This is a genomic window from Amycolatopsis sp. NPDC114504, assembly GCF_055633595.1.
The window spans coordinates 838,908-1,025,891 of the sequence record NZ_JBVKDU010000006.1; the positions used below are offsets into that span (position 1 = coordinate 838,908).

The window sequence follows — 186,984 nt, forward strand, 5'->3', positions numbered from 1 at the left end:
CAGCACCGGCTCGCGCACGGCCAGCGAGAAGCCGACGTCGAGGGGGTCCAGGTCCGGGTGCTCGTCGAGGTGGGTCAGCAACGCGGCGGCCTGCAGCGGCAGTGCCTCCGGCGTGCGCGCGGTCAGCAGCCACGGCGGGAGCACCGCGGGCCGCTCCCCCGCGGCACGCACCGGCTCGACCGCTTCGGCCGGCGGGGCCTGCTCCAGGATCACGTGCGCGTTGGTGCCGCTGTAACCGAAGGCCGAGACACCGGCGCGGCGCGGGTGTCCCCGGTCGGGCCACGGGATCGTCTCGGCGAGCAGCCGCACGGCGCCCGCGGACCAGTCGACGTGCGGCGACGGGTCGTCGCCGTGGCGGGTCATCGGCAGCTCGCCGTGGCGCATCGCGAGGATCATCTTGATCACCCCGGCGACACCCGCGGCGGCCTGGGCGTGCCCGATGTTCGACTTGACCGACCCCAGCCACAGCGGCTCGTCGTCGGACCGGTCGCGGCCGTAGGTGGCGAGCAGCGCGTTGGCCTCGATCGGGTCGCCCAGCGTGGTGCCGGTGCCGTGGCCCTCGACGGCGTCCACTTCGGACGTCGTCAGGCCCGCGAGCTTGAGGGCGCGCTTGATCACGCGCTCCTGCGAGGGACCGTTCGGGGCGGTGAGGCCGTTGGACGCGCCGTCGGAGTTCACCGCGCTGGAGCGGACCACGGCGAGGACCTCGTGCCCGTTGCGCCGGGCGTCGGAGAGCCGCTCGACCACGAGCAGGCCGACACCTTCCGCCCAGCCCACGCCGTCGGCCGCGGCCGAGTAGGCCTTCGTCCGCCCGTCGGTGGCGGTGCCGCTGTTGTCGAAGTGCACGAACGGCTCCGGCGAGACCAGCGCGGCCACGCCGCCGGCCAGTGCCAGCGAGCAGTCACCCTGGCGCAGCGCCTGGACGGCCAGGTGCAGTGCCACCAGCGACGACGAGCACGCGGTGTCGATCGAGACGGCGGGCCCCTCGAGCCCGTAGGTGTAGGCGACCCGGCCGGACACGACGCTGCCGAGCGCGCCGGAACCGCGGAAGAGGCCGTTGTGCTCGACCGTGCCGAGCGGGCCCGGGTCGTAGTCGGACTGCATGACGCCGGCGAACACGCCGGTGTCGGTGCCCTTGAGCGACAACGGGTCGATGCCCGCGGACTCGCACGCCTCCCAACACGCTTCGAGGAGCATCCGCTGCTGCGGGTCCATCATCACGGCTTCGTTCGGGCTGATGCCGAAGAAGCCTGCGTCGAAGTCGGTGGCGCCGGTGACGAACCCGCCGTTGGGCTCCTTGCCCGCGGCGGAAGCCATGCCGAGCCAGTAGTCGAGGTCCCACGAGCGGTCCTCGGGGAACCGCGAAGTGCCGTCCCGGCCGGCCGCGACGAGCTCCCACAGCTCGTCCGGCGTGGTGACGCCGCCGGGGAACCGGCAGGCCATGCCGACGATCGCGATCGGCTCGTCGGTGCTCGCGACGACGGTGGTTTCCGCGGACTCGGCGGCGTCGTCGAGCTCGCCGAGCAGCGAGTCGTGCAGGTGCGCCGCGAGGTCGCCCGCGGTCGGGTAGTCGAAGACGAGCGTCGCGGTCAGGCTCAGGCCGGTGGCCTCGTTGAGCGCGTTGCGCAGCTCGACCGCGGTCAGCGAGTCGAAGCCGAGGTCCTTGAACGCGCGGTCGGCGTCGACCAGGTCGGCCGAGCCGTGGCCGAGCACCGCGGCCGAGTGCTGGACCACCAGGTCGAGCAGGTGGTCGCGGCGCTTGTCCGCGGGGAGCCGGATCAGCTTGCCCAGCAGCGAATCCGCGCCGGCCTCGCGGTCGGACACCGTCCGCCGCGACGCCGGGACGAGGCCGCGCAGCAGGTCGGGGACACCGCCCGCCGCGTCACGCAGGGCGGGCAGGTCGAGCTTGATCGGGACGTACTCGTCCCCCGCCGCGCCGACCGCGGCGTCGAACAGGGCCAGGCCCTCTTCCACGCCGAAGGCGCCGAGGCCGCGCTTGCCGTGGGTTTCGCCGGCCATGCCGGCCGCCGACTCCCACATGCCCCAGGCGAGCGAGTGCCCCGGCTTGCCCTCGGCGCGGCGCGCCGCGGTGAGCGCGTCCAGGAAGGCGTTGGCGGCGGCGTAGTTGGCCTGGCCCGGCGCGCCCAGCACGCCGGCGGCCGAGGAGAACGTGACGAACGCGGTGAGGTCGCCGGCCAGCTCGTGCAGGTGCCAGGCGGCCAGTGCCTTCGGGTCGAAGACGCCGTCGATGCGCTCGGGCGTCATCGAGGCGAGGACGCCGTCGTCGAGCACACCGGCCGCGTGGACGACGGAGTTCACCGGGTGCTTCTTGAGCAGGGCCCGGACCTTCGTACGGTTCGCGAGGTCGGCGGCCACGACGACCGCCTCGGCGCCCAGCTCGGCCAGTTCGGCGACGAGTTCCGCGGCACCCTCGGCGTCCGGGCCACGGCGGCTGACGAGGACGAGGTTCTTGACGCCGTGCTGTCGCACGAGGTGCTTCGCGACGAGCTTGCCCAGCGCGCCGGTACCGCCGGTGATGAGCACGGTTCCCCAGTCCGGCGGGTCCCCGGCCTCCGGGGTGGCGCGGGCCAGGCGCGGCACGGTCACCTGGTCGCCGTCGACACGCACGGACGTCTCGTCGGCGACGGCGATCGCGGCGAGCTGCTCCGGCGTCGCGGCGCCCTCGACGAGCACGAGCCGGCCCGGGTTCTCGACCTGGGCCGAGCGGACGAGCCCGGCGACGGCGGCGCCGGCCAGGTCGCCGTGGGTCACCACGAGCAGGCGGCCGTCGGCTTCCCGCACTGTGGACAGTGCACTGTGGACGGCTTTCTTCGCCGCGGTGGCCGTCGTTCCCGGCTTGACCTCGTACACCGTGAAGTCCGCATCGAAGGCTTCCGGCAGGGTCGTGGGCACCCAGTCGACGCGGTAGAGGGAGTCGGTCCCGCCGGGCTTTGCGCGAGCCGCGGCGAGCTGTTCCTCGCTGATCCGGCGCAGGCTCAGCTGCCCGACGCGGGCGACCGGCGCTCCGGCCGAGTCGGCCAGGCGCAGCTCGACCGTCTGCTCGCCGGTCGGGCGGACGTGCACCCGCAGCGACGCCGCGCCCGCGGCCAGCAGCTCGACGTCGGACCAGGAGTACGGCAGGGTCGTGCCCTCGCCGGCGGCGCTGCTCAGGCCGACGGCGTGCAGGGACGCATCGAAGACCGCGGGGTGCAGGCCGAACGCCTCGGCGCCGAGCCGCTCCTGCTCGGGCAGGGCGACTTCGGCGAAGATGTCGTCGCCGGACTGCCAGGCCGCGCGCAGGCCCTGGAAGACCGGGCCGTAGGCCATGCCGGCCTCGGCGAGCAGGTCGTACATGCCGTCGAGGTCGACGACCTCGGCCCCGGTGGGCGGCCACACGCTGAGGTCGAACGCCGCGGCAGCCGTGGCCGGCGCGAGCGTGCCGTCGGCGTGGCGGGTCCAGCCGCCGGTCGCGGCGAGGTCGTCCGGTCGCGAGTGGACACTGATCGGGCGCGACCCGTCGGCGGCGGGCTTGCCGATCCGGACCTGGATCCGCGCGGCGCCCTTCGCGGGCAGCACCAGCGGGGCGTGCAGGGTCAGGTCGCGGACGCGGCCGCAGGCGGCCTCGTCGCCGGCGCGGACGGCCAGCTCGACGAAAGCCGTGCCGGGCAGCAGGACCGCACCGCCGACGACGTGGTCGTTGAGCCACGGGTGGGTGGCGGCGGAGATCCGGCCGGACAGCACCAGGCCGTCGGCGTCGGCCAGCAGCGTGGCCGCGCCGAGCAGCGGGTGGTCGACCGGGTCGAGGCCGAGCGAGGAGAGGTCACCGGAGTCGGACGAGACCTCCAGCCAGTACCGCTGGCTCTGGAAGGCGTACGTCGGCAGGTCGGCCCGGCCCGCGCCGCGGGAGGCGAAGTGCTTCGCCCAGTCCGGCACGACGCCCCGGACGTGCAGGGTCGCGAGGGCGGCGGCGAGCGCGACGTCCTCGGGGACGTCCCGGCGCTGCGCCGCGACGGCGACCGCGGTGTCGGCGGACTGCGGGACGGCGGCGGTCAGCGGCGCGTCCGGGCCCAGCTCCAGGAACCGGTTGATGCCCTCGGCAGCCAGCGCGCGCACAGCGTCGGCGAACCGGACCGGCTGCCGGACGTTGCGCACCCAGTACTCGGGGTCGGTCAGCTCGGCGGAGACCTCGGCGCCGGTGACGCTCGAGATGACGGTCAGCTCGGGCTGCGCGTAGGTGAGGCTCTTCGCCACGGCGCGGAACTCGGCGAGCATCGGCTCCATCAGCCGCGAGTGGAACGCGTGCGAGACCTTCAGCCGCGTGGTCCGGCGACCGGCGTCGACGAACTTGTCGCCGACCGCGATGACGGCGTCTTCCGCGCCGGAGATGACGACTGATCGCGGGCCGTTGACGGCCGCGACGTCGACCGTCCCTTGTGGATCGTGGGCCGCGACTTCGTCGGGAGTCCCTTCGACGGCGACCATCGCCCCGCCTGCCGGCAGGGCCTGCATCATGCGGCCGCGGGCGGCGACCAGCTTCGCGGCGTCGGCAAGGGACAGCACGCCGGCGCAGTGCGCCGCGGCCAGCTCGCCGATGGAGTGGCCGCACACGGCGTCCGGGACCAGGCCCCACGACTCGACGAGCCGGAACAACGCGACCTCGAAGGCGAACAGGGCCGCCTGGGTGTTCCCGGTCTGGGACAGGGCGTCCGCGTCGGTGTCGATCACCTCGCGGATCGGGCGGTCGAGGTGCCGGTCCAGCTCGGCGCAGGTCTCGGCGTACGCCTGGGCGAACACCGGGTACTTCGCCAGCTCGCGTCCCATGCCGGGGCGCTGGGAACCCTGGCCGGAGAACAGGAACGCGGTGTTCGTCTCGCCACGGGCGACGCCGGTCAGCGCGCCGGGCTCGCCGTCGGCGAACGCGCGCAGCGCGGCGAGCAGCTCGTCACGGTCGCCGGCCACGACGGCGGCGCGGTGGTCGAGGTGCGTGCGCCCGGCGGCCAGCGTCGCGGCGACGTCGAGCAGCGCGGCGGGGGTCTCGTCGAGGGTCGTGATCAGCCGGGTGGCCTGGGCGCGCAGTGCCTGCGGCGTCCGGCCGGACAGGACGAACGGGATCGCGGCGTCGTCACGCGGGGTCTCTTCGACGGCCTCCGGGTCCGGGGCCTCTTCGAGGATGACGTGCGCGTTGGTGCCGCTCAGGCCGAAGCACGAGACGGCGCCGCGGCGCGGGTGGCCGTTGCGCTCCCACGGCCGTCGCTCGGTGAGCAGCTCGACCTGCCCGGCGCTCCAGTCGACCTGCCGGGTCGGCTGGTCGACGTGCAGCGTCTGCGGCAGCACCTCGTTGTTCAGCGCCAGCACGATCTTCAGCACGCCGGCGACACCGGACGCGGCCTGCGTGTGGCCGACGTTCGACTTCACCGAACCCAGCCACAGCGGCGAGTTCTCGGGACGCCCCTGGCCGTAGGTCGCGAGCAGCGCGCCCGCCTCGATCGGGTCGCCGAGCTTGGTCGCGGTGCCGTGCGCCTCGACGACGTCGACCTCGTCGGGGCTGACGCGGGCGTTGGCGAGCGCCTGACGGATCACGCGCTGCTGGGCGGGACCGTTGGGGGCGGTCATGCCGTTGGACGCGCCGTCCTGGTTGATCGCGGTGCCGCGCACGATGGCGAGCACCGGGTGGCCGTTGCGGCGGGCGTCGGAAAGCTTCTCCACCAGCAGCATCCCGCAGCCCTCGGACCAGCCGGTGCCGTCGGCGGAGTCGGCGAAGGCACGGCAGCGGGCACTGCGGGCGAGCGTGCCGTCGAGGCTGAACTCGACGAAGGTGCGCGGCGTCGACATCACCGAAACGCCGCCCGCGAGCGCGAGCGAGCACTCACCGGAGCGCAGCGCCTGCACGGCCATGTGCAGCGCGACGAGCGACGACGAGCACGCCGTGTCGATGGTGACCGCGGGCCCTTCGAGGCCGAAGGTGTAGGCGAGCCGGCCGGAGATGACGCCGGAGGAGCCGTAGCTGCCCTGGTAGTTGTGGTACATCGTGCCGGCGAAGACGCCGGTGGGGCTGCCCTTGACCGAGTGGGGCGCGATCCCCGCGCGTTCGAAGGCCTCCCAGGAGGTTTCCAGCAGGAGCCGTTGCTGCGGGTCCATGAGCAGGGCTTCGCGCGGGCTGATGCCGAAGAGGTCGGCGTCGAAGTCCAGGGCGTCGTGGAGGAACCCGCCTTCACGCACGTAGCTCGAGCCCTCGCGCTCGCCGGACGGGTCGTAGAGCCGGTCCAGGTCCCAGCCGCGGTTCGCGGGGAACTCGCCGATCGCGTCGACGCCGCCGTCGAGGATCCGCCAGAGCTCTTCCGGGGTCGTGGCGCCGCCCGGGAACCGGCAGGCCATGCCGATGATCGCGATCGGTTCCCGCGCGGCTTCGGTCAGCCGCCGGTTCTTCTCGCGCAGCCGTTCGCTCTCCTTGAGGGAGGCACGGAGCGCACCGACCAGCTTGTCTTCGGAGTTGCCCACGAGTCCTCTTTCCTTCCACGTCGCCTGCGCTGGAAAGGGGGATCGCGCGCCCCCACAGCAATGCGATTGACGATACGAGCGCGTCGCGGGCGCACCCACCCCTAATGGCCCCGGACAACGCGGGAATCGCGCCCCTAGGCCGCCGGCCCGCTCCCCCGCCAAGGTCCGCTTTAGACGGTCTTTAGGGGTTGTCGGTCGCCGCGAGCGGATGTCAGATTCCGGGAAGAAACTTCTGTTGCTCGTTGATGCCGTGCGACGGCACTTCCATCAGCACCAAGACTGGGGATCCGTTATGCGCAGGAAAATTAGCAAGCTGCTGGTCGTGGGAGCGCACGGCGACGACGAGACGCTCGGCGCGGGCGGCACCATCGCCCGGCTCGCCGACGAGGGCGTGACGATCGCGCTCTGCATCCTCACCAACGACGACGGCTCACGGTCGGCGAACGGCGCCGGGGTCGTCAACCGCACCGCCGCGATCGAGCTGGCCGCGAAGACGCTGGGCATCGAACGCGTGCGCATCCACGAGTTCGGGGACAACCGCCTCGACACCGTCAGCCACCTCGAGCTCAACCGGATGGTGGAGAACGAGGTCCGGGACTTCGAGCCCGACACGATCCTCACCACGAGCATGTGCGACCTGAGCACCGACCACGCGCTGGTCAGCCGGGCCGCGCGGGTCGCGGGCCGGCCGGGCAAGGGCAGCGTCCAGGAGGTGCGGACCTTCGAGATCCGCTCGGCCACCGACGTCGGCGAGGCGTCCGGGCTGCCGGTCACCTTCCGCCCCAACTGCTGGCAGCGCCTCGAGGAGACGCACATCGAGCGCAAGATCGAAGCCCTGCGCGCGTACGGCAAGGAGCTCGAGCCCTGGCCCCACCCGCGCAGCGAGCGGGGAGTCCGCGCCCTGGCCGAGTACCGGGGTTCGCAGATCTCCACCGAGCTCGCCGAAGCCTTCGAAATCGTCCGGGTCGTGCACTGACCCTTCCACCGCGCGAGAAACGGGTGAACCGCAATGACGAGTACTGTCGCTGAACACGAAATCCTGGCCGAACTGAACGAGCTGACCTCCGTCGCGGTGATCGGGATGGGGTACGTCGGCCTGCCGACCGCGCTGGGCCTGCACGAAAGCGGTGTCGCGATCATCGGCATCGACCTCTCGCAGAACCGCCTCGACGCGATCCGCACCGGCGAGGTCGACCTGATCGAAGCCGACCACCGCCGGCTCGAGAAAGCCGTGCACCAGGAGGACTTCCAGCTCACCGCCGATCCGGAGCGGATGGCCGAGGCCGACGCGGTGCTGGTGTGCGTGCCGACCGGGCTGGACGAGTACCTGCTGCCCGACCTCGGTCCGCTGGAAAGCGCCTGCACGGCCGTGATCGCGCACGCCAGGGCCGGCCAGACGCTGATCCTCACCTCCACCAGCTACGTCGGCACCTCCGAGCGGATGCTGGTGAAGCCGCTGGTCGCCAAGGGCTTCAAGATCGGCCGCGACATCTTCGTCGCGTCCAGCCCCGAGCGCATCGACCCCGGCAACGTCACGCACACGCAGCAGGAGACCCCGCGTGTCCTGGGCGGCGTGACGCCGGCGTGCACCGCGATGGCCCGGCGCGTCATCAACCTCCTGACCCCGCAGGTGCACTGCGTCAGCTCGGCCGAGGTCGCCGAACTGACGAAGCTGTACGAGAACACGTTCCGCGCGGTGAACATCGCGCTGGCCAACGAGTTCGCGGAGATCAGCGACGGCTTCGCGATCGACCCGATCGAGGTGATCGACGCGGCGGCGAGCAAGCCCTACGGCTTCATGGCCTTCCACCCCGGCCCGGGCGTCGGCGGCCACTGCATCCCGTGCGACCCGCACTACCTGCTCTGGCAGCTGCGCGCGACGCAGCACAACGCGCCGCTGGTCACCCAGGCCATGCACGCCATCGCCGAACGTCCCAAGCAGGTCGTCGACCGCGTCGCCAACACCCTGTCCCGCGACGGGAAGGGCCTGGCCGGCACGCGCGTGCTGGTGGTCGGCGTGACGTACAAGCCCGGCGTCCAGGACGTCCGGTCGTCGTCCGCGCTGGACATCATCGACCTGCTGGCGGCCAAGGGCGCGAAGGTCGGCTACCACGACCCGCTGGTCCCGACCATCCGCGTCACCGGCGGCCAGCTCGACAGCGTCGTCGAGCCGGACGGCGACGACTGGGACGTCGCGCTGATCCACACCGTCCAGCCCGGCCACGGCTACGACTGGCTCGGCGACTGCCCGCTCGTCATCGACGCCACCTACCGCTTCGACCCTTCGCTGTTCGCGAACTGAGAGGAAATCCGACGTGCGTTACCTCATCACCGGCGGCGCCGGCTTCATCGGCTCCCACCTGACCGAGCACCTCCTGGAGCGCGGCCACGAGGTCGTCGCGCTCGACAACCTCAGCACCGGCACGCTCGACAACCTCGCCGGCGTCCGCGACCGGCCGGGCTTCCGCTTCGTGCGCGGCTCGGTGACCGACCCCTCGGCGGTCGAGGCGTGCATGGCCGGCATCGACGCGATCTTCCACCTCGCGGCCGCGGTCGGCGTGTTCACCATCCTCGACAAGACGATGGAGAGCCTGCGCACCAACCTCCACGGCACCGAGACGATGCTGGACGCGGCGCTGCAGCACGACGTGCCGATCCTGGTGGCGTCCACGAGCGAGATCTACGGCAAGAACACCGCCGACGGCCTCACCGAGGACGCCGACCGGATCATCGGCTCGCCGCTGAAGAACCGCTGGTCGTACGCGGAGGCGAAGGCGCTGGACGAGACGTTCGCGTACCTGTACGCGGTCGAGCACGGCCTGCGCACGGTGATCGTCCGCCCGTTCAACACGGTCGGCCCCCGCCAGACCGGGCGGTACGGCATGGTCATCCCGCGCTTCGTCAAGCAGGCTTTGGCGGGCGAGCCGATCACGGTGTTCGGCGACGGCCAGCAGACGCGCTGCTTCTGCCACGTCCACGACGTCGTCCCGGCACTGGTGGCGCTGCTGTCCGACGAAACGGCGTACAGCAAGGTGTTCAACCTCGGCAGCACCGAGCAGACGACGATCGCCCAGCTGGCCGAGCGCGTGATCTCGGCGACGGGCTCGGCGAGCACGATCGCGAAGGTGCCGTACGAGGAGGCGTACGGCGACGGGTACGAGGACATGCAGCGCCGGATCCCGAACTGCGAGAAGGCGTTGGGGCAGATCGGCTTCTCCCCGACCCGCACGCTGGACGACATCATCGCCGCGGTGGTGGCGGACCAGCGCGGTTCCTGACCCCGGTTGTGCTGAAGGGGCCTTTTCCCGCTTGGGGTGCGGGGAAGGGCCCCTTCCGCGCGTTCGGGGCCGGGGTCGATCGGCCGGGCTCTGCTCGACGTCGTGACCCGCTCATGCGCTTCCGGCCGCGCGCCCGACCCCGGCAGAGCCGCACCCGGCGCCCGCGAGGGGCACCGCTGTTCGCCGCGCCCAACCTGCGGTACACCGTCTACAGTGCGGGGAAGGCCCCTTCAACGCGTTCCGGGCCGGGTCGACCGGCTCGGCACGCCCGACCCCGGCCGAACCGCACCCGGCGCCCCGCGAGGGGCATCTTCATGGCCTAAGAGCTGTGAAGGTGCCCCTCCCGGCTTTTCGGGATGTCACTGGTCGCCGCGCCCAGCTTGCGGTACACCGTCTCCAGGATCCCCGCGGCCTCCTCCGGCCGGACCCCCAGTGCCTCCGCGATCGCCTCGATCGCCGTCGCGTCGGCGGCCAGTTCGGCGACTCGCAGCTCCACCTCGCTCAGCAGCACGTTCACTGTCCGCCCTCGGCGTCGGCGAACTCGCCCGCCAGTGCGGCCCGGCCGGCCACGCCCAGCTTGCGGTACACCCGGGTCAGGTGCTGCTCCACCGTGCTCACGGTGATGTACAGCGTCTCCGCGATCTGCCGGTTCGTCCGGCCCTCCACCGCCAGCTCGGCCACCCTCAGCTCCGCTTCGCTCAGCACGGACGCCGACTGCGACGCCGGCTCGGGGCGCACCACCGGGCGGGGCGCCGCCGGCCGGGACCTCCCCTGGCGCGGCACGTGCACCGCCTTCACCAGGCTCCCCGCCCGCTCCGCGCGCTGGCTCAGGTGGTTGATCGTGCGCATCGTCTTCGCCAGCTCCAGCCGGTCGCCGGACGCCCGGAACGCCTCCGCCGCCCGGTTCAGCAGGCCCGGGCGGGCCGCCGCGTCGCCGGCCAGTGCCAGTACCCGCAGGGCCGACCCGCGCGAGTACGCGTCGGCCGGGCCGGCCAGTGACTGCTTGGCCAGCTCGACGGCGATCGCCGTGTTGCCCAGCCCCAGGTTCGCCTCCGCGAGGTCGGCCTGCCACGGCAGGACCGCCGGGAGCTCCAGGTCCTGCTCGTGCAGGATCCGGCGGCACTGCTGCAGGTCGCTCACCGCCGCGAGACCGCGGTTGGTCGCCAGGTGGAAGTGCCCGCGGGCCCGCAGGTAGCGGACGCCGCCGAGGGTCGTCCACGCCGCGTCCGGCAACGGGTGCCGGAGCACCGCCGCCGCGTCCTTGAACGCCCCGGCCGCGGTGTGCGCGATCAGCAGCGTCGCCAGCGGGTAGCTGATCGCGACGCCCCAGTTCGGCGCGTCCAGCATGCCCAAGGCCCGGCTCCCGAGGTCGACGGCGCCCGGGACGTCGCCCCGGCGCAGCAGCAGGCTCGCGCCGATCGCGTCGAGCATCGCCTTCCACGTGATCGCGCCGCGGTATTCGGCTTCCTCGCTGAGCGACGTGCACCAGCCTTCCGCGCGGTCGGCCTTGTCGTCGTGGGCCAGCGCGAGGATCGCCGTCGCCAGCGCCTCCAGCGAGGTGTCCGACAGCCGGCAGTTCTGCAGGATCCGTTCCGCGCACGCCGACGTCGTCTCGGTGCCCCCGGTGCGCCACACCGCGGCCAGCGAGTTCGCCGTGTGCAGCCAGGGATCGCCCGGGTCGGCCGTCGTCGTCGAGACGCCGTGGTGCCAATAACCCGCGAGGATCAGCTCCGCGGACGTGCGCGGGTCGAGCGGTTCGACGTCGTGCTCGAGCGCGGCGAACGAGCGCTCGAAGGTGTCCCGGTCGCCCAGCCACAGCGACTGCCGCGCGAGCCCCAACCGGTCGGAGGAGTCCAGCGAACCCGCCTCGCGCAGCGATCTCAGGTGCGGCGCGGCGGCGGCCGGGTTGACGCGCCAGGTGATCTTGGCGAGCAGCTGGGAGATCGTCTGCTGCTCCCACCGCGCCGTCGAGACGGACGCGGCGAGCTTCAGGCAGCGGGTGGCGAACTCGATGTCGTCGGCGAGCATGACCTGCTCCGCCGCCGCGACGAGCACCGGCAGCGCCCACTCGGGCTCCGCCTCGCCCGCGGCGACGAGGTGCCGGGCGACTTCGGCCGGGCTCAGCCCGCGGGCGTGCTTGACCTCGGCGGCCCGGGCGTGCAGCCGGACCTTTTCGGGCCCGCGCAGCCCGCAGACCACCGCGGCGGCGGCCGAGGGCCGGAACCGGACACCCGCGACCAGGCCCGCGTCGGCGAGCCGTCCGGTGGACGTCTCGGCCTCCAGGGGGTCGACCCCGGCGACGATGGCCACGGCCTCGGTCGTGACGTCGCTGTCCAGCACGGCGATCGCGGTCGCCACCTCGCGCAGCGGCGAGCCGTAGCGGTGCAGCAGCCGCTGGACGGCCTCGGAGTAGGCCGAGCCGGTGTCCACGCTGCCGCGGTGAGCGTCGACCAGGGCCCGGACCAGCAGCGGGTTCCCGGCGCTCAGCTCGTGGATCTGCTCGGGCAGCCCGGCACCGGCGGCCGGCACCAGCTCGGCGATCGCCTGGACGGACAGCGGCGTCAGCTCGACGTGCCGGTGCGGCAGCGAGGTGAACGGCGAATCCGCGTACGACCCGTCGGCGTGGTTCAGGACCAGCAGCAGCGCGGCGGACGGCGCCCGCCGCTGCAGGCGCAGCAGGAGCCGCGCCGAGGTCTCGTCCACGTGGTGGAGGTCGTCGACCGCGACCAGCACCGCACGTTCGCGGGCCAGCCGGTGGATCGCGCTGCACAGCTCGGCGATCCGGTCATCGACGTCGTCGGTGAACGGGCCACCGGTCAGCGACGGCGGCAGCAGCGGGTTCGCCAGCAACTGGTCGATCACCCCGCCGTCCACGTCGCGTTCGTCGGCGGCACCGGCGGCGGTGAGCGTGACGATCCCCAGTTCCTTCGCCCGCACCACCACCTGGTGCTGCAAGTGTGTCTTCCCGCTGGCCGGTCCCCCACCGACCAGCACCGTTTCCCCTGTGCCGGCGTCGCATTCGATCAGCAGGTCCTCGAGAAAAGCCAAGGCCCCCTGCGGATTTTCGCGGCGGTTCTGCCCCCAGATCGCGCCCATCGCAAGCTCCTCGAAGCAGGCGGTTGTCTTCCTGCCCCTACGACGTTCGCAGCAGGCGCCTAAGCAGGGCCAACCGCAACCTAAAGTCACCCAACGGAGTGAATCGCACACAGTTTCGGTAGGGGTTGTCAGCGCGGGGAAAGCCCCGAACACTTCGGAAACTGTGACTGCTGTGAACGAAAGAACGAGCCGGTGGATCCGGCGCTTCCACGCGGCCGACGACGCCGCCGTGCGGCTGGTCTGCCTGCCGCACGCGGGCGGGTCGGCGACCGCGTACTTCCCGTTCTCGCGCGCGGCCGCCGGCGCCGGGCTGGACGCCGACGTCGTCGCCGTCCAGTACCCCGGCCGGCAGGACCGCCTCGGCGAGAGCTGCTACGACGACGTCGACACGATGGCCGACGCGATCGCCGACGACCTCGGCCCGTGGTTCGACCGCCCGGTGGCGCTCTTCGGCCACAGCATGGGCGCGACGCTCGGCTACGAGGTCGCCCGCCGGCTCGAAGCGCGGGGCGCGCGGCCGCTGGGCCTGTTCGCCTCCGCCTGCCGGGCGCCGTCCGCCCAGCGGATCGAGTACGTCCACCAGCGCGACGACGACGGCCTGATCGCGGCCATCCGGGAGCTCAGCGGCACCGACAGCGCCGTGCTGGGCGACGACGAGCTGCTGCGCATCGTGCTGCCCGCGATCCGCGGCGACTACACGGCGGTCGAGACGTACAAACACCGTCCTGGGCGGGAGCTGGAGTGCCCGATCCAGGTGCTGGTGGGCGACAACGACCCGGTGACCGACCTGGCCGAGGCGGACGCCTGGCGCGCCCACACGACCGGCGAATGCGTCGTGGAGGTGTTCCCCGGTGGGCACTTCTACCTGAACGACCAGCTCGACGGCGTGCTGGCCAGTGTCAAGGCCCGGCTGGGTGACTGGATCCCCTAGGGGGTGGGGTGGGGAAACCCCAGGCGGAGTTCAGGTGCGGACCCCATGGTCCGGGAGGGCCCAGTCCGCGAAACTTGGTACATCGAGAAAACGACCCGCCCCTCGGAGGTAGTCATGATGGCGATCCAGACCGTTCCCGGCGTCACCCAGCGGATGCTCCCCACCGGCCACCTCCAGCTGAGCTGCCGCAACTCGAGCCGCCAGGTCGAGTGCGAGCCGGTGGCGGCGGCGATGTGGATCGCCCTGAAGCAGCACAACGGCGACGTCGACCGCGCGAGCGCGGTGCTGGCGGCGCTGTGGGAGACCGACGTCGAGGACACGCGGTACGACATGATGCTGCTGGCGGGCTCGCTGTGCTCCCTGGGGCTGCTCGCCGAGGTGTGACGGGCTTGAAGAGGCGGTGCACGGCTCGGGTCGCCGTACACCGCCTTTTTGCTGCGCTCACGAACTTTCACGGCGCGCACAAACGAAAGGGACCGCCTCCGGCGCCGTTGGCGGAAGCGGTCCCTTGATCCCGGCCGGGGGAGGCAGCCGGGAGACTCAGCCCTGCGACTCCAGTTCCTCGTCCAGCATCGCGAACAGCTCGTCCGCGCCGGCCTCCTCGAGTTCCCGGTCGGCCGGGGAGAACGTCGCCACCAGTTCGCGAAGGCGGCCGAGAACCGCGGCGCGAGAAGACGAACCCAACGCGCGCAGCTCGGTCTCCAGGTCCGTCAGCCGGACCTCCACCGCGGACGGCGGTTCGGCCAGCCCGTCGCCGAGGAACGCAGCCAGCGCGCCGGCCGACGGGTGGTCGAAGATCAGCGTGGCCGGGAGACGTTGTCCCGTCAGGGATTCCAGGCGGTTGCGCAGCTCGATCGCCGTCAGGGAGTCGAAGCCCAGCTCGATGAAGCCCTTGCGCGGGTCGATCGCGTCGCGGCGTTCGTGGCCCAGTACCACCGCCGCCGTGCCGCACACCAGGTCCAGCAGCGCCCGTCCGCGCTCGGCCGCCGGCAGGGCGACCACCCGGGACCACGAGTCGTCGACGACCTCCGCACGACGTCGCGCGCCACCGCGGACCAGGCCGCGCAGCATCGCCGGGACGCTGTGCGCGTCCGCCCGCACCCCGGACATGTCCAGCCGGACCGGCACCAGCGACGGCTGCTCGGTCCCGAACGTCGCGTCGAACAGCGAAAGCCCGTCCGCGAACGACAAGCCGAGCACGCCCGAGCGTGCCATCCGGATCAGGTCGGTGTCCGCCAGCTCGCCCGACATGCCGCCCTCGGACCACAGCCCCCACGCCAGCGACACCGCGTGCCGCCCGGAGGCCGCCCGGTGGTGAGCCAGCGCGTCCAGGAAGACGTTCGCCGCCGAGTAGTTCGCCTGGCCCGCCGCGCCTAGCGTGCCGCCCGCCGACGAGTACAGGACGAACGGGACGTCCAGGTCCGCCGTGAGCGCGTGCAGGTTCCACGCCGCGTCGACCTTCGGCCGCAGCACCGCGTCCATCCGCTCGGGCGTCAGCGCCAGCAGGACGCCGTCGTCGACGACGCCGGCCGTGTGCACGACCGCCGACAAGTCGACACCCGTGAGCAGCTCGGCCACCGCGTCGCGATCGGCGAGATCGCACGCCGCGAGCGAAACCTCGGCGCCCAGCTCGGTCAGCGACGAAACCAGCTCCGAGGCTCCCGGCGCCGAAGCACCGCGACGGCTCGTGAGGAGCAGGTTCTTGACGCCGTGCTCGGTCACCAGGTGCCGCGCGATCAGCTGCCCCAGCACGCCGGTACCGCCGGTGACCAGCACCGTTCCGGCAGGATCCAGGCGAGCCGGTTCCGACGTGGGCACGAACTTCGCCAGCCGGTGCACCAGCACCGCGCCGTCGCGCACCGCGACGCCCGGCTCGTCGGCGTACATCGCCCCGAGCACCGCGTCGAGGGGCAGGTCACCACCGTCGACGTCCACGACCATGAACCGATCCGGGTACTCCAGCTGCGCCGTCCGGATCACGCCCCACAGCGCGGCGTGCGTCAGATCGTCGACGCCCTCCTCCGGACGCGTCCCGATCGCGTTCGCCGCGACCACGACGAGCCGGGACGACGCCAAAGTCTCTTCGGCGACCCAAGCCTGGGCCAGCGCCAGCAACCGATGCGTCGCCTCGCGCGCCGCGCCAGGAGACGCCGTCGCGGGCGCCACGAACGGCGCGAACACCACGTCCGGCGCCACCCCGGCGGAAACCAGCGCGGGAAGGTCCACATAGGACTTACCCGGCAGTCCGAAGCCGACCCCGAGCACCGCAGAGGAGACGCCCGAAACGGCGTCGCCCGCGAACGGCTGCCACTCGACGCGGAAGAGCGAGTCGTCCACCGCCGAGCGCGTGGCGCGGAACGCGTCGGCCGCGATCGGCCGCAGCGACAGCGATTCGACGCTGAGCACCGGCGCACCGGTGGCGTCGGTCGCACTCAGCGAGACGGTGTTCTCGACGTCCGAAGAGATCAGCACCCGCAGCTCGGCCGCGCCGGCGGCGTGCAGCGACACGCCCGACCACGCGAACGGCAGCACCGGCCTGTCCTCCGTCGGCCCGGCGAGGCCGATCGTGTGCAGCGCGGCGTCGAGCAGGGCCGGGTGCAGGCCGAACGCCGAGGCGTCCGCGTCCTCCGGCAGCGCGACCTCGGCGGCCAGCGTGTCGCCGTCCTGCCACACGCGGCGCAGCCCGGCGAACACCGGCCCGTAGTCGAAGCCCTGGGCGGCGAGGTCGTCGTAGCGGGAGGTCACGTCGATCTCGACCGCGCCCGCGGGCGGCCACTCGAGGACCGCGGCCGGCCCACCAGCCGAAACGGACAGCCGGCCAGTACCGTGCTGGACCCACTCCGCCGAGTCCTCGGCCTGCGAGAAGATGCCAAGAGAGCGCTGCTCCGATTCGAGAGCACCCACGACGACCTGCAGCCGGACGGCCCCTTCCGGGGGCACGATCAGCGGCGCGGCCAGGGTCAGCTCGTCGAGCCGTCCGCAGCCGACCTCGTCGCCCGCGCGGACCGCCAGCTCGACGAACGCCGTCCCGGGGAACACCAGCGAGCCCTGCACGACGTGGTCGGCGAGCCACGGCTGGGTCCGCGCCGAAAGCCGGCCGGTCAGCACGGCGCCACCCGAGTCGGCCGCGACGACGACGGCACCCAGCAGCGGGTGCTCGGCGTCGCGCTGCCCGACCTCGGCGACGCCGCGGACGCGGGCACCGGTCGGGTTCTCCAGCCAGTAGCGCTTGCGCTGGAACGCGTACGTCGGCAGTTCGACGACCGTGCCACCGGCGTAGAACGCCGAGAAGTCCACAGTGGACCCGCTGACGAACAGCGACGCCACCGCGGCGGCCGCCGACTCGGCTTCGGGCCGGTCCTTGCGCAGCACCGGGACGAACGTCGCGTGGTCGTCCGCGCCCAGGCAGGTCTGGCCCATCGCGGTGAGCACGGCCGACGGCCCGACCTCGACGAACGTCGTGACGCCCGCGTCGAGCAGCGTGCGGATCCCGTCGGCGAACCGGACGGCGTCGCGCACCTGGCTCACCCAGTACTCCGGCGAGGTCAGGTCGGCGTCCGGCGAAACCGTCGAGATGACGGGGATCTCCGGCGTGCGGTAGGTCAGGTTCCGGGCGATGAAGGCGAAGTCCGCGAGCATCGGCTCCATCAGCGCCGAGTGGAACGCGTGCGAAACCTTCAGCCGCGTCGTCTTTTCGAACTTGGAAGCCACGGTGAGCACCGCGTCCTCGTCGCCGGAGAGCACCACGGACGCGGGCCCGTTGACGGCGGCGATCGACACGCCGTCGGTCAGCAGCGGCACGACGTCGGCTTCGGCCGCCGCCACGGCCACCATCGCGCCGCCGGTGGGCAGCGCCTGCATCAGGCGCGCCCGGGCGGTCACCAGCGTGCAGGCGTCTTCGAGCGAGAGCACGCCGGCGACGTGCGCCGCGGCCAGCTCGCCGATGGAGTGCCCCAGCAGGTAGTCCGGCTGGACACCCCAGGACTCGAGCAGCCGGAACACCGCGACCTCGATGGCGAACAGCGCCGGCTGCGTGTATCCGGTCTCGTCCGAGCCGAGCACGGACTTCAGCGGGACGTCGAGGTGCTTGTCCAGCTCGGCGGCCACCAGGTCGAAGACCTCGGAGAACGCCGGGAACGCGGCCGCCAGCTCCAGGCCCATTCCGGCGCGCTGCGCGCCCTGGCCGGTGAACAGGAACGCCGTGCGTCCCGCCCCCGCCACACCTTCGACGACACCGGACGGGCGGCCCGCCGCGTACTCGGTGAGCACCCGGATCGCGCCCGCGCGATCGGCGGCGACGACCCCGGCACGGTGCTCGGCCAGGGTACGGGTGGTCGCCAGCGAGTAGCCGACGTCCACAGTGGATGCGTCCACAGTGGTCAGCTTGCCCGCCTGCGCCTTCAGGGCTTCCGAGTCGTTGGCCGAAAGCAGCCAGGTCACCGGACCTTCCTCCGGGGAAGGAGCGGCCACCGGGTCGCCCTGCTCGACGATCACGTGCGCGTTGGTCCCGCTGATGCCGAACGACGACACACCGGCGCGGCGCGGCCGGCCGGTCTCCGGCCACGGCCGTTCGGCGGTGAGCAGCGAAACCGTGTCCGTCCATTCGACGTGCGGCGATGGCTCTTCGGCGTGCAGCGTGCGCGGGAGGACGCCGCGCCGCAGCGCCTCGACCATCTTGATCACGCCGCCGACGCCGGCCGCCGCCTGCGTGTGGCCGACGTTCGACTTGAACGACCCGACGTGCAGCGGCCGTTCGGGCGTGGCCACCTTGCCGTAGGTCGAGATCAGCGCCTGCGCCTCGATCGGGTCGCCCAGCTTGGTGCCGGTGCCGTGCGCCTCGACGGCGTCCACATCGGACAGTTCCAGGCCGCCGTCGGCCAGCGCCGCGCGGATCACCCGCTGCTGCGCCGGCCCGTTCGGCACGGTGATGCCGCTGGACGCGCCGTCGGAGTTCACCGCGCTGCCGCGCAGCACGGCCAGCACGTGGTGACCGTTGCGCCGCGCGTCGGAAAGCTTTTCCAGCAGCAGCATCCCGGCGCCCTCGGAGCAGCCGACGCCGTCGGCGCCGCTGCCGAACGCCTTGCACCGGCCGTCCGGGGACAGCCCCTGCTGCTCGCTGAAGTAGACGAACATGTCCGGCGTCACCATCACGGTCACGCCGCCGGCCAGCGCCAGCGAACACTCGCCGCGGCGCAGCGCCTGGGCCGCCCAGTGCAGGGCGACCAGCGACGACGAGCACGCCGTGTCCACCGACACCGACGGGCCTTCGAGCCCGAGCGTGTAGGAGATGCGGCCGGAGACCAGGCTGCCGTCACTGCTGCCGGCACCGTAGTCGTGGTACATGACGCCCGCGAAGACGCCGGTCTTGCTGCCCCGCAACGTCGAAGGCACGATGCCGGCGCGTTCCACGGCCTCCCACGCCGTCTCCAGCACGATCCGCTGCTGCGGGTCGAGCGTCTTGGCCTCGCGCGGCGAGATCCCGAAGAACTCCGGCTCGAAGTCGGCGGCTTCGTAGAGGAAGCCGCCCTCCTTCGAGTACGTCGTCCCGGGCCGGCCCGCGGGGTCGAAGATCGACGCGGTGTCCCAGCCGCGGTCCTCCGGGAACTCGCCGATGGCGTCGGTGCCGCCCGCGACGAGGTCCCAGAGCTCCGAAGGCGTCGTGACGCCGCCGGGGTACCGGCAGCCCATGCCGATGATCGCGATCGGCTCGCTCATCGCCGCGGTGAGCTTCTGGTTGTCCGCCTTGAGCCGCTCGTTGTCCATCATGGACTGACGCAGCGCGGCGACGATCTGCTCGGTGGACGGCGCCTGGGTCACTTCGAGTCCCCTCCATCGGTCTGGGTGCCCGCCATCGCGGACTTGACCAGGTCGGCCAGGTCCATCCCGGCGATCGCGGCCACTTCGTCGGTTCCGTTGGCCTCGGCGACCTCTTCGACCGGCTCGCCCAGCTCGGGCAGCAGCTCGCCGAGCAGGAAGCGGGTCAGCGGCAGCGGGCTCGGGTAGTCGAAGATCAGCGTGGCCGGCAGGCGCAGCCCGCAGGCCGCCCCGAGCCGGTTGCGCAGTTCCAGCGCGGCCAGCGAGTCGATGCCCAGGTCGGTGAAGCCCTTCTCGACGCCGACCGCCGAAGCGTCGTCGTAGCCGAGGACGGCCGCCGCGTGCTCGCAGACCAGCTGCAGCAACGCGGATTCCCGCTCGTCGGCCGACATCCCGGTCAGCTTGTCGGCGAACCCGGTTTCGGGTGCCGCCGTCGCCGGGCCCGCCGCCGCGGCCGCCCGCCGTGGGGTGGCCGTGACCAGGCCCCGCAGCAGCGGCGCGATCCGGTCGGCTTCCCGCAGGTCGGCGAGCTTCACCGGCACCAGCGTGGGCTCACCGGCCGCGAGCGCGGCGTCGAAGAGCGCGAGACCGTCGGTGACGGCCAGCTCCGCGACCCCGGACCGGGCGATGTGCGTCAGGTCGACCGCGTCCCCGCTGCCTTCCCACGGCCCCCAGGCCAGCGCCGTCGCCGGGAGGCCCAGCGCCGCACGGTGCTCGGCGAGCGCGTCCAGGAAGACGTTGCCCGCCGCGTAGTTCGCCTGCCCGGCGGCGAGCAGCAGGCCGCCCGCCGAGGAGTAGAGGACGAACGCCTTGAGGTCCAGCGACGCGGTCAGCTCGTGCAGGTGCCAGGCCGCGTCCACCTTCGGGCGCAGGACGTTCGTGACCTGCGACGGCGTGAGCGCGCTGAGCACCGCGCTGTCCATCTGCCCGGCGGCGTGCACGACGGCGGTGAGGTCGGGCAGCGAGCCGATGAGCGTGGCCAGCTCGTCCCGGTCGGTGACGTCGCAGGCCGCGACGGTCACCCCGGCGCCCAGCTCCTCGACCAGCTCACGCGCTCCCGGCGCGTCGAGGCCACGGCGGCTGGTCAGGACCAGCTTCCGGGCGCCGCGGGCGACCAGGTGCCGAGCGAGGTGGCCGCCGAGCAACCCGGCGCCGCCGGTGATGAGCACCGTGCCGTCGGCGTCCCACTCGACCGGGTCACCGATCGTGGTGACCTTGGCCAGCCGCGGGACGCGGACCTCGCCGACCCGGACGATCGCTTCCGGCTCGCCGGAGGCGACCACCGCGGGCAGCGCCCGCATCGACTGGGCCAGGTCGTCGACGTCGACCACCTGGATCCGGCCGGGGTTCTCCGCCTGCGCGGCCCGGACGAGACCCCAGACCGGCGCCTGCGCGAGGTCCGGGCTCTCCGCCACGGCGTTGCGGGTGACGACCAGGAGCTTGCCTTCGAAACCGTCGAGCCAGGTCTGCAGCCGGCCCAGGGTTTCCTGGACGGTCGCGTGGACCCGCGCGGGGACGTCGCCTTCGGTCGAGCCGACCGGCAGGACCAGGACGTCGGCCGCCACCAGTTCTTCGTGCGTCGGGACGCCGAGACCGAGGTCGTCGGTGCCGAGCACGGCCCAGCCCTCGATGGACTTGACCAGCCGGACACCGGCCGCGGGCTGCCAGTCGATCCGGTAGAGCGAGTCGGGCACCTTCGCGCCCAGCTGCCCCTCCGACACCGGCCGCGTCACCAGCGACTCGATCGAGGCGACCGGCGAACCGGTCGCGTCGGCCAAGGCGAGCGAGGCGTCCTTGCCTTCCTTCCGGACGTGCACCCGCAAGGTCGTCGCCCCCGCGGCGTGCAGCGAGACCTGGTTCCAGGCGAACGGGATCGTCGTCTCGGTCAGCGCCTTCGGGCCGCCAGGGACGAGGAAGTCCGTGGCACCCAGCGCCGAGTCGAGCAGCCCCGGGTGGAGGCCGAACTCGCTCGCCGCGGTGCCCTCGGGCAGCGCCACCTCGGCGAACACCTCGCCGTCGCGCAGCCACACCGCGCGCAGGTTCCGGAACACCGGGCCGTAGCCGAAGCCGAGTCCGGCCAGGTCGTCGTAGAGGCCGGTGAGGTCGACGGCTTCCGAGTTCTCCGGCGGCCACACCGAGAGGTCGAACTCCGCGGGCTGAGCCCCGGCGGCCAGGGTGCCGGCCGCGTGCTGGGTCCAGACGTCCTCGATGCGGGAGTGCACCGACAGCTCGCGACGGCCGCCCGCGCCCGGAGCGCCGACGACGACACGGATGTCGACGCCGCCCTCGGCCGGCAGCAGCAGCGGAGCCTGCTGGGTGAGCTCCTCCAGGACGTCGCAGCCGACCTGGTCACCAGCGTGCAGGGCCAGCTCGACGTACGCGGTGCCCGGCAGCATCGTCCGGCCCATCACCACGTGGTCGGCCAGCCAGGTCTGCCGGTCGACCGCGAGCCGGCCGGTCAGCACCGCGCCGCCGTCGGGCAGCTCCACCAGCGCACCCAGCAGCGGGTGCCCGGCGGACTTGGCGCCGAGCGAGCCGACGTCACCGGCCCGTTTCGTCGCGTTGAGCCAGTAGGCCTTGTTCTGGAAGGCGTAGGTCGGCAGGTCCACAGTGGACGCGCCGCGCCCGGCGAACACAGCGGCCCAGTCGGGCTTCGCACCCCGCGAGTACAACGTGGCCAGCGCCGTGAACAGCGTGGACACCTCGTCGCGGCCCCGGCGCAGCGCGGGCACGCCCACGACCCGGTCGGGCCGGTCGGCGACGGAGGTGTCGCACTCGCGGGCCATGCCGGTCAGGACGGCGTCCGGGCCCAGCTCGACGAACCGGGTGACCCCGGCGGAAAGGAGCGTGCCGACGCCGTCGGCGAAGCGGACGGCCTCCCGCACGTGGTTCACCCAGTACGCCGGCGAGCAGAGCTGCTCGGCGGTGGCGATCCGGCCGGTCACGTTGGAGACGACCGGGATGGTCGGCGCGGTGTAGGTCAGCTTCTCCGCCACCACGGCGAACTCGTCCAGCATCGGCTCCATCAGCGCGGAGTGGAAGGCGTGCGAGACGACCAGCTGCTTCGTCCGCCGTCCGGCGTTCTTGAAGGCCGCCATCGCGGCCTGGACCGCGGCCTCGGGGCCGGAGATGACCACCGAGCGCGGGCCGTTGACCGCGGCGACGTCCACGCCGGCCGGGAGCGCGGCGCGCACCTCGTCCTCGGTGGCCGCGATCGCCGCCATGGCTCCGCCGGAAGGCAGGGCCTGCATGAGCCGCCCACGAGCCGCGACCAGGGTGCACGCGTCGACCAGGGAGAGCACCCCGGCGACGTGCGCGGCGGCCAGCTCGCCGATCGAGTGCCCGGCGACGTAGTCCGGCGTGATGCCCCACGACTCGACCAGGCGGTAGAGCGCGACCTCGATCGCGAAGAGCGCGCACTGCGTGTACGCGGTCTCGTTCAGCAGCGGGCTGCCGTCCCGGATGACGTCCTTGAGCGGGACCTCGGTGTCGAAGAGGCCACAGGCCTCGTCGAACGCGCCGGCGAAGACCGGGAAGGCCTCGTACAGCCGGCTTCCCATGCCCGGCTGCTGAGCGCCCTGCCCGGTGAACAGGAACGCCGTCAGGTCGGCCGCGCTGGTCGCGCCGGTCACCGTGCCCGCCGGGGTCCCGCCGGTGGCGAGCCCGTCGAGGGCCTTCAAGGCGGCGTCCCGGTTCGCCGCCAGGACCACCGAGCGGTGGTCGAGCGCGGCCCGCCCGGTGGCGAGCGAGTAGCCGACGTCGGTCAGGTCCAGCTCCGGGTTCGACCGGATCCACGCGGCCATCCGGGCCGCCTGGTCGGCGAGCGCGGCGGCCGTGGTCCCGGCGATCGGGAGCGGAACCGTCGGCAGCTCCGGTGCCGTCCGGCGTGGACGTTCCACAGTGGACGGCGGTGCCTCCTCGATGATGATGTGCGCGTTGGTACCGCTGATGCCGAACGACGAGACGCCGGCGCGGCGCGGACGCCCGTTGGGCAGCCACGGCCGGGCCTCGGTCAGCAGCTCGATGTCGCCCGTGGTCCAGTCGACGACCGGCGACGGCGCGTCGATGTGCAGCGACTTCGGCAGCGTGTTGTGCCGCATCGCCTGCACGACCTTGATGACTCCCGCCGCACCGCCGGACGCCTGCGCGTGGCCGATGTTGGACTTCACCGAGCCCAGGTACAGCGGCCGCCCGTCCGGACGGTCCTGGCCGTAGGTGGCCAGCAGCGCCTGCGCCTCGATCGGGTCACCCAGCTTGGTGCCCGAACCGTGCGCCTCGACGGCGTCCACTTCGGACGGTGTCAGGCCGCCCGCCGCGAGGGCCGCGTGGATCACGCGCTCCTGCGACGGCCCGTTCGGCGCGGTGAGGCCGTTGGACGCGCCGTCCTGGTTGACGGCGCTGGAGCGGACCACCGCGAGGACCTCGTGGCCGTTGCGCTGCGCGTCGGACAGCCGCTCCAGCAGGAGCAGGCCCGCGCCCTCGGCCCAGCCGACGCCGTCGGACGCCGCGGAGAAGGACTTCGACCGGCCGTTGGGCGAAAGCACACCCTGACGGCTGGAGTCGACGAACAGGTCCGGCTGCGAGAGCAGCGTGACACCGCCCGCGAGGGCCAGCCCGCACTCCCCCGCCCGCAGCGCCTGCACCGCGAGGTGCAGCGTGACCAGCGAGGACGAGCACGCGGTGTCGACCGTCATGCACGGGCCCTCGAGGCCGAGCAGGTAGGAGATGCGGCCGGAGACGACCGCGCCCGAGCTGCCGTTGGGGATGTAGGCGGCGACGTCGAGGGGCGCGCCGGGAACGCGGCTGCCGTAGTCGTCGTACATCGCGCCGGTGAAGACGCCGGTCATGCTGCCGCGCAGCGCGGTCGGGTCGATGCCGGCCCGCTCGATGGCCTCCCACGCCGTCTCCAGCAGGAGCCGCTGCTGCGGGTCCATGGCCAGCGCCTCGCGCGGGCCGATGCCGAAGAACGCCGGGTCGAAGTCGGTGCCTTCGTGGAGGAAGCCGCCTTCGCGGGCGTAGGTCTTGCCGCGCTTGCCGCGCTCGGGGTCGTAGATGCTGTCGATGTCCCAGCCGCGGTTGGTCGGGAACTCCGAGACCGCGTCGACCTCGTCGACCAGCAGCTGCCAGAGGTCCTCCGGCGACCGGACGCCGCCGGGGTACCGGCAGGCCATGCCGACGATCGCGATCGGCTCCTGCATCGACGCGTTGGTCCGGGTCGTGGTGGCCGGGACCTTGGCGACCGCGCCGAGCAGCTTGCCCTTGACGAAGTCCGCCACCGCCTTGGCGGTCGGGTGGTCGAAGATCAGCGTCGCCGGCAGGGTCAGCCCGGTCGCGGTGCCGAGCAGGTTGCGCAGCTCGACCGCGGCGAGGGAGTCGAAGCCCAGCTCCTTGAACGCGCGGGTGCCGTCCACTTCGGACTTGTCGTGGTAGCCGAGCACGGTGGCCACCTGCGTGCGGACGATGTCCAGCAGGACGCGGTCACGCTCGTTGTCGGCCAGCGCGGCCAGCTCGGCGGCCAGTGCGTTGTCGGCCGCCTTCGCCGCCTTGGCGGTCCGGCGGGCCTTCGGCGGGACGAACCCGCGCAGCAACGCCGGCAGGTCGTCGGTCCGGGCCCGCAGGGCCGCGACGTCCACCCGCAGCGGAGCGATCACGGCGTCTTCGGTGGCGGTTGCCGCGTCGAACAGCGCGAGACCCTGTTCCGCGGTGACCGCGGGGAGGCCGAGCCGCGCCATCCGGGCGAGGTCGGCCTCGGCCAGCTCGCCGCCGAGGCCGGTGTTCTCGGCCCACAGACCCCAGGCCAGCGCCGTCGCCGGCAGGCCCGAAGCCCGCCGGTGGGCGGCGAGGCCGTCGAGGAAGGCGTTGGCGGCGGCGTAGTTCGCCTGGCCCGCGGGCAGCACCTGGCCGCCGGCGGAGGAGAACAGCACGAACGCGGCGAGGTCGTGGGTCAGCTCGTGCAGGTGCCAGGCGGCGTCGACCTTCGACCGCAGGACCGAGTCGAGCCGGTCCTGGGTCAGCGAGTCGAAGACGCCGCTGTCGGCCGTGCCCGCCGCGTGGACCACGGCGGTCAGGTTGTCGATCGCCCCGAGCAGGCTCTCGACCTGGGCGCGCTCGGTGACGTCGCACGCTGCGACGCGCACCCGGGCCCCGAGGTCCTTCAGGTCTTCGACCAGCTGCTTGGCGCCCGGCGCGCCGAGCCCGCGACGGCTGGTGAGCACCAGGTCGGTGACGCCGTGCTCGGCCACCAGGTAGCGGGCCAGCAGGCTGCCGAGCCCGCCGGTGCCGCCGGTGATCAGCACGGCGCCCGCTCCCCAAGGGGAAGCGCCGTCGGACTCCGTCTTGACGTACCGCGGCACGAGCACCGCGCCTTCGCGGATCGCGGCCTCCGGCTCGCCGGAGCCGACGACCGCCGCAATCGACGCGGCCGCCGTGTCGGAATCGGCGTCGACGACGAACACGCGACCGGGGTGCTCGGCCTGCGCCCCGCGGGCCAGGCCCCAGAGCAGCCCCTGCGTGACGTCCACAGTGGACTCGCCGGCGGGCACCGCGTCCTGCGTCACCACGGCCAGCTTGGTGATCCCGAACCGGGACTCGCCCAGCCAGGCCTGCAGCTCGGCGAGCAGCCACGCGGTGTTCTCGCGGGCCGCCACCGGGACGTCCCCTTCGGCGCCCGGCACGGTCACCGTGATCAGGGCCGGTACCGGCTCGCCGCGGTCGATGGCCGCGACGAGGTCGGCGAACCCGGCGTAGGTGGCGGCCACCCCGACGCGGCCGCGGCCGATGGCGACCACCGCGGCGTCGGACTGCGGCACGGACACCGGCTGCCAGGCGATCTTCAGCAGCGAGCCGTCGGTCTCGGCGGCCGACGCGGTCAGCTCCCGGCGGACCGGGCGTGAGACGAGCGAGTCGATGGTCGCGACCGGGCGGCCCTCGCTGTCGGCCACCTCGATGGCCGACACCTCGTCGCCGTTCAGCCGCTCGATCCGCACCCGCAGCACCGAGGCGCCGGCGGCGTGCAGCGTGACGCCGTTCCAGACGAACGGCAGCAGCGTCGCGCCGCCCGGGTCGCCGAGGAGGTCGGCGTGCATCGCGATGTCGAGCAGCGCCGGGTGCAGGCCGTAGAGGCTCGCCGTCGACGCCGCCGGTTCCGGCAGCGCGACCTCGGCGAAGACCTCGTTGCCCCGCTTCCAGGCGGCCGTGAGCCCCTGGAAGGACGGGCCGTAGCCGTACCCGCGCTCTTCGAGCAGGTCGTACGCGCCTTCGACGTCGATGCGGTTCGCCCCCGCCGGCGGCCATTCGGTGAGCCCGGCGGGCTCGGGCCGCGGCGCGGCGGACAGCGTGCCGATCGCGTGCTGGGTCCACTCGTCGCCGTCGATCGGGCGCGAGAAGACGGTGACCGGGCGGCGGTCGCCGTCGGCCGGACCGACCACGACCTGGAGCGCGACGGCACCGTCCGGCGGCAGGATGAGCGGCGCCTGCAGCGTCAGCTCTTCGACCGTCGAGTGCCCGACCTGGTCGCCGGCCGCGATGGCCAGCTCGACGAACCCGGTGCCGGGCACCAGGATCGCGCCCTTGACGACGTGGTCGGCGAGCCACGGCACCGACCCGGCGGACAGCCGGCCGGTGAGCACCGTGGTGTCCGAACCGGACAGCGGCACGACCGCGCCCAGCATCGGGTGCGGCAGCGGCTGCTGCCCGACCGCCGTCACGTCGCCGGACGGCGTCGCGTCGAGCCAGAAGCGCTTGTGCTGGAAGGCGTACGTCGGCAGGTCGAGCCGGATCGGGCCGTCGCCGAGCACGCGGTCGAGCTTGGCGGCACCGCGGGTGTGGAGGCGGCCGAGCGCGGCCAGCGCGGTGCGCACCTCGTCCCGGTCGCGACGACCGAAGGGCACGAACGCGGCCTCGGCGTCGATCTGCCGGCCGAGCGCGGTCAGCACGCTGTCCGGGCCCAGCTCGAGGAACGTCCGCACGCCGTCGGCGGTCAACGCGGTCACCGCGTCCCCGAAGCGGACGGCTTCGCGGACGTGCGTGACCCAGTACTCCGGCGAGGTCAGGTCCGCGCTGGGCGAGACCGTGGAGAAGATCGGGATCCGCGGCGCGTGGAACGTCAGGCCCGCGGCGATCTCGCGGAACTCGTCGAGCATCGGCGCCATCAGCGGCGAGTGGAACGCGTGGCTCACGCGCAGCCGGCGCGTCCGGATGTCGGCGACCGTGGCCGCCCGCTCGATGCGGGCCACGATGTCCGCGACCCCCGAGACGACGACCGACGCGGGACCGTTGACTGCGGCGACGCTGACCTCGTCCTCGAGCCCGCGGATCAGCTCCCGCGCGGTCTCCTCGGACGTGGCGAGCGAAACCATCGCGCCCCGCGGCTCGCCCAGCGAGCCCATGAGCCGTCCACGGGCCGCGACGAGAGCGGCCGCGTCCTCAAGGGAAAGCACCCCGGCGACGTGCGCCGCGGCCAGCTCGCCGATCGAGTGGCCGGCCAGCGCGTCGGGCACGATCCCCCACGACTCGGCGAGCCGGAACTGCGCGACCTCCACCGTGAACAGCGCGGTCTGGGTGTACTGCGTCTGGTCGAGCAGGCCGCGGTCGGCGAGCGCGGTCGTCCCGAGGACGACGTCCCGCAGCGGCACGTCGAGCAGCGGGTCGAGCGCGGCGCACACGGCGTCGAACGCGTCCGCGAAGACCGGGTAGGTCTCCGCCAGCGCGGCGCCCATCCCGACCTGCTGCGCGCCCTGCCCGGAGAAGAGAAACGCGAGCTTGCCCTCGGTGACGACATCGCCGTTCTGCTCGCCGCTGGCCAGCGCGTCCAGGCCGTCGGCCAGCTCGGCCGGGGTCCCGGCGACCACCACGGCGCGGTGCTCGAGCGCCGCGCGGGTCGAGTTCAGCGAACGCGCCAGCTCGGCGACGGTGAGGTCGTCGTGGTCGGCGAGGTACTCCCGCAGCCGGGCGGCCTGGCCGCGCACGGCGGCCGGGGTGCGGCCGGAGAGCGCGACGGGGACGACGGCCTCGGGCTGCGGCTCGGCCGGCTGCGCGATCTCGGCGTCGGCCGGAGCCTGCTCGATGATCACGTGGGCGTTGGTGCCGCTGATGCCGAACGACGAGACGGCGGCGCGGCGCGGGTGACCGTTGGGTGACCAGTCGCGCGACTCGGTCAGGAGCCGCACCGCGCCGGTGTCCCAGTCGACCACAGTGGACGGACGATCGACGTGCAGGGTCTGCGGCAGCTGCTCGTTGCGCAGCGCCATCACCATCTTGATGATGCCCGCGACACCCGCGGCGGCCTGGGTGTGGCCGATGTTGGACTTGATCGAGCCGAGCCACAGGGGCTGGTCCTCGGCGCGGTCCTGGCCGTAGGTGGCGAGCAGGGCCTGCGCCTCGATCGGGTCGCCCAGCGTGGTGCCGGTGCCGTGGCCTTCGACGGCGTCCACTTCGGACGGTGCGAGACCCGCGTCGGCCAGTGCCTTCGCGATCACGCGCTGCTGCGAGGGCCCGTTGGGGGCGGTGAGGCCGTTGGACGCGCCGTCGTGGTTGACCGCGGAGCCCTTGAGCAGCGCGAGCACCGGGTGGCCGTTGCGCTTGGCGTCGGAAAGCCGCTCGACGAGCAGCATGCCCGCGCCCTCGCCCCAGCCGGTGCCGTCGGCCGAGTCGGCGAACGAGCGGCAGCGGCCGTCGGCGGACAGGCCGCGCTGGCGGCTGAAGTCGACGAAGGTGTCCGGAGTGGACATCACGGTGACACCGCCGGCGAGGGCGAGCGTGCACTCGCCGCGGCGCAGCGCCTGGACCGCCCAGTGCAGGGCGACCAGCGACGACGAGCACGCTGTATCGACCGTGACCGTCGGGCCTTCCAGGCCGAGCGCGTAGGACACGCGGCCGGAGACGACGCTGGCGAGGCTGCCGTTGCCGAGGTAGCCCGCGATGTCGTCGGAGACGGTGCCGAGACGGGTGCCCCAGTCGTGGTACATGACGCCGGCGAACACGCCGGTGGCGCTGCCGCGCAGGGAAACCGGGTCGATGCCGGCCCGCTCGAACGCCTCCCAGGACACCTCGAGCAGCAGGCGCTGCTGCGGGTCCATGGCGGCCGCCTCACGCGGGCTGATCTCGAAGAAGTCGGCGTCGAACTCGGCGGCGTCGTGCAGGAACGCGCCGTGCTTGACGTAGCTGTGGCCGGGCTTGCCGGGCTCGGGGTCGTACAGCGCGTCGACGTTCCAGCCGCGGTCGGCCGGGAACGGCGTGAGCGCTTCTTCCCCACCGGCGACGAGCCGCCACAGGTCTTCCGGCGTCGCCACGCCACCCGGGTAGCGGCAAGCGATGCCGACGATGGCGATCGGCTCCTCCGGGTCGACGGTGGTCACCGGCGTGATCGGCGTCGTGGGCGCCAGGCCGGCGACCCGCGTGACGAGGTACTCGGCCAACGCCCGCGGGGTCGGGTGGTCGAACACCAGCGTCGCGGGCAGCCGCAGGCCGGTGACGGAGTCGAGGATGTTGCGCAGCTCGACCGCGGCGAGGGAGTCGAAGCCGATCTCGCCGAAGGGGCGGGACGGACTGATCGCCGACGGGCCGTCGTGGCCGAGCACGGCCGCGACGTGGGTGCGCACCAGGTCGAGCACCGCGCGGTCGCGGTCGGCCTCGGACAGCGAGACGAACCGCTCGGCGAACTGCCGCTCCGGCGTGAGTTCGCCCGTGGTCGCGGCGACCCGGCGGCGGCTCGCGGGAACCAGGCCGCGCAGCAGCGCCGGGACGTCGTCGCGAGCGCTCAGCGCGGCGCGGTCGACGCGGGTCGGCACGACGCCGGCCGTCCCCGAGGCGATCGCGACGTCCAGCGCGGCCAGGCTCTCGGCCGCGGTCAGCGGGGCGAGGCCCAGCCGCCCGATCCGACCCAGGTCCTTTTCGGACAGTCCGGCGCTCATGCCGAGCGCTTCGCCGTCGTCGGTCCACAGGCCCCACGCCAGCGACGTCGCGGGCAGGCCCTGCTCGCGGCGGTGCTCGGCGAGGGCGTCGAGGAAGGTGTTGCCCGCCGCGTAGTTGGCCTGACCCGCGCCGTCGACCAGACCGGCCGAAGACGAGAACAGGACGAACGCGGCCAGGTCCGAAGTCAGCTCGTGCAACGCCCAGGCGGCGTCGACCTTGGGGGCGAGGACGGTGTCGAGACGCTCTTCGGTGAGCGAGCCGATCAGGGCGTCGTCGAGCACACCGGCGGTGTGGACGACGGCGGTCAGCGGCTGCTCGATCTTCTTCAGCGCGGCCGACAACGACCGCTTCTTGGTGACGTCACAGGCGATGACCTGCACCGTCGCGCTCTCGGACAGCTCGGCGACCAGCTCGGCCGCGCCCGGGGCGTCGCTTCCGCGGCGGCTGAGCAGCACCAGGTGCCGGACGCCGTGGGTGGTGACGAGGTGGCGCGCGACCTGCGCGCCGAGGCCGCCGGTGCCGCCGGTGATCAGCACGGTGCCGTCGGGCTGCCAGGCCGGCGCGTCGGTGGCCAGGCGGACCAGCCGCGGGGCCAGCACGCGGTCGCCGTCGACCCGCACCTCCGGCTCGCCGGACGCGAGCGCGGTGGCCAGCGTCGCGGCGGTGGTCTCGCCCTCGATCAGGACGATCCGACCCGGCTGCTCGGCCTGCGCCGAGCGCACCAGCCCGCGCACCACGGAGTCGGCGAGCGAGCCGCGGGTGTGCAGCACGAGCTTGGCCGAGGTGTCCTCGGCGAGGAACGACTGGAGGATCTCCAGAACGTGGTGCGCGGTCCGGCGGGCGGCAGCGGGAACCCGCCCGCGTTCGTCCGGAACACTCACGAGCCTGACCTCACCCGGATCCGCGTCGGACGCCGCGACCGGCGTCCACTCGACGGTGTGCAGCAGGTCCTGGGCCCGCGGGCCCAGGTCGGCGCCGCTGACCGGGCGGGAGCGGAACGACTCGACCGACAGCACCGGCGTCCCGGCCGGGTCGGTGACCTCCAGGGAGACACCGCCGGTGGCGGGCGACGTGATTCGCACCCGCACCTCGGTCGCGCCGGAAGCGTGCAGCCGCACGCCGGTCCAGGCGAACGGCAGGCGGATCTCGTCGGCTTCGCGAGCCTCGCCAGGGGCGAAGTCGGTGGCGTGCAGGACGGCGTCCAGCAGCGCCGGGTGGATGCCGAAGGAGTCGTCCCGAGCGGGCAGGGCGACCTCGGCGAACACGACGCCGTCGCGCTTCCACGCGGTGCGCAGGCCCTGGAACAGCGGGCCGTAGCCGTAGCCCTGCGCGGCCAGCTCCTCGTACAGCTCGTTCGTGGCGACGACCTTGGCGCCGGACGGCGGCCACTCGGTCATCGGCGCGGGTTCGGCGGCCGGCGCCTCGGCCAGCACGCCGACGGCGTGGCGGGTCCAGGCGACGTCCTGCTCGGCGCGTGAGTAGAACTCGATGGTGCGGCGGCCGTCCTCGACCGGGCCGACCACGGCCTGCACCTCGACGCCCCGGCCCTCCGGGACAGCAAGCGGTGCCTGCAGGGTCAGCTCGTCGACGACGTCGCAGCCCGCGCGCCCGGCGGCGTGCAGGGCCATCTCGACGAACGCGGTGCCGGGCAGCAGAGCCGTGCCGGCGATGGTGTGGTCGGCCAGCCACGGGTGCGACCGCAGGCCGATCCGGCCGGTCAGGACCAGGCCGTCGTGGTCGGCGAGGCCGATCTCGGCGGCCAGCAGGGGATGCCCGGAAGCGAGCTGCCCGAAGTCGGTGGCGCCGCGCGCGGTGAGCCAGAAGTGCTTGCGCTGGAAGGCGTACGTCGGCAGGTCGACGGCGTTGGCCGGGCCGAAGAACGCGGTCCAGTCGACCGGGACGCCGCGGGTGTGCAGGCGGCCGAGCGCGCCGGCGAGGGCCGGGACCTCGGCGTGGCCGCGGCGCTGCGCGGGGACGAAGGCGATGTCGCCACCGTGCGGGCCGGTGGCGGCCATGGCCGCGAGGACGGCGTCCGGGCCGACCTCGATCGCGGTGGTGACGCCGGCCGCGGCGAGCGCGGCGACCCCGTCGGCGAACCGGACCGGCCGCCGCACGTGGTAGAGCCAGTAGCCGGGCGAGCACAGCTCTTCGGTGGTCGCCAGGCGGCCGGTGACGTTCGAGATGACCGGGATGGACGGCGGCGCGAAGTCGACGACCTCCAGGACCTCGCGGAACTCGGTGAGCATCGGCTCCATCAGCGGCGAGTGGAACGCGTGCGACACGCGCAGCTCGCTGGTCTTGCGGCCCTGCGCCCGGAACACCGAGACGACGCCCTCGACCGCGTCACGCTCGCCGGAGACGACGACCGACGTGGGACCGTTGATCGCGGCGATGCTGACGCCGTCGGTGAGCAGCGGGCCGACCTCGTCCTCGGTCGCGGCGATCGCGACCATCGCGCCGCCCTCGGGCAGCGCCTGCATGAGACGGCCACGCGCGGCGACGACCAGGCAGGCGTCCTCCAGCGACCAGACGCCGGCGATGTGCGCGGCGGCCAGCTCGCCGATCGAGTGCCCGAGCAGCACGGCGGGCTTGACGCCCCACGACTCCAGCAGCCGCGCCAGCGCGACCTCGATCGCGAACAGGGTGCACTGGGCGTACTGGGTGCCGTTGAGCTCGTCGGCGTCGTCGCCGAAGAGGACGTCGCGCAGCGGGCGGTCCATCTGCACGTCGAGGTGGTCGATGGCCTCGTCGAAGACCTCGGCGAAGACCGGGTGGGCCAGGTACAGCTCCTTGCCCATGGCGAGTCGCTGCGCACCCTGGCCGGTGAACAGCATCGCCAGCTTGCCCGGCGTGCGTTCGCCGGTGACGACGGCGGAATCCTGCTCTCCCGCGGCGAGCGCGCGCAGGCCGCGGATCGCGTCCTCGGTGGTCTCGGCGACGACGACGGCGCGGTGGTCGTGCGCGGCGCGCGTCCCGGCCAGCGAGTAGCCGACCTCGGTGAGATCCGCCGTCTCCACTGTGGACACGAGCTTGCCCGCCTGCGCCCGCAGGGCTTCCTCACTGCGCGCCGAGACGACGAGCGGCACGACCGGCAACGGCTGGGTGTCGACGGTTTCGTCGGCGGTCTCGGGCGCCTGCTCGATGATGACGTGCGCGTTGGTGCCGCTGACGCCGAACGACGAGACCCCCGCGCGGCGCGGACGCTCGACCGCGGGCCACTCGCGGGCCTCGGTCAGCAGCTCGACCTCGCCCGCGGTCCAGTCGACGTGCGGGGTCGGCGCGTCCACGTGCAGGGTCTTCGGCAGCCGGCCGCGGCGGATCGCCTCGACCATCTTGATCACGCCGGCCACGCCGGCCGCGGCCTGGGTGTGGCCGATGTTGGACTTGATCGAGCCGAGCAGCAGCGGCGTCTCGCGGCTCTGGCCGTAGGTGGCGAGCAGGGCCTGCGCCTCGATCGGGTCGCCGAGCCGGGTGCCGGTGCCGTGCGCCTCGACGGCGTCCACTTCGGACGCTTCCAGCCGGGCGTCGGCGAGCGCGCGGTGGATGACGCGCTGCTGCGACGGGCCGTTGGGGGCGGTGAGGCCGTTGGACGCACCGTCGGAGTTGATGGCGGTACCGCGGACGATCGCGAGCACGGTGTGCCCGTTCGCGACCGCGTCGGAAAGGCGTTCCAGCACCAGGACGCCGACGCCTTCGGCGAACCCGGTGCCGTCGGCGGCCGCGGCGAAGGCCTTGCAGCGGCCGTCTTCGGCGAGGCCGCGCTGGCGGCTGAACGCGGTGAACGTGCCGGGCCCGCCCATGACCGCGACGCCGCCGGCGAGGGCGAGCGGGGTCTCGCCGCGGCGCAGGGCCTGGACGGCGAGGTGGAGCGCGACGAGCGAGCCGGAGCACGCGGTGTCGACGGTCAGCGTCGGGCCTTCGAGGCCGAGCGCGTAGGCGACGCGGCCCGAGACGACGCTGGGCGCGTTGCCGGTGAGCATGTAGCCGTCGAGGCCGTCGGGGGCCTCGTGCAGGCGCGGGCCGTACTCCTGGGCCTCGGCACCGATGAAGACGCCGGCGGGCGTGCCGCGCAGCGTCGTCGGGTCGATCTTGGCGCGCTCCAAGGCTTCCCACGCCGTCTCGAGGACGAGCCGCTGCTGCGGGTCCATCGCGGACGCCTCGCGCGGGGCGATGCCGAAGAAGCCCGCGTCGAACTCGCCGGCGTCGGGCAGGAACCCGCCAGAGGTGACGTAGCTGCTGCCCGGGCGGTCCGGGTCCGGGTCGTAGAGGCCGTCGAGGTCCCAGCCGCGGTCGGTCGGGAAGCCGGTGATGGTGTGCACTTCCTCGGCGACGAGCCGCCAGAGGTCCTCGGGCGAGGCGGCCCCGCCCGGGTAGCGGCAGCCGATGCCGACGATCGCGACCGGCTCGTCCGTGTCGCCCGACCGTGCGGGTCCACTGTGGACGACCTCGGCACCGAACACCGCCGCGTGCAGGAAGCGCGCGACGGCGACCGGCGTCGGGTGGTCGAAGGCCAGGGTGACCGGCAGGTCGAGCCCGGTGGCCTCGGTGAGCCGCGCGTGCAGCTCCACCGCGGCCAGCGAGTCGAACCCGTGGTCGGAGAACGCCTTTTCCGGGTCGAGCACCGCCGGGACGTCCGGCCGGGCCGCCAGGAGCGCGGCCCGGGTGGCGTCGTGGACGACGTCGGCCAGGAATGCCGCGCGGTCACCGGAGGGCAGTTCGGTCAGCCGCTCCGCGAACCCGGACGCCCGATTCGATTCGGTCTCAAACTCACGCATTCCGCACTCCACCGCTGTAGCAAGCCAGCACTCAAGGTCGTCTTTTTCGATCGTAGGTCGGCGCGCGACGCGGCCGGATCCCCTGAAAACGCTTCTAGGGGAGGGAAGTCACCACGCGATGCGCAGCAGCGAAGGCCCCCGCACGATCACGCCGTACTCCCACTTCACGCCCTCGCGCCCGTCCGCGAACCGCAGGTCCGGGAACCGCGCCAGGATCGCCTTCAACGCTTCCTGCAGCTCCAGCCGGGCCAGCTGCGCGCCGATGCAGTGGTGCGGGCCGTGCCCGAACGCCACGTGCGGGTTCGGCTTGCGGGTCAGGTCGATCCGGTCCGGGTCGGCGAAGACCTCCGGGTCGCGGTTGGCCGCGTGCAGCGCCGGCAGCACCGGGTCGCCCGCGCGCACGACGACGTCGCCGAAGCGGATGTCCTCGGTGGCGTAGCGGGCGAACATCGCCGCGGTGTTGATCGGCACGTACCGCAGCAGCTCTTCGATCGCCGTGGGCATGATGTCCGGGTTCGCGCGCAGCTGTTCGAGGAGCTCGGGCTGCGTCAGCAACGTGAAGACGAAGCTGGGCAGCGCCGTCGACACCGTCTCGACGCCGCCGGTCAGCAGGCCCGCGCCGGCGATCGAGATCAGCTCGTTCTCGGTGAGCTTGTCCCCCGCGTCACGGGCGTAGACGAGCGCGCCGAGGAGGTCGTCGGTCGGCTCCTCGCGGCGCTGGGCCACCAGGCCGGCGACGTAGTTGTCGAGCTGGTCGCCGTAGACGTCGAGGACGTCGCCCTTGGCCGTGGCATCGCTGACCAGGGCCTGGGTCCACTCGCGGAAGATCTTGTGGTCCTCCTGCGGCACGCCGAGCAGGTCACAGATCACGGTGACCGGCAGCGGCCGCGCGAGGTCCTCGATGAGGTCGGCGCTGTCGCCCTGGGCCTGCATGTCGTCGAGCAGCCGGTTGACCAGGTCCTTCACCCCGTCGCGCATCTGCTCGAGCCGGCGCGCGGTGAACGCCTTGCCCACCAGGCGGCGCAGCCTGGAGTGGTCCGGCGGGTCCATCCCCATGATGCCGTCGCCCATCTGCTGACGGCGCATCCGCGGCTGGTCGAGGCCCTGCGCGAGCTCCCGGCTGAACCGCGGGTCGGTCGTCACCAGCTTGACGTCGGCGTACTTCGTCGCCAGCCAGGCCGGTTCGCCGAAGGGCATCTGCACCCGGCTCATCGGCTCTTCGCGCTGCAGGACGTGGTACTGCTCGGAAACGGAGATCTCGTGCATGTCGAACGGATACGCACGGACTGTCCGGCGTGAACTCGTCACGACTCGCCCCCAATCGCTCTCATCGGTTGTTCCAGCGCCTCGGCGTCGTAGGCGTTCTGGACGTGGGAAAGCGCCGACATCAGCGTCGACGAGGTGATCCGGGCCGCGTGGTGGCTCTCGACCACGCGGCGCAGCGGCAGCGACCCGAGCTCCGACCAGCCGAGCCGGCCCGCCGGGTCGAGGTAGCTGCGCGCCTGCCCGGCGTTGTCCGGGTGCAGGCAGTACGGGACGTCGAGCAGGCCGCGCTTGAACGCGACGACGATCGCGCGGCCCAGGTCGGCGTGGCTGTTCAGCACGGCGTCGACGAGCGCGTACGCCTCGCGGTAGACCTGGTTGTCACTGTCCACAGTGGCCCGGCCGGTGATCGGCCGCGCGACCGCGCCCGCGTGCTCCAGCGCCGCGACGTTCTCGGCGACGGTCGGGATCCGGTGGGCCTCGGCGGTGGTCTTGACGATGAGCCGTTCCGACCCGGTGGTCACGGCCAGCTCGGCCGCCGTCCCGAGCAGGCCCCGCGCGCCTTCCGACGTCCGCGGGAACAGGCCCATGTAGGCGTAGATCACGACGTGCCAGGTGGCCTCGGGCAGCAGCGCGGCGCACAGCCGGCGCAACGCGGAGACGGCTTCCTGGTCCTGCGTCATGTTCGTCTGCTGCGCGTAGCTGACGGAGATGCTGCGGACGCCCTTGCGGTAGAAGAACAACGCCTCCAGCACGGACAGCGCCACCAGCTCGCTCGGCGGGCAGAGCTGGCCCATCATGCAGCCGCCGAACGTCTCCAGGTGCGGCCGTCCGCCCGGGTGTTCGGCGTCGAGCAGCAGGTCACAGCAGTGCGCCCAGTTGCGGACGCTCTCGTCCAGCGGCGTGCGGCTGTAGGGCAGGCAGTAGGAGACCGGGCCGCCCTCGGTGGCGTGCAGGCCGGCGGCGATCATGGCGCGGAAGATGTCCGCGGGCCGGGCCGAACCGTGGCGCACCTGCACCGGGAAGTCCGGGCCTTCGAGGCCGTCGAGCATCGCGCGGGTGACCTCGGGCGGGTGGTTGACGATCGGGTAGCCGTTGAGGGCGATCCCGTTGCGCAGCGCGTGCGCCACGGAAGCGGTGTCGCAGACGCGGGTGTAGCTGTCGAGTGTGACTGTGCCGACGGTCGCGGCGGCCGCGCTCTTGGTCGCGGCCAGCCCGGCCCGCATGACGGCGGGGTCGGCGAAGCCCATGCGGGGCTGGACGACAAGCTCGCCCGCGGCATGGCGTCGCGCGACGAACTCCTCGAAGCTCACGCCTCCACCTGGGCCGCGCCCGCCGACAGCGTCGCGGCGAACCGGCGGAACGACGCCGCGCCCTGCTGGTCGTCGAAGACCGCGTCGAACCCGGCGAGCAGCAGCTGCGCGGTCTCCTCCGCGGTCAGCGGCCCGCCGACGCCGAGCTTGCCGCCGATCACCACCGGCATGGTGCGCAGCTCGGGGAAGGCGCGCAGCCGCTGGATCACGCGCAGGCCGTCCTGGTGGCCGTGGCCGTTGACGCTGCTCAGCACGAGCATCGACGGGCGGCGGCTCAGGCACTCCGACTCCAGCAGCTCGTCCGGCACGCACGCGCCGAGGTTCACCACGTCGAAGCCGAGCTCGCCGACGAGCAGCTCGAGGTAGACCAGGTTCCAGGTGTGGGAGTCCGACGCCATGCTGCTGACGATCACCGTCCGCCGGGACGGCTCGGTGACGACCCCGGCGCCGTAGGCGTGCAGTTCTTCCGTCATGGCGAGACCTCGTAGACGCGCTGGTAGTCCAACCGGGACACCGAGACGACCTCGTCACCGCGCACCACGACCTCCGTCGGCGCGGGACGGCCGAGGAAGCTGATGAGGCTCGCGGTGACGCCGTAGGCGCCGACGTTCGGCACGGTGACGACGTCGCCGGAAGCCAGCTCGGGCAGCTTCGCCGCCTTGGCGAGCGAGTCGCCGGGAGTACACAGTGGACCGACGAGGCTGCCCGTCGCGTCGCCGGTTTCTTCGATGCCGACGGCCGCGGGGAGCAGCCTGCCGATCCCGGACAGCCCGCCGACGACGTTGATCCCGGCGTCGAGCACGACGAACCGGCTGCCGCGGCTGTCCTTGACGTTCACCACGCCGGCCAGCAGCGAACCGCAGCTGCCGGACAGGTAGCGGCCGGACTCGCAGGCCAGCTCGATCCCGCCGTCGCGCCACTCGGGCAGGTGCAGGTCGAGCAGGGTTTCGAGGCCCGAGCGCAGCTTCGGGTAGTCGGTGCGCGGGCCCGGGACCGCGTACGGCGACGAGAACCCGCCGCCGATGTCCAGGACCTCCAGCGGCAGCCCGACCTCGTCGCGCAGCTTCGCGGCCGAGGTGAGCACGAACTCGTACTCCCCCAGCAGCGCGTCCTCGTCCTGGGCGTTGCTCATGGTGAAGAAGTGCGCGCCGACCACCCGGGCGCCAACGACCGCCTTCAGCGCGGGCATGATCTCGGGCAGCGTCTCGGCGTCGATGCCGAACTGCGACGGCCGGCCCATCATCCGGATGCCGGTGCCGCCGCTGCTCGCGGTGGTGTTCACCCGCAGCAGCGCGGAGGCCGTGACGCCGTGCTTCTCGGCAGCGGCCCCGACGTGCTGCAGGTCGGTCAGCGACTCGACGGAGAACAGCCGGACGCCGGACGCGATCGCGTGCTCGAGTTCGTCGTTCGTCTTGCCAGGTCCGGTGTAGAGGATCCCGGCGGGGTCGAACCCCGCCTGCAGCGCGTTGGCCAGCTCGCCGGTGGAGCTGATCTCCGCGCGGCAGCCGCCGCGGCGCAGCTCGCGGGCGATCTCGGGGTGCGGGTTGGACTTCAGCGCGTAGAACAGCTGGAAGCCTTCGGGCAGCAGGCCGAAGAGCTGGTCGCGTGACTCGGCGACGACATCGAGGTCGTAGACGTAGGTGGGCGTGCCGTATTCGGCGGCGATGTCGCGGCTCATTTGCGGGCGCCTTCCACGAGCAGGGCGAGTTCCTTCGTGGCGTTCTTGCCGTGCGCCGTCAGCGGGAACTCTTCGACGACGTGACACAGCGACGGGACCTTCTGCGGCTCGAGACGCTTGGCCAGCTCGCGCAGCACCGTCGTGGGCGGCAGGTCGGTCTCGACGCAGATGGCGAGGTCCCGCGCGTCGCTCGGCGGGATCGCGCCGGCCGCGCGGACACCGGGGATGTCCATCGCAGCGGCTTCGATCTCCAAAGTGGACATCCGGATGCCCTTGCGCTTGAACATGTCGTCGCGGCGGCCCTCGAAGTACAGGTAGCCGTCGGCGTCGAGGCGGCCGTAGTCGCCGGTGTGCAGGCGCAGCTCGCCGGTCGCCTCGTCGCGGCGGAAGGCGCGGGCGGAGATCTCGGGGGCGCGCCAGTAGCCGGGCATGACGTGCGGCCCGGCGGCGACGATCTCGCCGATGTCCCCGGCCGGCAGCTCGGTCCCGTCGGCGGCGAGGATCAGCACGGACGTGCCGGGCAGCGGCAGCCCAGACGAGCCGGGGCGCTCGGTGTCCTCGTCGGGGGGCATGATCGTGATGCGCTTGCACTCGGTCTGCCCGAACTGGCGGACGACCTTGGCCTGCGGGAACGCGGCTCGCAGCTGGGCGATGGTGGCGTCGGGCAGGGCCGCGCCGGTGTTGGTGAACAGGCGCACGGGCGCGGCCGGCTCGGTGTCGCGCGCGGCGAGCGTGGCGATCATGGTGGCCAGCGACGGGACGATCGGCACGACGGTGGCACCGACCTCCCGCATCCGCTGCAGCAGCCGCAGGTCCGACTCGGCGTCGGCGAGCACGATCTCGCTGCGGCCCACTGTGGACATCAGGACCTTGTAGAGGCCGTAGTCCCACGACATCGGGAACCGGCAGAACACGACGTCGTCCTGGCGGTAGCCGAGGACTTCCTGGATCGCGCGGGTGGCGAAGGTGACCTGGCGGTGCGGGCCGATCACGCCCTTCGGCGCGGCGGTGCTGCCGGAGGTGTAGACGAGGACGGCGATGTCGTCTTCGTGGATGTCGACGGCTTCCGCGCGCTGGCCGTGAGCTGCCTCGACCTCGGTCCACAAGGGACCGAACTCCTCCGGCGTCAGCACCAGCACGGGTTCGGCGTTGGCCACGACGGAGTCGAAGTGGAACTTCTTCATCGCCGGGTTGATCGGCACGAACACCGCGCCACGGCGTGACGTCCCGTAGAAGAGGGCGACCAACGCCCGGTCGGTGGGTAGCTGCACGACGACGCGGTCGCCGTGGCCGACTCCGCGCCGCGCGAGCACCACGGCGACGGCGTGGCTCCACGCGTCGAGCTCCGCGTAGGTCCACGCACCGGCGCGGTCGCGGACGGCCGACGCCCCGGCCGCGTCGGCCACCGCGGCGTCGAGCAGAGAATGGACCAAGGAATCGTTCACGACTGCCACTCCGTATGGACTCGAAGGATCACCGGGCCGGCGTGGACAACACACCAGTGGAAGACACACCTGGAGACCTTCGAAAAGCTAGCCGCGCCGACCTGCGGATCCCCACCCCTAACGGCCCCTAAGCCCATCTCACCGGGGTCCGGGCGCGCCAAAGCGGTCGTGAGTGGGAAACAGTGTTCTAACCCTGTTTCTCACTCACGACCAAGCCGCGGCAGACTGCTCAGCCCACCGGTGCGGGCGCCAGGAGGTCGGCGGCGCGGGCCGCCAGGGTCTTGCGGTCGATCTTGCGGTTGGAGTTCAGCGGGAACTCGTCCACGTGCCGGTAGTGCCGCGGGATCACGCCCTCCGGCAGCACCGCCCGCAGCGCACGCACCATCTCCAGCACCGGCCGTTCGCCGCCGGTGTAGAACACGAACAGCTCGGTCCCCGCGTCTCCGGCGACGCCCAGCACCACCACGTCCCCGACACCGCAGTCGCGCAGGGCGTGCTCGACCTCCGTCAGCTCGACGCGCCAGCCCAGCACCTGGACCTGGGAGTCGAGCCGCCCGAGGTAGGCGAGACCGTCGGCGAGCCGGCGGACGCGGTCGCCCGTGCGGTAGAAGCGCTTGCCGTCGCGGTCCAGGAACCGGCCCCGCTCGTCGGCCGGGTCGAGATAGCCCGGGGTCATCTGCGGTCCGGCGATGCACAGCTCGCCTTCGCCGGCGTCTTCGTCCAAGAGCAGGTAGTCGTGCCCCGCGTGCACCTCGCCGATCGGCACGACGCCGTTGACCGCGACCCGCGGCGTCTCGACGTCGTCCCAGCGGTACCCCGACACCGTCACGGTCAGCTCGGTGGGCCCGTACAGGTTCTCGACCAGCGACGACGCCGCCGCGGCCTGCCAGTCGGCCGTGTCGCGGACCGTCAGGGCCTCCCCCGCGAAGAAGCTCCACCGCAGCCCCGGCAGCGCACCCGGGGTCAGGCCACCGGTGCGACGCACGAGGTCGATCGCACTCGGCGTGGAGAACCACACGGTGAGCCCGCGCTCGGCCGCGAACCGCGGCAGGTTCCGGTACGCCCCACCCGGCAGCACGACCGCCGGCGCGCCCGCGCCCCACGCGCAGAACAGGTCGAACATCGCGCAGTCGAAGTTCAGGTCGAACGTCTGCGAGAAGACGTCGTCCGGGGTGAAGTCGTAGCGCTCGTCGAGCAGGCCGAAGTAGTGGTCGAGCGCCGTGCGCCCGATCCGGACGCCCTTGGGACGTCCGGTCGACCCCGAGGTGAACAGCACGTACGACGTGTCGGCGGGCGCCAGCGGCGCCGAGAGGGCCCGGCCGGAACGCCGGTCGAGAACGGGCACCCCCGCCGGGGCCTGCCCATCGGTGATGACGACGTCGATGCCGGCGGCCTCGACCATCTGGGCGGTCCGCGCGGCCGGGAAGTCCGGGCGCAGCGGCACGACCGTCGCCCCGGCGTACAACGCGGCCAGGATGCCCGCGTACGCGGTGACCCCCTTGCCCGCCAGCACCCCTACGGTGCGGGCGCCGGCTTCCACGAGCCCGCCGCCCCACCGCAGGGCCAGCTCGTGCAGCTGGTCGTACGTGAGTGCCTGGTCACCGACATGAACGGCCACGCCGTCGCCGGAAAGCTCGAGGCCGCGCAGGAACCGCATGTGCGGTCCGCCCGTGAGCACCGTGTCCATCTTCGTCCTCCGCAATGAATAGGGGTGCCGATGCGTCGATCCGGGACGGTGACGCGCGGTAGAGTCCAAAACCGAACCGGGCGGTCGGTTTCCTCTCGGTAGATCCCAACCTAGCGATCCGGAGTAGCCATGTGGGACAGCACTTTCGACGAGACGCTGCGCTCGTACCTCCCGTTCCTGCCCGCCGAGGAGGCGCTGACCGCCGAGACGCCGCTGCGGGAGTACGGGCTGGACTCGCTCGCCACCGTTGAGCTGCTCTCCGTGCTGGAGCAGAGCTACAACGTGCGGTTCGAGGACGACGCCCTGAACCTGGAGACGTTCGAGAACCCCGGCCGGCTGTGGACCACGCTGGCCGCCCTGCAGCCCGCTAGCTGACTCGCGACGGTCCTGCTCCCCGGCGGCGGGGCTGCAGGGCCATCCGCGGGTTCACCGTGACCACCTCGAAGCGGCTCGTGGTGACGCGGACGCGCCCGAACAGCGTGTCCGGCCCCGCGACCCAGAGCTTGCCGACCCCGTTCTCCGCCAGCGTCGACACGACGTCCGGCCAGCGCAGCGGTTTCACGATGCTGTCGAGCAGCATCGTGCGCACCTGCTCGCCGCTGCGCAGGATCTCGCCGTCCTGGTCGGCGACGATCGGCAGCAGCGGGTCGTGGAAGTCCAGGCCGCCGAGCACCTCGTCCTCCGCCTTGCGGCGCAGCGCGCCGAACGCACGCGAGTGCAACGGCGGCCGCATCGTGTAGAGGGAGAGCCCGCCCATGCTCCGGACCGTCTGCTTGAGCCAGTCGAGGTTCCGCTCGCGCAGCGAGACCATGTAGAAGTCGTGGTCGATGTAGCACGAGATGTCGAACCACTCGCCCTTCCCCTCCAGCTGGGACAGGGCGTCGGTGAGCTTTTCCTCCGGGGTGCGGACGAACGAGTGCGTCACGACGTCGGTGTACTCGGTCGCGAAGAACTCGGTCAGGCAGCGGGCGAGCTCCGCCGTCATCCACACCGCGTCCGGGAAGGTGAGCGACCCGGCGTACACGCTGGCCGGCTTCTCGCCGAAGCTCGGGCCGGCGCAGTAGTCGGGACTCATCCCCTGCTCCTCCTCGGCCCACTGGGCCAGGGCGACGCAGGTGAGCATGAACCCGACCTGGGCGTAGGCCGAGTAGTCCCCCTCGGTTTCGCGGAAGCGGTCGACCAGCGAGTAGCCGAGCCGGTCGTTCGCCTGCGAGATCAGCTTGCGGGCGAAGGGGTTGATGAGGAGGAACTTGCCGAAGTCGGCGAAGCGACAAGGGCTCATCCCGGGGAAGACGACCGCCGATCCCGGCCGGGTGGCCTCATCCATGGCTGGCGACCTCTCGTTCGGCGACCCGGCTCGCGGGTGCGGTGGGCTGGATGTCCTGGAGGAATCCCAGCAGGACTTCGCGGAACCGTTCGGGTTCCTCGAGGTGCGGGACGTGGCTGGAGTCCTCGAAGATCTCCCAGCGCACGTCGTGGATCCGGTCGAAGAACGGCTGGATCGTGACGGGGGTGGCTTCGTCGTGACGCCCGGACACGAGCAGCGTCGGCACCTCGATGTCGTCGAGGACGTCGATCACCGAGTAGTCCTTGAGCGTGCCGGTGACGGTGAACTCGCTCGGGCCGTTCATCGTGGCGTAGACGGTGTTGTCGTCGGCCATCTCCATGAACGAGGCCAGGTAGTCGGCCGGCCACGGCAGCACGCGGCAGACGTGCCGGTCGTAGAACGCTCGCATCAGCTCGAAGTACTCCGGGTCGCCGGTGGTGCCGGCGGCCTCGTGCGCCCGCAGCTGGTCGTCGACCCCCGGCGGCAGCTGAGCGCGCAGGACGTCCATCTCCTGGCGCCACAGCGGGTACGACGCCGGCGAGTCGGCGATCACCAGCCCGCGCAGGCCGTCGGGACGCTGGGCAGCGTGCCGCGCGACGACCAGGCCGCCCCACGACTGTCCGAAGAGGACGTAGTTGTCCTCGATGCCCAGTTGCTGCACCAGGTTGTCCAGCTCGTCGCCGAACAGCTCGGGAGTCCAGAAGTCCGCGTCCTGGCCCGGCAGCCGCGTCGAACCGCCGCTGCCCAGCTGGTCGTAGTGCACGACCGGGAACCCGTGCTCGGCGAGCGAGCAGAGGTTCAGCAGGTAGTCGTGCGTGCTCCCCGGCCCGCCGTGCACCACGACGACGGCGGGCAGCTCGCCCCCGGCGGTGCCGGTGACCCGGTACCAGGTGCGGTACCCGCCGAAGGGAACCCAGCCCTTCGTGATGGGTGCCACGGCCATGCTCATCACCTCTTCGTTTCCCTCGCACCCGGCGCACGCGGCCGGACCCACGTTCATGTCTAGTCGCCGCGAGCCCGCCGTCACAGCCCCTAAGGGGCATCTAAAGCCGTTCTAAGCTTGCTCGCCCTGCCTAGCGCACGGCGCCGCGCCGCGGAAGGAATCCGCGCCGGAACAGGGGTTCCCGCCCCCTACCGCCGCGTTGCCGGGTCGGCCTGACGGCGTCGCGCCACTACCTTTTCCCTTGTAGCGGTGTTTCGCCCCCGAGTTCGGAGAGTGCGTCGATGCGCGTCATGATGATGGTGTTCCCGACGAGGACGCACGTCTACAGCATGGCCCCGGTGGGCTGGGCGCTCGCCGCGGCCGGGCACGAGGTGCGCTTCGTCGGCCAGTGCAACCCGCGCGAGGTGGCGTCGTTCGCCGAAACCGGCCTCGACGCGATGTGGTTCGGCGACGAGCTCGACATCGCCCGCCACCGGCAGCTGCAGATGGACGGCGACAACGCCATGCAGGGCGGCTTCCGTATCTCCGAGAGCCGGCCGGAGCGCTACACCGAGGAATACGTCCGCACGGTCTACGAGCACTGGGTCGAGGTCTTCCGCTGGACCACCCCGGACTCGCTGCTCGACGAGCTGGTGCGGTTCGCGAAGGGCTGGCAGCCGGACCTGGTCGTCTGGGACCCGATGATCTACGCGGCCCCGATCGTCGCACACGCCCTCGGCGTCCCGCACCTGCGGATGATGTACGCGGCGGACCAGACCGCGCGGATCGCCGCGCAGTACCGCGACCTGCGTGCGGCTCATCCCGAAGACACCACGCCCGACCCGTTCGTCGAGTGGATGTCCGCCGCCGTGGGCCGCTTCGGCGCGTCGTACGACGAGGCGTTGCGCCACGGCGTCAAGACCCTCGACTGCCACCCGTCCTACCTGCGCTACGACGGCGTCGACGTCGACTACGTGCCGGCGCGGTTCATCCCGCAGAACAAGCCGATGGCGATTCCCTCGTGGGTGCTGGAAAAGCCCGAACGCCGACGCGTGATGCTGACGCTGGGCATCTCGAACCGGCAGGTGCTCGGCGTCGAAGAGACGTCGGTGGCCGACCTGCTCGACGGTCTCGCGGACCTCGACGTCGAGGTGATCGCGACGCTCAACGCGTCCCAGCTCGCGTCGGTGAAGAAGGTCCCGGACAACGTGCGCGCGGTCGACTTCGTGCCGATGAACGAGCTCCTCGCGAGCTGCTCGGCCATCATCCACCAGGGCGGCGGCGCGACGATCGGCAACGCGGTCGTCAACGGCGTCCCCCAGCTCGTCATCCCCGGCACCACCTGGAGCGAGCGGGTCTCCGCCGTCGCCCAGGAGAAGCGCGGCAACGGCCTGGTGCTCGACCTCGAGGACGTCACGCCGCAGTCCGTCCGAAGTGGACTGATTCGTCTGTTGGAAGAACCGTCCTTCCGGGAGTGCGCGCTCGAGGTCCGCGACGAGATGCTGGCCACGCCGACGCTCGACGACCTCGTGCCGGAGCTGGAACGGATCGCGCGATGCCGGTGACCGCCCGGCCGAAGGTGGTGCGCACCATCGGGTTCCTCATCGGGAGCCTGCCGATGCGGATCGCCGCCTTCGTGGCCGTGCTGGTCACGATGCTGCTCGGCATCGCCACCACCATGCTGTGGGTCGGCATCCCGATCCTGATCACCGCCACGTCGATGGTGCAGAGCTTCGCCGCCTTCGAGCGCCGCTGGGTCCACCGCATGCTCGACGTCGACGTCCCGCCGCCGCGGCGCCGGGAGCACGGCCCCGGGCTGCTGCAGACGTGGCAGGTCCGGCTGGTCGACCAGACGACCTGGCGCGAGGTGAACTACGTGCTGCTCGCGTTCCCGCTGGGTATCGTCGAGTTCGTCGCCGGGATCGTCTCGGTCGCCGTGCCGCCGTTCGGGATCTTCGTGGCGCCGCGGATCGGGGCGATGCACGCCGCGCTGACGGCGTCGATGCTGGGTCCGGACCGGACGCAGCAGCTGGAGGCCCGCACCCGGCAGCTGAGCGACTCGCGCGCCCGCGGCGTCGACGCGGTCGAGGCCGAGCGCCGGCGCATCGAACGCGACCTGCACGACGGCGCCCAGCAGCGGCTGGTGGCCGTGGCGATGAGCCTGGGGCGAGCCCAGTTGAAGCTCGACCTCGACGACCCGGTCGCCGTGCGCGAGCTGATCGGCGCGGCGCACGCGGACGCCAAGCTCGCGGTGTCCGAGCTGCGCGACCTCGCCCGCGGCATCTACCCGCCGGTGCTGCAGGACCGCGGCCTCGACGCGGCGCTGTCGTCGCTGACCGCGCGGATGCCGATCCCGGTCGACGTCGAGGTGAGCGTCGACCCGCGCCCGCCGGCGCCGGTGGAGACCACGACGTACTTCATCGTCAGCGAGACGCTGACCAACATCTCGAAGCACGCCGGCGCCGACCGCGCGTCGGTGCGCGTGACCCGCGACGACGAGACCGTGGTCGTCGAGATCATCGACAACGGTCACGGCGGTGCCTCCGTCCGTCCCGGTGGCGGCCTGGCCGGGCTCGCCGACCGGGCCGCGACCATCGACGGCGTGCTCACCGTGGTCAGCCCGGTGGGCGGGCCGACCGTGGTGCGTGCCGACCTGCCCGTCCGCTGGTGAACCCCTTGGGAGTGGGAACAATGCGCGTGGTCATCGCCGAAGACTCCGTCCTGTTGCGGGCCGGCGTGCAGAGCCTGCTCGCCGACGTCGGCATCGAGACGGCGGCCGCCGTGTCCAACGGCGACGACCTGCTGGTCGCCGTCCGCGAGCACCAGCCGGACCTCGTCATCGCCGACGTCCGGATGCCCCCGACGTTCACCGACGAGGGCATCCGGGCCGCGATCGCGGCGCGCAAGGAGGTCCCCGGCCTGCCGGTGCTGGTGGTGTCGCAGTACGTGGAGGGCAGCTACGCCGTGGACCTGATCGCCGAAGGTACGTCCGGGGTCGGTTACCTGCTGAAGGAGCGCGTCGCCGACGTGGGCGACTTCCTGGAGGCGGTCCGCCGGGTGGCCGGCGGTGGTTCGGCGATCGACCCGGACGTCGTCGCGCAGATGCTGTCCCGCAACCGCGACCCCTTGGACGGCCTGACCGCCCGCGAGACGGAGGTCCTCGGCGAGATGGCGCAGGGGCTGTCGAACGCGGCCATCGCGAAGAACCTGGTCGTCACGCAGGGCGCGGTGGAGAACCACATCAGCAACATCTTCGCGAAGCTCGGCCTCGAGGCCAGCCGCGACCAGAACCGCCGCATCCGCGCGGTCCTGACCTATTTGGACAGTACGACGGTCCGCACCTGAGGTCGTGAGTGAGAAACAGTGTTCTAACCCTGTTTCTCACTCACGACCACTTGCACTCAGCGGCGGGTGCGCCAGCTGGTCGCGGCCGGGAACGGCGGCCGGCGCCGCAGGCGCGGGGCCGGCGCCGCGAGTTCGGCCGGCTTGGCGGCGCCGACCGCGGCCAGGACCGCCATCAGCGCCGCCAGCTCGGTCTCGTCCGGCGCGCCGCGCAGGACCCGCACCACCGCGTCGCTCATCAGACCGGTGGGTTCCCGTGCTTGCGCGCCGGGATGTCGGCGTGCTTGGTGCGCAGCATCGCGAGCGAGCGGATGAGCAGCTGCCGCGTCTCGCCCGGCTCGATCACGTCGTCCACGAGGCCGCGCTCGGCCGCGTAGTACGGGTGCATCAGCTCGGTGCGGTACTCCTTGATCTTCTGCGCCCGCACGGCTTCCGGGTCGTCGGCCGCCTTGATCTCGCGGCGGAAGATCACGTTCGCGGCACCCTCGGCGCCCATCACGGCGATCTCGTTCGTCGGCCACGCCAGCGAGACGTCGGTGCCGATCGAGCGTGAGTCCATCACGATGTACGCGCCGCCGTAGGCCTTGCGCAGGATGAGCTGCACCCGCGGCACGGTGGCGTTGCAGTAGGCGTAGAGCAGCTTCGCGCCGTGCCGGATGATCCCGCCGTGCTCCTGGTCGACGCCGGGCAGGAAGCCGGGGACGTCCACCAGCGTGACGAGCGGGATGTTGAACGCGTCGCACGTCTGCACGAACCGCGCGGCCTTCTCGCTCGCTTCGATGTCGAGCACCCCGGCGAGGACGGCGGGCTGGTTCGCGACGATGCCGACGACGTGCCCGTCCAGGCGGGCGAGCGCGCAGACGACATTGGTCGCCCAACCGGCGTGCACCTGCAGGAACTCGCCGTCGTCGACGATCTCGGCGAGGACGTCGCAGATGTCGTAGGCGCGTGCGGGGTCGGTCGGGACGACGTCGAGCAGCCGGTCGGTGCGGCGGCTCGGTGAGTCGCCGGCGGGCACGTGCGGCGGCGTCTCGTTGTTGTTGGCCGGCAGCAGGGAAAGCAGGTACCGGACGTCGGCCAGGCAGGTCGCCTCGTCGTCGTAGGCGAACGCGGCGACGCCGGAGGTCTCCGCGTGGACGTCGGCACCGCCGAGACCGTTCTGCGTGATCTCCTCGCCCGTCACCGCCTGCACGACGTCGGGTCCGGTGATGAACATCTGCGAGGTCTCGCGGACCATGAACACGAAGTCGGTCAACGCGGGCGAGTACGCCGCGCCGCCCGCGCACGGGCCGAGCATCACGGAGATCTGCGGGATGACCCCGGAACAGCGGGTGTTGCGCCGGAAGATGCCGCCGTAGCCGGCGAGCGCCGTGACGCCCTCCTGGATCCGGGCCCCGGCGCCGTCGTTGAGCGAAACCAGCGGTGCGCCCGCGGCCTCGGCGAGGTCCATCACCTTGTGGATCTTCTGCGCGTGCGCCTCGCCGAGCGCGCCGCCGAAGATCCGGAAGTCGTGGGCGTAGACGAAGACCGTCCGGCCGTCGACCGTGCCCCAGCCGCACACGACGCCGTCGGAGTGCGGACGGCGCTGCTCCAGCCCGAACCCGGTGGCCCGGTGCCGGCGCAGCGCTTCGATTTCGGTGAACGAGCCCGGGTCGAGGAGCAGCTCGATGCGTTCGTGCGCGGTCAGCTTGCCGCGGTCGTGCTGGCGCTGCGTGGCGGCGTCGTCGGGCCCGCGGCGCGCGGCGTCCTTGATCTCGCGCAGTTCGTCGAGCCGGTTGGCGAACGTCGTTGCCTCAGACACGGACGCCTCCCAGCTCGTCGGCCAGGCGCCGCAGGATGACGCCCTGGTGGCGGGTGAGGAAGAAGTGCCCGCCGGCCAGCTCGTTCAGCTCGAAGCCGCCGGCGGTGTGCTCCGCCCAGGAGGCGACCTCGTCGACGGTGGCCATCGGGTCGTCGCTGCCGGTGAAGGCCACGATCGGCGCGTTCAGGGGTGCGCCCGGGGCGTACCGGTAGGTCTCGACGGCCCGGTAGTCGTTGCGCACGACGGGCAGGATCATGCGGACGACGTCGTCGTCGCCGAGCAGGTCCGCCTCGGTGCCGCTGAGGCGCCGCAGCTCTTCGACGACGCCGTCGTCGGTCCGGGTGTGGACGCTCTCGTCCCGCGTCCGCGAGGGAGCGCGCCGTCCGGAGACGAACAACGCTGCGACGTCCTGCCCGGCGCGCTCGAGCCGGCGAGCCGTCTCGTACGCGACCATCGCGCCCATGCTGTGCCCGAACAGGGCGAGCGGCCGGTCGGTGTGGTTCCGGAGCAGGTCGGCGACGCGGTCGGCCATGGCGTCGATGCTGGTCAGGAAGGGCTCGTGCCGCCGGTCCTGCCGCCCGGGGTACTGGACGGCGAGCACCTCGATGTCCGGGGCGAGCGCCTTGGCCACGGGGAAGTAGAAGGGGGCCGACCCGCCGGCGTGCGGCAGGCAGACGAGCCGCGCCTTCGCCTCGGGTGACGCGGCGAACCGGCGGAACCAGTTCTCCTCGGCGTGGTCAACGGGGGCGACCATGTCGTCCACCGCCCTTCGGTGTCGGAGGCTCCTCCCGGCCAAGCTAGCCAGCGTGCGCGGCGGCCGACGACCCCTAAGGCGTGTCTGACGAACAGGCAGGGGTCAGGGGGAACGTATGATCACGGCGAGCACCGGCGGGTGGGAGGGGGCTGGGTGTTCGGCTGGAAGAAGAAGCTCAACAATCTGAACGGTCTGATGGAGCAGCTCAGGCCCGACCTGAGCCGGGAATCGCTCGGCGTCGGGCCCGCCTTCCCGGGCGTCGCCCCGAACCCGTTCCTGAGCGGTGACGCGGGGAAGCGCACCGCGGAGCTGCGGACGGGGACGCTCGCGCTCGGCGTTCTCGTCGACTGGCGCGAGGTCAACAGCAATCCCCGCGTGGTCCTGATGTTCGACGTGGAGACCGCCGACGGCCTCTCGTTCCGCGGTATCGCGGACGAAGACCTCACGATCACCGAGCTCACCCGGCTCGCCCCGGGACAGACGTTGCCCGTGCGCTACCGGCCGGCCGTCATGGACCACTACGTCGCCCTCGCCCGGGACGCGGACCCCGCCCAGGTGCGGCAGCTCTCCGACAAGATCGCGAGCCGCAAGCGGACCTGACCCGCACCCAGTCCCCCGAACGCGACGGGTAAACGCGGCCGATCCGGGTAGCCGTAGCGCGGACGCTGCCGCACTCCGGGGGAAGCGCGGCAGCGGAAGGAGTCACCGTGCGCGTGAGCTGGAGTGGAGCCGACCAGGCGGGCTGGCAGGTGCTGGACGTCGACGGCATCGACCGGGCCGGGCTGACCGCCGCCCGCCGCTGGGCCGAGGTCAAGCTGGGCACGCTCCGCGAGACGGACCTGATCGACACGCTGATCATCGTCGGCGAGCTGCTGGAAAACGCCTACGTCCACGGCGGCGGGCCGCGGCAGCTGCGCATCCACCACGCGCGGGAGCCGTGCGAAGTGACGGTCGCGGTGGCCGACGCCGGCAGCGCCGAGCCGAGACTGCGGGCGCCCGACCACGGCGGCGGACGCGGGTTGCTGCTGGTCGACCAGCTGTGCCGGGACTGGGGCGTGAGCCGCCACGACGGCGGGAAGCTGGTCTGGGCCCGGATGGAGTGCTCGGCGGGCTAAGACAGCTGCGACACCAGCTTCAACCAGGCCAGCGCTTCGTCCACGCTCCAGTGCACCGCCAACGCATGGTCCAGACCAAGCACGGCGATCGGCCGGAGCAACGCCCGGCACCGCCCGGCCACCGCGAACGGCACGCCGGCCGCCGCGGCGTCCAGCAGGATCGTCAGCACGCGGGCACTGCAGAACGTCACGGCCGACGCGTCGAACACCAGCGCCGGCGGAGCCAGCTGGAGCTCCCGGTTCAGCAGCGCGGCGAGACGGCCGGTGACGGCCAGGTCGAGGTCGCCGGCCGCGGTCACCACGGTCGCTTCGGACGTCGTCGTCACCTCGAACGTCGTGGACCGGTCGGTGTGCGGGGCGGGAATCAGCATCGCGAAGGCCTCCTTGGCGAACCACCGCGAGGCCGGACGTCGGTCCGGACCCACGACAAGCCCGGGCGGGGTTGCGGGGGATCGAGGCACGACGGCTGCAGGCTGAACCGCTACAACCCACCCTACAACCGATGCGTAACCGATGCGTCACGAGCCTCGCCGGAACCGGGCCGGCGTCGTCCCCAGCTCGGCCCGGAACGCACGGGAAAACGCGGATTCCGACTGGTAGCCGACCCGGCCGGCCACCGAAGCCACCGTCGCGTCGGAGGTGGACAACAGCTGGGCCGCCGCCATCATCCGGGCCCGGGTGAGGAACGCCCCCACCGTCATGCCCGTCTCCCGGACGAACCGTCGCAGGAACGTCGCGCGGGACATCGCCACCTGACGGCTGAGCCGCTCGATCGTCCACTGCGCCCCGGGGTCGTCCAGGACGCCGGCAACCGCCGACGCGATCCCGGGGTCGGCCACCGCCGTCCACAGCACGTCCGCCGTGGCCGCGCCGCGGGCCGTCCGCAGCACCATCGCCAGCAGCACCGTGCTCAGCGCGGACAGGATCGCCGCCGACCCGGAGCCCTCGCGGCTCGCCTCCCCGCGCATCAGGAAGCTCAGCCCGCGCAGGACCTCGTCCGTCTCGGGCGACTGCCCGAACGACACGTGGATCGCGCCAGGCAGGCTCCGGAACAGCAGCGCGCCCGGGCCCGCGTTGACCGCGTAGTGGCCGCAGAACAGGTCGATGACCGGGTCGCCGCCGCGCTCGCTGCGCTGGGTGGCGAGCACCTCGCCGCCGGTCTCGACGGTGCCGCGCGCCCGTCCCGGCCCGGCCGTGACCACCCGGTGCTCGGCGCCGCTCGGGATCAGCACGACGTCACCGGCGCGCAGCTCGAACACCTCGTGGCCGACGTGCAGCCGGCACTCGCCCTCGAGCAGCACGTGGAACGGCACGGTCAGCTCCCGGGACCGGGCGACGTCCATGCGCGTGCCCGCCCCGAGCAGGCAGTGCTTCTCGAGCGAAGCCACGAGGTCGGCCATACGAAGCAAGCGGCTGACAGCGTCCACGGTGATACTTTCGGGCAGAAAACTGATACTGGCAAGCCTGGTCGTCTCATCGGGACCGTCGCACACTCGACCACATGGAAAAGCTCACCGCGGATGTCCTGGTCATCGGCTTCGGCAAGGGCGGGAAGACCGCCGCCCACGCCCTCAGCGACGCGGGCAAGCGCGTCGTCCTCGTCGAACAGTCGGAAAACATGTACGGCGGCACCTGCCCGAACGTCGGCTGCGTGCCGACCAAGATGCTCGTCCACTACTCGAACGCCCGGCGCATCGAAGACGACGCGCAGGAGTTCTTCGCCCACTCGATCGCCGGCGTCCGGGCCCTGACCAGCGCTTTCCGCGCGGGTAACTTCGCGTCGCTCGACGGCAAGGACACCGCGACCGTCATCACGGGCACCGCCCGGTTCGTCGACCCGCACACCGTCGCCATCGGCGAGGGCGACGACCGCATCACCGTCACCGCGCCGACGATCATCCTCAGCACCGGCTCCGCACCGGTCGTCGCGCCGATCCCCGGCCTGGCCACCAGCAAGCACCTGGTCAGCAGCACCGAGCTCACCCAGGCGGCGACGCTGCCGGAACGCTTGATCGTCGTCGGCGGCGGCTACCTCGGGCTCGAGTTCGCGTCGATCTACCGGCACTTCGGCACGCACGTCACCGTCCTCGAAGGAGCGGAACGGCTGCTGCCCCGCGAAGACGAGGACATCGCCGGGACCGTCCGGGAAATCCTCGAGGGCGACGGCATCCGGATCATCACCGGCGCGAAGATCACCAAGGTCGAGGACAGCGGCGCCGTCGCGAAGGTCGTCTACGAAAAGGACGGTAAGACGCACGAAGTCGAGGCGAGCGCCCTGCTCCCGGCCACCGGACGGCGTCCCGTCACCGACGGCCTCCGCCTCGACGCGGCCGGCGTCCGGACCACGCCGAACGGTGCCGTCGAGGTCGACGAGCACCTGCGCACCAGCCAGCCGCACATCTACGCCGTCGGCGACGTCAACGGCGGCCCGCAGTTCACGTACGTGGCCCTCGACGACGCCCGGATCGTGCTGGACGAGCTGCTCGGCGAGGGCAAGCGCACCACGACCGACCGGGTCGCCGTGCCGCACACGCTCTTCATCACGCCGCCGCTGGCGACGGTCGGCCTGACCGAGCGCGAAGCCCGCGAGCAGGGCCTGAACATCAAGGTGGCGCGGGAAAAGGTCGCCGACATCGTCGCCATGCCGCGGGCCTACACGGTCGAGGAGACGCGCGGGATCATGAAGTTCGTCGTGGACGCCGACACCGACCTGATCCTCGGCGCGGCGCTGCTCAGCATCGACGCGCAAGAGGTGATCAACACCGTGGCGCTGGCCATCCGGCACAACATCACCGCCACCGAGCTCCGGAACTCGATCTACACGCACCCGAGCTCGACCGAAGCCTTCAACGAGGTGTTCGGCAAGGTCGTCAGCGGGTAGAACGCACACCCCCGGGCGCATCCGGTGGGGATTCTCCCCATGGCCAGACCGGCGCCGCCGCCCTAGCGTGGGAACCCGGTGACGAGGAGGTTCCCGCGGATGCTGATCGACGACCTGGCCGCCCGGCTGCCGGCGGACCGGCTGGTCCGTGACCCGGACGTCGTGGCGGGCTTCGCCCACGACGAAGCCGAGTGGGCGCCCTACGCGCAGCCCGCGGTGGTCGTCCGGCCGCACACGGCCGAAGAGGTCCAGGCCGTGGTCAAGGCCTGCCTGGCGAACCGGGCCCCGCTGGTCACGCGCGGGGCCGGCACCGGCCTGTCCGGCGGGGCGAACGCCGTCGGCGGCTGCGTCGTGCTGGTCACCGACCGGCTCACCGCGATCAAGGAGATCGACGAGCGCGAGCGGTACGCCGTGGTCGAGCCCGGGGTCGTCAACGACGACCTGCGCGCCGCCTGCGCGGAACACGGACTCTGGTACCCGCCCGACCCGGCCAGCTCGCCGTGGTCGACCATCGGCGGCAACGTCGCCACCAACGCCGGCGGCGTCTGCTGCGTCAAGTACGGCGTCACTCGCGACTACGTCCTGGGCCTGCAGGTCGTCACCGGCACCGGCGAGCGGGTCCGGCTCGGGCGCCGCACCGCCAAGGGCGTCGCCGGGTACGACCTGACCGGCCTGATGGTCGGGTCGGAGGGCACGCTCGGCGTGATCACCGAGGTCACCGTCCGGCTGCGGCCCGCCCGCGCCGCGGAACGCACGGTCGCCGGGTACTTCGACACCACCGTCGCCGCCGGGCAGGCCGCCGCGGCGGTCGCGGCCCGGGGCGTGCTGCCGTCGGCGCTGGAGCTGGTCGACCGGCACTGCCTCGCCGCCGTCGACCAGTGGAAGAACATGGGCTTGAGCGCCGACGCCAACGTGGTCCTGCTCGCCCGCACCGACTCCCCCGGCGCGCTCGGCGAGCACGAAGCCGCCGAAATCCTCGACTGCTTCGAGCAGTCAGGGGCGACGTGGGCCGCGCAGTCGACCGACCAGGCCGAGGCCGACGCGCTGTTCGCCGCCCGCCGCCTCGCCTACCCCGCCCTGGAACGGCTCGGCCCGCTGCTCACCGAGGACGTCTGCGTCCCGACGCAGGCCGTGCCCGAGATGCTCGCCCGGATCGACGCGGCGGGCCAGCGCCACGGCGTCCACATCGCGAACGTCGCGCACATCGGCGACGGCAACCTGCACCCGCTGCTCGTCACCCCGGCCGGGGACGAGACCGCCCGGAAGAACGCCCAGGCGGCCTTCGACGACATCATCGCCGACGCCCTCGACCTCGGCGGCACCGTCACCGGCGAACACGGCGTCGGCCTGCTCAAGCAGCCCGGCCTCGCGCGCGAGCTCGGCGCGGACGTCCTCGCGATGCACCGCGCGGTCAAGAACGCCCTGGACCCGCACCACATCCTCAACCCCGGCAAGGTCTTCCCCGAAGGGACACCCGCATGATCGTCCGCACCACCGCCGGCGAGGTCCGCGGCGAGCCGATCGCCACCGGCGTCCGGTTCCGCGGCATCCCCTACGCCGCCGCGCCCGAAGGCGAGCTGCGGTTCGCCGAGCCCGTCCCGGCTCCGGAGTGGGACGGCGTGCGCGACACCCGCGAGGCCGGACCCACCGCGCCGCAACGGCATCGGACGATCCCGGGTCTCGACCTGTCGGCCGTGGTCGGCACGGGCTGGCAGCCCGGCCCGGAGTACCTGACGGTCGACGTCTGGACCCCGGACCCGGCCGCGGAAGCCCGGCCGGTGCTGGTGTTCGTGCACGGCGGCGCGTTCATCGGCGGCACCGGCTCGGCCCCGGTCTACGACGGCACGGCGTTCACCCGCGCCGGCGCCGTGCTGGTGACCGTGCAGTACCGGCTCGGCATCGACGGCTTCCTGCCGCTCGACGGCGGCGCGACCAACCTCGGCCTGCGCGACCAGCTGGCCGCGCTGCGCTGGGTCCGGGACAACATCGCCGCGTTCGGCGGCGACCCCGCCAACGTCACGCTGTTCGGCGAGTCCGCGGGCGCGATCAGCGTCGCCTGCCTGCTCGGTTCGCCGCTGTCGGAAGGGCTCTTCCGCCGCGCGATCGTCCAAAGCGGACACGCGAACATGGTGCGCGGGCGGGCCGAGCTGGAGCGCGTGACGAAGCTGGTCGCCGACCGGCTCGGCGTCGCGCCCACCGCCGAGGCCTTCCGCGGGCTGAGCACCGAGCAGCTGCTCGACGCCCAGGACGCGCTCCTCAAGCCCGGCGGCGGACCCGACCTGCGCGGCGAGGACGGCCTCGACCGCAGCTTCGGACTCAGCCCGTTCCTCCCGCTGGTCGGCGACGACGTCCTGCCGGTGCACCCGGGCGAAGCGATCCGCGGCGGCGCGGGCGCCGGCGTCGACCTGATCGCCGGCACCTGCCGCGAGGAGATGCTGCTGTACTTCGGCCCGACCGGGCTGCTCGACGTCCTGACCGACGAGCAGGCCGTGGCCATGCTGTCGGCGTCGCACCCGGACCCGGCGGGCGTGCTGAAGAGCTACGGCCTCGGCGACGGCCGGAAGGCGGGCGAGGTGTTCGTGGAAGCGATGACCGACCTCGTCTTCCGCGACGGCGTCAAGGAGCTCGTCGAAAGCCACCAGGGCCGCTCGTTCCGGTACGAGTTCGAGTGGCGGGCGCCGAGGCTGGGCGCGTGCCACGGCATGGAGCTGCCGTTCGTGTTCGACTCCCTGGCCGAGTCCGCCGGCCTCGTCGGCGACGCTCCCCCGGCGGAGCTGGCCCGCGAGGTCAACGCCGCGTGGGTGCGGTTCGCCACCACCGGCGACCCCGGCTGGGCCGCGACCGAGACGACGCACCTGGGCTGATGGACGCCCACGGCCTGCGCGAGCTGTACGACCTCGTCCTTCGCCTGTCGGCGGTCCACGACCTCGACGCGCTGGTGCAGGAGGTCGTCGGCCACGCGCGGCGCCTGCTCGGCGTCGACATCGCCTACCTGGCGCTCGCGGAACCGGACGGCTCGCTCGTCATCCGCGTCACCGACGGCTCGCTCGGGCCGCGGATGCGCGGCATCGTGCTGCCGCGCCGCGGCGGGCTGGCCGGGCGGGTGGCCGAAACCGGGGAGCCGGTGCAGAGCGCGGACTACCTCGGCGACGCCGGGTTCACCCACCTCGGCGACGTCGACCGCGTCGCGGCGGACGAAGGCCTGCGCACGATCCTCGGCGTGCCGCTGCGGCTGCGGGGCAAGGTGGCCGGCGTGCTGATGGTGTCGCAGCGCGCGGTCCGCCGGTTCACCGCGGCTGAGACGACGCTGCTGACGTCGCTCGGGTCGTTCGCCGCGATCGCCATCGAGAACGCCAAGCTGGTCACCGCGCTGGCGGCGGCGAACGACCGGCTGGAACGCGCCGTGCGGCTGCACGACCGGCTCTCGGAGGTCGCGCTGCACGGTGGCGCTCCCGAAGACGTCGTGGTCCCGCTGTCGGAACTGGTGCCCGGCCTGGTGCTGGTCGCGGACGAGCACGACGAGGTCCGCGCCGCCGCCCGGGACGGCTCACTCGTGGACGCGCGGCTCGACGGCGAACCGTCGGCGCTGTTCGCCGGCGCCCGGCGGACCCAGGTGACCGAGCGGGCGGTCACCGTGCCGGTGGCCTCGGCGAACGCGTACTTCGGGGCGCTGCAAGTGGTTCCCGGCGCACCGCTCGACGAGGCGGACGTCCGGCTGCTGGAGCGCTCGGCGATGACCGTCGCACTGGTGGCGTCGGTCGAGCGGGCCGAACGCCGGACGACCGAGGAGCTGGTGGAGCACCTGGTGACCCGCCGGGTCCGCGAGGTCCCCGCGTACGCCCGCGACCTGCGGCGCCCGCACCTGGTCGTGGTGAGCGAAGACCAGCGGCTGCGGGACCTCGCCCCGCTTGCGTCCAGAGTGGACGGTCGCGTGGTCGCGTTGGTCCGCGCGGACGAGGCGACGGTCCGGTCCTGGCCGCTGGGCACGACCGGCCTCGCCGGCCCGGCGACCGGCGCGACCGCGCTGGCCGACGCGTACGACGACGCGGTCGCGTGCGTCCGGGTCCTGGAAGCACTGGGCCGCGGCGGGGTCACGGCGTCGCCCGCCGATCTCGGCCCGTACCGCTACCTGCTCAGCCAGGCCGGCCGGGAGGAGGCCGGCGCGTACGTCGCCCGGACCCTCGCCCCGCTGCTGGCCCACGACGAAGAGCGCGGCACTGACCTCGTCCACACGGCGGAGGTGTTCCTGCGCGGCGGCCGACGCAAGGCCGCGGCGGCCGAGGAGCTGACGATCCACCCGAACACGCTTTACCAGCGCCTCGACCGCATCACCGCGTTACTGGGCGAAGACTGGCAGGAGGGCGACCGCGCGTTGGACGTCCACCTGGCGTTGCGCATCCACCGGCTCGCCCGCGAATTGCGCTGACACCCCTACCGTCAACCCTTATTCCGGTCCATTTCCGCGCGGAACCGGAAATCTTGACACAGCGAACGTTCGTCAGTCATTGTCGAGAGACGAAGGCCACAATTCCCGCCTTTCCTCCGCGCCGACGAACCCACGGAGACGAATCATGACGAATATCAAAGTGACGCTTTCCGGCGGCCCGGCCGAGCTGATCGAACAGCACCGCGACTGGACGGTCGGCAACATCGGCGAAGTCGCGAAGGTCAGCTTCGGCGCCGGCTACGAGCACTTCTCCCACGAGGGCGAGTTCACGACGACCAGCGGCGGTGACCAGGTCCCGGTGTTCGCCTGGTGCGGCCGCACCCGGGTCGCCGAGTAGCCCGCGGCCGCGTCTCCACCCGGATCTCCACCCGGCGGAGGTCCTGCTCCACCCGGGTCGCGCCCTAGCGTTCTCCCCGTCGAAGTTGTCGGGACAGGGAGAAATCGGCCATGGGTGAAGTCGTCCAGTTCATGCTGCTCCGGTTCGCGCTCATCGGCGGCGGGATTCTGCTGCTGGTGATCGTGATCGGGATCATCGCGGTCGCGTTGAAGAAAGCCGGGCGCTACGACCAGGCGAAGCGGTTCGTGGAGCCGATGGTGCGCGAGCAGCTGGAGAAACGCCGGAAGCGGGACTGAGCGGTCACCGGTCGAGACCGTGCCGTTCGGCATAACGCAGCGCCTCGACCCGGCTGGCCACCCCGATCTTGGCGAAGGCGTTGTTGATGTGCGTCTTCACGGTCGTCTCGCCGATGACCAGCTCGGCCGCGATCTCGCCGTTGCTCAGTCCGGCGGCGATCCACCCGAGCACCTCGGCCTCGCGTGCGGTGAGGCCGTCGGGAAGCTTTTCCTTGCGTGAAAGGGGTTTCCTGGCTTCGGCCAGCGCCCCGGCGACCTGCCGCGAGACGTCGGCCCCGAAGGTCAGCTGCCCGGCGACGACGGCCCGCAGCGCGGCGCCGATCTCGTGGCGGCCCGCGTCCTTCGTCAGGTAGCCCTTCGCCCCCGCCGCGAGCGCCCCGGCGATCGACTCGTCGTCCGAGTACGTCGTGAGGACGAGGACGGCGACGCCGGGGTGCTCGCGCGTCAGGCGCCGGGTCGCCTCGACCCCGGTCAGGACCGGCATGGTGAGGTCCATGAGGACGACGTCGAGTCGGTCGAGCGTCCCGGCCAGGTCGAGTGCCTGCGCGCCGTCGGCCGCCGAGCCGACGACGTCGACGTCGTCGAGGAGCCCCAGGAGCGCGACCAGGCCTTCGCGCACGGCCTGCTGGTCGTCCACCACCATCACCGCGATCGTCATGATCGGCAGTCTGCCGCATTCCCGGTGTTCGGGAGAATGGCCGCATGCTCATCCCCGAAAGTGTCAAGACCCACTGGTGGCGCGCCGCTCTCGTGGTGGTGGCGGTGGTCGTGGTCTGCTTCTCGGTGAGCCCGTTCGGCGGGCTGTTCGGCCTGGTCCCGATGCTGGTCTGGGTTTCGCTGGCGCCTTCGCGCCGGTCCGGGCTGATCGTCGGAGCGGTGCTGCTGGTGCTGCTGGCGTGGTTCGTCGTGCCGGGCGCGCTGAGCCTGGGCGGGCGGTGGGTGCCGGCGCCGATCGAGGTCTACTGGCTGCACACGACGCTCGCGGCGGTGGTGTGCGCGATCGGCGCGCGCCGGTTCGTCCGGCCGCTGGTTCTGGCCATCGCCGGGTTCGTCGTCGCGGGCGGGGCGTGGTTCGCCGGGTTGCAGGAGGCACCCGGCGACGAAGGGGTCGTGCCGGTTCCGGCCGGGCTGCGGGTCGTCCCGGAAATCGACTGCGGTTCCGGCGGCTGCTGGCGGGTCCTGGAAGCCACCGGCGACCACGCCCCCGAAGTGCTGCGGGACCACGTCATGGCCCGGCACTTCACGCCCGCGACCGACGACGCGTACCGCACCACGGCCCGGTTCTGCCGGCACACCGGGATCGTGGTGGACCACGAGGTGTGCGTGACGATCCGCCCCCGCGGGACGGACGCGGCGCGGGTCGACTGGTACGTGAACTGAGGGAGGCGGCGCGGCGGGTCGAGGCCGCCGCGCCACCCGGAGGCCTCAGCCCGGGGCCACCGCCCGGCCCGTCTGAGGCGAGATCATCCCCGCGCACAGCCCGCGGCTCGCGAGGGTCTGCGCGATCCGCGGGATCGCGGCCAGGGTGTTGCCGGGCCATTCGTGCATCAGGATGACCTGGCCGTTGGTGAGCCGGGCGTTGGCCGCGACGATCGCGTCGACGCTCGCGTTGTTCCAGTCCTGCGAGTCGACGTCCCAGATGATCTGCCGCAGGCCGTACTTCGCTTCGACGGCTTGCAGCGTCCCGTTCGTTTCCCCGTACGGCGGGCGGAAGAGCCTCGGCGTACCGCCACCGGCAGCCGCGATCGCCTGCTGCGTCCGGGAAATCTCGGAGTCCATCTGGGACTGGCTCTGCTGGGTGAGGTGCGGGTGGGTGTAGCTGTGGTTCCCGACCCACATACCGGCGCTCACCTGAGCCCGCACCTGCGCGGGATAGGCGGCGGCGTACTGGCCCTCGTTGAACATGGTCGCCCGCAACCCGTTCTGCCGCAAGGAGTTCAGCAGCGCGGGAGTGTGCGCATTGGACGGTCCGTCATCGAAGGTGAGACCGACGTACCCGGTGCAGGCGGCAGCTTCCGCCGGCCCGACGGCGGCCATGGTCGTCACGGCCAACGCGGCCGCCATGATCAAGGGACGCATCGGTCAGCCCACCGTCAGGTTGGAGTTGCCACTGCTCTGGTAGCCCTCGGTGGCGAGGATCATGTAGTAGTTGAAGCTCCCGAGCCGCATGCCGTAGCGCGCCCAGGCGTCGAAGTGGTTCCCGGTGGTGATGGTCCCGCCGGTCTTCTTCTGCTGCCGCACGGACCAGTACTGGTTGAAGGTCTTGGTCCCCTCGACGGACGGCGCGTTGTAGCGGGTGGTCTGGTAGACGTCGTAGGTGCCACCATCGCTGGTGACGGTGCCCTTGTAGGTCCCGGTCGGCCGGTAGGTGCCCCAGTTGTCGACGATGTAGTACTCGACGAGCGGGTTGGAGGTCCAGCCGTAGAGGGCGAGGTAGCCGTTCCCGGAGGGGTTGAAGCTCCCGGAGTAGCTGACGGTCCGCCGGCTCCCGTTGCTCCAGCCCTTGCCCCCGACGAAGTTCCCGACGTTGCTCCAGTTCATCCGGTAGTTGCCCCCGGAGGTGAGCGTCATCTGGACGGAGCCGCCACCGTCGGTCCAGAAGGAGTAGTAGTAGCCCCCGTTGCTCCCGGTCTGGCTCTTGGTGAGAACGGTATCGGCCCTGGCCACGCCGGGAACGAGCGCGGCGATGAGCGCAAGGGCGACCCCCACCCTGAAGCGGTTCTTGGTGAGCATGCTTCCTCCTCGTCGAGGCTGGCCAGGTGGGGAAAGCATGTGATCGGAGCTGGTGGTGGGGCAATAACTTTCGGAAAGTTTCGGGAGTACGGAAGAGTTTTCCCGAGTCAGCCGCGCCGCGACCGGATCAGCGCACGCCGCCGCGCCAGCGGCGCGTCGAGCAGCCGAATCCAGGCGGGGACGGCAAACTCGTCTCCGGCGACGGCGACCGGGCGGTACGCACCGGCGTCGCTTCCCTCGCTCTGTCGCACGACTTCCTCGTAGAACCACGAGGAAGCGATGGTGGCCAGTAGAGCCGACGCATCCGCCAAGGCGTGTTTGAGCACGGGCGCGTCCACCAGCCGTTGTGCGTCGAGGATCGAAGCGCCGGTGACGCCGTGGGCGTCGAAGGTCACTTCACCGGCGTGCAGCGCCAGCCTCAGCCTCATCTGCTCCTCGGGCGGGTGCACGCCGTTGTGCGCGGCCAACTCCTCGGCGAGCGCACCGGGGAGCCGCTCGGCGAAGGGCGTCTTCGAGACGGCCGCCGGACCCAGCACGAGTACGCCGTCCCCGAGGTCCGAGTACTGGCAGACAGCCCACGGAATGCCGGCCGCCACGAAGGCCCGCTCGAGGGCGCGGTACATTCCGCGGCGGATCCTGATCTTGTTCGGGTTGGTCCGGGAGTAGCGCCCAAAGCCTTCGACGTCGATCACGAGGATGGTGCAGTGTGCCGTGTCGAGTTCGACGCTGCCCTGCCAGTCGACGTTGACGACGGGTGGCCGGGAGGGAGCGAGCGCTAGCTCCGGACGGACCCGGGAGGTCCGCCCACGAAGTTCCGCTCGAGGCTCCGACATGGCGCAATTCATCCGTTCGGGGTATCCGCTCGGGGGGTCGCGTACCCGATGACAAGTGGTAATACGAGGTTAGCGGAACCCGGTGGGGGCATGGTCACCGCAACCGCATACTGTGTGGTTACCGTAACCAGCGGAGGACTGTCCCCACAATGAGCGCGCCGTCGTCTCCCGTCGTCGCATCGTGGGAGCTTGCCCTGCGCTTGAAACGGCAGCGGGAGCGGCTGGGCATCGAAGTCAGGGCGATCACCGAAGCCCTGGACTTCACTCGCAACTACTGGAGTGCCGTCGAAAACGAGCGCAAGATCCTCTCCCCGGAAGCGCTCACCCGCGTCCTCGATCTGTTCGAGTTCGATGAAGAGGAAAAAGCCGAGCTCCTGGCGCTGCGCACCGCCGCCAAGGAACGCGGCTGGTGGTCGAACTACTCAGCGCTTTTCGACGCCGACGTCCAGCGCCTGTTCGGACTTGAACAGGGCGCTCAGGCGGTTCGGGACTGGGAAAGCCTGCTGATCCCGGGGCTCCTGCAGACCGCCGACTACATCCGGGCGATCATGACGCCCGCGGTGACATTGCCGCGCGTCGAGGTTGACCAACGCGTTGAAGCCCGGCTGCGCCGCCAGGCCCGGATCGCGGACGCGGACGACCCCTTCACCCTGACCGCCATCATCAGCGAAGCAGCCCTGCGGCAGCAGATCGGCGGGCGGGCAGTGCTCAAGCAGCAGCTCGCGCATCTGGCCGAGCTGATCGAGAGTCACCCGCGGAAGCTCGACGTCCGCGTCATTCCGTTCACCGCCACCGCGTGCGGACTCTTCGGTGCAGCAACCGTGCACCTCATCGAATTCGGGAACCCGCGGCTCCCCGCCCTCGCATGGCAGGAAACCGTGACCGCCTGGGGCGTCATCGACGACCCGGTGCAGGTCCGGAACATCGCCACCACCTACGAGGACGCATATGGGCGAGCGCAGACCCGGGAGAAAACCCTGCAGATCGTCCGAAAAATCTTGAAGGAACTGAGTTGACTGTAGAGTTTTCGCGCGCACCGCGCCTCGACGGATGGTTCAAGAGCAGCTATTCCAACGCCGGTGGCAGCTGCGTCGAAACCCGGCTGACATCCGACACCGCTCTCGTTCGCGACACCAAGGACCGCCGGCCCGGTCAACCGATCATCGAGCTTTCCGCCAGTGCCTGGACGTCCTTCCTCCACGCGATAACTCCAGAGGATGGTTCGATGTCGTGCCTTTGATCAGGTGAGGGGTAACTGCAGGGCCCCTCACCCCAAAGCGCGAAAGTCCGGCTCGGCCGGCCCGACCAACCGAACCCAAGCTTGTGCCGTGGTTTCCTTCTCCTGAACCACCACAGGCTCATAACGGCCGCTCAATGGACTGTGCCGAATGATCTCGTCGTAGTACCAACCCGAGGCGATCACCGCGAGATCACTGTCCGACCAGGCCAAGCTCTTCCGCAACACCACGGAATTGAGCAGCCTGAACGCGTGCACGATCGCCGAACCCGTCGTGCCATAGCTGTCATAGCTGACTTCTCCCGCATGAAGCACCATGCGGAGCCGGATGCGTTCCGGTGGCCGATGAGCGCCGTTGTGGTCCGCCAAGGATCTCGTCAAAGCGTCCGGGACCAGTTCGCTGAACACCGCCTTCGGATAACCCGCGGGAACCAGCAACAGCACCCCTTCGCCGAAGTCCGCGTTATGGCAGTGACTCCACGCGACGCCACTCTCAGCCAACGCCTGCTGGAAAGCCCGGTACAGCCCCTCCCGCAGCACCAGACGGTGCAGGTTTGTGCGGTCGAACGACGAAAACCCGTCGATACCGAGCGCGAGAATCGTGTGGTGGACCGGATCCGCCACCGGCTCGACAACCAAAGGCGGCGCACTCCCCCGAAGCCACTCCCACACATCCGTCCACGACATGCGCTGATCGTGAACTCGCCCGGTGGACACTTCGCTTGCCGCCTGCTGGACAAAACCTTGACAGCCACTCGACCCGCGCTGAAACCGGCCCGGTGCAGGGTTACGGTGCTGGTCAGGACGACCGGCCGGGGGTGGACGGGAAGCCTGATGGAATTTCGGATCCTGGGGCCCGTGGAGCTGCTGCTCGGCGACCTCACCGTCGGCCTCGGGCGGGCCAAGGAACGCTCCCTGCTGGGTGTCCTGATGCTCAACCACGGCAAGGTCGTCACCGTCCGGACCGTCACCGAAGCACTCTGGGACGACAACCCGCCCGAGCACGCCCGAAACGACCTCCAGACCTACGTCAGCCGGCTCCGGGCCTGCCTACGCGGCTTCGGCGTCTCCGCGCGGATCGTCACCCAGCGCGCCGGCTACCAGTTCCTGCCTGGGAACGACGATCTCGACTACGCACGCTTCAAAACCCTGATTCGCGACGGCGAGCGCGCGCGGGAAACCGGGCGGCTCGACGAGGCCGCCAACGCGTTGCGGGAAGCGATGGATCTCTGGCAGGGCCCCGCCGTCGAAGACCTCGGTACCATCTGGATGGAGCAGAAACGGGAAGACCTCGACCGCTACGAGCGCGTCGCCGGCTACCAAGCGCTGTGCGCCGTCGAGCTCGAGCGCCGCAACTTCCGCGAGGTGCTGCGGATTCTCGACGAAGCCATGGTCGACCACGAGCTGGACACCCAGTACATCGCGCAGCGGATCACCGCGCTGGACGGGCTCGGGCACTACGAAGTCTTCGACACCTACTGGAAACAGGTGTACGACCGGTTCGCCCGGTCGTTCGGGACCGGGCCCGGCCAAGAGCTGCAAGGACTGCACCAGCAACTGCTCCAGTCCCGGGATTCGCCCGCCGACCGGCACCGCACCCAGGCGGCTCTCCGCTCGCTGCCACCCGCCCAGCTGCCGTCGACCGTCAGCCAGTTCGTCGATCGCGACGAGGATCTCGGCCGGCTGAACGCGTTGTTCCTGCGCTCCCGGGTCAAGGGCCCGGCCGCGACGCTCATCATCGCCGTCACCGGGCCGGCCGGTGCCGGCAAGACGGAGCTGGGACTGCACTGGTCGCACGCCGTCCGCGAGCGGTTCCCCCACGGGCAGCTGCACGCCGACCTCTCCGGGTACGCCACCGGCCCGCCCCGCGACCCCGCCGACGTGCTCGCCGAGTTCCTCGACGCGCTGGGAGTCGCCGTCATCCCCGCGAGCCTGAGCGCCCGGACCAGGATGCTGCGGACCCTGCTCGACGACCGCCGGGTGCTCGTCTTCCTCGACAACGCCCGGGATTCCGGGCAGGTCGTGCCCCTGCTGCCGGGCAGCGCGCACTCCGTGGTCGTCGTGACCAGCCGGTACCGGCTGAGCGACCTCGTGACCCACCACGGTGCTTATCGGCTGGAAGTCGCTCCCTTCACCGAAGCCGAGATCGCTCCGCTGCTCGAAAGCCTGCTCCGCGACGCCCCGGCCGAGCCACCCGATCCGGCGGCGGCGCTCGCGTTGACCGGCGGCATCCCGCAAGCCGTCCGCACCCTCGCCGAACTCCTGCCCGGCAACGGCGGCCTGCCGAGCCCGGCCGAACTCCTCCTGGCCGGCGAACTGGCGTCCGGCACGATCCTGACCTCGGTGTTGTGGTCCTACCGCGCCTTGGAGCCTCCGGCGGCGCGGCTCTTCCGCTCGCTCGCGCTCACCATCGGGCCCGGCATCTCCCTGGAAGGGATCTGCGCCCTCGACGGGACCGACGACGAGACGTCTCGCGGCGCCGTCACCGCGCTCGGCTCCTTGTACCTGGTGAGCCGGGAAGACGGCCGCTACCGGATGGACGTCCTCACGCGCGCGGCCGGCGAACGGCTCGCGCTCGCCCACGACTCCCCCGCCGACCGCTCGCGGGCCGAGGCGCGGCTCCTCGACTGGTACATCGCCCGGGTCACGGACGCCGCCGAGGTACTGGCGCCCGCCCTGCGGCGCACGGCCGAACTGCCCCAGGCCGGTCGCCTGCCGGATTTCGCGGCGGCGCAAGCGTTCCTGGCCGACGAGGAAGCGAGCCTGTGCGCCGCGATCCGCCGTGGGACAGACGGCAACCTGTCCCGGGCGGTGACGTTGCTCCGGCTGGTGCGGCCCCACCTGACCATCAGCAGCACCGCACCCGAATGGCGCGAGGCCGTCCAGGCGGTCCTGCTCGCCACCCGGGCCGACCACGACCTCGACGCCGAGGGGCAGGCGTGGACCAGCTTGGCGCGGATCCACCGCGCCCTCGGCGATCCGGGGAAGACCGAGGAGTCCCTCGAGCTGTCGAGCGCGATCTTCCACAACACCGGCAACAGCCGTGACCGGTCCGAAGTCCTCCTCCTGCTCGCCCGCCACGCGGAAGACACAGGTGACCCGAGCCGGGCCGAATCCTGCCTGCGCCAGGCCCTCGACATCCAGCACAGCCTGAACGAACCAGCCCAGTGCGCCGCAGCCCACGGTGCCCTCGGCACGCACCTGCGGCATCAAGGCGAGATCGAAGAAGCGGAGACGCACCTCTCCCACGCGAAAACGCTGTACGCCGAGCTGGGCGATCACCGGCGCCACGCCGCGATGGCGCTGGAGCTCGGGCTGCTGAGCCGTCAGGCCGGCCGGTCGACCGAGGCACTCCGGCGGCTCACCGAAGCAGTCACACTGCACGATTGGTACCCGGCGGACCACGAGGGGACGCTCACCGCCCTGGTCGAGCTGAGCGAAGCCGCCTGTGATGCCGAGGAACATCAGGACGTCCTGCTGTTCGCCCGGAAGGCGCTGGGGATTTCGCATTCCCCCGCCGACCACGTCCGGGTCGTCCGCGCGCTGGTGGCGCTGGTGCGGTCCCTCGCCGCGACCGGCCGGCAAGCCGAAGCGTGGAACGAGTCCCGCCAAACGATCGCCCTGGTCGCCGACGCCGGCGACCCGGTGCGCGAGCACGTCCGCGAGCAGTTCACCCGGCTCGGGTTGTGGCCACCGCATTAGGGAAAACCCGAGCCGTTCCCCTTTAGCTTGACCCCCGTACTGTTGCCGAAGCAGGGGGACCAGCCATGAAACGCACCACCGCGGCCATCACACTCGGATTCGCCGTAGCGGCCTTCCCCTTGGTCACGACCACAGCGGCGTCGGCGGCCGTCAGCTGTGGCACCCAATGGACCCCGGGCTCCTCGGGCCCGAACGCCCGCGACTACCAGTGGGGCAACTGCGGCACCGCCGCCGCGAAGATCAAGGTCTACTCCCTGACCTACGGCGGCGCCTTCAAGACCCTCATCGGCGAAAAGTGCGTAGCCGCCAATGCGGTGGCTCCGCTGGGCGGAACCACCGATTGGCGCGTCCTCTCCTACACCGGCGAAGACACCGGCGCGGGCTGCTGAAACCGGCAGGGTGAGCCGGGCAACCGGCTCACTCCCGCAGGCCGATCGCGTCGATGGGGCGGGCCCGCAGCGCCGCCCACGTCGACAGCCCCATCGCCAGCATCCCCAGCAGCACCGCGCCGCCGATGATTCCGAAGTAGACGGACAGCGGTCCCGACGGCACCGGGCTCCCCCGCAGGCCCACATTGAGCAAAACCAGCGGCACCAACGCGACCAAAGTCCCCAGCACCACAGCGATCCCGACCGTCGCCAGGGCCTCGAGACGCATCATGTGGGTCACCTGGCGGCGTGTCGTACCGACCAGCCTCAGCAGTGCGAACTCGCGAGACCGCTGGGCCGTCGTCAACACCAGTGTGTTGGCCACCGAAATCGCCAGGTACCCGACGATCACGCCCACCGCCACCAGGTTCAGGTAGAACTGCGCCTGCCGCTCCCCGCCCGCCGACGCGGCCGGCGCCGAAGAAGCCACCGTCAAGCCCGGGTACGGCAACGCACGAAGCGCCGTCGCCACCGTCGCGGGGTCGGCGTCCGGGGACCGCCGCACCAGCACCGAATCGTCCAGGCGGCCGCCGTTGTGCTCGCGGGCCAGGGCCACCGGCAGGACGAAGTCGCCGAAGGCCAGGTCGTGCGTGTACGTCGCCACCAGGCGCAACTTCGCCGGTGCGCCGTCGCCGAAGTAGAACGTCACCTCGTCGCCGATCTTCTTGTCCAGCCAGTCGGCCTCCGACCGGCTCAACGCCACCGTGTCGCCCGTCAGGTCCGCGAGCCGTCCGCTGTCGACGCCCAGCTCCAGCGCGCCGCGGGTCTGGTCGCCCGCCAGGCCCTGTGCCGGCTTTCGCTGGACGTCCACGCTGTCGCCCACCGTCGACGCCGTGATCACCGACGTCCGCACCACCGGCGTCGCCGTCGCCACCCCCGGGACCCGGGCCAGCGCCGCGGCGACCTCCGGTGAGACACCCGCCGGGGCGCTCAGCACGTAGTCGGCCGTCGTCGAGCGGGCCGTCTCCTCCGCCGCGGCCGCCGTCGACGACGTCTGGCTGTAGAACGTCGCCAGTGCGAACGCCACCGACAGCATCAGCGGGGTCACCGCCGCCGCCAGCCGCCGGGTGTTGGCCTGGGCGTTCGCGCCCGCCAGGTACCCGCTGATCCGCCAGACCCGCCCCAGCACCGACGCCAGCACCCGGGTCACCAGCGCCGTCACCTGCGGGCCGACCACGGCCAGCCCGATGACGACGACCAGCGTCGCCATCGTCGAGATCGCGGTCCCGATGTCGCCGCGCAGGAACAGCGGGACGAACGCGCCGCCGAAGCCCACCAGCACCAGCGCCCAGCCCGTGATCAGGCGGACGCGGCCGAGCTCACGGCGTTCGACGGCCGCCTCGCCGAGCGCTTCGACCGGCCGGATCGTCGACGGCCGCCGCGACGCCGCCCAGGCCGCCAGCCGGGCCGCGCCCAGGCCGAGCAGCAGCGCGGCCAGCGACGGCAGCGGGCTGATCGCCAGTTCGAAGTCGGCCGGGATCACCCCGATCGCCGCGAACGCGTCCCGCAGCCCCGACGCCACCGCGAGCCCCGCGGCGCCACCCAGCACCCCGGCGACGAGCGCGACCAACGTCGTTTCGGTGCCGATGAGCTTCCGGACCTGGCGAGGAGTCGCGGCGATCGCCCGCAGCAGCGCGAACTCGCGGCGTCGCTGGTTGATCGTCAGCGCGAGCGTGCTCGCCACCACGAACACGGCTACGAGCAGCGCGAACCCGCCGAACGAGCCGGCGATGGCCAGCAGCAGCATCCGCGTCTGGCTGACGTCGAGGAACTCGATCGTGCTGCGCTCGACGCCCGTGGTGACCGCGGCGCCGTCCACGACCGCGCCGATCCGCTCGGCGAGCGTCTCCGGCGCCACGCCGGGCTCGGCCAGCACGCCGATCGCGTGCGCCTGGCCGGGACGTCCGGCCAGGTCCGCGGCCCGATCGGGGGTGAAGAACAGCGCCGACTGCCGCGAGAGGGCGTCGACGATGCCGCTCACCCGGAACGTCCGCGGCACCGACCGGGTCGCGATCTTCACCTGCCCGTCGACGCCGACGCCGGCCCGCTGCGCCAGGTCGGCGTCCAGGACGACCTCGTCGGCCGCGCCGGGCGCCCGGCCCGCGCGCAGCGTGAACGGCGCCAGCACGGCCGCGTCCCAGTTGTGGCCCAGGGACTGCGCGCCCCCGAGCACCTCCCCGGACGCCGTCACGACCTGCGCCGGGAAGCTCTGCTCGGCCACCGCCGCGCGGACGCCGGGCACCGAAGCGATCCGGCCGGCCAGTGCGTCCGGGACCGACGGCTGCTCGCCGACCTGCTCGGCCGACAGCGCGTCGGCACCCGGCGGCCGGACGCTCTGCGCACCGCCGACGACGACCGCCGCGGCGGCGTAGCGCTGGGTGGGGACGCCGGCGCGCAGGCCGGACTCCATGAGGACCCCGCAGCCCGCCACCAGGGCGGTGCCGCACAGGATCGCGATGAACGCGCCGGCGAACCCGCCGAGCCGCGTCCGGATCGTCTGCCAGGCCAGTGACAGCACGGTCACCACTCCCCGAGGTGCGTCATCCGCTCCGCCACGCGCTCGGGCGTGGGGTGCGGGAGGTGGCCGGCCAGCTTGCCGTCGGCGAGGAACAGGACGCCGTGCGCGGCGGAGGCCGCGACCGGGTCGTGGGTCACCATCAGGACCGTCTGCCCCATGCCGTCGACGACGGCGCGGAGCAGGTCGAGGACCTGCCGCGCGGTGCGGGTGTCGAGCGCGCCGGTCGGCTCGTCGGCCAGCACGACGTCGGGCCGGGCGATGAGCGCCCGGGCGATCGCGACGCGCTGCTGCTGCCCGCCGGACAGCTCCGCCGGACGGTGTTCCAGCCGCTTCGCCATGCCGACGCCTTCGACGATTTCGCGCAGCCACTGCGGGTCCGGCTTGGTGCCGGCCAGCCGCAGCGGCAGCGTGATGTTCTGCAGCACGTTCAGCGACGGCATCAGGTTGTAGGCCTGGAACACGAACCCGACGCGGGTGCGCCGCAGCCGCGTCAGCTCGTTCTCCTTCAGCCGCCCGATCTCGGTGCCGCCGAGCAGGACCTTCCCCGAAGTCGGCCGGTCCAGGCCGGCCGCGCAGTGCAGGAAGGTGCTCTTGCCCGAGCCCGACGGGCCCATCACGGCGGTGAACGTCCCGCGCGGCACGTTCGCCGTCACGCCGTCCAGCGCGGTGACGGCGCCGTCGCCGGAGCCGTACACCTTCCGCACCCCGGCCAGTTCCAGCGCATTCGCTGTCGTCATCGTGGTCCCCTTCGTTCTCTCGTAAGGAAAACTAGGGCGGTGGGGCCGTGGCTTGAATCCCGTGGAGAGGTGGATGCGGGGTAGCGCCAGCACCACCACCGGGGTGGGGTGGGACACTGTCGGCGTGACGACCCGCCTGCGCGAGTGCTGGTCGGCGGCTCGTTACCTCGTGGTCGGCGCCGGCACGTCGCTGTTGTCGATCTTCGCCCTCGCCGGGCTCTTCGCCGTGCTGCTGCTGTGCCCGTTCGGCGTCGGCATCCCGTCGCTGGCCCCCGCGATCAAGCTGTCGCGGTGGCCGGTCGGGGTCGACCGCCGCCGGGCCGCGCGCCGGCTCGGCGACGCCATCCCCGAGCCGTACCGGGACGGCTCGCCGCTGAAAGACCCGGCCACGCGCCGCGACCTCGCGTGGCTCGCCATCCACGCCGCGACCGGGATGCTGCTCGGCAGCATGGCGGTCGGGCTGCCGCTGGGCGTGCTCCAGCAGGTCGTGACGCTCGTGGCGTGGCCGGCGTCGGGCGGGATCCAGGGGTCCCTCGGTTTCGTCGTCGACTCGTGGCCGCGCGCCGGGCTGACTCTGCTGGTCGGCATCGCCTTCACCGGGCTGACGCTCCTGCTGCCGCGCGCCGCGCAGTGGCAGGCCCGCACCGCGCGGAAGCTGCTGCGGCCCGCCGCGGGCGTCGTCCTGGCCGACCGGGTCGCCGAACTGACCGCGACGCGGGCGGCCGCGCTGGAGGCGCACGGCGCCGAGCTGCGCCGCATCGAGCGTGACCTGCACGACGGCACCCAGGCGCGGATCGCGGCGGTCGTCCTGCAGCTGGGCATCGCCGGTCAGCTCTACGACCGTGACCCGGCCACGGTGCGCGACCTGCTGGTGAAGGCCCAGGACACCGCGACCGACGCGCTCGCCGAGCTGCGGACGGTCGTGCGCAGCATCTACCCGCCGTTGCTGAGCGAGCGCGGCTTGGCCGGCGCGGTGCAGGCGCTCGCGGAGCGCACACCGGTGCCGACGGCGGTCACCGTCGAGTACGAAACCGGCCGCCCGGCCGCCGTCGAAGCGGCCGCGTACTTCGTCGTCGCCGAGGTGCTGGCCAACGTCACCAAGCACGCCGACGCGTCCCGGGTGGACATCACGCTCGGCGGCACGGTGAGCCTGCTGACCCTGGAGATCCGCGACGACGGCCGCGGCGGCGCCGACGAGAAGCGCGGCAGCGGGATCGCCGGGATCCGGCGCCGCGCCGAAGCCTTCGACGGCACCCTGACTCTGACCAGCCCACCCGGTGGGCCGACCGTGCTGCGAGTGGAGCTGCCATGCGGGTCGTGATCGCCGAGGACGACGCGCTGCTGCGCGAAGGCCTCGCGCTGCTGCTGAAGACGGCGGGCATCGAGGTCGCCGCGACGTTCGACAACGCCGAGGACTTCCTGTCGTTCGTCGAGGCCGACCGGCCCGACGCCGTCGTGATGGACGTCCGGATGCCCCCGACCCACCGCGACGAGGGCCTGCGCGCGGCCGTGCGCGCCCGCGAGATCCACCCGGGCCTGCCGGTGCTGGTGCTGTCGGCCCACGTCGAGACGAGCTACGCGGTCGAACTGCTCGCGGACGGCGTCGGCGCGGTCGGCTACCTGCTCAAGGAGCGGGTCGGCAAGGTCGAGCGGTTCCTCGACGCGCTCGAGCGGGTCGCGAAGGGCGGCACGGCGATGGACCCGGAGGTCATCGGCCAGCTGATGTCCCGCCGCCGCGCCGCCGATCCCCTCGAGGCGTTGACGGCACGCGAACGCGAAGTGCTGGCGCTGATGGCCGAGGGCTACAACAACAGCACGATCGCCGAGCTGCTGGTCGTCAGCGACGGCGCGGTCCTCAAGCACATCCGCAACATCTTCGCGAAGCTCGGCCTGCCATCGGACGAGGGCGGCGGCCACCGCCGGGTGCTGGCGGTGCTGGCCTACCTCGGCCGCGACGCGGGGTAGCGCAGGCACCACCCCGGTTTCGGGTGCCGGCGGGATCGTCGAGGCGGGCCCGCGTTCGTAGTGTTCGGGGCATGGAAAACACCACTGCCCCCGCCCGCACCGCCACCCCCGTCGTTCTCTGGGTGGTCCTCGCCATCAGCGCCGCGGTCAACGCCGGCGGCTCCGTGACCGGCCTGGACTTCACGCTCCGCATGATCGCGGGAGGTATCGCGCTGGCCGCGACTGCGGGGCTGATCACCTACTACGTCCGGCGACGGCGATAGCCGACGCGGTCAGCGCCGCGGCGGTCCAGAACGGGTTCAGCACGCCGGCGAGCACCGGGCCCGCCGTCGCCCCGACGTTGAGCGCCGCTGTCGCATAGGAGCCCGCCATCGTCGGCGCACCGGTGGCCAGGCGCAGGATCCGGGTGATCACCGTGCCGCCGACCGCGAACGACAACGCGCCTTGCGGGAACGCGAACAAGACGAGCGCCGCTGGGACCAGGGCCAGCGCGATCCAGCCCCCGAGCAGCAGCGACCCACCGATGACGACGACCCGGCCGGGCCACCGGTCCGCGAGGCGTCCGGCCGCGGTGATGCCGGCGAAGCACCCGGCACCGAAGAGGCCGAGCACCACCGGCGCCGGCGCGACGCCCTCGCTCAGCGGCGCCAGGTAGGTGAAGACGCCGAAGGTGGCTGCGTTGACGAGCGCCGCCCGGAGCAGCACCGGCGCGAGCGGACGGAGTTCGGCGAACTCGCTCCTCAGGTCGGCTTCGCCGCCGACGGGGGTGCTGGGGATGCGCGACACCGCGACGAAGGCCGGCAGGCACAGCGCGGCGACGGTCCAGAAGGCCGCGGGCCAGCCGAGCAGCGCCCCGCCGGGGATGCCGGCGACGCACGCGAGGGTCGTCCCGCCGAGGAGGACGGCGAGCGCGCGGCCGGTGCGGTCCGGCGCCACGAGCGCGACGGCCGCGGTCAGTGCGACTGCGAGGAACCCGGCGTTCGCGACGGCGGCGACCACCCGCGTCGCGAGCAGGACGGCGAAGGACGTCGTCAGCCCGCCGGCGACGTGCGCGACGACGAAGAGGACCAGGAAGGCGTTCAAGGCGGTGCGAGGTCGCCAAGTCCGCGCGAGCGCGGCCATGAGCGGCGCCCCGGCGACCATCCCGGCGGCGAAGGCGGAGGTGAGGTACCCGGCCTGTGCGACCGAGACGCCGAGCGTCGCGGCGATGCCGGGGACGAGCCCGGCCAGCATGAATTCGGACGTGCCCATGGCGAACACGCCCAGGGCGAGGAAGTACAGGGACAAGAGAAGCTCCAGGGATCACGAACGCGGTGGACGCTTCGTGGTCACCCGGGGAGCCCGGGAAGTCGGGAGTTACCGGGCCGCCGGGATGACCGGCGGCCCCCACCCTGGACGCTTCGGGGCTCGACATGGCCCCGACCTTACCGGTTACGGTGAACCGTGGCGGAACTCGACGAGACGGTCGCACTCCTGGACCTGTGCCTGGAACCGATCGCGAAGCGCCCGGTCGACCTCTCCGACCCGGCCTGGGCGGAGAAGCTGCGCACCGCCCAGCCCCTGGACGAGGCCGGGATCCGACCCGAAGCCGAGGAAGCGCTGCGGACACTCCTCAATCGCTACGAACACGGCGACGACGAGACGCGAGCCGCCGTCCGGGCGGTGTTCGAGCGCTACCCGTCGTTCTGCTGGGCCGCGCACCTCCCGGGTGCGGACGTCCGCACCCGGCTCCTGCACCTGTCGGCCCGTGACCACGGCCGCGACACCCGCGACGAAATCCTCGCTCTGAACGCGATCTGCGACGAAGCCGGCACAGACATCACGCCGCTCCTGCGAGAAATCGCGGAGCTCTCGAGCACCGTCGACAAGTACGGCATGGGCTCGATGCGCGACCTCTTCCTCCGCGCGGCCGGCCGGGTCAGCCCCGGAAGCTCGCCCGGTAGGCCTGCGGACTCGTCCCCACCACCCGCTTGAACCGCTCCCGGAACGCGCCCGGCGAGCCGAACCCCACCTGTGCCGCGATCCGGTCCACCGGCTCGCCCGTCGCCTCCAGAAGATGCTGCGCGCGCCGCACCCGGGCCCGCAGCAGCCACTGCAACGGCGTCGTCCCCGTCTGCTCGCGGAAACGGCGGTTCAACGTCCGGGTGCTCATCCCCACCTGCGCCGCGACGCCGGACAGCGTCAGCTCCGCCGCGCAGTTCTCCTCCAGCCACGTCAGCACCGGCTCCAGCTCGGACCCGCGCGGTGTCGGCGGCGCGTCGTGCGCGATGAACTGGGACTGGCCGCCCTCGCGCTCCAGGGGCATCACCGACAGCCGGGCCGCCGACGCCGCCACCGCCGAACCGTGGTCGCGGCGGATCAGGTGCAGGCACAGGTCCAGGCCCGCCGCCGCGCCCGCCGAACTGAGGATCTGCCCGTTGTCCACGTAGAGCACGTCCGGATCGACGTCGATCGCCGGGTAGAGCCGGGCGAGCTCGGGCGCGGCCGCCCAGTGGGTCGTCGCGCGGAGACCGTCCAACAAGCCCGTCTCGGCCAGCACGAACGCCCCCGAGCAGATCGACGCGATCCGCGCTCCCCGCGCCGCCGCGCTCCGCAACGCCGAGATCACCGAAGACGGCAGGGGCGGGTTCGACGCCCGGCCCGGCACGATGATCGTGTCCGCGTCCGCCAGGCCGCCGAGGTCCCACGGCGGCCGGAGCGTGAACATCCCCGCGTCGAGCTCGGGCTCGGGGCCGCAGATCCGGACCTCGTAGGCCGGTGCGCCGTTCAGGAGGGTCCGCGAGAAGACCTCGATGGGCGTCGCCAGGTCGAACGGGACGACCTGGTCGAGCGCGAGGACCGCCACGATGTGCATGGCACCACGGTAGACCGTCCACTAAGGACGGAGGCTGCGCAGCATCAGGTTCGCGAAGTGCTCGCCGACCTGCTCCCCCGACAGCGGGCCGTCCGCGTGGTACCACATGTGGAGCCGGTGGATCGCGCCGTAGTGGTAGTTGATCACCAGGTCGGCGGGGACGTCGTCGCGGAAGACGCCCGCGCGCTGCCCCTCGGCGACGAGGTCGCGCACGCGCTCGTGGTAGACGCGCCGCTCGGCCCGCACCTGGACCTGCTTGGACTTCTCCAGCAGCGGGAACGACAGGAAGAACACCGTCGCCGCGTCGAGGTCGGCGATGCTGGTGACGACGACGTCGGCGATGATGGCGTGCAGCCGTTCCGGCAGCGGCAGGTCCGACTCCGCGATGGTCCGCATCCGCTGGGCCTGCATCCGCAGCATCGCGGTGTAGATCTCCAGGAGCAGGTCGTCCTTGGACTCGAAGTAGTGGTACAGCCCACCTTTGGTGACACCGGCCTCTTCGACGATCTCCCGGACCGTCGTGGCCTCGAACCCCTTCTCGGCGAACAGGCGTACCGCCGCCCGCACCACCTTGTCCCGCACGCTCATGTCGCCACCCTATGTGAGCGGGGAGGCCGGTCCGCACGGCGCCGCGGACCGGCCCGATCCTCACTTGCCCAACAGGTTCACCTGCTCCGGAGTGGCGCGTTCACCGGTGTACGGCGTGATGGCCCCGGTGCCCCGGTCGGTGACCGACGGTGGCTGGATCACCGTCGTCGTGGTGTCCGGGTTGATCTTGAACACGAACCCGCCGGTGTACCCGGAGTGCGAGTCCTTCGAGAACCCGAACGGCGTGAGGCCCGGGCCCTTCAGCTGCCCGGAGCTCATCGCTTCGACGATCTTCTGGCGCGTCGGGTCCGGCCCGGCGGCCTTCAGCGCCTGGCCGAACGTGTACCCCAGCACCATCCCGTAGAACAGCGTGTTGGTGAGCGGCTCCTTCGGGATGTACTTGTCGTGGATGCCCTTGAAGTAGGCGACCCACGGGTCGGACGTCTGCGAGACGTCGGGCAGGTAGCCGGTGCCGATCAGCCCGGACAGCAGCTGTGCGCTCGAGACGGTCGCGCCGCCGCGCTTGGCGAAGTCCTGCAGCAGCCCGGACAGCGTCGCCGGGTCCGCGCCGATGCTGCTGACGACGAACTGCGGCTTGTAGCCGATCTTGGCCGCGGCCAGGATCGACAGCGCGGTGAACGCCGGGATGCACTCGCAGACGACGACCTCGGCGCCCGCGGCCTTGAGCGCGGACAGCTGCGGCGTGACGTCGGTGTTGGCGCTGTCGTAGCCCTGCCGGACGACGGTCTGGTCCTTCACGAACTGGTCGAGCCCCGCCTGGGTGTCCCGGCCGATGTCGTCGTTCTGCGTGAAGTACCCGATCTTCTTGCCGGCGAAGTTGTCCTTGATGTACTTGCCCTGGATCTTGCCCTCACGCGCGTAGTCCAGCTGGTAGCCGAAGGTCATCGGCGCCTTCTGCGGGTTGTCCCACGCCAGCGCGCCCGAGGACACCAGCAGGTCCGGCACGCCCTCGGTGTTCAGGTAGTCGACGACCTTCGAGTGCGTCGGCGTGCCGAGCCCGCCGACGATCGCGAACACCTTGTCCTGCAGGACGAGCTTCTTGACGACCTCGACGGTCTTCGTCGGGTTGTACCCGTCGTCCTCGACCTTGTAGTCGATCTTGCGGCCGTTGATGCCGCCGCCGTCGTTGATCGACTGGAACACCGCGCGGGCGCCGACGGAGATCTTGCTGTACCCGGGCGCGGCCGGGCCGGTCAGCGGCTGGTGCGTGCCGATGGTGACGGTGTCCTTCGTGACGCCGACGGCCGAGTCGGCGGCCTGCTGACCGCCGCCGTCGCTCTCCCCCGCACCTCCGCACGCGGTCAGGGCCAAGGCGAGAGCGAGGAACCCCGCGCCGTACCTAGTGGTTCTCATGGTTCTCCTTCTTTTCGGCGGGTCGACGGAGAAGCTTGCGCAGCCACTGGAACCCGCCCTGCATGCCGCGCGGGAAGGCGAGCACGACGACGATGAGGATCACGCCGTACACCGCGAGCGGGAGGTTGTTGGCGACGTCGGTGTTGAGGTGCAGGACGTCGGCGAGGTCCTCGGACCAGGCCTGGAAGTAGACGAGCGCGACCGCGCCCCACAGCGCGCCCCACAGGGAGCCGAGCCCGCCCAGCACGACGGCCGCCAGCAGGCTCAGCGACAGCGCGGGCGTGAACGAGCCGGGTGCGGCGGTGCCGAGCAGGAACGCCTGCAGGCCGCCGGCCAGGCCACCGCACATCGCGCTGATCAGGAACGCGAGGATCTTCGTGCGGCCGACGGCGATCCCGCTCAGCGACGCGGCGACCTCGTCGTCGCGCACGGCCCGGAAGTCGCGCCCGAGCCGGCCGCGCACGACGTTGACCACCAGCACCAGCGCGATGAGCACGCTGAGCCAGACGACCCAGGTCTGCCAGCGCAGCTCGGGAACGGCCACCCCGGACGGTCTGCTGTGGACGGTGAAGCTGAGTCCGTTGCTGCCGCCAAGGAAGTCCTGGAACCGGCGGGTCAGCGCGGGCAGGCCGACGGCCAGCGCGAGCGTCGCCCCGGCGAGGTACGGGCCGCGCAGCCGGGCCGCGGCGGCCCCGGCCAGCAGCCCGGCGAGCCCGCCGGCGGCCGACGCGAGCAGCAGGTCGGCCCACAGCGGGAACGACGGCACCCGGCGCACCAGCAGCGCCACCGTGTACGCGCCGATGAACATGAACGCGCCGTGGCCCAGGGAGACCTGCCCGGTGAGCCCGGTGAGCAGGGTCAGCCCGGCGACCGCGATCAGGTAGTAGCCGATCGTCGCGATCCGCAGGTTGGTGAACTCGTCGGTGACCAGCGTCAGCAGGACGACGGCGGCGAACGCGGCCAGCGCGAACAGGACGTGGCGGAGCAGCGGTGGCAGCGTCCGCTTGTTCGCCACCGCCTCGGCGCGGGTCTCCGGAAGACTCGTGCGCACGGTCATACCCGCCTCACCTTCGCGCGGCCGAACAACCCGCTGGGACGCACGATCAGCACGACGACGAGGATCGCCAGCGCGGCGATCGTCACCATCTCCGGTCCGAGGTAGCCGGACACGTAGGACAGTCCGACGCCGACGACGAACCCGCCGGCGATGGTGCCCAGGGGGTTGTCCAGGCCGCCGAGCACCGCCGCGGTGAGCGCGTAGACGAAGACGCCGTCCAGCACGTTGGGGAAGAGGAACGGCGGGGTGGCGAGCAGCCCGGCCAGCGAGCCGACCGCCGCCGCCAGTCCCCAGCCGACGGTGAGCATCAGCCCGACCCGCACGCCGAGCGTGCGCGCCACCTCCGGGGCGAACGCCGCCGCCCGCATCCGCAGGCCCAGCGGCGTGTACTTGAACACCACCAGCACGAGCGCGGCGATCACGAGCACCACCAGCACCACGAAGAGGTCGTTGGCGGAGAACCGGCCGACGAAGTCGAAGGCGTACGGGAACGCCAGCGGCTCGTTCGACCAGATCATGCCCGCGATCGCCTGCAGCACCAGCAAAAGCCCGAGCGTGACGATGATCGAGCTCAGCTCGGAGCGGTGCCGCAGCGGCCGGATCAGCAGCCGTTCGGTGGCGACGCCCAGCAGCGTCCCGGCCACGATCGCGACGGCGAAGCCGAGCCAGTAGCTGCCCGTCGCCTTCGTCACGGAGTACGCGAGGTACGTCGAAATCAGGGCGAGGGCGGGCTGCGCGAAGTTCACCACCCGGGTGGCCCGGTAGATGATGACCAGCGCGAGCCCGAGGGCCGCGTAGACCGCGCCGGCGGAGATCCCGCCGAGGGTCAGGTCGAAGAATTCCTGCATACCGGACCGTTCACCTCCATGATTACGGTCTTCAGAACCCGAGGTAGGCGTGGCGGAGACCGTCGTCGGCCAGCAACTCCGCGGCGGTGTCGACGGCCACCACGCTGCCGAGCGCGAGGACGTAACCGTTGTCGGCGATGGACAGCGCGCTGTGCGCGTTCTGCTCGACGAGCACCACGGTGAGCCCGGTCGAGGTCCGCAGGTCCCGCAGGATGCCCATGATCCGGGCGGTGATCAGCGGTGCGAGACCGAGCGACGGCTCGTCCAGCAGCAGCAGTTCCGGCCGGCTCATCAGGGCGCGGCCGATGGCCAGCATCTGCCGCTCGCCGCCGGACAGCGTCGCGGCGGGTTTCGCCGCACGTTCTTCCAGCGGCGGGAAGAGCTCGAACACCTCCCTGCGCGCGGCCTCGCGGTCGGCGCGGTCGCGGCGCCACAGCGCGCCCAGCCGGAGGTTCTCGTCGACGGTCAGCTCGGTGATCACCCCGCCGCCTTCGGGCACGTGCGCGACGCCGCCGCGGGCGATGCGGTCGGGGGCCAAGCCGGTGAGGTCCCTGCCGGCCCAGGCAATCCGGCCGCCGCGGGCCGGCTGCAGGCCGCTGATCGTGCGCAGCAGCGTCGTCTTGCCCGCGCCGTTGGCGCCGAGCACGGCGGTGATCCCGCCGCGGTCGACCCGCAGGCCGACCCCGTCGAGCGCGCGGACGGCGCCGTAGGCCACGGAAAGCTCGTCGATCTCAAGCACCGGGCGCCTCCTCGGCGGGGTCGCCGAGGTAGGCCTCGGCCACGCGGGGGTCGGCCTGGATCTCGGCCGGGGCGCCCGCCGCGATCACCTCGCCGAAGTTGAGCACCACGACGCGGTCGCAGACCTGCATGACGAGGTCCATGTGGTGTTCGACGAGCACGACCGCCATGTGCCGCCGCAGGGAGAGGATCAACGTCGAGAGCTCGATGAGCTCGGCGGCCGAAAGCCCGCTGGCGGGTTCGTCGAGCAGCAGCAGGTCCGGCTCGGCCACCAGCGCCCGCGCGAGGGCGACGCGTTTTCGCACGCCGTAAGGAAGAACGCCGGGCAGCCGGTCGGCGAGATCGGCGATCCCGAGCTCCCCGAGCGTCTGGCGGGCCCGCTGCGCGAGACCGGCTTCGTCGCGCGCCGAGCGTCCGGCGCCGACGAGCGCGGGGAGCAGGCCGGTCTTGGCGTGCCGGCCCGCGCCGGCCATCACGTTCTCGAGCACGGTCAGCCCGGCGAAGAGACCGAGACCCTGGAGGGTGCGGACGATCCCGAGCCCGGCGAGGTGTTCGGGACGGTGCCGCACGAGCGGTTCGCCGCGCCACAGCACGCGCCCGGACTGGGGCCGGACGAAGCCGCAGATGACGTTGAAGAGCGTCGTCTTCCCGGCGCCGTTGGGGCCGATGACCCCGACGACGGTGCCGGCGTCGACGCTCATCCGCACGTCGTTGAGCGCGGTGAGCCCGCCGAACCGCACGGTGAGGCCGTCGACCACGAGCAGGTCTTCGCGGGGAAGAGCCTCACCACGAGGTGTCATCGATGACACTCCTGTCTCACCATGTGGACCGGGCCGTACCGCGCGGTCGGTATGAAGAGGGTGGGGTGCGGCGCCGGTCGTGTCAAGGTGCGAACCACCGGAAACCGGATCGACGCGGGCCGGTCCGTGAATTTCGAGATGCCCGTGTGCCGGGGGAAGTCCTTACGACGCAAGAAGGGCGGGTGCGCTTTTCAGCGCACCCGCCCTTCTCCTCCAGACCCCGGTCAGCCGGTACTCGCCTGCGGGGCGATCATCGAGGAGGCGTCGAGCTTCGTCTGGACGACGCCCAGCTGCTGCAGCAGGTCCGGCACCCGCTGGATGCGGCGGGCATCCAGAGTGGACCCGAACGCGGGCATCACCATCAGGCTCGCGATGTCCTGGTCCACCTTGGCGTTGCGGACGACGAGCGGCTCGATCCGCGCGCGGTCGACCGCGGCGCGCGTGGCGTTGAGCATCGCGCGCTGGAACGCCAGCATCGTCTTCGGGTGGGCCTGGACCCACTTCGCCGTCGCGCCGAAGCCGGTGAGGGGGAACGACTGCGTGCTGCCGCTGGCGGCGTCGATGACCGGGTACGCGCCGGCGACCTTGGCCGACTGGGTGAGGAACGGTTCCGGCTGGTAGGCGGCGTCGACGCGGCCCTGCGCCAGCGCGGTCCCCATGTCCGGCAACGGCATCGGCACCCACTGCACCTTGTCGAAGCCGACCCCGTGGTCGCGCATCACCGACCGGGTCAGCACGTCCGAAGCGGCGTTCTTCGAGCTGATGGCGATCCGCTTGCCGTTCAGGTCGCCGACCGTCTTGACCGGCGAGTTCGGCACGGTGACCAGCTCGTTGCTGCGCGGGCTGGCCGAGGTGGCGTCCGCGATCAGCCGCACGTCGGTACCGTTGTTCTTCGCCAGGAAGAACAGGGTGTACGTGGACATCGCGAGGTCGTCCTGGCCGTTCGTCATCCGGGTCAGGGCCTCCTGGCCGCTGGCACCGGTGTCGGCCTGCACGTCGAGCCCCTGGGCCTTGAAGTAGCCGCCCTCCTGGGCCAGCCAGAAGGTCGCCAGGTCGACGGCGGAAAAGATGGCGACCCGGATCGCCGGCTTTTCGACGGCGCCGCCCGATCCGGAGCCACCGCGCTGACTGCACGCGCTCACCAGTGCGAGGACGAGAGCGAGCACGGCGAACCGGCGTGTCGAGGCGTGTTTGAGCATGCCAATCCTCGCAGAAGAATCTACAAACCACGGAAATCCGGCTCGTTCAGCCGCGATCTGCCGGACTGTAGATGACGTTTTCCGGGTCCGCAAATATCGATCCGGGAAAGCCTGAACAGCGTTCAAACAGGTAATCCACTGACCGGACCGTGATCACCAGCGGAAACAAACCCACGAGAAGCCGCCACACAGCGTGATCAACCTCCGCCATTCAGCCGAGCGCACTACAGCGGATGACCCATCGGGAAAGGAATCGCCGTGCGCGGCCGGCCAGCGAAAAACCAATTTCGGCGGAAGCGGTAACAAAAAGATCGCCTTCGGAGACTCTGGCGAGCGGAATGGGAGGGGTGCGCGATGAACGTGTCGTGGAAGTACCGGCCGCCGATGCTGTCGCCGAGGTTCGCCCACGAGGTGGCGACCGTCGGGGACGACGTCTTCGTGCTCGGCGGGACCGACGGGAACGTGGGCTTCGGCTCGGTGGAGACGCGCAAGGTCACGGGCAGCGGCGCCTGGCGCTACGTCAGCCCGATGCCCACCCCGCGCGGCAACCACGCGGCCGGGGTGGTCGGCGGGCTGATCTACGCCGCCGGCGGGATCACCGCGGACGAGCGCACCAGCGACGTCGTCGAGGTCTACGACCCGGCGACCGACGCATGGCGGCCGAGCCCGCCCCTGCCCGTGCCGCTCGGCGCGGCTTCGGCGGCCGGGCTGGGCGGAAAGCTTTACGTGGCAGGCGGTTTCGTCGGGGACGGCGATCCGGAGGAGCACGCCACGGACGCCGTGCTCGTCTTCGACCCGGCGACGGGACACTGGGCGCCGGTGGCCCCGATGCTCACCCCGCGCGCCCGGTTCCGGCTCGTCGCGACCGAGACGCACCTGTACGCGCTCGGCGGTTTGCCCAGCCGGCAGCAGACCGCGCTCGACGCGGTGGAGCGGTACTGCCCGGACACCGACCGCTGGGAAGCGGTCGCGCCGATGCGCAAGCGCCGCGGCGCGCCCGGCGCGGTGCGGGTGGGCGACCGGATCGTGGTGGCCGGCGGCGGTCCCGCGCCGGTCGAGGACCCGGCCGCCCGCGACCGCACGACCGAGGTCCTCGACGTCCGCACGGGGGAATGGGTGCTGCTGGGCACGCTGCTCCCCCACGGCCGGGCGTCCCTGCTCTGCGCGGCGACCCCGGCGCACCGCGTCCTCGCCATCGGCGGGAACGCCAACCTCTACGGCAGCCTGGTGACGGTGCCGGACGTGCTTTCGCTCAAGCTGCCCTGAGGGTCAGCAGAACCAGCCGGCCTGGATCCAGCCGCGCTGGTTCACGTGACCCATCGCGTAGCCCTCGGCCCAGTCGCCGCTGGGCGAGTACCGCGACAGCTCGAAGTGGTCACCGCGGTAGAGGGTGCCGACGATGACGCCGGCCGGCTGCGTCCGGACGTAGAGGTCCTGGGCGCAGATTTCGTGCACGGTGCCGGCCTCCGCCGCGGGGGCGGCGGCGATCGCCGCGGCAATGGTGAGTGCCGCGGCCAGGGTGGCGCGTTTCATCGGTTCCCTTTCAGCTCAAGGAGAAGCAGTCGCGGAGCACGAAGCCCCACTTGCTCGTGCCGTGCCAGAAGACGTCGGCGGAGTTGTGATCGGAGGTGATGTAGCGGACGCCGATGTAGTTGCCCTGCACGAGCGTCGCGATCGGGTCGGAATGGCCCTGGCCGGGGGTGTAGTTGCCGAAGAGGGTGGCGGTCTGGCAGGTGATGTGCGCGGCGCGGGTCGGCACCCAGGGGTCACCGATGGTGCCGCTTCCACTTTGGACGGTCGCTTCGGCGGGCGCGACCACCAGTCCCGCCGCGGCGACGGCGAGGAGTGCGGCCGCACAGGTTCGCTTGATCATTTCGGTCCTTTCCGGACGGACGAAAGTGCCGTCTGGAAAGAACTACCTCGCGGCGAGGTGCGGCGGAAGCCCACACGATGACCGGGCGTGCACACTTCGGGTCCAGCTGAGCAGCGGCGAGGTCGTGAGTGGGAAACAGGGTTAGAACACTGTTTCTCACTCACGACCGGCCGCGGCAGACCCACTGCCCGCCGGTGTCGCGAAGCGGCGCAAGCCCGGCGTGCCCGCACCCACCAGCACCACCGCGGCCACGCACAACACCCCGCCGCTCACCAAAGCCGCCGCTCCCGAGGTGACCCCCGCGACCAGACCGCCCCGCAGGTTGCCGAGGTCCGGACCCGCCTGGCCGACGATCTGCTCCGCCGCCGCGACCCGGCCGAGCAGTGCGTCCGGCGTGTTGAGCTGGACCAGCGCCCCACGGGAAACCACCGAAACCGTGTCCGCCGCGCCCGCCAGGACCAGGCACGCCAGGCCCACCCGCGGGTCCGGTGCCAGCCCGAACACCACCAGCGCCCCGCCCCACGCCGCCGATCCCGCCAGCATCACCAGGCCCGGCCGCGGCAGCCGGGTGAACGTCCCCGAAAACACCGAGGCCGCCACCCCGCCCACCGCGATCGCCGACAGGAACAGTCCCAGCGTCCGCGGGTCGCCGGCGAACTTCTCCGCGTTCACCAGCGGGAACAGGCTGATCGGCATCGACAGGACCGTCGCCGCCAGGTCGGTCAGCAGCGCTCCCCGGACGACCGGCGTGCGCACCAGGAACGCCAGCCCGTCCAGCACCCCGCGCAGCCCCGGCCGGGACAGTTCGCCGTCGGGGCGCATCGGCGGGAGGCCGATGACGCCGTAGAACGCCATCGCGAACGTCAGCGCGTCGACCAGGTAGCAGCCGCCCACCCCGAACCGGCCCAGCAGGAGCCCGGCCAGCGCCGGGCCGAGCAGCATCGCGCCCTGGAACGCGATCCGGTTCAGCGCCAGCCCGGCCGGGAGCTGCTCCGGCGTCAGCAGCCGCGGGACGAACGTGCGTGCCGCCGGCCCGCCGCCAGCGACGAAGCACGACTGCGCGGCCACCAGCCCCAGCACGGCCAGGACCGGCACGTCGCCGAGAAACCCCTGCACCGCGAGGAGAACCGAGCAGCCGGCCTGTCCCGCGGTGGTGAGCAGCGCGAACTTCCGCCGGTCGACGCGGTCCACCAGCGAGCCGGCGAACAGCCCGAACACGACCACCGGCAGCGCCTGGGCGAGCCCGACGGCCCCGGTCCAGATCGTGCTCCGGGTCTGTTCCCAGACCTGGAACATCACGGCGACGAGCGTCATCTGCGCCCCGAAGCCCGAGAAGACCCGGCCCAGCCAGAGCCTCCTGAAGGCCGGCGACACGCGAAGCGGGGTCAGGTCGACGAAAGCACCGGTCAGGGACACGGGCCAAATTGTAACAGCGCTTATGTAATCCGGAACTCCAGCAGGAACCGCCCTTCGCTCACGTCGGTCACGCCATCGAGCACCAGCCCGTTGGCGGCGGCGAGCTCACGGAATTCGGCCACCTGGCGCTCCCGGCCGCCGAAGCTGACGAGCATGGCCAGGTCCATGTCGGTGCGACCGCGCCGCCCGCCGACCGCCTCGACGACCAGCACCCGGCCGTCCGGACGGGCCGCCTCGACGCAGCGGGCCAGCACTCGACCGGCGGGCTCGTCGTCCCAGTTGTGCAGGATGTCGCACAGCAGGTAGGCGTCCGCGCCGGCCGGGAGCGGGTCGAAGAAGCTGCCCGCGAGCACCGAAGCCCGGTCCTCGAGCCCGTGCGCGGCGAAGGTCCGGGCGGCCGTGGAGACGTCGAGGTCGACCAGCCGGCCTCGCATCCCGGGGTGGGCCGCCAGGATCGCGGCGAGCGCCGTCCCGGGACCCCCGCCGACGTCGACGACCGTGGCGAACCGGCCCCAGTCGTAGCCGGCCGCGAGCTGCGGGGCCTCGGCGCGCAGCCGGTGCGCCATCTGCCGGTCGAACGACTCGCGCAGCGGCGGGTGCTCGGCGAGGTCGGCCCAGAAGTCCCGCCCGTACCGGCGGTCGTAGCCGGCCTCCCCGGTGGTGACGCTGTGCAGGAGCTCGACGAACGCCAGCTCGGCGCGCCCGCCCGCCGTGTCGAGGTTGAGCAGGACGCTGGTCAGGGTGTCGCCGCAGAGGTGCTCACCGTAGGCCGTGGTCCGGTAGCCGGCGGCCGTCCGCTCGAAGAACCCCAGTGTCGTGAGGTGCCCCAGCAGCAGCCCGAGCGGGACCGGCGCGACCCCGAGGTCCTCCGCGAGCCGATCCACGGCGACGTCATCGCGGAGCCGGTCCGGCAGGCCGAGAGTCACCGCGACGCGCAGCGCCATGGGTGTCGCGAGACTCGCCATGGCCCGGATCGTGTTCGCCTCGTCACTCCCCATGACGAACATGGTGACAGCGGCACGATTCCCTCCACAAGGGACCGCCGGTGACCGGATGACCACTACGGGCAAAGGGAAGCGGTTTGGAAGCCGGTTCGGGCAAGATCGGCCGCAATCCGAACCTGAGGAGTCGAACCATGAGAGCCCGCGTGTTCCAGGCCGTCATCGGCACGGCCTTCCTGGCTGTCTTCGTCCTCGCGCCCGCCGCCCAGGCGGCCGAGAAGCCGCCCCAGACCGGCCCGTCCATCGGCGTCGGTCCCTACATCGGCGACTCGCCGAGGCCCGGGACGGCCAGCGCGGAAACCAGGTAGCCCGCGCGCAGGACGGCGTCGCGCAGCAGCGCGCCGCTGTCCCGCACCCGGGCCGGGGCGAGCACGAACCCCGCGTTGGTGTGCTCGCCCCACCCCGTCATCACGTGCGGCTCGCCGAACCCGCGGATCGGGCACGGCAGCGGCGGCGCCACGGGCACGTGCGCGTCGCTGGCCAGCAGGCTGACGTCCGCGCGGGCCGCCTGCTCCGGCACGACCCGCGCGGCCCGGTCCGGCGGCGCCTGGTGCGCCACGACGAGTGCCCGCGGGACCCCCAGTCCCGCGGCCACCCGCCGCTGCGCCAGCCGGTAGGCGACCAACGCGCCGAGCCCCGCGCCGAACAGCACGTGCGGGCGGGCGAGCACCCCGGCCAGCTCCGCCGCGAGGGACTCCACCAGCAGCCACATGTCCCGGTACGAGTGCTCCTCCCGGCGCTCGCCCCGGCCCGGCAGCTCGACGACGTGCACCGCGATCCGCGGATCGCGCCAGGCCCGGTACCGCCCGGCTGCTTCCCCCGCGTCCGGGAAGCAGACGAACAGCAGCCGTCCGTCGTCGTCGGTGTCCACCCGCGGCCCCCTTTTCTCCTCGGCCGGGGATAGGGTCGGCCACGGCACTTCCGTTCCGCTTCGGTCGGCCTTCTGGGGGCTCCACGTGCGCTACCGCCTGCTCGGGCCGGTCACGGTCCTCGGCGATGCCGGTGCCGTCCGGCCCGGCGGCCAGAAGCAGACTTCCGTGCTGGCCGCGCTCCTGCTGAACCCGAACCGCGTGGTCAGCGAAGATCGGCTCATCGACCTCACCTGGGGTGAGAACGCGCCGCCGAGCGTCCGCGGGCGGCTGCAGGTGCACGTCTCGGAGCTGCGGAAGCTCCTCGGCCGCGACGTCATCGTCCGGCGCGCGCCCGGCTACGTGATCGAGGTCGCTCCCGGTGACCGGGACCTCGACGTGTTCGACGACGAGGTCGCCCAGGCCAGGGCGACGTCCGGCGCGGCGGCCGTCGCGCACCTGCGGGCCGCGCTGGCGCTGTGGGAAGGCACCCCGCTCGGTGGGGTGAGCGAGCCGCTGGCCGAGCACGAAGGCCCGGCGCTGACCGAACGCCGGCTCGTCGTGCTGGAGGAGCTCTACGAGCAGGAACTGGCCTCGGGCCGGCACGCCGAGGTCGTCGGCGAGCTGCGCCGGCTCGTCGAGGAGCAGCCGTTCCGGGAACGGCTGCGGGCCGCGCTGATGCTCGCGCTGCACCGCTGTGGCCGCACGCCGGAAGCCCTCGAGACCTACGCGCGGGCGCACGAGCTGCTGGTGGCCGAGCTCGGCATCGAACCCGGCCAGGCCCTGCGCGACCTGCGGATGCGAATCCTGCGCGGCGAAGGCGAACCGGCGCCGGCCGCGGTCCCGGTCGTGCCGCGGCCCGCCGAGCTGCCGCTGGACGTCCGCGGGTTCACCGGCCGGGCGCCGGAGCTGGCCGCGCTCGACGAGCCGGGCGACGTCTGGGTGATCACCGGCACCGCCGGCGTCGGCAAGACCGCGCTGGCCGTGCACTGGGCCCACACCGCGCGGGCGGGCTTCCCCGACGGCCAGCTGTACGTGAACCTGCGCGGCTTCGACGCCGACGACGAGCCGCTCACGCCCGCCGCCGCGCTCGCCCAGCTGCTGCGCACCCTCGGCGTCGACCTGCGGGACGTGCCGCCGGGCATCGACGACCAGAGCAAGCTCTACCGGTCGCTGCTGGCCGACCGGCAGGCGCTGGTGGTGCTGGACAACGCGCGCGACGCCGCCCAGGTACTGCCGCTGCTGCCGTCGTCGGGCCGGGTGCTGGTGACCAGCCGCCACCGGCTCGACGAGCTCGTCGCGCGCACCGGCGCGCGGTCGCTCGGCCTGACGCAGCTGCCCGAGGACGACTCGCGCGCGCTGCTGACCGTCCTGCTCGGCGAACGGGTGGCCACCGAGCCCGAGGCGGCGGCCGAGCTGGCCCGGCTCTGCGGGCACCACCCGCTCGCCCTGCGGATCGCGGCGGCGAACACCGGGGTCGCGAGCCTCGGCGAGCTCGTCGAGGAGCTGCGCGGCGACCCCCTGGCCCAGCTCGGCTTCGACGGGACGGGCGAAAGCGCCGTCGCGAAGGCGTTCTCGGTGTCCTACCAGGCGTTGCCGCCCGGGCTGCGGCACGCGTTCCGGCTGCTGGCGCTGGTGCCGGGCGCCGACTTCACGGCGGTCGCCGCGGCGGGCCTGCTGGACGTGCCGGCCGAGGAGGCGACCCGGCGGCTGCGCGGGCTGGCCGCGGCGAACCTCCTGGAGGCGCACGCGCCGCGGCGCTACCGGTTCCACGACCTCGCCCGGCGCTACGCCGAGCGGTGCGTCCGCGCCGACGAAGACGAAGTCGCACGCGAAAAGGCGTGGGAGCGGCTGTTCACCGGCTACTGCGCGGCCGCGGACGCCGCCGTCGCGCTGTTCGGCGCCCGGATCGTGACGCTCCCCCGAGAAGACGCCCCGGCGGCGCCGAGCCCGGTCGAGTTCGCCGACGCCGCCGAAGCCGTGGCCTGGCTGGACGTCGAGGTGCCGAACCTGGCGGCGGCGCTGCGGCTGGCGGCGACGCGGGGGCCGTACCCCGCCGCCTGGTACCTCGCCGACGCCCTGCGGCGGTTCTTCCACGACCACGGGCGCCGCGCGGAGTGGCTGGAGCTCGCGCCGATCGTGCTGAACGCGGCGCGGGAGCACGGCGCCCGGCCGGCCGAGGCGCTGGTGCACCTGTCGATCGGCGGCGCGTACTTCCGCGAAGGCCAGCACGAGGCGGGCATCCGGCACTCGGAGAAGGCGGTGCTGGCCAGCCGGGCGTGCGGCTGGCGCGAGTGCGAGGCGACGGCGGTCGCGAACCTGGGCTCGATGCTGGAGTGGACCGGCCGGCTGTCGGAAGCGGTCGAACACAGCCGGCGGGCGATCCAGCTGTTCCGCGAGCTGGCCAACTCCTCGGGCGAGGCGCTCGCGCTGAACTCGCTGAGCTGCCACTACCGGCAGCTGGGCCGGCTGGAGCAGGCCGAGGACTGCCTGTGCGAGGCGGTCGCGCTGTGCCGCCGGAAGGACCTGCGGTTCTGGGAGGCCGCGAACCTCGCCGACCTCGGCTGGGTGCTGCTGGAGACCGGACGCTTCGAGGAGGCGGCCGAAGCGGTGGACGGATCGCTGAGCGCGTTCCGCGGCCTCGGTTCGAGCTTCGGCGAGGCGACCGCGCTGACCGCGTTGAGCGCGTTGCAGGGCGCCCGCGGCGACCACGCCGTGGCGGCCCGAACGGCGGAAGAGGCCCTGGACCGCGTCCGCCGCGACGGCGACCGCCAGGTGGAGGCGGCGGCGCTGATCGCGCTGGGCCGGGCGTCGGAAGCCGGCGGCGACCTGACGTCGGCGGAACGCGTGCTGAGCGAGGCACGGGAGCTGGCCGTGGAGTCGGGCCTGCGCGGCCAGCTGGCGGAGGCGTCGGCGACGCTGGCGTGGGTACTGGCGGCGGCCGGCCGGGTGCCGGAAGCGGGCGAGCACGCCCGGACGGCCCTCGACGCGGCCCGAGCGGGCGGCTACCGCCTGCTGGAGGCCCAGGCACTGCTCGGGCTGGCGGCAGTGGAGGGCGCGGCGGGCCGTTCGATGCTGGCCGACGGGACGGCGCGCGAGGCCAGGGGCCTGTACCGGTCGGTGGGACACGTGACGGGGGAAGCCCTCGCGGAGCGGTTCCTCGCGGACTTCGCCCGCCGCGCCACCGGATGACGCGGCCGAACCGCGTCCGGACGCCGGAAAAGCTCTGACCACGCGGGTTCTCACCGGCCGGACCCGGCGCGCGGTGTTACCTCCGGCCCGCCCGCGCGACATACTGAAGCCATGCCCCGTCCCAAACACGTCCCCGCGAGCGATCTCCGGCTCCCGGACGCACTGCAGCCGGGGCGGCCCAAGGGCGAGCAGCTCCGCGAGATCCTGGAGAGCGTCGCGACCGAGGCCGGCGCCGGGCGGCTGATGCCGTCCGAACGGTTCCTCGCCGAGCACTTCGGCGTCGCCCGCGGCACCGTGCGCCAGGAGATCAACCGCCTGGTCTCCGACGGCGTCCTCTACCGCCAGCACGGCACGGCGACGTTCACCGCCGAGCGCCAGGCCGCGCACATCGACATGCTCACGTCGTTCACCGAGGACATGAAGGCCCGCGGGGTGAGCCCCAAGACGAAGGTGCTGCACGCCGAGGTCGAGCGCGCGATGCCCCGCCTGGCCGGACGCCTCAACGTCCCCCCGGGCGCGCGCGTGTTCCGGCTGGAACGCCTGCGTTACGTCGACGACGAGCCGTTCGCGGTCGAGCGCACGAACCTGTCCGTCGACCGGTTCCCCGACATCGAGCTGTTCGACTGGGAGACGCAGTCCCTGCACCGCACCCTCGAGGAGCGCTGGGGCGTGCACGCGGAGTGGAACGACACGGCGATCTCCGCGGTCCTCCCCGACAGCGGCGACGCCGCCCTGCTCGACATCGAGCCCACCCAGCCGTGCCTGATCATCGAGGGCACGCTGCACGACCAGGGCGGCGGCGTGATCGAAGCGGGCCGCTCGCTCTACCGCGCGGACCGCTACACCGTGTTCACCCAGGCGCGGCGGAGCCCGAGCTGACGTCGTGCGCGCGGAGCAGCTTCAGGCAGTGCTCCACCAGCACGTCCCCCGCGTCGGGGCCGAACAGCGTCACGTACGACTCGTAGACGCCGCCGCGGTGGCCGTCCGCGTCCGGGAGGTACCCCAGGTACCCGTCGGTGTAGCCGATCACCCGCGTGTGCCGGAACGGGCTCCCCCGCCGGATCCGCAGCCCCAGCGACGCGAACAGCTCGAACGGCGTGTGCAGCCACGCGATCTCCCCCAGCGTCACCACGCTGACCGGAACCTCCGCGCAGCCCGTCGGCCGGCCGGTGGCCGCCATCGCCGCGAGCATCGCGCAGCCCTCGTACCGGGTCCGCGCGATCCGGACCGCCGGGTGGTCCTCGCCGTGGTGGGCCAGCTCGCGCTGCCACTCGCGCTCGGCCGACTGCCGCAGCTCCAGGCTGTCCTCCAGCGACGGCACCTCGCGGTAGGGCAGGTGCAACGTCGAGCGGGACAGCCGGATCGGGCCGGTTTCCGCCGTCGCGGAGGCGGCCGCGAGCGTCCGGGCGATCGACGTCGCGAGGTGGCCGCCGAGGGTGCGGACCTCGTCGTGGTCGCGCCCGCGCCGGACGAACCGGGAGCTCGCGTCGCCCGCCGCGCCCTGCAGGAACGCCGCCACCGGCTGCCCGATCAGGGCCGCCAGCTCGCGCCGCGTCGCGCCCGGCCAGTCCGCCGACCACCGGAGGTTGTCGGGCCCGAGCACCGTCGGGTGGCTGGCGTAGTCGAACAGCAGCGCGGCCGGCGAACCGTCGTCGCGGCGCAGCTCCAGCACGCCGAACGACGTGTCGTGCGGCCCGTCCGGCCGGTAGCGGTTGCCGCCGACGGCCTCCGTCGATCCCGCGTGCCAGCTGGCCCGGACGCGGCCCCGGCACGCGCGCAGCCGCAGCGCCGCGCCGGTGACCGTCTCCGCCATGCGGCCGACCAGCCCCGCGTCGCGACGCCCCGGCAGCCCGGGGTGCAGCGGGCCGGTCCAGCCCTCGGGCCCGGAGTGCGTGTGCGACGCGCAGACGAGCACCCGTCCCTGGTCGATGCCCACGGCGGCCGCGACGGCCTCGGCCAGGGTGCGGGTGAGGCCGGCGTCGACCGCGAGCGCGTCGAGCGCCACCCACAGCACCCCGGGGTCGTCTTCGGTGGACAGCCAGATCAGCGACGCCTCGAGGTCGTCGTGCGTACCGGTCGCGACGCCGTCCCTGGCCACGTAGCCACCCAGCGGGTGCCCCGGCCCCGGAGTGATCCGGACGTCTTGCGCGGCGAGCAGGAGCGAGGCGGTCACCAGGTGGATTCCAGGACGTCGACGACACCGTCGCGGCCGGCGGCGCGAGCCACCCCGGCGAGCTCGGTGACGTCGCCGGTCGTGTGCAGCAGGACCTCCAGCAGCATCGGCAGGTTGAGCCCGGAGACCAGCTGGATGCGCGGGTGCGCGGCGGCGAGCGTGCGGACGGCGTTGAACGGCGAGCCGCCGTGCAGGTCGGCCAGCACGAGCACGCCGGGGGCGTCGCCGGCCAGGCCGAGCACCCGGAGGCCGAACTCCTCGGGGCTGTCGCGCGAGCTCAGCTCGCAGACCTTCAGCCGCGACTGCGGGCCGAGGATCATTTCGGCGGCTTCCCCCACGCCGGAGGGCAGGCGCCCGTGTCCGGCGAGGATGATCGGAACAGACATGGCGGTGTCTCCCTAACTCTTCACCGGCGCCGACGGCGCGAACCAGCCGAGCCACCCCAGGGCCACTCCGGCGACGACGACGATGGCGATGGTCCAGACGGGCCGCAGACGGGCCTTGGCCGTCAGCAGGTACACCCCGGCGGTGACGAGCACCGGCAGCAGGAACGGGACGAGCTCGTCGAGCCGGTCCTGGATCGCGACGGCCTGCGTCACCGGCTGCCCCTGGACCGTCGTGGTCTGGCGGTAGGTCAGCGTGGTGACGACCTTGACGATCGACGGGACGAACCCGCCGAGCACGACGAACCCGAGCACGGTCGCCCCCTGCGCGACGCGGGCGAGCGCGCCGGCGGCGAGGTGGCCGGCCAGCCGTTTCCCTTCGCGGTAGGCGAACCCGAACTGCCAGCGCCGCACCAGCGCGTACGGCACGAGCACCATGACTGCCGCGAAGGCGGGGCCGAGCCAGTTGCCCTGCAGCGCCCACGACGCGCCCATGGTGAAGACGATGCTGTTGTACAGCGCGAAGACGAGGGTGTCGCCGATGCCGGCCATCGGCCCCATCAGCGCGACCTTCGTGCTCGCGGCCGACTTCGGCGTGCCCGCTTCCTCCAGCGCGACGCTCGAGCCGAGGATCAGCGGGCCGCCGATGAGCACCGAGGTGTTGAAGAACTGGAGGTGCCGCTGCAGACCGGCGACGTAGTCGGCCTTCTCCGGGTAGAGCCGGCGCAGCGCCGGTTCCATCGAGTACGCGAACCCGAGCGCCTGCATCCGTTCGTAGTTCCAGGAGATCTGGCTCGACCAGAAGTACCGGCGGAAGACGCGGCGCAGGTCCTGCTTCGTCAGCCGCGGGTCCACAGTGTCCTTTTCGGACTCTTCGGGCTCGTCCTCGGAAGTCTCCGGGACCACTACGGCCGGCTCGTCGCGCTTCAGCGTCACGAACAGCATCGCGACCGCGACGCCGATCAGCGCGATGCCCAGCAGCGGCACGTGGAGGTAGGCGAACGCGACGAACCCGATCAGCAGCAGGTACCAGTACCGCGACAGCTCCATCATGCCGAGCAGCAGCGCGAACCCGACGGCGGGAAGCAGCGACCCGGCGAGCGACATGCCCTGCACGAAGCCGGCCGGGATGCTCGCGGTGATGTCCTTGACCAGGTCACCGGACGCGGCGAGCGCGGCGAGGAACGTCGGGACCGCGCGCACCGCCACCCACGGCACCAGGCTGACCCAGTGGATCAGCGCGAGGCCGCGCGCGTTGCCGTCGGCGGCGTACCCGTCCGCTCGGTGGACCAGCGCGGTCGTGATGATCTTGCCGACCGGGTCGAGCGTGGAGAGCAGGAGCGCGGCCGGCAGCCCGACGCCGAGCCCGATCGCGACCTGCGCGGACGTCCCGCCGGCGGCACCCGCGGCCAGCGCGGTGCCGACGATCGCACCGGTCTGGTAGTCCGGGATGGTCGCGCCGCCGTAGGTGTAGACGCCCAGCGCGGCCAGCTCCAGCGTCGCGCCGATCATCAGGCCGAGCAGCGGGTGCCCGACGATCAGCCCGGCCACCGAACCGGCGATGAGCGGGCGCTGGGCGTAGATGAGGAACGGGCCGAGCCCGTCGTAGGTGCAGTAGATCGCCCACAGAGTCAGGGCCAGCGCGACGAGCATGCGGGGCTAGAGCCCTTTCCGGTCGAGGAACGGGACGAAATCGGCGGGCTTGTCGTGCGGCATCAGCTGCGTGACCAGCGGGACTCCGGTGGCGGCGAGCTTGCGGTAGGCGTCGGCCTCGTCCGCGGTGACCGCGATCGAGCGCGTGACCATGGTGTAGCCGGTGCCGGGCCGGGGCGCGACGTTGCCGACGTTGACCGTGCCGGGCCGCAGCCCGCCCTCGACCAGGCGGAAGGCGTCTTCGGGGTGCTTCGCGAGGATCATGACGTCGTCACCGGTGGCCAGTTCGAGCGCTTCGGCGACGGTGCAGACGTCGGTGGGCAGCCCGCGGGCGGCCTGCGGGAGCAGCACCCGCTGCAGGTCGTCGGCCGCGACCTCGTCGTTGCAGACGACCAGCCGGCGCACGCCGAGCCGCCGGGTCCACGCGACGGTGACCTGGCCGTGGATCAGCCGGTTGTCGATCCGGACGTGTGCCCCCGCCATGTGTCTCCTCCCGGCCGGCAGCACCCATCCTGGTTCGTACCAGTAGTTGTGTCAACGCTGTCCGTGACCGGAGGTTCGCACGACGGCTTCGCGCGACCGACGGAAGGACCCCTCAGACCTTCCGTCGGCCCGCGAGCGCGAAGCCCCCTCGGATATTTCCCGGACCCTCCCATAAAGGTATATACCAGTATGAACGTCCGAGATCGACTGTCAAGACCCGTACCGCTCAGTGGTCCGGAAAGATCATTTCAATCGCTCGACCGAAATCTCGTGGGCGATTCACTCCAGGCTGTCCGTTCTTGTCAGTGACAGCCCGCTCACCCGCTGCCTATCATCCTCACTGGTCTAGACCGCACTTCTCGTCCCCTGTCGCACCGGGAAAGGCGGAACTCCCCCATGGCCAAGAGAACCTGGCGCCTCGCCGCGCTCAGCACCGCCCTCGTCTTCGCCACCGCCCTGCTGCCCTCGGCCGCCGCCGCGGGTGACGGCACCGAACAGCTGCCCGACCACCTGCGCCACCAGACCGCCACGGCCGCCGCGCGGCCGATGTCGACCGTCTGCGACGGCGACGGCTCCAGCGGCAAGCGCGTCCAGGCCCTCTACGTCCGCGGCAACACGCAGGCCGACCGCTACGCGCAGTTCGTCGGCCAGTTCCAGACCTTCGCGAGCCAGATCGACGACGGCTTCGTCGAGGCCGCGAGCCGGCTCGGCGGGGGCATCCGGCACGTCCGGTACGTCACCGACTCCAGCTGCCGGGCCACCGTGAACAACGTGACCATCGCCCAGGGTGACATGGCGTCCGTCGACACGATCACCAACGCCATCAAGGCCCAGGGCTACAACCGCGCCGACCGCAAGTACATCGTCTGGTACGACAAGGACGGCTGCGGCCTCGCGTTCGGCAACGGCGGCAACGACAGCCCCGGCTCGGGCAACCCGTACAACGCCGGCCCGCACTACGCCACGGTCGGCACCGGCTGCTGGTCCTGGCAGGCCACCGGGCACGAGCTGCTCCACACCCTCGGCGCCGTCCAGGGCAGCGCGCCGCACTCCAGCGCGTTCGGTCACTGCTGGGACGACGAGGACATCATGTGCTACGACGACGGCGGCCTCCCGAACCCGCCGGGCACCCTCGTGAAGGTCTGCCCGGGCGCGCCGGAGAACCAGTTCGACTGCCTCGGCGACGACTACTTCAACACCAGCCCGGCGCCCGGCAGCTACCTGGCGACGCACTGGAACGTCGCGACCAGCGCGTACCTGATCGCGAGCGGCAGCCCCTACCCGGCCGGCACCATCACCGGGGTCGCCGGCAAGTGCGTCGACGTCAGCGCGTCGAACACCGCCAACGGCACCGCCGTGCAGCTCTGGACCTGCAACACCACCGCCGCCCAGCGCTGGACCAGGCAGAACGGCACGATCCGCGCCCTCGGCAAGTGCCTCGACGTCTCCAACAGCGGCACCGCGGACGGCACACTCGTCCAGCTGTGGGACTGCAACGCCACCGGCGCGCAGACGTGGCAGGCGCGCTCCGACGGCACGCTGCTGAACCCGCAGTCGGGCAAGTGCCTCGACGCGCCGGGCGGGTCGACCGCCGACGGCACCCGGCTGCAGATCCGGACGTGCTCGGCGGCGGTCAACCAGCGCTGGGCGCTCGCCGGGTAACCCGGGGCGCAACCTGCTCGCGCCCCCGTCGTTAACGAGTGGTCAGTCCAGGGGAGGAACCATGCCGGCCGTCACATCGAACATCGTCCCGCTCCGGCACGCGCGCCCGGGCGTGGTCGCGTACGTGAAGAGCCCGGCGGAGTGGTTCGTCTCGAACAGCGGCTGGATCCAGGGCAGCGAAGGCGTCGTGCTGGTCGACACGTGCGGCACCGAGCAGGCGACGCTGGAGCTGATGCGCGACGTCCGCAAGTACGCGGGCGAGCAGGAGCTGACCGTCGTCGTCACGCACGCGCACGGCGAGCACCACAACGGCGTCGGGGTCGCGCTGCGCGAGGGCGGGACGGCGTTGGCCGCCCCCGGCAGCGTCGACCTGGTCAAGGCCGGGCCGCAGACCTACGGCAACGTCTTCACCTACACCCAGTGGGGCGTGCTCGAGCCCCCGGAGCCGGCCGCGGTCCGGCCGGTGACCGGCTGGCGCCGCCTCGACCTCGGCGACGCGGTCGCCGACGTCGTGGCGGTACCCGGCGTCGCGCACACCGCGGGCGACCTGGTGGTGCACGAGCCACGCTCGGGCACGCTGTTCACCGGCGACCTCGTGTCGGTCGGCGACACACCGCTGGCGGTCCACGGCTCGGTCCCGGGCTGGCTCGACGCGCTCGCCTGGCTGCAGGACACGTTCCGCCCGCGGACGGTCGTCCCGGGCCACGGCCCGGTGGCGACCCCCGGCCACAGCGCGCTGCACGCGATGCGCGTGTACCTGGAGTGGCTCCTCGAGGTGACGGAGCGTCAGACGGACTTCACGAGGCTGGCGAACCAGGCATCCCTGCGCTGGCCGACGTGGCGCAACCCCGAGCGCCACATCGGCAACCTGATGCGCGCGTACGCCGACCAGCACGCCCGAAAGCTGGACGTCGACCTGGCGATCGACGCGGTCCTGGCAGCCGCGGGCGGCCGCATCGACCTCGACTGCCTGCTGGGCGGGGAGCCGGTGCGCCGCATCTCCTAGCCTTGCTCCGGGGGTCGCTCACCTCGCCCGACGCGATGAGCGAGGCGGTCACGACGCTCGGGCCGGCGACCCCCGCGCACTGCCTCCCGTACACCGAGTGGCGACTCACCGGCGGCGGTGTCGCCATGACTCATTCGCGACCTCACCCGAGCCGCTCACCCGGCCCCGCCGGTGACGGCGCAAACCTCGCCTGGCGGCCTCGCCTGCCCCCTGTCGCCCGACGCGACGAACGAGGCGTTCATGACGCTCGGGCCGGCGACCCCCGCGCACTGCCTCCCGAGGATCGACTAGCGACCTGCGTGTCGCCGCAGCGAGCCAGCCCCGGCCGCCGACGCCATCGTCCGTGCTTGCTCCGGACGGTGGCTAATAAGTATCAGCCTTTGACAACCGTTCACCCCGGCGCCTGCAATGGTCTGGACAACTTGCGATCACCGGCCTCGACGAGGAGTCGCCCGTGCGCACCAGATCCTTCCTTCGACGACTCGCCACTCTCGGCGCCGCGGCCGCCGTCGCCGCCGGGCTCGTCGCCGCCCTCGCTCCGGCCGCCGATGCCGTGCCGGCCACCATTCCGCTGAAGATCACCAACAACTCCGGGCGCGCCGATCGGATCTACCTCTACGACCTCGGCACCTACCTGGCGACCGGGCAGCAGGGCTGGGCCGACGCGAACGGCGCCTTCCACGCCTGGCCCGGTGGCGGGAACCCGCCCGTCCCCGCGCCCGACGCGTCGATCGCCGGGCCCGCGAACGGCCAGTCGATCACCATCCGGATCCCGAAGTTCTCCGGCCGGATCTACTTCTCCTACGGGCAGAAGCTCGTGTTCAAGCTCGCCACCGGCGGGCTCGTGCAGCCGGCGGTCCAGAACCCGTCCGACCCGAACGTGAACATCCTCTTCAACTGGTCGGAGTACACGCTCAACGACGGCGGCCTCTGGCTCAACAGCACCCAGGTCGACATGTTCTCGGCGCCCTACGCGGTCGGCGTGCAGCCGGTCGGCGGCACCACGAAGAACACCGGCCACCTGAAAGCGGGCGGCTACAACGCTTTCCTGAACTCACTGCGCGGCCAAGCCGGCGGCTGGGCCGGCCTGATCCGGACGCGCTCCGACGGCACGGTCCTGCGCGCGCTCGCGCCGAGCCACGGCATCGAAGCCGGTGCCCTGCCCTCGAACGTGCTGCAGGACTACATCAACCGCGTCTGGACGAAGTACAGCTCGTCGACGCTGACCGTGACACCCGTCGCCGACCAGCCGAACGTCAAGTACTCCGGCCGGGTCTCGGGCAACGTCATGAACTTCACGAACACCTCCGGCGGGTTCGTGACGGCGTTCCAGAAACCCGACTCCGACAGCGTTTTCGGCTGCTACAAGAACCTCGACGCCCCGAACGACGTCCGCGGCCAGATCTCGCGCACGCTCTGCGCGGGCTTCAACCGCTCGACGCTGCTGACCAACGCGAACCAGCCGGACACGAGCCCGGCCGACTTCTACCAGGACGCCGTCACCAACCAGTACGCGAAGAAGATCCACGCGCAGATGGCGGACGGCAAGGCGTACGCGTTCGCCTTCGACGACGTGGGCCACTTCGAATCTCTCGTCAACGACGGGAACCCGGCGACCGCGTACCTGACCCTCGACCCGTTCGACTAAAGCCGGACCACGTCCGGCACCACCGGCGTATCCCCCAGGAACGTGCAGGCGGGTACGCCGGTGCTGTCCGGCACCGGCACCGCCTTGCCCACCTTGACGAGGACCGTCGGCTGCCCGCAGGCGGCGAGGTCCAGAACCAGCAACGGTATGACGAGCAGGATCTTCCGGATCCGCATAGCGGCTCACCCCGATTTTGTCTCCACACTCCCACCAGGGCACACGGCGGCCGTCACGCAGCGGTTCAGCGCCGAACGGGTGAAAGCCCTCCCGGCCCGGGGCATCATGGAGGCGTGCGGATCACGGCTTGGTGGCGCGGCATCAGCCCGCGACGGCGGCTGCTCATGGGCGGCGTCGCCGTCGTCGTGGTGGCCGTGCTCGTCGCGGCCGTGCTCGCGACCACCGGCACCAGCGCCGCGCCGCGGGCCGGGACGCCCGACCAGGACAAGCCCGGGCCGGTCCTGCTCGTCCCCGGCTACGGCGGCGGCCAAGGTGCCCTCAACGAGCTCGCCGCCCGCATCCGGCAGGCCACCGGCCGGAGCACCGAAGTCCTCACCCTGGCCGGCGACGGCACCGGTGACCTGGTCGAACAGGCCGGCGTCCTGGCCGAAGCCGTCGAGAACGCGTACGCGCGCGGAGCGCCTTCAGTCGACGTCATCGGCTACTCGGCCGGCGGCGTCGTGGCCCGGCTGTGGGTCAGCCGGGACGGCGGCGACCACCAGGCCCGCCGGGTGATCACGCTGGGCGCGCCGATGCACGGCACCGGGCTCGCCGCGGCCGGCGGCGCGCTCGTCCCGGGCGCCTGCCCGACCGCGTGCGTCCAGCTGGCCCCCGGCAGCACGCTGATGCGGGAGCTGGCGAAGGAACCCATCCCGGCGACCCTGCCGTGGCTCTCGGTCTGGACCGAACGCGACGAGACGGTCACCCCGCCGGAGTCCGCTCGGCTCGACGGCGCCGTCAACGTCGCCCTCCAGCAGGTCTGCCCCGGCAACCAGGCCGGCCACGGCGACCTCCCCACCGACCCCGCCGTCACCGAGCTCGTCCTCCAGGCCCTCGGCACCAGCCCGCTCGAAGCGCCGGCGGAGTGCCTCAGCTCGTGACGTCCTTGGTCGCGAAGTTCGCCCACGCGGCCCCGAAGAACACGACGATGTAGCCGGCCTGCAGCAGCAGTCCGTGGTCGATGTTGCGCCACAGCACGGGATCTCGGAAGAAGTCGATCCAGGACAGCCAATAGTGCGTCGGCAGATAGGGTTTCACGGACGCGGCCGCGTCCAGCGTTTCCAGGACCGAACTGGTGATCAGCACCGCCAGCCCGCCGAGCGCGGCGCCCAGGGCCGAGTCGCTCACCGTCGACAGGAACACCGTGATGGCGGCGAACCCGAGCATTGACACCACGATGTAGGAAACCGCGCCCAGCAGCCGCAGACCGAGCCCGGACGAGCTGAGCGACTGCCCCGACAACGACGTCACGCCGGTCGGCTGCCCGCCCGGCCCGGCGACCCCCGGCGTCCCGCCGGTGCCGAACAGGATCACCCCGAGCACGAGCGACGTCAGCACGACGATCACGATCGCCGCGGTCACGTACACCGCGAGCGCGACCATCTTGGCGGCGAGCAGCCGCGTCCGGCCGACCGGGCGGACCAGCAGGTACCGCAGGGTGCCGGTCGACGCCTCGCCCGCGATCGAGTCGCCCGCGGTGACGGCGACGGCGATCGGCAGGAACAGCGGCAGCACTAGCGCGAGCGCGGCCGCCGGGAACAGCGCGCCGTCACTCACCACCGCCGAGAGGAACGCCCCGCCCTGCCCGGGAGGCGGCGCGAAGTCGGCCGTCGCCAGGAAGACGCCGACGATCGCGGGCAGCAGGCAGAGCAGCGCCACGCTGACCCACACCCGCGGCCGCAGCGCGAGCTTCCGCAGCTCGACGGCGATCATCCGGCGGCCCCGAACCGGTCCGAACCCGGACCCGTCACGTCGAGGACGACCTGTTCGAGCGTCCGCTGCTCGGCGTGGATCGACGTCACGCGCACCCCCGCTTCGACGAGCATCGCGTTCAGCGCGGCCGGGTCGCCGTGCCGGATGACCAGGCGGTCGCCGTCACGGGACTCGAGCTGCCCGTCGAGGACCGCGACCGCCGCGGCGGCGTCCGGCGTGCCGAGGAGGATCCGCCCGGTCGCCGCCCGCAGCGTCGACAAGTCGTCTTCCAGCACGAGCCGGCCGCGGTCGACGACGCCGACGCGCGTGCAGAGCTGCTCGACCTCCGCCAGCAGGTGGCTGGACAGGAACACCGTGGTGCCACCCGCGTTCAGCGCGACGAGCAGCTCCCGGATCTCCTTGATGCCCTGCGGGTCGAGGCCGTTGGTCGGCTCGTCGAGGATCAGCAGCCGGGGCTTGCGCAGCAGCGCACCGGCCAGCCCGAGGCGCTGCCGCATGCCGAGCGAGTACGCCTTCACCGGCCGCTGGTCCACCGCGCCGAGCCCGACCTGCTCCAGTGCGTCGTCGATCCTTCGCCGCCGCGTGCGCCGCTCGCCCCCGCGCCCGGCGGCGTCGAGCAGCGCGAGGTTGCGGCGCCCGGACAGGTGCGGGTACGCGGCCGGTCCTTCGACGAGCGCGCCGACCTGCGGCAGCACCTCGGCGACGCGCTTCGGGACAGGCTTCCCGAGCACCTCGATCTCCCCGCTGGTCGCGTAGACCAGGCCGAGCAGCATCCGGACCAGGGTGGTCTTGCCCGAGCCGTTGGGGCCGAGGAAGCCGTAGCGGTCGCCTTCGCGGACCTCCAGACCGACGGCGTCGACCGCCAGGGTGGTGCCGTACCGCTTGGTCAGCGCGCGCGTGACGATCATCGGAAGCCCCGGCGCAGGGTGGACAGCTCGACCGCGACGGCCTTGAGCACGTCCGGCGTCACCGTGCCGGCCAGCAGGTAGGAGCGGCGGAAGGACGAAGCCCGGACGATCGCGAGCGACAACGGCGTGATCGACAGCTGGACGACGCTGCCCGCCGCCAGCGTGGTCTGCACCCCACCGGCCTTCCCGGCGGCGTCGCTCGCCGCGTTCCCGACCGCGCGCGGTACGGCGATGACCGCGAAGGACGCCAAGCCGCGGCCGTAGAGTGCGGCGCCTTCGATGCCGCCGAACGTCGACGACGCCACCGGGCGCCCGGCGAGCGTCGCCGGCAGCGGCACCTGGCCCAGCGCGCCGAGGGCGTTCGAGACGTCCGGGGCGCTCGCCACCGTGAACCCCGAGCCGAGCACCGGCCGCGGCGCTTCGACGACCGGCGTCGTCTGCTCGAGCTGCTGGAACTCCGTCACCAGGATCGGGGCCTGCTGCCCGCGGGCGGTGACCTCGACGCGCACCGGGAGGCCGGTGACCGGGTCCGCCCAGACGTCGACCCGCCCGATGGTCGTGTCCGGGTCGGCGGGGACGAGCCGCAGCCCGGAGGCGGCGACCCCGGCGACGTTCCGCCCCGGCAGCGCGCTCACCGGGTCACCCTTCGCGGCCTGAAGGATCCGGCGCGCGAGCTCGGGCGGCAGCAGGTCCCCGGCCCGCGGGAGCCGGACGCTCGGCTCGCCGACCAGCTCGGTCAGGGTGTTGTCGCCGTAGTCCCAGGTGTATTCGCCGTCGGGCAGCCGGTAGACGTCGTGTTCGCCGGCGGTACCGAGGATGTCGACGCGGTAGCGGTCGGGCCCGGCGTACCAGGCGCGCATCGGCGTCCGCATGGAGAAGAGCGCGGTGACGGGGGCGAGGTTCGGCAGCTCCGGCAGGGCGAGCGAACCGGCGCTTTCGGCGTACCCCTGGTACGGCCGCCCGGCGGACCCGAGCACGAGCTCGCGCAAGCGGACGGGATCGACCTGCTCCCCCGCCGGGGCGAGGGCGGCGACAACGGACGGCACGGAAACGAGCACCGCGGCCACGGCGGCGACGACCGCCCATCGGCGCCGCTTCGCGTGCCGCACCACCGAGGGCGTCATCCGGCATCACCTCTTCGTCCTTTGTACGCCATGGCACTGGCGACTCGAACGACTCAGGACCGCGCGACGGCCTCCCGCGACCGGCGGCCCCGCCAGGTCACGGCTCGGTCCGAAACGCCGCGTCCGCGTCCGTCGTCCGGTTATTCTCGGCTCAACCGAGCAGGGGGAGACCATGAGCACGACCGGTGAGGGAGCGTCCCGCAGCGACGCCGAGATGATGATCGCCGAGGCCAAGAAGGCCCTGTGGGTGATGGTGGGCCTGCTGGGCCTGCTCTGGCTGATCCAGCTGGTCAACGCCCCCACCGGCTACGACCTGAGCCAGGAGTTCGGCATCGAAGCGCGTGACCCGGGGTCGCTGCCGGAGATCTTCACCGCGCCGTTCCTGCACGGCAGCTGGGGCCACATCGAAGGCAACTCGGGGCCGCTGTTCGTGTTCGGCTTCCTCGCCGCCTACCGCGGGGTGAAGAAGTGGCTCGGGGTGAGCGTGCTGATCATCGTCGCCAGCGGGCTCGGCGTCTGGTTCATCTCGCCGTCGAACTCGGTCACGGTCGGCGCCAGCGGCCTGGTCTTCGGCTACTTCGGCTACATCATCGTGCGCGGGCTGTTCGACCGGCACCTGATCGACATCGTGCTCGGGCTGGTGATGGCCCTGTGCTTCGCCTACACGTTCGCGTCCCTGCTGCCGACCGTGGAGGGGGTCAGCTGGCAGGGCCACATGTTCGGCTTCATCGGCGGCATCGTCGGCGGCTGGCTGTTCCGCGACAAGCGGCCCAAGGCCGTCGGCGCCCCGGACCCGGCGACCGCCCTGCTGCCCAAGGACCTCATGTAGGCGCGGTCTCGCCGAAGCCGGCCACCGCCCGGACGAACTGCTCCGGGTCGAAGTCCATCGCCTGGTGGGCTTGGCCGCGCATCGGCACGACGTCGGCACCGGGGATGCGCTCCGCGACGGCGTCGGCCGCGAGCCGCAGGTACGCCGGGCTCTCCGTGCCGGCGAACAGCCGGACCGGGATCGCGATCCCACCCAGGCGCCCGTCGAACTCCACCCGCTCGACGACCTCCAGCTCGCGCGGGATCGTGTGGGCGGCGGCGACCCGGGCCGGCCAGACGGGGGTGCGGCGCATCGCCTCGACGTCCGCCGCGCTCAGCCGGAGTGCTTCCCGCAGGAAGATCTCCAGGACCTCCTCGGGTCCGCCCGCCGCCCGCATCCGGTCGCGCGCCTCCGGCCCGACGACGTGCGCGCCCGGCTCCGGCCGGGGCGGCTCGTAGGCCACGAGCCGCGTGACGGCGTCGGTCTTCCGGACGGCTTCCAGGGCGCACAAGGCACCGTAGGAGTGCGCGACGAGGTAGACGCCGTCTCCCGCGGCCTCCGCCACGGCCACGATGTCCTCGCCCTCCCGCTCGATCGCGTAGCCGGCCGCTTCGGCCCGGCTGAGGCCCCGGCCGCGCCGGTCGACGAGGTGGAGCCGGTAGTGCCGGGCGAGCCGCTCGCGGACGGCCGCCCAGCGCGTGTGGTCCGCGCCGGTGCCGTGGACGAGGACCATCGGCGGGCCGTCGCCCACCGTCTCGAACCCGATGACCGTGCCGTCGGGCGACCTGACCGAACTCGACATGGCCCCGACTCTAACGGCGTCTCGGGCGCGGAGAAGTCTGCTGTGAGGTCACTGTGCATCCGGTCCGTGGCACTGCGAACCCGGCTTCGTTGTGGTGCTCTGGAGTCGTGGCGATCAAGTTCCTGAGGCCCGCGCTCGCGGGTGTGGCGGCGGTGCTGGTGCTCGGCGCCGGCCTCGTCGCCGGCACGGGCACGACCGCCGACGACGCGTACGCCGCGGGCGCGCCGGTCAGCTCTCCGGCTCCGTCCATTCCGGCCGGTGCGCCGGCTCCGGCTCCGGCGAAAACCGTTTCCCCGGTGGGGGCGTTGTTCGCGAACGGAAGCCATTTCTGCACGGCGAGCGTCGTCCATTCCGAGTCCGGCGATCTGGTGCTGACCGCCGCGCACTGCGTCCAAGAAGGAATGTCCTTCGCCCCGGCTTATCACGACGGCGTCGCCCCGCTGGGAATGTGGACGGTCACCGGAGTCGCCGTCGCGGACGGCTGGACGTCTTCGGCCGACCCGGATCTCGATTTCGCGTTCCTGACCGTTCAGCAACCGGGCAACACGGCTTCACTGGAAAGCCTGACCGGCGCGGACGTGCTCGGCACCGACCGCGGTTTCGCCCACACGATCACCCTCACGGGCTACCCCGACACCACCGATTCCCCCGTGGTGTGCACCGGCACCACCACGCGTTCCGACACCTACCAGCTGCGCGTCGCGTGCCCCGGTTTCCCGGACGGCACCAGCGGCGGCCCGTGGGTGACCGGCGGCGCGGTCGTCGGGGTCATCGGCGGCTACCAGCTCGGCGGCGACACCCCGGACGTCTCCTACAGCGCGTACTTCGACGACGACATCGCGAAGCTGTACGCCTCGGTCAACGGCTGAAAACGCGAACCGGGCCCGTGTCCCTGGCGGAGGACACGAGCCCGGTTCACCTCTCGCGAGCCCTCAGCAGGTCACGATGAGCCCGGTGAGCGCCGAGCACGTCTTCGACGCGCTGTCGTTGGCGCTGGTGGGATCGGTCGGCGAACTGGCCGTGCGCACCGCTGTCGTGGTGTACGAGCCGAGCGCCAGCAGGCCGCCGTTGACCGAGAACTTCGCCGTGGCCGAAGCGCCGGACGCCAGCGAAGCGACGTCACAGTTCAACGCCCGCGTAGTGCCCACGCGGGTGCAGCCGGTGGCGCTGCCGAACGACAGGCCCGACGCATACGTTGCCACGACCCGGATCCCGGTCGCGGTGGACGGGCCGTTGTTCGTCATGGTCAGCGTGTAGTCGATGCGGGCGCTCAGCCCGCCACGGCCGGTCGCGGCGAGCGCGACCTTGACGTCGGCGTTGGTCGCCGGGTTGCCGATCGTGATGACCGGGCCGTCGTAGGTGTCGAAGGAGTAGTTGTCACCGACGAACTGGTGCTGCAGCGTGAACTGGCCCGGCGCCGCGGTGTCCTTGACGCGCAAGGTCCACAGCGTGGTCTTCGTGCCGCCCGCCGCGAGGTCGCCGAACGCGGCGCGGTAGCTGCTGCCGAGCTGGAAGCAGCCGACCTCGGTCGTGTTGGTGCAGGAAACGATGTCGGCGATGTCGGTGATCGGCGTCGGCGAGCCGTAAAGGGCGGCCTTGGCGAAAGTAACCGTGAAATCGCGATCGTTGTGAACGGTTTCCGAGATGGTGAAAGTCTGTCCCGGGAGCACCGTCGTGGTGCTGACTTCGACAGAACTGGAGGGCACGTCCGCCTGCGCGGCGGGTGCCAGCGCGACGAACGCCGTGGCCAGTGCGGCCACCGAGGACAGGATCGTGGTTCTTCGCCAGCTTCGTTGCATAGTCGTGATCTCGCTGTTTCGGTCCGAGGAATACCGCTCTGACAGATGCTGCGTGGTCTTGGTGGACAGCCGACGCTGATCAGTCGTCGCAAAACCGGCATTCGTTACCGCCATCCGGACGCGCCGCGGCACGGCCGTCAGGACGGACGCCAGCGGCCGTTCATCTCACCCGGGCGCGGCGGCGGGCCGGGCAGCGCCCGGTCTTTTCCCGATTCCAGCCCCTCGACGAGCATCGCCAGGTACCGGCGGCGCAGCTCGGAGGTGCGCTCCGGGTCGTCGACGCGGATCGCCGCGCAGCACTCGAGGATCATCCCGATGTCTTCGGTGACGGCGTCTTCCCGGAGCCGTCCGGTCGCGCGCGCCCGCGCGAAGAGCGCCGCCGAAAGCTCGTTCGCGCGTCGCGCGTCGGCGCCCATCTCCTCGGTCGGGGTGAACGTGCCCGCGAGGTGGACGGTCAGCGAGTGGACGTCGGCGTCCACGACCCGGCCGAGGAAGCCGGTGAGCGCCGTCCAGCCGTCCGGCTCCTCGTCGGCGGCCTCGGCTTCGGCGATGAAGGTGCGGAGGCCGTCGTGGCAGAGCCGGCAGAGCAGGATCTCCTTGCTGGCGTACCGCCGGTAGAGGGCGCTGATGCCGACGCCCGCGCGCTCGGCGACCTGGGAGATCGGCGCCTTCGGGTCCGCGAGGAAGACGTGGCGGGCGGCGTCGAGGATCACGACGTTGTTGCGAGCGGCCTGGCCGGCACGGCCGGGCAGAGCTGTCTCGGTCTCGGACATGACCCGAGATTACCACTGGAACGGATCGTTCCGCTCTGGTACAGTTCGGAACGAAGCATTCCGTTCCACACTTTCGGGAGCCAGCCATGACCGTCCCCGCCCTGCACCCCTACCGCGTCGAGGTCCCCCAGTCCGCACTGGACGACCTGCGGGACCGTCTCCAGCGGGCGCTCTGGCCGGACGACCTGCCCGCCGAGTACGGCGTCACGAACGAGCGGGTCCGGGCGCTGGCCGAGCACTGGCTGGCGAAGTTCGACTGGCGGGCGTTCGAGGCGCGGCTCAACGCGTACCCGCAGTTCGTCACGGAGATCGACGGCGAGCGGATCCACTTCCTGCACGTCCGGTCGTCCCGCGCGGACGCGACACCGCTGGTGCTCACGCACGGCTGGCCGGGCTCGATCGCCGAGTACCTCGACGTCATCGGCCCGCTGACCGAGCCGGAGTCGGCCGAGGCGACGGCGTTCCACCTGGTGATCCCGTCGCTGCCGGGCTTCGGGTTCTCGGGCCCGACGCGGTCGGCGGGCTGGGGCACGCACCGCACGGCGGCGGCGTGGGCGGAGCTGATGAGCCGGCTGGGCTACGAGTCGTACGGCGCGGCGGGCAACGACGCGGGGTCGATGATCTCGCCGGAGATCGGGCGGCTGGCGCCGGAGAAGGTCGTCGGCGTGCACGTCACGCAGCTGTTCTCGTTCCCGTCCGGCGACCCGGCGGAGATGGCGGACCTGACCGAGGCCGACCAGGCCGCGCTGGCGCACCTGCAGTGGTTCTACGAGAACATGTTCTCCTTCAACACACTGCACAGCCAGCAGCCGCACACCCTCGCGTTCGCGCTCGCCGACTCCCCGCTGGCGCTGCTGGCGTGGAACGCGCAGCTGTTCGGCGAGCACCTCGACGCGGACTTCGTCCTCGCGAACGTGGCGCTGTACTGGCTGACCGGCACGGGCGGCTCGTCGATCCGCTTCTACTTCGAGGACGCGCAGCACACCCCGGCGCAGCCGTCTTCGCCGACGACGGTCCCGACGGCCCTGGCGATGTTCGCGGGCGACTTCCAGTCGATCCGCCGTTTCGCCGAGCGCGACCACGCGAACATCGTCCGCTGGAACGCCTACGACGCGAAGTCGGGAAGCGGCGGCCCCCGCGACGCGGCCGGCCACTACTCGGCGCACGAGGCCCCGGAGACCCTGGTGGCGGACATCCGCGCGTTCTTCGCGGGGCTGTCCTCGCCGTGGCCCCTGCTGACGGCGGCCCACGAGGCCTTGCGCTCGGCGGCGACGGGCGTGACGGACGGCGCGCTCCCGACCCCGTGCGCGGAGTGGACGGTGACCCAGGTCCTCCAGCACGCGGGCGGCGACCAGCAGGGCTACGCGGCAGCCATCACGGGAGAGCCGGGCCCGGACTTCAACCCGTTCGCGCCGTCGGGCGAGCTCGAGGACGTGCAGTCGTTCCTGGAGCCGAAACTGGCGGCGGCGGCAGCGGCGTTCGCGAAGGTGTCCCCGGACGCCACCGCGGTACCGACCCCGTTGCCGCAGGGCGCACTTCCGGCGGCGGTGGCCATGGGAGCGGCAGCCCTGGACGCGGCGATCCACGCATGGGACATCGCGATCGCGACGGGCCAGGAATCCCCGCTGACAGAGGAAATGGCGGCGGCGCTGCTGCCGGTGGCGAAGGAGCTGGCAGAGCCCCTGCGGGGGTTCGCGTACGCCCCGGCGTTGGAGGGCCCGGCCGACGACGACGCGGTATCGGAGCTCCTGCGCTACCTGGGCCGCGATCCGAAGTGGACGGCTTGAGGGCTGTTGCCTGGGGGTGGGTTTTGGGGGCTGGGCCGAGGAACCGCGAGGACGGTCCCTCGGCCCAGCCGTTTCCCTGCCCTTCCCGGTCGCAGCCCGGCCGCGGCCTTCTCGGCCGCGGCTTTCGCCCGCGACTCCCGGCTTTCCACCGCAGCTCCCGCCGGCGACTCGCGGGCTTCCGCTGCAGGCCCGCCCGCGACTCCCGGCTTTCCGCTGCCGCCCCCGGCCCTTCCAGCCTTCCCACCCTTATCCGGCCGCAGCTCTCGGCCAAGGGCTTTGGCCGCGGCTTCGGCTGTGGCTCTCACCCGCGACTCCCGGCTTTCCGCTGCCGCCCCGACCCTTCCTGGTCGCAGCCCGGCCACGGGCTTTGGCCGCGGCTTTCGCCCGCAACTCCCGCCCGACTCTCCACTTCCGCCCGCAACTCCCGGCCCCGGCTTTCCGCTGCGGCCCCGCCTCAACTACTGCCGGCGACTCGCGGGCTTCCGCTGCAGCCCCGCAACTCTCGCCTTTCCGCTGCAACCCCCGACCCTCCCTGGTCGCAGCCCGGCCGCGGGCTTTCGCCGGCAACTCCTGCCAGCGAACTGCGGGCTTCCGCTGCAGGCCCGCCCGCCACTCCCGGCTTTCGGCTGCAGCTCCCGCCCAACTCTCGGCTGCGGCGTTCGGTCTCGCCCTCGCACCAGCAGCCGCCGCTCCCCCAGGTCCACCCACCCACTCCGGCACCCGCGAAAACCCGTTGCTGCCCAACGGATCCCGAACCTACCCTGGGCGCCATGACGAACCGACCGTTCCGGTGGGACCTGGTGCGTCCCGACCAGGTCGGGACGCTCCTCGACGACACCGCGAAGCCGCACCTCTGGTTCCTCGACGACCTCACCACCTGCACCGCCAAGGTCCTGGCCCGCTGCGGTGACGGCGAACTCCACTTCGTCGGCCGCTCGCTCGACAGCATGCACGACCTCCTCGGCGGCGCCCTCGAACAGACGTCGTGGCGGGATCGGGTGCACCAGCTTCCGCTCTCCCTCAAGCCGCGCAACGGTTTCGGCCGCCGGGATGTCCGGCTGCTCCGGGACAACCTCGCCGCCGCCGGGGTCACTCCTCACGCTCTCGCCCGGGGAACTCGGCCGACCGTCTTCGTCGATCTCGTCTTCGAGGGCGATACCTTCACCGAGCTTTACATCCAGCTGCGGGACTGGATCGACGAGGAGCGCGAAGCCTGGCACGTCATCCGGCGCAAGCTGCGGTTCCTCGGCGTCACCCTCCGGCAGCCGATCCGGCCGGACGCCTGGCGGTGGCAGGAGGACGTCGCCTGGACGCGGGAGCTGCCCGCCGCCGCCGTTCGGAACGTCTCGCTCGCGCGGGACGTCTGGTTCTACTTCGGCAACAACCAGTGGAAGCTGACCCCATCGTTCCCGCGGCAGCGCTGGACCGATGAGACCGTCCGGACCCCCGACCACGGGAAGGCGACGCGCCGGGCGCTGGCCGAGGCCTTCGCGCTCGTCGATGCCGGCCGGTCCTCGGCGGTGCGTGACCAGCTCGTCCGGACGATCTCCGCCGAGCCCGCGATCGCCGGGCCGTGGCTGCGGGCGCTCGTCACCGAACTGCGCGCCTGACCCGTCCGGGTGGGTACCGTTATCGCATGAAGCGCAAGGAGGTCGCCGTGCGGCGGGAGGAGATCCTGCTCGCCGCGCTCGAGCAGGTCCGCCTCAGGGGCATCGCCGGGGTGCGGGCCGCCGACGTCGCCAAGGATCTCGGCGTCAGCACCGCGCTGGTCTTCTACCACTTCGGCACCCTCGAAGCCCTCATCATCGAGGCCTTCCGGCAGGCCGCCGAGCGCAACCTCGCCGTCCTGCGCGACGAGCTGGCGCGCCCCGGGCGGGTCGGCGACCGGCTTCGCGCCGTGCTCGTCCTCTACGGGCCGACCAAGCCCGGCGCCGGCTGGCACCTGTGGATCGAAGCCGGTGCCGCCGCCATGCGGGACGCCGACCTGCGCGACGTCGTCCAGCGGCTCGACCTGCGGTGGCGCGACGCCGTCGTCTCGCTCATCACCGAGGGCGTCGCCACCGGCGAGTTCCGGTGCCCGGACCCGCACGGCGCGGCGTGGCGGCTGACCGCCCTGCTCGACGGGCTCGCCGTGCAGTTCGTCGCCCGCCAGGACACCGTCACCGCGGCCGACTGCGCCCAGTGGGTCGACCAGGCCCTGGCCCACGAGCTGGGCCAGACCGCACCGGCGCCGGCCCGATGACCACGCCGGCGTTGCTCGAAGTGGCGTGGACCGACCCGGTCACCGGGTGCCGGGGCTACCTGGTGATCGACCGGCTGGTCCGCGGCGTGGCCAGCGGCGGCCTGCGGATGCGCCGCGGCTGCACACTCTTCGAGGTCCGCGGCCTCGCGCGGGGCATGACGCTCAAGGAAGGCCTCAACTACGACCCCGACGGCCGGTACGTCCCGCTCGGCGGCGCCAAGGGCGGCATCGACTTCGACCCGTACGATGAGCGCGCCCGCGACGTCGTCGCCCGCTTCCTGCACGCCATGCACCCGCTGATCGAGCGCTACTGGACCATGGGCGAGGACCTCGGCCTGCGCCAGGACGTCATCGACGGCGTCATCGCGGAGATCGGCCTGCTCAGCTCGGTCCAGGCGGTCTACCCGCTGCTCGAAGACCGGGACGCGGCGACCGAACGGCTCGAGGCCGCCTTCCGCATCGAGGTCGGCGGGCTGGGGCTCGACGAGCTGGTCGGCGGGCTCGGCGTCGCCCAGGCCACGCTCACCGGGCTCGAAGTGCTCGGGCTCGGCGGGCCGAACCGGGTCGTCGTCCAGGGGTTCGGCTCGATGGGCGGCGCCACCGCGCGGTTCCTCGCCGAGGCCGGCCTCCCGGTGGTCGGCGTCTCGGACGTGCGCGGAGTCGTCACCAACCCGGCCGGCCTCGACGTCGAGAACCTGCTGCGCCACCGCGACCGCTTCGGCGGCATCGACCGCGACCACCTCAAGCCGGGCGACGAGCTCCTCCCGCCCGAAGCGTGGCTCGACGTCCCGGCCGAGGTACTGGTGCCGGCCGCGATCTCGTACTGCGTCGACAGCGACAACCAGGCCAAGATCGGCGCGAAGCTCATCGTCGAGGCCGCGAACATGCCGGTGACGGCCGACGCCGAGGAGCTGCTCGCCGCCCGCGGCATCCGGGTGCTGCCGGACTTCGTGGCCAACTCGGCGACCAACTCCTGGTGGTGGTGGACGCTCTTCGGCGACGTCGCCGCGGACGCCGACGAGGCCTTCGCCAAGGTCAGGACGCGGATGCGCGACCTCGTGACCGGCATGGTCGAGCGGGCCACCCTCGACGGGCTCAGCCTCCGCGCCGCCGCCCTGCAGGTGTCGGAGAAGAACCTCGAAGCCATCCAGGCCCGCTTCGGGAACGAATCGACCCGGTAGGTAGTTGAACGCTCTATGAAACTCGGCATCTACAGCTTCGGCGACCGCGCCCCGGACCCGCGCACCGGCGACCAGCCGTCCGTCGCGCAGACGCTGGCCAACACCCTGGAACGCATCAAGCTCGCCGACGAGCTGGGCATCGGCTTCTACGGCCTCGGCGAGCACCACCTCGACCAGTACGCCATCTCCAGCCCCGGCACGGTCCTGGCCGCCGCGGCGAGCGTCACCAGCCGGATCACGCTGAGCTCGGCCGTGACGGTCCTGAGCACCGAAGACCCGGTCCGCGTCTACCAGCAGTTCACGACGCTCGACCAGCTCAGCCACGGCCGCGCCGAGCTGCTCGCCGGCCGCGGGTCGTTCACCGAGTCCTTCCCCCTGTTCGGGAACGACCTCGGCGACTACGACGAGCTGTTCGAGGAGAAGCTCGCCCTGCTGCTGCACATCGACCGCGAGGACCCGCTGACCTGGTCCGGCAAGTTCCGCCCGCCGCTGGAGAACGCGCGGATCCTGCCCCGCCCGTACGGCGACCACCTGCGCATCTCGGTCGGCACCGGCGGCAACCCCGAGTCGTCGATCCGGGCCGGGCTGCTGGGCCTGCCCGTCGTGTACGCCGTGATCGGCGGACGGCCCGAGCGCTTCGCCCCGCTCGTCGACCTTTACCGCCAGGCCGGCGAAGCTGGTGAACAGCAGGACCTCCACGTCACCATGAGCGCCATCGGCTTCATCGCCGAGAACTCGCAGGACGCCAAGGAGACCTTCTACCCGTACTGGCTCGAAACGATGAAGTACGGCGCGAAGGCCCGCGGCTGGGCCGTCCCGACCCGCGCCGAGTACGACCAGTACACCCACGGCGCGCAGGCGCTGTTCGTCGGCAGCCCGCAGGAGATCGCCGACCGGCTGATCACCGTCGGGAAGCTCACCGGCGCGGACCGCTACGCGCTGCAGATGGACTGGTCCGGCGTGCCGCACAAGAACGTCATGCGGGCCATCGAGCTCCTCGGCACCGAAGTCCTTCCGCTGGTCGAGAAGGAGTTCTAGACGTCGTTCCCGGCGATGAACCCGAACGTCATCGCCGGGCCGATGGTCGAGCCGGCACCGGCGTAGCTGTGGCCCATCACGGCCGCGCTGGCGTTGCCGGCGGCGTACAGGCCCGGGATCACCGAGCCGTCGGCCCGGAGCACGCGCGCCCGGGGGTCCGTGCGCATGCCGCCTTTCGTGCCAAGGTCGCCCGGCACGATCTTGAACGCGTAGAACGGCGGCGCCCACAGCGGCGCGAGGCAGGAGTTGGGCAGCACCAGCGGGTCGGTGTAGTAGTGGTCGTACGCGCTGGCGCCGCGCCGGAAGTCACTGTCCACTCCGGACCACGCGAAGCCGTTGAACCGGTCCACAGTGGACTTCAGCGCGGCCGGCGGCACGCCGATCGCCGAGCCGAGCGCCTGGATGCTCGACGCCTTGACGACCGCGCCCGCGGTGTACCAGGCGTCCGGCAGCGGCAGCAGCGGCAAGGTGTCGCGGAACAGGTACTTGTTCCGGTAGTTCTGGTCGACGACCAGCCACGCCGGGATGTCCGGCGCGGTCGGGTTCTTGTCGTACATCGTGTGCACGACGTCGCTGTAGGGCGCGGCTTCGTTGACGAACCGCTTCCCGGCCTGGTTGACGATCAGCCCGCCGGGCAGCGTCCGCTCGGCCAGGCAGAAGTACGGGTCACCGGGGATCGGGATGGCCGGGCCCCACCACGCGTCGTCCATCAGGTCGAGCGCCGCGCCGGCACGCTGCCCCGCGCGGTGGCCGTCGCCCGTGTTCTCCTTGGCCCCGACGGTCCAGGCGGTGCCGATCGGCTGCCGCTGGTACTGCGCGCGCATCGCGGCGTTGTGCTCGAACCCGCCGGAGCCGACGATCACGCCGCGTCGCGCGCGCACCAGCCCGCCGGGCGTGAGAACCCCCGTCACCGCGCCGTTTTCGACGTTCAGGTCGACGAGCGGGGTGTTCAGCAGCACCGGGACGTTCGCCTGCTGCAGCCCCACCCGCAGGCCCGCGGCGAGCGACTGTCCCATGGTGAGCGGCTTCTGCCCGGCGAGCGCGGCGGCCGTCCCGCGAGCGAGACAGGTGGCGGCGACGGCCGCGCCCTTCGCGTTGACCGCGGCCAGGTTCAGCCACTTGTAGTCGGCGCTGAACACGACGAGCCCCGGCGGCGTCGCGAGGTAGGCCGGGTTCAGGTTCGCGAGCTCGGCGCCGAGCAGGTTGCCGTCGAACTGGTCCGGCTCGATCGAGCGGCCGTTCGGCAGCCCGCCCGGCAGCTCCGGGTAGTAGTCGCTGTAGCCCTCCATCCACCGGAACCGCAGCGGGCTGTTCGCCATGACGAACGCGATCATCTGCGGGCCGTTGGCCAGGAACGCCTGCTGCCGCGCGGCCGGCACGTCCGGTCCGACGACGGCGGCGAGGTACTGCGCGGCCTTCGCCGGCGTGTCCGGCACCCCGGCGGCGAGCAGCACCGGGTTGTTCGGGATCCAGATGCCCGCGCCGGATCTCGCCGCGGACCCGCCGAACGTCGGCGCCTTCTCGAGCACGACGACGCTGAGCCCGCGCTTGGCCGCCGTCAGCGCGGCGGTCATCCCGGCCGCGCCGGAGCCGACCACGACGACGTCGTACTCCCCCACCAGCGGCGCCGCCCCGGCCGGCGCGGCGAAGAGCCCGGACGTCGCGGCGAGGCCCACGCCCGCCGCGGTGCCGCGCAGGATCTGGCGGCGGGTCAGGTCGGCATCCATGGCGCACTCCTCGCTCGCGGAACGGCGATGGTCATGGTGTCGGTCCACACCGGAAACTGGAACATGTTCTACACGCTTGGAGCAGCCGGGTAGACCAGTGGCCGCAACCCATGACGACATTCGCCGCACTCCGCCGACAAGTTGACGGCACCCTCATCTTCTGGATAACTTGAGAGAAGTCTCATTTTCCATCGAGGAGGATCCCTTGCCGAAAGTCATCGCCGTCCTGGGGGCCGGTCCGGGTCTCGGTCTGTCGATCGCCCGCCGTTTCGGCCGCGAAGGCTTCACCACCGCGCTGGTCTCACGCACCGACACCCGGCACGCCGGCTACCGGGAGTCCCTGGGCGGGACCACCCACACCTACGCGGCCGACGTGACCGACGCCGCGCAACTGGAAGCGGTTCTAGCGCGCATCACGGCCGAAGGCGGCGAGCTCGACACGGTCTACTTCGGCCCGGCGGACCTCGCCGGGCCCCGTCCCGTGCCCCTCCCAACAGCCGGCGCGGACACCGTGCGCGCGGCGTTCGACGCGATCGTCACCCCCGCCGCCCGGCTCGTCGACGCGGTGCTGCCGGGCATGCTCGAACGCGGATCCGGCGCGCTGCTCTTCGCCGGCGGCCTGAGCGGCAAGTACCCGATGCCGATGCTCGGCAGCCTGGCGCCGGCCTCGGCGGCGTTGCGCATGTACGTCCTGACGCTCAACGCGGCCCTGCGCGAAACGGGCGTCTACGCGGGAGCGCTGACGATCGGCGGCCTCATCGAGCGCGGCGACATCCACCGTGAGCTCACCAAGCAGGACCACGGTTTCGCGGCCGGCACCCTCGACCCGGACGACATCGCCGACACGGCGTGGTCGCTGTACGTCGAGCGCGGGGAGGCGGAAGCGGAGTTCAACGCCATGGCGGCGGTCTAGCCTGGGGATCATGTTCACCCCGGGGGATCGTCACCTGCTGCGCGACGCCTTGGTCGAGGCGGCCCGGTCGGACGAGCGCGTCACCGGCGCCGCGCTCACCGGCTCGGCCGCGCTCGACGCCGAAGACGCGTGGTCGGACATCGACCTCGCGTTCGCCGTCGCGGGCGAGCCCGGGCCGGTGCTCGCGGACTTCAGCGCACGGATGTACCGCGAACACGGTGCGGTGCACCACATGGACGTCGTGTTCGAGCGGACGGTGTTCCGCGTCTTCCTGCTGGCGGACACCTTGCAGGTCGACCTGGCGTTCTGGCCGGAGGCGGACTTCGGTGCGACCACGCCGAAGTTCCGGCTGCTGTTCGGGACGCCGCACGACCGCCCGCAGTCACCGCCCCCCGACGCACGGCGGCTGATCGACCTGGCCTGGCTGCACGCCCTGCACGCGCGGTCGAGCATCGAACGCGGCCGCGGCTGGCAGGCCGAGTACATGATCGGCCGCGTCCGGGAGTTCGCACTGGGTCTGGCCTGCCTGCGCCACGACGTCCCGGCGGTCGAAGGCCGGGGCCTGGACCAGCTGCCCGCCGGCGTCACCGCACCTTTCGAGGCCACCCTCGTCCGCGCGCTCGACGACGCCGGCCGGGCGTTCCACGCCGTCACCGAACTCCTCATCGGCGAGATCGAGCTGGTCGACACCGCCCTGGCTCAGCGCTTGGCGCCCGTGCTCCGCGAGCTGGCCAGGTAAGCGAGTTCCGGGTGCGCGGCGGCGTAGGCGTCGAGCAGCCGCCGCGCCACGGAGACCGAGTCGACCAGCGGGTGCAGCGCGAACGCCCGCAGCGCCGCCTCGCGCGAGCCCGTCGTCGCCGCTTCGATCGTCGCCCGCTCGACGGCCTTGACCGCCGTCACCAGGCCCAGCGCGTGATCGGGCAGCGGCTCGGTGGCGAGCGGCCGGGCACCGTTCGCGTCGACGACGCACGGCACTTCGACGACCGCGTCCGCCGGCACGCCCGGGAGCGCGGATCCGTTGCGGACGTTGAGGATCAGCGTCGTGCGCTCGCCGTACGCGATGGCCCGCATCAACGCCAGGGCGACCTTCTCGTAGCCGCCGCCTTCGAGATCGTCACGCTCGCCTTCGCGCGTCTCGGCCATGTACGTCGCCTCGCGCTCCAAGCGCGTGCGCTCCCAGGACGTCAGCGAGGGTTCGGCGTAGAAACCGCGTTGCTGCTCCAGCAACTGGGCACCGCGCGACTGGGAGGTCATCGCTTCGCGCGCGAAGTAGTAATAGTGCAGGTATTCGTTGGGCAGGGAACCGAGGGCACGCAGCCAGTCCGCGCCGAAGAGCTTGCCCTCCTCGAACGACTCCAGCGCGTCCGTGTCGGCGAGCAACCCCGGCAGGACGTCCTCGCCGCCGACGCGGACCGCGCGGAGCCAGCCGAGGTGGTTGAGGCCGGCGTAGTCGAACCACGCCGTCGCCGGGTCGATCCCGAGGGCGTGCGCGACGCGGCGGCACAGCCCCACCGGCGAGTCGCAGATGCCGAGCACCCGCTCGCCGAGGTGCGCGGCCATCGCCTCGGTGACCATCCCGGCGGGGTTGGTGAAGTTGATGACCCACGCTTCCGGCGCGAGATCTTTGATCTTCCGCGCGAGCTCGACGGCGACGGGGACGGTCCGCAGCCCGTAGGCGATCCCGCCCGCGCCGACGGTTTCCTGGCCCAGCACGCCTTCCTCGTACGCGATCTGCTCGTCGAGCCGGCGCCCGCGCAGCCCGCCGACCCGGATGGCGGAGAACACGAAGTCCACATCGGACAGTGCGTCGGCGAGGACGGTGGTGGTCCGCACCCGCGGCGCGTCCGGGACACCCGCCGCCTGCTCGGCGAGCACTCGTTCGATCGCCGCAAGCCGCCCGGGCTCGACGTCGTGCAGGACCAGCTCGCCGACCCCGCCGCCGGCCAGCAACGCACCGTGCACGAGCGGCACGCGGAACCCGCCGCCGCCCAGGATCGCGAGCCTCACCGCAGCACCTCGACACCCGCTTCACGCAGGGCCGAGCAGGTCGGCTCGTCGGCGCCCGGGCTCGTCACGACGACGTCGAGCGCGTCCGGGCCGCAGACCCGGGCCAGTCCGGTGCCGGGGAACTTGCCGGCGTCGGCGAGCAGCACCACGCGGTCGGCCGCGGCGACCATCGCGCGCTTGACCGGCACCTCGACCACCGTCGAGTCCATCACGTGGCCGTCGCAGCGGACGCCGCTCGTGCCGAGGAAGACCGTGCCCGCGTGCACCTGGCGCAGCGCGTCCTCGGTCAGGAAGCCGACCATCGAGTGGTAGCTGCGCCGGACCACGCCGCCGAGGAGGACGAGCTGGACGTCGTCGGCGTCCTTCAGCTCGTCGTAGACGGCGAGGCTGCTGGTGATCACCGTCAGCGCGCGGTCGCGCAGGTGCCGCGCCAGCCGGTGCGCGGTGGTGCCGATGTCGAGGAGCACGGTGTCGCCGTCGGCGACCAGCCGCGCCGCCCGCCGCGCGACGGCGTCCTTCTCGTCGGCCCGCTCGGCGGCCACGTGGGCGAACGGCTCGTCGTCAGCGGCCATGGCCCCGCCGTAGACGCGGGTCAGCCGGCCCTCGCGGTTGAGCTGCACCAGGTCCCGGCGCACCGTGGCCTGGCTGACGCCGAGCCGCTCGGCCAGCACGCCGACCGGCGCCGGGCCCTCCGCGCGGAGGGCCCGCAGGATCAGCTCGTGGCGACGCTGGGGCAGCATGCGGGGACGATAGCAGTCAAACTCGCTCACCCCGCGAACGAGTTTGAGCACACCTTGCGCATTCCGCGCAGGTGAAGCACGCTCGTGCGCATCCTCGATCCCGGGAGGCGCCCGTGCCGGCCGATTCCGTCCCCGACACCGATGTCTTCCTGTCCGGCCTGCTGTTCTTCGACCTGGTCTTCACCGGGCTCGAAGGGCCGCCGGAGCCGGGTACCGAGGTGTGGACGGGCGGCATGGGCTCGGGCCCGGGCGGCATCGCGAACTTCGCGGTGGCGCTGAGCCGGCTCGGCCTGCGGACGTCGCTGGCGGCGGCGTTCGGCACCGACGTCTACGGGCGCTACTGCTGGGACGTGCTTTCGCGGCAGGAGCACATCGACCTGTCGCGCTCGCGGCGGTTCCCGGAGTGGCACTCCCCCGTCACCGTCTCCCTCGCCTACGCCGGCGACCGCGCGATGGTCACGCACGGCCACCCGCCGCCCGTCCCGGTCGCCGAGCTGGCCGGCTCGCCGCCGTCGAGCCGCGCGACCGTCGCGCACATCGGCCTCGACACCGCCGACTGGGTCCACACCGCGCACCAGTCCGGCAGCCTCGTCTTCGCCGACGTCGGCTGGGACCCGTCGGAAGCGTGGTCGGCCGCGCTGCTGGAGCAGCTGGCGTGCTGCCACGCGTTCCTGCCCAACGACGTCGAAGCGATGCGCTACACCCGCACGGACACCCCGGAAGCGGCGCTGGCCCGGCTCGCCGACCTGGTCCCGGTCGCGGTGATCACCCGCGGCGCCGCGGGCGTGCTCGCCGTCGACAGCACGACGGGCGAGACGGCGGACGTCCCGGCACTGCCGGTCGACGTCCTCGACGCGACCGGCGCGGGCGACGTCTTCGGCGCCGGGTTCGTCGCCGCCACCCTGACCGGCTGGCCGCTGGCGGACCGGCTCCGGTTCGCGGGCCTCACGGCCGGCCTGTCGGTCCAGCACTTCGGCGGCGCGCTCGCCGCACCGGGCTGGCACGAGATCGCCGAGTGGCACGCGCGGAACCGGCGTCCGGACTACGCGTTCCTCGACGACGTCCTGCCCGCCGAAACGATCGCCGAGACGTCCCGCCGGGGCCCGGTGACCCTCGGCTTCGGCGAGGACAGCTGGCGCTGATGCACCCGCGCGCCGGCCGCTACACGGCGTCGGGACTGCGGACGTCGCTGCTGTCGGTGCCGGGCACGACCGGCGCCGAAGCGGTGGGGCTGCGGCCGATCGGCGAGGTGATGGGCTGCGTCGTGGCGCGACACGACGACGTGACATCGGGCCTGCGCCGCGGCTACGCGACGGCGCTGGACCGGCTGCGCGCGGAGGCGACGGCGCTGGGCGCGGACGGCGTGCTCGCGATCGGCTGCACGGTGACCCGGGTGAGCACGGCGGTCCACGAGTTCGTCGTCCTGGGCACGGCGGTGCGCGCGCTCCGCGGTGTCCGTCCGGCCCGGCCGTTCACGACGGGGCTGTCGGGTCCGGACGTGGCGAAGCTGATGCTGGCGGGCTGGGTCCCGGTGACGCTGGCGATCGGCATCGACGGCGCGACGGCGTTCGACATCGCCATGACGGACCGGCCGGGCTGCGAGGCGCCGGTGCCGACGTCGCTGGTGACCCGGGTCAGGGCGGCGGCCCGGGCGGAGTTCCTGGGGGCGGTGCTGGCCTCGGGCGCGGACGGCGGCCTGGTGACGTCGACGACGTTGCGCGCCTGGGCACTGGGCCACACGGGAGCGACCGCGGTGGCGAGCGTGTTCGGCACCGCCGTCGCGCAGTTCGGTGCGGGCCCGGCGCCGACGGTGTCGCTCCCGGTGCTCCCCGTCGACGGGAACCCGCCGCGCTGACCCGCGACCGGACCTTCCGGACATACCCCGGTGATCACGCCGCGCCCGCCGCCCGCCCGCGCGGATCCGTGCCACGATGGGGAGTGAGAGCCCGTCGAAGGAGGTCAGCCAGTGCCCGAATGGGACGGTCGTGGCCTGCCGCCCGTCGCGCGGGCCCGTGTCGAGCGCTACGCCGCGTCCGGGCTGAAGACGTCGCTGCTCAGCGTGCCCGGGGCGGTCGGCGCCGAAGTGGCCGGGTTCACGCCCGTCGGCGAGGTGATGGGCTGCGTCGTGCAGCAGGTCGGCTGGACCGGGCCGGCCGCGTGGGCCGGCGACCAGGTCAAGCTGCTGTCGGAAATGCTGCGCAAGGGCTACGCGACCGCGCTCGACCGGCTCGGGCAGGAGGCCACCGCACTCGGCGCCGACGGCGTCATCGGCATCAAGGTCACCATCACCGCGCTCGACGACGTGATGCAGGAGTTCACCGCACTCGGCACCGCGGTCCGCGCCGAGACCGGGCAGCGGCCGCGGCGCCTGTTCACCACCGACCTGCCGGGCCAGGACGTCGGCAAGCTGATGCAGGCCGGCTGGGTGCCGGTGCGGCTGGCGGTCGGCGTCGCCGGGCGCGCGCAGTTCGACTACAACATGCAGTACCAGGTCAACGTGCTGGCCGGGAACACCGAAGTCGACGCGCCGACGAAGGTCGTCACGGACGTCCGCGGCGCGGCGCGGGCCGAGTTCGCCCGCGCGATCCGCGACTCCGGCGCCGACGGCGGCATCGTCTCGGACATGACGCTGCGGACGTGGCCGGTGCAGGAGATCGCCGTGGCCGGCATCGCCACCGTGACCGGCACCGCGATCGCCCGCTTCCACACCGGGCGCGCCGCCCCGACCAGCGCGCTCAAGATCCTGCCGTTGAACCGTTCCTGAGGAGGCTTCGTGACCACCGCGGACCCCGCCGCGCAGCGCATCCCCGAGGATGCGATGCGCCGGCTCGCCGAGATGCGCCCTGGCCAGAAGACCAGCCTGTTCACGTCCGACCTGAGCGTCAACGAGTTCCTCCTCGTGCGCGAAGCCGGCTTCCGGCCGCTCGGGCTCGTGCTCGGCTCGAGCATCTACCACGTCGGGTTCCAGATGGGACGGTGGAGCAAGAACCAGGAGATGGACCGGCTTTCGCAGGCGATGTACCACGCCCGCGAGCTCGCGATGTCCCGGATGGAGGCGGAGGCGGACGTCCTCGGCGCCGACGGGATCGTCGCGGTCCGCCTGGAGATCGAGTTCAAGGAGTTCGGCAGCGACCTCGCCGAGTTCATCGCCGTCGGCACCGCGGTGAAGGCCGACGAGCCGGGCGAATGGCGCAACAACACCGGGAAGCCGTTCACCTCGGACCTGTCCGGGCAGGACTTCTGGACGCTGGTGCAGGCCGGTTACGCGCCGCTGGGCATGGTGATGGGCACGTGCGTCTACCACATCGCGCACCAGCGGTTCCGGCAGATGATGGGCAACATCGGCCAGAACGTCGAGATCCCGCAGTACACCGAGGCGTTGTACGACGCGCGCGAGCTCGCGATGTCGCGGATGCAGGCGGAAGCCGAGCAGCTGGAGGCGGAGGGCATCGTCGGGGTGCAGCTGCTGTCGCTGCCGCACCGCTGGGGCGGCCACACGACGGAGTTCTTCGCCATCGGCACGGCCGTGAAGCCGTTGCGCGCCGACCACCACATCGCCAAGCCGCAGCTCGTGCTGCCCCTGACCGACTGATGGGCGGCGAGCTGGACTTCCACCTGGTGGCGGCGGCCCTGCGCACGGACCGCGCGGACGTCGAGTCCTACCACCGGGTCCTGTCCGACACGCTGGGCAGTGCGCTGCCGCCGGGCATGGTCGAGGTCGACCGGCGGCGCACGTTCGCCGACCGCGTCGCGGGCCGCGACGGCCAGGCGGTCGCGGTGCGGGTCCGGACGCCGGACCGGGTTCTGGTGCTGAGCACGGGCAAGCACGGCGGCGTCGCGGCGGAGATCCACCAGGTCGTCCGGGGCGTGGTGATCAGCCGCAAGGAAACCGCGGTCGACGACTGGCTCGCGGCGCTGGCGCAGGAGCTGACGGCGTTGGCGTCGAAGGACGCGAGAGCGCGGGATGCGCTCTCGCGTCTCCTCGGCGGCTAGCCCCGCTGGTTAACCCACTGTCACGCGCAGGATCTTGTTGTGGCTGTTGTGCGGTGTGCTGTCCTTGTCACCGTCCACACTGGTCGCCAGCCACATCTGGCCGTCCGGCGCCGGCTCGACCGTGCGGAGCCTGCCGTACGTCCCGTTGAAGAACGTCTGGAAGTTCGTCAGCGAGCTGCCGCTGATCACCGCGCGGTACAGGCGCGTGCCGCGCTGGCAGGCCACGTACAGCGCGTCGTGGATGATCGTGATCCCGCTGCACGAACCCTGCGCCACCGGGTACGTCTTCTTCGGCGCGATGAACCCGGCGGTGCCGCAGGTGCCGGACGTCCCCTCGCACGACGGCCAGCCGTAGTTGCCGCCCTTCACGATCAGGTTCGTCTCGTCCATGACGCTGTTGCCGAACTCCTGCTCCCACAGCCGGCCCTGTGAGTCGAAGGCCAGGCCCTGGACGTTGCGGTGCCCGTAGCTCCACACGGCGTTGTGGAACGGGTTGTCCGCCGGGATCGAGCCGTCCGGGTTGATGCGCAGCACCTTTCCGTTGGGGCTGCTGGTGTTCGACGCGTTGTCGCCGTTCTGCGCGTCACCGGTGCCGGCGAACAGGTACTTGCCGTCCGGGCTGAACCGCAGCCGGCCGCCGTTGTGGAACTTGTTGCGCGCGATGCCGGTCAGCAGGATCTGCTCGGTGCTCGTGGTCAGGGAGTCGGCGGCCGGGTCGTACTTGATCCGCACGATCCGGTTGTCGCTCGACGAGGTGTGCATGATGTAGAGCCAGTGGTCGGCGGCGAACGACGCCGGGTTGATCTCCAGCCCGGTCAGGCCGCCTTCGCCGTCGGTGCTCTGGACGTTCGGCACGGTGCCGATCGTCTTCTTCGCCCCGGTCTTCGGGTTCAGGTGGACGATCGAGTGCGCGTCGCGCTGGTTGTAGAGGATCGTGCCGTCCGGCAGGGTGACCAGGCCCCACACGACGTCGTCGTCGGTGCCGACCTGCGTGGCGCCGCAGACGCCCTGCGACGGCGAGCAGGTCGACCCGCCGGTGGTGGTGACGTCCAGGACCGGCGTGCTCGGGTCGCTCAGGTTGCCGTTCGCGTCGACCGCGCGCACCTGCAGGTGGTAGGCGGTGTTCGGGGTCAGGCCGCCAAGGGTGGTGCTCGTCGTGTCGGACGTGCCGATCTGCGTGCCGGAGGTGAAGATCCGGTAGCCGGTGACGCCGGCTTCGTCGGTCGAAGCGGTCCACGCCAGGCCGATCGACGTGCTGTTGACGGCCGTGGTGTGCACGTTCGTCGGCGCCGACGGCGGCGTGTGGTCGTCGGACGGCGGCGTCTTGACGGTCAGGGTGCCGCTGGCCTGCGAGACGTTCCCGGCCGCGTCTCGCGCGTTGACGTAGAAGCCGTAGCTGGTGTTCGGGTTGAGGTTGCCGCAGGTCGCGGTCAGCGCGCCGGTCGTGCTGGCGCAGAGCTGACCGTCGCGGTAGACGTCGTAGCCCACGACGCCCTTGTCGTCGGTCGCCGCGGTCCACGAGATGGTCGCGCTGAGGGGTGTGACGCTGTCGAGCGTGGGCGTGCCGGGCGGCGACGGCGGGACGACGTCCCCGGTCGAGCCGTAGACGCCGAACTCCTGCAGCGAGTAGCCCTTCGACGCGTCGGTGCGGCAGCGTTTCGTGCCGTACACCCGCACGTAGCGGCCGGTGCCGTCGAGGGAGGTCAGGTCTTCGACGCCGCCCTTTCCGGTGGTGGTCGAGTAGATCCGCGTCCACGTGACGTGGTCGGCGGAGGTGTCGATCTCGTAGGCCGTGGCGCACGAGGCGTCCCACTGCAGCCGCACCCGGCTGACGTGCGCCGCCGCCCCGAGGTCGACGTAGATCCACTGCGGATCGACGCCGGCCGCACTGGCCCAGCGCGTCGCCGAGTCCCCGTCGACGGCGGCCGGCGCCGGGCAGCACCCGCCCGCCGACGACGCCGTCACCGGTTTTCCTTGGGAAAGAAGCGAATCCGCGGCCTGCACCGGCCCCGCCGCGGTGAGTGTCGCGGCGACGATCGCGGCCGCGATCATCCCCACCCGGATCCGTCTGGTCATCCCGTCCTCCTGCGCGTCGGCGCGGAGGCGCGAACCCGCCCCCGCGGTGACCCCGGTCCGCTCGCGCGCGCCCGGCCCCGTCGGCGAACGACCCCGTCGGCGCAGGCAGAGGCGGATGCCTGACGACGACGGAGGGGTTCTCGGGGACCGGACCGACCTGGGGTCAGAGCGATCTCGGGGTGACCCTACGAGGGGAGCGTCCGGCAGGTCAACGCCCCTGTCCCGCTCAGCGGAGACTGTTGTGGGACAACGGTTTCAGTCCAGCACCCGGCCCAGGAACCCGCGGATGTAGCCGGCGATGGCGTCCAGGTGCGTTTCGAGCGCGAAGTGACCGGCGTTGAGCAGGTGGATCTCGGCGTCGGGCAGGTCACGGGCGTAGGCGCGGGCACCGTCGGCGACGAAGATCCCGTCGTTGCCGCCCCAGACGGCCAGCAGCGGGACCCGGGTGGTCCGGAAGTACTCGTGGAACTTCGGGTAGAGGCCGATGTTGTGGTGGTAGTCGGCGAGCAGCGCCATCTGGATTTCGGCGCCGCCGGGGCGGTCGAGCAGGGCCTGGTCGTGGATCCAGACGTCCGGGCTGACCAGCGCCGGGTCGGGCTCGCCGTCGAGGTACTGCGCCTTGGTGGCTTCGAGGCTGACCATGCCACGCAGGTCGTCTTCGGTCAGGGTGCCGGCGGCGAGTCGTTGCGGGAGTCCGTCGCCCAGGCCGTCGACGTAGGCGTTGCCGTTCTGCGTGACGATGGCGGTGACCCGCTCGGGGTTCCCGGCCGCGATGCGCAGGCCGACCGGGGCGCCGAAGTCCTGGATGTAGAGCGCGAAGCGGTCGAGGCCGATCTCGTCGAGCAGGCCGAGGGTGAGCTCGGCGAGAGCGTCAAAGGTGTAGCCGAACTCCCCGACCGAGGGTGCGTCGGAGGCACCGGCGCCCAGGTAGTCGGGCGCGACGACGTGGTAGCGGTCGGCCAGCGCCGGGATGAGGTGCCGGTACATGTGCGAGCTCGTCGGAAACCCGTGGAGCAGCACGATCGTGGGAGCGTCGGCGGGCCCGGCCTCCCGGTAGAACAGCCGGCGCCCGGCAACGGTGACAAAGCGGTGATACACGGCGACCATCGGTTCTCTCCTCGCGTCTCATGGTTACTTTTCTATTTATCCATGAGACGGAGTAGGCTGTCAACGGGCCGGGACAATGAGGGAAGAACTTCGGGAGGCGAACGTGGTCACTGCGGCACCCGGCGAGGAGCGCTCCTGGGCGCTGGCGCTGGTCAACACCCGCCGGCTCACACCATCCGGCGAGGACGACGACTTGGCCGACCCGAGCGCGGCCGCCGGCTGGCTTGGCCTTCCCGCACTCGACGCGACCGACCTTCGCCGCGTGACGGATCTCCGTGCGGCGGTCCGCGAGCTGCTGGCGGCGCGGACGGAGGGCCGTTCACCGGCCGCGTCGGCGGTGGAGACGGTGAACGCGGCCGCCCGTTCCGACGCTGCCGCACCCCAGCTCGTCTGGCGGTCGGGACCCCACCGCGAGTGGCGGAGTACGAGCCCGGGCAGCGTTTCGGAGGCAGTGGCGGCGTTGGCCCGCGATGCGATCGATGTGGTGACTGGCGAGCTCGGCGGTCTGGTGCGCCCTTGCGAGGCGCATGGGTGCGTGAGGTACTTCTTCCGCGAGCACGCCCGCCGCCGCTGGTGTTCGACAACGTGCGGCGACCGCGTCCGCGCGGCCCGGCACCAGCGGTTGGTAGTGGAGCAACGGGAGTCGCCCGGGCGACGGGACTGAAGCCGGGTCGCTGGGCGCAGTCGGTTTCGGTCGGGCCGGGCCATGTCGGGCGGGGTCACGCCCGCCAGGCCACGTTGGCCCAGGTCACACTCGGCCGTGCTGTGCCGGACCGCGTCCGGTCGGGCCGGGCTGGCCGAACTCGGTCGAGCGAGGCCGGACCGAACTTGGTTGGCCAGGGCCGAGCCAGGCCAGACTCGGTCGTGCCAGATCGGACCGGCCGCGCCGCACGGCGAGCCGGACCGGGCCAGGCCGCACTGGGCTGAGCCGGGCTGGGCTGAGCCGGGCCGGGCTGAGCCGGGCCGGGCTGAGCCGGGCCGGGCTGAGCCGGGCCGGGCTGAGCTAGGCCGGGCTGAGCTAGGCCGGGCTGAGCTAGGCCGGGCTGAGCTGAGCGAGGCCACGGCAGGTCAGACTCGGCCGGGCTGGCCCAGACTGGGCCGGCTCAGGCCGCATCGGCGGCCAGGCCGGTCGCCTCGGCGGCGGTCGAGCCGGGCCAGGTCAGCCTCGGTCGGGTCGAGCGAACTCGGCCGGGCCGGGTCGCGCTCGGAAGCTGGTCTCGCGGGGCCGTGGCCGGTGAATCACCGCGCTGCCTAGCCCTACGGCGCCTGCGCTCTGCCATAGCCGAGCACGCACCGCAGCCGCGGCCAGCGCCCCGGCAGCCTCGCCTGCGGCCGACTCCCTTCACCACGGTCCTCACTCCGCTGCGAACGCCGCCGACCGGCTCACCTCGGCCCACTCCGCCACCTCGGCTCCGCGCGCACGGTCGGACCGTTGCACCGCTTCGACCGCGTCCGCGCCGAGCAGCAGGCGCAGCGGCGGCTTCTCCAGCCGGACCACGTCAGCGAGGATGCGGGCTCCGCGAGCCGGATCTCCTGCCTGCTTGCCGTCCGTTGCGTCGCGGAGGCGGTGCATCTGGCCCACCGACGCGTCGTACTCCGGGCGGACCGGGGCGCGCTCCATCGAGGCTCCCTGCCAGTCCGTGCGGAACGCGCCCGGCTCGACGATCGTCACCTTCACCCCGAACGGCTTCACCTCCGCGTTCAGCACCTCGGAGAACCCCTCCACCGCGAACTTCGCCGCCTGGTACGCACCCAGCCCCGGTGACCCGCCGACCCGGCCGCCGACCGATGAAAACTGCAGGAAGTGCCCCGAGCCCTGCTCGCGGAACACCGGCAGCGCCGCGCGCGTGACGTTGACGACGCCGAAGAAGTTGGCCTCCACCTGCTCGCGGAAGTCGTCCTCCGGCATGTCCTCGATCGGCGCGCTGTTCGCGTACCCCGCGTTGTTGGCCACGACGTCGAGCCCGCCGAACTCGCGCACCGCGAAAGCCACCGCCTCGCGCGCCGCCGCCGGGTCCGTCACGTCCAGGGCGAACACCCGGACGTTGTCACCGTGCTCGGCCACCAGATCCTTCAGCTGCTCCGGCCGGCGCGCGGTCGCGACCACGCGGTCGCCGTCCTCGAGCGCGGCCCGGGCCAGCTCCCGCCCGAACCCGCGGGAACTGCCGGTGATCAGCCAAGTCCTGCTCATGATGCCTTGCTCCTCGCTCGTCGACACCGGCTAACCAACCGGTTGGTTACTCCAGGAAACACCTGCCGGGCACGTTTGTCAACCAACCAGTTAGTTGCTAATATGGATGGCATGAGAGATGCGGCGGACACGAAGCGGCGACTGCTCGCTGCCGCCACGGAGGAGTTCGCGGAACGGGGCATCGCGGGCGCCCGCGTCGACCGGATCGCGGACGCCGCCGGTTGCAACAAGGCGATGCTCTACAAGTACTTCACCAGCAAGGACAGGCTGTTCGACACGGTGTTCGGCGAGTCGGTCGGCCGGTTCGTCCTCGACGTGCCGGTCGACGCCGACGACCTGCCGGGCTACGCCGGAAAGCTCTTCGACCGGTACGAGGAGCAGCCGGAGACGCTGCGGCTGGCGGTCTGGCACCGGCTGGAGCGACCCGACGGCAAGTGGGTCACCGAAATCGTGCTGGCCAACGAACTCCGGCTGCACGACCTGAAACAGGCACAGGACGAAGGGAGACTGGCCAAGCACTACACACCCATGGAACTGCTGGTGCTGATCCAGTCGATCTCGACGGCGTGGGCGACGACCAATACGGAACTCGGCGTGCTCACCACCATCCCCCGCGCGCAGCGGCGGGAGCTCGTGGTGGACGCGGTGCGGCGGCTGGTCGAGGAGCGCTGACGAGCGGTACGCGAACACCCCGGGGCGCGGGTAGCGTGTCGTCCGCCGAGCCTGGCCGACGAAGGGATGCGCGATGGAGTGGACGCTCGAAGTGGTCGTGGTGCCGGTGTCCGATGTGGACCGCGCGAAGGCCTTCTACGCGGACCAGCTGGGATTCACCCTCGACCACGACGTGACGCCCGCCGAAGGCGTCCGCATCGTGCAGCTGACCCCGCCGGGGTCGGGCTGCTCGGTCGTGTTCGGCCGCGGTGCGGTGCCGGACATGCCGCCGGGGTCGCTCAAGGGGCTCCAGCTGGTGGTCAACGACCTGCCGAAGGCCCACGCGATGCTCACCGAGCGTGGCGTCGAGGTCAGCGAGGTCCAGGTCCACGGCATGGGCACCTGGGACGGAGAAGCGGACCTGAACAACGTGGGTTTCGTGCACTTCGCCGACCCCGACGGCAACGCCTGGACGGTGCAGCAGATCACGGCGCGCCGCTGAGCCGGGCGACAGCGAGCCGGGGCCCTGACCGCACTCCCCGGCTCGCCGCCGGACCCCTAGTCCACCAAGGCGCCGCAGCTGAGGTTGACCGTCGACGCCGTCATCGTCCTCGCCCGGTCCGATGCCACGAAGGCCGCCACCGCGCCCACGTCCGCCAGGGTTGCCGCTCGGCCCAGCATGGTCTTGCCCGCGATGTTCTCCTCCAACGCCTCGCGACCCTCGAAGTCACCCGGGATCGTCTCCGGGATTCCGCCCGTCCGGAGCGTCACCGCCCGTACCCCGTGCGGGCCCAGCTCCGCCGCCAGCTGACGGCGCATCGCCTCGATCGCGTGGAACGCCACCTGCAGCCCGCCCACCGAGTACTCGCGCACCGGCTCGCCCGCGCCGCCGAAGAAGAGCAAGACCCCTGATCCCTGCTTCACCATGTGGCGGGCCGCCGCTCGGGTTGTCAGGAACTGGGTTCGGACCGCCGTCAGGACCGGGCGCTCGTAGTCCGCCAAGGTCATGTCGATCAGCGGGGTGCCCTGGACGTCGCCGTGGGTGATGAGGTTGAACGAGATGTGCACGCCGCCCTCGGCCGCGACCGCCGCCGCGTGGTCGTCGACCTCCCGCTCGTCGAGGGCGTCCACCTCGGCCACCTCGACCGAGCCACGGATGCGCGACGCGACCGGCTCCAGCCGGGCGCGCGTGCGGCCCGCGAGGAACACCCGCGCTCCTTCCTCGGCGAAAGCGCTGGCCACGGCCGCGCCGATGCGGCCTCCGGCTCCGTAGACGATCGCGTTCTTGCCGGCGAGCAACGTCATGAATCCCTCCGATGTCCGGGTGCGTTCACCACTGCGTCGAACGGCACCCCCGGAAATCGACCGGGTTCAGGGGCGCGGCACACCCATCGGGTTCGGGACCGGGACCACGCCCGCGTCGATGACCGCCCGGCTCAGCGGGACCGCCAGCTCCAGGAGCCGCGACAGACCGGCCGGACCGAGTGCCTCCACCGGCGCCGCCGCCAAGCGGTCCGTGTCCTCTTCGAGCGAAAGCCGCATCGCCGCGCCGGACGACGTCAGGCGGCCGGAAGAATCCAGCAGACCGCGAGCCACCAACCCCGAGACCGCGCCGGTCCACTCCGCATCGGACCAGCCTCGGTGCGGCTGGACGTCGCCACGGGCGATCACGCCGTCGCCGATGTGGGTCACTGTCGTCTCCAGGCCCGTCAGACCCGCGTGGACCGCCGCCAGGACGTGGCCGTCGCCGCGGTGCTCGCGCAGCACCGTCGCTGCCAGCCACAGACGGCCGAGGACGCCCGCCGGCCGCGGTACCGCGGACCAGGCCGCCGCCAACGGACGACCGTCGAACCGGCCCGCGGACGCGGCCTGCTCCAGCAGCGATGTCAGCTCCGAGACGTCCGAAGCACCCAAGACACGCGAAAGAGCGGCTTCGACCGCCGAAAGCCGCGAGCGAAGCACCTCAGCAGGCGAAGCGAACGACCACGCGTCCGGCAAGGCCCGCGCCACCATGGCCGGCGCGAAGCCGAACAGCATCGACGTCGCCGCCGCGGGGCCGATCGGGCCCAGCGGCGCGAGCCGGCCCGCGAAGTACCCCATCCAGTACCCCCGCAGGCCGGCCTCCTTCGCCGCCGACGCCGTCTCCGATGCGAAGTAGACGACCGCGTGCAGTGGCTCCACGGCCGCCCACAACCGCCGGGCCGGTGATGTGCTCATGCCGTCATTCTCACCCCCAGGCGACCGGCAGCTCCCGCACCCCGTACACCAGCGTGTTGTGCTTGTACACCAACGACTCCCGCGGCGCCGCCAGCCGCAGGTCGGGCACCCGGCGGAACAGCCGCGTCAACGCCTCCTGCAGCTCGACGCGGGCCAGCTGCTGGCCGATGCACTGGTGCGCACCGAAGCCGAACGCGACGTGCGTGCGCGGCGACTCGCGGTGGAAGTCGAGCTTGTCGCCTCCCGGGAACGGCTCCTCGTCGCGGTTGGCCGAGTTCAGCGCCGCCACCAGCCACTCCCCCGCCTTGACCGACCGGGAGCCGACCTGCACGTCCGCGGTCGCGTAGCGCAGCACGCCGAACTGGACGACCGACAGGTACCGCAGCAGCTCCTCGATCGCGCGCTCGGGCGCGGACAGCACGACGTCGCGCTGGGCCGGGTGCTCCAGCAGCACCAGCGTGCTGAGCGCGATCATGTTCGCCGTCGTCTCGTGGCCGGCCACCAGCAGGCTCAGCCCGAGCACCACCAGCTCTTCCATCGTGAGCGGGTCACCCGACGCCTCCCCCCGAGCGATCAGCCGGCTGAACAGGTCGTCCTGCGGGTTCGCCTGCTTGTCGGTGAACAGTTCGGCCAGGAAGCCGGAAAGCTCGTCGTAGGCCTGCTGCCCCTCTTCGGGCGTCGCGTCGGTGCTGACCAGGAACCCGCTCTGCCGCTGGAAACGCGACCGATCCGCGTACGGGACGCCGAGCAGCTCGCAGATCACCAGCGACGGGATCGGCAACGCGAAGTCCCGCACCAGATCGGCTTCACCGGGCCGGGCGAGCATCGCGTCGAGGTGGCTCTCCACCAGTTCCTGGACGTAGCCCCGCATCGCTTCCACCCGCCGGACGGTGAACTCCGCGATCACCATCTTCCGGATGCGCGAGTGGTCGGCGCCGTCGAGCTGGATGATCGAACCGGGACTGACCTTCTCGTCGAGATCGGCGTCCGGCCTGACGTGCACGGAGGACGCGCCGCGTGAGCTCATCGTGCGGTCGGCGAGCACCGCGCGGACGTCGCGGTAGCGCGTCACCAGCCAGGCGTCCATGCCCGCCGGGCAGCGCACCTGCGACGTCGGCGCGGTTTCCCGCAGTGTGGCGTAGTTCCCGGGCGGGTCGTACGGGCATCCGGCCGGTCGTGCCGTGGGGAGGGCCGGGGTTTCGGATGCTGCCGTCACGGCGGATCACACCTCTCTGCCGGTGGTCGGGTCACTTCCACCATGGAGAGGTTCGGCGCCGTCGTGGGACGTTCGACCCACTTCCGACCCGGATGGCCTAGCGGGCCCCGTAAGCGCCGCCGTTCACGTGCACGACCTGCCCCGTGACGTGCCCGGCTCCCGGCGAAGCCAGGAACTGCACGGTTTCCGCGACTTCTTCCGGCGCGCCGGCCCGCTTGTTGAGCGCCACCGAGATCCGGGAGCTGAGCCACTCTTCGGTGAGCGTGCCGTGGAAGAACTCCGTGTCGAGGATGACGCCCGGAGCGACGACGTTGGCCGAGCCGGCGGCGCCGAGCTGCCGCGCGAGGTCGGTGTTCCACGCTTCGATCGCCGCTTTCGCCGCGCCGTAGGAGCCGGAGCCCTGCTTCGCCGCGACAGAGCCAAGAGTCACAACCCGCACGTTGTCCGCGAAGCGCGGCTTCAGCGCAGTAGTGACCAACACCGCGGAGACGACGTTCGCGTCGAAGTTCGCGCGCCACGCGTCCGCCACCCCGGCGAGGTCCGTGGGCGCCTCCCGGACCCGGTCGGTGTTGCCGCCGGCGTTGTTGACCAGGACGTCGACCCGCGAAGGCAGTTCCGCCAGCGCGGCCTGCACCGCCGCCGGGTCGCTCGCGTCGAACGCCACCGCCCGCGCGCCGATCCGTTCCGCGGCCGCCTCCAGCACGTCCTTGCGGCGCCCGGTGACGGTGACCCGCTCGCCCGCCGCCGCGAACCGGGCGGCGATCGCCAGCCCGATGCCCGTGCCGCCCCCGGTGACCACGACTTCCCGCTGTTCGCTCATGGCGCCATCTTCGCCGACGAAAGCGTGCCCCCGCTCGACTTTCCCGCCGATCGGAACACGAGACCGGATTCGTTAGGAAACTTTACGAACAGGTCTTGACGGCGGGCCGCCACCCGGCGAACCTGGACGCACGCCGCACGTCATCGTCCGCCCCACCCACTCCCGGAGGCAGCATGACCCGGCGCACTCTCGCGCTCGTCGTGACCCTGTTCCTCGCCCTGACCTCGGCGCTCGTCGGCGCCGGCCCGGCGAGCGCGGCCACCACGCAGCCGACCTTCCTCACCTTCTACGGCTGGTGGGACAACACCCCGCCCGGCGGCGACATCGCCTACCCGCAGATCCACGACACCGCGGGCGGCAAGGGCAGCTACGCCGACCCGATCACCTTCGCCACCAGCAGCGACGAACTGAAGCCCGGCACCAAGGTCTGGGTGCCGCGGGTCAAGAAGTACTTCATCATGGAGGACGGCTGCGACGAGTGTTCCGACGACTGGAACAGCCAGGGCCCGAACGGCGGCCCCGGCCTGCGCCACATCGACCTCTGGCTCGGCGGCAAGGGCGGCAGCGCCTTCGACGCGATCGACTGCGAAGACGCCCTCACGCACTACAACGCCGACAACACGCCGGTCATGGAGCCGGTCGTCGTCGACCCGCCGTCGAACGAACCGTACGACGCGACGCCGATCTTCAACACCAGCACGGGTGCGTGCTGGGACGGCGCACAGCCGAACACCACGGTCGGCCAGTACAAGAACAACTCCACCGGCACCTGCCTCGAAGCCCCGAGCAGCGGGACCACGCTGAAAGTGGCCGCCTGCACCGGAAGTGACGCCCAGCGCTTCACCTTCCATGGCGCGTTCCTCGTCATCAACGACAAGTGCGCGGGCATCTCCGGCAGCTCGATCGTGCTGCAGACCTGCACCGGCGGCCCGGCCCAGCAGTGGTCGATCAACCCCGACGGCACCATTTCCGACATCCAGACGAGCAAGAAGTGCTTCCGCGCCTCGGGCACGACGCTCACCGCGGGCAGCTGCTCCGGCACCCAGGCCCGCTGGACGTTCACCGCGGCCGGCAGCACGTCGAGCCTCAGCGTGACGCCGTCCTCGGTTTCGGTGGCACCGGGCGCTTCGGCGACGGCCTCCGTCACCTCCACGGACGCCGTGACGCTGTCCGCGAGCGGCGCCCCCGCGGGCGTCACCGTGTCGTTCTCCCCGGCGTCGGTGCCGGCCGGCGGCACCTCGGCCGTCACGGTCGCCGCCGCCGCGACCGCGACCCCGGGTTCGGCGACGGTCACCATCACCGGCGGGACGAAGACCGCTTCGCTCGGCGTCACGGTCACCGGCGGCGGAGGGGGCACCGAAACGCTGCTCTCCCAGGGGAAGACCGCGACGGCGTCCTCGACGGAGTCGTCGTCCTACCCGGCGAGCGCGGCCTTCGACGGCAACCTCACCAGCACCCGCTGGGCGTCGAAGGAGGGCTCCGCGAGCGAGTGGCTGCGCGTCGACCTCGGCGCCACCAAGGCCGTCTCGCACGTCAAGCTGAGCTGGGAAGCCGCGTACGGGAAGGCGTACAGCATCCAGACCTCGGCCGACGGCACGAGCTGGACGACGATCTACAGCACCACGACCGGCAACGGCGCCACCGACGACCTCACCGGCCTGACCGGCAGCGGCCGCTACGTGCGGATGAACGGCGTCACGCGGGGCACCTCATACGGTTACTCGCTGTACGAGATGCAGGTGTTCGGCACGGCCTGAGTTGCCGGATCGGCAACACGATTTGCCCCTTCGGTGGCGTCCTCCGCATGCTGGGGACGTCACCGAGGAGGAACCATGCCGCACGAGCCCATGATCGTCGAAGAGATGCTCAAGCAGGATTTCTGGGAAGCCATGTACCAGCGCGACGAGCACCGGATCTGGAGCGGGAACGTCAACGTCAACCTCAGCTCCGAGGTCGGAGGGCTGACGCCCGGACGTGCTCTCGACCTCGGCTGCGGCGAGGGCGGCGACGCGATCTGGCTCGCGAAGCGGGGCTGGACGGTCGACGGCGCCGACATCTCGACCGTCGCGCTCGCCCGGGCGGAAGAAGCGGGCAAGGAAGCCGGCGTCGACGTCAACTGGCTGCACCGCGACATCCTGAAGTGGCAGCCGGAAGAGCAGTACGACCTGATCTCGGCGCAGTACATGCACCTGCCGCCGGACCTGCGCCGCGACGTCTTCACGGCGGCCGCGAAGGCGATCCGGCCGGGCGGTTCGCTGCTCGTCGTCGGGCACTCGCCGAAGGCCATGCGCGAGTTCGACGGCCAGAAGCCGCCGGAGGAGCTGTACTTCGAGCCGGAGGAGATCACGACTTTCCTGGGCGACGCCTGGGAGTGGGTCGTCGAGACCTGCGAGACGCGCGGGGAAGGTCACCACACCGACGCCGTCTACCGCGCGAAGCGGCTCTAGGAATGGAAGCAGGGCCCCTTCACACTCCGCCCATGCCCCCACCGCCGCCCTCAACGGAAGCGCTCCGCGCTGCGGTGTTGCATTGTGACGCGTGTGAAGGGGCCCTGCGGGTCAATCAGGCGAGCTCGAGGCCGTAGCTCTGCAGCTCGAGGGTGAGCGGGTAGAAGTAGCTGGTCACGGTGTCGCCGCCGGACAGCGTGCCCAGGCCCTTCGAGCCGTCGTAGGCCGGGCCACCCGAGTCACCGTGGTCGGTGTGCGCGGTGGTGCCGAACTCGTGGTTGAGGACGCCGACGTCGAAGTTGACCGACTCGTCGACCGAGGTGACCTCGCCGCTGCCGCCACCGGTGGTCGAGCCCTGCTTCTGCATCTGCTCGCCGACCGTCGGGGTCGCCGCGCTCGTGATCGCCTGGCCGGTGTTGATCTCGCCGGGGCCGGAGCCGTTCGGGCGGGTCAGCAGGCCGGAGTCGGCTCCCGGGCAGTCGCTTTCGACGACCTGCGCGCCGGAGACGTCGCCGCCGGCCCAGGTGCCGCCGAGGTTGGTGCAGTGGCCGGCGGTGAGCAGGAACGGCGAACCGCCGCGCGTCACGTTGAAGCCGAGGGAGCAGCGGCCCTGGTCGTTCTGGATGGCGTCGCCGTCGGAGATGTACAGCTCCAGCTTGCCGGTGCGGTGCTCGACGCGGACGCTGTCGCCGTACTGGGCGGCGGCCGCGGTGACCTTGTCGGCGTTCGCCTTGCTGGCCGCGTCGTAGACCTTCACCACGACCTGGTTGGTCTTGGTGTCGATGCCCCACGCGGTCTGCGGGACGTTCTTCACCGCGTCCAGCTGGTTCTTGACGCCGGTCAGCGCGGCGAAGGTGTGCTTGACCTTCTTCGCGGTGAGGCCGGCGGCCTCCACCTTCTGGACCGACGCGTCATCGGTGACGTTGACGACGGCCTTGCCGTTCTCCAGGTAGACGCCACCGGAGGTGGCACCCAGCGTGTCCGCGACCTGGGTCGCGCTGGTGATCGCGTGGGCCTGCATCTCGGCGAAGGCCAGTGGGGACGCGGTGGCCGCCGACGCGCACACGCCGGACGTCAGCGCGGCGGCCGACAAGACGGCGAAGGTCTTGAGGGCGGTTTTCCGGGGAGTCATCAACTTCCTCCAGGTTGCCGGTTCGAAGCCTGCGCCGGTCACTTTCGTTGCCGGGCAACCAACGCACCACCGACTAAGGTTGGTTAATAACCAATCGATCCGGACATACCTCTCAACTCAGACCCGAACAGCCCAGTGACGCTGCCACGTTCGGCGTAACAATCACCCTTTCGGCCAGCGAACGTGGTCCTCGTAGCCCGGGTTCTTCCGCAGATATCCGGCGATGAAGGGACACACCGGAACGATCGTCCGGCCCTTTGCGACGACGTCGTCGAGCGCGCCGGCCGCCAGGACCTTGCCCAGCCCCTGCCCCGCGAACGCGTCGTCGATCTCCGTGTGGGTGAAAACCGTGAGTTCGCCACGCACGTCGTAGTACGCGGACCCGGCCAGCTTGCCGTCCGCCCAGATCTCGTAGCGGCCCTCGTCGGGGTTGTCGACCACTCGGGTGTCGGTCATCGGCTCTCCTTCGTCGCTGGGCCGGCCGGGGGAAGCACCGGACCCGTTCGTGTGCAACAGCGCCTGCTCCTCTTGGCGGGCACCCGCGACTTTGGTTGCCTCACGGGGTGCCTGAGCAGCCGTTCGTCCTCCCCGAGTTCTACATGCCTTACCCCGCGCGGCTGAACCCGCACCTCGAGCGGGCCCGCGCGCACAGCAAGGCGTGGGCGTACGGGATGGACATGGTCGACGTCCCGCAGCACGGCACGGTCATCTGGACCGAGCACGACCTCGACTCCCACGACTACGCGCTGCTCTGCGCCTACACCCACCCGGACGCCGGCGCGGACGAGCTCGACCTCATCACCGACTGGTACGTCTGGGTCTTCTACTTCGACGACCACTTCCTCGAGCTGTACAAGCGCACCGGCGACATCGACAGCGCGCGGACCTACCTCGACCGCGTCGACGAGTTCATGCCCGCCGACGGCGAGATCACCGCGACGCCGGAGAACCCGGTCGAGCGCGGCCTGGCCGACCTCTGGGACCGGACGATCCCGCGGCGCTCGGCCGCGTGGCGGCGCCGGTTCGTCGCGAGCACGAAGGCGCTGCTGGAAGAGTCGCTGTGGGAGCTGGCCAACATCAACGAGGGCCGGCTCGCCAACCCCATCGAGTACGTCGAGATGCGGCGGAAGGTCGGCGGCGCGCCGTGGTCGGCGAACCTCGTCGAGCACTCGGTGCACGCCGAGGTGCCGGACGAGATCGCCGCGTCGCGGCCCATGGAGGTCCTGCGCGACTGCTTCGCCGACAGCGTCCACCTGCGCAACGACCTCTTCTCCTACCAGCGGGAGGTGCAGGACGAGGGCGAGCTGTCCAACGGCGTCCTCGTGGTCGAGAAGTTCCTCGGGCTGTCGACGCAGGAGGCGGCCGACGCCGTCAACGACCTCATCACCTCGCGCCTGCACCAGTTCGAGCACACCGCGCTCACCGAGGTGCCCGGGCTGTTCGACGAGTACGGCGTCGACCCGGCCGCCCGCGCGGCGACGTTCGCCTACGTCAAGGGGTTGCAGGACTGGCAGTCCGGCGGCCACGAGTGGCACCTGCGGTCCAGCCGGTACATGAACGACGGCGCGGTGGCGAGCCACGGCATCGGGACGTCGGCCGCGCGGATCTTCTCGTCGGTGCTCGCGACGGCACCGCAGCGGATGCGGGCGTACGGGCACACGCCGTTTTCCGCGGTTTCCCCGCCGCGGCCGGTGTTCGAGCCGCCGTTCCCGCTCCGGCTGAGCCCGCACCTGGACGCGTGCCGCCGCCGCAACGTCGACTGGGCCCGGCGGACGGGGATCCTCGACGGCGTGGTGTGGGACGAGCGGAAGCTGCGCGCCGCCGACCTGCCGCTGTGCGCGGCGGGCATCGCCCCGGACGCCGACGACCTCGACGTCCTCAGTGACTGGCTGACCTGGGCCACCTACGCCGACGACTACTACCAGGAGATGTTCGGCGCGACCCGGGACCTCGCCGGGGCGAAGGCGTGCAACGAACGCCTGGCGCTGCTCATGGCCGACGGCGGGCAGCCGCTCAACCCCCTCGAAGCCGCGCTCACCGACCTCTGGCCGCGGACCCCGGACCGCGACGCGGTGCGGCGGGCCGTCGCGTCGATGACCGGGAGCTGGCTGTGGAAGCTCGCGAACCTGGCCCAGAACCGCATCCCGGATCCGATCGACCACGTCGAGATGCGGCGGCGGACGTTCGGCGCCGAGCTCACGCTGAGCCTCGTGCTGCCGCCGGAGCCGCGGGCCACCCGGGCCGCGCAGACGCTCGAGCACACCGCGGCCGACTACTGCGGCCTGCTCAACGACCTCCGCTCCTACCGCAAGGAGATCCGGTTCGAGGGCGAGCTGAACAACGGCGTGCTGGTGGTGCGGAACTTCCTCGACTGCACCGAGGACCGCGCGGCCGAAGTCGTCCGCGACCTGGCCGAGGCGCGGCTCGCGGAGTTCCGCCACGCGTCGGCGGCCGGCCCGGACCTCCCGCCGGAGTACGTCGAGGCGCTCCGGAACTGGATGGCCGGATGCGCGCACTGGCACGAGAACGCCGGGCGGTACAGCGAGTTCGAGCTGGGTCACCACCCGCGGTTCGGCGGGCCGACGGGGATCGGGACGTCGTCGCTGCGGATCTCGTCGCTGCTCCCGGCCGCGCCGGTGTGATCGAGCAGCCGACACGCGTGATTGCGGAGTCGACACGCGTGATCGAGCAGCCGACACGGCGGGCGGGCCGCCTCGCCGCCGTGTCGACCCTCCGATCACGCGTGTCGACCCTCGGATCACGCGTGTCGACCCGGCGATCACGCGGGGAACTGCCCGCCGGTCGCTGAAGGGCGTTGTTCGCGCCACTCCGCCGGGCATTCGTCCGGGGAGGGGGCGATACTCGACAGCGTGAGCGGCTTCAACCTGCGTTTCCTCGGCCATTCGACGGTCCGGCTCGAACTCGGTGGCCGGGTGGTCCTGACCGATCCCGTGCTCACCGCGCGCGTCGGCGGGCTCGTGCGGGTCGTGCCGCCGCCGGCACCCGAGGCCTACGCGGACGTCGACCTCGTCCTCGTCTCGCACCTGCACGGCGACCACCTGCACCTGCCCTCGCTCAAGCTGCTCGGCAAGCGCGCGCGGATCGTCGTCCCGCGCGGGGCCGGGTCCTGGCTCACCAAGAAGGGCTTCGAGAACGTCGAGGAAATCGCCCCCGGCGAAACCCTCACCGAGGGCGCGCTCGAAGTCACCGCCACGAAAGCCGTCCACTCCGGACACCGCTGGGGCCCGCGGCTCACCCACGGCCCGCAGAGCCCCGCGATCGGGCACCTGATCACCGCCGGGGACGCGAAGATCTACCACGCCGGCGACACCGACCTCTTCGACGGCATGGCGGACTTCGGCCCGGTCGACGTCGCGCTGCTGCCCGTCTGGGGCTGGGGGCCGAACCTCGGGCCGGGTCACCTCGACCCGGCCCGCGCCGCGAAAGCCGCCGAAGTCGTCCAGGCCCGTGCCGCCGTGCCCGTCCACTGGGGCACCCTCGCCGTCCCCGGCCTGAAACGCACCACCCGGATGCGGCGGCTGCTCGCCGACCCGCCGCGGGTGTTCGCCGCCGAGGTGAAAGCCGCCGGCGGAGCCACCGAAGTCCTGTTCACCGAGCCCGGCGCCGACGTCGTCCTCCCGGCTCCGACGGACCGCGCGTGAACTGGACCGACCCGGCCGCCATCGGGTACCCGGCCCTGTTCGGCGGCGTGCTGCTCGGCTCGATCATCCCGATCGTGCCCACCGGCGCGGTGGTCGGCGCCGCGGCCGCCGTCGCGACCACCACCGACCACCTGTCGCTGCCGCTGGTCATCGTCATCGCCACGCTCGGCGCGTACGTCGGCGACGTCGTGACGTTCGGGATCCCGCGCCTCGGCAGCGAAGCCGCGTTCCGCTGGATCAGCCGCCGCCAGCCCGCCGAACGGCTGGAGAAGGCCCGTGACCAGTTCGCCCGCCGCGGCTGGCAGCTCGTCGTGATCGGCAGGCTCGTCCCGGCCGGCCGGATCCCGGTGCTCCTGGCCGCCGCCGCGCTGAGCTACCCGTGGCGGCGCCTGCTGCCCGCCGCGCTCCTCGCGTGCGTGCTCTGGGCGGGCGCGTACAGCTTGCTCGGCATCGTCAGCGGAGGCATCTTCGACTCACCGATCATCGCGACGGTCCTGGCGACGGTGCTGGTCCTGCTGGTCACCGTGCTGGCGAACCTGGTCGCGAAGTGGCGGCGCAAGACCAAGGAGCGAGTGTGACGACGTCCGCGCCGAAGGGCAGGCTGCTACGGGGTGGCCGGGCCGTCGCCCGCGTCCTGCTGGTGTGGGCCGCGGTGACCGGAGCGCTGCGCCTGCTCGACGTCTTCCTGCCCGGCTTCAGGATGACGCACTGGTGGCAGCCGACCGTCTGCGCGCTGCTGCTCGGCCTGCTCGCCGGCGTCGTTTGGCCGCTGGTCATGCGCATCGCCTACCCGCTGGCCTTCTTCACCTTCGGCCTCTTCGGCTTCCTGCTGCTCGGCGCCGGGACGCTCGCGGTGTTCGGGACCGTGCCGGGCGTCGAGCTCGACGGCTTCCGGACGGCGGTGATCGTCACCGTGGCCATGGCCGGGGTCGGCGCGCTCATCTCGGCCGTGCTGGCCATCGACGAGGACGAGATCTTCTTCCGCCGCGCCAACCGCCGCCGACGCCGGCACGCCACCGCGCCCGGCGACGCCGAACAGCCGCCCGGCGTGGTGTTCCTGCAGATCGACGGCCTCGGGTACGACACGGTCCGCCGCGCGATCCGCGACGGCGACATGCCGACATTCGCCGCGTGGCTCGCCGAAGACACGCACACGCTGACGCCGTGGCACACCGACTGGAGCTCGCAGACCGGCGCGAGCGTCTGCGGCATCCTGCACGGCTCCAACCACGACATCCTCGGCTTCCGCTGGTACGAAAAGGACCGCGACCACGTGATGGCGTGCGCCCACCCGACCGACGCGGCCGAGATCGAGCGGCGCCACTCCGACGGGCACGGCCTGCTCTCCGGCGGCGGGGCGAGCCACGGGAACCTGTTCTCCGGCGACGCCGACCACGTCAACCTCACCATGAGCTCGATCCCCGTGCTGGTGCCGAAGACCCTGCGCCACCGCCGCGACCGCCTCGGCGCGGGCTACTACGCCTACTTCGCGAACCCGGTCAACGCGCTGCGCACGTTCGTCGTCGCGCTCGCCGACGTCTTCCGGGAGATCAACGCGTCGGTGCGCCAGCGCCGCGCGGGCGTCGTGCCGCGGGTCCCGCGCGGCGGCTGGTACCCCCTCGCCCGGCCGGGCACGACGGTGATCGCGCGCGACGTCGTCGTGTCGGCGATCCTCGGCGACATGCTGGCCGGGCGCCCGGTGGTGTACGCGGACTTCCTCGGCTACGACGAGGTCGCGCACCATTCCGGCATCGAGCGGTTCGACACGCTGTCGGTGCTGCGCTCGATCGACCAGCAGATCGCGCGGCTGCACCGGGCTTCGCGCCTCGCCCCGCGCCGCTACCACGTCGTCGCACTCTCGGACCACGGCCAGACGCAGGGGCAGGCGTTCTCGCAGCGGTTCGGCGAGACGATCGAGGCGTACGTCGGCCGGCTGTGCGGCGGTTCGCCGTCGGCAGCCGCGGGCAAGCGACGGCAGGCCGAGAGCTGGCAGATCAACGCGGCGCTGGCGGAGGCGACGAAGAGCGGCGGCCTGATCGCGCGCCGGCTGCGCGCCCGGGTGGAGAACGCGGAGTGCGCCGACGACCGCCCGCGCACGACGTCCGGTTCGCCCGGCGCGGTCACCCGCGTGGCGCCGGGAGTGGTGGCGGTCGTGTCCGGGCACGTCGCGATGGTGTCGTTCACCGAGCACGAGGGCCGCGTCGAGCTGGAGACGATCGAGCGCGAGTTTCCCGACCTGCTGCCGGCGCTGGTCGACCACCCGGGGGCCGGGTTCCTGCTGGTCCGCAGCCGCGAGTTCGGCCCGGTGGTCCTGGGCCGCGACGGCCTCCACCGGCTGGCGACGGGTGTGGTCATCGGCGAGGACCCGCTGCTGCCGTACGGCCCGCACGCGGCGGACCTGATCCGCCGCGTCGACACGTTCCCGCACTGCGCGGACGTGATGATCAACAGCCGCTACGACCCGGAGACGGACCAGTCATCGCCGTTCGAGACGCACGTGGGTTCGCACGGCGGGCTGGGCGGGCCGCAGCAGCGCGGGTTTGTGGTGCACCCGCGGGAGCTGCCACCGCTCGGCGAAGTCGTCGGCGCGGAGGCGCTGCACAAGGTGTTCCGCGGGTGGTTGACCGAGCTGGGGCACCCCTCGCCCGCTCCCGCACCCGCAGTTTCGGAGGTTGTTTCGTGAGTTTGACGGTGTACGGCGCTTCCTGGTGCCCGGACGTGAAGCGCAGCCGCGCGTTGCTCGACCGCGAGGGCATCGAGTACTCGTACGTGGACGTCGAGGCCGACACGGCCGCCGAGGCCCGGGTCCGCGAGCTGCAGGACGGCGCGCGCCGGATCCCCACGATCGTGTGGGACGACGGTTCGTTCCTGGTCGAGCCGTCCGACGACGAGCTGAGTGCGCGGCTGTGAAGCTGCTGCGAGAGCTGCCACTCGGCACGCGGGTCGTCGTCCGTTATCGGATCGACGGCGGGTTCACCGACGCGCTGGGGAACCTCGTCGCCCGGGACGACACCACCTGCACCGTGGACACCCGGCGCGGGCCGGTCGTGGTGGCGTTCGAGGCCGTCGCGCTGGCCAAGCCCGTGCCACCGCCGCCGGTGCGGAAGTCGGATGGCGGGTCCCCGGCGACTTTGTGACATCGGGGGCGTTTTCGACGAACGCGCCCCTGCTGGGGCTACCAGCGCCTTGCCGCCGCTGACGGCCGCGACCGAGGCGTGGCCGCCGAACGTCGCCGGAACAGCGCACCGAGTTCTTCGACATCGGCGCGGTGGTCTACTTCCTGCGCAAGGTGATCTGGATGGTCCCGTTCATCGCCCACACGACCCGGTTCCTCATCGAGGCTCGGAAGCCTTGACGATCGCCGTCTCGACGCCGTCGAGCAGCAGCTCCAAGCCCGCCTCGAACGACAGCCGCGCCTCCCGCTCCAGGTAGGGCTCGTCGGAGGACACCGCCTCGACCGACGCGCCCAGCCGCGCCACCGTGGGAAACCGCACCGTCAAATCGGGCACCAGCTCGCCGAGCAGTGCCGACCGCGCGTACCACCAGTCCTCTTCGGACAGTCCTGTCTCGCTCGCCGCCTGGCGGGACTCCGCCGCCGTCTGGACCGAGCCGCGGACGACGTTGAACAGCGCCGACACCACCCACCGGACCCGGGACAGCGGCAGGCCCGTCTCGGAGAGCACTCGCAGCAGCGTCTCCTGCACGTGGAACTCCCCCGGCCCGAGCACCGGGCGCGCCGGCGAGACCTGCAGGAGCCACGGGTGGCGTAGGTGCAGGTCCCACAGCGCGTCCGCCAGCGACAAGGCAGCGGCACGCCAGCCGGCCGCCGGAAAGGACGACGGCAGCTCCCCCAGCGTCCGGTCGTACATGAGGTCGACCAGCTCAGTCTTGCCCGGCACGTACGTGTAGAGCGCCATCGCCGTGCGGCCGAGCCGCTCCCCCACCGACCGCATCGACAGCGACGCCATCCCCTCGGCGTCGGCGATGTCGATCGCCGCCTCGACGATCGCCTCGACGGACAGCCCCGGCTTGGGTCCCGGGCCCGTGCGCGGCGCGACCACGCGCGGCCCCCAGAGCAGCTCCATGGACCGCCGGGCGTCGCCCTGACCCGCGAAGACGACCACCTTGCCGACTCCTTACACCATAAAGTAATGTACGATGACCAATCACTTTACAGCCTAAACTATCAAGAAGGACGGTATGACCTCACCCAGGCGGGCCGCCGACACCCACGACGTGATCGAGGTCCGGGGAGCCCGGGAGAACAACCTGACCGGCGTCGACCTGGACATCCCGAAGCGACGCCTCACGGTGTTCACGGGCGTGTCCGGCTCCGGCAAGTCGTCCCTGGTCTTCGGCACCATCGCGGCCGAGTCGCAGCGGCTGATCAACGAGACCTACAGCGCGTTCCTCCAGTCGTTCATGCCGAACATGTCGCGCCCGGACGTCGACCTGCTGGAGAACCTCAGCGCGGCCATCGTCGTCGACCAGGAGCGGATGGGCGCCAACTCGCGCTCGACCGTCGGCACGGCGACCGACGCCTACGCGATGCTGCGGATCGCCTTCTCGCGGCTCGGCGAACCGCACGTCGGCACGTCCGGCGCGTTCAGCTTCAACCTCCCCGAGGGCATGTGCCCGGCGTGCGAAGGCCTCGGCCGGGTGTCCGACCTCGACGTCCACGCCCTGCTCGACTTCGACCGCTCGCTGCACGACGGCGCGATCCAGGTGCCCGGTTTCACGCCGGACACCTGGTACGTGCAGACCTACCTCTCGTGCGGCTTCTTCGACCCGGACACCAAGATCCGCGACTTCACGCCGCAGCAGCTCGACGACCTGCTGCACAAGGGCCCGTGCAAGGTGAAGGTCGGCAAGACCAACATCACCTACGAGGGTCTCGCGGTGAAGGTCCGGCGGCTCTACCTGCAGAAGGACACCGAGTCGCTGCAACCGCGCCTGCGCGCGTTCATCGAGAAGGCCGCGACCTTCAAGACCTGCGACGCGTGCGGTGGCGCCCGCCTGAACCAGGCCGCGCTCTCGGCCAAGATCGACGGCAAGAACATCGCCGACTGCGCCGCCCTGCAGATCAGCGACCTCGCCGAGTTCGTCCGGGGCCTCGACGCGCCGTCGATCCGGCCGCTGCTGGGCAACCTGCGCGACACCCTCGACTCGCTGACCGAGATCGGCCTCGGCTACCTCTCCCTCGACCGCGAGTCGGCGACGCTCTCCGGCGGCGAGGCGCAGCGCGTGAAGATGGTGCGGCACCTGGGATCGAGCCTCACCGACGTCACGTACGTCTTCGACGAGCCGACCGTCGGTCTGCACCCACACGACATCGAGCGGATGAACAACCTCCTGCTGTGCTTGCGGGACAAGGGGAACACGATCCTGGTCGTCGAGCACAAGCCGGAGACCATCCGGATCGCCGACCACGTCGTCGACCTCGGCCCCGGCGCGGGCACCGACGGCGGCCGGCTCTGCTACACCGGCAGCGTCGACGGCCTGCGCGCGTCGGGCACGCTCACCGGCCGCCATCTCGACCACCGGGTCACGCTGCGCTCGCGGGTCCGGCAGCCGTCGAGTCACCTCCGCATCACCGGCGCGAAGCTGCACAACCTGCGTGACGTCAGCGTCGACGTCCCGCTCGGCGTCCTGACCGTGGTCACCGGCGTGGCCGGCTCCGGGAAGTCGTCGCTGATCCACGGTTCCCTGGCGAACCGCGACGACGTGGTCGTGGTCGACCAGTCGGCGATCCGCGGATCGCGACGGTCCAACCCGGCGACCTACACCGGCCTGCTCGACCCGATCCGCACGGCGTTCGCCAAGGCCAACGGCGTCAAGGCGAGCCTGTTCAGCGCCAACTCCGAGGGCGCGTGCCCGCGCTGCAAGGGCCTCGGCGTGATCTACACGGACCTGGCGATGATGGCCGGCGTCGCGTCGGTCTGCGAGGAGTGCGAGGGCAGGCGGTTCACGCCCAAGGTCCTGACGCACCTGCTGCACGGCAAGAACATCAGCGAGGTCCTGGCGATGTCCGTCGCCGAAGCGCGCGAGTTCTTCCCGTCCGGCACCGCGCGGCGGGTGCTCGACCGGATCGTCGACGTCGGCCTCGGCTACGTGACGCTCGGGCAGCCGCTCACCACGCTCTCCGGCGGCGAGCGGCAGCGGCTCAAGCTGGCGATCCGGATGGCCGAGAAGGGCTCGACGTACATCCTCGACGAGCCGACGACCGGGCTGCACCTCGCCGACGTCGACCAGCTACTGGCGCTGCTCGACCGGATCGTCGACGCGGGCAACACGGTGATCGTCATCGAGCACCACCAGGCCGTGATGGCCCACGCCGACTGGCTGATCGACCTCGGCCCCGGCGCCGGCCACGACGGCGGCCGCGTGGTGTTCGAGGGGACCCCGGCCGCGCTCGTGGCGGACGCCTCCACGCTCACCGCCCGCCACCTGCGCGAATACCTGGGGAAGCCGTGAACCCGACCGGGCTGCTCGAGGTGACGGCGGTGCGGCGGCCGACCCCGCGCACCGTGCGCGTCACGTTCACCGGGCTCACCGACCTCGAGGCGTGGCCCGACCAGCAGCTCAAGCTCCTGTTCCCGCCACCGGGCCGCGCGGTGCGGCTGCCATCGGGCGACGACGACGTGATGCGCTGGTACCAGGCGTACCTGGCGATCCCGGAGGACGAGCGGCCGGTGATGCGCAGCTACACGGTGCGCTCGCGGGATCGCGGCACGATCGACGTCGACTTCGTGCTGCACTCCGGCGGAACCGACGGCCCGGCGACGGCGTGGGCCCGGACCGCGGCCGTCGGTGACATCCTCGGCCGGTACGGGCCGGACGCGGCCTACCGCCGTCCCGTGCCTACCGCGGACACGGTGCTGCTGGCCGGCGACGAGACCGCGGTGCCGGCCATCGCCACCTTGCTGTCCGAAGTGGACAACGCGGTGGTGTTCGTGGAGGTGGCGGACGCGGCCGAGGAGCAGCCACTGCCGGTCCGGTGGCTGCACCGGAACGGCGCGCCGCACGGGACGAAGCTGCTCGAGGCGGTGCGCGGCGCCTCGCTCGGGCCGGGAGCGGCCTCCTGGCTCGCGGGGGAAGCCGGGATGGTGCGGGCGCTGCGCCGCCACCTCGTGGGCGAGCGAGGGCTCGGCAAGGACGTCATCGAGTTCACCGGCTACTGGCGGCGCACACTGACCCAGGACGACGCACCGACCCCCGAGGACCTCGCCGACGCGCGCGAAAAGCTCGGCGGCTGATGGCAGACTCGCTCGCGTGCGCACGGAAGAAGCTCTGGCGGCGGCGGGCATCGACCCGGCTTCGGTGGTGGCGAGCGAGGACGTCGGCGGGGGCACCTACAACACGGCGACCCGGCTGGAGCTCGCCGACGGGCGGCGGCTCGTGCTCAAGATCGCGCCGGCCGCGCCCGGGCTGACGTACGAGCACGACCTCCTGGCCACGGAAGCGGAGTACTACCGCCGGGTGCCGGGTCCGCTGCCGTCCGTCGTCGGGGCGGGGCCGGGGTTCCTGCTGATGACCGAGCTGCCCGGCGTCCCGTGGTCGCTGGTGCCCGACGGGCCGCGGCCGCACCGGGAGCTGGGCGAGGTCGTCGCCGGGCTGCACCGGACCACCGGCGACGGGTTCGGCTACCCGCAGGACCCGCCGCGGCCGACGTGGCCGGCGGCGTTCACGGCGATGGCGGACGCCGTCCTGGCCGACGCCGTCCGGTACGGCGTCCACCTCCCGCGGCCGGCGGCGGAGATCGCGCACCTGGTGCGCCGGCACGAGCCGCTTCTGGAGTTGGTCACGACCCCGGTGCTGGTGCACTTCGACCTGTGGGACGGCAACATCCTGCTCGACGACGGCCGGCTGTCGGGGATCATCGACGCCGAGCGCGCGTTCTGGGGCGACCCGGTGGCGGAGTTCGTCTCGCTGGCGCTGTTCCGCGACCTGGACCCCGCGCTCCTCGAGGGCTACCGGGCGGCGGGCGGCCCGGTGGAGTTCGGCATGCCGGCGTGGGCGCGGCTCGGGCTCTACCGGGTGTACCTCGACCTGATCATGCTGGTGGAGATGGTGCCACGCAAGGACGACGACGCCGACCGGGCGCGCTTCCTCTCGGCCCGGCTCGGCGACGACGTCGACGCCCTGCAGCGCGCGGTGTGATGACGTCGCAAAGCCGCCAGCCCGGAACCCCTTGCCACGCCTAGGGTTCCGGCCATGAGCCGAGAGATCGTCCAGCACGCCTGGCAGGAGTTCGCCAGCCACGACGCCGACCGCATCGCCGCGGTCTTCACCGAGGACGCCGAATGGCTGGCCCCGCCGGGGAACGCCACCGCCGTCGCACTCGGCGGGCCGTCGCACCTGGTCGACCGGGAGGTGATCGTCCGGTTCCTCGCCGAGGACTTTCCGCGGTTCTTCGTCAGCGACGTCACCGTCACCTTCCACGGCATCCACGCCGACGGCGACCGCGTCGTCGTGGAAGAGACGATGACCGCGACACTCGCCAACGGCAACCACTACGCCAACGACTACTGCCTCGTGTTCGAGCTCCGCGACGGGCTCATCCACCGGGTGCGCGAGTACATGGACACCGCCCGGGGTCACCGGATGGTGTTCACCACGTGACCGGCAGGCAGTGCACCCCGTACACCAGCATGTCGTCCTTGAAGGACAGCTCCTCCAGCGGCACCGCGAGCCGCAGGTCCGGGATGCGCCGGTACAGCGTCCCGTAGACGACCTGCAGCTCCACCCGCGCCAGTGTCTGGCCGAGGCACTGGTGCACGCCGTAGCCGAACGCGACGTGGTGGCGGGCTTCGCGCGTCACGTCCAGGCGGTCCGGCTCCGCGAACACCGTGCCGTCGCGGTTGGCGACGTCGCCCGCCGCGATGACGCCCTCGCCCGCGTGGATCACCTCGCCGCCGAGCTCGATGTCCTCGACCGCCACCCGGCGGCGGCCGGTGTGCGTGATGTTCAGGTAGCGCAACAACTCCTCGACGGCGCGGCGCAGCTGGTCGGCGTCGCCGGACCGCACCAGCTCGAGCTGCGCGGGGTGCTCCAGCAGCGCGACCGTGCCGAGGGCGATCATGTTCGCCGTCGTCTCGTGGCCCGCCACCAGCAGCAGCTGGCCCATCGACGCGACGTCTTCGGCGGTCATGCGGCCGGTCGCGACCTGCGTGACCGCCAGCTTGCTCAAGACGTCGTCCCCGGGCTCGGACATCTTCCGTTCGACGAGCCCGGAAAGGTACCCGAGCAGATCCTCGACGGCCTTGACCGCCTCCTCGGGCGTGGCGGTCTTCGACACCATCACCTTCGTGATGTCCTGGAAGAACACCCGATCCTCGTACGGCACCCCGAGCAGTTCGCAGATCACCAGTGACGGCACCGGCAGCGCGAACGCCGTCACCAGGTCGACCGGGTTCGAGCCGGCCAGCAGGTCGTCGATCAGGTCGTCGACGATCCGCTGGATCGCCGGGCGCAGCGCCTCCATCTTCTTGACGAGGAAGTCGCCGGTCAGCAGGCGCCGCTGCGCCGCGTGCTCGGCGCCGTCCATGGTGATGAACGACCTCGCGCGCTTCCGCCGGGCCGCGGTGGCCGCGCTCTGGTGCGGGTAGCCCGGCCGGTCGGAGTCGGCGCTGATCCGCGTGTCGCGCAGGACCGCGCGGACGTCGTCATAACGCGTGACCAGCCACGGCGTGCTGCCGTTCCACAGCCGCACGCGCGAAACCGGTGGCAGTTCGCCCAGCTCGGCGGGCGGGTCGAAGGGACACCGCCGGGTCATCGGAAACGCGGGCACGCCGTCCACCGGATACCTCCCGAAGCTGCCGGAAATTTACATAGCTATGCTAAGCATCTTCCGGCGACTTCGCCACAGGGCCGATCAGGCGAACACCAACCCGACGAGCTCGTCGACGAACGGCTCGACCAGCTCGGCCCCGTTCCGGTTCAGCACGCTGTGGAACAGCGCGACCCGCCCGTGCGCCCCGACGAACACGACCGCGGCCGCCCGGCCCGGGGTCACCCGCAGCCGGTGGCCGGCCTCGACGCAGCGCTCGAAACCCGCGGCCAGGCGGTCGATCACGTCCAGCAGCGGTCCTTCCGCCGGCCCGCCGGGCTCCGCCCGGGACGCGCCGTTCGCGAGCATCAGCCGGTAATGACCGGGGTTCTCCATGGCGAACGTGCAGTACGCGTGAATCTGCGCCCGGACCCGGCCGACGACGTCGGTTTCCCCGAGCGTCTCTTCCGCCGCGCGCATCGATTCCGCCAGCCGCACGTATTCGTGGTCGAGCAGCCCGCGCACCAATTCCGCACGATCGGAAAAATGCTGGTAGATGCTGGCCGGGGCGATGCCGACCGCGCGGGCCACCCCCCGGATCGTCAGCCCGTCCTCGCCACCGAGCTCGGCCAGCAACCGGGCGGCCGCCGCCAGGATCTCCCCGCGCAGCCGTTCGCCTTCGCCCCAGCGGTTCCTCGTTCGGCCGTTTCCGGCTTCGACGCTATCCGGCACCCGCCCATTCATACGCCCGGGTCGGGGGCAGCCGTATTCCGGGGTCCCGGAGAACCCCGGAATTGTCGGGAAATGACAAATTCGCTCGGTCAGGCGAGCGCCGGGTACAGCCCCGAGAGGTCACCCGACAGGCCGGCCCGGACATTCCGGCTGAGATCGTCGGCGAGCACCTCGAAGCGGCCCTGCTCGACGCCGTCGAGGGCGAGCCCGGCCACGACCGCCGGGTCGATCTTCGGGCCGTCGACGTGCTTGGCCATGTCGGTGTCCATGTACCCGACGTGCAGCGCGGTCACCTGCGTCTTCTGCGCGGCCAGCTCCAGACGCAGCGCGTTGGTCAGCGACCAGGCCGCCGACTTCGCCGCGGAGTAGGCCGCGACCTGCGGCGAGGTGAACCAGGAAAGCACCGACAGCACGTTGAGCACCTGGCCGCCGCCGTTGCGCTCGAGGATCGGCGCGAACTCGCGCGTCACGGCGAGGGTGCCGAAGTAGTGCGTGTCCATCTCCAGCTTGATGTCGTCCAGGGAGCCGCCGAGCAGGGACGCCCCGGTGGACGAGCCGGCGTTGTTGACCAGCAGCGTGACGTCTCCCGCGATCTTCGCGGCTTCGCCGATCGACTCGGGGTCGGTGACGTCGAGCTTCAGCGGCACCACCCCCGGCAGGTCGACCGACTCCGGATTCCGCGCGGCGGCGTAGACCTTGGCCGCGCCGCGCTCGAGGAGAGCGGCGGCGAACTGCCGGCCGAGCCCCCGGTTGGCCCCGGTGACCAGCGCCACCGCACCCGTGATCTCCATGACGAGCTCCTCTCGCACCTGGCTTGCTCGTTGCAAGCTAGCTACGGCCGACTGTACGGCGTAGACTTGCTCCGAGCAAGTCAGGTAGGAGGGATCACAGTCATGAGCCGCCGCATCACCTTCGAGGACGCCTCCTGCCCGATCGCCCGCGCCGCGGACGTCCTCGCCGAGCCGTGGGTGCTGCTGATCCTGCGCAACGCGACCGCGGGCACCACCCGGTTCGAGGACTTCCGCGCCGAGCTCGGCATCGCGGACAACGTGCTCACCACCCGGCTGGCCAAGCTCGTCGAGCGCGGGCTGATGACGAAGCTCCCCTACCGCGACGGCGGCCGGACGCGGCACGAGTACCGCCTCACGAAGGCCGGTTCGGACGCGTTGCCGGTGCTGCACGCGCTCGGCGCGTGGGGCAACGCGCACACGACGTCGAAGGGCGCCTACGGCCCGATGAACCTGGTCCACACCGGCTGCGGCGCACTCACCAGGCCGGGCGAGAAGTGCGACGCCTGCGGAAAACCGCTGGTCAGGGACGTCCTGGCGTGGCGCGGCTCGTGGCTCAGCGAGGGCGAGATCCCGCTGGCGGACCCCGTCGGCTGACTCCGGCGGGGCATCCTCGTATGCGTGGCTGCGCATGTCAACCGGTCGAAATGGTTGGTAAATCACCGTTCGCAGCGCAGTACGAAAGTCGGGTCACAAGAGCCGGGCGATTCCGTAAGTTCGACACCCAGCGCGCGCAAACCCGGCAAATTCCCCACGGCAAGGAGTCGTCCCGATGTCCAGGAAGTACCTGCTGCCCGGCGCCGCCGTCGCGCTGGCGATGATCGCGACCCCGCTGACCGCGGCCCCGGCCTTCGCGGCCCCGGCGGCGGCCACGGTCGTCTACTACGACACCTCGGACGCCCCCACCTTCCGCGACGTGATCAACGCGGGCGCCGCCAACTGGAACGCGGCGGTGTCGAACGTGAAGCTCCAGGAGAGCTCCTCGGGTGCGACGCTGCACTACACGGAAGGCAACGACCCGCAGGGTTCCTACGCCCAGACCGACGGCCACGGCAGCGGCACGATCTTCATCGACTACACGCAGGCCGAGCAGTACAACCAGACGCGCATCGCGGCCCACGAGACGGGCCACGCGCTCGGCCTGCCGGACCACTACGAGGGCCCGTGCTCGGAGCTGATGTCGGGTGGCGGCCCCGGCCCGTCGTGCACGAACGCGAACCCGAACTCCGCGGAGTCGTCCCAGGTGCAGTCCCTGTGGGCCAACGGTTTCACCGGCGCGCGCAAGGCGCCGACCCGCGTCTACGAAGTCACGATGACCAAGTAGCCAGGTTCTGACGTCGTCGGGGAAGGCCGCACCGGGTACGCCCGGTGCGGCCTTCGCGCGTCAGAGGCGGGAGACCAGGCGGTCCCGCGCCACTTCCAGGTGGTCCGTCATCGCCTTCCGGGCGCCGGCCGCGTTGCCCGCCACCAGGGCGTCGACGATCACCCGGTGTTCGGTGATCGTCTGCTCGCCGAACGGCTGGTTGTAGTTCAGCCGGAAGAAGTGCAGGTGGCAGTGGGTCCGCGCGAACGCCTGCTCGACCGCCACGTTCCCCGCCTGGTGCAGGATCAGCTCGTGCAGCCGCGCGTCGTGCGCCGTCAACGCCTTGTAGTCGCGGTAGGCGTCTTCCGCCGGGGCGGCCGGGCACGTCGCCAGCTCCGCCTCCAGCTCGGCCACGTGCGCATCCGACATCGCCGCCGCCGCGCGGGCCGCCGACGGGGGCTCCAGCAGCAGCCGCAGCGCGTACATGTCGTCGACTTCCTTGCGGTTCAGCAGTTCCGTCACGCGGTAGCCGCGCAACGGGAGCCTGCTGACCAGCTCCTCGGACTCCAGCCGGGCCAGTGCTTCGCGCACCGGCGTGCCGGACACGCCCAGCTCGCGGGCGACCTCGTCGATGTTGACCCTGGCACCCGGCTCGATGCCGTCGTTCATGATCAGCGCCCGGATCTGCTCGTAGACGCCGTCGGCCAGCACCTGCCTGCCCGGCAGGGCTTCGAGGCGTCGACCGGTCACCGTGACTCCCTCACGTCGTGGCTACAGGCTACTGCCACGGAGAACGGGCCGGAATCCCTCGAGCACCGCGTGGACGTCGTCGGGACCACCGGCTTCGTGGCCGTTGTACTCCCAGACGGCGAGCTGTTTCTGTCCCTTGTAGACGTGGTAGGCGCCGAAGACCGTCGACGGCGGCACGATGCCGTCCATCAGCCCGGCGCTGAACCAGGCCGGGGCCGTCGCGCGCGAGGCGAACCCGACACCGTCGAAATAGGACAGCACCTCGAACACCCGCGTGACCGCGTCACGATGCTCGGCCAGGTACCGCGCCAGTTCGACGTACGGTCGTTCGCCGCCGATCAGGCTGGCGCGCCGGAAGTCGCAGAGGAACGGTGCTTGCGCGTGCAGGGCCGCCACGTCCGGGACCAGCCCCGCCGTGGCGAGGGCGATGCCGCCGCCCTGGCTGTTGCCGAGCACCGCCACCCGCGCCGGGTCGACGTCCGGCAGCGCGCGCACGGCGTCCACCGCGCGGACCGCGTCGGTGAAGATCCGCCGGTAGACGTAGGTCTCGCGGCTCTCGATGCCGCGCGTCAGGTGGCCCGGGTACGCCGGCCCGCTGCCCACCGGGTCGGGGGTAACGCCGCCCTGGCCGCGCACGTCGACCTGCAGGTGCGCGTACCCGGCGGACGCCCAGGTCAGCTCCTGCAGCGCGCTGCCCCGGCTGCCGCCGTAGCCGTGGAACTGGACGATCGCGGGCAACGGCCCTTGGCTGCCGCGAGGCACCCGCAACCAGGCCCGCTGCGGGTGCCCGCCGAAGCCGGCGAACGTCACGTCGAACACGTCGAGCGTCCGCAACGGCGTCTCGACCGGGGTCAGTTCCAGTGCCAGGTCGTGGGCGCGGGCTTCGGCGAGGGTCGACGTCCAGAACTCGTCGAAGTCCGCCGGCGCGGAGTAGTCGCTGCGGTACTCCCACAGCGCGTCGAGACCGAGGTCGGTGAGCATCACAGTCCTTTCAGGACGGTCGATTCCCCGGCCCGCAGCCGCAGTTCGGTCTCCCGGCCGCGGTAGCGCACCCGGATCGGCTCGGCCGGGTCGCCCGACAGCCGCCGCAGGACGGCGTACCGCAGTTCGCCGTCGCGCCACTCGATGTCGGCCGCGAGCCCGCCGCGGCAGCGCAGACCTCGCGCTTCGCCTTCGAGCCAGCCGGCGGGCAGGGCCGGCAGCAGAGTCACGACGTCGTTCTGGCTCCGCAGCACCAGTTCCGCGAGCCCGGCCGGAAAACCGTAGTTGCCGTCGATCTGGAACGGCGGGTGCGTGCTGAACAGGTTGGGCAGCAGCCCGCCCCACTCCGAGCCGTCGACCGGCGCGTCGCGGTGGCGGTCGCCGGTGAACGGCTGGACCGCCTCGCTCAGCAGCTTCCGCGCGGTCTCGCCATCGCCGAGACGGGCGCGCAGCGCGATCTTCCACGCCCACGACCAGCCCATCGCCCCCGGTCCGCGACGCTCCAGGACCCGGCGGGCCGCTTCGGCGAGGTCCGGCGTCGCGACGGCGTCGATCTGCCCGAGCGGGTACAGCGCGACCAGGTGCGACAGGTGCCGGTGGGTCGCATCGTCTTCGGGCAGGTCGTCGGCCCACTCCCCCAGCCGGCCGTCCGGCAGGACGGGCAGCGGGCGCAATCTCGGCAGCGCGGCCTCGATCTCGGCGTACAGCGGGTCGTGCACCTCCAGGGTGTTCATCGCCGCGAGGCTGCGTTCGAACACCGCGCGGATCAGCGCGACGTCCATGGTCACCGAGTGGGTCAGCGACTCCTTAGTCCCGGCCTCGGACAGGAACAGGTTCTCCGGGGACGTCGACGGGCACGTCTCGAGGACGCCGTCGCGTTCGACGAGCCAGTCCAGGCAGAACTCCGCGCAGCCACGCAGCAACGGCCACGCCGTCGTGCCGAGGAAGGTGCGGTCGCGCGTGAAGTCGTAGTGCTCCCACGCGTGCTGGACCAGCCACGCGCCGCCCAGTGGCCAGATCGCCCACGACGGGTTGCCGTGCCCCATCCCGACCGGCAGCGCCCAGCCCCACGGGTCGGTGTTGTGGTGGGCGACCCACCCGCGCGTGCCGTACAGCTCGCGCGCGACGTCGGCGCCGGTGACCGCGAGCTTGCCGAGCAGGTCGAACAGCGGGAGGTGGCACTCGCCGAGCCCGGTCGTCTCGGCGGCCCAGTAGTTCATCTGGGTGTTGATGTTGACCGTGTAGTTCGACGACCAGGCCGGGCGCGGGTCGTCGTTCCAGATGCCCTGCAGGTTCGCCGGCGGCGCACCCGGCCGGGACGCCGACGCCAGCAGGTACCGGCCGTACTGGAAAAGGACGGTCGCGGTGAGCTGCTCATCGGTCCCGGACAGCAGCTCGGCGACGTCGTGGGTGCCGCCGCGGCGTGCGCCGATCCGCAGCCCGGCGGCACCGAGCAGCGACCGGAGGTCGGCTTCGTGCGCTCGTCGCAGCTCCGCCATCCCGGTTTCGGCGGCCCGCTCGGCGAGGACAGCGGCGCGGCGCCGGTGCTCGTCGCGGGTGTGCTGGCGGTCGCCGATCCAGGCGTCGTACGCGCTGGTCGAGCTGGCCAGGACGATCAGGACGCCGGTTTCCGTCCGGGCGACCCGGACGGAAACCGCGCCGAACGGGTCGTAGCCCTCGGCGGTCCCGTACCGCAGCGGCTCGGCCACCCGCGGCTCGTGCCGCGGTGCGCCGTCGACCGGGATTTCGATGCCGAGGTCGAGGCCGTCGCGCGACACCTCGCGCAGGGGTGTCGTCACCTCGACGCCGACGTCGACCGGGCCCGACAGCGCGACGCACAGGACCTGCGCGGGACGGCTCACCCAGGTCGTCCGCTCGACGTCGTGACCGTCGATGGACAGGTGCTCGGTCGCGACGCCGTTGTCCAGGTTGAGCGTCCGGCCGTGCGAAGTCCCTTCCGGCACCGTCAGCCAGAGGTCCACGTACGGCAGGAACTCCTGGCTGTACGGCCCTTCGAACGTCATCAAGAGCTCTTCGGCGCGCCGGAAGTCCTTGGCGAACACGGCCTCGCGCACCTCGGCGAGCCGGTCCGGCCCGGCGTCGATGTCTTTCAGCGCGGCCGCCGGACCACCGGGCGTGCCGGACCAGACCGTGGCGTCGTTGACCTGGATCCGCGTGCGGCCGGCACCGCCGAAGACCATCGCGCCGAGCCGTCCGTTGCCGACCGGCATCGCCTCGGTCCAGTCCGCCGCCGGGTGCGACCAGGAGAGCAGGAGGTCGTCGGCCACTAGACGGTGATCTTGTCGACGTCGTAGACGTAACCGGCCTGGTTGCCGATCTGGACGGTGTTGGCGCCGGCTCGCAGGTACACGGGGACGGTCACCGTCTGCGGGGTGTTCCAGTCGTTGTCGTTGCTCCCGGCGACCGGCAGCGGGAACGACGTCCCGTTGACCGTGACGATGCCGGTGCGGCTGGAGTCGCCGTCCACATAGGACAGCTGCAGCAGGTAGGTGCCGGCCTTGGCCGTGGTCACCGTCGGCAGCACGACGTACCCGCTGCCGCCGAGGTAGCCGACCTTCTTGCCGTTGCTGCAGTCGCAGTCGTAGACCGTCGCGCCGCCTTGCGGGGTGCCGTTCTCCGCCTCGTACGCCGTGGGGCCGCCGGCGGCAGGAGTGGTCACGCTGATCTTCTTGCTGGACGCGGACGGCCTGCCGTAGCGCTGGTTCGCGACCACCGTGAAGTCGTACGAAGTCGACGGCTCGAGGCCGGTGACCGTGGCGCTCGCACCGCTGGCCGAGGTGGCTTTACGGCCGTTCACGAAGACGTCGTAGCTCTGCGCGCCCTTCGAGGCATCCCAAGCGAGGGAGACGCTGGTGCCGGTGGCCGCGGTGCCGTGGACGACCGCCGGAGCCTGCGGCGCGGTGCGGTCGCGAGGCGTCACCTTGAACAGGCGCGAGCCGTGCACCGGCAGGTCGCCGGACGCGGCGTCGACGTCCTGGTGCGCCCAGAGGTCGCGGATCCGGACCGGGCCGCCGATGCCGAGTTGCGCGAGGTCCGCCGTGACGCGGGCGGGCGTCGCGGCGAGGTTGAACAGCGCGACCGTGTAGCTGCCGTCGGCGTTGCGGTTGTACCAGACCTGCTGGTCGGTCGTCTGGCTCACCGGCTTGGCGGGGACGCCGGCCTGGTCGAGCGCGATGACCTCGTCGTTGGTGAGGAGCTTGACGCCGTAGTCGTCGAGCTGGGTCAGGTCGTCGCCGAGGTAGAGCGGCGCGGCCTCGATCGCCCAGAACGTCATGTAGCTCTGGCGCTCGGCTGGGGTGAGGCCGTCCATCTTGCCGCTGCCGACGTCGACGGAGTCGAGGTTGTTCCAGTGGCCGGGGCCGGCGTCGGGGATCCACTGCACGACGTCGTTCCAGCGCTGCTTGACCGAGTTGTCCCAGGTCACGAGGGTGTCGCAGTAGCACTCGACGTCGGTGTCGACGCGCCAGCCGTTCGTGTTGGCCTTCCAGACGTCCGCCTGGCGGTGGCTCAGCGCCCAGGAGACGACGAACTCCATCGGGCGGCCGGTCTTGGCGATCGCTTTGCGCCAGGCCTCGACGTCCGAGGTGTTGGTGTAGTTCTCGCCGCCCTTGAAGGAGCCGGGGCCGACGCCGTCGAGCTTCAGGAAGTCGACGCCCCAGCCGGCCAGCAGCCGCGCCTCCGAGTCCACATAGGACTGGGCGCAGGGGTTCGTGAAGTCGATCTTGTAGGCGGAGTCCCAGCCGTTGGTCTTGCGCAGGTCGGGGTAGACGAGGTCCCTGGTGTGGCAGTTCGCGGTGCCCTCGATCGGCGAGTTGCCGTCGTTGTAGGCCTTGATGTCCAGGCCGACGGCCAGGTAGGAGCCGAGCTTCAGGCCCTTCTTGTGGACGTGGTCGGCGACGTACTTCATGCCGTCCGGGAACGTCGTGGGGTTGACGACCGGGCGGGCGTTCCCGTCGAAGGAGTTCGACCAGCCGGCGTCGATGTTGACGTAGGTGTAGCCGTGCTGCTTGAACTTCGCGGCGAGGACGTCCGTCTGCTGGAGGACGTGCTGCTCGGTGAGCCAGCTGGCCGCGCCGGTCGGGTTGACGCCCGGGTAGTTCGTCGACTCGAGGCTCCAGCTGCTCCAGCCCATGTAGGGATGCTGCGCGACGGGCTGGTGCTGTTGTTCGGCTGCCGTGGCCGTGGGGGCCGTGAGCAGGCCCGCGAGCACCGCCAGTCCGGCGAGGGCTCGTCTGCCCCGTGCGGCCATGACCACTCCTTCGAGGTCGAGTACGTCAGACATCGGAGGATCGCGGCCGATTCGGCGAGCCGCAGATCCTATAGGATCGACGATGGCCGATTCTTGCTGGTGAAAATTAGTGCTGTCAACGACTGGACCGGACAGAGATCGGACGAATCCGAACTGTCGGGGGTGGCGGTTAGGTTCGGGGCATGCTGACCACGCTGGCCGTCGAGAACTACCGTTCGCTGCGCGACCTGGTGCTGCCGCTGTCCGGGCTGACCGTCGTCACGGGGCCGAACGGCAGCGGCAAGTCGAGCCTGTACCGCGCGCTGCGGCTGCTGGCGGACGCGTCCCGCAACGGCGCGGTGGCGGCGCTGGCCCGTGAGGGCGGACTGCCGTCGACGCTGTGGGCGGGTCCGGAGAACGGGTCGCGCCCGGGCGCGCGGGTCCAGGGCACGGTGCGCACGAAGTCGGTCGGCCTGCGGCTGGGGTTCGCCGGCGACGAGTTCGGCTACGCGCTCGACCTGGGGCTGCCGGTGCCGGGCGAGACGATGTTCAACCTGGACCCGGAGTTCAAGCGCGAGGCGGTGTGGTCGGGGCCGGTGCTGAAGCCGGCGTCGTTGCTGGCCGACCGCGCGGGCCCGTCGGTGCGCACCCGGGTTTCGTCCGGGGCGTGGGGTCCGGACGTGCACCGGATCCGGCTGTCCGACAGCATGCTGAGCGAGTTCGCGGACCCGCGCGCGTGCCCGGAGCTGCTGGTGGTCCGCGAGCGCATCCGGTCATGGCGGTTCTACGACCACTTCCGCACGGACGCGTCGGCCCCGGCCCGCCAGTCGTTCGTGGGAACGCGAACGTTCGTGTTGTCCCACGACGGCGCGGACCTGGCGGCGGCCCTGCAGACGATCATCGAGGTCGGCCGGGCTTCGGAGCTGGAGTCCCTCGTGGACGCGGCGTTCCCGGGCTCCCGGCTTTCGGTGGTTTCCCAGGACGGGTTGCTGTCGGTCCAGTTCCACCAGCACGGTTTGTTGCGCCCGCTGTCGGCGGCGGAGCTGTCGGACGGAACGCTGCGGTTTTTGTTGTGGGTGGCGGCTTTGCTGACCCCGCGGCCACCGGAGCTGCTGGTGCTGAACGAGCCGGAGACATCACTGCACCCGGACCTGCTCCCGGCTTTGGCGGCGTTGATCGCGACGGCGGCGAAGGAAACGCAACTGGTGGTGGTCTCCCACGCATCGCCGTTGATCCGGGCGCTCGCGGAGATCGCCTCGGTAGGGGCTCTGGAGCTGGAGAAGGAGAACGGGGAGACAAAGCTGCTGGGCCAGGGCCGCCTGGACCGCCCTTCCTGGCACTGGCCCAAGCGCTGACCCCGCTGGACGACACGCGTACTCGCGCGGACGACACGCGCACCGGAACGGACGACACGCCGAACCGCGGTCGGCCAGGCAGTGTCGTCCACCCAGGTACGCGTGTCGTCCACCCAGGTACGCGTGTCGTCCACCCAGGTACGCGTGTCGTCCACCCAGGCACGCGAGTCGTCCGTCTGGATACGCGAGTCGTCCAGCTGGGTACGTGTGGCGGCCGGTTCGTCTCGGGTCCAACGGCCCTGGTGACGTCGCCGGGGCGGGCGGATGGTGGGTGGATCGTCCGCCGCACCCGAAAGTCCTGACCATGCGTCACTTCGCCACCGCCGCCGGGATGCTGGCGGCAGCCGTGCTGGCCGGCGGCTGCACGGGGACGCCCGCCGCGCAGACTCCGCAGCCGGTGCCGACCACGGTCACCGCCGAGCCCGTGACCGTCACGGCCACCGTCACCACGACCGAAACCGTGCCCACCACGATCACCAAGGCCCAGGCCGCGCCAAAGACCACCCGCCCGAAGGCCGAGGACTGCCAGACCGGCAGCTGCCTGAACGCCGCCCGCGGGCTCAGCCAAGAGCAAGTGATCCGCGAGCGGGACGCCTGGCTCGCCACCCACCCCGGCTGGTGTGCGGCCGGGGAGACCGGCGCCGTCGCACCTTGCTGACCCTCAGCGGCCCTTTGTGCTTTCCCGGATCTCCAGGGCGAACGGGGTCTGGATGTCCTGCGGCGGAAGCCCCTTGTCCCCCGTGATGCGGCGGTGGACCAGGTCGATCGCCGCCTCGGCCAGTGCTGTCTTGTCCGGGGCGATCGTCGTCAACGCCGGCAGCGAGAACGCGCTCTCCTCGTTGTTGTCGAACCCCACGATCGCCACGTCCTCCGGTACCCGCAGCCCCAGCTCCGCCACCGCCCGCAACGCGCCGATCGCCAGGAGGTCGTTGAAGCAGAACACCGCGTCCGGTGGGGAATCCGAAGCCAGCAACGACCTCATCGCCGCCGCCCCCACCGACCTGTGCCACTTCTCCGCCGGCGCCACCAGTGAGTCCGAATAGGACAGTCCCGCCAGCGACAACGCCTCACGGTACCCGGCCAGACGCTGCGAGGACGTCCCGCGAGACGGGTTGCGGCCGATCGCCGCGATGCGCTTGCGGCCCAAAGAGGCCAAATGGGACACCGCCGTCTGCGCCGCCAGGACGTTGTCGATCGCCACGTGGTCGATCGGCACGTCCACCGCGTGCTCGCCCAGCATCACCAGCGGGATCTCGCCCGGTGACGGGAAGTCCGCGGCTTCCAGGGCCTCCGGGTGCACCAAAGCGCCGTCCACCAGGTGCGGGCCCAGCGAGAACAGCGTCTCCCGCTCACGGGAGCGCGTGCCCTGGGTCTGCTCGATCAGGACGCTCCAGCCGCGCTTCTGCGCCGCCGTGATGACCAGGCCCGCCAGCTCGCCGAAGTACGGGATCGACAGCTCCGGCACCATCAGCGCCAGGAACCCCGTCCGGCCGCGACGCAGGTTGCGCGCGCCCACGTTGGGCCGGTACCCGGTCGCCGCCAGGGCTTCCTCGACGCGCCGCCGGTTTTCCGGCTTCACGAAGGCATAGCCGTTGACCACGTTCGACACCGTCTTCACCGACACTCCGGCGAGCGTGGCGACGTCTTTGAGCGTCACGGTCACGGGCGGCTCCTTCTCAGATGGTGAGCCGAAGCATAGCGACATTTTGCCGGTTTACAACGTTGTTCCAACGATGTAAAAAGTACCTCAAGGCTCCCGCGGTGACTCCGATCACCCCGGTGAGCGGGCCCCACCGTCGCTGCCCGAGGAGTCACCGTGCCGCTGTCCACCCGTCCCCGCCTGGTCCTGGTCACCGCGGCCGCCGCCGCGCTCACCCTCACCTCATGCACTGCCAGGGAAGAGGCCCCGGCGGCGCCGTCGAGCGGCGGCGGGCCGGCCGCCTCCGCGCAGTCCGTCGCCCCGAGCGCCGACGGCTGCACCATCGACAAGACCGGTTACCCCAAGGTCGACCTCAAGACCGCGGTGGTCGGTTTCTCACAGTCCGAAAAGGAAGCCAACCCCTTCCGGATCGCCGAGACGCAGTCCATTCGCGACGAAGCCGCGAAGCTCGGCATCGCGAGCGACAAGCTGCTGGTCACCAACGCCCAGAGCGACCTGAACAAGCAGATCAGCGACATCAAGTCGATGCTCGACCGGGGCGCCCAGCTCCTGGTCGTCGCGCCGCTGAACTCCGACGGCCTCCAGCCCGCGCTCGACGCGGCGAAGGCCAAGAAGGTCCCGGTCGTCACCATCGACCGCAAGGTGACGTCGCAGCCGTGCACCGACTACCTGACCTTCATCGGCTCGAACTTCGTCGAGCAGGGCAAGCGCGCCGCGCAGGAGATGGCCCGCGTCACCGGCGGCACCGGCAAGGTCGCGATCCTGCTCGGCTCGTCCGGCAACAACGTGACCACCGACCGGACCAAGGGCTTCAAGGACGAGCTCGCCAAGACGGCCGGCCTCTCCGTGGTCGCCGAGCAGACCGGCGAGTTCGACCGCTCCAAGGGCCAGGCCGTGATGGAGCAGCTCATCCAGAGCCACCCCGACATCACCGCGGTCTACGCCGAGAACGACGAGATGGGCGTCGGCGCGGTCAACGCGCTGAAGACGGCGGGCAAGACGCCGGGCAAGGACGTCAAGGTCATCTCCATCGACGGCACCCGCAACGCCGTGCAGCTCATCGCCGACGGCAGCTACAACGCCGTGATCGAGTCCAACCCGCGCTTCGGCCCGCTGGCCTTCCAGACGCTGCAGAAGTTCGAGGGCGGCGAGGCCATCCCGGCCAGCATCGTCATCACCGACGACCAGTACGACGAGACCAACGCGACCCAGAAGGTCGGGAACGCGTACTGATGACGGCAGCCACCGAAGAGGACGTCGCCATGACGACCGCACCGGTGCTCGAGGTGGCCGGGGTGACCAAGCGGTTCCCCGGCACCCTCGCGCTCGACGACGTCAGCTTCGCGCTGCGACCCGGCGAGGTGCACGCGCTCGTCGGCGAGAACGGCGCCGGGAAGTCCACGCTCATCAAGGTGCTCACCGGCGTCTACCAGCCCGACGAGGGCGAGGTGCGCCACCTCGGCGAGCCGGTGACGTTCAAGCAGCCGATCGACGCGCAGCGGGCCGGGATCTCCACGATCTACCAGGAGGTCAACCTCGTCCCGCTGATGAGCATCGCCGGCAACGTCTTCCTCGGCCGCGAGCCGCGCACCAAGGCGGGGCTCGTCGACTGGTCCAAGATGTACGCCGACGCCCGCGAGCTGCTCAAGGGCTACGGCATCGACGACGACGTCAAGCGCCCGCTGCACACCCTCGCGGTCGGGGCGCAGCAGATGGTCGCCCTCGCCCGCGCGGTCTCGACCGACGCCAAGGTCGTCATCATGGACGAGCCGACGTCGTCGCTCGAGCCGCGCGAGGTCGAGACGCTCTTCGAGGTGCTGAACCGGCTGCACGCCGAAGGCATCGCGATCGTCTACGTCAGCCACCGGATGGACGAGCTGTACCGGGTCTGCGAGAGCGTCACCGTCCTGCGCGACGGCCGGGTGGTCCACAGTGGACCGCTCAAGGACCTGCCGCGCATCGAGCTCGTGTCCAAGATGCTCGGCCGGGAGATCAAGCAGATCCGCGAAGAGGGCGTCACGGCGTTCGGCGAGGAACACGACGTCGAGCGCGAACCGCTGCTCAAGGCGGAGAACCTCAGCGGCATGCGCAAGCTGCACGACGTCTCGGTGAGCATCCGGCCCGGCGAGGTCGTCGGCCTCGCCGGCCTGCTCGGCTCCGGCCGCAGCGAGACGGCGCGGGCCATCGTCGGGGCCTTCCCCCTCGACGGCGGATCCGTGCTGCTGGCCGGGAAACCGCTGCGCAAGGGCAAGATCAAGGCCGCCATGCGGGCCGGGATCGCGCTGCTGGCCGAGGACCGCAAGACCGACGGGATCATCCCGAACCTGTCGGTCCGCGAGAACATCGTGCTCGCCGCGCTGCCGACGCTCTCGCCGTTCGGCCTGGTCAGCAAGGCCAAGCAGGACAAGGTCGTCAAGATCTTCATGGACCGCCTGCGGATCAAGGCGTCCAGCCCGGAGCAGAAGGTGTCCGAGCTGTCGGGTGGCAACCAGCAGAAGGTGCTGCTCGCCCGCTGGCTCGCCACCGGCCCGAAGATCCTGCTGCTCGACGAGCCGACGCGCGGTATCGACGTCGGCGCCAAGGCCGAAGTGCAGGCACTGATCGACGAGCTCGCGCAGGAAGGGCTCGGCGTGCTGCTCATCTCGTCCGAGCTGGAAGAGCTGATCGACGGCTCCGACCGCGTGGTCGTGCTGCGCGACGGCTCGGTCGTCGGCGAGCTGACCGGCGACCGCATCACCGAGGAGAACGTCCTGACCGCGATCGCGGCAGAAGCAACCGGGGGTGACAACGATGTCTAGCGCCACCCTGACCAAAGCTCCCGACCGCGCGAAAGTCACCGCGTGGCTGCAGAACTACGGCGTCTACCTGGCCGTCGTCGTGCTGCTGCTGTTCAACGTCTTCTTCACCGAGAACTTCCTGTCCGCGGCCAACTTCCGCACCCAGCTGGTGCAGGCGGCGCCGGTCTGCATCGTCGCGCTCGGCATGGCGCTGGTGATCGGCACCGAGGGCATCGACCTGTCGGTCGGCTCGGTGATGGCGATCTCCGCCGCGCTCATCCCGCTCTACCTCGGCGCGGGCCCGCTGACGGCGATCATCGTCGCGGTCATCGCGGGTGTCGTGTCGGGCCTGTTCAGCGGATATCTGGTGGCCTACCTGGGCATCCAGCCGATCATCGCGACGCTGGCGCTGCTGGTCGGCGGGCGGGGACTCGCGCTGGTCATCGCGCACGGCCAGCTCGTCCAGGTCCGCAACCAGGACTTCCTGGAGCTGGGCACCGGCGACCTGCTCGGCGTGCCGATCATGGTCATCGTCGCGGGCGTGCTCGCGGTGCTGGCCGGGCTGGTCGTGCAGCGCACGACGTTCGGCCGGCACCTGGTCGCGGTCGGCGGCAACCGCGCCGCGAGCACCCTGGCCGGGCTGCCGGTGAAGCGCGTGCTGATCAGCGTCTACGTGATTTCCGGGGCACTGGCGGCCATCGCGGGCGTGCTCGCGACGTCACGGCTGGCCGCCAGCGACCCGAGCGACGTCGGCCTGCTGATGGAGCTGTCCGCGATCACCGCGGTTGTCGTCGGCGGCACGCCGCTGACCGGCGGCCGGGTCCGCGTGCTCGGCACCGTGTTCGGCGCGCTGCTCATGCAGCTCGTCCAAGCCACCCTGATCAAGCACAACCTGCCGGACTCCACCGCGCAGATGGTCCAGGCGGCCATCATCGTCGTCGCGGTCTACGTCGCGCGCGAGCGGAGCAGCCGATGACCGCCCAGACCACCACGCCGGTTCCGGCGCGCAACGCCGCGTTCGCCGGTGTCCTGCAGCGGCAGGGCGCGGCCGTGGTGCTCGTGCTCGGCGTCGCCGCCGCGTGGTTCGCGTTCCCGCACTTCGGCACGGCGGACAACCTGCGCAGCCTCGTCCTGCAGGGCTCGTTCCTCGCGGTGATCGCGCTCGGGATGACGTTCGTGATCATCTCCGGGGGCATCGACCTCTCGGTCGGCTCGAACTACGCGCTCGGCGGCGTCCTCGCCGCGTACGGCGCGCAGTACGGGCTGGTCGTGGCGATCCTCCTGCCGCTCGCGGTGTGTTCGCTGATCGGGTTCGTCAACGGCGTGCTCATCGCGCGCACGGGGATGGCGCCGTTCATCGTGACGCTGGCGTCGCTGCTGTTCGCCCGGGGTCTGTTGCTGGCACTGACCTCCGAGGGCTCGACGACGTACAAGGTGGACCCGGGCTCGGCGTTCCTCTGGCTCGGGCAGGGCACGATCTTCGGCATCGGCGTCCCGGTCTACCTGACGCTCATCCTGTTCGCGCTCGGCGGCCTGCTGCTGCGCCGCACCCGGTTCGGCCAGTCGGTGTTCGCCATCGGTGGCGCCGAGCAGTCCGCGCTGCTCATGGGCCTTCCGGTGGCCCGCACCAAGATCAGCCTCTACACGCTCAGCGGCGGGCTGGCCGGGTTCGCCGGCGTCCTCACCGCCGCGTACCTGCAGTCCGGCGTCACGGTGATCGGCGTCGGCACCGAGCTCGACGCGATCTCGGTCGTCGTCATCGGCGGCACGCTGCTCACCGGCGGCGCCGGGACGATCATCGGCACCCTCGTCGGCGTGCTGCTGCGCACGCTGATCCAGAACGTCATCAACCAGATCGGCACCCTCGACTCCAACTACCAGACGGTGGTGAGCGGGGCCTTCCTGCTCGTCGTCGTGGTGATCCAGCGCCTGCTGGCGCGCTCCCGAACCCGCTGAGCCCCAGTCCCCCCACAGGAGGTCTCAACGATGTTCCACCCTGCCCGAAAAACCAGAAGATGGCTGACCGCCGCCGCGGCGTTCGCCGTCGCGGTGGCCGGTCTCGGCACCGCGCCCGCCGCGAGCGCCGCCGACGCACCGCAGTGGCAACGGCTCACCCCGCCACTGTCGACGCCGTGGACCAAGGACGTCTCCCCCACCAACGCCCTCCCCGACTATCCGCGGCCGCAGCTGACCCGCGACCAGTGGCAGAACCTCAACGGCGTCTGGGAGTTCGCCAAGGCGACCCCCGGTGAGGCCGCCCCGATCGGGAAGACGCTCGGTGAGCGGATCCTCGTGCCGTACCCGGTCGAGTCCGCGCTGTCCGGGATCATGCGCCACGAGACGAACATGTGGTACCGCCGCACGTTCGAGGTCCCCAAGAACTGGCAGATCGGCAAGGGACAGCGGCTGCAGCTGCACTTCCAGGCCGTCGACTACGACGCCACGGTCATCGTCAACGGCAAGACCGTCGCCCACCACACCGGCGGGTACGACGCGTGGTCCGTCGACGTCACCGACGCGCTGACCACGAAGAAGGCCCAGGAGATCGTCGTCGGCGTCGCCGACCCGAACGACCAGGGCGGGCAGCCGATCGGCAAGCAGCGCCAGCCCGGCGACGGCATCTTCTACACGCCGTCCTCCGGCATCTGGCAGACCGTCTGGATGGAACCGGTCGCGACCGCGCACATCGACCGCCTGGATGTGACGCCGGACGTGGCGAGTGGCTCGGTCACGGTGAACGCCGTCGTCGGTGGGCCGGTGAAGCAGCGCGTCGAGGCCATCGCCTACGACCACGGCAGCCCGGTCGGGCGCGTGTCCGGCGACGCGAACAAGCCGTTGAAGCTCAAGGTGGACAAGCCGCACCTGTGGTCGCCGGACGACCCGTTCCTGTACGACCTGAAGGTGCGACTGTCCACAGGGGACGAAGTCGGCTCGTACTTCGGCATCCGGTCGATCAGCGTCGGCAAGACCGCCGACGGCAAGCAGCGGATGCTGCTCAACGGCAAGTTCGTCATGCAGGTCGGCCCGCTCGACCAGGGCTTCTGGCCGGACGGCATCTACACCGCGCCGACCGACGCGGCCCTGAAGTTCGACCTGCAGCAGGAGAAGGCGCTCGGCTTCAACATGGTGCGCAAGCACATCAAGGTCGAGCCCGACCGCTGGTACTACTACGCCGACAAGCTGGGCCTGATGGTGTGGCAGGACATGCCGGCGATGAAGGACGACATCGAGCCGTCGGCGGCGTCGCGCGTCAACTACGAGTACGAGATGAAGCGGATGATCGACCAGCACCGCAGCTTCCCGTCGATCGTCACGTGGGTGCCGTTCAACGAGGGCTGGGGCGACTACGAGGTCGGCCGCATCGCCGACGAGGTCAAGTCCTGGGACCCCTCGCGCCTGGTGAACGCCGAATCCGGCGTCAACTGCTGTAGGTCCGAACCGGACAGCGGCAAGGGTGACATCTACGACGACCACACCTACACGGGTCCCGGAACGCCGGTGCAGACCGGCACCCGCGCGGCGGTCGACGGCGAGTACGGCGGTCTCGGCCTCAAGGTCGCCGGGCACGAGTTCGACGCGGCGGGCAGCTTCGCCTACGAGATGGAGCCCGACAGCGCGACGCTGACCCGGCGCTACGGCGAGCTGCAGCAGCGCCTGCTGCTGGTCGCCCAGCGGTGCGGCGTCTCGGCCGGCGTCTACACGCAGACCACCGACGTCGAGAAGGAGGTCAACGGCTTCTTCACCTACGACCGGCAGGTGAAGAAGATGGACTTCGCGGCGGTCCGCGCGGCCAACCTCGCGGTGATCAAGGGTGCCACCGGCGCGCCGGTGACGTCGGGTCCCTCGGTACCCGCGGGCACGCCGGGCATCGACGGCATCGCGGCGTACGGCTTCGACGAGAACACCGGCACGACGACCGCGGACTCGGTCGGCGACCACGACGCCACGCTCGTCGGCGGCGCGTCCTGGACCGAGGGCAAGAGCGGTTCGGCGCTGGCGGTGAACGGGTCGGGCCAGTACGCCGACACGGGCGCGTCCCTGCTGAACACGGAAGGCAGCTACAGCGCGGCGGCGTGGGTGAAGTTCAACGCCGTGGGTGACGGCTTCCAGACCGTGGTCAGCCAGGACGGCGACAACACCAGCGCGTTCTTCCTGCAGTACTCGGGCCAGGACCACCGCCTGGCGATGAGCTTCGTGGGCACGCGGGCGCTGGCGCCCACGGCCCCGGAAGCGAACCGCTGGTACCACGTGGTCGGCGTCCGTGACGCGGCCGCGGGCACGCTGAAGCTGTACGTCGACGGGCAGCTGGCGGCCACGAAGAGCGTCTGCCTCGGCGACGCGTCGACGGGCCACACGGTGATCGGCCGCGGCAAGTACGGCGGCGGCCCGGTCGACTACCTCAACGGCGCGGTCGACCAGGTCCACGTCTACGACCGAGCCCTGTCCGACGCCGACGTGAGCGCGTTGTACAGCAGCGGCAAGTAAGCAACCGAAAGCACACCTGAGGCGTGTTGGACCCGGGGACCGCGATCGCGGTCCCCGGGTTTCGCACTTCAGGGGGTGAGCCTTTTGGGCTCTCGAAGAACGAAAGCGGGCATCGTCGCCGCCACCGCGGCCTTGCTGATGGCCGGCACGGCGCTGCCGGCTTCGGCCACGCAGATCACGTCGATCCAGTCGACGTCGTGGTCGTACATCGACTCGGCCCAGCCGGGGAAGAGCTTCGTCGACCCGGCCGGGGACGCGCCCATCGGCGCGAAGGTCGACCACGGCAAGAAGCACGTTTCCAAGTCCTACTTCACCTTCGACCTCACCGGGCTGCGCGGCGCCAAGGTGCTGTCCGCGGAGCTGTCCGGCCGGGAGACGGCGGTCGCCGACTGCTCGGCGCCCCGCGGCACCGAGCTGTGGGTCACGGCCCCGGCGAAGAAGGCGCCGACCTGGAACGACCAGCCTCGCGAGCTCACCAAGCTGGCCGGGCCGGGCAGCCTCGACGTCTGCCCGTCGGACTACCTCGACTGGGACGCCGGACCGGTGCTGCAGCAGGCGATCGACGCCGGCCGCACGTCGCTGACGATGGTGCTGCGCCTGCCGGACAACCAGCAGTACAACCCGCGTTTCGGCCGCACATACCGGCCGCTGCTGTACGTGAGCCTGGAGAAGAACCAGCCGCCGACGACACCGACCGCGCTCAAGACCGGTGAGCACCCCTGTTCAGAAGCCCCGCTCGTCCGCCGCGGCGGCGCCGCGATGTCGGCCACCGTCAGCGATCCGGACGACTACAGCTTCACGGCCGAGTTCGCCTGGTGGCCGGTGGACCACCCCGACCAGCGCGCGACCGGCACGGACGACGTCTACGGCTCCGGCGCGTACTACGACCCCGACAGCCGGCTCGCGGACGGCGTCACCTACGCGTGGCAGGTCCGCGCGAAGGACTCGCTGGCCGCGAGCCCGTGGAGCGAGACCTGCCGGTTCACCACGGACTTCACCGCACCGGCCACGGCGCCGGCGATCACCTCGACCGACTACGTGTACGAGGTGCCCGGCAAGGGCGGCATCGGCATCCCCGGCGACTTCACCCTCGACGCGGGCGGCGACACCGCGATCGTCGGCTTCCAGTGGCAAGCCGGGTTCACCGACAGCGGGTACGTCGCGGCCGACCGGCCCGGCGGCAAGGCCACCGTCCGGTACACCCCGCGTGACGACGGCCCGATGAGCATGTCGGCGAACGGCCTCGACGCCGCCGGGAACTACGGGCCGTCGGGCGACTACCGGTTCTTCGTGGCCCGCAACGGCCCGTCGATGACGTGCACGCCGGCCCGCGCCTTCCTGGGCGAGACCCGGCAGTGCACGTTCGGCCCGCACGGCACCGACGGTGCCACCTAGTACCTCTACAAGATCGACGACGAGCCGGAGGTCACCCTGCCCGCGGGCCCGGACGGCACCGCGGCGATCAGCGTCACCCCGACCGACGCCGCGAAGTCCTACCGCGTCAGCGTGCGGGCCCGGATGACCAACGGGAACCTGTCCGGCGACGGCGGCGGCCAGATCGACGTCGACCGGGGCGCGCCCACGGTCGACGCGCCCGCCGACGCCATGGTCGGCAAGCCGGTCGTCCTGACGCTGCACGCCGTGCTGCCGGGGTCGGCGTCGTTCACCTACGACTGGGACTACGGCGAGCGGGCGACCGTCCCGGTGGGCCCGGACGGCACGGCGCGGGTCACCGTGGTGCCGGACCGGCCGTACTACCACACGATCCGGGTGTCCACGACGACCGCGGCCGGGCTCGTGTCGGCGACGAACGAGGAGAGCGTCGTGGTCGGCTCGGACGAGCCGACCATCACGAGCACCGATTTCCCCGAGTGCTGCGAAGGCGGCTACGAAACCACGCCGGGCACGTTCACGTTCTCGTCGTCGCTTCCCGGCGTCGTGAGCTACACGTACTCGTACTTCGGGGCGCCGCCGGTCACCGTGCCCGCGGGACCGGACGGCACGGCGAGCGTCACCCTGACGCCGCTGAGCACCGACACGCAGTACCTGAACGTGACGAGCAAGTCCGCCGACGGATGGGTGTCGCAGCCGGGCTACTACCGCTTCCACCCGAAGTCGGCCGCCCCGCCGCTCACCTGTGACGCGACCGGCAACCTGCGGCCCGGCCAGGTGGTCCGCTGCACGCTGACGCCGGTCCAGCCGGGGTTGGCCTCGTACGGCTACCGCATCAGGGCGGACGAGACGACGCCGGACGTGGTGGTCCGGCCGAACGCCGACGGCACAGGGACCTTCGAGTTCACCGCGCCGCCGACCGACACGAAGATCTTCCTGTACGTGGACGCGTGGAGCGCCAACGCGGCGGGGCAGCGCACGGAGACGTCGTACGAGAGCTACTACGTCGATCCGGACGCGACGGCGAGGCGGGTGACACGCGCCGTTTGACCTGGAGCCCGCTCCAGCCGCTACCGTCGTGGTCATGACCGAAGATCGTTTCGAACGCGGCAAGCGGGCTCTGGTCGACCTCAACGGCGAAGAGACCGCCCAGCGCGTGCTGGACAGTCTGGAAGACGTCTCGCCGAAGCTCTCCGACAGTCTCGTGTCGTGGGGCTTCGGCGAGATCTACACGCGGCCGCAGCTCGTGCCGCGGGATCGGCAGCTCGTCACGCTCGGCATGCTGACCGCGCTCGGCGGGTGCGAGCCGCAGCTGGAGGTGCACGTCAACGCCTCCCTCAACGTCGGGCTCACGCCGGCGGAGATCGTCGAGGCGCTGCTGCAGTCGGCCGCCTACTGCGGGTTCCCGCGGGCGCTGAACGCGACGGCCGTGGCGAAGAAGGTCTTCGGCGAACGCGGGCTGCTCCCGGTGGCCGGCGCATGAAGGCCTTGGTGTTCGGCGCGACCGGCATGGTCGGGCAGGGCCTGCTGCGCGAGTGCCTGCTCGACGACCGGGTCGAGGCCGTCCTCGCGGTCGGCCGGTCCGCTCTCGGCGAAGCGCACCCGAAGCTGACCGAACGCGTCGAAAAGGACCTGTTCGCCCTCGAGCCGATCACCGGCTACGACGCGTGCTTCTTCTGCCTCGGCGTCTCCTCGGTCGGGATGGCGCCGGAGGAGTACGAGCGGATCACCTACCAGCTGACGCTTTCGGTGGCCGGGAAGCTGCCGGCGGACACCACTTTCGTGTACGTCTCGGGCGCCGGCACCGACAGCACCGAACGCGGCCGGGTGCGCTGGGCGCGCGTCAAGGGCGCCACGGAGAACGCGCTGGCGAAGCTGCCGCTGCGGACGTTCTCCGTCCGTCCCGGCTACATCCAGCCGCTGGGCGGGATCACGTCGAAGACCACGCTGTACCGGACGCTCTACCGCGTCGCGATGCCGCTGTACCCGGTGTTGCGGCGGCTGTTCCCCCGCTTCGTGACGACCAACCGCGAGCTCGGCCTGGCGATGCTGGAAGTCGCCGAGAACGGCTACGAGAAGCCGGTGCTCGAGAACGCCGACATCGTCACCGCCGCCGCGCGACGAGCCCGGCCAGCAGGTTCGTGAGCCCGTCGGCCAGCCCGGCCGCGAACGACGGCATCCCGCCCAGCTCGGCCGTGGCCGCCGCGACGGCGTCGGTCGGGTTGGCGTAGGGCCACGCCCCCGACACGAGGATCACCACGCCGAGCGCGAACTGCCGGGCGCCGTCGGGCGACAGCTCCGGCACGCGCTTGCGGACCAGCTCGCCGAGCCGCTCGGTGCTGGCCGCCGCGCGGGCCTTGAAGCTGCGGGCGAACCCCGGCGAGATGTTGCGTTCCAGCACCGGCGCCATCGCGCTGATCAGCTCGCACAGCAACCGCCGCTCGGCGAGCGTCTCGGCGATCTTCCCCGCGACACGCTCTTCGCGCGCGAAGCCGGGGTCCGCCGGTGCCGGGTCGCCGAGGTTCCCTTCGAGGTCGTCGAGCCACTCCGTCCACGCCGTGCCGAGGACCTCGAGGAAGACCGCCTCGCGGCTGTCGAAGTAGCGCAGCACGTTGGACTTCGCGAGCCCGACGTGACAGGCCAGCTCCCGCAGGCTGATCTCGGCGACCGGGCGCTCGGCCAGGAGCTCCCGCGCGGCGGCGAGGATCGCGGTGCGGCGCGCCTCGATCTGCTCGGGCCGCCGGGCTCGCTGGAATCCGGCGCTCATGGCGCCGACAGTATCGTCCTCAGCCGGGGTGCACGGACTCCCGCCGCGTCTTGACCCGGCGGTAGCTCCAGATCAGCAGCGCGAAGAGGATCACCGACGACAGGATCAGGCTCGACCCGGTGCTCCAGCCGCCGAACGGCAGCGACTTCACCAGGCCCCAGACGATCCCCGCCGCCAGCAGCGCCAGCCCGGCCAGCACCGAGCCCGCGATCCGCAGCGGCGAGGACACGCTGTCTTCCGCCGCCTTCATCGCGCGGTCGCGCACCGGGTCGACGTACCGCTCGAGCGCCGGGAACTCCGACGCGAGCAGCAGGAGCCCGGCGAGCACGAGCAGCAGCCCGGGGCCGGGCAGGACGAGCAGCAGCACCCCGACGATCAGCAGGACGGCGCCCGCCACCGTGATCAGGATCCGCTTCGCCTGTTTGCCGATGCCCACTGGGTCGCTCCCCTCGTTTCGCCCGATTGTTCCTGGTTGTGGCCTCGCGTGCCACTCACGACGGCCCGGACCCTGGCCGCGGCCACGACCAAGCCCGCCAGCGCGACCACGCCGAGCGCGGCCACGAGCCCCGGCCAGACGTAGAGCACCTGGGCGTAGGTACCCCGTCTTCCGGCGAATACCACCCCGAGCAGCCGAGGCAGGAACAAGAGCGGGACGAGCGGCAGCAACGGCGGCACGACCCGCCACCACCGGGGCTTGCGCCGGGCCCGCCGGACGCCCACGACGGCCAGCCCGACGGCGAGCAACGCCAGCGCCGCGAGCACCCGGTCGGCGATCACCCCGGCCGGCAGCGCGGGCTCCGGCGAACCGCCCCGGACCAGCTCCGCGATGCCCTGGGCCAGCAGTTCGGCCTCGTTGTCCAGCGACATCCCCATGGGCGTCATCACCGCGATCCCGTAGCCGTCCGGGAGCAGGATCTGCGCCGCGGTGTGGCTGAACCACTCCCCGGTGTGCGACACCTGACCGGCCCGGACGCTCCAGCCCAGCGCGTAGTCACGGCCGGGCGCGGGGGTGTGCGCGCTCCGGACCGACTCCGGGGACAGCACGCCGCCGCCGTCCCGCTGCGCGACCAGCCATTTCGCGAGGTCCTCGGCGGACGTGACGACGCCGTGGCTGCCGCCGGTGAACCAGTCCGGTTCGGCCACCGGCACCTCGAAGCCGAAGGCCCGGACGTACCCGGCGGTCCCGGCCGGCGGCTCGTCCACAGTGGTGCTCGACGCCATCCCGAGCGGCGCGAGGAGCCGCGTCCGGAGGTACTCCGCGAACGGCTGCCCGGCCACGACCTCGACGATCCGGGCGGCCACTTCGTAGTTCGGGTTGTGGTAGTGGAACTCCGTTCCAGGTTCGCTCGCCAGGCCTGCGTCACGCAGGCGTCCGACGGCTTCGGCGAGGGTGTGCGGCTGGGGAAGCGCGAGGTCGGGGAAGGCGAGTCGGCCATCCCGGACGTCTGGTCCAGCAGCATCCGGACGGTGATCCGCGCACTGCGGGGATCACCGAGCCGGAACTCCGGCAGGTAGCGCGTCACCGGCTCGTCGAGCCCGATCCGGCCGGCTTCGGCGAGCTGGAGCACCGCGAAGGCCGTCATGGACTTGCTCAGCGACGCGGCCGGCAGCCGGGTCGACGCGGTGATCGGCGCGCCCGCGGTGTCGTGGCCGTAGCCGGCGACGCGGACGACGTCACCGCCGTGCGTCACGACGACCGCGGCGCCGGGCAGGCCGGTGTGGTCGAGGTAGGCGCGGACGTACCCGTCGACGTCGGTCGTCGCGGCGGCGGCCGGGGTCGGTGTGGCGGTGCCGAGCAGGAGCACGGCGAGGACGAGGAAAAGCCTGGTCATGGAGGTCAAGGTAGGTGTCGCGGGCGGTCGCCGGCCGCTGCCGGACGACGTCGGCCACCCCCGACTTTCGACGGGGTCTTGACAGCCCGCCTATAGTCAACACATCAGTTGATAAACAGATTGGTTGATAAAGATGACGGTTGACGAGGAGGCGCTGGACCGGGCGTTCACCGCCCTCGGCGACCCGGTCCGCCGGGCGCTGGTCGCGCGGCTGTCCCGCGGCGAAGCGACGGTCAACGAGCTGGCCGAGCCCTTCGCGATCACGAAGCAGGCGGTGTCCCGGCACATCCAGGTGCTGGAGCAGGCCGGCCTGATCACGCGCAGCCGCGACGGGCAGCGCCGGCCGTGTCACCTCGTGCCGGCCGCCCTCGAAGCCCTCACCGGCTGGATCGACACGTACCGGCTGGCCACCGAACGCAGCTACCGGCGGCTCGACGCCGTCCTGGACACCCTGGAGGAAACGCCATGAGCACCACGATCACCGCCCAGCCGGGAACGCCGTTCATCGAGATCACCCGCGAGTTCGCGGCCCCGCCGGCCGCGGTCCTGCGCGCTCACACCGACCCGGAGCTGATCGTGAAGTGGCTGGGCCCGCACGGGATGGAGATGGAGCTCGTCGAGTTCGACGCCCGCTCCGGGGGTGCGTACGACTACATCCACCGCGACGAGCGCGGCGAGTACCGTTTCCGCGGCGTCTACCACACGGTGGGGCCCGACCGGATCATCCAGACGTTCGAGTTCCTGGGCGCACCAGGAGAAGTCACGCTCGAATCGATGACGTTGACCGCCGTCGACGGCCGCACCCGCATGGTGACGCGCTCGGTGTTCCCGTCGGTGGAGGCACGCGACGCGGCGCTGGAGAGCGGGATGAGCCGCGGCATCACGGAGTCGTTCGAGCGGCTCGACAAGGTTCTGGCGGACTGAGATGGCCACCGTCGTCGCGAGTTTCTGCATGTCACTGGACGGGTTCGTCGCGCGCCCCGACGATTCGGTCGGGCCGCTGTTCGACTGGTACACCGCGGGAGACGTGGAGGTACCGATGGTCGGCTACCCGATCACGTTCCGCGTTTCCCGGTCGAGCGCGGACTACCTGCGGTCCTTTATGGACACGGCCCGAGACGGCGCGTTCGTCTGCGGGCGGCGGGTGTTCGACTACACCCAGGGCTGGGGAGGCCGGCCGCCAGGTGGGGGTGCGGCTTTCGTCGTCACGCATCGGCCGCCGCCGTCGGACTGGCCTGCTTCTCAGCTGGAGCCGTTTACGTTTGTCTCTTCGGTGTCGCAGGCGGTCTCGCTGGCCAAGGCTGCCGGGGATGGGTATGTCGGCGTGTCCGGGCCGAGTATTGCTCAGCAGTGCTTGAACCTTGGGCTTCTCGATGAGGTACGGGTTGATCTCGTGCCCGTTTTTCTGGGGTCGGGGGTTCGGTACTTTTCTTCTCTGGACACGGATGCGTCGCTTGAGCGGGTTGAAGTTGTTGCCGGGGAGGGGGTTACCCACTTGCGTTATCGGGTTCGGTACCCGGGAGACCGAACCGGCCGCTTCGACGACGAAACCGGCGCCAGAGCGCCACAACCGCGAACACCCCTCAGTCGAGGCAGAACTCGTTCCCCTCAACATCCTGCATCACAATGCAAGACTCATTGAACCCATCGGCGAGCAGCACCTCGACAAGCACGGCACCCAGCCCGATCAACCGATCCCGCTCAGCCTCAAGCGCGGCCAACCGCTCGTCACCCACCAGCCCGGTACCCACCCGCACATCCAGATGCACCCGGTTCTTCACGACCTTGCCTTCCGGCACCCGCTGGAAGAACAACCGAGGCCCCACCCCCGACGGATCACCACAGGCAAACGCCGCCCCCCGACGCTCCAGCGGAAGGGACCGGTCGAAGTCAGCCCAGGTAGCGAACCCCTCCGGAGGTGGCGGCACCACGTACCCCAGCACCTCGCACCAGAACCGAGCCACCCGCTCGGGTTCCGCGCAGTCGAACGTGATCTGGACCTGCCTGATCGACCCCATCACCCCACCCTAGTGGCTCCCGATCACTCCCCCGCGCCAGCCAGCAGCTGGTCGAAAGGCACGAAATCCGTCACGGCCGCCACCGCGGGCCGTCCCGCGGCGAGGGAAGCCAGCTCCGCCCCCGCCTTCTCGATCCGTCGCTGCAGCGCACCCTCTCCGCTCCCCCAGTCCGACGAAGCCGCGTACACCCCCGTCGCCACCGGGTCCGCCTTCAAATACCCGAACAACGGCCGCAGCTGGTAGTCCAGGACCAGCGAGTGGCGCTCGGTTCCGCCCGTCGCACCCAGCAGGACCGGCTTGCCCACCAGCGAGTCCGCGTCCAGCACGTCGAAGAACGACTTGAACAGCCCGCTGTACCCGGCCGTAAAGACCGGCGTCACCACGATCAGCGCGTCCGCCTCCACCACCGTCGCGATCGCCGACCGCAGCGCCGGGCTCGGAAACCCGGTCAGCAGGTTCTTCGTCACGTCCAGGGCGATGTCGCGCAGCTCCACCACCGAAACCGACACCGGCGAATCGGACGCCGCCACCGTCGCCGCGGCCAGGCGGTCGGCCAGCAGCCGGGTCGACGACGGGACCGACAGCCCCGCCGTCACCACCGCGAGCTTCATGCCGACACCGCCTCGGAAGCCGAAGCCGCCGCCGAAGCCGAAGCCGCCGCAACCAGCGAAGCGTGCGTAGGCGCGTCCGGCACGTGCGCCGGCCGCATCGAGTCCAGCTCCTTGCGCAGCACCGGGACCACCTCGGAACCCAGCAGGTCGAGCTGCTCCAGCACCGTCTTCAGCGGCAGGCCCGCGTGGTCCATCAGGAACAGCTGGCGCTGGTAGTCACCGAAGTGCTCGCGGAACGTCAGCGTCTTGTCGATGACCTCCTGCGGGCTCCCCACGGTCAGCGGCGTCTGGTCGGTGAACTCCTCCAGCGACGGCCCGTGGCCGTACACCGGCGCGTTGTCGAAGTACGGGCGGAACTCGTTCCACGCGTCCTGGGACCTGGGCCGGATGAACGCCTGCCCGCCGAGCCCGACGATCGCCTGGTCCGCCGTCCCGTGGCCGTAGTGCTCGAAGCGCTGGCGGTAGAACGCGATCAGCTGCTGGAAGTGCGACGTCGGCCAGAAGATGTGGTTGGCGAAGAAGCCGTCGCCGTAGAACGCGGCCTGCTCGGCGATCTCCGGGCTGCGGATCGACCCGTGCCACACGAACGGCGGGACGTCGTCCAGCGGCCGCGGCGTGGACGTGAAGCCCTGCAGCGGCGTGCGGAACTTGCCTTCCCAGTCGACGACGTCCTCGCGCCACAGCCGGCGCAGCAGCGCGTACTTCTCGATCGCCAGCGGGATGCCCTGGCGGATGTCCTCGCCGAACCACGGGTAGACCGGGCCGGTGTTGCCGCGGCCCATCATGAGGTCGACGCGGCCGTCGGCGAGGTGCTGCAGCATCGCGAAGTCCTCGGCGATCTTCACCGGGTCGTTCGTGGTGATGAGCGTCGTCGACGTCGACAGGATGATCTTCGACGTCTGAGCCGCGATATGCCCCAGCATCGTCGTGGGCGACGACGGCACGAACGGCGGGTTGTGGTGTTCGCCGGTCGCGAAGACGTCGAGCCCGACCTCCTCCGCCTTCAGCGCGATCCGGACCATCGCCTTGATCCGCTCGTGCTCCGTGGGGGTGGTGCCGGTGGTGGGATCGGCCGTGACGTCGCCCACCGAGAAGATTCCGAACTGCATGACGTGCTCCCTTCGCGACCCTCATCTTACATGCGCGTTCAACTACTTCCAAGCAAGAGATATTCCGGCCGTCAAAGCCGTAGGGGGCACCAAGTAAGGTCTGGGACATGGACGCGGAGCTCGGTCGGCTGGGTCTGGCAGAACGTTCGGTACGACTACTCACGGGCCGCGACATCTGGGGCTCGATCACCCCACTGCTCGCGCCTCGCCGGAACCTGGTGGCCGCCTTCGGCCACGTCGGTCCCGGTGCGGCTGCCCTGTTGCCGTTGGAACCCGGCGACACGGTGATCACGGACGCGAGCCTGGACACCGTGCTGTCCGGTGCGACGAGCCCGCACGCCCTGCTGCACTGGGTGAAGGCGGGCGTGATCGTGCACTCGCTGCGCGGGCTGAACGCGAAGCTGGTGATCGCCGAGGACGACCCGTCGTTCGTGGTCGTCGGCTCGGCGGACGTCACCGCCGCCGGTCCGCGGCAGCTGTTCGAGGCGGTGACGGTCTCCCACGAGAAGCACACCGTCGAGGAGGCCCAGGAGGCCTGGCTCGAGTGGTGCGACCTGGCGGGCCCCGCGTTGACGGCGAGCGACCTGGAGCCGCTGCTGGAGCAGTACGGCGCCGGCAAGCCGGTGACCGCGCAGCGCCCCGCCGCCCCCGCCCGTTCCACTCCGCCCGCCCGGCCCGTCGTGACGAGCCGCCCGGCGACCCCCGTCCGGCCCGCCGCCGCGACGCCGGCGCCGTCGCCCGTCCGCCCCGCCCCGCCCGCTCCGGCGCCGTCCCCGGTCCGGCCCGCTCCGACACCGCCGCCGGAGCCCGCGCCGGTCGCCGAGGTCGCGCCGCCGCCCGCCCCGGTGGAGACGCCGGCCCCGGAACCGGTTGCGACAGCAGCCGTCGTGACCGAGCCGGACACCGGCGACACGCCGGAGACGCAGACCGACGTACCTCGCCCCTCCTGGCCGCGCCCGGCCGAGTTGTACCTCGTCAGCCTCGTCGAAGGCGGCGAGCCGTCGGCGGAGGCCGAGTACCGGCTCGAAGAGCTGGCGCGCGAGTACACCCATCCCGGCGAAAACGGCGAACAGCCGTTCCGCGTCGAGCTGTTCTGGGCCGACGACGGCCAGGGCCAGGACCCGCCGCGCACGCTGCGCGCGGGCGTGCACGTGATCCGCGTCTACAGCCAGAAGCAGGGCCGGGCCCTGGTCGGGTCGCGGATCGAGGCCCCCGGTCTCGTGCTGCAGGCCCACACCGACGAGTTCGCCTACCCGCGCCGCACCTACTGCTACATCCTGACCCGGGAGTCGTCCGCGCGGCCGGCGTTCGGCGAGCTCCGCAAGGGCCTCGCGACGATCGGCGAGAAGCCGAACTTCCGGAACAGCTTCCAGGTCCCGCGGAAGATCGAAGCCCTGCTCGGCCTGTGGCCCGACCTGGGCTACGACCCCAAGTAGCGAGCGGCGCGCGCCACTCCGGAGCAGGGAGCGCGCGGAAGTTGTCGGGGTGGGCGGATATCCTGCAGTACGGTGCAGGCCGAGTCCGCACCACCACCAGCACTTTTCGCGAGCCACGATCCGGGAGAACGACCCTGTGACTGCCGAGACCTTGTACGGGGCCGACGACCTGACCCATCTCGAAGGTCTCGAGGCCGTCCGCAAACGCCCCGGGATGTACATCGGCTCCACCGACAGCCGGGGCATCAACCACCTCTTCTCCGAGGTGGTCGACAACTCGACGGACGAGGGTGTCGCCGGCCACGCGACGCGCGTCGTCGTCACCCTGCACGCCGACGGCAGCGTCCAGGTGGACGACGACGGCCGCGGCATCCCCACCGGCACCCACGCGAAGTCCGGTTTGTCCGGCGTGGAGCTGGTGCTGACCCGGCTGCACGCCGGCGGCAAGTTCGGCGGCTCCGGCTACAAGACCTCCGGCGGCCTGCACGGTGTCGGCGCTTCGGCGGTCAACGCGCTGTCGCACCGCTTCGACGTCACGGTGAAGCAGGACGGCAAGGTCCACCAGATGTCGTTCAAGCACGGCGTCCCCGGCACCTTCGACGCGCCCGGCCCGAAGGCCAAGTTCACCCGCCGCTCCGGGCTGAACCTCGTCGGCAAGATGAAGCGCGGCGAGCGCGGCGGCACGTCGATCCGCTACTGGTACGACTCGCGCTACTTCGAGTCCGGCGCGGCGCTGGACGTCGAGGGCGTGCGGGCCAAGCTGCGCAACACCGCGTTCCTCGTCCCGGGTGTCACGTACGTGCTGCGCACCGCGATCGAAGACACCATCAACGAAGAGACCTTCCACTTCCCGCACGGTCTCGCCGACATGGTCGACTTCCTCGCCCCGTCGGGTGAAAAGCCGGTCTGCGGCACGCTGCTGATCACCGGCGAGGGCACGTACAAGGAGAACGCGGCGGACGCGGCGGGCGTCATGCAGTCCAATGTGGAGCGCCGGGCCGAGGTCGAGGTGGCGCTGCGCTGGGGCACCGGCTACGAGCGCACGGTGGAGTGCTTCACCAACACGATCCGCAACGTCCACGGCGGCACGCACCGCCGCGGCTTCGACCGCGCGATGGCGAAGGCGTTGCAGGACGCGATCTCCAAGACCCGCGGGCTGCTCAAGCCCAAGGAGGACATGCCGACGATCGAGGACGTCCTCGAGGGCATGACCGCGGTGATCCACGTCCGGCTGCCGGAGCCGCAGTTCACGTCGCAGACGAAGGACGAGCTGTCCACCGCCGGCATCACCCGCGTCCTCCAGGGCATCGTCGACAAGCACGTCAAGGCCTGGACCGAGGACCGCAAGACGAAGTCCGAGGCCAAGGTCGTGCTGCAGAAGGTGGTCGACGCCTCCCGCGTCCGGCTCACCCAGAAGCAGCAGAAGGACGCGGCCCGGCGCAAGACCGCCCTCGAGGGCGCGGCGATGCCGCCGAAGCTGGTCGACTGCCGCACCACCGGCGTCTCCCGCAGCGAGCTCTTCCTGGTCGAGGGCGACAGCGCGCTCGGGTCGGCGCGCATGGCGCGCGTGTCCGAGTACCAGGCGCTGCTGCCGCTGCGCGGCAAGATCCTGAACGTGCAGAAGGCGTCGCTGGGCGACACGCTGAAGAACGCCGAGATCGCGTCGATCGTGCAGGTCCTCGGCGCGGGCACCGGGCGCACGTTCGACCTGACGACCATGCGCTACGGCCGCGTCATCCTGATGGCGGACGCGGACGTCGACGGCTCGCACATCCGGACCCTGCTGATCACGCTGTTCGCGAAGTACATGCGCCCGGTGATCGAGGACGGCCGGCTGTACGCGGCGATGCCGCCGCTGCACAAGCTCGTCACCAAGGGCCGCAACCCGGAGACGCACTTCACCTTCACGCAGCAGGAGATGGAGTCGAAGTTCGCCGAGCTGGAGCGGGCGGGCAAGAGCATCGTCACGCCGGTGCCGCGGTTCAAGGGCCTCGGCGAGATGGACGCCGACGAGCTGTGGGACACCACGATGAACCCGGCCAGCCGCTCGGTCCGCCGGATCACCATGGACGACGCCGAGGCCGCCGAGGGCGCGCTGGAACTGCTGATGGGTGAGAAGGTCGAGCCCCGGCGGAACTGGCTGGTCGCCTCTTCGGACCGGATCGACCGCGACGCCATCGACGCTTAAATTTCGCAGCTACCAAGGAGTTCAGCCGTGGCACGCCGCAAGGGCACCACCACCAAGGTCGATCCCAGCGCGTTCGACTCCGCCGGGGCGAACGTCTTCGACAACTCGCTGAAGACCGAGATCGAAGACAGCTACCTGGAGTACGCGTACTCGGTCATCCACTCGCGCGCCCTGCCGGACGCGCGGGACGGGTTGAAGCCGGTGCACCGCCGGATCCTGTACTCGATGAACGAGAACGGCTACCGCCCGACGCACGCGTACGTGAAGTCGTCGCGCGTGGTCGGCGACGTGATGGGCAAGTACCACCCGCACGGTGACGTCGCGATCTACGACGCGATGGTGCGGCTGGCGCAGGACTTCTCGCTGAACGTCCCGCTCATCGACGGCCACGGCAACTTCGGCTCGCCCGACGACGGCCCGGCCGCGTCGCGGTACACCGAAGCGCGCATGTCGCCCGAGGCGATGCAGCTGGTCGGCGAGCTCGGCGAGGACACCGTCGACTTCCGCCCGAACTACGACGGTTCGCTCGAAGAGCCGACCGTGCTGCCGGCGGCGTTCCCGAACCTGCTGGTCAACGGCACGTCCGGGATCGCGGTCGGGATGGCGACCAACATGATCCCGCACAACCTCGGCGAGGTCGTCGCGGCCGCGCGGTGGCTGATCACGCACCCCACCGCGACGCTCGACAAGCTGATGGAGTTCGTCCCGGGCCCCGACCTGCCGACCGGCGGCAGCCTGCTGGGCCTGGACGAGGTGCGCCGCGCGTACGAGACCGGCCGCGGTGTCGTCCGGATGCGCGCGAACTGCGAGACCGGGCCCCTTGAGGGCAGCCGCGGGCGGCAGGCGATCACCGTCACCGAGCTGCCCTACGGCGTCGGCCCGGAGAAGGTGATCGAAAAGATCACCGACGAGGTCAACAAGTCCAAGCGGCTCACGGGCATCGCCGACGTCAAGGACCTCACCGACCGCGAGAACGGCACGCGGCTGGTCATCGAGTGCAAGGTCGGCGTCAACCCGCAGGCGCTGCTCGCGGACCTGTACCGGCTGACGCCGCTGGAGCAGTCGTTCGGCATCAACAACCTGGTGCTCGTCGACGGCCAGCCGCAGACGCTGGGGCTGAAGGAGCTGCTGGAGGTCTTCCTCCGGCACCGCTACGAGGTCGTCACGCGGCGCACGAAGTACCGGCGCCGCAAGCGCGAAGAGCGGCTGCACCTGGTCGACGGCCTGCTGGTCGCGCTGCTGAACATCGACAAGGTGATCAAGCTCATCCGCGAGAGCGAGAACGCGCAGGCCGCCAAGGACGGCTTGATGACGCGCTTCAAGCTGTCGGAGATCCAGGCGACGTACATCCTCGACACCCCGCTGCGCCGGCTCACGAAGTACGACCGCCTCGAGCTGGAGTCGGAGCAGGAGCGGCTGCGCGAGGAGATCGCCGAGCTGACCAAGATCCTCGACGACGAGTCGGTGCTGAAGAAGCTGGTCTCGGCGGAGCTGGCGAAGATCGCGAAGGACTTCCCGACCGAGCGCCGCACCTCGCTGATCGACGGTGACCTGAAGGAGGTCCTGGCCGCGTCGAAGCCGTCCGGGCCGCTGGAGGTCACCGACGACCCGTGCCAGGTGATCCTGTCGGCGACCGGGCTGGTGGCGCGCACCGCGGCGGAGTCCGAGGAGTCGACGGAGACCCGCCGGCGCAACGGCCGCGTGAAGCACGACGCCGTCGCGGCGGTGGTCCACACGACCGCGCGCGGGCAGGTGCTGCTGGTGACGAGCCGCGGCCGGGCGTTCAAGACGGACGTGCTGCCGTTGCCGGTGCTGCCGGAGCAGGCGGGCACGGTCTCGCTGCGCGGCGGCATGGCGGCGCGCGAGCTGGTGCCGTTGGAGAAGGGCGAGACGGTCGTCGGGATCGCGCCGCTGGGCGAGCAGGCGGCGAGTTCGCCGGGCCTGGCGCTGGGCACGAAGGCCGGCGTGGTGAAGATCTGTTCGCCGGAGTGGCCGGTCCGTTCGGACGAGTTCGAGGTGATCTCGCTGAAGGACGGCGACGAGGTCGTCGGCGCGACGTGGCTGAAGGACGGTTCGGAGACGCTGGCGTTCGTGTCCTCGGAGGCGGCGCTGCTGAAGTACGCGGCCTCACTGGTCCGCCCGCAGGGCCTGAAGGGCGGCGGCATGGCGGGCATCAACGTGGGCGCGGGCACGGTGGTGTTCTTCGGAGCGATCCGCACGGACGACGACGAACACGGCGAGCCCCTGGTCATCACATCGTCCGGCCAGAGCGTGAAGGTAACGCCGTTCAGCGAGTACCCGGCAAAGGGCCGCGCGACGGGCGGAGTCAGGGCCCAGCGGTTCTTGAAGGGCGAGACGGCGCTGCGAGTGGCATGGATCGGCCCCCGCCCGGCAGGCGCGGCCCGCAACGGAGACCCGGTGGAGCTCCCGGAGATCGACGTCCGCCGCGACGGTTCGGGCCACGCCCACCCAGGCCCGGACGTGGTAGGCCACCTAATCGAGCGCGACTGACGGTCGTGGGGGGGGAAAAGGGGTGGAACAACGTTTTTCCCCCACAACCCCCCACCAGGAGAAATAGTCTGTTAGGGACGAACAGAAGTCTTTTATCTGTGTCTTTTTTCTTCAGCGCCCG

The 186,984-nt window shown here is 71.7% G+C and carries 156 protein-coding genes and 2 pseudogenes (1 of these 158 cut by a window edge); 81 read left to right on the top strand and 77 right to left on the bottom strand.

The window, feature by feature from the left end; all coding sequences use genetic code 11:
* Nucleotides 1-6,498, bottom strand: a pseudogene (locus ACZ7PG_RS45635) (SDR family NAD(P)-dependent oxidoreductase) (its annotated part extends 4,290 nt beyond the left edge of the window); the annotation flags it as partial.
* Between the two features lie 292 nt (nt 6,499-6,790).
* On the opposite strand from ACZ7PG_RS45635, the gene ACZ7PG_RS45640 reads away from it, so the two are divergent.
* Genes ACZ7PG_RS45640 through ACZ7PG_RS45650 form a run of 3 tightly spaced genes read left to right on the top strand, consistent with a single transcriptional unit; the run spans nt 6,791 to nt 9,776 of the window.
* Nucleotides 6,791-7,474: a PIG-L deacetylase family protein gene (locus tag ACZ7PG_RS45640; RefSeq protein WP_470245452.1), complete on the top strand. Its 684-nt coding sequence runs from the start codon at nt 6,791-6,793 to the stop codon at nt 7,472-7,474.
* Nucleotides 7,475-7,507: 33 nt separating this feature from the next.
* The gene (locus tag ACZ7PG_RS45645) at nt 7,508-8,800 is read left to right on the top strand and encodes a nucleotide sugar dehydrogenase (RefSeq protein ID WP_470245453.1); all 1,293 of its coding nucleotides are present in this window, start codon (nt 7,508-7,510) and stop codon (nt 8,798-8,800) included.
* Nucleotides 8,801-8,813: 13 nt separating this feature from the next.
* The gene (locus ACZ7PG_RS45650; protein WP_470245454.1) at nt 8,814-9,776 is read left to right on the top strand and encodes an NAD-dependent epimerase/dehydratase family protein; all 963 of its coding nucleotides are present in this window, start codon (nt 8,814-8,816) and stop codon (nt 9,774-9,776) included.
* A 319-nt stretch (nt 9,777-10,095) separates the two neighbouring features.
* Here the strand turns inward: ACZ7PG_RS45650 and ACZ7PG_RS45655 are convergent, their stop codons facing one another.
* The gene (locus ACZ7PG_RS45655; RefSeq protein WP_470245455.1) at nt 10,096-10,293 is read right to left on the bottom strand and encodes a hypothetical protein; all 198 of its coding nucleotides are present in this window, start codon (nt 10,291-10,293) and stop codon (nt 10,096-10,098) included.
* On the bottom strand, nt 10,290-12,872 hold the full coding sequence (locus ACZ7PG_RS45660; RefSeq protein WP_470245456.1) for a helix-turn-helix transcriptional regulator: 2,583 nt from the start codon (nt 12,870-12,872) through the stop codon (nt 10,290-10,292). Before ACZ7PG_RS45660 ends, ACZ7PG_RS45655 begins: the two co-directional genes overlap by 4 nt.
* A 172-nt stretch (nt 12,873-13,044) precedes the next feature.
* Between ACZ7PG_RS45660 and ACZ7PG_RS45665 the strand changes: the two genes are divergently transcribed.
* Both ACZ7PG_RS45665 and ACZ7PG_RS45670 read left to right on the top strand, forming a co-directional pair.
* Complete coding sequence (locus ACZ7PG_RS45665) at nt 13,045-13,803, top strand: thioesterase II family protein (RefSeq protein WP_470245457.1); 759 nt, start codon at nt 13,045-13,047, stop codon at nt 13,801-13,803.
* Between the two features lie 114 nt (nt 13,804-13,917).
* Nucleotides 13,918-14,187 carry a hypothetical protein gene (locus tag ACZ7PG_RS45670; RefSeq protein ID WP_470245458.1) on the top strand — a complete coding sequence of 90 codons (270 nt, stop codon included), beginning with the start codon at nt 13,918-13,920 and terminating at the stop codon, nt 14,185-14,187.
* Nucleotides 14,188-14,343: 156 nt separating this feature from the next.
* Here ACZ7PG_RS45670 and ACZ7PG_RS45675 read toward each other — a convergent pair whose 3' ends face one another.
* The 8 genes from ACZ7PG_RS45675 to ACZ7PG_RS45710 all read right to left on the bottom strand — a co-directional run bounded on the left by ACZ7PG_RS45675 (nt 14,344) and on the right by ACZ7PG_RS45710 (nt 42,689).
* Nucleotides 14,344-19,620: a type I polyketide synthase gene (locus ACZ7PG_RS45675; protein ID WP_470245459.1), complete on the bottom strand. Its 5,277-nt coding sequence runs from the start codon at nt 19,618-19,620 to the stop codon at nt 14,344-14,346.
* The gene (locus tag ACZ7PG_RS45680; protein WP_470245460.1) at nt 19,617-35,303 is read right to left on the bottom strand and encodes an SDR family NAD(P)-dependent oxidoreductase; all 15,687 of its coding nucleotides are present in this window, start codon (nt 35,301-35,303) and stop codon (nt 19,617-19,619) included. Before ACZ7PG_RS45680 ends, ACZ7PG_RS45675 begins: the two co-directional genes overlap by 4 nt.
* Before the next feature lie 108 nt (nt 35,304-35,411).
* Nucleotides 35,412-36,569 carry a cytochrome P450 gene (locus ACZ7PG_RS45685; RefSeq protein ID WP_470245461.1) on the bottom strand — a complete coding sequence of 386 codons (1,158 nt, stop codon included), beginning with the start codon at nt 36,567-36,569 and terminating at the stop codon, nt 35,412-35,414.
* A 38-nt stretch (nt 36,570-36,607) separates the two neighbouring features.
* On the bottom strand, nt 36,608-37,879 hold the full coding sequence (locus ACZ7PG_RS45690; RefSeq protein ID WP_470245462.1) for a methylaspartate mutase: 1,272 nt from the start codon (nt 37,877-37,879) through the stop codon (nt 36,608-36,610).
* Nucleotides 37,876-38,352, bottom strand: coding sequence for a cobalamin B12-binding domain-containing protein (locus ACZ7PG_RS45695; protein WP_470245463.1), 477 nt, complete (start codon nt 38,350-38,352; stop codon nt 37,876-37,878). Before ACZ7PG_RS45695 ends, ACZ7PG_RS45690 begins: the two co-directional genes overlap by 4 nt.
* Nucleotides 38,349-39,557, bottom strand: a complete 1,209-nt coding sequence (locus ACZ7PG_RS45700) for a type III PLP-dependent enzyme domain-containing protein (protein ID WP_470245464.1) — start codon at nt 39,555-39,557, stop codon at nt 38,349-38,351. Before ACZ7PG_RS45700 ends, ACZ7PG_RS45695 begins: the two co-directional genes overlap by 4 nt.
* A complete protein-coding gene (locus ACZ7PG_RS45705) occupies nt 39,554-41,002 on the bottom strand; it encodes an AMP-binding protein (RefSeq protein WP_470245465.1) in 1,449 nt (482 codons plus the stop codon). Before ACZ7PG_RS45705 ends, ACZ7PG_RS45700 begins: the two co-directional genes overlap by 4 nt.
* A gap of 229 nt (nt 41,003-41,231) precedes the next feature.
* Nucleotides 41,232-42,689: an AMP-binding protein gene (locus ACZ7PG_RS45710; protein ID WP_470245466.1), complete on the bottom strand. Its 1,458-nt coding sequence runs from the start codon at nt 42,687-42,689 to the stop codon at nt 41,232-41,234.
* A gap of 129 nt (nt 42,690-42,818) precedes the next feature.
* Here ACZ7PG_RS45710 and ACZ7PG_RS45715 point away from each other — a divergent pair, with 129 nt between their 5' ends.
* Nucleotides 42,819-43,064 carry a phosphopantetheine-binding protein gene (locus tag ACZ7PG_RS45715; protein ID WP_284750721.1) on the top strand — a complete coding sequence of 82 codons (246 nt, stop codon included), beginning with the start codon at nt 42,819-42,821 and terminating at the stop codon, nt 43,062-43,064.
* Here ACZ7PG_RS45715 and ACZ7PG_RS45720 read toward each other — a convergent pair.
* Both ACZ7PG_RS45720 and ACZ7PG_RS45725 read right to left on the bottom strand, forming a co-directional pair.
* Nucleotides 43,057-44,016: an ACP S-malonyltransferase gene (locus tag ACZ7PG_RS45720; protein WP_470245467.1), complete on the bottom strand. Its 960-nt coding sequence runs from the start codon at nt 44,014-44,016 to the stop codon at nt 43,057-43,059. The genes ACZ7PG_RS45715 and ACZ7PG_RS45720 overlap by 8 nt on opposite strands.
* A complete protein-coding gene (locus tag ACZ7PG_RS45725; RefSeq protein ID WP_470245468.1) occupies nt 44,009-44,959 on the bottom strand; it encodes a proline iminopeptidase-family hydrolase in 951 nt (316 codons plus the stop codon). The genes ACZ7PG_RS45720 and ACZ7PG_RS45725 overlap by 8 nt, the downstream gene beginning before the upstream one ends.
* A 281-nt stretch (nt 44,960-45,240) precedes the next feature.
* Between ACZ7PG_RS45725 and ACZ7PG_RS45730 the strand changes: the two genes are divergently transcribed.
* The 3 genes from ACZ7PG_RS45730 to ACZ7PG_RS45740 are packed head-to-tail and all read left to right on the top strand — an operon-like array spanning nt 45,241 to nt 48,283.
* Nucleotides 45,241-46,503, top strand: a complete 1,263-nt coding sequence (locus ACZ7PG_RS45730; RefSeq protein ID WP_470245469.1) for a nucleotide disphospho-sugar-binding domain-containing protein — start codon at nt 45,241-45,243, stop codon at nt 46,501-46,503.
* Nucleotides 46,494-47,609, top strand: a complete 1,116-nt coding sequence (locus ACZ7PG_RS45735; RefSeq protein ID WP_470245470.1) for a sensor histidine kinase — start codon at nt 46,494-46,496, stop codon at nt 47,607-47,609. Before ACZ7PG_RS45730 ends, ACZ7PG_RS45735 begins: the two co-directional genes overlap by 10 nt.
* Before the next feature lie 20 nt (nt 47,610-47,629).
* A complete protein-coding gene (locus tag ACZ7PG_RS45740) occupies nt 47,630-48,283 on the top strand; it encodes a response regulator transcription factor (protein WP_470245471.1) in 654 nt (217 codons plus the stop codon).
* 56 nt (nt 48,284-48,339) lie between these two features.
* Here the strand turns inward: ACZ7PG_RS45740 and ACZ7PG_RS45745 are convergent, their stop codons facing one another.
* From ACZ7PG_RS45745 to ACZ7PG_RS45755, 3 genes are read right to left on the bottom strand one after another with little or no spacing between them, the layout of a single operon-like run.
* On the bottom strand, nt 48,340-48,519 hold the full coding sequence (locus ACZ7PG_RS45745) for an acyl-CoA carboxylase epsilon subunit (RefSeq protein ID WP_470245472.1): 180 nt from the start codon (nt 48,517-48,519) through the stop codon (nt 48,340-48,342).
* A complete protein-coding gene (locus ACZ7PG_RS45750; protein WP_470245473.1) occupies nt 48,519-50,081 on the bottom strand; it encodes an acyl-CoA carboxylase subunit beta in 1,563 nt (520 codons plus the stop codon). Before ACZ7PG_RS45750 ends, ACZ7PG_RS45745 begins: the two co-directional genes overlap by 1 nt.
* A complete protein-coding gene (locus ACZ7PG_RS45755) occupies nt 50,074-50,835 on the bottom strand; it encodes a thioesterase II family protein (RefSeq protein ID WP_470245474.1) in 762 nt (253 codons plus the stop codon). The genes ACZ7PG_RS45750 and ACZ7PG_RS45755 overlap by 8 nt, the downstream gene beginning before the upstream one ends.
* Nucleotides 50,836-50,988: 153 nt before the next feature.
* Between ACZ7PG_RS45755 and ACZ7PG_RS45760 the strand changes: the two genes are divergently transcribed.
* Together ACZ7PG_RS45760 and ACZ7PG_RS45765 are read left to right on the top strand one after the other, a co-directional pair.
* Nucleotides 50,989-51,435, top strand: a complete 447-nt coding sequence (locus ACZ7PG_RS45760) for a hypothetical protein (RefSeq protein WP_470245475.1) — start codon at nt 50,989-50,991, stop codon at nt 51,433-51,435.
* A gap of 113 nt (nt 51,436-51,548) precedes the next feature.
* Nucleotides 51,549-51,950, top strand: coding sequence for an ATP-binding protein (locus ACZ7PG_RS45765; RefSeq protein ID WP_470245476.1), 402 nt, complete (start codon nt 51,549-51,551; stop codon nt 51,948-51,950).
* Here ACZ7PG_RS45765 and ACZ7PG_RS45770 read toward each other — a convergent pair.
* Together ACZ7PG_RS45770 and ACZ7PG_RS45775 are read right to left on the bottom strand one after the other, a co-directional pair.
* Complete coding sequence (locus ACZ7PG_RS45770) at nt 51,947-52,321, bottom strand: STAS domain-containing protein (RefSeq protein WP_470245477.1); 375 nt, start codon at nt 52,319-52,321, stop codon at nt 51,947-51,949. The two genes, ACZ7PG_RS45765 and ACZ7PG_RS45770, sit on opposite strands and share 4 nt — an antisense overlap.
* 147 nt (nt 52,322-52,468) lie before the next feature.
* The gene (locus tag ACZ7PG_RS45775; RefSeq protein WP_470245478.1) at nt 52,469-53,377 is read right to left on the bottom strand and encodes a cupin domain-containing protein; all 909 of its coding nucleotides are present in this window, start codon (nt 53,375-53,377) and stop codon (nt 52,469-52,471) included.
* Between the two features lie 74 nt (nt 53,378-53,451).
* Here ACZ7PG_RS45775 and ACZ7PG_RS45780 point away from each other — a divergent pair, with 74 nt between their 5' ends.
* The 6 genes from ACZ7PG_RS45780 to ACZ7PG_RS45805 all read left to right on the top strand — a co-directional run bounded on the left by ACZ7PG_RS45780 (nt 53,452) and on the right by ACZ7PG_RS45805 (nt 59,911).
* A complete protein-coding gene (locus ACZ7PG_RS45780; protein ID WP_470245479.1) occupies nt 53,452-54,831 on the top strand; it encodes a dihydrolipoyl dehydrogenase family protein in 1,380 nt (459 codons plus the stop codon).
* A 99-nt stretch (nt 54,832-54,930) separates the two neighbouring features.
* Nucleotides 54,931-56,313 carry an FAD-binding oxidoreductase gene (locus tag ACZ7PG_RS45785; protein WP_470245480.1) on the top strand — a complete coding sequence of 461 codons (1,383 nt, stop codon included), beginning with the start codon at nt 54,931-54,933 and terminating at the stop codon, nt 56,311-56,313.
* On the top strand, nt 56,310-57,695 hold the full coding sequence (locus tag ACZ7PG_RS45790) for a carboxylesterase/lipase family protein (protein ID WP_470245481.1): 1,386 nt from the start codon (nt 56,310-56,312) through the stop codon (nt 57,693-57,695). Before ACZ7PG_RS45785 ends, ACZ7PG_RS45790 begins: the two co-directional genes overlap by 4 nt.
* Entirely contained in the window at nt 57,695-59,257 is a 1,563-nt protein-coding gene (locus ACZ7PG_RS45795; RefSeq protein ID WP_470245482.1) for a helix-turn-helix domain-containing protein, read from the top strand. Before ACZ7PG_RS45790 ends, ACZ7PG_RS45795 begins: the two co-directional genes overlap by 1 nt.
* 145 nt (nt 59,258-59,402) lie before the next feature.
* The gene (locus ACZ7PG_RS45800) at nt 59,403-59,615 is read left to right on the top strand and encodes a DUF5988 family protein (RefSeq protein ID WP_470245483.1); all 213 of its coding nucleotides are present in this window, start codon (nt 59,403-59,405) and stop codon (nt 59,613-59,615) included.
* A gap of 110 nt (nt 59,616-59,725) precedes the next feature.
* The gene (locus ACZ7PG_RS45805) at nt 59,726-59,911 is read left to right on the top strand and encodes a hypothetical protein (RefSeq protein ID WP_470245484.1); all 186 of its coding nucleotides are present in this window, start codon (nt 59,726-59,728) and stop codon (nt 59,909-59,911) included.
* A gap of 4 nt (nt 59,912-59,915) precedes the next feature.
* Here the strand turns inward: ACZ7PG_RS45805 and ACZ7PG_RS45810 are convergent, their stop codons facing one another.
* On the bottom strand, nt 59,916-60,569 hold the full coding sequence (locus ACZ7PG_RS45810) for a response regulator (protein ID WP_470245485.1): 654 nt from the start codon (nt 60,567-60,569) through the stop codon (nt 59,916-59,918).
* 44 nt (nt 60,570-60,613) lie between these two features.
* Between ACZ7PG_RS45810 and ACZ7PG_RS45815 the strand changes: the two genes are divergently transcribed.
* Entirely contained in the window at nt 60,614-61,291 is a 678-nt protein-coding gene (locus ACZ7PG_RS45815; protein ID WP_470245486.1) for a hypothetical protein, read from the top strand.
* A 45-nt stretch (nt 61,292-61,336) separates the two neighbouring features.
* Here the strand turns inward: ACZ7PG_RS45815 and ACZ7PG_RS45820 are convergent, their stop codons facing one another.
* The 3 genes from ACZ7PG_RS45820 to ACZ7PG_RS45830 all read right to left on the bottom strand — a co-directional run bounded on the left by ACZ7PG_RS45820 (nt 61,337) and on the right by ACZ7PG_RS45830 (nt 63,336).
* The gene (locus ACZ7PG_RS45820) at nt 61,337-61,990 is read right to left on the bottom strand and encodes a polysaccharide deacetylase family protein (protein ID WP_470245487.1); all 654 of its coding nucleotides are present in this window, start codon (nt 61,988-61,990) and stop codon (nt 61,337-61,339) included.
* 3 nt (nt 61,991-61,993) lie between these two features.
* Nucleotides 61,994-62,644, bottom strand: coding sequence for a glycoside hydrolase family 11 protein (locus tag ACZ7PG_RS45825; RefSeq protein WP_470245488.1), 651 nt, complete (start codon nt 62,642-62,644; stop codon nt 61,994-61,996).
* Between the two features lie 107 nt (nt 62,645-62,751).
* Nucleotides 62,752-63,336, bottom strand: coding sequence for a hypothetical protein (locus ACZ7PG_RS45830; protein ID WP_470245489.1), 585 nt, complete (start codon nt 63,334-63,336; stop codon nt 62,752-62,754).
* A 290-nt stretch (nt 63,337-63,626) separates the two neighbouring features.
* On the opposite strand from ACZ7PG_RS45830, the gene ACZ7PG_RS45835 reads away from it, so the two are divergent.
* Together ACZ7PG_RS45835 and ACZ7PG_RS45840 are read left to right on the top strand one after the other, a co-directional pair.
* The gene (locus ACZ7PG_RS45835; protein ID WP_470245490.1) at nt 63,627-64,493 is read left to right on the top strand and encodes a helix-turn-helix domain-containing protein; all 867 of its coding nucleotides are present in this window, start codon (nt 63,627-63,629) and stop codon (nt 64,491-64,493) included.
* Complete coding sequence (locus ACZ7PG_RS45840) at nt 64,490-64,717, top strand: DUF397 domain-containing protein (protein WP_470245491.1); 228 nt, start codon at nt 64,490-64,492, stop codon at nt 64,715-64,717. The genes ACZ7PG_RS45835 and ACZ7PG_RS45840 overlap by 4 nt, the downstream gene beginning before the upstream one ends.
* 27 nt (nt 64,718-64,744) lie before the next feature.
* Here the strand turns inward: ACZ7PG_RS45840 and ACZ7PG_RS45845 are convergent, their stop codons facing one another.
* Nucleotides 64,745-65,401, bottom strand: coding sequence for a hypothetical protein (locus ACZ7PG_RS45845; protein ID WP_470245492.1), 657 nt, complete (start codon nt 65,399-65,401; stop codon nt 64,745-64,747).
* Between the two features lie 147 nt (nt 65,402-65,548).
* Between ACZ7PG_RS45845 and ACZ7PG_RS45850 the strand changes: the two genes are divergently transcribed.
* On the top strand, nt 65,549-68,416 hold the full coding sequence (locus tag ACZ7PG_RS45850; RefSeq protein ID WP_470245493.1) for an AfsR/SARP family transcriptional regulator: 2,868 nt from the start codon (nt 65,549-65,551) through the stop codon (nt 68,414-68,416).
* A gap of 65 nt (nt 68,417-68,481) precedes the next feature.
* Nucleotides 68,482-68,805 (top strand): hypothetical protein, encoded by a 324-nt coding sequence (locus ACZ7PG_RS45855; RefSeq protein WP_470245494.1) that lies wholly within the window; start codon nt 68,482-68,484, stop codon nt 68,803-68,805.
* Between the two features lie 28 nt (nt 68,806-68,833).
* On the opposite strand, the gene ACZ7PG_RS45860 is transcribed toward ACZ7PG_RS45855, so the two are convergent.
* Together ACZ7PG_RS45860 and ACZ7PG_RS45865 are read right to left on the bottom strand one after the other, a co-directional pair.
* Nucleotides 68,834-71,362, bottom strand: coding sequence for an ABC transporter permease (locus ACZ7PG_RS45860; protein WP_470245700.1), 2,529 nt, complete (start codon nt 71,360-71,362; stop codon nt 68,834-68,836).
* 2 nt (nt 71,363-71,364) lie between these two features.
* Nucleotides 71,365-72,099, bottom strand: a complete 735-nt coding sequence (locus tag ACZ7PG_RS45865; RefSeq protein WP_470245495.1) for an ABC transporter ATP-binding protein — start codon at nt 72,097-72,099, stop codon at nt 71,365-71,367.
* A gap of 124 nt (nt 72,100-72,223) precedes the next feature.
* On the opposite strand from ACZ7PG_RS45865, the gene ACZ7PG_RS45870 reads away from it, so the two are divergent.
* The 3 genes from ACZ7PG_RS45870 to ACZ7PG_RS45880 all read left to right on the top strand — a co-directional run bounded on the left by ACZ7PG_RS45870 (nt 72,224) and on the right by ACZ7PG_RS45880 (nt 74,327).
* Nucleotides 72,224-73,420 (top strand): sensor histidine kinase, encoded by a 1,197-nt coding sequence (locus ACZ7PG_RS45870; protein WP_470245496.1) that lies wholly within the window; start codon nt 72,224-72,226, stop codon nt 73,418-73,420.
* Nucleotides 73,408-74,064: a response regulator transcription factor gene (locus ACZ7PG_RS45875; RefSeq protein WP_470245497.1), complete on the top strand. Its 657-nt coding sequence runs from the start codon at nt 73,408-73,410 to the stop codon at nt 74,062-74,064. The genes ACZ7PG_RS45870 and ACZ7PG_RS45875 overlap by 13 nt, the downstream gene beginning before the upstream one ends.
* A 71-nt stretch (nt 74,065-74,135) precedes the next feature.
* On the top strand, nt 74,136-74,327 hold the full coding sequence (locus tag ACZ7PG_RS45880; RefSeq protein WP_470245498.1) for a hypothetical protein: 192 nt from the start codon (nt 74,136-74,138) through the stop codon (nt 74,325-74,327).
* Here ACZ7PG_RS45880 and ACZ7PG_RS45885 read toward each other — a convergent pair.
* Nucleotides 74,299-75,363 carry an MFS transporter gene (locus ACZ7PG_RS45885; protein WP_470245701.1) on the bottom strand — a complete coding sequence of 355 codons (1,065 nt, stop codon included), beginning with the start codon at nt 75,361-75,363 and terminating at the stop codon, nt 74,299-74,301. The genes ACZ7PG_RS45880 and ACZ7PG_RS45885 overlap by 29 nt on opposite strands.
* A gap of 144 nt (nt 75,364-75,507) precedes the next feature.
* Between ACZ7PG_RS45885 and ACZ7PG_RS45890 the strand changes: the two genes are divergently transcribed.
* Entirely contained in the window at nt 75,508-76,038 is a 531-nt protein-coding gene (locus ACZ7PG_RS45890; protein WP_470245499.1) for a hypothetical protein, read from the top strand.
* Here the strand turns inward: ACZ7PG_RS45890 and ACZ7PG_RS45895 are convergent.
* The 8 genes from ACZ7PG_RS45895 to ACZ7PG_RS45930 all read right to left on the bottom strand — a co-directional run bounded on the left by ACZ7PG_RS45895 (nt 75,983) and on the right by ACZ7PG_RS45930 (nt 83,522).
* Nucleotides 75,983-76,918: a GlxA family transcriptional regulator gene (locus tag ACZ7PG_RS45895; protein WP_470245500.1), complete on the bottom strand. Its 936-nt coding sequence runs from the start codon at nt 76,916-76,918 to the stop codon at nt 75,983-75,985. The genes ACZ7PG_RS45890 and ACZ7PG_RS45895 overlap by 56 nt on opposite strands.
* 21 nt (nt 76,919-76,939) lie before the next feature.
* The gene (locus ACZ7PG_RS45900) at nt 76,940-77,506 is read right to left on the bottom strand and encodes a TetR/AcrR family transcriptional regulator (protein ID WP_470245501.1); all 567 of its coding nucleotides are present in this window, start codon (nt 77,504-77,506) and stop codon (nt 76,940-76,942) included.
* Nucleotides 77,507-77,566: 60 nt separating this feature from the next.
* The gene (locus tag ACZ7PG_RS45905) at nt 77,567-78,880 is read right to left on the bottom strand and encodes an ABC transporter substrate-binding protein (protein ID WP_470245502.1); all 1,314 of its coding nucleotides are present in this window, start codon (nt 78,878-78,880) and stop codon (nt 77,567-77,569) included.
* Nucleotides 78,867-79,937 carry a branched-chain amino acid ABC transporter permease gene (locus ACZ7PG_RS45910; RefSeq protein WP_470245503.1) on the bottom strand — a complete coding sequence of 357 codons (1,071 nt, stop codon included), beginning with the start codon at nt 79,935-79,937 and terminating at the stop codon, nt 78,867-78,869. The genes ACZ7PG_RS45905 and ACZ7PG_RS45910 overlap by 14 nt, the downstream gene beginning before the upstream one ends.
* Nucleotides 79,934-80,785 (bottom strand): branched-chain amino acid ABC transporter permease, encoded by an 852-nt coding sequence (locus ACZ7PG_RS45915; RefSeq protein WP_470245504.1) that lies wholly within the window; start codon nt 80,783-80,785, stop codon nt 79,934-79,936. Before ACZ7PG_RS45915 ends, ACZ7PG_RS45910 begins: the two co-directional genes overlap by 4 nt.
* Nucleotides 80,786-80,816: 31 nt before the next feature.
* On the bottom strand, nt 80,817-81,524 hold the full coding sequence (locus ACZ7PG_RS45920; protein ID WP_470245505.1) for an ABC transporter ATP-binding protein: 708 nt from the start codon (nt 81,522-81,524) through the stop codon (nt 80,817-80,819).
* Nucleotides 81,517-82,323: an ABC transporter ATP-binding protein gene (locus ACZ7PG_RS45925; protein ID WP_470245506.1), complete on the bottom strand. Its 807-nt coding sequence runs from the start codon at nt 82,321-82,323 to the stop codon at nt 81,517-81,519. Before ACZ7PG_RS45925 ends, ACZ7PG_RS45920 begins: the two co-directional genes overlap by 8 nt.
* Before the next feature lie 224 nt (nt 82,324-82,547).
* Nucleotides 82,548-83,522 carry an ABC transporter substrate-binding protein gene (locus tag ACZ7PG_RS45930; protein ID WP_470245507.1) on the bottom strand — a complete coding sequence of 325 codons (975 nt, stop codon included), beginning with the start codon at nt 83,520-83,522 and terminating at the stop codon, nt 82,548-82,550.
* 354 nt (nt 83,523-83,876) lie between these two features.
* Between ACZ7PG_RS45930 and ACZ7PG_RS45935 the strand changes: the two genes are divergently transcribed.
* Nucleotides 83,877-84,788, top strand: a complete 912-nt coding sequence (locus ACZ7PG_RS45935) for a Kelch repeat-containing protein (protein WP_470245508.1) — start codon at nt 83,877-83,879, stop codon at nt 84,786-84,788.
* A 3-nt stretch (nt 84,789-84,791) separates the two neighbouring features.
* Here ACZ7PG_RS45935 and ACZ7PG_RS45940 read toward each other — a convergent pair whose 3' ends face one another.
* The 4 genes from ACZ7PG_RS45940 to ACZ7PG_RS45955 all read right to left on the bottom strand — a co-directional run bounded on the left by ACZ7PG_RS45940 (nt 84,792) and on the right by ACZ7PG_RS45955 (nt 87,809).
* Entirely contained in the window at nt 84,792-85,055 is a 264-nt protein-coding gene (locus ACZ7PG_RS45940) for an SH3 domain-containing protein (RefSeq protein ID WP_470245509.1), read from the bottom strand.
* A gap of 10 nt (nt 85,056-85,065) precedes the next feature.
* Nucleotides 85,066-85,395 (bottom strand): hypothetical protein, encoded by a 330-nt coding sequence (locus ACZ7PG_RS45945; protein ID WP_470245510.1) that lies wholly within the window; start codon nt 85,393-85,395, stop codon nt 85,066-85,068.
* Nucleotides 85,396-85,551: 156 nt separating this feature from the next.
* Entirely contained in the window at nt 85,552-86,811 is a 1,260-nt protein-coding gene (locus tag ACZ7PG_RS45950; protein WP_470245511.1) for an MFS transporter, read from the bottom strand.
* A gap of 20 nt (nt 86,812-86,831) precedes the next feature.
* Nucleotides 86,832-87,809, bottom strand: coding sequence for a methyltransferase (locus ACZ7PG_RS45955; RefSeq protein ID WP_470245512.1), 978 nt, complete (start codon nt 87,807-87,809; stop codon nt 86,832-86,834).
* A gap of 137 nt (nt 87,810-87,946) precedes the next feature.
* Between ACZ7PG_RS45955 and ACZ7PG_RS45960 the strand changes: the two genes are divergently transcribed.
* Entirely contained in the window at nt 87,947-88,120 is a 174-nt protein-coding gene (locus ACZ7PG_RS45960; protein WP_470245513.1) for a hypothetical protein, read from the top strand.
* Here ACZ7PG_RS45960 and ACZ7PG_RS45965 read toward each other — a convergent pair.
* Nucleotides 88,069-88,683 (bottom strand): thioesterase II family protein, encoded by a 615-nt coding sequence (locus ACZ7PG_RS45965; protein WP_470245514.1) that lies wholly within the window; start codon nt 88,681-88,683, stop codon nt 88,069-88,071. The genes ACZ7PG_RS45960 and ACZ7PG_RS45965 overlap by 52 nt on opposite strands.
* Nucleotides 88,684-88,768: 85 nt before the next feature.
* Here ACZ7PG_RS45965 and ACZ7PG_RS45970 point away from each other — a divergent pair, with 85 nt between their 5' ends.
* Both ACZ7PG_RS45970 and ACZ7PG_RS45975 read left to right on the top strand, forming a co-directional pair.
* Nucleotides 88,769-91,852: an AfsR/SARP family transcriptional regulator gene (locus ACZ7PG_RS45970; RefSeq protein WP_470245515.1), complete on the top strand. Its 3,084-nt coding sequence runs from the start codon at nt 88,769-88,771 to the stop codon at nt 91,850-91,852.
* A gap of 111 nt (nt 91,853-91,963) precedes the next feature.
* Entirely contained in the window at nt 91,964-92,731 is a 768-nt protein-coding gene (locus tag ACZ7PG_RS45975; RefSeq protein WP_470245516.1) for a GntR family transcriptional regulator, read from the top strand.
* Here the strand turns inward: ACZ7PG_RS45975 and ACZ7PG_RS45980 are convergent.
* Genes ACZ7PG_RS45980 through ACZ7PG_RS45995 form a run of 4 tightly spaced genes read right to left on the bottom strand, consistent with a single transcriptional unit; the run spans nt 92,703 to nt 96,544 of the window.
* On the bottom strand, nt 92,703-94,025 hold the full coding sequence (locus tag ACZ7PG_RS45980) for a hypothetical protein (RefSeq protein WP_470245517.1): 1,323 nt from the start codon (nt 94,023-94,025) through the stop codon (nt 92,703-92,705). The genes ACZ7PG_RS45975 and ACZ7PG_RS45980 overlap by 29 nt on opposite strands.
* Nucleotides 94,022-94,411 (bottom strand): PTS sugar transporter subunit IIA, encoded by a 390-nt coding sequence (locus ACZ7PG_RS45985; protein ID WP_470245518.1) that lies wholly within the window; start codon nt 94,409-94,411, stop codon nt 94,022-94,024. The genes ACZ7PG_RS45980 and ACZ7PG_RS45985 overlap by 4 nt, the downstream gene beginning before the upstream one ends.
* Nucleotides 94,412-94,423: 12 nt before the next feature.
* Nucleotides 94,424-96,061, bottom strand: a complete 1,638-nt coding sequence (locus ACZ7PG_RS45990) for a PTS system mannose/fructose/sorbose family transporter subunit IID (protein ID WP_470245519.1) — start codon at nt 96,059-96,061, stop codon at nt 94,424-94,426.
* A gap of 6 nt (nt 96,062-96,067) precedes the next feature.
* Nucleotides 96,068-96,544, bottom strand: coding sequence for a PTS sugar transporter subunit IIB (locus ACZ7PG_RS45995; protein ID WP_470245520.1), 477 nt, complete (start codon nt 96,542-96,544; stop codon nt 96,068-96,070).
* Between the two features lie 396 nt (nt 96,545-96,940).
* Between ACZ7PG_RS45995 and ACZ7PG_RS46000 the strand changes: the two genes are divergently transcribed.
* The 3 genes from ACZ7PG_RS46000 to ACZ7PG_RS46010 all read left to right on the top strand — a co-directional run bounded on the left by ACZ7PG_RS46000 (nt 96,941) and on the right by ACZ7PG_RS46010 (nt 100,860).
* Nucleotides 96,941-98,206: a ricin-type beta-trefoil lectin domain protein gene (locus ACZ7PG_RS46000; RefSeq protein WP_470245521.1), complete on the top strand. Its 1,266-nt coding sequence runs from the start codon at nt 96,941-96,943 to the stop codon at nt 98,204-98,206.
* Between the two features lie 61 nt (nt 98,207-98,267).
* The gene (locus tag ACZ7PG_RS46005; RefSeq protein ID WP_470245522.1) at nt 98,268-99,212 is read left to right on the top strand and encodes an MBL fold metallo-hydrolase; all 945 of its coding nucleotides are present in this window, start codon (nt 98,268-98,270) and stop codon (nt 99,210-99,212) included.
* A gap of 454 nt (nt 99,213-99,666) precedes the next feature.
* On the top strand, nt 99,667-100,860 hold the full coding sequence (locus tag ACZ7PG_RS46010) for a glycoside hydrolase family 64 protein (protein WP_470245523.1): 1,194 nt from the start codon (nt 99,667-99,669) through the stop codon (nt 100,858-100,860).
* Here the strand turns inward: ACZ7PG_RS46010 and ACZ7PG_RS46015 are convergent.
* Nucleotides 100,857-101,036 (bottom strand): hypothetical protein, encoded by a 180-nt coding sequence (locus tag ACZ7PG_RS46015; RefSeq protein WP_470245524.1) that lies wholly within the window; start codon nt 101,034-101,036, stop codon nt 100,857-100,859. The genes ACZ7PG_RS46010 and ACZ7PG_RS46015 overlap by 4 nt on opposite strands.
* A 114-nt stretch (nt 101,037-101,150) precedes the next feature.
* Between ACZ7PG_RS46015 and ACZ7PG_RS46020 the strand changes: the two genes are divergently transcribed.
* Nucleotides 101,151-101,957: an esterase/lipase family protein gene (locus tag ACZ7PG_RS46020; protein ID WP_470245525.1), complete on the top strand. Its 807-nt coding sequence runs from the start codon at nt 101,151-101,153 to the stop codon at nt 101,955-101,957.
* Here the strand turns inward: ACZ7PG_RS46020 and ACZ7PG_RS46025 are convergent.
* The 3 genes from ACZ7PG_RS46025 to ACZ7PG_RS46035 are packed head-to-tail and all read right to left on the bottom strand — an operon-like array spanning nt 101,947 to nt 104,821.
* Nucleotides 101,947-102,789, bottom strand: coding sequence for an ABC transporter permease (locus tag ACZ7PG_RS46025; RefSeq protein ID WP_470245526.1), 843 nt, complete (start codon nt 102,787-102,789; stop codon nt 101,947-101,949). The genes ACZ7PG_RS46020 and ACZ7PG_RS46025 overlap by 11 nt on opposite strands.
* A complete protein-coding gene (locus ACZ7PG_RS46030; protein WP_470245527.1) occupies nt 102,786-103,697 on the bottom strand; it encodes an ABC transporter ATP-binding protein in 912 nt (303 codons plus the stop codon). Before ACZ7PG_RS46030 ends, ACZ7PG_RS46025 begins: the two co-directional genes overlap by 4 nt.
* Entirely contained in the window at nt 103,694-104,821 is a 1,128-nt protein-coding gene (locus tag ACZ7PG_RS46035) for a hypothetical protein (protein WP_470245528.1), read from the bottom strand. Before ACZ7PG_RS46035 ends, ACZ7PG_RS46030 begins: the two co-directional genes overlap by 4 nt.
* Before the next feature lie 172 nt (nt 104,822-104,993).
* Between ACZ7PG_RS46035 and ACZ7PG_RS46040 the strand changes: the two genes are divergently transcribed.
* Nucleotides 104,994-105,650: a rhomboid family intramembrane serine protease gene (locus tag ACZ7PG_RS46040; protein ID WP_470245529.1), complete on the top strand. Its 657-nt coding sequence runs from the start codon at nt 104,994-104,996 to the stop codon at nt 105,648-105,650.
* On the opposite strand, the gene ACZ7PG_RS46045 is transcribed toward ACZ7PG_RS46040, so the two are convergent.
* Nucleotides 105,643-106,431, bottom strand: a complete 789-nt coding sequence (locus ACZ7PG_RS46045) for an alpha/beta fold hydrolase (protein ID WP_470245530.1) — start codon at nt 106,429-106,431, stop codon at nt 105,643-105,645. The two genes, ACZ7PG_RS46040 and ACZ7PG_RS46045, sit on opposite strands and share 8 nt — an antisense overlap.
* A 107-nt stretch (nt 106,432-106,538) precedes the next feature.
* On the opposite strand from ACZ7PG_RS46045, the gene ACZ7PG_RS46050 reads away from it, so the two are divergent.
* Nucleotides 106,539-107,300, top strand: coding sequence for a trypsin-like serine peptidase (locus tag ACZ7PG_RS46050; RefSeq protein WP_470245531.1), 762 nt, complete (start codon nt 106,539-106,541; stop codon nt 107,298-107,300).
* Nucleotides 107,301-107,363: 63 nt separating this feature from the next.
* Here ACZ7PG_RS46050 and ACZ7PG_RS46055 read toward each other — a convergent pair whose 3' ends face one another.
* Nucleotides 107,364-108,191 carry a hypothetical protein gene (locus ACZ7PG_RS46055; RefSeq protein ID WP_470245532.1) on the bottom strand — a complete coding sequence of 276 codons (828 nt, stop codon included), beginning with the start codon at nt 108,189-108,191 and terminating at the stop codon, nt 107,364-107,366.
* Nucleotides 108,192-108,367: 176 nt separating this feature from the next.
* A complete protein-coding gene (locus tag ACZ7PG_RS46060) occupies nt 108,368-109,003 on the bottom strand; it encodes a TetR/AcrR family transcriptional regulator (protein ID WP_470245533.1) in 636 nt (211 codons plus the stop codon).
* Between the two features lie 86 nt (nt 109,004-109,089).
* Here ACZ7PG_RS46060 and ACZ7PG_RS46065 point away from each other — a divergent pair, with 86 nt between their 5' ends.
* The 5 genes from ACZ7PG_RS46065 to ACZ7PG_RS46085 all read left to right on the top strand — a co-directional run bounded on the left by ACZ7PG_RS46065 (nt 109,090) and on the right by ACZ7PG_RS46085 (nt 115,251).
* A complete protein-coding gene (locus tag ACZ7PG_RS46065) occupies nt 109,090-110,790 on the top strand; it encodes a TIGR03086 family metal-binding protein (protein ID WP_470245534.1) in 1,701 nt (566 codons plus the stop codon).
* A gap of 770 nt (nt 110,791-111,560) precedes the next feature.
* On the top strand, nt 111,561-112,400 hold the full coding sequence (locus ACZ7PG_RS46070) for a hypothetical protein (RefSeq protein WP_470245535.1): 840 nt from the start codon (nt 111,561-111,563) through the stop codon (nt 112,398-112,400).
* Nucleotides 112,401-112,426: 26 nt separating this feature from the next.
* Entirely contained in the window at nt 112,427-113,032 is a 606-nt protein-coding gene (locus ACZ7PG_RS46075; RefSeq protein ID WP_470245536.1) for a TetR/AcrR family transcriptional regulator, read from the top strand.
* Nucleotides 113,029-114,213: a Glu/Leu/Phe/Val dehydrogenase dimerization domain-containing protein gene (locus ACZ7PG_RS46080; RefSeq protein WP_470245537.1), complete on the top strand. Its 1,185-nt coding sequence runs from the start codon at nt 113,029-113,031 to the stop codon at nt 114,211-114,213. The genes ACZ7PG_RS46075 and ACZ7PG_RS46080 overlap by 4 nt, the downstream gene beginning before the upstream one ends.
* Nucleotides 114,214-114,228: 15 nt before the next feature.
* Complete coding sequence (locus tag ACZ7PG_RS46085; RefSeq protein WP_470245538.1) at nt 114,229-115,251, top strand: LLM class flavin-dependent oxidoreductase; 1,023 nt, start codon at nt 114,229-114,231, stop codon at nt 115,249-115,251.
* Here the strand turns inward: ACZ7PG_RS46085 and kstD are convergent.
* Nucleotides 115,248-116,978 (bottom strand): 3-oxosteroid 1-dehydrogenase, encoded by a 1,731-nt coding sequence (kstD, locus tag ACZ7PG_RS46090; protein WP_470245539.1) that lies wholly within the window; start codon nt 116,976-116,978, stop codon nt 115,248-115,250. The two genes, ACZ7PG_RS46085 and kstD, sit on opposite strands and share 4 nt — an antisense overlap.
* Nucleotides 116,979-117,183: 205 nt before the next feature.
* Between kstD and ACZ7PG_RS46095 the strand changes: the two genes are divergently transcribed.
* Together ACZ7PG_RS46095 and ACZ7PG_RS46100 are read left to right on the top strand one after the other, a co-directional pair.
* Nucleotides 117,184-117,891 carry an SDR family oxidoreductase gene (locus ACZ7PG_RS46095; protein ID WP_470245540.1) on the top strand — a complete coding sequence of 236 codons (708 nt, stop codon included), beginning with the start codon at nt 117,184-117,186 and terminating at the stop codon, nt 117,889-117,891.
* Nucleotides 117,892-117,901: 10 nt separating this feature from the next.
* Complete coding sequence (locus ACZ7PG_RS46100; RefSeq protein ID WP_470245541.1) at nt 117,902-118,630, top strand: nucleotidyltransferase domain-containing protein; 729 nt, start codon at nt 117,902-117,904, stop codon at nt 118,628-118,630.
* Here the strand turns inward: ACZ7PG_RS46100 and ACZ7PG_RS46105 are convergent.
* Nucleotides 118,591-119,898 (bottom strand): 6-phospho-beta-glucosidase, encoded by a 1,308-nt coding sequence (locus ACZ7PG_RS46105; protein ID WP_470245542.1) that lies wholly within the window; start codon nt 119,896-119,898, stop codon nt 118,591-118,593. The genes ACZ7PG_RS46100 and ACZ7PG_RS46105 overlap by 40 nt on opposite strands.
* The gene (locus ACZ7PG_RS46110) at nt 119,895-120,638 is read right to left on the bottom strand and encodes a DeoR/GlpR family DNA-binding transcription regulator (RefSeq protein ID WP_470245543.1); all 744 of its coding nucleotides are present in this window, start codon (nt 120,636-120,638) and stop codon (nt 119,895-119,897) included. Before ACZ7PG_RS46110 ends, ACZ7PG_RS46105 begins: the two co-directional genes overlap by 4 nt.
* A 113-nt stretch (nt 120,639-120,751) precedes the next feature.
* On the opposite strand from ACZ7PG_RS46110, the gene ACZ7PG_RS46115 reads away from it, so the two are divergent.
* The 5 genes from ACZ7PG_RS46115 (at nt 120,752) to ACZ7PG_RS46135 (ending at nt 124,631) form a co-directional block, all read left to right on the top strand.
* On the top strand, nt 120,752-121,780 hold the full coding sequence (locus ACZ7PG_RS46115; protein WP_470245544.1) for a carbohydrate kinase family protein: 1,029 nt from the start codon (nt 120,752-120,754) through the stop codon (nt 121,778-121,780).
* Entirely contained in the window at nt 121,780-122,493 is a 714-nt protein-coding gene (locus tag ACZ7PG_RS46120) for a heavy metal-binding domain-containing protein (RefSeq protein WP_470245545.1), read from the top strand. Before ACZ7PG_RS46115 ends, ACZ7PG_RS46120 begins: the two co-directional genes overlap by 1 nt.
* Nucleotides 122,494-122,604: 111 nt before the next feature.
* On the top strand, nt 122,605-123,402 hold the full coding sequence (locus ACZ7PG_RS46125) for a heavy metal-binding domain-containing protein (protein WP_470245546.1): 798 nt from the start codon (nt 122,605-122,607) through the stop codon (nt 123,400-123,402).
* A 9-nt stretch (nt 123,403-123,411) separates the two neighbouring features.
* Nucleotides 123,412-124,230, top strand: a complete 819-nt coding sequence (locus ACZ7PG_RS46130) for a heavy metal-binding domain-containing protein (RefSeq protein WP_470245547.1) — start codon at nt 123,412-123,414, stop codon at nt 124,228-124,230.
* Entirely contained in the window at nt 124,230-124,631 is a 402-nt protein-coding gene (locus ACZ7PG_RS46135) for a hypothetical protein (RefSeq protein WP_470245548.1), read from the top strand. The genes ACZ7PG_RS46130 and ACZ7PG_RS46135 overlap by 1 nt, the downstream gene beginning before the upstream one ends.
* A 9-nt stretch (nt 124,632-124,640) precedes the next feature.
* On the opposite strand, the gene ACZ7PG_RS46140 is transcribed toward ACZ7PG_RS46135, so the two are convergent.
* Nucleotides 124,641-126,707, bottom strand: a complete 2,067-nt coding sequence (locus tag ACZ7PG_RS46140) for a PQQ-dependent sugar dehydrogenase (RefSeq protein WP_470245549.1) — start codon at nt 126,705-126,707, stop codon at nt 124,641-124,643.
* A gap of 255 nt (nt 126,708-126,962) precedes the next feature.
* Entirely contained in the window at nt 126,963-127,814 is an 852-nt protein-coding gene (locus ACZ7PG_RS46145; protein ID WP_470245550.1) for an alpha/beta fold hydrolase, read from the bottom strand.
* A 103-nt stretch (nt 127,815-127,917) separates the two neighbouring features.
* On the opposite strand from ACZ7PG_RS46145, the gene ACZ7PG_RS46150 reads away from it, so the two are divergent.
* Nucleotides 127,918-128,478 (top strand): CGNR zinc finger domain-containing protein, encoded by a 561-nt coding sequence (locus ACZ7PG_RS46150; RefSeq protein WP_470245551.1) that lies wholly within the window; start codon nt 127,918-127,920, stop codon nt 128,476-128,478.
* A gap of 690 nt (nt 128,479-129,168) precedes the next feature.
* Here ACZ7PG_RS46150 and ACZ7PG_RS46155 read toward each other — a convergent pair.
* A complete protein-coding gene (locus ACZ7PG_RS46155) occupies nt 129,169-130,005 on the bottom strand; it encodes an oxidoreductase (RefSeq protein WP_470245552.1) in 837 nt (278 codons plus the stop codon).
* Nucleotides 130,006-130,116: 111 nt separating this feature from the next.
* On the opposite strand from ACZ7PG_RS46155, the gene ACZ7PG_RS46160 reads away from it, so the two are divergent.
* Both ACZ7PG_RS46160 and ACZ7PG_RS46165 read left to right on the top strand, forming a co-directional pair.
* Nucleotides 130,117-130,677 (top strand): TetR/AcrR family transcriptional regulator, encoded by a 561-nt coding sequence (locus ACZ7PG_RS46160; RefSeq protein WP_470245553.1) that lies wholly within the window; start codon nt 130,117-130,119, stop codon nt 130,675-130,677.
* A gap of 73 nt (nt 130,678-130,750) precedes the next feature.
* Nucleotides 130,751-131,158 carry a VOC family protein gene (locus tag ACZ7PG_RS46165; protein WP_470245554.1) on the top strand — a complete coding sequence of 136 codons (408 nt, stop codon included), beginning with the start codon at nt 130,751-130,753 and terminating at the stop codon, nt 131,156-131,158.
* A gap of 56 nt (nt 131,159-131,214) precedes the next feature.
* On the opposite strand, the gene ACZ7PG_RS46170 is transcribed toward ACZ7PG_RS46165, so the two are convergent.
* From ACZ7PG_RS46170 to ACZ7PG_RS46185, 4 genes are all read right to left on the bottom strand, one after another.
* Nucleotides 131,215-131,961: an SDR family NAD(P)-dependent oxidoreductase gene (locus ACZ7PG_RS46170; RefSeq protein WP_470245555.1), complete on the bottom strand. Its 747-nt coding sequence runs from the start codon at nt 131,959-131,961 to the stop codon at nt 131,215-131,217.
* Between the two features lie 66 nt (nt 131,962-132,027).
* Nucleotides 132,028-132,873, bottom strand: coding sequence for an SCO6745 family protein (locus ACZ7PG_RS46175; protein ID WP_470245556.1), 846 nt, complete (start codon nt 132,871-132,873; stop codon nt 132,028-132,030).
* Nucleotides 132,874-132,883: 10 nt separating this feature from the next.
* Nucleotides 132,884-134,089 (bottom strand): cytochrome P450, encoded by a 1,206-nt coding sequence (locus ACZ7PG_RS46180; RefSeq protein WP_470245557.1) that lies wholly within the window; start codon nt 134,087-134,089, stop codon nt 132,884-132,886.
* Between the two features lie 97 nt (nt 134,090-134,186).
* Nucleotides 134,187-134,909, bottom strand: coding sequence for an SDR family oxidoreductase (locus tag ACZ7PG_RS46185; protein ID WP_470245558.1), 723 nt, complete (start codon nt 134,907-134,909; stop codon nt 134,187-134,189).
* A 173-nt stretch (nt 134,910-135,082) separates the two neighbouring features.
* Here ACZ7PG_RS46185 and ACZ7PG_RS46190 point away from each other — a divergent pair, with 173 nt between their 5' ends.
* Both ACZ7PG_RS46190 and ACZ7PG_RS46195 read left to right on the top strand, forming a co-directional pair.
* Nucleotides 135,083-136,666: a discoidin domain-containing protein gene (locus tag ACZ7PG_RS46190; protein ID WP_470245559.1), complete on the top strand. Its 1,584-nt coding sequence runs from the start codon at nt 135,083-135,085 to the stop codon at nt 136,664-136,666.
* Between the two features lie 75 nt (nt 136,667-136,741).
* The gene (locus ACZ7PG_RS46195; RefSeq protein WP_470245560.1) at nt 136,742-137,356 is read left to right on the top strand and encodes an SAM-dependent methyltransferase; all 615 of its coding nucleotides are present in this window, start codon (nt 136,742-136,744) and stop codon (nt 137,354-137,356) included.
* Between the two features lie 115 nt (nt 137,357-137,471).
* Here ACZ7PG_RS46195 and ACZ7PG_RS46200 read toward each other — a convergent pair whose 3' ends face one another.
* Nucleotides 137,472-138,488, bottom strand: coding sequence for a S1 family peptidase (locus tag ACZ7PG_RS46200; protein ID WP_470245561.1), 1,017 nt, complete (start codon nt 138,486-138,488; stop codon nt 137,472-137,474).
* A 162-nt stretch (nt 138,489-138,650) separates the two neighbouring features.
* Nucleotides 138,651-138,944 (bottom strand): GNAT family N-acetyltransferase, encoded by a 294-nt coding sequence (locus ACZ7PG_RS46205; RefSeq protein WP_470245562.1) that lies wholly within the window; start codon nt 138,942-138,944, stop codon nt 138,651-138,653.
* Between the two features lie 143 nt (nt 138,945-139,087).
* On the opposite strand from ACZ7PG_RS46205, the gene ACZ7PG_RS46210 reads away from it, so the two are divergent.
* From ACZ7PG_RS46210 to ACZ7PG_RS46235, 6 genes are all read left to right on the top strand, one after another.
* The gene (locus ACZ7PG_RS46210; protein ID WP_470245702.1) at nt 139,088-141,130 is read left to right on the top strand and encodes a terpene synthase family protein; all 2,043 of its coding nucleotides are present in this window, start codon (nt 139,088-139,090) and stop codon (nt 141,128-141,130) included.
* A 228-nt stretch (nt 141,131-141,358) separates the two neighbouring features.
* Nucleotides 141,359-142,150 (top strand): MBL fold metallo-hydrolase, encoded by a 792-nt coding sequence (locus ACZ7PG_RS46215; RefSeq protein ID WP_470245563.1) that lies wholly within the window; start codon nt 141,359-141,361, stop codon nt 142,148-142,150.
* Nucleotides 142,147-142,728, top strand: a complete 582-nt coding sequence (locus ACZ7PG_RS46220; protein WP_470245564.1) for a DedA family protein — start codon at nt 142,147-142,149, stop codon at nt 142,726-142,728. Before ACZ7PG_RS46215 ends, ACZ7PG_RS46220 begins: the two co-directional genes overlap by 4 nt.
* Nucleotides 142,725-144,833, top strand: coding sequence for a phage holin family protein (locus tag ACZ7PG_RS46225; RefSeq protein WP_470245565.1), 2,109 nt, complete (start codon nt 142,725-142,727; stop codon nt 144,831-144,833). The genes ACZ7PG_RS46220 and ACZ7PG_RS46225 overlap by 4 nt, the downstream gene beginning before the upstream one ends.
* On the top strand, nt 144,830-145,060 hold the full coding sequence (locus ACZ7PG_RS46230; RefSeq protein WP_470245566.1) for a glutaredoxin domain-containing protein: 231 nt from the start codon (nt 144,830-144,832) through the stop codon (nt 145,058-145,060). Before ACZ7PG_RS46225 ends, ACZ7PG_RS46230 begins: the two co-directional genes overlap by 4 nt.
* Entirely contained in the window at nt 145,057-145,287 is a 231-nt protein-coding gene (locus ACZ7PG_RS46235; protein ID WP_470245567.1) for a putative acetyltransferase, read from the top strand. The genes ACZ7PG_RS46230 and ACZ7PG_RS46235 overlap by 4 nt, the downstream gene beginning before the upstream one ends.
* A 195-nt stretch (nt 145,288-145,482) precedes the next feature.
* Here the strand turns inward: ACZ7PG_RS46235 and ACZ7PG_RS46240 are convergent, their stop codons facing one another.
* Nucleotides 145,483-146,274 (bottom strand): TetR/AcrR family transcriptional regulator, encoded by a 792-nt coding sequence (locus ACZ7PG_RS46240; RefSeq protein ID WP_470245568.1) that lies wholly within the window; start codon nt 146,272-146,274, stop codon nt 145,483-145,485.
* A gap of 76 nt (nt 146,275-146,350) precedes the next feature.
* Between ACZ7PG_RS46240 and ACZ7PG_RS46245 the strand changes: the two genes are divergently transcribed.
* Genes ACZ7PG_RS46245 through ACZ7PG_RS46260 form a run of 4 tightly spaced genes read left to right on the top strand, consistent with a single transcriptional unit; the run spans nt 146,351 to nt 150,772 of the window.
* Nucleotides 146,351-148,624 carry an ATP-binding cassette domain-containing protein gene (locus ACZ7PG_RS46245; protein WP_470245569.1) on the top strand — a complete coding sequence of 758 codons (2,274 nt, stop codon included), beginning with the start codon at nt 146,351-146,353 and terminating at the stop codon, nt 148,622-148,624.
* On the top strand, nt 148,621-149,406 hold the full coding sequence (locus tag ACZ7PG_RS46250; RefSeq protein ID WP_470245570.1) for a siderophore-interacting protein: 786 nt from the start codon (nt 148,621-148,623) through the stop codon (nt 149,404-149,406). Before ACZ7PG_RS46245 ends, ACZ7PG_RS46250 begins: the two co-directional genes overlap by 4 nt.
* 16 nt (nt 149,407-149,422) lie before the next feature.
* On the top strand, nt 149,423-150,310 hold the full coding sequence (locus tag ACZ7PG_RS46255) for a phosphotransferase (protein WP_470245571.1): 888 nt from the start codon (nt 149,423-149,425) through the stop codon (nt 150,308-150,310).
* Nucleotides 150,311-150,364: 54 nt separating this feature from the next.
* The gene (locus ACZ7PG_RS46260; protein WP_470245572.1) at nt 150,365-150,772 is read left to right on the top strand and encodes a nuclear transport factor 2 family protein; all 408 of its coding nucleotides are present in this window, start codon (nt 150,365-150,367) and stop codon (nt 150,770-150,772) included.
* On the opposite strand, the gene ACZ7PG_RS46265 is transcribed toward ACZ7PG_RS46260, so the two are convergent.
* The 3 genes from ACZ7PG_RS46265 to ACZ7PG_RS46275 form a co-directional block, all read right to left on the bottom strand.
* Entirely contained in the window at nt 150,762-151,925 is a 1,164-nt protein-coding gene (locus tag ACZ7PG_RS46265) for a cytochrome P450 (protein ID WP_470245703.1), read from the bottom strand. The two genes, ACZ7PG_RS46260 and ACZ7PG_RS46265, sit on opposite strands and share 11 nt — an antisense overlap.
* A gap of 99 nt (nt 151,926-152,024) precedes the next feature.
* Nucleotides 152,025-152,588, bottom strand: coding sequence for a TetR/AcrR family transcriptional regulator (locus ACZ7PG_RS46270; RefSeq protein WP_470245704.1), 564 nt, complete (start codon nt 152,586-152,588; stop codon nt 152,025-152,027).
* A 152-nt stretch (nt 152,589-152,740) separates the two neighbouring features.
* Nucleotides 152,741-153,442: an SDR family oxidoreductase gene (locus ACZ7PG_RS46275; RefSeq protein ID WP_470245573.1), complete on the bottom strand. Its 702-nt coding sequence runs from the start codon at nt 153,440-153,442 to the stop codon at nt 152,741-152,743.
* A gap of 102 nt (nt 153,443-153,544) precedes the next feature.
* Between ACZ7PG_RS46275 and ACZ7PG_RS46280 the strand changes: the two genes are divergently transcribed.
* Together ACZ7PG_RS46280 and ACZ7PG_RS46285 are read left to right on the top strand one after the other, a co-directional pair.
* Complete coding sequence (locus ACZ7PG_RS46280) at nt 153,545-154,036, top strand: winged helix-turn-helix transcriptional regulator (RefSeq protein WP_470245574.1); 492 nt, start codon at nt 153,545-153,547, stop codon at nt 154,034-154,036.
* A 175-nt stretch (nt 154,037-154,211) separates the two neighbouring features.
* Complete coding sequence (locus ACZ7PG_RS46285; protein WP_470245575.1) at nt 154,212-154,763, top strand: snapalysin family zinc-dependent metalloprotease; 552 nt, start codon at nt 154,212-154,214, stop codon at nt 154,761-154,763.
* A gap of 60 nt (nt 154,764-154,823) precedes the next feature.
* On the opposite strand, the gene ACZ7PG_RS46290 is transcribed toward ACZ7PG_RS46285, so the two are convergent.
* From ACZ7PG_RS46290 to ACZ7PG_RS46305, 4 genes are read right to left on the bottom strand one after another with little or no spacing between them, the layout of a single operon-like run.
* Nucleotides 154,824-155,492 (bottom strand): GntR family transcriptional regulator, encoded by a 669-nt coding sequence (locus ACZ7PG_RS46290; protein WP_470245576.1) that lies wholly within the window; start codon nt 155,490-155,492, stop codon nt 154,824-154,826.
* Nucleotides 155,493-155,513: 21 nt separating this feature from the next.
* Nucleotides 155,514-156,473 carry an acetylxylan esterase gene (locus ACZ7PG_RS46295; RefSeq protein WP_470245577.1) on the bottom strand — a complete coding sequence of 320 codons (960 nt, stop codon included), beginning with the start codon at nt 156,471-156,473 and terminating at the stop codon, nt 155,514-155,516.
* Entirely contained in the window at nt 156,473-158,761 is a 2,289-nt protein-coding gene (locus tag ACZ7PG_RS46300) for a glycosyl hydrolase family 95 catalytic domain-containing protein (RefSeq protein ID WP_470245578.1), read from the bottom strand. The genes ACZ7PG_RS46295 and ACZ7PG_RS46300 overlap by 1 nt, the downstream gene beginning before the upstream one ends.
* Nucleotides 158,761-160,743 (bottom strand): CBM35 domain-containing protein, encoded by a 1,983-nt coding sequence (locus tag ACZ7PG_RS46305; protein WP_470245579.1) that lies wholly within the window; start codon nt 160,741-160,743, stop codon nt 158,761-158,763. Before ACZ7PG_RS46305 ends, ACZ7PG_RS46300 begins: the two co-directional genes overlap by 1 nt.
* Before the next feature lie 182 nt (nt 160,744-160,925).
* On the opposite strand from ACZ7PG_RS46305, the gene ACZ7PG_RS46310 reads away from it, so the two are divergent.
* Both ACZ7PG_RS46310 and ACZ7PG_RS46315 read left to right on the top strand, forming a co-directional pair.
* On the top strand, nt 160,926-162,077 hold the full coding sequence (locus tag ACZ7PG_RS46310; protein ID WP_470245580.1) for an AAA family ATPase: 1,152 nt from the start codon (nt 160,926-160,928) through the stop codon (nt 162,075-162,077).
* A gap of 304 nt (nt 162,078-162,381) precedes the next feature.
* Entirely contained in the window at nt 162,382-162,735 is a 354-nt protein-coding gene (locus tag ACZ7PG_RS46315; RefSeq protein ID WP_470245581.1) for a hypothetical protein, read from the top strand.
* Between the two features lie 3 nt (nt 162,736-162,738).
* Here the strand turns inward: ACZ7PG_RS46315 and ACZ7PG_RS46320 are convergent, their stop codons facing one another.
* Nucleotides 162,739-163,740, bottom strand: coding sequence for a LacI family DNA-binding transcriptional regulator (locus ACZ7PG_RS46320; protein WP_470245582.1), 1,002 nt, complete (start codon nt 163,738-163,740; stop codon nt 162,739-162,741).
* Nucleotides 163,741-163,893: 153 nt separating this feature from the next.
* Here ACZ7PG_RS46320 and ACZ7PG_RS46325 point away from each other — a divergent pair, with 153 nt between their 5' ends.
* The 9 genes from ACZ7PG_RS46325 to ACZ7PG_RS46365 all read left to right on the top strand — a co-directional run bounded on the left by ACZ7PG_RS46325 (nt 163,894) and on the right by ACZ7PG_RS46365 (nt 174,536).
* Entirely contained in the window at nt 163,894-164,970 is a 1,077-nt protein-coding gene (locus ACZ7PG_RS46325; protein ID WP_470245583.1) for an ABC transporter substrate-binding protein, read from the top strand.
* Nucleotides 164,970-166,535, top strand: a complete 1,566-nt coding sequence (locus tag ACZ7PG_RS46330; protein ID WP_470245584.1) for a sugar ABC transporter ATP-binding protein — start codon at nt 164,970-164,972, stop codon at nt 166,533-166,535. The genes ACZ7PG_RS46325 and ACZ7PG_RS46330 overlap by 1 nt, the downstream gene beginning before the upstream one ends.
* Entirely contained in the window at nt 166,528-167,490 is a 963-nt protein-coding gene (locus ACZ7PG_RS46335) for an ABC transporter permease (RefSeq protein WP_470245585.1), read from the top strand. Before ACZ7PG_RS46330 ends, ACZ7PG_RS46335 begins: the two co-directional genes overlap by 8 nt.
* The gene (locus ACZ7PG_RS46340; protein ID WP_470245586.1) at nt 167,487-168,470 is read left to right on the top strand and encodes an ABC transporter permease; all 984 of its coding nucleotides are present in this window, start codon (nt 167,487-167,489) and stop codon (nt 168,468-168,470) included. Before ACZ7PG_RS46335 ends, ACZ7PG_RS46340 begins: the two co-directional genes overlap by 4 nt.
* 30 nt (nt 168,471-168,500) lie before the next feature.
* The gene (locus ACZ7PG_RS46345) at nt 168,501-170,999 is read left to right on the top strand and encodes a LamG-like jellyroll fold domain-containing protein (RefSeq protein WP_470245587.1); all 2,499 of its coding nucleotides are present in this window, start codon (nt 168,501-168,503) and stop codon (nt 170,997-170,999) included.
* Between the two features lie 84 nt (nt 171,000-171,083).
* On the top strand, nt 171,084-172,394 hold the full coding sequence (locus ACZ7PG_RS46350) for a DNRLRE domain-containing protein (RefSeq protein ID WP_470245588.1): 1,311 nt from the start codon (nt 171,084-171,086) through the stop codon (nt 172,392-172,394).
* Nucleotides 172,395-172,517: 123 nt separating this feature from the next.
* A complete protein-coding gene (locus ACZ7PG_RS46355) occupies nt 172,518-173,441 on the top strand; it encodes a hypothetical protein (protein ID WP_470245589.1) in 924 nt (307 codons plus the stop codon).
* A gap of 34 nt (nt 173,442-173,475) precedes the next feature.
* Nucleotides 173,476-173,874, top strand: a complete 399-nt coding sequence (locus ACZ7PG_RS46360; protein WP_470245590.1) for a carboxymuconolactone decarboxylase family protein — start codon at nt 173,476-173,478, stop codon at nt 173,872-173,874.
* Entirely contained in the window at nt 173,871-174,536 is a 666-nt protein-coding gene (locus tag ACZ7PG_RS46365; protein ID WP_470245591.1) for a Rossmann-fold NAD(P)-binding domain-containing protein, read from the top strand. The genes ACZ7PG_RS46360 and ACZ7PG_RS46365 overlap by 4 nt, the downstream gene beginning before the upstream one ends.
* On the opposite strand, the gene ACZ7PG_RS46370 is transcribed toward ACZ7PG_RS46365, so the two are convergent.
* The 3 genes and pseudogenes from ACZ7PG_RS46370 to ACZ7PG_RS46380 form a co-directional block, all read right to left on the bottom strand.
* Entirely contained in the window at nt 174,496-175,158 is a 663-nt protein-coding gene (locus ACZ7PG_RS46370; RefSeq protein ID WP_470245592.1) for a TetR/AcrR family transcriptional regulator, read from the bottom strand. The two genes, ACZ7PG_RS46365 and ACZ7PG_RS46370, sit on opposite strands and share 41 nt — an antisense overlap.
* Nucleotides 175,159-175,177: 19 nt before the next feature.
* The gene (locus ACZ7PG_RS46375) at nt 175,178-175,594 is read right to left on the bottom strand and encodes a PGPGW domain-containing protein (protein WP_470245593.1); all 417 of its coding nucleotides are present in this window, start codon (nt 175,592-175,594) and stop codon (nt 175,178-175,180) included.
* Nucleotides 175,561-176,990: pseudogene (locus tag ACZ7PG_RS46380) on the bottom strand (serine hydrolase domain-containing protein). The gene ACZ7PG_RS46375 and the pseudogene ACZ7PG_RS46380 overlap by 34 nt, the downstream one beginning before the upstream one ends.
* A gap of 133 nt (nt 176,991-177,123) precedes the next feature.
* Here ACZ7PG_RS46380 and ACZ7PG_RS46385 point away from each other — a divergent pair.
* Both ACZ7PG_RS46385 and ACZ7PG_RS46390 read left to right on the top strand, forming a co-directional pair.
* Nucleotides 177,124-177,459, top strand: a complete 336-nt coding sequence (locus ACZ7PG_RS46385) for an ArsR/SmtB family transcription factor (protein WP_470245594.1) — start codon at nt 177,124-177,126, stop codon at nt 177,457-177,459.
* On the top strand, nt 177,456-177,914 hold the full coding sequence (locus ACZ7PG_RS46390; protein WP_470245595.1) for an SRPBCC family protein: 459 nt from the start codon (nt 177,456-177,458) through the stop codon (nt 177,912-177,914). The genes ACZ7PG_RS46385 and ACZ7PG_RS46390 overlap by 4 nt, the downstream gene beginning before the upstream one ends.
* Nucleotides 177,915-178,573: 659 nt before the next feature.
* On the opposite strand, the gene ACZ7PG_RS46395 is transcribed toward ACZ7PG_RS46390, so the two are convergent.
* From ACZ7PG_RS46395 to ACZ7PG_RS46405, 3 genes are read right to left on the bottom strand one after another with little or no spacing between them, the layout of a single operon-like run.
* A complete protein-coding gene (locus tag ACZ7PG_RS46395) occupies nt 178,574-179,008 on the bottom strand; it encodes a VOC family protein (RefSeq protein WP_470245596.1) in 435 nt (144 codons plus the stop codon).
* A 23-nt stretch (nt 179,009-179,031) separates the two neighbouring features.
* Nucleotides 179,032-179,619 carry a CE1759 family FMN reductase gene (locus ACZ7PG_RS46400; RefSeq protein WP_470245597.1) on the bottom strand — a complete coding sequence of 196 codons (588 nt, stop codon included), beginning with the start codon at nt 179,617-179,619 and terminating at the stop codon, nt 179,032-179,034.
* On the bottom strand, nt 179,616-180,728 hold the full coding sequence (locus tag ACZ7PG_RS46405) for an LLM class flavin-dependent oxidoreductase (protein ID WP_470245598.1): 1,113 nt from the start codon (nt 180,726-180,728) through the stop codon (nt 179,616-179,618). Before ACZ7PG_RS46405 ends, ACZ7PG_RS46400 begins: the two co-directional genes overlap by 4 nt.
* A 107-nt stretch (nt 180,729-180,835) precedes the next feature.
* On the opposite strand from ACZ7PG_RS46405, the gene ACZ7PG_RS46410 reads away from it, so the two are divergent.
* The 3 genes from ACZ7PG_RS46410 to ACZ7PG_RS46420 all read left to right on the top strand — a co-directional run bounded on the left by ACZ7PG_RS46410 (nt 180,836) and on the right by ACZ7PG_RS46420 (nt 186,863).
* Nucleotides 180,836-182,164, top strand: coding sequence for a phospholipase D-like domain-containing protein (locus ACZ7PG_RS46410; protein WP_470245599.1), 1,329 nt, complete (start codon nt 180,836-180,838; stop codon nt 182,162-182,164).
* Nucleotides 182,165-182,300: 136 nt separating this feature from the next.
* Nucleotides 182,301-184,352 carry a DNA gyrase/topoisomerase IV subunit B gene (locus ACZ7PG_RS46415; RefSeq protein WP_470245600.1) on the top strand — a complete coding sequence of 684 codons (2,052 nt, stop codon included), beginning with the start codon at nt 182,301-182,303 and terminating at the stop codon, nt 184,350-184,352.
* Nucleotides 184,353-184,379: 27 nt separating this feature from the next.
* On the top strand, nt 184,380-186,863 hold the full coding sequence (locus ACZ7PG_RS46420; RefSeq protein ID WP_470245601.1) for a DNA gyrase/topoisomerase IV subunit A: 2,484 nt from the start codon (nt 184,380-184,382) through the stop codon (nt 186,861-186,863).
* Nucleotides 186,864-186,984: the final 121 nt, after the last annotated feature.

Bases quoted from the DNA above. Each gene is read 5' to 3' on its own strand.
- ACZ7PG_RS45640 (WP_470245452.1), top strand. From the start codon at position 6,791: ATGCGCAGGAAAATTAGCAAGCTGCTGGTCGTGGGAGCGCACGGCGAC.
- ACZ7PG_RS45645 (WP_470245453.1), top strand. From the start codon at position 7,508: ATGACGAGTACTGTCGCTGAACACGAAATCCTGGCCGAACTGAACGAG.
- ACZ7PG_RS45660 (WP_470245456.1), bottom strand. From the start codon at position 12,872: ATGGGCGCGATCTGGGGGCAGAACCGCCGCGAAAATCCGCAGGGGGCC.
- ACZ7PG_RS45670 (WP_470245458.1), top strand. From the start codon at position 13,918: ATGATGGCGATCCAGACCGTTCCCGGCGTCACCCAGCGGATGCTCCCC.
- ACZ7PG_RS45680 (WP_470245460.1), bottom strand. From the start codon at position 35,303: ATGCGTGAGTTTGAGACCGAATCGAATCGGGCGTCCGGGTTCGCGGAG.
- ACZ7PG_RS45685 (WP_470245461.1), bottom strand. From the start codon at position 36,569: ATGCACGAGATCTCCGTTTCCGAGCAGTACCACGTCCTGCAGCGCGAA.
- ACZ7PG_RS45695 (WP_470245463.1), bottom strand. From the start codon at position 38,352: ATGACGGAAGAACTGCACGCCTACGGCGCCGGGGTCGTCACCGAGCCG.
- ACZ7PG_RS45700 (WP_470245464.1), bottom strand. From the start codon at position 39,557: ATGAGCCGCGACATCGCCGCCGAATACGGCACGCCCACCTACGTCTAC.
- ACZ7PG_RS45710 (WP_470245466.1), bottom strand. From the start codon at position 42,689: ATGGACACGGTGCTCACGGGCGGACCGCACATGCGGTTCCTGCGCGGC.
- ACZ7PG_RS45715 (WP_284750721.1), top strand. From the start codon at position 42,819: ATGTGGGACAGCACTTTCGACGAGACGCTGCGCTCGTACCTCCCGTTC.
- ACZ7PG_RS45720 (WP_470245467.1), bottom strand. From the start codon at position 44,016: ATGGATGAGGCCACCCGGCCGGGATCGGCGGTCGTCTTCCCCGGGATG.
- ACZ7PG_RS45725 (WP_470245468.1), bottom strand. From the start codon at position 44,959: ATGGCCGTGGCACCCATCACGAAGGGCTGGGTTCCCTTCGGCGGGTAC.
- ACZ7PG_RS45730 (WP_470245469.1), top strand. From the start codon at position 45,241: ATGCGCGTCATGATGATGGTGTTCCCGACGAGGACGCACGTCTACAGC.
- ACZ7PG_RS45735 (WP_470245470.1), top strand. From the start codon at position 46,494: ATGCCGGTGACCGCCCGGCCGAAGGTGGTGCGCACCATCGGGTTCCTC.
- ACZ7PG_RS45740 (WP_470245471.1), top strand. From the start codon at position 47,630: ATGCGCGTGGTCATCGCCGAAGACTCCGTCCTGTTGCGGGCCGGCGTG.
- ACZ7PG_RS45745 (WP_470245472.1), bottom strand. From the start codon at position 48,519: ATGAGCGACGCGGTGGTGCGGGTCCTGCGCGGCGCGCCGGACGAGACC.
- ACZ7PG_RS45755 (WP_470245474.1), bottom strand. From the start codon at position 50,835: ATGGTCGCCCCCGTTGACCACGCCGAGGAGAACTGGTTCCGCCGGTTC.
- ACZ7PG_RS45770 (WP_470245477.1), bottom strand. From the start codon at position 52,321: ATGCTGATTCCCGCCCCGCACACCGACCGGTCCACGACGTTCGAGGTG.
- ACZ7PG_RS45780 (WP_470245479.1), top strand. From the start codon at position 53,452: ATGGAAAAGCTCACCGCGGATGTCCTGGTCATCGGCTTCGGCAAGGGC.
- ACZ7PG_RS45785 (WP_470245480.1), top strand. From the start codon at position 54,931: ATGCTGATCGACGACCTGGCCGCCCGGCTGCCGGCGGACCGGCTGGTC.
- ACZ7PG_RS45790 (WP_470245481.1), top strand. From the start codon at position 56,310: ATGATCGTCCGCACCACCGCCGGCGAGGTCCGCGGCGAGCCGATCGCC.
- ACZ7PG_RS45795 (WP_470245482.1), top strand. From the start codon at position 57,695: ATGGACGCCCACGGCCTGCGCGAGCTGTACGACCTCGTCCTTCGCCTG.
- ACZ7PG_RS45800 (WP_470245483.1), top strand. From the start codon at position 59,403: ATGACGAATATCAAAGTGACGCTTTCCGGCGGCCCGGCCGAGCTGATC.
- ACZ7PG_RS45805 (WP_470245484.1), top strand. From the start codon at position 59,726: ATGGGTGAAGTCGTCCAGTTCATGCTGCTCCGGTTCGCGCTCATCGGC.
- ACZ7PG_RS45810 (WP_470245485.1), bottom strand. From the start codon at position 60,569: ATGACGATCGCGGTGATGGTGGTGGACGACCAGCAGGCCGTGCGCGAA.
- ACZ7PG_RS45815 (WP_470245486.1), top strand. From the start codon at position 60,614: ATGCTCATCCCCGAAAGTGTCAAGACCCACTGGTGGCGCGCCGCTCTC.
- ACZ7PG_RS45820 (WP_470245487.1), bottom strand. From the start codon at position 61,990: ATGCGTCCCTTGATCATGGCGGCCGCGTTGGCCGTGACGACCATGGCC.
- ACZ7PG_RS45825 (WP_470245488.1), bottom strand. From the start codon at position 62,644: ATGCTCACCAAGAACCGCTTCAGGGTGGGGGTCGCCCTTGCGCTCATC.
- ACZ7PG_RS45835 (WP_470245490.1), top strand. From the start codon at position 63,627: ATGAGCGCGCCGTCGTCTCCCGTCGTCGCATCGTGGGAGCTTGCCCTG.
- ACZ7PG_RS45845 (WP_470245492.1), bottom strand. From the start codon at position 65,401: ATGTCGTGGACGGATGTGTGGGAGTGGCTTCGGGGGAGTGCGCCGCCT.
- ACZ7PG_RS45850 (WP_470245493.1), top strand. From the start codon at position 65,549: ATGGAATTTCGGATCCTGGGGCCCGTGGAGCTGCTGCTCGGCGACCTC.
- ACZ7PG_RS45855 (WP_470245494.1), top strand. From the start codon at position 68,482: ATGAAACGCACCACCGCGGCCATCACACTCGGATTCGCCGTAGCGGCC.
- ACZ7PG_RS45865 (WP_470245495.1), bottom strand. From the start codon at position 72,099: ATGACGACAGCGAATGCGCTGGAACTGGCCGGGGTGCGGAAGGTGTAC.
- ACZ7PG_RS45875 (WP_470245497.1), top strand. From the start codon at position 73,408: ATGCGGGTCGTGATCGCCGAGGACGACGCGCTGCTGCGCGAAGGCCTC.
- ACZ7PG_RS45880 (WP_470245498.1), top strand. From the start codon at position 74,136: ATGGAAAACACCACTGCCCCCGCCCGCACCGCCACCCCCGTCGTTCTC.
- ACZ7PG_RS45895 (WP_470245500.1), bottom strand. From the start codon at position 76,918: ATGCACATCGTGGCGGTCCTCGCGCTCGACCAGGTCGTCCCGTTCGAC.
- ACZ7PG_RS45900 (WP_470245501.1), bottom strand. From the start codon at position 77,506: ATGAGCGTGCGGGACAAGGTGGTGCGGGCGGCGGTACGCCTGTTCGCC.
- ACZ7PG_RS45905 (WP_470245502.1), bottom strand. From the start codon at position 78,880: ATGAGAACCACTAGGTACGGCGCGGGGTTCCTCGCTCTCGCCTTGGCC.
- ACZ7PG_RS45910 (WP_470245503.1), bottom strand. From the start codon at position 79,937: ATGACCGTGCGCACGAGTCTTCCGGAGACCCGCGCCGAGGCGGTGGCG.
- ACZ7PG_RS45915 (WP_470245504.1), bottom strand. From the start codon at position 80,785: ATGCAGGAATTCTTCGACCTGACCCTCGGCGGGATCTCCGCCGGCGCG.
- ACZ7PG_RS45925 (WP_470245506.1), bottom strand. From the start codon at position 82,323: ATGACACCTCGTGGTGAGGCTCTTCCCCGCGAAGACCTGCTCGTGGTC.
- ACZ7PG_RS45930 (WP_470245507.1), bottom strand. From the start codon at position 83,522: ATGCTCAAACACGCCTCGACACGCCGGTTCGCCGTGCTCGCTCTCGTC.
- ACZ7PG_RS45935 (WP_470245508.1), top strand. From the start codon at position 83,877: ATGAACGTGTCGTGGAAGTACCGGCCGCCGATGCTGTCGCCGAGGTTC.
- ACZ7PG_RS45940 (WP_470245509.1), bottom strand. From the start codon at position 85,055: ATGAAACGCGCCACCCTGGCCGCGGCACTCACCATTGCCGCGGCGATC.
- ACZ7PG_RS45945 (WP_470245510.1), bottom strand. From the start codon at position 85,395: ATGATCAAGCGAACCTGTGCGGCCGCACTCCTCGCCGTCGCCGCGGCG.
- ACZ7PG_RS45955 (WP_470245512.1), bottom strand. From the start codon at position 87,809: ATGGGGAGTGACGAGGCGAACACGATCCGGGCCATGGCGAGTCTCGCG.
- ACZ7PG_RS45960 (WP_470245513.1), top strand. From the start codon at position 87,947: ATGAGAGCCCGCGTGTTCCAGGCCGTCATCGGCACGGCCTTCCTGGCT.
- ACZ7PG_RS45975 (WP_470245516.1), top strand. From the start codon at position 91,964: ATGCCCCGTCCCAAACACGTCCCCGCGAGCGATCTCCGGCTCCCGGAC.
- ACZ7PG_RS45985 (WP_470245518.1), bottom strand. From the start codon at position 94,411: ATGTCTGTTCCGATCATCCTCGCCGGACACGGGCGCCTGCCCTCCGGC.
- ACZ7PG_RS45990 (WP_470245519.1), bottom strand. From the start codon at position 96,061: ATGCTCGTCGCGCTGGCCCTGACTCTGTGGGCGATCTACTGCACCTAC.
- ACZ7PG_RS45995 (WP_470245520.1), bottom strand. From the start codon at position 96,544: ATGGCGGGGGCACACGTCCGGATCGACAACCGGCTGATCCACGGCCAG.
- ACZ7PG_RS46000 (WP_470245521.1), top strand. From the start codon at position 96,941: ATGGCCAAGAGAACCTGGCGCCTCGCCGCGCTCAGCACCGCCCTCGTC.
- ACZ7PG_RS46005 (WP_470245522.1), top strand. From the start codon at position 98,268: ATGCCGGCCGTCACATCGAACATCGTCCCGCTCCGGCACGCGCGCCCG.
- ACZ7PG_RS46015 (WP_470245524.1), bottom strand. From the start codon at position 101,036: ATGCGGATCCGGAAGATCCTGCTCGTCATACCGTTGCTGGTTCTGGAC.
- ACZ7PG_RS46025 (WP_470245526.1), bottom strand. From the start codon at position 102,789: ATGATCGCCGTCGAGCTGCGGAAGCTCGCGCTGCGGCCGCGGGTGTGG.
- ACZ7PG_RS46030 (WP_470245527.1), bottom strand. From the start codon at position 103,697: ATGATCGTCACGCGCGCGCTGACCAAGCGGTACGGCACCACCCTGGCG.
- ACZ7PG_RS46035 (WP_470245528.1), bottom strand. From the start codon at position 104,821: ATGACGCCCTCGGTGGTGCGGCACGCGAAGCGGCGCCGATGGGCGGTC.
- ACZ7PG_RS46040 (WP_470245529.1), top strand. From the start codon at position 104,994: ATGAGCACGACCGGTGAGGGAGCGTCCCGCAGCGACGCCGAGATGATG.
- ACZ7PG_RS46045 (WP_470245530.1), bottom strand. From the start codon at position 106,431: ATGTCGAGTTCGGTCAGGTCGCCCGACGGCACGGTCATCGGGTTCGAG.
- ACZ7PG_RS46060 (WP_470245533.1), bottom strand. From the start codon at position 109,003: ATGTCCGAGACCGAGACAGCTCTGCCCGGCCGTGCCGGCCAGGCCGCT.
- ACZ7PG_RS46065 (WP_470245534.1), top strand. From the start codon at position 109,090: ATGACCGTCCCCGCCCTGCACCCCTACCGCGTCGAGGTCCCCCAGTCC.
- ACZ7PG_RS46070 (WP_470245535.1), top strand. From the start codon at position 111,561: ATGACGAACCGACCGTTCCGGTGGGACCTGGTGCGTCCCGACCAGGTC.
- ACZ7PG_RS46075 (WP_470245536.1), top strand. From the start codon at position 112,427: ATGAAGCGCAAGGAGGTCGCCGTGCGGCGGGAGGAGATCCTGCTCGCC.
- ACZ7PG_RS46080 (WP_470245537.1), top strand. From the start codon at position 113,029: ATGACCACGCCGGCGTTGCTCGAAGTGGCGTGGACCGACCCGGTCACC.
- ACZ7PG_RS46085 (WP_470245538.1), top strand. From the start codon at position 114,229: ATGAAACTCGGCATCTACAGCTTCGGCGACCGCGCCCCGGACCCGCGC.
- kstD (WP_470245539.1), bottom strand. From the start codon at position 116,978: ATGGATGCCGACCTGACCCGCCGCCAGATCCTGCGCGGCACCGCGGCG.
- ACZ7PG_RS46100 (WP_470245541.1), top strand. From the start codon at position 117,902: ATGTTCACCCCGGGGGATCGTCACCTGCTGCGCGACGCCTTGGTCGAG.
- ACZ7PG_RS46110 (WP_470245543.1), bottom strand. From the start codon at position 120,638: ATGCTGCCCCAGCGTCGCCACGAGCTGATCCTGCGGGCCCTCCGCGCG.
- ACZ7PG_RS46120 (WP_470245545.1), top strand. From the start codon at position 121,780: ATGCACCCGCGCGCCGGCCGCTACACGGCGTCGGGACTGCGGACGTCG.
- ACZ7PG_RS46135 (WP_470245548.1), top strand. From the start codon at position 124,230: ATGGGCGGCGAGCTGGACTTCCACCTGGTGGCGGCGGCCCTGCGCACG.
- ACZ7PG_RS46140 (WP_470245549.1), bottom strand. From the start codon at position 126,707: ATGACCAGACGGATCCGGGTGGGGATGATCGCGGCCGCGATCGTCGCC.
- ACZ7PG_RS46145 (WP_470245550.1), bottom strand. From the start codon at position 127,814: ATGGTCGCCGTGTATCACCGCTTTGTCACCGTTGCCGGGCGCCGGCTG.
- ACZ7PG_RS46155 (WP_470245552.1), bottom strand. From the start codon at position 130,005: ATGAGCAGGACTTGGCTGATCACCGGCAGTTCCCGCGGGTTCGGGCGG.
- ACZ7PG_RS46160 (WP_470245553.1), top strand. From the start codon at position 130,117: ATGAGAGATGCGGCGGACACGAAGCGGCGACTGCTCGCTGCCGCCACG.
- ACZ7PG_RS46165 (WP_470245554.1), top strand. From the start codon at position 130,751: ATGGAGTGGACGCTCGAAGTGGTCGTGGTGCCGGTGTCCGATGTGGAC.
- ACZ7PG_RS46170 (WP_470245555.1), bottom strand. From the start codon at position 131,961: ATGACGTTGCTCGCCGGCAAGAACGCGATCGTCTACGGAGCCGGAGGC.
- ACZ7PG_RS46175 (WP_470245556.1), bottom strand. From the start codon at position 132,873: ATGAGCACATCACCGGCCCGGCGGTTGTGGGCGGCCGTGGAGCCACTG.
- ACZ7PG_RS46185 (WP_470245558.1), bottom strand. From the start codon at position 134,909: ATGAGCGAACAGCGGGAAGTCGTGGTCACCGGGGGCGGCACGGGCATC.
- ACZ7PG_RS46190 (WP_470245559.1), top strand. From the start codon at position 135,083: ATGACCCGGCGCACTCTCGCGCTCGTCGTGACCCTGTTCCTCGCCCTG.
- ACZ7PG_RS46195 (WP_470245560.1), top strand. From the start codon at position 136,742: ATGCCGCACGAGCCCATGATCGTCGAAGAGATGCTCAAGCAGGATTTC.
- ACZ7PG_RS46200 (WP_470245561.1), bottom strand. From the start codon at position 138,488: ATGACTCCCCGGAAAACCGCCCTCAAGACCTTCGCCGTCTTGTCGGCC.
- ACZ7PG_RS46205 (WP_470245562.1), bottom strand. From the start codon at position 138,944: ATGACCGACACCCGAGTGGTCGACAACCCCGACGAGGGCCGCTACGAG.
- ACZ7PG_RS46210 (WP_470245702.1), top strand. From the start codon at position 139,088: ATGCCTTACCCCGCGCGGCTGAACCCGCACCTCGAGCGGGCCCGCGCG.
- ACZ7PG_RS46245 (WP_470245569.1), top strand. From the start codon at position 146,351: ATGACCTCACCCAGGCGGGCCGCCGACACCCACGACGTGATCGAGGTC.
- ACZ7PG_RS46260 (WP_470245572.1), top strand. From the start codon at position 150,365: ATGAGCCGAGAGATCGTCCAGCACGCCTGGCAGGAGTTCGCCAGCCAC.
- ACZ7PG_RS46265 (WP_470245703.1), bottom strand. From the start codon at position 151,925: ATGACCCGGCGGTGTCCCTTCGACCCGCCCGCCGAGCTGGGCGAACTG.
- ACZ7PG_RS46275 (WP_470245573.1), bottom strand. From the start codon at position 153,442: ATGGAGATCACGGGTGCGGTGGCGCTGGTCACCGGGGCCAACCGGGGG.
- ACZ7PG_RS46280 (WP_470245574.1), top strand. From the start codon at position 153,545: ATGAGCCGCCGCATCACCTTCGAGGACGCCTCCTGCCCGATCGCCCGC.
- ACZ7PG_RS46285 (WP_470245575.1), top strand. From the start codon at position 154,212: ATGTCCAGGAAGTACCTGCTGCCCGGCGCCGCCGTCGCGCTGGCGATG.
- ACZ7PG_RS46295 (WP_470245577.1), bottom strand. From the start codon at position 156,473: ATGCTCACCGACCTCGGTCTCGACGCGCTGTGGGAGTACCGCAGCGAC.
- ACZ7PG_RS46305 (WP_470245579.1), bottom strand. From the start codon at position 160,743: ATGGCCGCACGGGGCAGACGAGCCCTCGCCGGACTGGCGGTGCTCGCG.
- ACZ7PG_RS46310 (WP_470245580.1), top strand. From the start codon at position 160,926: ATGCTGACCACGCTGGCCGTCGAGAACTACCGTTCGCTGCGCGACCTG.
- ACZ7PG_RS46315 (WP_470245581.1), top strand. From the start codon at position 162,382: ATGCGTCACTTCGCCACCGCCGCCGGGATGCTGGCGGCAGCCGTGCTG.
- ACZ7PG_RS46330 (WP_470245584.1), top strand. From the start codon at position 164,970: ATGACGGCAGCCACCGAAGAGGACGTCGCCATGACGACCGCACCGGTG.
- ACZ7PG_RS46335 (WP_470245585.1), top strand. From the start codon at position 166,528: ATGTCTAGCGCCACCCTGACCAAAGCTCCCGACCGCGCGAAAGTCACC.
- ACZ7PG_RS46340 (WP_470245586.1), top strand. From the start codon at position 167,487: ATGACCGCCCAGACCACCACGCCGGTTCCGGCGCGCAACGCCGCGTTC.
- ACZ7PG_RS46345 (WP_470245587.1), top strand. From the start codon at position 168,501: ATGTTCCACCCTGCCCGAAAAACCAGAAGATGGCTGACCGCCGCCGCG.
- ACZ7PG_RS46355 (WP_470245589.1), top strand. From the start codon at position 172,518: ATGACCAACGGGAACCTGTCCGGCGACGGCGGCGGCCAGATCGACGTC.
- ACZ7PG_RS46360 (WP_470245590.1), top strand. From the start codon at position 173,476: ATGACCGAAGATCGTTTCGAACGCGGCAAGCGGGCTCTGGTCGACCTC.
- ACZ7PG_RS46365 (WP_470245591.1), top strand. From the start codon at position 173,871: ATGAAGGCCTTGGTGTTCGGCGCGACCGGCATGGTCGGGCAGGGCCTG.
- ACZ7PG_RS46370 (WP_470245592.1), bottom strand. From the start codon at position 175,158: ATGAGCGCCGGATTCCAGCGAGCCCGGCGGCCCGAGCAGATCGAGGCG.
- ACZ7PG_RS46385 (WP_470245594.1), top strand. From the start codon at position 177,124: ATGACGGTTGACGAGGAGGCGCTGGACCGGGCGTTCACCGCCCTCGGC.
- ACZ7PG_RS46390 (WP_470245595.1), top strand. From the start codon at position 177,456: ATGAGCACCACGATCACCGCCCAGCCGGGAACGCCGTTCATCGAGATC.
- ACZ7PG_RS46395 (WP_470245596.1), bottom strand. From the start codon at position 179,008: ATGGGGTCGATCAGGCAGGTCCAGATCACGTTCGACTGCGCGGAACCC.
- ACZ7PG_RS46400 (WP_470245597.1), bottom strand. From the start codon at position 179,619: ATGAAGCTCGCGGTGGTGACGGCGGGGCTGTCGGTCCCGTCGTCGACC.
- ACZ7PG_RS46405 (WP_470245598.1), bottom strand. From the start codon at position 180,728: ATGCAGTTCGGAATCTTCTCGGTGGGCGACGTCACGGCCGATCCCACC.
- ACZ7PG_RS46410 (WP_470245599.1), top strand. From the start codon at position 180,836: ATGGACGCGGAGCTCGGTCGGCTGGGTCTGGCAGAACGTTCGGTACGA.